The 230686-nt window shown below is 39.8% G+C and carries 190 protein-coding genes, 1 tRNA gene and 1 pseudogene (2 of these 192 cut by a window edge); 140 read left to right on the forward strand and 52 right to left on the reverse strand.

Annotation, left to right across the window (positions count from 1 at the left end):
- On the reverse strand, positions 1–1448 hold the 5' portion of the coding sequence (locus QUE46_RS01545) for a methyl-accepting chemotaxis protein (protein ID WP_286245929.1). Its footprint begins 580 nt before the window's first position; only the first 1448 of its 2028 coding nucleotides appear in the window; the start codon lies at positions 1446–1448; its stop codon lies beyond the left edge, outside the window.
- 116 nt (positions 1449–1564) lie between these two features.
- Here QUE46_RS01545 and QUE46_RS01550 point away from each other — a divergent pair, with 116 nt between their 5' ends.
- On the forward strand, positions 1565–2335 hold the full coding sequence (locus QUE46_RS01550; RefSeq protein WP_286245930.1) for an NADP-binding protein: 771 nt from the start codon (positions 1565–1567) through the stop codon (positions 2333–2335).
- Here QUE46_RS01550 and hutH read toward each other — a convergent pair.
- From hutH to hutC, 3 genes are all read right to left on the reverse strand, one after another.
- Positions 2313–3866 carry a histidine ammonia-lyase gene (gene hutH / locus QUE46_RS01555; RefSeq protein ID WP_286245931.1) on the reverse strand — a complete coding sequence of 518 codons (1554 nt, stop codon included), beginning with the start codon at positions 3864–3866 and terminating at the stop codon, positions 2313–2315. The genes QUE46_RS01550 and hutH overlap by 23 nt on opposite strands.
- Before the next feature lie 2 nt (positions 3867–3868).
- Positions 3869–5542: a urocanate hydratase gene (gene hutU / locus QUE46_RS01560; RefSeq protein WP_286245932.1), complete on the reverse strand. Its 1674-nt coding sequence runs from the start codon at positions 5540–5542 to the stop codon at positions 3869–3871.
- A gap of 67 nt (positions 5543–5609) precedes the next feature.
- Positions 5610–6317 carry a histidine utilization repressor gene (gene hutC / locus QUE46_RS01565; RefSeq protein WP_286245933.1) on the reverse strand — a complete coding sequence of 236 codons (708 nt, stop codon included), beginning with the start codon at positions 6315–6317 and terminating at the stop codon, positions 5610–5612.
- Positions 6318–6429: 112 nt separating this feature from the next.
- Here hutC and hutI point away from each other — a divergent pair, with 112 nt between their 5' ends.
- Positions 6430–7677 (forward strand): imidazolonepropionase, encoded by a 1248-nt coding sequence (gene hutI / locus QUE46_RS01570; protein WP_286245934.1) that lies wholly within the window; start codon positions 6430–6432, stop codon positions 7675–7677.
- Positions 7678–7799: 122 nt separating this feature from the next.
- On the forward strand, positions 7800–9464 hold the full coding sequence (locus tag QUE46_RS01575; protein ID WP_286247646.1) for a GGDEF domain-containing phosphodiesterase: 1665 nt from the start codon (positions 7800–7802) through the stop codon (positions 9462–9464).
- Positions 9465–9527: 63 nt separating this feature from the next.
- On the opposite strand, the gene QUE46_RS01580 is transcribed toward QUE46_RS01575, so the two are convergent.
- Together QUE46_RS01580 and rraA are read right to left on the reverse strand one after the other, a co-directional pair.
- Positions 9528–10574 carry a formimidoylglutamase gene (locus QUE46_RS01580; protein WP_286245935.1) on the reverse strand — a complete coding sequence of 349 codons (1047 nt, stop codon included), beginning with the start codon at positions 10572–10574 and terminating at the stop codon, positions 9528–9530.
- Between the two features lie 77 nt (positions 10575–10651).
- Positions 10652–11149: a ribonuclease E activity regulator RraA gene (gene rraA, locus QUE46_RS01585; RefSeq protein WP_004589330.1), complete on the reverse strand. Its 498-nt coding sequence runs from the start codon at positions 11147–11149 to the stop codon at positions 10652–10654.
- A 202-nt stretch (positions 11150–11351) separates the two neighbouring features.
- Here rraA and QUE46_RS01590 point away from each other — a divergent pair, with 202 nt between their 5' ends.
- The 3 genes from QUE46_RS01590 to QUE46_RS01600 all read left to right on the forward strand — a co-directional run bounded on the left by QUE46_RS01590 (position 11352) and on the right by QUE46_RS01600 (position 14895).
- A complete protein-coding gene (locus QUE46_RS01590) occupies positions 11352–11891 on the forward strand; it encodes a phosphatase PAP2 family protein (RefSeq protein WP_286245936.1) in 540 nt (179 codons plus the stop codon).
- Entirely contained in the window at positions 11888–12925 is a 1038-nt protein-coding gene (locus tag QUE46_RS01595; RefSeq protein WP_286245937.1) for an MJ1255/VC2487 family glycosyltransferase, read from the forward strand. The genes QUE46_RS01590 and QUE46_RS01595 overlap by 4 nt, the downstream gene beginning before the upstream one ends.
- 89 nt (positions 12926–13014) lie before the next feature.
- Positions 13015–14895 (forward strand): methyl-accepting chemotaxis protein, encoded by a 1881-nt coding sequence (locus QUE46_RS01600; protein WP_286245938.1) that lies wholly within the window; start codon positions 13015–13017, stop codon positions 14893–14895.
- Positions 14896–14926: 31 nt separating this feature from the next.
- Here QUE46_RS01600 and QUE46_RS01605 read toward each other — a convergent pair whose 3' ends face one another.
- The 5 genes from QUE46_RS01605 to priA all read right to left on the reverse strand — a co-directional run bounded on the left by QUE46_RS01605 (position 14927) and on the right by priA (position 20027).
- Entirely contained in the window at positions 14927–15301 is a 375-nt protein-coding gene (locus tag QUE46_RS01605) for a gamma-butyrobetaine hydroxylase-like domain-containing protein (protein ID WP_286245939.1), read from the reverse strand.
- Positions 15302–15363: 62 nt separating this feature from the next.
- On the reverse strand, positions 15364–16692 hold the full coding sequence (gene hslU, locus QUE46_RS01610) for an HslU--HslV peptidase ATPase subunit (RefSeq protein ID WP_286245940.1): 1329 nt from the start codon (positions 16690–16692) through the stop codon (positions 15364–15366).
- An 11-nt stretch (positions 16693–16703) separates the two neighbouring features.
- Positions 16704–17222 carry an ATP-dependent protease subunit HslV gene (gene hslV, locus QUE46_RS01615; RefSeq protein ID WP_004589336.1) on the reverse strand — a complete coding sequence of 173 codons (519 nt, stop codon included), beginning with the start codon at positions 17220–17222 and terminating at the stop codon, positions 16704–16706.
- A 79-nt stretch (positions 17223–17301) separates the two neighbouring features.
- Positions 17302–17829 carry an SPOR domain-containing protein gene (locus QUE46_RS01620; protein WP_286245941.1) on the reverse strand — a complete coding sequence of 176 codons (528 nt, stop codon included), beginning with the start codon at positions 17827–17829 and terminating at the stop codon, positions 17302–17304.
- Positions 17830–17840: 11 nt separating this feature from the next.
- Positions 17841–20027: a primosomal protein N' gene (gene priA / locus QUE46_RS01625; protein ID WP_286245942.1), complete on the reverse strand. Its 2187-nt coding sequence runs from the start codon at positions 20025–20027 to the stop codon at positions 17841–17843.
- A 232-nt stretch (positions 20028–20259) separates the two neighbouring features.
- On the opposite strand from priA, the gene rpmE reads away from it, so the two are divergent.
- Complete coding sequence (gene rpmE, locus QUE46_RS01630; protein WP_286245943.1) at positions 20260–20475, forward strand: 50S ribosomal protein L31; 216 nt, start codon at positions 20260–20262, stop codon at positions 20473–20475.
- Between the two features lie 520 nt (positions 20476–20995).
- Positions 20996–22237 (forward strand): malic enzyme-like NAD(P)-binding protein, encoded by a 1242-nt coding sequence (locus QUE46_RS01635; RefSeq protein WP_286245944.1) that lies wholly within the window; start codon positions 20996–20998, stop codon positions 22235–22237.
- Positions 22238–22316: 79 nt separating this feature from the next.
- Here QUE46_RS01635 and metJ read toward each other — a convergent pair whose 3' ends face one another.
- Complete coding sequence (gene metJ, locus QUE46_RS01640) at positions 22317–22637, reverse strand: met regulon transcriptional regulator MetJ (protein WP_004589341.1); 321 nt, start codon at positions 22635–22637, stop codon at positions 22317–22319.
- 268 nt (positions 22638–22905) lie between these two features.
- Between metJ and metB the strand changes: the two genes are divergently transcribed.
- Both metB and metL read left to right on the forward strand, forming a co-directional pair.
- The gene (gene metB, locus QUE46_RS01645) at positions 22906–24153 is read left to right on the forward strand and encodes a cystathionine gamma-synthase (RefSeq protein ID WP_286245945.1); all 1248 of its coding nucleotides are present in this window, start codon (positions 22906–22908) and stop codon (positions 24151–24153) included.
- Between the two features lie 6 nt (positions 24154–24159).
- Positions 24160–26505, forward strand: coding sequence for a bifunctional aspartate kinase/homoserine dehydrogenase II (gene metL, locus QUE46_RS01650; RefSeq protein WP_286245946.1), 2346 nt, complete (start codon positions 24160–24162; stop codon positions 26503–26505).
- A gap of 67 nt (positions 26506–26572) precedes the next feature.
- Here metL and QUE46_RS01655 read toward each other — a convergent pair whose 3' ends face one another.
- Complete coding sequence (locus QUE46_RS01655) at positions 26573–29089, reverse strand: penicillin-binding protein 1A (RefSeq protein ID WP_286245947.1); 2517 nt, start codon at positions 29087–29089, stop codon at positions 26573–26575.
- A gap of 131 nt (positions 29090–29220) precedes the next feature.
- Here QUE46_RS01655 and QUE46_RS01660 point away from each other — a divergent pair, with 131 nt between their 5' ends.
- From QUE46_RS01660 to QUE46_RS01700, 9 genes are all read left to right on the forward strand, one after another.
- Complete coding sequence (locus QUE46_RS01660) at positions 29221–30300, forward strand: pilus assembly protein PilM (protein ID WP_286245948.1); 1080 nt, start codon at positions 29221–29223, stop codon at positions 30298–30300.
- Complete coding sequence (locus tag QUE46_RS01665) at positions 30288–30860, forward strand: PilN domain-containing protein (protein WP_286245949.1); 573 nt, start codon at positions 30288–30290, stop codon at positions 30858–30860. Before QUE46_RS01660 ends, QUE46_RS01665 begins: the two co-directional genes overlap by 13 nt.
- Complete coding sequence (locus tag QUE46_RS01670; protein ID WP_286247648.1) at positions 30850–31455, forward strand: type 4a pilus biogenesis protein PilO; 606 nt, start codon at positions 30850–30852, stop codon at positions 31453–31455. The genes QUE46_RS01665 and QUE46_RS01670 overlap by 11 nt, the downstream gene beginning before the upstream one ends.
- A complete protein-coding gene (locus tag QUE46_RS01675) occupies positions 31452–31988 on the forward strand; it encodes a pilus assembly protein PilP (protein WP_286245950.1) in 537 nt (178 codons plus the stop codon). Before QUE46_RS01670 ends, QUE46_RS01675 begins: the two co-directional genes overlap by 4 nt.
- Positions 31975–34065, forward strand: coding sequence for a type IV pilus secretin PilQ (locus QUE46_RS01680; RefSeq protein WP_286245951.1), 2091 nt, complete (start codon positions 31975–31977; stop codon positions 34063–34065). Before QUE46_RS01675 ends, QUE46_RS01680 begins: the two co-directional genes overlap by 14 nt.
- A 184-nt stretch (positions 34066–34249) precedes the next feature.
- A complete protein-coding gene (gene aroK / locus QUE46_RS01685) occupies positions 34250–34768 on the forward strand; it encodes a shikimate kinase AroK (RefSeq protein ID WP_004589350.1) in 519 nt (172 codons plus the stop codon).
- A 28-nt stretch (positions 34769–34796) separates the two neighbouring features.
- Positions 34797–35867 (forward strand): 3-dehydroquinate synthase, encoded by a 1071-nt coding sequence (gene aroB / locus QUE46_RS01690; RefSeq protein ID WP_286245952.1) that lies wholly within the window; start codon positions 34797–34799, stop codon positions 35865–35867.
- Entirely contained in the window at positions 35867–37246 is a 1380-nt protein-coding gene (locus QUE46_RS01695) for an AAA family ATPase (RefSeq protein WP_286245953.1), read from the forward strand. The genes aroB and QUE46_RS01695 overlap by 1 nt, the downstream gene beginning before the upstream one ends.
- A 53-nt stretch (positions 37247–37299) precedes the next feature.
- Positions 37300–38166, forward strand: a complete 867-nt coding sequence (locus QUE46_RS01700; RefSeq protein WP_004589353.1) for a Dam family site-specific DNA-(adenine-N6)-methyltransferase — start codon at positions 37300–37302, stop codon at positions 38164–38166.
- On the opposite strand, the gene QUE46_RS01705 is transcribed toward QUE46_RS01700, so the two are convergent.
- A complete protein-coding gene (locus tag QUE46_RS01705) occupies positions 38114–38299 on the reverse strand; it encodes a DUF2970 domain-containing protein (protein WP_286245954.1) in 186 nt (61 codons plus the stop codon). The genes QUE46_RS01700 and QUE46_RS01705 overlap by 53 nt on opposite strands.
- Positions 38300–38302: 3 nt before the next feature.
- Entirely contained in the window at positions 38303–38599 is a 297-nt protein-coding gene (locus tag QUE46_RS01710; RefSeq protein ID WP_286245955.1) for a hypothetical protein, read from the reverse strand.
- A gap of 526 nt (positions 38600–39125) precedes the next feature.
- Between QUE46_RS01710 and rpe the strand changes: the two genes are divergently transcribed.
- Genes rpe through trpS form a run of 3 tightly spaced genes read left to right on the forward strand, consistent with a single transcriptional unit; the run spans position 39126 to position 41515 of the window.
- Positions 39126–39809 (forward strand): ribulose-phosphate 3-epimerase, encoded by a 684-nt coding sequence (gene rpe, locus QUE46_RS01715; protein WP_286245956.1) that lies wholly within the window; start codon positions 39126–39128, stop codon positions 39807–39809.
- Positions 39809–40474, forward strand: coding sequence for a phosphoglycolate phosphatase (locus QUE46_RS01720; RefSeq protein ID WP_286245957.1), 666 nt, complete (start codon positions 39809–39811; stop codon positions 40472–40474). Before rpe ends, QUE46_RS01720 begins: the two co-directional genes overlap by 1 nt.
- A gap of 36 nt (positions 40475–40510) precedes the next feature.
- Positions 40511–41515: a tryptophan--tRNA ligase gene (gene trpS / locus QUE46_RS01725; protein ID WP_286245958.1), complete on the forward strand. Its 1005-nt coding sequence runs from the start codon at positions 40511–40513 to the stop codon at positions 41513–41515.
- Positions 41516–41597: 82 nt separating this feature from the next.
- Here trpS and uvrA read toward each other — a convergent pair whose 3' ends face one another.
- Positions 41598–44417, reverse strand: a complete 2820-nt coding sequence (gene uvrA / locus QUE46_RS01730) for an excinuclease ABC subunit UvrA (protein ID WP_286245959.1) — start codon at positions 44415–44417, stop codon at positions 41598–41600.
- 163 nt (positions 44418–44580) lie between these two features.
- Here uvrA and QUE46_RS01735 point away from each other — a divergent pair, with 163 nt between their 5' ends.
- The 7 genes from QUE46_RS01735 to QUE46_RS01765 all read left to right on the forward strand — a co-directional run bounded on the left by QUE46_RS01735 (position 44581) and on the right by QUE46_RS01765 (position 53927).
- Positions 44581–45948 (forward strand): MFS transporter, encoded by a 1368-nt coding sequence (locus tag QUE46_RS01735; RefSeq protein ID WP_286245960.1) that lies wholly within the window; start codon positions 44581–44583, stop codon positions 45946–45948.
- A 20-nt stretch (positions 45949–45968) separates the two neighbouring features.
- Complete coding sequence (gene ssb, locus QUE46_RS01740) at positions 45969–46664, forward strand: single-stranded DNA-binding protein (RefSeq protein WP_286245961.1); 696 nt, start codon at positions 45969–45971, stop codon at positions 46662–46664.
- 375 nt (positions 46665–47039) lie between these two features.
- Positions 47040–49766, forward strand: coding sequence for a response regulator (locus QUE46_RS01745; RefSeq protein ID WP_286245962.1), 2727 nt, complete (start codon positions 47040–47042; stop codon positions 49764–49766).
- Positions 49767–49934: 168 nt separating this feature from the next.
- Positions 49935–50657 carry an arsenical resistance protein ArsH gene (arsH, locus tag QUE46_RS01750; RefSeq protein ID WP_286245963.1) on the forward strand — a complete coding sequence of 241 codons (723 nt, stop codon included), beginning with the start codon at positions 49935–49937 and terminating at the stop codon, positions 50655–50657.
- A gap of 9 nt (positions 50658–50666) precedes the next feature.
- Positions 50667–51683 (forward strand): ACR3 family arsenite efflux transporter, encoded by a 1017-nt coding sequence (gene arsB, locus QUE46_RS01755; RefSeq protein WP_286245964.1) that lies wholly within the window; start codon positions 50667–50669, stop codon positions 51681–51683.
- A 9-nt stretch (positions 51684–51692) separates the two neighbouring features.
- A complete protein-coding gene (gene arsC, locus QUE46_RS01760) occupies positions 51693–52115 on the forward strand; it encodes an arsenate reductase (glutaredoxin) (protein WP_286245965.1) in 423 nt (140 codons plus the stop codon).
- 138 nt (positions 52116–52253) lie between these two features.
- Positions 52254–53927 (forward strand): EAL domain-containing protein, encoded by a 1674-nt coding sequence (locus QUE46_RS01765; RefSeq protein WP_286245966.1) that lies wholly within the window; start codon positions 52254–52256, stop codon positions 53925–53927.
- Positions 53928–53934: 7 nt separating this feature from the next.
- Here QUE46_RS01765 and QUE46_RS01770 read toward each other — a convergent pair whose 3' ends face one another.
- Positions 53935–54843 carry a 1-aminocyclopropane-1-carboxylate deaminase/D-cysteine desulfhydrase gene (locus QUE46_RS01770; protein WP_286245967.1) on the reverse strand — a complete coding sequence of 303 codons (909 nt, stop codon included), beginning with the start codon at positions 54841–54843 and terminating at the stop codon, positions 53935–53937.
- 77 nt (positions 54844–54920) lie between these two features.
- Here QUE46_RS01770 and QUE46_RS01775 point away from each other — a divergent pair, with 77 nt between their 5' ends.
- The 25 genes from QUE46_RS01775 (at position 54921) to tldD (ending at position 84168) form a co-directional block, all read left to right on the forward strand.
- Entirely contained in the window at positions 54921–55853 is a 933-nt protein-coding gene (locus QUE46_RS01775) for a hypothetical protein (protein ID WP_024032507.1), read from the forward strand.
- Positions 55850–56449 (forward strand): PilN domain-containing protein, encoded by a 600-nt coding sequence (locus QUE46_RS01780; protein ID WP_286245968.1) that lies wholly within the window; start codon positions 55850–55852, stop codon positions 56447–56449. Before QUE46_RS01775 ends, QUE46_RS01780 begins: the two co-directional genes overlap by 4 nt.
- On the forward strand, positions 56446–57126 hold the full coding sequence (locus QUE46_RS01785) for an agglutinin biogenesis protein MshJ (RefSeq protein WP_286245969.1): 681 nt from the start codon (positions 56446–56448) through the stop codon (positions 57124–57126). Before QUE46_RS01780 ends, QUE46_RS01785 begins: the two co-directional genes overlap by 4 nt.
- Positions 57104–57427 carry an agglutinin biogenesis protein MshK gene (locus QUE46_RS01790; protein ID WP_286245970.1) on the forward strand — a complete coding sequence of 108 codons (324 nt, stop codon included), beginning with the start codon at positions 57104–57106 and terminating at the stop codon, positions 57425–57427. Before QUE46_RS01785 ends, QUE46_RS01790 begins: the two co-directional genes overlap by 23 nt.
- Entirely contained in the window at positions 57411–59069 is a 1659-nt protein-coding gene (gene mshL, locus QUE46_RS01795) for a pilus (MSHA type) biogenesis protein MshL (protein ID WP_286245971.1), read from the forward strand. Before QUE46_RS01790 ends, mshL begins: the two co-directional genes overlap by 17 nt.
- A 2-nt stretch (positions 59070–59071) precedes the next feature.
- Entirely contained in the window at positions 59072–59974 is a 903-nt protein-coding gene (locus tag QUE46_RS01800; protein ID WP_286245972.1) for an ExeA family protein, read from the forward strand.
- Entirely contained in the window at positions 59971–61149 is a 1179-nt protein-coding gene (locus tag QUE46_RS01805) for a M48 family metallopeptidase (RefSeq protein ID WP_286245973.1), read from the forward strand. Before QUE46_RS01800 ends, QUE46_RS01805 begins: the two co-directional genes overlap by 4 nt.
- Positions 61146–62873: a GspE/PulE family protein gene (locus tag QUE46_RS01810; RefSeq protein WP_286245974.1), complete on the forward strand. Its 1728-nt coding sequence runs from the start codon at positions 61146–61148 to the stop codon at positions 62871–62873. The genes QUE46_RS01805 and QUE46_RS01810 overlap by 4 nt, the downstream gene beginning before the upstream one ends.
- A complete protein-coding gene (locus QUE46_RS01815) occupies positions 62860–64077 on the forward strand; it encodes a type II secretion system F family protein (RefSeq protein WP_286245975.1) in 1218 nt (405 codons plus the stop codon). The genes QUE46_RS01810 and QUE46_RS01815 overlap by 14 nt, the downstream gene beginning before the upstream one ends.
- Before the next feature lie 5 nt (positions 64078–64082).
- Positions 64083–64667: an agglutinin biogenesis protein MshB gene (locus tag QUE46_RS01820; protein ID WP_286245976.1), complete on the forward strand. Its 585-nt coding sequence runs from the start codon at positions 64083–64085 to the stop codon at positions 64665–64667.
- A gap of 19 nt (positions 64668–64686) precedes the next feature.
- Complete coding sequence (locus QUE46_RS01825) at positions 64687–65214, forward strand: prepilin-type N-terminal cleavage/methylation domain-containing protein (protein WP_286245977.1); 528 nt, start codon at positions 64687–64689, stop codon at positions 65212–65214.
- 9 nt (positions 65215–65223) lie between these two features.
- The gene (locus QUE46_RS01830) at positions 65224–65715 is read left to right on the forward strand and encodes a prepilin-type N-terminal cleavage/methylation domain-containing protein (RefSeq protein ID WP_286245978.1); all 492 of its coding nucleotides are present in this window, start codon (positions 65224–65226) and stop codon (positions 65713–65715) included.
- On the forward strand, positions 65702–66244 hold the full coding sequence (locus QUE46_RS01835) for a type II secretion system protein (RefSeq protein WP_286245979.1): 543 nt from the start codon (positions 65702–65704) through the stop codon (positions 66242–66244). The genes QUE46_RS01830 and QUE46_RS01835 overlap by 14 nt, the downstream gene beginning before the upstream one ends.
- Positions 66244–67083, forward strand: a complete 840-nt coding sequence (locus QUE46_RS01840) for a type II secretion system protein (RefSeq protein WP_286245980.1) — start codon at positions 66244–66246, stop codon at positions 67081–67083. The genes QUE46_RS01835 and QUE46_RS01840 overlap by 1 nt, the downstream gene beginning before the upstream one ends.
- Complete coding sequence (locus QUE46_RS01845) at positions 67073–67558, forward strand: agglutinin biogenesis protein MshP (protein ID WP_286245981.1); 486 nt, start codon at positions 67073–67075, stop codon at positions 67556–67558. The genes QUE46_RS01840 and QUE46_RS01845 overlap by 11 nt, the downstream gene beginning before the upstream one ends.
- Entirely contained in the window at positions 67555–71298 is a 3744-nt protein-coding gene (locus QUE46_RS01850; protein ID WP_286245982.1) for an H-type lectin domain-containing protein, read from the forward strand. Before QUE46_RS01845 ends, QUE46_RS01850 begins: the two co-directional genes overlap by 4 nt.
- A 176-nt stretch (positions 71299–71474) precedes the next feature.
- Entirely contained in the window at positions 71475–73514 is a 2040-nt protein-coding gene (locus tag QUE46_RS01855; protein ID WP_286245983.1) for an SUMF1/EgtB/PvdO family nonheme iron enzyme, read from the forward strand.
- Positions 73515–73650: 136 nt separating this feature from the next.
- A complete protein-coding gene (locus tag QUE46_RS01860) occupies positions 73651–74694 on the forward strand; it encodes a rod shape-determining protein (protein WP_002958401.1) in 1044 nt (347 codons plus the stop codon).
- On the forward strand, positions 74694–75536 hold the full coding sequence (gene mreC / locus QUE46_RS01865; RefSeq protein ID WP_024032490.1) for a rod shape-determining protein MreC: 843 nt from the start codon (positions 74694–74696) through the stop codon (positions 75534–75536). Before QUE46_RS01860 ends, mreC begins: the two co-directional genes overlap by 1 nt.
- Entirely contained in the window at positions 75529–76008 is a 480-nt protein-coding gene (mreD, locus tag QUE46_RS01870; RefSeq protein WP_004585757.1) for a rod shape-determining protein MreD, read from the forward strand. Before mreC ends, mreD begins: the two co-directional genes overlap by 8 nt.
- A complete protein-coding gene (locus QUE46_RS01875; RefSeq protein WP_286245984.1) occupies positions 76008–76577 on the forward strand; it encodes a nucleoside triphosphate pyrophosphatase in 570 nt (189 codons plus the stop codon). The genes mreD and QUE46_RS01875 overlap by 1 nt, the downstream gene beginning before the upstream one ends.
- Before the next feature lies 1 nt (position 76578).
- Positions 76579–78051, forward strand: a complete 1473-nt coding sequence (gene rng / locus QUE46_RS01880) for a ribonuclease G (protein WP_286245985.1) — start codon at positions 76579–76581, stop codon at positions 78049–78051.
- Positions 78051–81908: a YhdP family protein gene (locus QUE46_RS01885; protein WP_286245986.1), complete on the forward strand. Its 3858-nt coding sequence runs from the start codon at positions 78051–78053 to the stop codon at positions 81906–81908. Before rng ends, QUE46_RS01885 begins: the two co-directional genes overlap by 1 nt.
- Positions 81905–82732, forward strand: a complete 828-nt coding sequence (locus tag QUE46_RS01890; RefSeq protein WP_286245987.1) for a carbon-nitrogen hydrolase family protein — start codon at positions 81905–81907, stop codon at positions 82730–82732. The genes QUE46_RS01885 and QUE46_RS01890 overlap by 4 nt, the downstream gene beginning before the upstream one ends.
- On the forward strand, positions 82729–84168 hold the full coding sequence (gene tldD / locus QUE46_RS01895) for a metalloprotease TldD (protein ID WP_286245988.1): 1440 nt from the start codon (positions 82729–82731) through the stop codon (positions 84166–84168). The genes QUE46_RS01890 and tldD overlap by 4 nt, the downstream gene beginning before the upstream one ends.
- A 34-nt stretch (positions 84169–84202) precedes the next feature.
- Here the strand turns inward: tldD and QUE46_RS01900 are convergent, their stop codons facing one another.
- The 3 genes from QUE46_RS01900 to gorA all read right to left on the reverse strand — a co-directional run bounded on the left by QUE46_RS01900 (position 84203) and on the right by gorA (position 87393).
- On the reverse strand, positions 84203–85039 hold the full coding sequence (locus QUE46_RS01900; RefSeq protein WP_286245989.1) for a mechanosensitive ion channel family protein: 837 nt from the start codon (positions 85037–85039) through the stop codon (positions 84203–84205).
- A gap of 94 nt (positions 85040–85133) precedes the next feature.
- Positions 85134–85763: a hypothetical protein gene (locus QUE46_RS01905; RefSeq protein WP_286245990.1), complete on the reverse strand. Its 630-nt coding sequence runs from the start codon at positions 85761–85763 to the stop codon at positions 85134–85136.
- A gap of 268 nt (positions 85764–86031) precedes the next feature.
- Entirely contained in the window at positions 86032–87393 is a 1362-nt protein-coding gene (gene gorA, locus QUE46_RS01910) for a glutathione-disulfide reductase (protein WP_286245991.1), read from the reverse strand.
- A gap of 78 nt (positions 87394–87471) precedes the next feature.
- Here gorA and QUE46_RS01915 point away from each other — a divergent pair, with 78 nt between their 5' ends.
- From QUE46_RS01915 to QUE46_RS01945, 7 genes are all read left to right on the forward strand, one after another.
- Positions 87472–88146, forward strand: a complete 675-nt coding sequence (locus tag QUE46_RS01915) for a DUF2461 domain-containing protein (protein ID WP_286245992.1) — start codon at positions 87472–87474, stop codon at positions 88144–88146.
- A gap of 87 nt (positions 88147–88233) precedes the next feature.
- Positions 88234–90273 (forward strand): oligopeptidase A, encoded by a 2040-nt coding sequence (gene prlC, locus QUE46_RS01920; RefSeq protein WP_286245993.1) that lies wholly within the window; start codon positions 88234–88236, stop codon positions 90271–90273.
- Positions 90274–90404: 131 nt separating this feature from the next.
- Positions 90405–91586, forward strand: a complete 1182-nt coding sequence (locus tag QUE46_RS01925; protein ID WP_286245994.1) for a PleD family two-component system response regulator — start codon at positions 90405–90407, stop codon at positions 91584–91586.
- A 50-nt stretch (positions 91587–91636) separates the two neighbouring features.
- Complete coding sequence (locus QUE46_RS01930; RefSeq protein ID WP_286245995.1) at positions 91637–92392, forward strand: class I SAM-dependent methyltransferase; 756 nt, start codon at positions 91637–91639, stop codon at positions 92390–92392.
- Positions 92393–92635: 243 nt separating this feature from the next.
- A complete protein-coding gene (locus QUE46_RS01935; RefSeq protein ID WP_286245996.1) occupies positions 92636–93265 on the forward strand; it encodes a TnsA endonuclease N-terminal domain-containing protein in 630 nt (209 codons plus the stop codon).
- Positions 93262–95103 (forward strand): Mu transposase C-terminal domain-containing protein, encoded by a 1842-nt coding sequence (locus tag QUE46_RS01940; RefSeq protein WP_286245997.1) that lies wholly within the window; start codon positions 93262–93264, stop codon positions 95101–95103. Before QUE46_RS01935 ends, QUE46_RS01940 begins: the two co-directional genes overlap by 4 nt.
- A complete protein-coding gene (locus QUE46_RS01945; protein ID WP_286245998.1) occupies positions 95100–96101 on the forward strand; it encodes a TniB family NTP-binding protein in 1002 nt (333 codons plus the stop codon). Before QUE46_RS01940 ends, QUE46_RS01945 begins: the two co-directional genes overlap by 4 nt.
- A gap of 181 nt (positions 96102–96282) precedes the next feature.
- Here the strand turns inward: QUE46_RS01945 and QUE46_RS01950 are convergent, their stop codons facing one another.
- The 3 genes from QUE46_RS01950 to QUE46_RS01960 form a co-directional block, all read right to left on the reverse strand.
- The gene (locus QUE46_RS01950) at positions 96283–96660 is read right to left on the reverse strand and encodes a hypothetical protein (RefSeq protein ID WP_286245999.1); all 378 of its coding nucleotides are present in this window, start codon (positions 96658–96660) and stop codon (positions 96283–96285) included.
- Between the two features lie 101 nt (positions 96661–96761).
- Positions 96762–97067, reverse strand: a complete 306-nt coding sequence (locus QUE46_RS01955) for a hypothetical protein (protein ID WP_286246000.1) — start codon at positions 97065–97067, stop codon at positions 96762–96764.
- A gap of 68 nt (positions 97068–97135) precedes the next feature.
- Complete coding sequence (locus QUE46_RS01960) at positions 97136–98305, reverse strand: acyltransferase family protein (protein WP_286246001.1); 1170 nt, start codon at positions 98303–98305, stop codon at positions 97136–97138.
- Positions 98306–98455: 150 nt separating this feature from the next.
- Between QUE46_RS01960 and QUE46_RS01965 the strand changes: the two genes are divergently transcribed.
- The 8 genes and pseudogenes from QUE46_RS01965 to QUE46_RS02000 all read left to right on the forward strand — a co-directional run bounded on the left by QUE46_RS01965 (position 98456) and on the right by QUE46_RS02000 (position 111540).
- Positions 98456–99601, forward strand: a complete 1146-nt coding sequence (locus QUE46_RS01965; RefSeq protein WP_286246002.1) for a sensor histidine kinase — start codon at positions 98456–98458, stop codon at positions 99599–99601.
- Entirely contained in the window at positions 99579–100193 is a 615-nt protein-coding gene (locus tag QUE46_RS01970) for a response regulator transcription factor (protein ID WP_145236016.1), read from the forward strand. Before QUE46_RS01965 ends, QUE46_RS01970 begins: the two co-directional genes overlap by 23 nt.
- A gap of 306 nt (positions 100194–100499) precedes the next feature.
- A pseudogene (locus QUE46_RS01975) lies at positions 100500–101096 on the forward strand (tyrosine-type recombinase/integrase).
- 323 nt (positions 101097–101419) lie between these two features.
- Positions 101420–103531: an EAL domain-containing protein gene (locus QUE46_RS01980; RefSeq protein WP_286246003.1), complete on the forward strand. Its 2112-nt coding sequence runs from the start codon at positions 101420–101422 to the stop codon at positions 103529–103531.
- Complete coding sequence (locus tag QUE46_RS01985; protein WP_286246004.1) at positions 103522–104445, forward strand: diguanylate cyclase; 924 nt, start codon at positions 103522–103524, stop codon at positions 104443–104445. The genes QUE46_RS01980 and QUE46_RS01985 overlap by 10 nt, the downstream gene beginning before the upstream one ends.
- Positions 104446–104528: 83 nt before the next feature.
- The gene (locus QUE46_RS01990) at positions 104529–105797 is read left to right on the forward strand and encodes a PotD/PotF family extracellular solute-binding protein (protein WP_286246005.1); all 1269 of its coding nucleotides are present in this window, start codon (positions 104529–104531) and stop codon (positions 105795–105797) included.
- Positions 105798–105806: 9 nt separating this feature from the next.
- Positions 105807–108065, forward strand: coding sequence for an ATP-binding protein (locus tag QUE46_RS01995; protein ID WP_286246006.1), 2259 nt, complete (start codon positions 105807–105809; stop codon positions 108063–108065).
- A 1-nt stretch (position 108066) separates the two neighbouring features.
- The gene (locus tag QUE46_RS02000) at positions 108067–111540 is read left to right on the forward strand and encodes an ATP-binding protein (RefSeq protein WP_286246007.1); all 3474 of its coding nucleotides are present in this window, start codon (positions 108067–108069) and stop codon (positions 111538–111540) included.
- A 199-nt stretch (positions 111541–111739) separates the two neighbouring features.
- Here the strand turns inward: QUE46_RS02000 and QUE46_RS02005 are convergent, their stop codons facing one another.
- Entirely contained in the window at positions 111740–113128 is a 1389-nt protein-coding gene (locus QUE46_RS02005) for a DEAD/DEAH box helicase (protein ID WP_286246008.1), read from the reverse strand.
- Positions 113122–113706, reverse strand: coding sequence for a hypothetical protein (locus QUE46_RS02010; protein ID WP_286246009.1), 585 nt, complete (start codon positions 113704–113706; stop codon positions 113122–113124). The genes QUE46_RS02005 and QUE46_RS02010 overlap by 7 nt, the downstream gene beginning before the upstream one ends.
- A 105-nt stretch (positions 113707–113811) precedes the next feature.
- On the opposite strand from QUE46_RS02010, the gene QUE46_RS02015 reads away from it, so the two are divergent.
- Positions 113812–114117 carry a helix-turn-helix domain-containing protein gene (locus tag QUE46_RS02015; protein WP_286246010.1) on the forward strand — a complete coding sequence of 102 codons (306 nt, stop codon included), beginning with the start codon at positions 113812–113814 and terminating at the stop codon, positions 114115–114117.
- A gap of 82 nt (positions 114118–114199) precedes the next feature.
- Here the strand turns inward: QUE46_RS02015 and QUE46_RS02020 are convergent, their stop codons facing one another.
- Positions 114200–115489 carry a pentapeptide repeat-containing protein gene (locus tag QUE46_RS02020; RefSeq protein ID WP_286246011.1) on the reverse strand — a complete coding sequence of 430 codons (1290 nt, stop codon included), beginning with the start codon at positions 115487–115489 and terminating at the stop codon, positions 114200–114202.
- A 259-nt stretch (positions 115490–115748) separates the two neighbouring features.
- Here QUE46_RS02020 and QUE46_RS02025 point away from each other — a divergent pair, with 259 nt between their 5' ends.
- The 3 genes from QUE46_RS02025 to QUE46_RS02035 are packed head-to-tail and all read left to right on the forward strand — an operon-like array spanning position 115749 to position 122282.
- Entirely contained in the window at positions 115749–117365 is a 1617-nt protein-coding gene (locus QUE46_RS02025) for a class I SAM-dependent DNA methyltransferase (protein WP_286246012.1), read from the forward strand.
- Complete coding sequence (locus QUE46_RS02030; RefSeq protein ID WP_286246013.1) at positions 117355–118917, forward strand: restriction endonuclease subunit S; 1563 nt, start codon at positions 117355–117357, stop codon at positions 118915–118917. Before QUE46_RS02025 ends, QUE46_RS02030 begins: the two co-directional genes overlap by 11 nt.
- Before the next feature lie 59 nt (positions 118918–118976).
- On the forward strand, positions 118977–122282 hold the full coding sequence (locus QUE46_RS02035) for a type I restriction endonuclease subunit R (RefSeq protein ID WP_286246014.1): 3306 nt from the start codon (positions 118977–118979) through the stop codon (positions 122280–122282).
- Between the two features lie 67 nt (positions 122283–122349).
- Here QUE46_RS02035 and QUE46_RS02040 read toward each other — a convergent pair whose 3' ends face one another.
- The 5 genes from QUE46_RS02040 to QUE46_RS02060 all read right to left on the reverse strand — a co-directional run bounded on the left by QUE46_RS02040 (position 122350) and on the right by QUE46_RS02060 (position 127502).
- Positions 122350–123303, reverse strand: a complete 954-nt coding sequence (locus QUE46_RS02040; protein ID WP_286246015.1) for an alcohol dehydrogenase catalytic domain-containing protein — start codon at positions 123301–123303, stop codon at positions 122350–122352.
- Between the two features lies 1 nt (position 123304).
- Positions 123305–124123 carry a 2,5-didehydrogluconate reductase DkgB gene (gene dkgB, locus QUE46_RS02045; RefSeq protein WP_286246016.1) on the reverse strand — a complete coding sequence of 273 codons (819 nt, stop codon included), beginning with the start codon at positions 124121–124123 and terminating at the stop codon, positions 123305–123307.
- Between the two features lie 10 nt (positions 124124–124133).
- Positions 124134–125048: an LLM class flavin-dependent oxidoreductase gene (locus QUE46_RS02050; protein ID WP_286246017.1), complete on the reverse strand. Its 915-nt coding sequence runs from the start codon at positions 125046–125048 to the stop codon at positions 124134–124136.
- A 37-nt stretch (positions 125049–125085) separates the two neighbouring features.
- Positions 125086–126261, reverse strand: coding sequence for an MFS transporter (locus QUE46_RS02055; RefSeq protein ID WP_058154130.1), 1176 nt, complete (start codon positions 126259–126261; stop codon positions 125086–125088).
- A 299-nt stretch (positions 126262–126560) separates the two neighbouring features.
- Entirely contained in the window at positions 126561–127502 is a 942-nt protein-coding gene (locus QUE46_RS02060) for a cyclase family protein (protein ID WP_286246018.1), read from the reverse strand.
- 341 nt (positions 127503–127843) lie between these two features.
- Between QUE46_RS02060 and QUE46_RS02065 the strand changes: the two genes are divergently transcribed.
- Both QUE46_RS02065 and QUE46_RS02070 read left to right on the forward strand, forming a co-directional pair.
- On the forward strand, positions 127844–128950 hold the full coding sequence (locus tag QUE46_RS02065; RefSeq protein WP_286246019.1) for an L-dopachrome tautomerase-related protein: 1107 nt from the start codon (positions 127844–127846) through the stop codon (positions 128948–128950).
- Positions 128951–129067: 117 nt separating this feature from the next.
- Positions 129068–130237, forward strand: coding sequence for a DcaP family trimeric outer membrane transporter (locus QUE46_RS02070; protein ID WP_286246020.1), 1170 nt, complete (start codon positions 129068–129070; stop codon positions 130235–130237).
- A gap of 30 nt (positions 130238–130267) precedes the next feature.
- Here the strand turns inward: QUE46_RS02070 and QUE46_RS02075 are convergent, their stop codons facing one another.
- Positions 130268–131155 (reverse strand): LysR family transcriptional regulator, encoded by an 888-nt coding sequence (locus QUE46_RS02075; protein ID WP_126007423.1) that lies wholly within the window; start codon positions 131153–131155, stop codon positions 130268–130270.
- Between the two features lie 312 nt (positions 131156–131467).
- Between QUE46_RS02075 and QUE46_RS02080 the strand changes: the two genes are divergently transcribed.
- From QUE46_RS02080 to QUE46_RS02140, 13 genes are all read left to right on the forward strand, one after another.
- Entirely contained in the window at positions 131468–132697 is a 1230-nt protein-coding gene (locus QUE46_RS02080; RefSeq protein ID WP_286246021.1) for a TniQ family protein, read from the forward strand.
- 4 nt (positions 132698–132701) lie between these two features.
- Positions 132702–134789, forward strand: a complete 2088-nt coding sequence (locus QUE46_RS02085; RefSeq protein ID WP_286246022.1) for a type I-F CRISPR-associated protein Csy2 — start codon at positions 132702–132704, stop codon at positions 134787–134789.
- 14 nt (positions 134790–134803) lie between these two features.
- A complete protein-coding gene (gene csy3, locus QUE46_RS02090; RefSeq protein WP_182752323.1) occupies positions 134804–135856 on the forward strand; it encodes a type I-F CRISPR-associated protein Csy3 in 1053 nt (350 codons plus the stop codon).
- Between the two features lie 2 nt (positions 135857–135858).
- Positions 135859–136470: a type I-F CRISPR-associated endoribonuclease Cas6/Csy4 gene (cas6f, locus tag QUE46_RS02095; RefSeq protein ID WP_029772129.1), complete on the forward strand. Its 612-nt coding sequence runs from the start codon at positions 135859–135861 to the stop codon at positions 136468–136470.
- A gap of 518 nt (positions 136471–136988) precedes the next feature.
- Entirely contained in the window at positions 136989–137717 is a 729-nt protein-coding gene (trmJ, locus tag QUE46_RS02100; RefSeq protein ID WP_138541307.1) for a tRNA (cytosine(32)/uridine(32)-2'-O)-methyltransferase TrmJ, read from the forward strand.
- A gap of 220 nt (positions 137718–137937) precedes the next feature.
- Positions 137938–138429: a Fe-S cluster assembly transcriptional regulator IscR gene (gene iscR, locus QUE46_RS02105; RefSeq protein ID WP_004585770.1), complete on the forward strand. Its 492-nt coding sequence runs from the start codon at positions 137938–137940 to the stop codon at positions 138427–138429.
- 24 nt (positions 138430–138453) lie between these two features.
- Complete coding sequence (locus QUE46_RS02110) at positions 138454–139671, forward strand: IscS subfamily cysteine desulfurase (RefSeq protein WP_286246023.1); 1218 nt, start codon at positions 138454–138456, stop codon at positions 139669–139671.
- A gap of 42 nt (positions 139672–139713) precedes the next feature.
- Positions 139714–140097: a Fe-S cluster assembly scaffold IscU gene (gene iscU, locus QUE46_RS02115; RefSeq protein WP_055016627.1), complete on the forward strand. Its 384-nt coding sequence runs from the start codon at positions 139714–139716 to the stop codon at positions 140095–140097.
- 9 nt (positions 140098–140106) lie between these two features.
- Complete coding sequence (iscA, locus tag QUE46_RS02120; protein WP_004585773.1) at positions 140107–140430, forward strand: iron-sulfur cluster assembly protein IscA; 324 nt, start codon at positions 140107–140109, stop codon at positions 140428–140430.
- A gap of 80 nt (positions 140431–140510) precedes the next feature.
- Entirely contained in the window at positions 140511–141038 is a 528-nt protein-coding gene (gene hscB, locus QUE46_RS02125; protein ID WP_286246024.1) for a co-chaperone HscB, read from the forward strand.
- A 41-nt stretch (positions 141039–141079) separates the two neighbouring features.
- On the forward strand, positions 141080–142942 hold the full coding sequence (gene hscA / locus QUE46_RS02130) for a Fe-S protein assembly chaperone HscA (RefSeq protein ID WP_286246025.1): 1863 nt from the start codon (positions 141080–141082) through the stop codon (positions 142940–142942).
- Between the two features lie 10 nt (positions 142943–142952).
- Positions 142953–143291 (forward strand): ISC system 2Fe-2S type ferredoxin, encoded by a 339-nt coding sequence (gene fdx / locus QUE46_RS02135; RefSeq protein WP_004585776.1) that lies wholly within the window; start codon positions 142953–142955, stop codon positions 143289–143291.
- 287 nt (positions 143292–143578) lie between these two features.
- Positions 143579–145006: an NAD-dependent succinate-semialdehyde dehydrogenase gene (locus tag QUE46_RS02140; RefSeq protein ID WP_286246026.1), complete on the forward strand. Its 1428-nt coding sequence runs from the start codon at positions 143579–143581 to the stop codon at positions 145004–145006.
- A gap of 445 nt (positions 145007–145451) precedes the next feature.
- Here the strand turns inward: QUE46_RS02140 and QUE46_RS02145 are convergent, their stop codons facing one another.
- From QUE46_RS02145 to QUE46_RS02175, 7 genes are all read right to left on the reverse strand, one after another.
- Positions 145452–147077: an HD domain-containing phosphohydrolase gene (locus QUE46_RS02145; protein ID WP_374761389.1), complete on the reverse strand. Its 1626-nt coding sequence runs from the start codon at positions 147075–147077 to the stop codon at positions 145452–145454.
- 7 nt (positions 147078–147084) lie between these two features.
- Positions 147085–149313 carry an adenylate/guanylate cyclase domain-containing protein gene (locus tag QUE46_RS02150; protein ID WP_308447160.1) on the reverse strand — a complete coding sequence of 743 codons (2229 nt, stop codon included), beginning with the start codon at positions 149311–149313 and terminating at the stop codon, positions 147085–147087.
- The gene (locus QUE46_RS02155) at positions 149313–150161 is read right to left on the reverse strand and encodes an MBL fold metallo-hydrolase (RefSeq protein WP_286246028.1); all 849 of its coding nucleotides are present in this window, start codon (positions 150159–150161) and stop codon (positions 149313–149315) included. The genes QUE46_RS02150 and QUE46_RS02155 overlap by 1 nt, the downstream gene beginning before the upstream one ends.
- A 3-nt stretch (positions 150162–150164) precedes the next feature.
- Entirely contained in the window at positions 150165–158234 is an 8070-nt protein-coding gene (locus QUE46_RS02160; RefSeq protein ID WP_286246029.1) for an Ig-like domain-containing protein, read from the reverse strand.
- A gap of 75 nt (positions 158235–158309) precedes the next feature.
- Positions 158310–159437: a FecR family protein gene (locus QUE46_RS02165; RefSeq protein WP_286246030.1), complete on the reverse strand. Its 1128-nt coding sequence runs from the start codon at positions 159435–159437 to the stop codon at positions 158310–158312.
- 11 nt (positions 159438–159448) lie between these two features.
- Positions 159449–160777 carry a hypothetical protein gene (locus tag QUE46_RS02170; RefSeq protein WP_286246031.1) on the reverse strand — a complete coding sequence of 443 codons (1329 nt, stop codon included), beginning with the start codon at positions 160775–160777 and terminating at the stop codon, positions 159449–159451.
- 226 nt (positions 160778–161003) lie between these two features.
- Positions 161004–161079 (reverse strand) — tRNA-His (locus QUE46_RS02175).
- Between the two features lie 262 nt (positions 161080–161341).
- Between QUE46_RS02175 and QUE46_RS02180 the strand changes: the two genes are divergently transcribed.
- From QUE46_RS02180 to QUE46_RS02270, 19 genes are all read left to right on the forward strand, one after another.
- Complete coding sequence (locus QUE46_RS02180; RefSeq protein WP_286246032.1) at positions 161342–162160, forward strand: mechanosensitive ion channel family protein; 819 nt, start codon at positions 161342–161344, stop codon at positions 162158–162160.
- A 190-nt stretch (positions 162161–162350) separates the two neighbouring features.
- Positions 162351–163133, forward strand: a complete 783-nt coding sequence (locus tag QUE46_RS02185) for a YdiY family protein (RefSeq protein ID WP_286246033.1) — start codon at positions 162351–162353, stop codon at positions 163131–163133.
- A 121-nt stretch (positions 163134–163254) separates the two neighbouring features.
- Positions 163255–165933, forward strand: coding sequence for an SLBB domain-containing protein (locus tag QUE46_RS02190; RefSeq protein ID WP_286246034.1), 2679 nt, complete (start codon positions 163255–163257; stop codon positions 165931–165933).
- 91 nt (positions 165934–166024) lie between these two features.
- Positions 166025–166984, forward strand: a complete 960-nt coding sequence (locus QUE46_RS02195; protein WP_055018668.1) for a Wzz/FepE/Etk N-terminal domain-containing protein — start codon at positions 166025–166027, stop codon at positions 166982–166984.
- A gap of 234 nt (positions 166985–167218) precedes the next feature.
- Positions 167219–168286: a dTDP-glucose 4,6-dehydratase gene (gene rfbB, locus QUE46_RS02200; protein WP_055018667.1), complete on the forward strand. Its 1068-nt coding sequence runs from the start codon at positions 167219–167221 to the stop codon at positions 168284–168286.
- A 14-nt stretch (positions 168287–168300) separates the two neighbouring features.
- A complete protein-coding gene (rfbA, locus tag QUE46_RS02205) occupies positions 168301–169173 on the forward strand; it encodes a glucose-1-phosphate thymidylyltransferase RfbA (protein ID WP_055018666.1) in 873 nt (290 codons plus the stop codon).
- 81 nt (positions 169174–169254) lie between these two features.
- The gene (locus QUE46_RS02210; protein WP_055020293.1) at positions 169255–170436 is read left to right on the forward strand and encodes an ATP-grasp domain-containing protein; all 1182 of its coding nucleotides are present in this window, start codon (positions 169255–169257) and stop codon (positions 170434–170436) included.
- On the forward strand, positions 170433–171125 hold the full coding sequence (locus QUE46_RS20275) for a CatB-related O-acetyltransferase (protein ID WP_082422772.1): 693 nt from the start codon (positions 170433–170435) through the stop codon (positions 171123–171125). The genes QUE46_RS02210 and QUE46_RS20275 overlap by 4 nt, the downstream gene beginning before the upstream one ends.
- Complete coding sequence (gene rffA / locus QUE46_RS02220; protein ID WP_055018664.1) at positions 171122–172252, forward strand: dTDP-4-amino-4,6-dideoxygalactose transaminase; 1131 nt, start codon at positions 171122–171124, stop codon at positions 172250–172252. Before QUE46_RS20275 ends, rffA begins: the two co-directional genes overlap by 4 nt.
- Positions 172249–173664, forward strand: coding sequence for a lipopolysaccharide biosynthesis protein (locus tag QUE46_RS02225; RefSeq protein ID WP_055018663.1), 1416 nt, complete (start codon positions 172249–172251; stop codon positions 173662–173664). Before rffA ends, QUE46_RS02225 begins: the two co-directional genes overlap by 4 nt.
- On the forward strand, positions 173665–174936 hold the full coding sequence (locus QUE46_RS02230) for a glycosyltransferase (RefSeq protein WP_055018662.1): 1272 nt from the start codon (positions 173665–173667) through the stop codon (positions 174934–174936).
- A gap of 32 nt (positions 174937–174968) precedes the next feature.
- A complete protein-coding gene (locus QUE46_RS02235; RefSeq protein ID WP_055018661.1) occupies positions 174969–176471 on the forward strand; it encodes a hypothetical protein in 1503 nt (500 codons plus the stop codon).
- Entirely contained in the window at positions 176461–177561 is a 1101-nt protein-coding gene (locus QUE46_RS02240) for a glycosyltransferase (RefSeq protein ID WP_055018660.1), read from the forward strand. The genes QUE46_RS02235 and QUE46_RS02240 overlap by 11 nt, the downstream gene beginning before the upstream one ends.
- A gap of 13 nt (positions 177562–177574) precedes the next feature.
- Positions 177575–178573 (forward strand): EpsG family protein, encoded by a 999-nt coding sequence (locus QUE46_RS02245; RefSeq protein ID WP_055018659.1) that lies wholly within the window; start codon positions 177575–177577, stop codon positions 178571–178573.
- The gene (locus QUE46_RS02250; RefSeq protein ID WP_055018658.1) at positions 178573–179700 is read left to right on the forward strand and encodes a glycosyltransferase; all 1128 of its coding nucleotides are present in this window, start codon (positions 178573–178575) and stop codon (positions 179698–179700) included. The genes QUE46_RS02245 and QUE46_RS02250 overlap by 1 nt, the downstream gene beginning before the upstream one ends.
- A gap of 95 nt (positions 179701–179795) precedes the next feature.
- Positions 179796–180935 carry a glycosyltransferase family 4 protein gene (locus QUE46_RS02255; RefSeq protein ID WP_286246036.1) on the forward strand — a complete coding sequence of 380 codons (1140 nt, stop codon included), beginning with the start codon at positions 179796–179798 and terminating at the stop codon, positions 180933–180935.
- Positions 180932–181849, forward strand: coding sequence for an SDR family oxidoreductase (locus tag QUE46_RS02260; protein WP_286246037.1), 918 nt, complete (start codon positions 180932–180934; stop codon positions 181847–181849). Before QUE46_RS02255 ends, QUE46_RS02260 begins: the two co-directional genes overlap by 4 nt.
- An 8-nt stretch (positions 181850–181857) precedes the next feature.
- Positions 181858–182406 (forward strand): sugar transferase, encoded by a 549-nt coding sequence (locus QUE46_RS02265; RefSeq protein WP_055018655.1) that lies wholly within the window; start codon positions 181858–181860, stop codon positions 182404–182406.
- Between the two features lie 160 nt (positions 182407–182566).
- Positions 182567–184501, forward strand: coding sequence for a nucleoside-diphosphate sugar epimerase/dehydratase (locus tag QUE46_RS02270; protein WP_286246038.1), 1935 nt, complete (start codon positions 182567–182569; stop codon positions 184499–184501).
- A gap of 263 nt (positions 184502–184764) precedes the next feature.
- Here QUE46_RS02270 and QUE46_RS02275 read toward each other — a convergent pair whose 3' ends face one another.
- Complete coding sequence (locus QUE46_RS02275; RefSeq protein ID WP_286247654.1) at positions 184765–185058, reverse strand: transposase; 294 nt, start codon at positions 185056–185058, stop codon at positions 184765–184767.
- Between the two features lie 191 nt (positions 185059–185249).
- The gene (locus tag QUE46_RS02280; protein ID WP_286246039.1) at positions 185250–186626 is read right to left on the reverse strand and encodes an MBL fold metallo-hydrolase RNA specificity domain-containing protein; all 1377 of its coding nucleotides are present in this window, start codon (positions 186624–186626) and stop codon (positions 185250–185252) included.
- A 613-nt stretch (positions 186627–187239) separates the two neighbouring features.
- On the opposite strand from QUE46_RS02280, the gene rfaH reads away from it, so the two are divergent.
- Positions 187240–187722, forward strand: coding sequence for a transcription/translation regulatory transformer protein RfaH (gene rfaH, locus QUE46_RS02285; protein ID WP_286246040.1), 483 nt, complete (start codon positions 187240–187242; stop codon positions 187720–187722).
- Between the two features lie 671 nt (positions 187723–188393).
- Here the strand turns inward: rfaH and QUE46_RS02290 are convergent.
- Positions 188394–188783, reverse strand: a complete 390-nt coding sequence (locus tag QUE46_RS02290; RefSeq protein ID WP_286246041.1) for a hypothetical protein — start codon at positions 188781–188783, stop codon at positions 188394–188396.
- An 83-nt stretch (positions 188784–188866) separates the two neighbouring features.
- Here QUE46_RS02290 and QUE46_RS02295 point away from each other — a divergent pair, with 83 nt between their 5' ends.
- From QUE46_RS02295 to QUE46_RS02385, 19 genes are all read left to right on the forward strand, one after another.
- A complete protein-coding gene (locus QUE46_RS02295; RefSeq protein WP_286246042.1) occupies positions 188867–189979 on the forward strand; it encodes a polysaccharide export protein in 1113 nt (370 codons plus the stop codon).
- Positions 189980–189991: 12 nt separating this feature from the next.
- Positions 189992–190426, forward strand: a complete 435-nt coding sequence (locus tag QUE46_RS02300; protein WP_138686047.1) for a low molecular weight protein-tyrosine-phosphatase — start codon at positions 189992–189994, stop codon at positions 190424–190426.
- A 15-nt stretch (positions 190427–190441) separates the two neighbouring features.
- Entirely contained in the window at positions 190442–192667 is a 2226-nt protein-coding gene (locus QUE46_RS02305; RefSeq protein ID WP_286246043.1) for a polysaccharide biosynthesis tyrosine autokinase, read from the forward strand.
- Positions 192668–192685: 18 nt separating this feature from the next.
- Positions 192686–193690 (forward strand): sugar transferase, encoded by a 1005-nt coding sequence (locus QUE46_RS02310; RefSeq protein WP_286246044.1) that lies wholly within the window; start codon positions 192686–192688, stop codon positions 193688–193690.
- On the forward strand, positions 193690–194436 hold the full coding sequence (locus QUE46_RS02315) for a glycosyltransferase family 2 protein (protein WP_286246045.1): 747 nt from the start codon (positions 193690–193692) through the stop codon (positions 194434–194436). The genes QUE46_RS02310 and QUE46_RS02315 overlap by 1 nt, the downstream gene beginning before the upstream one ends.
- 8 nt (positions 194437–194444) lie before the next feature.
- Positions 194445–195635 carry a UDP-N-acetylglucosamine 4,6-dehydratase gene (locus tag QUE46_RS02320; protein ID WP_286246046.1) on the forward strand — a complete coding sequence of 397 codons (1191 nt, stop codon included), beginning with the start codon at positions 194445–194447 and terminating at the stop codon, positions 195633–195635.
- A 15-nt stretch (positions 195636–195650) separates the two neighbouring features.
- Positions 195651–196805 (forward strand): LegC family aminotransferase, encoded by a 1155-nt coding sequence (locus QUE46_RS02325; protein ID WP_286246047.1) that lies wholly within the window; start codon positions 195651–195653, stop codon positions 196803–196805.
- Positions 196805–197959 (forward strand): UDP-N-acetylglucosamine 2-epimerase, encoded by a 1155-nt coding sequence (gene neuC / locus QUE46_RS02330; protein ID WP_286246048.1) that lies wholly within the window; start codon positions 196805–196807, stop codon positions 197957–197959. The genes QUE46_RS02325 and neuC overlap by 1 nt, the downstream gene beginning before the upstream one ends.
- A 7-nt stretch (positions 197960–197966) precedes the next feature.
- A complete protein-coding gene (neuB, locus tag QUE46_RS02335; RefSeq protein WP_286246049.1) occupies positions 197967–199037 on the forward strand; it encodes an N-acetylneuraminate synthase in 1071 nt (356 codons plus the stop codon).
- Positions 199030–199689, forward strand: coding sequence for a NeuD/PglB/VioB family sugar acetyltransferase (locus QUE46_RS02340; RefSeq protein WP_286246050.1), 660 nt, complete (start codon positions 199030–199032; stop codon positions 199687–199689). Before neuB ends, QUE46_RS02340 begins: the two co-directional genes overlap by 8 nt.
- Positions 199679–200737 (forward strand): nucleotidyltransferase family protein, encoded by a 1059-nt coding sequence (locus QUE46_RS02345; protein ID WP_286246051.1) that lies wholly within the window; start codon positions 199679–199681, stop codon positions 200735–200737. Before QUE46_RS02340 ends, QUE46_RS02345 begins: the two co-directional genes overlap by 11 nt.
- Complete coding sequence (locus QUE46_RS02350) at positions 200734–201702, forward strand: Gfo/Idh/MocA family protein (RefSeq protein WP_286246052.1); 969 nt, start codon at positions 200734–200736, stop codon at positions 201700–201702. Before QUE46_RS02345 ends, QUE46_RS02350 begins: the two co-directional genes overlap by 4 nt.
- A 2-nt stretch (positions 201703–201704) precedes the next feature.
- Positions 201705–202406: a cytidylyltransferase domain-containing protein gene (locus QUE46_RS02355; protein ID WP_286246053.1), complete on the forward strand. Its 702-nt coding sequence runs from the start codon at positions 201705–201707 to the stop codon at positions 202404–202406.
- Positions 202396–203154, forward strand: coding sequence for an oxidoreductase (locus QUE46_RS02360; protein WP_286246054.1), 759 nt, complete (start codon positions 202396–202398; stop codon positions 203152–203154). The genes QUE46_RS02355 and QUE46_RS02360 overlap by 11 nt, the downstream gene beginning before the upstream one ends.
- Positions 203154–203687 carry a DapH/DapD/GlmU-related protein gene (locus QUE46_RS02365; RefSeq protein ID WP_286246055.1) on the forward strand — a complete coding sequence of 178 codons (534 nt, stop codon included), beginning with the start codon at positions 203154–203156 and terminating at the stop codon, positions 203685–203687. The genes QUE46_RS02360 and QUE46_RS02365 overlap by 1 nt, the downstream gene beginning before the upstream one ends.
- Complete coding sequence (locus tag QUE46_RS02370; RefSeq protein ID WP_286246056.1) at positions 203687–204892, forward strand: oligosaccharide flippase family protein; 1206 nt, start codon at positions 203687–203689, stop codon at positions 204890–204892. Before QUE46_RS02365 ends, QUE46_RS02370 begins: the two co-directional genes overlap by 1 nt.
- 11 nt (positions 204893–204903) lie before the next feature.
- Complete coding sequence (locus QUE46_RS02375; RefSeq protein ID WP_286246057.1) at positions 204904–205965, forward strand: glycosyltransferase family 52; 1062 nt, start codon at positions 204904–204906, stop codon at positions 205963–205965.
- A gap of 418 nt (positions 205966–206383) precedes the next feature.
- Positions 206384–207139, forward strand: coding sequence for an O-antigen ligase (locus QUE46_RS02380; RefSeq protein ID WP_286246058.1), 756 nt, complete (start codon positions 206384–206386; stop codon positions 207137–207139).
- Entirely contained in the window at positions 207132–207941 is an 810-nt protein-coding gene (locus tag QUE46_RS02385; protein ID WP_286246059.1) for a hypothetical protein, read from the forward strand. Before QUE46_RS02380 ends, QUE46_RS02385 begins: the two co-directional genes overlap by 8 nt.
- A gap of 128 nt (positions 207942–208069) precedes the next feature.
- Here the strand turns inward: QUE46_RS02385 and QUE46_RS02390 are convergent.
- The 3 genes from QUE46_RS02390 to QUE46_RS02395 form a co-directional block, all read right to left on the reverse strand.
- Positions 208070–209222 (reverse strand): IS3 family transposase gene (locus QUE46_RS02390; RefSeq protein ID WP_286246060.1). Its coding sequence is split into 2 segments (ribosomal slippage): positions 208070–208967 and positions 208966–209222, totalling 1155 coding nucleotides; the frame shifts between segments, so codons are not numbered across the junction.
- 75 nt (positions 209223–209297) lie between these two features.
- Complete coding sequence (locus QUE46_RS20280; protein WP_374761390.1) at positions 209298–209483, reverse strand: transposase; 186 nt, start codon at positions 209481–209483, stop codon at positions 209298–209300.
- Between the two features lie 72 nt (positions 209484–209555).
- Positions 209556–210050: an IS3 family transposase gene (locus tag QUE46_RS02395; RefSeq protein ID WP_286246061.1), complete on the reverse strand. Its 495-nt coding sequence runs from the start codon at positions 210048–210050 to the stop codon at positions 209556–209558.
- 304 nt (positions 210051–210354) lie between these two features.
- On the opposite strand from QUE46_RS02395, the gene QUE46_RS02400 reads away from it, so the two are divergent.
- The 3 genes from QUE46_RS02400 to QUE46_RS02410 all read left to right on the forward strand — a co-directional run bounded on the left by QUE46_RS02400 (position 210355) and on the right by QUE46_RS02410 (position 213222).
- Positions 210355–211521, forward strand: a complete 1167-nt coding sequence (locus tag QUE46_RS02400; RefSeq protein ID WP_286246062.1) for a nucleotide sugar dehydrogenase — start codon at positions 210355–210357, stop codon at positions 211519–211521.
- Positions 211522–211688: 167 nt separating this feature from the next.
- A complete protein-coding gene (locus tag QUE46_RS02405; protein ID WP_286246063.1) occupies positions 211689–212036 on the forward strand; it encodes a four helix bundle protein in 348 nt (115 codons plus the stop codon).
- A gap of 181 nt (positions 212037–212217) precedes the next feature.
- Positions 212218–213222, forward strand: a complete 1005-nt coding sequence (locus tag QUE46_RS02410; protein WP_286246064.1) for an NAD-dependent epimerase — start codon at positions 212218–212220, stop codon at positions 213220–213222.
- Between the two features lie 61 nt (positions 213223–213283).
- On the opposite strand, the gene QUE46_RS02415 is transcribed toward QUE46_RS02410, so the two are convergent.
- On the reverse strand, positions 213284–213463 hold the full coding sequence (locus tag QUE46_RS02415) for a hypothetical protein (protein ID WP_286246065.1): 180 nt from the start codon (positions 213461–213463) through the stop codon (positions 213284–213286).
- A gap of 65 nt (positions 213464–213528) precedes the next feature.
- Between QUE46_RS02415 and galU the strand changes: the two genes are divergently transcribed.
- Entirely contained in the window at positions 213529–214449 is a 921-nt protein-coding gene (gene galU, locus QUE46_RS02420) for a UTP--glucose-1-phosphate uridylyltransferase GalU (RefSeq protein ID WP_286246066.1), read from the forward strand.
- 1229 nt (positions 214450–215678) lie between these two features.
- Here the strand turns inward: galU and QUE46_RS02425 are convergent.
- A complete protein-coding gene (locus tag QUE46_RS02425; RefSeq protein ID WP_286246067.1) occupies positions 215679–217121 on the reverse strand; it encodes a capsule assembly Wzi family protein in 1443 nt (480 codons plus the stop codon).
- A 1099-nt stretch (positions 217122–218220) separates the two neighbouring features.
- On the opposite strand from QUE46_RS02425, the gene QUE46_RS02430 reads away from it, so the two are divergent.
- Both QUE46_RS02430 and QUE46_RS02435 read left to right on the forward strand, forming a co-directional pair.
- Positions 218221–218994 carry a YggN family protein gene (locus QUE46_RS02430; protein WP_055018931.1) on the forward strand — a complete coding sequence of 258 codons (774 nt, stop codon included), beginning with the start codon at positions 218221–218223 and terminating at the stop codon, positions 218992–218994.
- Positions 218995–219225: 231 nt separating this feature from the next.
- Positions 219226–219579, forward strand: a complete 354-nt coding sequence (locus tag QUE46_RS02435; protein WP_286246068.1) for a four helix bundle protein — start codon at positions 219226–219228, stop codon at positions 219577–219579.
- A 40-nt stretch (positions 219580–219619) separates the two neighbouring features.
- Here the strand turns inward: QUE46_RS02435 and rsuA are convergent, their stop codons facing one another.
- Positions 219620–220318, reverse strand: a complete 699-nt coding sequence (gene rsuA, locus QUE46_RS02440; RefSeq protein WP_286246069.1) for a 16S rRNA pseudouridine(516) synthase RsuA — start codon at positions 220316–220318, stop codon at positions 219620–219622.
- Positions 220319–220743: 425 nt separating this feature from the next.
- Positions 220744–221760 carry a UDP-glucose 4-epimerase GalE gene (gene galE / locus QUE46_RS02445; RefSeq protein WP_286246070.1) on the reverse strand — a complete coding sequence of 339 codons (1017 nt, stop codon included), beginning with the start codon at positions 221758–221760 and terminating at the stop codon, positions 220744–220746.
- Between the two features lie 227 nt (positions 221761–221987).
- On the opposite strand from galE, the gene QUE46_RS02450 reads away from it, so the two are divergent.
- Both QUE46_RS02450 and QUE46_RS02455 read left to right on the forward strand, forming a co-directional pair.
- Positions 221988–222479 carry a DUF3016 domain-containing protein gene (locus tag QUE46_RS02450; RefSeq protein WP_286246071.1) on the forward strand — a complete coding sequence of 164 codons (492 nt, stop codon included), beginning with the start codon at positions 221988–221990 and terminating at the stop codon, positions 222477–222479.
- A gap of 501 nt (positions 222480–222980) precedes the next feature.
- Positions 222981–223472, forward strand: a complete 492-nt coding sequence (locus QUE46_RS02455; protein WP_286246072.1) for a DUF3016 domain-containing protein — start codon at positions 222981–222983, stop codon at positions 223470–223472.
- A gap of 136 nt (positions 223473–223608) precedes the next feature.
- Here the strand turns inward: QUE46_RS02455 and QUE46_RS02460 are convergent, their stop codons facing one another.
- A complete protein-coding gene (locus tag QUE46_RS02460) occupies positions 223609–223899 on the reverse strand; it encodes a hypothetical protein (RefSeq protein ID WP_055016947.1) in 291 nt (96 codons plus the stop codon).
- Positions 223900–223981: 82 nt separating this feature from the next.
- Between QUE46_RS02460 and QUE46_RS02465 the strand changes: the two genes are divergently transcribed.
- A complete protein-coding gene (locus QUE46_RS02465) occupies positions 223982–224191 on the forward strand; it encodes a hypothetical protein (RefSeq protein ID WP_286246073.1) in 210 nt (69 codons plus the stop codon).
- Between the two features lie 250 nt (positions 224192–224441).
- Here QUE46_RS02465 and epmB read toward each other — a convergent pair whose 3' ends face one another.
- Positions 224442–225467: an EF-P beta-lysylation protein EpmB gene (gene epmB / locus QUE46_RS02470; RefSeq protein ID WP_286246074.1), complete on the reverse strand. Its 1026-nt coding sequence runs from the start codon at positions 225465–225467 to the stop codon at positions 224442–224444.
- A gap of 41 nt (positions 225468–225508) precedes the next feature.
- On the opposite strand from epmB, the gene efp reads away from it, so the two are divergent.
- Entirely contained in the window at positions 225509–226075 is a 567-nt protein-coding gene (gene efp / locus QUE46_RS02475; RefSeq protein WP_055016950.1) for an elongation factor P, read from the forward strand.
- A gap of 56 nt (positions 226076–226131) precedes the next feature.
- On the forward strand, positions 226132–227106 hold the full coding sequence (epmA, locus tag QUE46_RS02480) for an elongation factor P--(R)-beta-lysine ligase (protein ID WP_055020487.1): 975 nt from the start codon (positions 226132–226134) through the stop codon (positions 227104–227106).
- 468 nt (positions 227107–227574) lie between these two features.
- Here the strand turns inward: epmA and QUE46_RS02485 are convergent, their stop codons facing one another.
- Positions 227575–229674: a TonB-dependent receptor gene (locus QUE46_RS02485; RefSeq protein WP_286246075.1), complete on the reverse strand. Its 2100-nt coding sequence runs from the start codon at positions 229672–229674 to the stop codon at positions 227575–227577.
- Between the two features lie 101 nt (positions 229675–229775).
- Here QUE46_RS02485 and QUE46_RS02490 point away from each other — a divergent pair, with 101 nt between their 5' ends.
- Both QUE46_RS02490 and QUE46_RS02495 read left to right on the forward strand, forming a co-directional pair.
- The gene (locus QUE46_RS02490) at positions 229776–230180 is read left to right on the forward strand and encodes a thioesterase family protein (protein WP_055016870.1); all 405 of its coding nucleotides are present in this window, start codon (positions 229776–229778) and stop codon (positions 230178–230180) included.
- 120 nt (positions 230181–230300) lie between these two features.
- Positions 230301–230686, forward strand: the 5' portion of a protein-coding gene (locus QUE46_RS02495; RefSeq protein WP_286246076.1) for an META domain-containing protein. It continues 13 nt past the right edge of the window; the window shows 386 of its 399 coding nt (coding positions 1–386); the start codon lies at positions 230301–230303; the stop codon falls past the right edge of the window.

Below are 230686 nucleotides of genomic sequence, written 5' to 3' on the forward strand. Positions count from 1 at the left end.
TCGGTCATCACACGTTGTGCTTGCGTAGAGCGGTCTGCTCCTTCGGCTGTAATGGCTTGCACTTCTTCGGCGGCGCTGTTGGTATGTTGTGCGTTGCGCGATATTTCAAGCACGGTGCTGGCCATTTCGGTCACGGCGGCACTGACGCTGTCTACTTGTTGTTTTTCTTGCTGTATTTCGGTATTGGTTTGCGCAGACACATTTTTAAGTTGCGCTGCGGCATTGGTCAATTGCTCAGCTTGTGCGGCTGTCTCTAACATCATGGCGCGTAGCTTATCAATAAATGTATTCATGTGATTGGCAAGCTGGCCAACTTCGTCTTGGCTGGTAATATTAATCTTTTGGGTTAAATCGCCTTCGCCTGAGGCAATATCACGCATTATATTAGTTAAGGTGGTAATAGGCTGCGAAATCATGTGGGTTGCCCATAGTATCATTGCTAAAATGATCACTAAAATAATCACCACTGCGGTGGTTGTGGTGGTAACCGCTTCATTAACGGGGGCTTCAATCATGCTGGTTGGAATGAGTATACCTACATACCAATCTAGATAAGGCTGCTCTAGTTGTAAGCGATGATACACCACATAGAACTCTTCTCCTTTTAAGGTCACCAATTGGCTGCCTTCAAGGTTATTACGCATTTGTGTGTTAAGCTCTGTAAAACCTGATGTATTGCTAAACTGGCTTTCGAGGCCATCTAGCCCTTCTTTGCCTTTGGGGCCTTCATCGGTGTTAGACAGCTTATGGCCAGTGGCATTTGAAAAGTGTACAACCTTTTGATTGCCATCGAGTAAAAAACCATAGCCTTGGCCATTAAAGCGGATACCTTCAACCATGTCGTTGATTTTATTAAGCTGTAAATCAACACCGCCCATGCCAATAAGTTTACGCTGTGCGTTGTATACCGGCTGTTGTACAACTGCTGAGGCAACGCCTGTGGTTAAATCGACCGATATAGGGCCGACGTAAAGTTTATTAATTTGCAGCGCTTCTTGCCACCAACCACGTTTATAAGCGTAGTAAGGCTGGCCATTGTAATGGCTGGTACGCTCGTTTTCTTTAAAGTATTCACCGGTGGTTGCTGATGCGAAAAACGCCGATAGGACATTTTCGTCATTTGAGCTAATGCGGATAAAGTCTTGATTAACGTCGTTGTAGCCGGGGGCGTTTTTAATCGGCTGATCGCGAGTATCCCAGTTTTCAAAAAAGTTAATCAAATGCGGGTTATTAACAAACGTAGAAACCAGCTTGCCATACTCTGCAAAGTAGCTTTGCATTGAAAGTTGTTCGCTTTGAAGGTAGCTTTGAGCTTCGCGCTCAATGTTTACTCTGGAAAGGTTAGCGATGTGATTTACAAAAAATGTTGAAGCAATAATTAGCAAAATGGTGATGGTACCACCAATCAATAATAATATTTTCTTCCGTAATGATAAATTATTTAGCATAAGTGCACGTATTATTGTTTTTTAATAGGTTATATCTAATCATATCTTACTTTAATTCGCTATGAAGTTAGATAAAAAGCACTAATTATGCGTTTAAAATGAAGGGTTATGCAAAAATGGAAACAAAAGCTAATAAATTAGTAGTATTAGGCGCAGGCTGGTTGGGTCATACTTTGTGCCTACAAGCTAAGCAGGCGGGCTGGCAGGTGCAAGGTACACATAGAAGTGATGAGCACACCGAAGACTTTCAGCGTCAATTTGTACTGAATGATGGACAACTAATACACCAAATAGATTTACACGATGCTTACTGGGTGTGTGCAATCCCCCCCCGAAGCAGACACAGTGAAAGTAACTACCCAGAAACATTAAGTGCAGCCCTTACTCTTTCTAAACAATTATCTGCCAAAGGCTTTATTTTATGCTCATCTACCGGTGTGTACGATCAAGAGCCAGGTGTTTACACTGAAAGCAGTGAAATAAGTTGTACCAATGAGCGACAAATAAAACTGTACGATAGCGAAGAAAAGGTGCTTGAACAAGGCGCTAAGGTACTTCGTTTAGCGGGGTTGTTAGGGCCGAATCGCGAGCCGGGCCGCTTTGTTGCTGGTAAAGAGCTAAATTCATCGAGTCAGCAGGTAGTTAATATGGTGCATCAACAAGATGTGATAAACGCCATTTTTGCGGTAATAGAAAACTTTAATTCGGGGCAAAATATTTATAATGTGGTGAACCCGTCACACCCCACTAAAGCGAATTATTATGCACAAAAGTGTGCCGAGCATGGCGGCGAAATGCCAACCTTTACCAGAAATGAAAGTGCTGAGCGCAAAGTACTAGGCTCAGCAATTGAGGCATTAGGTTTTAGCTATCAGCATGGGATTTAACATACGATGGTAGCGGGTTGTGATGAATAAAGTCGCACAATTTACCTTGTGCTAAAAGCGTATTGGTTGCGTCTATATCGGGGGCAAAGTAGCGGTCTTTATCATAGTAGCTTACATGCTCACGCAGCAGTGCTTTTGCTTTTTCTACTTGCGGTGAGGGTTTAAGTGGGGCTCTAAACTCAAGCCCCTGAGCAGCAGCAAGCCATTCAATCGCTAACACTGCGCAGGTGTTATTGCCCATTTCATTTAAGCGCCTTGCTGCAAACGTGGCCATAGAAACATGGTCTTCTTGATTTGCTGATGTTGGCAGGCTGTCTACCGAGGCAGGGTGCGCAAGCGATTTGTTCTCGGAAGCAAGTGCCGCCGCGGTTACTTGGGCAATCATAAAGCCTGAGTTAACTCCGCCGTTTTCAACTAAAAATGGTGGCAGTGTTGAGAGATTTGAATCGATAAGCAATGCGATTCTTCGCTCTGCCAGTGCGCCTATTTCAGCAATCGCAATAGCTAAGTTATCCGCTGCCATTGCGACTGGCTCTGCATGAAAGTTGCCACCGGAGATAATATCGCCCACATCGGCAAATACCAGCGGGTTATCGGTCACGCCGTTTGATTCACATAACAGCACTTCTGCGGCGTGGCGAATTTGTGTTAAACATGCGCCGAGTACTTGAGGTTGGCAGCGCAGGCAGTAAGGGTCTTGCACTTTTTCGCAGTTTACATGAGATTGGCTAATTTGCGATTGAGTACTAAGTAGCTCTCTAAATACACTGGCCGTATCAATTTGGCCGCGTTGACCCCGTATGTCATGAATGCGTGCATCAAATGGCGCACGGCTGCCCATTGCGGCTTCTATGCTAATAGAGCCTATAACACAGCTTTGTGCATATAAATCTTCCGCTTTAAAAAGCCCCTGCAGGGCAAATGCGGTAGAAGCTTGTGTACCATTTAACAGCGCTAACCCTTCTTTTGCACCTAAGGTGAGGGGGGAAAGATTGGCAATTTTTAACCCTTGCGCAGCACTTATAACTTGACCCTTGTGGCGCATTTTACCTTCACCTAGCAGCGGTAGGCACATATGAGCAAGAGGCGCTAAATCGCCCGAAGCACCGACAGACCCTTTTTGTGGTACGCACGGGTACACTTCGCTGCACAGTAGCTTAATAAAAAACTCAATCACCTCAAGGCGTATTCCCGAGTAGCCCCGAGATAGAGAATTTATTTTTAAGGTCATCATTAACCTTACTGTGCTGTCGTCCATGAGCTCACCAATACCGGCAGCGTGCGAAAGTACAATACTACGTTGAAGTAGCTCAAGCTCGTCATCTGCTATTTTTGTATTGGCTAATAAGCCGAAGCCGGTATTAATACCGTACACCGTTTGGCGTTTATGTATTACGTTTTGAACGGTTTGTGCACTGGCCGCTATTTGTGCCTCGGCGCTGTTTTCTAAATTTAAATTAACAGCTGAGTCATTAATTTTTCTTAGGGTGTTTAAATCAAGGTACCCGGGTGTGAGAGAGTGTGAAATCATGACTATTCCTTGTTTAGCATAGGGAGATCTAGGTGGTGCTCTTGCGCACAATTTTTTGCAATGTCGTAGCCTGCATCGGCATGGCGCATAACGCCGCTGGCAGGGTCATTCCAAAGTACGCGGGCTATGCGCTGTGCGGCTTGTTCACTGCCATCTGCAACAATAACCACACCTGCGTGCTGGCTAAAACCCATGCCAACCCCACCGCCATGATGCAGCGATACCCACGTTGCACCACCTGCGGTGTTTAATAAAGCATTAAGTAATGGCCAATCAGATACGGCATCTGAGCCATCTAGCATACTTTCTGTTTCACGATTCGGGCTTGCTACTGAGCCTGAATCGAGGTGATCGCGACCAATAACAACCGGTGCTTTAAGCTCGCCATTTTTAACCATGTCGTTAAAAGCCAGTGCAAGGCGAGCTCGATTTTTTAAACCTACCCAGCATATACGTGCTGGTAAACCCTGAAATTGAATGCGCTCACGCGCCATATCAAGCCAGTTATGTAAGTGGGTATCTTCTGGGATAAGCTCTTTCACTTTTGCATCGGTTTTATAAATGTCTTCGGGGTCGCCCGAAAGTGCAACCCACCTAAATGGGCCAATTCCTTCACAAAATAACGGGCGGATATAAGCTGGCACAAACCCCGGAAAATCAAACGCGTTAGTAACGCCTTCTTCAAATGCCATTTGGCGAATGTTATTGCCGTAATCAGTAGTGGCAGCACCTGCTTTTTGCAGTGCTAGCATAGCGTTAACTTGCACTGCCATAGATTGCTTAGCGGCTTTAACAACCGCGTGTGGGTTTTGTTTGCGCATTTTTGCCGCATCTTGCATGTTCCAACCTTGAGGTAGGTAGCCGTTGAGTGGGTCGTGCGCTGAGGTTTGGTCGGTCACGATATCAGGGATAATGTTGCTGTTTGCTAGGGTAGTAAAAATATCGGCGGCATTACCTAATAGGCCTACCGATAGGGCCTTACCTTTAATACACGCATCGGTAATAAGTTTAAGTGCGTGCTCAAGCGTCGTGGCTTTTACATCAACGTAGCCAGTTTTAATTCGAAAATCGATACGGGTTTCGTCGCATTCCACAACTAATGCGCTAAAACCGGCCATCGTCGCGGCGAGTGGTTGGGCACCTCCCATACCGCCAAGACCTGCGGTTAAAACCCATTTACCCTGCGCATTACCGTCAAAGTGTTGTTTTGCCATTGCTACAAAGGTTTCGTAAGTGCCTTGCACTATGCCTTGTGAGCCAATGTAAATCCAAGAGCCCGCGGTCATTTGCCCATACATCATTAAGCCTTTTTTATCGAGCTCATTAAAGTGCTCCCAATTTGCCCAATGCGGTACCAGGTTAGAATTAGCAATGAGAACTCGCGGCGCATTTTCATGGGTTTTAAATACGCCCACGGGCTTGCCCGATTGCACAAGCAGTGTTTCGTCGTTTTCGAGCCTATCAAGGGTTTCAATTATTTTATCAAAGCTTGGCCAGTCTCTTGCTGCTCGGCCAATACCGCCATAGACTACTAACGCATGAGGGTGCTCTGCCACTTCAGGGTCTAAATTGTTCATTAACATGCGTTTAGCGGCTTCGGTTTGCCAGCTTTTAGCGCTAATTTTATCGCCATGAGGCGCACGGATTTCACGGTGTGTGTCGAGCCGGTTGTTCATGAATTTCTCCTGTTGTATATACAAGATGGTCAGCTACAAAAAAACGCCCTTGAGCGTTACCTTGTTATTATTTTTTAAATGTTAAATGCCCGCCCAAACGGTATTTACTGCCCGGTGATACTAAACGAGCAAAGCTCACTATGCCTTTTGTAGACCAAGTACGACGAATAACCTGTAAGCAGGGCTCTTCGTTATATAGGTTAAGCCATTGGCACATTTGCGAGTTGGGCATAACCGCTTCCACTGTGTGGCGTGCTTGTGTGAGTGGCGCTACGCTCGATAAGTATTCATGCGGGGTGAGGGCGCTAAAGTCTTGTTGTAAATAACCCGCGGCTAAAGCTGGGTTTACAAATCGCTCTTCAACTTGCAGTGGTTTGTCGTTCTCGTTATGTACCAGCACACTGCGATACACCACGCTATCTACTTCAACGCCAAGCGCAATGGCGATGGGGGCAACTGCATTGATGGATTCAAGCACGTGCACGCTACAGCTGTAATGCCCGTTACGCTCTTTTACTTCATCGGCGATGTTTTTAATTTCGAGTAGAGATGACTGCGATTTAAAACTTGCTACAAACGTACCTAATCCTTGGCTGCGCGTTAAAATACCGGCATCTGTTAATTCGCTCAGTGCACGTCTTGCGGTCATACGGCTTACAGAAAATTGGCTGCTAAGCTCGTTTTCTGAGGGGACACGTTGGTTTTCTTGCCATGCGCCATTTTTTATTTTATCGACGATAAATTGTTTTATTTGTGCAAATTTAGGAGTGGTCATTACTTATTATTAGCTGTATTTAAAATAAACTATTTAATAAAGATGGCATAATTATCTTGTATATACAAGGTGTATTGTTAGACTGTATTTTAAGTACATTAGGGAGCTAAGTATGCAAAATAAAACAACGGGTTATGTCTTAGAAGATCTCGACTTATTATTGACAGATGCCAACATAGCAACCATGGATAGCACAATTGACGCACCTTATGGGGCGATAGAAAATGCGGCACTGGCGATTAAAAATGGCGAAATTGTATGGTTAGGTGAGCAATCAAACTTACCCAGTTTTGATGCCTTTGCAACCCCTACATTAAGTATTAAAGGGCAATGGTTAACACCTGGGCTTATTGATTGCCATACACATTTAATATTTGCAGGCTCCCGAGCAGAGGAGTTTGAGCAGCGCTTACAAGGTACAAGCTATGAACAAATAGCTGCACAAGGTGGTGGTATTGCCAGTACCGTTAGGGCCACTCGCGCGGCAGATCATGAGCAGTTATTTGTTGATGCAAAAGATCGCTTAAACACTTTACTTACCGAGGGCGTGACGACTGCTGAGATAAAGTCGGGATACGGGCTTGATGTTGAAAACGAAATAAAAATTTTAGAAGTGGCGCGTTTGCTTAATGAGCATCACCCTATTGATATTAAAACCACGTTTTTAGGTGCGCATGCGTTACCCCCTGAGTACAAAGGCCGTGCAGATGAATACATTGATTTAGTATGTACACAGATGCTTGAGCAAATAGTGGCTAATAACCTTGCAGATGCTGTGGATGTATTTTGTGAAAATGTAGGCTTTAGTCATGCACAAACAAAACAAGTGTTTGATGCAGCTAAAAAACATAACTTGCCGGTAAAATGCCATGCTGAGCAGCTTTCTAATCAGCAGGGCGCGCAGCTGGTGGCTGAGTATAAAGGCCTTTCGGCTGATCATATTGAGTATCTTGATGAAAGCGGCGTTAAGGCTATGGCTGAGGCTGGTACTGTGGCTGTGTTATTACCTGGGGCTTTTTATTTTTTACGTGAAACGCAGCTTCCTCCCATCGATTTGCTGCAAAAATACAAAGTGCCTATCGCCATTGCCAGTGACTTTAACCCAGGGACCTCGCCTTTATGCTCTGTGCAATTAATGATGAATATGGCATGTACTTTATTTAGGCTTACCCCTGAGCAGGCACTCGCAGGAGTAACGCGCAGTGCAGCACAAGCGCTAGGGTTAAAAGATAGAGGCGTGCTAAAGATTGGTGCAAGGGCAGATATTGCGCACTGGCAAATAAGTCACCCTTCGCAATTAAGTTACCAATTTGGCGTAAATAAACTGTTAAATCTATGGATTTTGGGTAGAATTAATTAGTTTGTATTATTTTTGTCCATATTTAACATGCTTTTATTAAATTTTATAGCTAATGGAGTGGCGTAAGCTTGAGTATTTTGACTGACAGTAACTTTCCTATATTTTTTAGCGGCGCGCTGTTAATGGCGATGGTCGCTACGTTATTTGCGGTGAAAAATACCAGTATTAAATTTAGTTACTTATGTACAGGCGCAGTTGGTTTAGCCATTTTAAGTAGCGGCGCTGCTTGGTTAGCAATATTACTCGCTTTTGGTTTTTGCTTTCATTTATGGCAAGCGTTTGAGCGTAATAATTGGAGCATGATTATCACAAGCGCCGTGTCAGGGTTGCTTTTTGTGGTGTTGTTTTCAGCGCATTTACTAATGAACGCCCCTCTATTTTGGGTGGTGGTGGCTATTATTTTGCTAGCGGTTGTAGGGCTAATGAGCGATGAAGAAGAGCCCAAAGTTGAAGTTTCGCATAACATTAATGAGCCTGAGCCGTTCCAAGATGACTCTCCTCTTGCTGCATTTGCAGATAAACAACAGTTACGCCAAGGCTATTACAGCTGGTGTAAAGAAAAACAGCTAGAAGCTGCATTGGTGATTGTGCGTTTAGAAGGGTTTGAGCAAGTTAATCAGCACATTGGTAGAGATTTTGGTGATTTGTTGTTGGCGCAATCAGCCAATAGAATAAAAGACTTACTAAATAACGACGATGTGATTGATTTAGGTGGCTATGAAAAGCTGGCACATTTAGGCGGCCTTAACTTTGCCTTTATTTGCAGTTTAGCAGTGCACAAACACAGCCACGAGCACATTATTGAGCAAATTATTGGTGCAACACTTAAGCCGTTTAATGTTGCTAATTGTACAGTAGAGGTAAAAGCAAGGGCGAGTTACGTTAATTGCGATGAGCAAGATGCTAACTTTGATAACTTAGTATCGTGTGCTTATTTAGCCCTTGATAGCCAGCCTAAAAAAGCAGTTGTTGTGTACCATCAACAAATGATGGTTGAACAACTCGAGCAGCAAGCGCGTTTAAAAGAGTTGGCTAATATTGATTTTGTAAGCGAGCTTGAGCTTTATTTTCAGCCTATTATTCGTAACGATGACGGCCAAATTGAATTTTTGGAACTCCTACTGCGTTGGCAGCATCCCCAGCAAGGTATTTTATCTGCCCACCGATTTATTGATGACATTCATATTGCGGGCTTAGCGTATCCACTGGCTAAATTTGTTATAGAGCGGGCTGCAGAGCTTGCCATGGCGTTACGCATAGAGGGTATTGCTATACCGCTGAGTATAAACTTGTTTGGCCCTGAAATGCTTAACGAAGAATTTGTTGAGTTTGTAGATAGTGTGGTGAGTGAGCACAACTTACAACACGGTGATTTAATTGTTGAATGCCCGCTGCATATATTTACGGATTTAGATGATAAGGGCCGTGCGATGATTGCCCGATTAAATAATATCGGCTTAAAAATATGTGTTGATGGGTTAGGCGATAACCCCATTGTTCTTTCTAAGCTGCCAAATTTAGCTGTTGAATACATTAAGGTGGCGCCATCGCTTACTGCAGATTTTAGCAATCAAAATAATATTCGCAGCCTAGTTGGCGGTATGGTTGAAATGCATAACCAACAAAATACTAAGGTTATTTTTGAGGGCGTTGAAACCTTAGACCAATTAAAGTTTGTAAAAAGTTTAAAAGCGCATGCGGCACAAGGTTATTATTTTGGCCACCCATTAAGCAGCATTGGCTTAATGAGTTGGTTAAAGCAGTGGCAGGCTCACCAAACTCAATAAGCTAATCCAGTAAGGCAATTCGGCGGCCTTAAAAAATACAGCGGGTAATTAAGCTAATTACAATTAATGGGTTTTTGCATGTAAGTAGGCATTAACTAATGCGCTAATAATTTGCCCACAGCTTTGCATACCGGCTGTTAACCCTGCTGGATGATTTAGCGGCGCTGCTTCACACAAATGTAGGTAGCGGGCAGTGCTATGTTTTGCTGTTAAATACACATAATGCTCAGCATCACTAACGCTAAAGCCGCAGCATGTATACGCGCTGGCCGGTAAAAATGAAATGCTGTCTAAGTCGAGCTCAATACCCAGTGGCGCATTATTTAACCCTGCTAAGGCGTGCTGTACGGCATCGGTTAGTGATATTTCTCGGCGTATATTAATAGCCTGATAGCTGTGATAACTACATTGATTTTGTGCGATTAAGTCAAAAATGGCTTGGTTATTTTTTTGCTCATGCAGGCCAATAATATGATATTGCTGCAATGCATTTTTTTTCAAAGCATAGCTAAAACCATTGCCGCTGTGGCGGCCCTCGCAAGGCCGTAAATCTGCATGGGGGTCAAAATTAATAGCGTTAACACAAGCCCTATTATGTTTACTTAAAGCACTGAGTATGCCAAAACTATTATTGTGCCCACCGCCTATAATAATAGGCTCAAGGCCCGCATTAAATATAAGCGTTAATACCGCCTCTACTCGCTCATCTATTGTTGCGCATAGTTTGCGTAATTGAGCCAGCTCTTCAGCATGCTGGTTATTTAAGCCTTGCGCTTGCTCCATCAAATCATCAACGTCAATTTCGCCTAACAACAATACCTGATGAGTTGCGTTAAACTGGTTAACTGGTTGGTTCAAAAAGTATTGCAAAAAAGCCGGCCAAGCTTGATGTGAGCCGCCATTGCCTATATTAGCGCGAGGGCCTATATCTTCACATATACCAATTAATACGTAGCGAATACCAAATTGCGCTGCATCGTTAAGTGCTTGTTGTACATTTACGTGGGTGTCTAATAGGGCAACAGACTGCCAGGTTTTTGTTTCGTTAGCGCGTGTGGAGCAATAGGGTTTAACGGCGTATTCATCATACACTTTTAAGGTAGGGTGCACTGTATTGAATCCGTATTGAGCAGTAAAAATTATTCGTGGTGACGTAAGCAGTGCTCTTTTGAGCACTGCTTGTTACTTTATTCTTCGATAACTTCTAGTTCAAGTTCTTCTGCTGATAATACAATGCCAGTACTATCTGCATAGATAAAATCGTCATCAAAAAACGACACTCCAGCAAAGTTAACGCCAATGCCATCTTCACCAGCGCCTTCGCTGTCGGCGGCAACAGGAATAGAGGCAATCGCTTGAATACCTAAATCAATTTCTTCAAGCTCGTCTACATGACGCACCGCACCAAATACAATTATGCCGTTCCAGTTGTTATCAAGCGCAAGTTCTGCAAGTTCAATGTCGATAAGAGCGCGTCGTGTTGAGCCACCACCATCGATAAGTAGCACTTGATCGGTACCGTCTTGTGAGAGTATTTCACGGATCAGTTCATTATTTTCAAAACATTTAACCGTTTTAATTCGGCCGCCAAACGTGTGTCGACCACCAAAGTTGATGAACATCGGTTCAAGCACGTCAACCACATCGGCAAAAAAGTCACATAAGTCAGAAGTGCTGTAATCCATTATTTTATCCTCAAAGGGTACATAAGTTACCCTCAGTATACCCTCCTTATATGCAATAACAACGACTTAATAGCAGTAAATTTATTCAAAAAATGCCGAAATTAGAAATGGCAACAATAGTGTCTTAAAAGCGTCACTCAATTGTTATTTTCTGCCTCTAAGCTTTAACTATGGTTAGATATTGTGCAGCTAAGGGTGAATAATGAACGACAATAACGTGCTTAAAAAAATGGCTCAAATGGATGAACGACTCTTTTTAACTCTGTTTAATTACAATTCCCCCAAATGGCTAAAAACGGCTGCGCTTGGTTTATCTAAAAGTGGTAATGGTGGTTTATATTTACTTATGTGTGGCACTGTTTGGTGGCTAAGTACCAATGAGCAGCATCAGTTGTTGCCAATATCGGTGTTACTAGGGTTTGCAATTGAAAGGCCTATTTATTTTTTAGCAAAACGTACCTTTGGCCGAATTCGCCCCTGTGATTGCTTAGTCAGTAATGCGTATATTGTGCCTAGTGACAAATTTAGTTTGCCCTCGGGACACAGCGCAGCAGCATTTTTAGTTGCGGTAATATTGAGTCATTTTTTTGCAGAGTATACGTGGCTTTGGTTTAGTTGGGCATCGGGGGTGGCGGTTTCTCGCGTGGTATTAGGCGTACATTTTCCGGCAGATATAATAATAGGCGCCGTTATTGGTAGTTCATGTGGTTTATTTGCGCTAGCTTTGGTGGTGCCTGTATGAAAATATTATACGGCATACAAGGCACAGGTAATGGCCACATTACGCGCGCCCGTGTTATGGCAAGTTGTTTTAAAGAGTTAGGTATAGATGTAGATTACGTTTTTTCCGGACGTCCTGATAAAGACTACTTTGATATGCAGGACTTTACTGATTACAAAACGTTTCGGGGTTTATCGTTTAGCACTAAAAACGGCCAAGTAAAAAGCTATCAAACATTAAAAAATGCTCGAGTGTGCAAGTTAGTTAACGATATAAAATCATTTGATGTAAAAAAATACGATTTTGTTTTGAATGACTTTGAGCCTATTTCAGCCTGGGCGGCAAAGAGAGCGGGCGTACCTGTGGTTGGTATTAGTCACCAGGCGGCTTTTTTATCTAACAGTGTACCTATGTTTGGTCAGGGGTTATTTAGAAAGTCCCTTATTAAGCATTATGCCCCTGCAAGCACTTATTTAGGCGTACATTGGCAACCTTTTGCTGACAATATTATACCGCCCTTTATTGCAAACCATGATCATGGCAACCCGGTCGCCGTTATGAATAAAGTGCTAGTGTACTTACCCTTCGAAAACCTCGACAACATTATTGATTATTTAAAGGACTTTCCAGAAAAAGAGTTTTACTGTTACCACCCACACGCGCAAGACAAATCCCTTGGTCATATCCATTTGCGCACTCCTTCACGAGCGGGGTTTTTAAACGACTTAGCAAATACCAGCGGCGTAATTGGTAATGCAGGCTTTGAACTGGCAAGTGAGGCCTTAAAGCTTGGGAAGAAATTATTACTTAAACCTCTCGATGGCCAGTTTGAACAAGATGCAAATGCACAAACACTATTGGCGATGAAGATGGCCCATGTAATGAACTATTTAAACCCGCAAGCGCTGGATGATTGGAATAGTGCTCCGCAAAACAAACAAATTAATTTTCCCAGTGATCCAGCTCCTTTGGTGCAGTGGCTACTTAATAAGCAGTGGCATGACACTCACTCATTACATAAAGATTTATGGGGTAATGTTAATCTAAAAGCATGAACAACATGCTAAAAAAGTTAATAAAAAGTTTAAAATTAAGCACCATAACGTACTACACTATTAGTGCATATTAAATATAGGTGTTTTCAATGAATTTTTTACAAAACTTAACCATTAAAAGGCGTTTACAACTTAATGCAGTGGTAGTCGGTCTGGCAATGGTCATTTTGTTATGTGTGATAATTTATGAGTCACGCGTAACACTTAATCTGAATAAAACAATTCAGCTTGCAGAAGAGCTCAATGTACACGCCCTAGAGCTTAGAAAGCATGAAAAAAACTTTCTTTTTTACAAGCAGCAGGAAGCACTTACATCATTTGATAAGGATTTTAACCAGCTAAGCACTAAAATTAAAAAGCTGCAGGAGGTAATGCAGCAGCAAGGCATTACTGCAGCACAAATTGAGCATTTTCATGCGCTTATTACTAACTACAATAACAACTTTTCGGAGGTTGTTAGGCTACAGCAACAGATAGGTTTAAACCCTAAAGATGGGTTATATGGCAAGCTCAGAAATGCAGTGCACGAAGTTGAGGTGCTATTAAAAGAGCAAGATAACTTTGAGCTTTTATCTGTAATGCTACAGCTGCGACGCGCTGAGAAAGATTTTATGCTGCGCTTTGATGCAAAATACTTAACTCGCTTTAACGAACTTATTAGTACGTTTAAACAAAAAATTTCCCAAGCTGATTTACTAAGTAGTTATAAGTCGCAAATAACCCCTTTAATAGATACGTACCAAAGCGATTTTCAAAATCTTGTAAAGGCACAAACGCAGCTAGGGCTAGATTTAGACTCAGGTGCACTAGGCGTTATGCGTATTAACGTAGAAAAAAGTGACAAAGTTGTAAGTGAAATCGTTGAGTCAACTAAGTTACAAGTTGAAACAAGTGTTGAACAAGCAGAACTTATAGCCATTATAGTTTTTGTTATTTCTGGGGTTATAGTGTTGGCGTTGGTGTACTTAACTAGTCAGTCGATCATTATCCCTATTGAGAGGGTGTATCATACTATCAACGATATACGCCGTAATAACGATTTAAGCGTAATGATAGAGCAAACAGGTAATGACGAAGTTACCATTATGACCTCAGACTTTAATAGTTTAATAGGCGATTTTAAAAACCTCATAAACGAAGTTAATACCGCGCTTAATACATTAAATGTGGCAACAGAGCACTTATCAGAAAGCACCTCAGCTACAAGTTCAGGCATGCAAGAGCAGTTACACGAAGCGGATATGGTTGCTACTGCGGCTACGCAAATGCAGGCAACGATTCAGGATATTTCTCATAATACTGAAGCTGCCGCTAAAAAAGCAGAGTCAACCAATTTAAGTGCGCAGCAAGGGCGCAGCGAAGTAGACTCTACGGTTAAGCATATACGCGATTTATCTTCGTCGTTAGGTAACGCATCAAGTGTGGTATCGCAGCTTGAAAAAGACGGTGAAACCATAGGCTCAGTGCTTGATGTTATTAGAGGCATTGCAGAGCAAACTAATTTACTCGCATTGAATGCCGCAATAGAAGCAGCTCGTGCTGGTGAGCAAGGGCGAGGGTTTGCAGTTGTGGCAGATGAAGTACGCTCGCTTGCGCAACGTACACAAGAGTCTACCAGTGAAATTGAAGGCATTATTAATACTCTTCAGCAGCGCACGCAAGAGGTAGTAAGTATTATGCATCAATGTCGCTCGCAAGGTGATGAAAGTGCTTCACAAGCTATTAAAGCGGGTGACTTACTTGGTGCTATTACCGAAGATGTGCAAACTATTATGGAAATGAGCACTCAAATTGCTGTTGCTATTGATGAGCAAAGTCAGGTGGCATCAGAGGTTAACAAAAATGTAGTACGCATTAGAGACATTGCCCAAGATGCCTCTGAGCATGCAGTTAATAATGCGCAAACCAGTGAAGAAGTCTCTGAGCAAGCGCGCGTATTATTTGCGGCTATTGATAAGTTTAAAGTGTAATACAGTGTAGCGTTTAAAAAGCCAATAAGGTTTAGGGAACAAACTTTATTGGTACGCTGTCTTTGTTTTGTTCGTGCTCGGCGACTCGCGCTTGGTATTTATCCCACAAGGTTTCGTGCTGCGTTTGTAGTGTTTCAAAGTAGTTCCAGCTAAATAGCCCGCTGTTGTGGCCATCATCAAAGTCTAACCTAAGTGCGTAATGCCCCACCGGTACAATTTTTTTTATACCTACATGTTGTTTATTAAGTACCAACTTCATTGGCTCTGCACCATGCCCTTGCACTTCAGCAGAGGGGGAGTGAACGCGTAAAAACTCGCTGCTAAATACAGCCATACTGTCATCATCAAAGTAAACATCTAGGTTTTTACTCACGCTATGATAATGCACTTTTGTTACGTGTTTCATTTTATATGTCCCATTAAAAAGCCCCCAATACGGAGGCTTTTAGTATAGTATTTTTGCCTAGCTTATAAAATAAAGCGGCTTAAGTCTTCATCTTCTACAAGTGCACCTAAGTGTTTTTCTACGTAGGCGGCATCTATAGTAAGGGTAGAGCCTGCTTGCTCTGATGCATCGTATGAGATTTCTTCCATTAATTTTTCCATTACTGTGTGTAATCGACGAGCACCAATGTTTTCGGTTTTCTCATTTACTTGCCAAGCGGCTTTAGCTATGCGCTCTATTGCATCATCGTTAAACTCAACATTGACTTGCTCAGTTTTAAGTAGCTCACGTTGCTGCTCAGTAAGTGAAGCATGTGGCTCGGTCAGAATGCGTTTAAAGTCATCAGCAGTCAGTGCCTCAAGCTCAACACGAATAGGTAAACGACCTTGAAGCTCAGGGATCATGTCTGATGGCTTAGCCATTTGGAACGCACCCGATGCAATAAATAACATGTGGTCGGTTTTAACCATACCGTGCTTAGTATTAACGGTTGAGCCTTCAATTAGTGGAAGTAAGTCGCGTTGTACACCTTCTCGGCTTACATCTGGGCCTGATGAATCGCCACGCTTACAAATTTTGTCTATTTCATCAATAAACACAATACCGTTTTGCTCTACTGCAAAAATAGCCTGCTCTTTAAGTTCTTCAGGGTTAACTAATTTGGCGGCTTCTTCTTCGGTTAATAGCTTAAAGGCTTCTTTAATTTTTAACTTACGCTTAGTACGTTTGTCGCCACCCATGTTTTGAAACATGCTCTGCAACTGGTTGGTCATATCTTCCATACCAGGAGGCGCCATAATCTCTACATTTGGCTGCGCTTGCGCTAAATCTATCTCTATCTCTTTATCATCAAGCTGGCCTTCACGCAGTTTTTTACGGAATGTTTGGCGAGTAGATGAGTTGTCATCACGCTGTGTTTCACCGTATTGATCTTTAGCTGGTGGTAAAAGTGTATCTAAAATACGCTCTTCTGCCGCTTCTTCTGCGCGGTGCTTAAACTTTTTAGTTTGTTGCTCGCGGGTCATTTTAATTGATACATCAACTAAATCGCGAATAATAGTCTCTACTTCTTTACCCACGTAACCCACTTCGGTAAATTTAGTGGCTTCTACTTTAATAAAAGGCGCATTTGCTAGTTTAGCTAAACGGCGAGCTATTTCAGTTTTACCTACACCTGTTGGGCCAATCATTAAAATATTTTTAGGTGTTACTTCGCTACGTAAGTCATCGTTTAATTGCATTCGACGCCAGCGATTACGCAGGGCAATAGCCACGGCTTTTTTAGCTTTAGCTTGACCAATAATATGCTGATCTAACTCGTGTACAATTTCTCTTGGGGTCATAGCAGACATAATGGGTCCTATTATAGTTCTTCGATTGTTTGGAAGTTGTTGGTAAATACACAGATGTTGCCAGCAATGGTAAGGCTTTTTTCTACGATATCGCGAGCGCTTAAATCGGTATTTTCTAATAGGGCAGTGGCTGCTGATTGAGCAAAGTTACCACCGCTACCAATAGCAATTAAATCGTTCTCTGGCTGCACTACGTCACCGTTACCGGTGATAATTAGTGAAGCGGTTTCATCTGCAACTGCCAACAACGCCTCAAGCTTGCGTAGGGCTCGGTCGCTACGCCAATCTTTGGCCATTTCTACAGCGGCTTTAGTTAGGTTACCTTGGTGCATTTCTAGTTTGCTTTCAAAGCGTTCGAAAAGGGTAAAAGCATCAGCAGTACCGCCAGCAAAACCAGCAATTACTTTACCATTATAAAGGCGTCGAACTTTGCGGGCATTGCCCTTCATTACGGTATTACCAAGCGAAACTTGGCCGTCGCCACCAATTACTACTTTATTGTCGCGGCGTACACTTACGATAGTGGTCATGTTATTCCTCATCATCAAGCTGCGGGGGCAGCTTGTAAAAAACGATTATGATGAGGTTATATGGGTGAATGGTCTAATTTCAAGTCCAACCCCAAATTCCGCAGCTAACAACATGCACTCGCTTGAGTTTGTTTTTGTCGCTTTCGGCTTGGCGCTTTGTTTTATATGGGCCTAAACGCACTTTATACCAAATACCATTAGTACCTGTGGTCTTTTTAATTTCAGAAATTAAGCCAGCAAAAGCAATTTTAGCTTTGAGGGTTTCGGCTTGCTCATGTGTTCTAAACGACCCACATTGCATAACATAGGGGCCTTTTTGCTCAATTTCTCTTACTTCTACTTGGATTTCGTGCTCTTTAATTTCTTCAATAAACTTGGGTGCGCGAGGCTTAGCTATTTCTACTTTTTCAGCTGTTTTAGGGTGCGCTTGCTGCTCAACCAGCTTAGGGTCGGCGTTATTTTTAATAAACCATAAGCCATAGGCAAACCCACCTACAAGCAAAACAGTAATAACAACTAAAAGTATAGGAAATGGTTTTTTAGCAGGGGCTTGCTTGGTATTTTTTCTACCCGCTGGTTTTTTATTAATATAATCGTGCTGTGCCATTTGGCTTTAACCTAAATCATGTCTATAGGGTCAACATCAAGGCTCCAGCGCACTTTTTGGGCAAGTTTGCTGGTGCTTAAATAGTCGACCATTTGCGCAAGATACTGATGCAATACTTTGCGGTCTTGCGCTTGAATATGCAATTGAAACCGGTACATACCTGCCACTCTTTCTAGTGGAGCAGGAATTGGACCGAGCAATTGTATACCAGATACACCGTTAACAGGAACCAAATCCGTCAAAAAATCGACAACGAGCTTAATACTATGTCCTTGTGCTCTAACTATAGCCATATTGGTAATGGGTGGAAGGTCGGCATCATCTCGTTCACTTAAAGCAAAACGGGCAAAATCTTGGTAGCCATTATTCACTAAGTCTTGCAATAAAGGGTGTTCAGGAAAGTGGGTTTGCAGTAATACTTGCCCAGGCTCCCCCGAGCGACCCGCGCGGCCAGCAACTTGGGTCACTAGCTGGGCTAAATGCTCAGTAGCTCTAAAATCACACGAGTACAAACCGCTATCTACATCTAATATAAGCACTAAGCTAACATCGGCAAAATGATGACCTTTGGCCAACATTTGTGTACCTACTAGGATACGCGCCCCACCTTGGTTTATCTCCTCAAGGGCTTTTTCTAAGCTCCCTTTACGGCGGGTTGAATCACGGTCGATACGTGTGACTGGTGTTTCGGGAAATTCACTCGACAAAAACTCTTCAATTTGCTCTGTGCCTTTTCCGTTAGGAAAAATTTGTGTGCTACCGCAATCAGGGCACTGGTGAGGAACTCGGTGTTGTTCCCCACAGTGGTGGCAAATCATTTGGCCTATGGCTTTATGAAAAGTTGCACTGGTGCTGCAGCGATTACACTCACTGAGCCAGCCACATTCGTGACAAATAAGCGTAGGAGAAAAACCACGACGATTTAAAAACACCATAACTTGCTTACCACGGTTTAAATGTTGGCGCATAGTGGCAAGACTTGCATGAGCAATACCCGCTTGGTCGGGCTGACCTTTCATATCGAGCAACATAAACTGATTATCGGTTGCAGTTTGCGCGCGCTCTGTAAGGCTTAAAAGTTGGTATTTGTTGTTTATAGCTTTGTGCAGTGTTTCCAGTGCTGGGGTGGCACTGCCTAAAATAAGCGGTATTTTGTGCTGAAATGCCCGATAAGCTGCTAAATCGCGTGCATGGTAACGTAAGGTATCTTGCTGTTTAAATGATGAGTCATGCTCTTCATCAACCACTATCATTCCTAACTTTAAAAAAGGGAGAAAAATGCTCGAACGGGTACCTATTACAATTGCGCAGCTGCCTTTTTCGCAAAAACGCCATGTTTGCAAGCGCTCGTTATCGGTTAGGGCTGAGTGCCATAACATAATTGGCGTATCAGGAAAACGACGACGAAATCGGTTGACGGTTTGGGGCGTTAAGCCTATTTCAGGCACCAGTACTAAGGCTTGCTCGCCACGTTTAAGGACCTCTTCTAGGCATTGTAAATACACTTCGGTTTTACCGCTGCCTGTCACACCTTCTAATAAAAAGCTCTTAAAGCCAACACTTTGATTTATAGTTGTGCATGCTACGGCTTGCTCTTTATTAAGTACTGGCTTGGTGCCAACTGTGGGCATAATGCTTTGCCATTGATTATCATGCTCAATGCTCTGGGTTATGAGTTCTTTATCTATTAAGGCATCTATTGTTTTTTTACTAAAGCCGAGCGCTTTTAGCTCGGTTACCGACGACTTCCCCGATTGTGCGAGTTGCTTTAATAAGTTTAGTTGGGTTTTTGCTTTTAACGACGGAACCTTCGCGCCTTTTTCGGTAAGGCTAACCATGTTAATACTGGTTTTATCGGGGTTTTCGCCTTGACGAAGCGCACCAGGCAACGCAATGTGTATAGTTTCGCCGAGTGGGTAGCAATAATAGCGGGCGGTAAAGCTAAGCAGTTCTAAATGCTGCGCAGATAAAATAGGGGTTTGATCAATAACCTCAGCAACCGCTTTAATTTTGTTTTCGGGTACGTCGGTATGCGTTTTAAGTGCAAGAACAACTGCTACTTTCTTTTGATTCCCAAAAGGCACTAAAACACGCATCCCAGGCATAATAGGCGCCGAGAGCGAGGTAAGTTGTTCATCTATTTTATAATCAAAGGTGCGTGGTAACGGAACTTTAATAGCAACTTCAACAAAGCGCATAACAACTCATGTAATAAAGGGTAATAGCTTAATGTACTAAAAATAAGCTTAAAAACCTACATGCAAATGGGCAGTGTAGTGTTGGTTGGTTACTTTTTTGACAAAAAGCGTAATTAAAGCTTGTGCGGGGCAAGCTAGTTGGATAAAATCCGCGGCCTATAAATTTGTTTTAACGACGTATGGTGCCAGACTTCGGGTTTGGAGAGCGATGCGGCCTTAACTAGAGGTTCCTATGAAAGAAGGTATTCACCCTAAGTACGAAGTAATTTCTGCAACATGTTCATGCGGAAACAAATTCGAAACTCGTTCTACTCTTTGTAAAGACATTCACCTAGACGTATGTTCTGCGTGTCACCCGTTTTACACTGGTAAGCAAAAGATTTTAGACACTGGCGGCCGTGTTGATCGTTTCAACAAGCGCTTCGGTGCACTTACCAGCAAAAAATAATTATTGCTGTTTAGTAAAAAAAGCACCTTTGGGTGCTTTTTTTGTGCCTAAAATTTAGCATTTTTGCTGAAATATCAGCAATTATTGCCGTACTACTTATGCATAACTATTTCCTGTTCTTATTCTGAATATGCATAAACCTTTGCAGACAAACTCACAATTCTTCTCTATATTTTTTATACGTTAGTTTTTAACCAAGTCGCTAAAAGTGCTCATCGTGGCGATATTTGTTTTTAACGGTGATAAACGCGCCATATTGGTGCATTTTGCTATTTTAATATCCTGCTATTTTAGAAAAATATTGGCAGGGCAAAATGAACCTCAAAAAGCACTTTTTGACTGAATTTTTATTTGTTTAAAATTGATAACTTTTAGCGAAGTTGCTGATAAATCACTTAAAATTAACGGATATAGCATATAACAGGATAGACCTGATATTGCTTGGAATTTAAAAATAATAAGAGTATCTTAGCCCCATACTCCCTCTCACTTAACTTAAATTGCAGGATACCATCGCGTTATGTCAGATTTTCGTGAACAAGCATTACACTACCACTCACACCCCGTTCCAGGCAAAATCAGCATTGAGCTCACAAAACCAGCTGAAACGGTGCAAGATTTAGCATTAGCATATAGCCCTGGTGTTGCAGAGCCTGTGCGAGAAATTGCAGCAGATTCAGCCAATGCATATAAATATACCGGTAAAGGTAATATGGTTGCGGTGATCAGTAATGGTACAGCAATTTTAGGTTTGGGTAATTTAGGGCCACTAGCCTCTAAACCTGTTATGGAAGGTAAGGCGCTCTTATTCAAGCGTTTTGCTGGCCTAGATTCTATTGATATTGAAGTTAAGCACCGCACCACTGAAGACTTTATAAATACAGTGGCTAATATTGCCGACACGTTTGGTGGCATTAACTTAGAAGATATTAAAGCACCAGAGTGTTTTGAAATTGAAAAAGCGCTTATTGAGCGTTGCAGTATTCCGGTTTTTCATGATGACCAACATGGTACCGCTATTGTAACTGCAGCAGGTATGCTTAACGCATTAGAAGTGCAGGGCAAATCAATAGAAGATGCCATTATTGTATGTTTAGGTGCAGGTGCTGCAGCGGTTGCCTGTATGGAGCTATTAATTAAGTGTGGTGCATTGCGTGAACATATTTATATGTTAGACCGTAAAGGAGTTATCCATACTCGCCGCGATGATTTAAACGAATACAAACAGCTTTTTGCTAACAATACAGATAAGCGTACTCTACAAGATGTAATTGCTGATGCAGACGTGTTTGTAGGTGTATCGGGCCCTAACTTACTTGCACCTGAAGATCTTAAGTTGATGGCCGATAAGCCAGTGGTATTTGCATGTTCAAACCCAGACCCTGAAATTGCACCTGAGCTAGCGCACAGTGCACGAAAAGACTTAATTATGGCAACGGGTCGCTCTGATTTTCCAAACCAAGTTAATAATGTTTTGTGTTTTCCGTTTATTTTCCGTGGTGCACTTGATGTACGTGCAAGCGCAATTAACGATGAAATGAAAATAGCCGCTGTTGAAGCTATTCGTAGCATTGCTAAAGAGCCAGTGCCTGAGCAAGTATTAAAAGCTGCAGGTGTGGATAAACTTGAATTTGGCGCAGATTACATTATTCCTAAGCCGATGGACCCGCGTTTATTACCACGTATAGCCAAGGCGGTTGCGATTGCGGCAGTTGAATCGGGCGTGGCGCAAATTGACTTACCTGAAAATTACATGGCTTAAATAGCCGCAAATAAAAAACCTCAGCTTGGCTGAGGTTTTTTGTTTAAGCGACTAAAAAGTAGCGAGTGTAAATACTTGGCTACTCTTCGTCTAAAATAGGTACTTCGAGCCCCATTTCTTGCATTATTTTTTTCACTTCTTCTGGAACTTTTTCTGCGTTATCTTTACGAAGGTCATCATCGTTTGGTAACGGCTGACCGGTAAAAGCATGTAAAAAGGCTTCGCATAAAAGCTCGCTATTTGTTGCATGACGCAGATTGTTTATTTGACGACGTGTACGCTCATCAGTTAATACTTTTAATACATTTAGCGGGATCGAAACGGTGATCTTTTTAACTTGCTCTGATTTTTTCCCGTGTTCTGCGTATGGGTGAATATACTCACCATTCCATTTAGCCATAAGATGTATCGTTGCCTCAGATTATTAATTTCTCACACGGCGTAAAAAGCGTGTAAATATGCGTGAAATTCTATCGTTTTAAAAAAGATAGTCAAATAATAGATAGCAATCTATCTTAATAAGCTGGCTGTAACAGTAAATAAAGGTTTATGAGAGCTTTACACGGATGTTGTTTTTAGCCATCTAGAGCTTTAAAAGCTTTGACTTATTATAATGGATAACATACTCTTTTAGACGTCTAAACATCCAAATTAATTAGGTGACGAATATGAGCGAAAAAAACAAAGCAACCATTGCTGTACGTAATGGCGTAGATGCCGATAAACATCATGGTGCCGTTGTGCCACCAATTTATTTATCGACGACGTATTCGTTTGCCGATTTTGATACAAAACGCGCATACGACTATGGACGAAGTGGTAATCCTAACCGCGATATATTAGCTGAAACGCTAGCAGAACTTGAAGGTGGTGCTCGCGGCATTATTACCGCTACGGGTATGGCTGCGGTGCATTTAGCCACACAGTTATTAAATAACGATGATACGCTGGTTATACCACACGACTGTTATGGCGGCAGTTACCGTTTATTTACGTCGTTAGAGAAGCGCGGCCTACTTAAGTTAAAGGTTCTTGACTTAACTAAACCAGAAAACTTAGCACAAATTTTAACTATTAAACCTAAATTAATTTGGATAGAAACACCAAGTAACCCTGTGCTGCGCTTAACGGATATTAAAGCCGTGACGGATATAGCAAAACAGTGCGGGGCATTGGTGGCTGCCGACAACACCTTTTTATCACCGGCATTGCAAAACCCAATTAAGTTTGGCGTAGATATTGTTGTGCACTCTACCACCAAATATATTAACGGCCATTCTGATGTTGTAGGCGGTGCAGTTGTTGCTGCAACACAAGAGCTTGGTGACGAGCTTGCTTGGTGGGCCAATAACATTGGTATTACCGGCGCTCCATTTGATAGCTATTTAACGTTACGCGGTTTACGTACTTTAAATGTGCGTTTAAGGCAGCACCAAGAAAATGCCCTAGCGATTGCTAAATACCTTGAAAGCTCTGAGTATGTTAGCCAAGTTTACTACCCAGGCCTTGAATCGCACCCTCAACATACGCTTGCTAAAGCCCAGCAACTTGGCTTTGGTGGCATGGTTAGTTTTGATATTAAGGGTGATGTGGATGATGCTGCGGCGTTTTTAACAAGCCTTAAAGAATTTAGCTTAGCTGAATCGTTAGGTGGGGTTGAGAGTTTAATTTGCCATCCTGCGACCATGACTCATGCTGGTATGGAGCCTAAAGCGCGTCTTGAGGCGGGGGTGGGCGATACGTTAATTCGTATTTCGGTCGGTATTGAAGATATAGAAGACTTATTGGCTGATTTTGAGCGTGTATTTAATTTAGTTAAACCAGGGCAAAACAAAAATATAGGCCGTGTTGGTAAAGCTGCAGGCAATGCCAATGGTGATGTAAAGCAACAGGCTGCTCACCCGGCATTGTGGTGATTGAGTATGGTAAAAAGTGTACATAAATTTGGCGGCTCGAGCTTAAGCTCGAGCGAGCGTTATAAAAGTGTGGCAAAAATTATTATTGGCCACACACAGCCTGGAGATTGCGTGGTTGTATCTGCTGCCGGTAAAACCACCGATACCTTGGTTTCGCTGTGGCAAAGTTATCAACAGCAAGATAAGCAAGCCGTTGCTGATATTTTACTGCAATTGAGTAATCATCAAACAGTATTAATTGAAAAGCTATTAAAAGCCGACGCTAAACACACGGCTTTAGCTGTGTTAGCGCAAGAACTAAGTGACGTAGCAGAGCAAGCCAGTAAGCAACAGTTGCAAGAGGCGGCGTTACTGGCGCATGGTGAACTGTGGTCTGCGCGGTTACTAGCAGCCTATTTAACGCAATTAAACATTCAAGCGTGTGCTCATGATGCTAGAGCGCTGTTTAGTGTAACAAGCGGAGAGCTTTTGCATGCGCAAAACAAGCAGCAATGTAGCCAAATTATTGATGCAAATAAGATTAATGTAGTAACAGGGTTTATCGCAGCAAGTGCTGATGGCAATACGGTTACGCTTGGGCGCAATGGCAGTGATTACAGCGCCACCTTATTAGCCAATTATTGCGATGCACATAATGTATGTATTTGGACTGATACGCCAGGGGTGTTTAGTGCCGACCCACGAAAAGTTGAAAAAGCGATTAAGTACAACAAGGTGTGCCGTGAACAAGCTAACTTATTAGCTAGATTAGGTAATCCTGTTTTACATGCTAAAACGCTTTCGCCTTTAAAAAACAGTAATATTAAGTTGGCTGTACGCAGTAGTTTTGATGTGCAAGCTGCCCCTACCGATATTGTAAAACAAGGCAAAGCTAAGCAAAAACGTTTTATAACTACATTGCAAAACGTTGATTTACTGCTCGTTGAAGGTCTTAACGCAGGTGAAGTGGCACATGTTAGCCAACTTATTCAACATAGCCTTCATCATTTTATACACAACGGCGACACATACTTAGTGGTGCCTGCGGGTGCTACGCATCAAGTAGTGAGTTATTTTGCTGGGCGAGCAAGCATAAGTGAGTCTAATTTAAACGGCTGCGCGGTGGTTGCGCCTACGCAAGATGTTTACACACTAAGTACATTAGCGGCTGAGGTTTTAAATCAGCAAAGTATTCACCCTCGTTTTATTCATCAAGATACAGGCTATACATTGCTATTAACTGATCAGTTAATAGAAAGCGATGTACTGAGTTTATTACACGAAAAACTAATTAATAAAGGTCAAGAAGTTGCACTGGTTGTAGCTGGTTTAGGTAATGTAGGCGATGAATTTTTAAGCCAGCTAGATACTCAATTTAAGCGTTTGTCGGGCGATTATAGTATTAAGCTAGTTGGGTTAATTCGCTCGCAATATATGCTATTTAATGCCTCGGGTATTACGCTTGGGCAATGGAAAAAACAGTGGCAGCATAATGCCGTTGCTTATGAGCAGGCTGATTTATTAAGTGCGTTAAACGAACTTGATTACGAGCATAAAGTGGTTGTTGATATAACGGCAAGTGAGCAATTTAGCCAATTATATACCGACTTTGTTGAGCGAGACTGTCATTTAATAAGTGCTAACAAGTACGCGGGCACTGCTGCATCAAACTGGTATAACGCGCTGCGCCAAAGTATTAGCGAGCGTAACTTGCATTGGCGCTACAACACCAGTGTAGGGGCAGGGTTGCCAATTAACTTTGCGTTGGCCGATTTACAAAATAGTGGCGATAAAATTACCCGTATTGAAGGGGTTTTCTCGGGCACACTCTCGTGGTTATGCAGTAAGTACGATGGCAGTGTGGCATTTTCTGACCTTGTTCTTGAAGCGCAAAAAATGGGCTTTACAGAACCTGATCCCCGCGAGGATTTATCGGGCCGCGATATGCAACGTAAATTATTGATATTGGCGCGCGAGCTTGGCATTGAATTAGAATTAGATGATATAAGCTTACAAGCATTAATGCCTGATGAGTTAGCCCAAGGTTCGTGGGATGACTTTTTAGCGAACAAAGATAAGCTAAATACCTTTATTAAGCGCCATGCCGATGCGGCAAATGCACAAGATGCTGTACTTAGGTATACAGGTTTGTTGGCATTAGAACAGGGTAAAGTTACGGCGAAGGTAGGTATAACTTACGCACCTAAAGGGGATGCCTTAGCTAACTTAACACCTGGCGATAATATCTTTGTTATTAATAGCCAGTGGTACAACGAAAACGCCCTAGTAATACAAGGCCCTGGGGCAGGCAAAGAAGTGACCGCCGCTGGAGTTCACTCTGATTTATATTGGTTAGTTAAAAACCTAAAATAGCGCAGCTAAATATTAATAGTAAAACGGCAGCTTGTGTAAGCTGCCGTTTTTGTTTTCTTCACTATGATTAAAATAGCTCTTCTTCGGTTTTTGTATCTTCTTCAAAAATATCAGTTGGCTGAGACAGTACATATTTTGTAGGGGCTGTGCCTTTTTCAAAATATTCAAAGCGACTGGTGTAGTCGTTTTTATGACTTAACAAACCTGTTTTTAAATCGATACGAATTGAAACGAGTCCCTCAGGAGGCTCTATTGGCGCTTCTGGTGTGCCTTCAAGGGCAACTTTCATAAAATCAACCCAAGCTGGCTGTGCCGTTTTAGCTCCTGATTCAGCACCAGAAATTTGGCTGCTATCTAGGTTGTTATTATAGGTTGAACGTCCTAGTGAGTTTCCTGGGTTGTCAAAACCAACCCATACCGAAGTCACTACATTGCGGTTAAAGCCGCTAAACCAGGTATCAACAGAGTCATTGGTTGTGCCTGTTTTACCCGATAGATCGCGCCTATCTAATGCTTGCGCACGCCAACCTGTCCCGCTCCAGCCTGTTTTATGTGTCCAGCTACCGCCACCCCATACTGCGCTGTGCATAGCCTCAGCAATTAAAAACGCATTTTGTTTTGATATAACACGCGGTGCACAACGAGGTTGCATGGCTTGCTCATCTGCTGTAGCGGTATCTAAGTTATTGTTGGCAAAACTATCCATTTCTTGAGAGACGGGTAGTAGCTCGCCTTCGTCGCAAGCAAGCGCTGGGTTTGCTTTAAATAGTACATTGCCATAGGCATCTTGAATTTCAGATATAAAGTAAGGTTCAATTAAATGACCACCATTAGCAAATGCGCTCATGCCGCGAGCAAGCTCTAATGGCGTGATTGATGCACTCCCTAATGCTAACGATTCACTGCGGTTAATATCAGCATCCTTAAAACCAAACTTAAGTAAGTGATCAGCCGTGCGCTGCAGTCCTACACCACGGAGTAAACGTACAGAAATAACATTTTTAGATTGTGCTAATGCACGGCGTATACGTATAGGGCCATTATAAACAGCTGGGCTGTTTTTTGGTCGCCATGCTACACCTAAGCTTTTATCCCATTGGTTTATTGGCGCATCATTTAATATAGAGGCTAATGTATAGCCATTTTCGAGTGCAGCAGAATAAATAAAGGGTTTGATATTAGATCCAACTTGGCGTTTAGCTTGTACCGCTCGGTTGTATTGGCTTTGCTCAAAACTGTAACCGCCTACTATGGCTTTAATACGACCATCTTGTGGGTCGAGTGAAACAAGTGCACTGGCAGCTTCTGGTATTTGGCTTAGCAGGTAACTGTCGTCGTTATTTTTACGCAGCCATATTTGCATACCAGGGGTAAGAATGTCAGTAGCGGCTTTAGGGGCAAAACTTTGGCGGTAGCGGGTAATGTATTTACGCGCCCATTTTAAATTATCCCAATCAAGTGTGGTGCGCTGGCCATTCTTTAAAATAACGTCAGCGGTTTTCTCTGCCACATTTAACACCACGCCAGCGTGCAAATCAGCTATTTCTTTAACTGGTTTTAGCTTTTCTACAATTTGCTGCTCACTTAAGGCGGGCTGTGTTTCTGGATCCCATAGCATGTCTACAGGTCCACGAAAGCCATGACGCATATCGTAGTTATGTAAATTATTAACTAAAGCTGTTTGCGCAGCCTTTTGAACTTTAGACTCCACAGAGGTAAATATTTTAAAGCCAGAGTTATATGCTTTTTCTACACCGTAGCGCTCAACCATCTCAGCACGAACCATCTCAGAGATATAAGGGGCATAAAGGTCTATCTCGGCACCGTGAAAATAAGCAGTGATAGGCTGGTTTGCCGCTTCGTTGTATTGTTGTTGCGTTATATAGTTTTCCGTAAGTAAGCGACCAAGCACTACATTGCGGCGTGCTTTTGCTCTAATAGGGTTACGAATTGGGTTAAGTGCCGAAGGGGCTTTAGGTAAACCTGCGATCATTGCCATTTGCGCAAGGGTGAGGTCTTTTAACTCTTTACCATAATAAACTTGTGCCGCTGCGCCAATACCAAATGCACGATTACCTAGTTCTATTTTATTAAGGTATAGCTCAAGAATTTCATCTTTAGTTAATACACTTTCAATGTGTAGAGCTATAAAAATCTCTTTAACTTTACGAATATACGCCTTTTCTCGTGTTAAAAAGAAGTTACGAGCAAGCTGCATAGTAATGGTACTTGCACCTTGTTTTTTCTCACCTGTTGAAATTAACACAATAGCAGAACGGACAATACCAATAGGATCTATACCAATATGGTCGTAAAAACGGTTATCTTCTGTTGCTAAAAAGGCATCAATTAAGGGCTGAGGTATGTTATCTATGGTGACGGGAATACGGCGTTTTTCACCAAATTGATTAATTAACAGCCCATCTTTTGTGAAGACTTGCATAGGGGTTTGTAATTGCACGTCTTTTAAAACTTGCACACTGGGGATATCGGGTTTAACGTAGTAATAAAGGCTGATTAAAGTTATCAGACCAATTAACGTGCAAATGATAAAAAATTGTAATGTTCGTTTTAATAAAATCACTTATATTTCCCTAAATGGACTCCCAATTGCGAGTTTAGACTGCTAGTATATATTGATTAAAAAATGAATAATATTTTTTACTAAAAAAATTATAACTTGTTTATTATTAAAACAAAGGTCAAGTTGCAAACATGCTAAGTCAACTATTTCAAAAGCCATCCACTGCGATGGTCGGAATTGATATCGGATCGCACTCTATCAAAGCAGTGCTTTTAAGTGAAATTGAAACGGGATTTCGACTAGAAGCACTTGCAATTGAACCTATGCCAAAAGGCGCAATGAGCGAGCGCTCTATTCAGGATATTGAAGCAATTGGTAACATAATTACAAAATTAAAAAGAAAACTACCAAAATCTTTAAAAACAGCAGCAGTGGCTGTATCAGGGCAAACCGTTATCACTAAAGTTATTTTTATGGATGTTTCATTAAGTGACGCTGAATTAGAGTCGCAAATTGAAATAGAAGCTGACAGCTTAATACCTTACCCCCTTGATGAAGTGAGTTTAGATTTCGAAAAGCTTTCTACCAACGAAGCCGATCCGAGTAAAATGAATGTGCTGTTATCTGCTGCGCGTACAGAAAGTGTTGAAGCTCGTGTGGGCGCACTTGAGGCGGCAAACTTAACCGCTAAAGTGGTTGATGTTGAAAGCTATGCGCTAAGTAGAGCAATGGATGTGTATTATCAGCAATTACCAAGTGATGCCTTTAATAAGTGTGTTGCCGTAGTAGATATTGGTGCTGTTTTGATGTTGGTGAGTGTTGTTCAAGCGGGAGAAACAATTTATACCCGCGACCAAGTGTTTGGTGGGGACCAGTACACTAACAGTATCGTGTCTTACTATAACAAAGGCTTTGATGAGGCAGAAATTGGCAAAACAACGGGTGATTTACCCCCAAATTATACCTTTGAAGTGCTCGCACCGTTTCAAACATCATTATTGCAACAAGTGCGCCGTGCGGTACAAATGTTTTTAACAACCACAGGTAAAGATCAAGTAGATTATATTGTGCTAACCGGCGGTACATCGATGATTGACGGTTTAGATAGATTGTTAATTGAAGAGTTAGGTATTCATGCCGTGGTAGCTGAGCCATTTGCAAATATGGAAGTTTCGCCAAAAGTAGATAGAAATATAATGCAGCGAAATAGAACGCAGTTTGCAATTGCTACTGGTTTGGCATTAAGGAGCTTTTCATCATGCCACATATAAATCTATTGCCGTGGCGAGAGCTACAGCGAGAAGAATCAAAAAAGAAATTTATAACAATTTTAATCGCGGTTGTTATTGTCTGTTTTGCAAGTATGTACTTACTTAGCTCTTTTTATTCTGGTTTAAAGGATGGCCAAAATTTAAAAAATAATTATTTAAGCTCTGAAATTAGCATGCTTGATAAAAAAATTAGTGAGATTAGAGATCTCGATAAGCGAAAAGAAAACTTACAACAACGTATGCGGTTAATTGAAGAGCTACAAAGCAGCCGTAACTTAGGCACTCAAATTATGGATGAGGTGGCAAAAATTGTTCCTCAAGGGGTATATTTAACTAAACTAGAGCGCCGCGGCAGTCAAATACATGTGCTAGGGCGTAGTGAATCAAACAACCGCTTGTCTACTATGCTGCGTCAGGTGCAAGGTTCATATTTGTTAGAAAGACCGACCATGCAGGGTATTGTGGCAGGCGATCAAACATCACGGTTACTCAGTGATTTTAATATGGAGTTTTACGTAAAACCATTTGATGAAATTGGTGAGGTAAGTGATGAACCTTGATTTAAAAGCCTTAAATGAAATAGATTGGAATGAAATTGAGCTCGACAACATTGGTGAGTGGCCCGTTGCAGTAAAAGCAATTTGCTGTTTATTTATAGCCGGTTTAGTCCTGTTTTTTAGTTACAGCTTATTAGTGTCTGATGAAATAGACAGTTATCACAACGCGGTAGCAAAAGAAGTAGAGCTGCGCAGTACTTACAGAACAAAGTATGCCGTAGCCAGTAAGCTTGATATATATCGCCAGCAAATGGTTGAAATGGAAGATAAGTTTTCTCAACTACTAAAGCGATTACCTACCTCAAATGAAACCCCTGGCCTGTTAGATGATTTATCTTATGTAGGTACTACTAGCGGTTTAACATTTTTAAAAATCGGCTGGTTACCAGAGGTTGAAAAAGAGTTTTATACCGAGCTGCCTATAAAAATTGAAGTAATAGGTACTTACCATGAGTTTGGTGAATTTGTAGGAAAAGTAGCCCAATTACCACGAATTGTAAGTTTACATGACTTTTCGATTGTATCATCTGGCGAAAAGCAACTAACATTCAGTGTGGTAGCAAAAACGTATCGTTATGAAGAAGGGGTTAAAAAGTGAGATTAGTCCCTTTATTATCATTGTCTGTTTTACTATTGGCAGGCTGTAACGACGATACGTCTGAGCAAAAAGAGTTTATTGACCAAGTAAAGGCTAGTACCACGCCTAGAGTTGAGAAAATACCAGAATTAACGCAGTTTGAGCATTTTGAATATAATGCATCGCAATTACGAAGCCCTTTTGTGGCTCCACAGCCTGAAATTATTCAAAATAAACTAACGCAAATTAAAAACTGTTTACACCCTGACCCTGATAGAGTGAGAGAGCCGCTAGAAAAGTACCCGCTCGATAATCTATCAATGAAAGGTACATTAGGCTCTAACGGGCAAATGTGGGCATTGATCACCGCAGCTGATGAAACGCTGCACAGGGTAACGGTAAATAATTACTTAGGGACCTATGACGGTAAAGTTAAGTCTGTAAGTAGTGATTATGTAGAGTTAATAGAATTAATCCCTGATGGGTCGGGTTGTTGGAAAGAGCGGCTGACTAAATTAGAAATGTTAGAGGCGGCAAATAATGGCGCAAATTAATAATAAAAAAGGTAAAACACACATGCATAAGGATGTACTTTGGCATCATCGTTTTCAAGCGGTGCTATTTGTCATATTGGCTCTTTTTGTTGCAAAAACAGCCTGTGCAGCGCCACTACTTTATGATGTACGTTATAACCCCTTGCTAAAAGGCGAGACCGAGTTACAGCTTGTATTTGACGAAGAGCTAACACAACAACCTAAAATTCAAGTACACAACACACCAGCGCGTATAGAAATGCTATTTGAAGGCGCCGAATTAGAGCAGGGTCTTGAAAATGTACCGGTCGATCACGCGGGTATTAATAGTGTAAGCAGCGTACTGACAGAGCAAGGCTTAAAAGTTACCGTAAATTTAGCGCGTTTAAAAATATACGAAACACAAGTAAATAATAACTTAGTGTCGTTGCGCGTGTCTGACAACCCGCTTACTGAACAAGCTTCTGATGAAAGCAGCAATGGTTATGATGCATCAAGTGCTTATATTAATCGTATTCAGTCTATTGATTTTCGCCGTGGTGAAAAAGGTGAAGCAAAAGTTTTAGTATTTTTGCAAGACACGCAAGCTGCGATAGAAGTACATGAAAGTGGTGGAAAAATAATAGCAGAGTTTCATCACACAGATATTTTAGACGACTTACTGTATGAACTAGATGTATTAGATTTTGGTACTGTTGTAAGTACCATTGAAACCTTTAAAGAAGATAGCTTAAGCCGTGTTGTTATTGAGCCTAATGCGGCTTTTACCTTTACCTACCAGCAAATAGATAACATTTTAACGTTAACGATTGAAAAAGATGAAACGCAAAATGCCTACTTAGATGGCGGTAAAGAATATCAAGGCCGACCAATGACCTTAAACTTCCAAGATATTTCGGTCAGAGCGGTACTGCAAATAATAGCGGGTTATAACGAGTTTAACTTAGTAACGAGTGACTCAGTAACCGGCAATATCACGCTTCGTTTAGATGGCGTACCATGGGATCAGGCTTTAGATGTTGTACTGCGCATTAAAGGTCTTGATAAGCGCATGGATGGCTCAATACTGATGGTGGCACCGGCAGAAGAGCTTGCTGCTCGAGAGGCTAAAGACTTGCTTGCAAAACAAAAGGTCGAGGATTTAGAGCCACTATACAGTGAGTATATTCGTTTAAACTACGCTAAGGCTGAAGATTTTGCAGATTTACTGAAAACCGACACTAACAGCATCATTTCTGCCCGAGGCAGTGTATCGGTTGACCAGCGTACCAATACATTACTCATTAAAGATACAGCGAAGAGCATTGAGAGTATTCGTCGTATGATTGAAACACTCGATATCCCAGTGCAACAAGTTGTTATTGAATCACGTATGGTTACGGTACGCGATAACGTCACAGAAGACTTAGGCGTACGTTGGGGATTTAGTGATCAACAAGATAGTGATGGTATTTCAGGCTCGCTTGAAGGAGCTGAGTCTATCTCAAATGGCACTATTCCTGATTTATCAGACCGTCTTAATGTAAACCTACCTATTACTAACCCTGCGGCAAGTATTGGTTTACACATAGCTAAGCTGGCTAATGGTACCTTAATTGATTTAGAGCTAAGCGCTTTAGAAGAAGAAAATAAAGGTGAGATTATTGCGAGTCCGCGCATTACTGCAGCTAATCAGCAAAAAGCACGTATTGAGCAAGGTACTGAAATTCCCTATACAGAATCAGCCTCAAGTGGTGCTACGACTGTAAGCTTTAAAAAAGCGGTATTGAGCCTTGAGGTGACACCGCATATAACGCCAGATAACAAAGTAATTTTAGACTTAGTAATCACACAAGATACTCGTGGTGAGACTGTTCAAACTGGTACAGGTGAAGCGGTTTCGATAGATACTCAACAAATTGAAACACAAGTGCTGGTTGATAACGGCCAAACCGTTGTGCTGGGGGGGATTTTTCAGCAGCAAATCATTAATACCACAAATAAAGTACCTGTACTTGGTGATATTCCATATGTTGGACGCTTATTTAAGAGCACCAGCGAGTTTAATGAGAAACGTGAATTACTTATTTTCGTGACACCGAAAATACAAATAGACTAAAATTTAGTGGTTTTATGTTCGCCAGCGAGTGTTTATTGATAATAATTGCTCGTTATATGGCTTTTTATTGTAATAGACTTGAAATACCCGGCCAATTACTGAGATAATCCCCTCCTTAATTTTGGGGCCAGGTCGTTAGGCGGGGTTTTATTTCAAATTTTAGAGTTCGTTTGTACTAAAAGATATGGCTGAGAAACGTAATATATTTCTAGTTGGCCCCATGGGGGCTGGCAAAAGCACGATTGGTCGTCACATCGCTGACCAATTACACCTTGAATTTGTCGATTCTGATCAAGAAATCGAACGCCGTACAGGTGCAGATATTGCCTGGGTGTTTGATCTTGAGGGTGAAGAAGGCTTTAGACTTCGTGAAGAATCTGTTATTGGCGACTTAACCGAAATGCAAGGTATTGTACTTGCAACCGGTGGTGGTTCAGTAATGAGTAAAGAAGTTCGAAACAAGCTTTCGGCTCGTGGTATCGTTGTATACCTAGAGACACCTATAGAAAAGCAAGTTGCACGCACGCAACGCGACAAGCGTCGCCCATTACTGCAAACTGAAGAAGCACCTCGTAATGTACTAGAGCGCTTAGCAGAAGAACGCGAGCCACTATACAAAGAAGTTGCCGATTTTGTTGTACGCACCGATGAGCAAAGCGCTAAAGTTGTTGCTAACCAAATCATCGAGAAATTAGATTTTTAAAAACCAATAATAAAGGAAATAACAAAGCATGCTTGAATTAACTGTTAATTTGGACGAGCGAAGTTATCCTATTTTTATTGGTCAATCTGCACTTCAAGATAATGGCCGCCTTGTTCACCACATTGGTGATTGTCGGCCTATCATTATCACTAACGACACAGTTGCGCCTTTATATTTACAAGGACTGCTAGATTCGTTAGCTGACCTAGACCCTCTTTCTTTTGTCATTCCTGATGGTGAGCAATACAAATCACTTGAATGGTTTGAGAAAATATCAGCTTTTTTATTGCAAAATAACTGCGGCCGAGACACATGCTTAATTGCATTAGGTGGCGGTGTTATTGGCGATTTAACAGGCTTTGTTGCTGCATGTTATCAGCGCGGTGTGCCGTTTATTCAAATTCCTACTACGGTGCTATCACAAGTTGACTCCTCTGTAGGAGGAAAAACAGCGGTAAATCACCCATTGGGTAAAAACATGATTGGGGCGTTTTATCAGCCGCAAGCTGTTTTTATTGATACTAATTCACTTCACACTTTACCGGCGCGCGAATTTGCAGCGGGTATGGCCGAAGTTATTAAGTATGGTCTAATTTACGACACAGAGCTATTTACTTTTATTGAGCAAAATGTAGAGAAGCTACAGCAACTAGATGAAGCAAGTTTGCAGCATATTATTTATAGATGTTGTGAAATTAAAGCGCTTATCGTGGCGCAAGATGAAAAAGAAAATGGCCTCCGTGCATTACTCAATTTAGGTCATACCTTTGCGCATGCAATTGAAGCGCAAATGGGATACGGTGTATGGCTACATGGCGAGGCTGTTGCTACCGGAATGGTACTTGCTGCTAAATTAGCGCATACACGCGCTGATTTATCGCAAACAGAGGTAGATAGAATTGTAACGCTACTCAAGCTTTATAATTTACCGACTGAGATCCCTAGTGAAATGACTGCTGAGCAGTTTTTAATGCACATGCGCAAAGACAAAAAAAATAAAAAAGGCACTATCCGCTTCATTTTACCTACTCAATTTGGTCAATGCGCATTGGTAGATGACGTATCAGACGACCAAGTTAGAGCGTTAATCGAGCAATAATGCAGGCGCAAATTTTACCAAGCCGTGCGGCGTTGGTGGATAGAATCGCTCTGCAATTTGAATACGGGCAAAACTTAATTGTATTACTAGGTACCTCTGGCCTAGGCAAAAGTTATATGCTCGAAACCTTCATCACCGACAAATACAACAGTTTTAACAAAGCATTTGTACAAGTAAGTGCCAGTGTAAATGATGTATCACTGATGAGTGATATATTAGAGCAAAGCTTTAACTCTCCGCTGATTGACCATGATTTATCGTTAAGTGAAAACTTTTACCAACTGTTGCAGCAGCAGCCGTGTGAGGCCTGTTTATGGGTGCTCGATAATGCAAGGCACTTATCTGAAGAGCTATTACAAGAGTTAGAGTTACTTGCTAAAAACAGCCCTGTAACGCTTTATATTATGCTAGCCTCGCAATCAAAGCTGGCTATTAATAGTGCCGTTGAAATTTACTTAGAGCCTTTGTCTGCACATGAATCTAAACAGCTAATGAGCTGGTATTTTCCTAATTTACCGTACGATGAAGATCCCGTATTTAGCGCATTTTTAAATGAAGCGAAAGGCAACCCCAGCTTATTATTAGCATGGCAGCCAACGGAGCATGTGGCTGATATTGTAAAAAAAGATAAAGTGTCGTGGCGAGTACACTTAATCTCGTTGTTAATTATAATTATGCTACTTATCATTGGTTTGCTGTATAAAAATGACATGACTCAGTGGTGGCAAACGTACTATCAAAATCAACAAAGCCAAGCCATAGATACCGCTATTCCTGCTTCTAAAATTACCGCTATCCCAAGCGCGGATAAAGAAGTCAGTAATGACAATTCTGATATTTCAAAAGCAGATTTGCCTTCAGAGCCGGTCAGTGATAAATCACAAAGTAATGTAGCACCTCATAAAAACGATGTGCCGGCGATTATGCAAAGCCTAACGCGTCAGGCTCAACAAAGCGCTCAAAGTGAGCAAAGTGAACAAAGCGAGGCGTTACCACAAAGCTTAAACACTTCTGAGACTATTGAGCCAATCGAAAGTGACAAAAAAGAAAACCCGCAGCCTAAAACCTCAAATAACGTATCAGATAACGCTTGGTATTTAGCCCAGTCAGATAATAATACAACTGTGCAGTTGCTAGCTGTTACACAGGAAAAAATCACCCGTGAGTTTATTATTCAACATAATTTAAGCCAGCGCGCTAAGGTATATCAAACTAAGCGAAATAATAAAGTGTGGTGGGTGGTTACTATTGGCAGTTATGCATCACTCGCTGAGGCTAAAAGTGCGTTGTCTGCCTTGCCGAGTGCGCTTAGAAAGAACAAGCCTTTTTATAAAAAAATCAGCAAAATAAAACAAGAAATTGCACGACTTGATCAGTAAACTGATTCACTTTAGTGTAAAATCGCGCTACAGCAGATTGAAGTTAAGAACCAATGCAACAAAAGAGTAGAGCCTTCCTTAAATGGGCTGGCGGTAAATACAGCCTAGTTGAAGATATTAATGCACGCTTATCTCAAGCCAGCAAACACGCTGAAACCTTGGTAGAACCTTTTGTAGGTGCAGGCTCGGTATTTTTAAATAGTAATTTTAAGCACTATTTACTTAACGATATTAATGCTGATTTAATTAACTTATACAAAGAGCTCAAGCGCTCGCCTGATGAGTTTATCAGTGATTCTAAAAAACTATTTGTTGATTTAAATAACCACCCAGATGCTTACTACGAGTACAGGGTACAGTTTAATAAAAGCAATGATGTGTATGAGCGCGCAATGCTCTTTTTATACATGAATCGCCATGGTTACAATGGGCTGTGTAGGTATAATCTCAAAGGTATTTTTAACGTGCCATTTGGTAAATATAAAAAGCCTTATTTTCCTGAAAAAGAAATGTACTTTTTTGCCGAAAAAGCACAAAAAGCCACATTTACCTGCCTAAGCTACGATGACGTGTTTAAGCTTGTGCCAAACAATGCGGTTATTTATTGCGATCCGCCTTATGTGCCGTTAAGCAAAACAGCGTCGTTTACTTCTTATGCTAAAGGCGGGTTCAACTTAGACGATCAAGCAAACTTGGCAAACTTAGCCGAGCAAGCTGCGTTTGAAAACAATACTCCGGTGCTTATATCTAATCACGATACCGTGTGGACACGAAAAATTTATAGCCAAGCTACACTAGGTAAAATTCAAGTAAAACGAACTATCAGCCCTAAAGGTGGATCACGCAACAAGGTCGACGAGTTAATGGCTATGTATTTAGCACCCAAGCAACCACTGCGTAAATTGTCACTACAAAAATAACAAAAAACAGCACAGCTAAAGCAATAATAAAAAGAGGGGAGTGTTGTTGAAAGTCGACTTGGCGTTTGTGCTCAGATTGCACACCAAAAAATGCTGCTAGCACACTTTGCAACGCGCTAATTAAGTGCAGCATTATTTAAAATAGAGGTTTTATTGAAGGCGTATTTTTAGCATCTTCTGAGCTAGTTAATAGCTCTAATAAATCTAAATAATGAAACTGCGCACTGCGGCTATCGCCTGTTAGCCACGAAAACCACGATGAGTCTTCTTCTACTTTCGCACACGTTAGGGTGTTTGAAGTATTATTGTTACTTGCCTGATGCTGACAATTGCTAACTAAGCTTAAATCTTGCTCAGAATTTGGCGCAAAACTAAAAGCCCCAATAAATAACAATGCCGACGCAATTAAGATCCCTGTTTTAAATGCACGCATAATATTAGCCTAAAATTAAGTTACTCTTTTAATAATAGCAAAAGCTGTATAAATAACAAACTAATATTTCCCTAGAACCATTAAAGCTAATTGCTAATAAATATTTATACCAATCCGCATAATTAAGTGATCTATTTTGAGGATGGATAAACGTGTTGATAGCAAGGCAAAAAATTCACTATTTAGTTGTTCTCGGCAATTGCTCCTGCATTGCTTTACCTTCTGAATCATGCAGTCGTAAATAAGAATTTTTTAACGTAAATAGCGATACGTTTAGCCCCTGAAAATGATTAAGTATTATTGTGGATTAATATTATTCCCCATAAATAGGCGAACACGCAGGAGCAGTTTTCGAGCCCGCTAGGTTACAAACCTCGCGCCACGATTTAATTGTCTCGAGATAGAACAAATTTCAATCACAAAGCTCAACACACCCTAACTATATTATTATGTTTAGGGTGTATTACTTGGGAAACCTTAGCATTTACGGTACATTAAGGCATACTTTACTGATTGACGGACTACTATGTTAAACCCTGAACAAAAATACTTAATTGCGCCTTCTATTTTGTCAGCCGATTTTGCAAAATTAGGCGAAGATGTAGATAAAGTACTCGCTGCAGGCGCTGATGTAGTACATTTTGATGTCATGGACAATCACTACGTGCCTAATCTCACTATAGGACCCATGGTGTGTAAAGCGCTCAGAAATTACGGTGTAACAGCACCGATAGATGTTCACCTAATGGTAAAGCCCGTAGATAGTATTATTCCTCAGTTTGCAGAGGCTGGCGCGTCAATAATTACGTTTCACCCTGAGGCGAGCGAGCATATAGATCGCACCATACAGCTCATTAAAGACCATGGTTGTAAAGCGGGCTTAGTATTTAACCCTGCTACTAGCCTGAGCTATCTAGATCACGTTATTGATAAACTAGACACTATTTTATTAATGTCTGTAAACCCTGGTTTTGGCGGCCAAAGCTTTATTCCTCATACCCTTGAAAAACTAGCGCAAGCTAAGCAACGTATCATTGAATCAGGCCGTGATATTCGCCTAGAAGTTGATGGTGGTATAAAGGTTGATAACATAGCCGCAGCGGCACAAGCGGGTGCTGATATGTTTGTAGCAGGATCTGCTATTTTTAATGAGCCTGATTACAAAGTGGTTATTGATCAAATGCGTGAGCAGTTAGGAAGCGTAAAGTAATGAAATATGATGTAGCTTTGTTCGACCTAGACGGCACACTCGTTGATAGCGTTTACGATTTATACTTAGCAATAAATTTAACATTGAGTGATCTAGCGTTTCCCATTGTTAGCCAAAGCTTAGTTGAAAGCTGGATAGGCAACGGTATTGAAACCTTAGTGAAGCGTGCGCTCAGCGGCGATATGCAAATTAGCGAGCATTTAGACGAAACGCTTAGCGCAAAAGCCATTGCTTTGTTTTACCAACATTATGGGCAGCTAGTAGGTGAGTATAGTGTGTTATACCAACATGTAGAAACAGGGCTCAGTGCTTTGCGCGGCATGCCAAAAGCACTTGTTACTAATAAAGCGCGCATATTTACCGAAATCCTACTTGATAAGCTTTCTCTTACAAGCCACTTTGAAGTGATAGTGTGTGGAGATGATATGGCAAAAAAACCTTCACCAGCACCATTACTTTATGCGTGCAACCAGCTGAATGTGGAGCCGAGTAAGGCTATTATGATTGGCGACTCAAAAAGCGATATATTGGCAGCTCATGCCGCTAAAATTGATGTTATAGCTGTAGATTATGGCTACAACCAAGGCGAAAAGCTAAGCGATTTTAATCCACAGTACCTATGCGATAACTTCTTAGATATAATACCGACACTAACACAGCGTTAAAATTTTTAATTAACTAAACAACACTAAAGGAAAATCATGAGTAAACCAGTAGTTTTAAGTGGCATTCAGCCAACCGGTGGTATGACAATAGGCAACTATGTTGGCGCTATTAACCAGTGGCTAAAGCTACAGGAAGACCACGACAGTTTCTTTATGCTTGTTGATTTGCATGCCATTACCGTACGTCAAGAACCAGAGCTTCTTCGCTCTCGTGTATTAGATGGTATAGCGTTATACGCGGCGTGCGGCATAGACCCTGAAAAGTCTGCGCTTTTTGTGCAATCACAAGTCCCAGAGCACGCGCAGTTAGCATGGGTGCTAAATTGTTACGCACAAATGGGCGAGCTTAACCGCATGACCCAGTTTAAAGATAAATCATCTAAGCATGCTAACAATGTAAACGTAGGTTTATTTTCGTACCCAGTATTGCAAGCAGCCGATATTTTATTATATCAAGCAGATCAAGTGCCGGTAGGGGACGATCAAAAGCAGCACTTAGAGCTAACGCGTGACATAGCGACTCGTTTTAATAACTTGTATGGCGACGTATTTAAATTACCTGAGCCATATATTCCTGAATTTGGCGCACGCGTAATGAGCCTTCAAGATCCGCTTAAAAAAATGTCTAAGTCTGATGAAAACCCTAACGGCTACATTATGCTATTAGATGAGCCTAAAAAGATTGAGAAAAAGCTTAAAAAAGCAGTAACTGATTCAGATGAGCAAGCACGTATTTACTTTGATCGTACGGAAAAGCCAGGCGTTTCTAACTTACTTACTTTGTTAAGCGTAGCGACTAAGCGCTCAATTGAAGACTTAGTGCCAGAGTACGAAGATAAAATGTATGGCCACCTGAAAAAAGATACAGCCGATGCTGTAGTGAGTATGATTGAGCCAATTCAAGCACGTTTTAAAGAGATCAGAGAAGATCAAAACCTACTTGATAGCATCATGAAATCAGGTGCAGAAAAGGCAAGTGTACGAGCAGAAAAAACCCTTAAATCAGTTTACGATGCACTAGGATTTATTCCTCGTACATAATTTTTTTTAGTATAAGTAAATAAAAATGCCGCTAAATTTAGCGGCATTTTTTCCTTTTAATGAATACTTTTTATTATCTATCTTAAAGTAATGGCTTTAGGTAATGCCCAGTATGCGAGCGTTCACATTCGGCTACTTCTTCAGGTGTGCCTGCAATGAGTATTTCACCGCCGCCAGCACCGCCTTCAGGGCCTAAATCAACCACCCAGTCTGCGGTTTTAACCACATCTAAGTTATGCTCAATAACCACTATGGTATTACCATGATCGCGCAGGCGATGTAATACAACAAGTAGTTGTTCAATATCGGCAAAGTGAAGGCCGGTTGTTGGCTCATCAAGTATATATAGTGTTTTGCCTGTATCGCGTTTAGAAAGCTCACGAGCCAGTTTTACACGTTGTGCTTCACCACCAGAGAGCGTGGTAGCAGCTTGCCCTAGGCGAATATACGATAAACCTACATCCATTAAGGTTTTAAGTTTGCGTGCTATTGCCGGTATTTTATCAAAGTAGTCGTGCGCGTCTTCAACGGTCATTTCGAGCACTTGGTGAATGTTTTTACCTTTGTACTGTACTTCTAAGGTTTCACGGTTATAGCGCGCGCCCTTACATACGTCACACGGTACATATACATCAGGTAAAAAGTGCATTTCTACCTTAATTACGCCATCACCTTGGCAGGCTTCACAGCGTCCACCTTTAACGTTAAAGCTAAAGCGACCTACTTTATAGCCACGAGAGCGGGCTTCTTGAGTCCCTGCAAACAACTCACGAATACCGGTAAAAATACCTGTGTAGGTTGCAGGGTTTGAACGCGGTGTACGACCAATTGGGCTTTGATCAATATCAATCACTTTGTCAAAATGATCAAGGCCACTAATTGACTTGTAAGGCGCGGCTTCTGCTGTGGTCGCGCCGTTAAGCTCAGTATGCGCAAGCTTAAATAGCGTATCGTTAATGAGTGTTGATTTACCTGAGCCCGAGACTCCTGTAATACAGGTTAATAAGCCAAATGGAATTTTTAAATCCACATTTTTGAGGTTGTTACCTGTGGCGCCAAATAGCTCAAGCCATTTATCGCCGGTTGGGTTACGCTCTTTTGGCACCTCTATTTTACGCACGCCAGATAAAAACTGGCCAGTTACCGAGTCTTTAGTGGCTAAAATATCGTCACGTGTACCTTGTGCAATAATATGCCCGCCGTGTACACCTGCGCCTGGGCCAATATCAATAATATGATCGGCTGCGCGAATGGCATCTTCGTCGTGCTCAACAACAATAACGGTGTTACCTAAGTCGCGTAAATGCACCAATGTTTGTAATAAACGGTCGTTATCGCGCTGGTGTAAACCAATTGATGGCTCATCCAGTACGTACATTACGCCTACAAGGCCTGCACCTATTTGACTGGCTAAACGAATACGCTGTGCTTCACCACCAGAGAGGGTATCGGCACTACGCTCAAGCGATAAGTAATTAAGGCCAACATTAATTAAAAACGATAAACGATCGCGAATTTCTTTTAGGATTTTTTCAGCTATTTGGGCTTTTTGACCCGTAAGTGATAAGCCTTCAAAAAAGTCCATCGCTTCGCCAATGCTCATAGTAGTAATAGCAGGCAGGTTTGTTTGACCTATAAATACGTGGCGTGCTTCTTGGCGTAAACGCGAACCATGACAACTAGGGCACGCTTGGCTAGTTTGATATTTAGCGAGCTCTTCGCGTACAGAGTTTGACTCAGTTTCGCGATAGCGACGGTTCATGTTGTTTAACACGCCTTCAAACTCGTGGTTGCGTGTTATTAAATCGCCTCTGTCGTTACGGTAATTAAAAGCAATTTTAGTTTGCCCTGAGCCCTCTAAAATAATTTTTTGCGATTCTTTAGCAAGCTTTTCAAATGGTACATCTAAATCAAATTTATAATGCTCGGCTACCGCTTGAAGCATTTGAAAGTAATAAAAGCTGCGTTTATCCCACCCTTTTATTGCACCACCGGCCAAGCTTAGCTCAGGGTTATGTACTACGCGGTTAGGATCAAAATATTGACGTACGCCTAAACCATCACAGCTTTGACACGCGCCGGCAGGGTTATTAAACGAAAATAAACGCGGCTCTAATTCGGTCATTGCATAGCCACAGGTAGGGCAGGCAAAGTTGGCTGAAAACAGCATTTCTTCAATGCTGCTGTCGTCCATGTAGGCTACATTTGCCACACCGCCAGACATCTCAAGTGCGGTTTCAAATGACTCTGCTAAACGCTGCTGCTGGCCGTCTTTTACTTTAAAGCGGTCAACAACCACTTCAATAGTATGTTTTTTGTGAAGCTCAAGCGTTGGCGGATCGGATAAGTCGCATACTTCACCATCTATACGGGCGCGAATATAGCCTTGGCTTGCAAGCTGTTCAAGCAGTTTAACGTGTTCACCTTTACGCTCTTTAACCACTGGCGCTAAAAGCATTAGCTTAGTGCCCTCTGGCAGTGCTAAAACGGTATCAACCATTTGGCTAATTGTTTGAGCTGCAAGCGGTAAGTCGTGGGTTGGGCAGCGCGGCTCGCCCACGCGGGCAAACATTAAACGCAAGTAATCGTATATTTCGGTAATGGTACCCACTGTTGAGCGAGGGTTGTGCGATGTTGATTTTTGCTCAATAGAAATGGCGGGAGAGAGGCCTTCAATATGATCAACGTCAGGCTTTTCCATTAACGATAAAAATTGCCTTGCGTAGGCAGAAAGTGACTCAACATAACGACGCTGCCCTTCTGCATATAAAGTATCAAATGCCAGTGATGATTTTCCCGAACCAGATAGGCCTGTGATAACAATTAATTTATCACGTGGGATGGTTAGGCTGATGTCTTTTAAATTGTGCGTACGGGCGCCTCGGACTTCAATGTTTTCCATGCTATCTCGTTTATTACCAAAATTATTTGTCCAGTATCGCATAATACGAAACATTATTAATCAATGATCAACGAAAAAATCCTTACTTATAGGCGATTAATTATTGCCAAGCTTGTGGTAGAATCCCACCCTAAATTTTTCATATCGTAAGATTACGCAGATAATGACCGCATCTTCACTTAATTCACGAGAAAAGCGCGCCGCTGTATCGCTGGCGAGTGTGTTTGCATTTAGAATGCTCGGCTTGTTTATGCTAATGCCTGTATTGGCTATTTATGGCCAATCGCTTGATGGTTTTTCGCCTATGTGGATAGGATTTGCCATTGGCGCGTATGGTTTAACCCAAGCAGTACTGCAAATACCTATGGGGCGTTTGTCAGATAAAATAGGCCGTAAAAAAGTAATTGTTGGTGGTTTAGTTGTGTTTGCGTTGGGCTCTGTTATTGCAGCGCTTGCCGAATCTATCCAAATGGTTACAGTGGGCCGAGCATTACAAGGTATGGGGGCAATAGCCAGTGCATTACTTGCTTTTGCCAGTGACTTAAGCCGCGACGAACAGCGCCCTAAAGTGATGGCTGTGATTGGTATGAGCATAGGCATGAGCTTTGCTTTTGCCATGTTACTTGGGCCTATTGTTGCCGCGTCGTGGGGTGTGGCAGGCGTATTCTGGTTAACAGCAATACTTGCTGTGTTTGGTATAGGTATTATTTTATTTTTAGTGCCCAATGCCGTAAATAAAGCCCCCAAAGGCGATACCTTGGCAAGCTTTAGCGACATTAAAAAACTTATTAAGCATCCGCAATTATCGCGCTTAAATGCAGGTGTATTGCTGCTACATTTAACGCTAACCACTATTTTTGTGGTACTACCGAGCCAGCTAATAAAAGATGGCTTAGTGGCAAACCACCATTGGTATTTATATATTCCGGTACTGCTTTTAGCGTTTATTTTAATGGTCCCCATTATGATTATTGCCATTAAAAAAGAAAAAGAAAAACAAGCGTTTATTGGCTCAGTAGCACTGCTTTCACTTAGTATGTTTGCTATGTCTATTTGGGTAAATAGCGTGGTTGGCATTGCCATTTGTATGTTGCTTTATTTTGTCGCATTTAATTTTTTAGAAGCCACTATGCCTGCGCTTGTATCGCGAATTGCCCCAGCTAGTCAAAAAGGTTCGGCGATGGGTGGGTATTCGTCTAGCCAGTTTTTAGGGGCTTTTTTAGGTGGTATTTTAGGGGGTTATGTTGCCCAAACTACAAGTACGCAAGCTGTGTTTGCGGCAGCGGCACTTGTTGGGTTAATATGGCTTATTATTGCGTGGAAAATGCAAGTCCCACCGAAAAGTAAAGTTATTAGTTTAATGACCAATTTAAGTTCTGAGGAGCAAGCTCAAGCACTTGCTTCTCAGCTAGTTGCTTTACCTGGCGTAATAGAAGCAACAGTAGTGCGCGACGAAAGCCGCAGCTATTTAAAGATTAATGATAAAGAATTTGACCTAGACCAAGCACGTAAAGTAGCTGGTTTAATCTAACGTTTATAGGAGATGGTTCCATGGCACGCGGTGTGAACAAAGTAATTTTGGTTGGTAATTTAGGACAAGATCCTGAAGTTCGTTACATGCCTAATGGCAATGGTGTAGCAAATATTACCTTGGCAACGTCAGACAGCTATAAAGACAAAAACACTGGCCAAATGGTTGATAAAACTGAGTGGCACCGTGTAGTGTTTTTTGGCAAGCTAGCTGAAATTGTTGGTGAATACTGCCGTAAAGGCTCGCAAATTTACGTAGAAGGTAAACTTCAAACACGTAAATGGACCGACCAACAAGGCCAAGAAAAATACACAACTGAAATTGTAGTTGATGGCTTTACGGGTCAAATGCAAATGCTAGGCGCTCGTGGTGGCGATCAGCAAGGTGGTGGCTATCAAGGTAATCAAGGTGGCCAACAAGGTGGCGGTTACCAAAATAACCAGCAAGGCGGTGGTTATGGTCAAAATAACCAAGGTCAGCAAGGCGGCTATGGGCAACAGCAGCAGGCGGCACCAGCACAGCGTCCGGCTGCAGCTCCTGCAGCACAGCAAAATAACCAATACCAGCAATCAAACAACAGTGGCTTTGCTCCACAGCAAAATAGCGCACCACAGCAGCAAGGTGGTTTTGCACCTAAGCCGCAAAATGCTCCACAAGGCGGCGCATCAAATCCAATGGAACCAACAATAGATTTTGATGACGATATTCCGTTCTGAGGAATACATAAATAATTTTTGTTGATTTAAAATTACAAGGCTCTGTTTATTCAGAGCTTTTTTTTTGCAACTCACTACCGCAATTTCTCTTGCCAATGGGCATGCCCAAACTCCGAAGGAGTAGGACAACTCAGTGATTTCCTTTGCCCTGAATTTATTAAGCAATGCAGGAGCAGCTAAATAGCCAGTTTTTTGTCTAGCTATCAACGCATTATTACATCCTCATAAAAGAGCGCTTAAATAAATGAATTGGTATAAAACTGTACAACTCGACTTTAATGTTAACAAAAGGGTTGTTTACATTTAATTTAATTGATTTATAAATACTTAACAATTACCCTTATAACACTTTACTTTTATGACCCTACGAGAAACATGAAAACTAATATTTTATTTTTATTTCTTGTTTTTCAGTTATTTAGTGCAGCACTAAACGCGCAGCCATTATCTAAAACTACTAATGTTTTATTTATAAATTCGACAAATCAAACCATGCCATGGCACAAAAGTGTTGAGTCAGGACTGCGAACAGAGTTAACACAACGTATTGTAGACTATGATATTTTTGTCGAAAATATGGATATAGGGCGCTTTGATGAGACCACTCAAAAGCAATTAATGAGCGACTACCTTAAGCAAAAATATAAAAATAAGCACATAGATATAATTGTCACGCAATCACCATCGGCTGCGGCGTTAATAGCGCAATTAAATGACTTTTTTACTAGCACACCAAAAATTTATTTAGAACCTGGCGAACAGTTTAGGCTACCGGCAAACACTAATAATGCCTTAATGCGGGCTAAGTTAGACTACAAGCAAGCAACCGCCAGCGCGGTTAATTTAATGAAACCTAAAAAGCTCATTGTGGTGTTAGATACTAAAAATGAAATAGGAATAAACTTTTATGCAGGGCTGTTTAATATTACCAACCAAGATTTTTCGTACTTAGAGATTGAGCAATGGTTTGACCTTCCAGTTGCTGAACTGATGGCAAAAGTAAAAAGTGCGCCATCAGACTCCATTATTTTATTTACCCCTATATTTAGAAATTACGAAAATAAGTCAATTAGCCCATATCAGCTCGTCAGCTTACTCGCTCAGCACAGTAACGCCCCCATTTTTAGCTACTGGGAAGTTTTATTGGGCTCAGGTGTAGTGGGTGGTTATGTTTTATCAGGTGAGAAAATAGGTAGGCGCGTGGGTGAAGCTATTATCTCTTACAATGAAAATAACGTGTTGCCTAGCATAAGCAATGAAAATTTAAGTGTTTATAAATTCGATTGGCGACAGCTTAAAAAATATAATGTTGCACCGCAAAGCCTGCCAGAAAAATCGATTATTGCTTATTATAAGCCAAGTTACTTTGAACAAAATAAAGTGTTAATTTACAGCGCCGCCATTACTATTTTTGTATTGAGCGCTTTTTTAGTGTTTGTATTACGACTAAATCGCCGCCGTATTCAGCTTGTAAACGCGCTTGATGAAGAAAAGCTACGACTAGAGTCGCGTGTAGAGCAACGCACTAAAGAGCTATTACAAGCTAAAGAAGCTGCAGAGCAGCTTACCTCGTCAAAATCTGAATTTTTAGCCAATATGAGTCATGAGATCAGAACCCCAATGAGTGGCATTATAGGGCTTACCAATATTTTATTGGGCAAAAACCTACCTGAGGAAGATAAGCAGTATTTAGAAAAAATAAAGTACTCGTCAGATCAATTGCTTGTGGTTATTAATGACATTTTAGATTTTTCAAAAATTGAGTCTGGAAATATTAAAGTTGAGGCCTTTGCGTTTTCGCTAAACGCGGTTGTTGATTATATAATAACCACATTTGAAAATAGGGCGCGTAGTAAAGGTATTGCGTTTGAGATTAATATTAGCGATAACGTTAAACATAACTTAGTTGGCGATGTGGTGCGTATAAACCAAGTATTAATTAATTTGTGCTCTAACGCGATTAAGTTTACCTCTAAAGGGGCTATTTCGGTGCAAGTAGACGCAGAAGAAGCCTCTAATGACCTCGAAAGTATTGTTTTACGTTTTACTGTTAAAGACACCGGCATTGGTATTGATGAAAAAAGCTTACCTAACTTGTTTGATTCATTCACTCAGGCCGATAGCTCTACAACCCGAAAATACGGGGGAACTGGGTTAGGCTTAGCTATTAGTAAACGTTTATGCCAAGCAATGGGGGGTGATATTTCAGTTAGCAGCATACAAGGTAAGGGCAGTAAATTTATTGCTACCATAAACGTTGAAGTAAACACCCAAGCATTGATAGAAGACAGCCCACAGTTGTCATTTGCTGAACCATTTGATGTATTACTAATAGATGACAATGAAGACGATTTAAGCTTAATTAAAAGGCAGCTTAGTACAATGGGGCTGCGTTGTATGGCTTGCAGCCAGGCAAGTGATGCAATAGAAATAATTAAAGAGAATAAAAACACCTTTAAAATTATTATAGTTGACGGTGAAATGCCTACCATGAGCAGTGAAACGTTTTTTACCCGCATCTATAAAGTAAACCCATTGCTTTGTAACAATATTATTGTACTTACAGCAAGTAAAAACGATGCAATTTACGACATAGCCCAAAAAATAAACATTAAAACTATTTTGCATAAGCCTGTGCTTACCAGCGTGTTATTTGAAGCAATGAAAAGCAAAGTGGTTAGCCCTTTTACGAGGAATACCCATAACCCCGCCACCGCAAAGCCATTGCAAGGTGTAAAAATACTCGTTGCTGAAGATAACGACATAAACAGGCTGATTGTATCCGATATATTAGTCGCCAGTGGGGCGCAGGTGCATGCAGTAGAAAATGGCTTAGAATGTATTCAAATCGTAAAATTAGAAACGTTTGATATTATTTTAATGGATATTCATATGCCCATTATGGATGGTGTAGAAGCGACTAAAGTAATACGCAGTGACAGCAATACTGCGCTTGCCTCTATGCCTATTATTGCGTTAACTGCAAACGTAATGAATGATGATATTACTCACTACCTATCTACTGGTATGAATTCGCATGTTGCTAAACCAATAAAAGCTAAAACATTACGCGATACGATACTTGATTGCTTAAATAAATAAACTTATCAATTACCTACCTTTAATAGCAGGCTTTAATGCCTGCAACGTTAGAACACCAAACATAAAATTTATATAAATAGGATTTGACTCACACCTTTTAATATGTGAAATTTCATATATTCGTTTTTTCATATATTAGTTCACTACAGAGCTACAAGGTTAAGGGTTATGAGTAAATCAATTGAACACGAGCTACCAAATTTAGAACTTTCACAAAGCATTCCTCCTACCGTTAAGGATTTCACGTTAACGTTTTCATCTCATAAACCTAAAATTTTATTGTTATACGGATCGCTAAGAACCCGCTCATATAGCAAGTTAGTTATAGAAGAAAGTGCGCGCTTGTTAATCCACTTTGGTGCTGAGGTTAAAATATTTAACCCTGAAGGTTTACCCATAACAGATAGTGAAGATGAAACGCACCCTAAAGTGCAAGAGTTACGTGATTTAATGCTTTGGTCTGAAGGGCAAGTTTGGTGCTCGCCGGAACGACACGGTGCTATGACGAGTGTATTTAAAAACCAGATTGATTGGATCCCATTAAACCTTGGTGGGGTAAGGCCTACACAAGGTAAAACGCTGGCTGTGCTGCAGGTTTGTGGTGGTTCGCAGTCATTTAATGTGGTTAATCAGTTACGCGTATTAGGGCGTTGGATGCGCATGATAACAATACCTAATCAGTCATCTGTGCCTAAAGCGTTTTTAGAATTTGAAGAAAATGGCCGAATGAAGCCTTCTGCTTTTTACAATCGAATTGTGGATGTAATGGAAGAGCTCGTAAAATTTACCTTATTAATGCGCGACCAAAAAGAATACTTTGTTGATAGATACTCTGAGCGAGTAGAAACAGCAGAGCAGCTCAGTAAACGCGTAAATCAAAAAGATATTTAGGAGGTTACAGTGGGGTTATTTGAACGCTTTTTATCGGTGTGGGTTGCGCTGGCAATCGCGCTAGGAATTGTGGCCGGTTACACCGTACCCGAGGTATTTAGTGTTGTTGCAAGCTTAGAGTATGCTCATGTAAATATTGTTATCGCTGTACTCATTTGGTTTATGATTTACCCAATGATGGTGCAAATTGACTTCTCCTCTATTAAAGATGTAGGCAAAAAGCCTAAAGGCTTAGTGCTGACAGTCGTTATCAACTGGCTCATAAAACCCTTTACCATGGCTTTATTAGGGTGGTTATTTTTTAAAGGCATTTTTGCAGACTTTGTCGACCCACAAACGGCAACAGAATACATAGCCGGTATGATTTTATTAGGAGTAGCACCATGTACTGCAATGGTGTTTGTGTGGAGCCAACTAACAAAAGGCGATGCTAATTACACGTTAGTGCAGGTATCTATAAACGATATTATTATGATTTTTGCCTTTGCGCCCATCGCAGGTTTATTACTAGGGGTAACAGACATAACGGTACCGTGGGACACGTTATTAATCTCGGTGGTTTTGTATGTACTTATTCCATTAATAGCAGGCGCTATTACCCGCAAAAAGTTAGATAAAGGTGATGATCACACACGGTTAAATCACTTTTTAAAGGTAATGAAACCATATTCTATCATTGGCTTACTGGCAACGGTGGCACTTTTGTTTGGTTTCCAGTCTCAAACTTTAATAGATAATCCAGAAGCGATTGTATTGATTGCTATTCCACTGCTTATTCAAACGTATGGTATTTTTGCAATAGCCTACATAGCCGCAAAAAAAATGGGCCTAGCTCATAATATTGCAGCGCCAGCTTGCATGATTGCAACTTCTAACTTTTTTGAGTTAGCCGTTGCCGTAGCCATTTCATTATTTGGTTTACACTCTGGTGCTGCGCTTGCCACCGTTGTGGGCGTTCTTGTTGAAGTACCTGTTATGCTTAGCTTAGTTTATTTTGCTAATAAAACGCGTCATTGGTTTAACTAGGAGAGTGTCATGATCGTTATTTATCATAACCCTGATTGTGGTACATCGCGCAATGTATTGCAGATTATTAAAGCCGCTGGCTATAACCCAACGGTTATTGAATACCTTAAAGAGGGCTGGACAAAACCTCAGTTGTTAGCGCTATTTGCCGCAGCAAACTTAACACCTAAAACGGCTCTGAGAGTGAGTAAATCGCCTGCTGAAGAGCTAGGTTTGTTAAATGAAAACGTAACAGACGAAGCTATTTTAGAGGCCATGCTTGAGCATCCAATACTGGTTAATAGACCTATAGTGTGCACTGAAAAAGGGGTTAAACTGTGTCGCCCTAGTGAGCACGTTTTAACGCTGTTAGCGCAATGGCCTAAAGGCGAGCTATACAAGGAAGACGGCGAAATGATATTAAACGCGCGGGGCGAGCAACCCGAAAAGTAATAAACTATTTGCCAAAACCCCGTTTGCACGGGGTTTTTTGTTTAGAAAAATTATAAACATTTAAACTTGCTTAGTCTGCTTGTGCTAATGACTATTTTGAACAACACTTTAAATAGTCGCGTTGCCACAGAGAGCACTATGCATAAAGCCATAATAAAATTTGCTGAGCAAAAAAAAATAATTTACTTAACCAGCTTTGCGTTGGTGGTAATTATTTTTAATGTGCTTTTAAATGATACGCTCCATAAAAAAATTCATAAAAATGGCCAGCAGTTAACACAGCAAATTTTTGAGCTGCAAATTAATGCCAACACCGAAAAAGAAATAGTGCAAGCATTGGCACAAAGTAAGGGCTTTATGCTGGCTGCACACTCAAATGCCGAACACTTCAAATACTTAGTTGATATACAGCACGATGTATTTAGCTATAAAACTCTCAGTATAAGTTTATACCACTGGCCTGCATGGGTGGAGCAAGCCTACTTATTTTTACTATTAAATATCATTATATTAGGTGCCGCTAGCTGGTGGGTTAGATGGTGGAAAGTATTAGTAAAAAAACCAGCAGCGAACATGTCATTGCCTTACAGTAAAACTAAAGCAGCAAAAATACTTTCTACGCAAATCACCACTTTAAACTGCGAAGTAAAGTCTATGTACGGTGTGAGTGCAGCGCGGCATAGTTTATTTGCTATAGTGAAATGTGATTGCGTGTTTGATAAAAATACCGATATCCAAGCAAGTTTTAAGGTATGGATAGCAAAATACTTTAAAGAGCTTCCTGCAATATCAGTTAATGTATTTGATGCTAACAACCTTGCTATTACTTTAAATAATATCCCTGTAGCAAAGCTAGATACATACAGTGAAAACCTGCACGAATGCGTTTATCAAATTTGTAAGCGTTATCGAAGCACTGTAACGCGTAAAAACATAAAGATTGGCCTGTGCGATTATCGATATGCGGCTGAGCAACCCGTTATTTTTAAGCTCGCTAAATCTGCCTTAGTATTTTCAGAAAAAAGTTTAATTCAGCACTGGCATAGGCTCGCGTTACAGCACGAACAAGGTAACTTAATTTCAAGTAAGCAGGTTATTGAAAATATTAAAAAGAATAAATTTATTTTGTTCTTTCAACCGTTATTTATGATCACCAGCGGCGATATTTTACAACATGAAGTGCTAATAAGAATTAGGCAGCAACCGCATGGTTTATTAGCTGCGCGCTACTTTATTAATCAAGACTTTAACAATCACCAAGCATTGGAGTTAGATAAAGCGGTGCTACTTCAAGTAAAAAAACTAATTTTAGCTGAGCCCAGCGCACTAACGGTAAGTGTTAATTTGCATATAAGTAATTGGTTTAACGAGCAGTTTTGGAGCTGGTTTGTTACCAATATGAAAGACTTTACGACAAAGCGAAAGTTACAGTTTGAAATTAGCGAAGCAGATTTTATTAAGTACCAAGCACAACTAGCAGATGCCTTTGAAAAACTGACGGCCCTACAAAGTTTGCTGGTGATTGATAATGTACAGAATGTGGAGCACATTAACCAAATTGCGTCTCAAAAATTAGTTAGCGGTATAAAACTAGGGTATCCGCTCGTTCATAATGTGGATGAAAAAACGCAACAGCAAAAACAAGTTAAAAACATTGTAGCGCAAAGCAAGTTGCTCAATATACCTGTGTACGCGGTGGGCGTAGAAACCCAAAAAGAGCTACTTATATTGGCTAAATTAGGTGTAGTTGCCGCACAAGGCTTTTACTTTTCGGAGCCCTTACAGGAATACACACATGCTACGTTTTATTAGGAAGTTTCTAAATTAGGCCACGATATTTTAGCCCATTGAGCCCCTGTAAGCCGCCCGTATGAATAGCCATTATATGACTACCAGTAGCAAAGTAATCTTGCTCGATAAGCTGCCATAGTGCATACATCATTTTACCGCTATATATAGGCTCAAGAGGTAAGTTATGTTGCTGCTGCATGCGTTTACAAAACTGCCATAAGTCATTACTAAATTTGCCATAACCGCCATCATGAAACTGTGTAAGTAGCTGCCAATTGGATTGCTGAGCTGCTTTTTTACTGAGTGCTGTAATTTCTTTGTTCAAGTACTCGGCTTGTTTTAATACCGCAATTCCTAATAGCTGCGTGGTTTGGTGGCTACCCTCAATTAAGCCTGCAAGTGTTCCGCCACTTCCTGTGGGGCACACTAAGTAATCATGCTTTGGTAAGCTTTTAGCAAGCTCAGCACACCCAGGCAGGGCATATGTATTACTTCCACCTTCTGGGATTATATAGGCGTGTTCAAAGCGTGCTTGTAACTGGGCTAAATAATCAGGGTCTTGGCGCTGCTTATATTCAATACGCGTAACCGCATGTAAGTCCATTGCGCACTGTTTAGCAAATTGCAGGGTGGGGTTGTGAGTATCTAAGTGTGGCCCTCTAATTATGGCGTGGGTTTTTATATTAAATAGTTTACCCGCCCCTGCACAGGCGTGAACATGATTAGAAAAAGCCCCCCCAAAGGTGAGTAGTTGTGTTTTATTAAGGGCTTGCATTTGCTGTAAATTATATTTTAGCTTACGCCATTTGTTACCACTTATTAGTGGGTGAAGTAAGTCATCCCTTTTCACACTTAACCGTATGTTTCTCTTTTTAAGACAGGCGCTATCTATTTGTTGTATCGGACTTTCTTTTTCAATATTAAATAAATTAAGCATTATTTCTCGTGTTTAAACTTGCAAACTAAAAAACTTGTACGACACTTAGTTAATCTCTTATTAACAATAGTAGCTATATGAAAAAAAAGCTGTTTTCGTTGTTATCTTGGTTAAATCGCAGTTTAGACTCAAGCACAGCAATTGGTATTGCTACTTATGCAGATACAGTAAACGCGGTGTGTTTAAAAAAAAATCAAGGGCAGTGGTACGTACATAACTCACACAGTGTGAATGTAGAGGACCAAACGGATTATACAGTCGCTATTGCAACTTGCACAAATGAAGTTTGCGCTGAGGTGTGCCCAGTAAATTTAGTAGTTCCTCATTATTTTTACCAAATAGTGCAAATGGATAAACCCATGCTGAGTGATGAAGAGATCATTCAATCTTTACCTTGGACAACAAAAGACTTAGTTGATATTCCTCCAGAGAACATTGTTGCCGACTTTATCGATTACCCAATCGTTCAGCCTATGCAAAGCAGTAAAATGAATGTGTTTATTACTAATAAACTACAGTTATTGCCTTTCATTGATAGCTTTTCAAAAATAAAGCCTGTGCTCAGAGCTATGACCTCTGAAGAAATGATTTTAGTGACCTTGTTTGGTGAAGATAAAAGTGCACACATGCTTATAGTGCAACATGCAGGGCATGAGCCGCGTATTTTAATTATTCGTGATGGGCAGCTTTTATTAGCAAGGCGTTTAAACGGGTTTTTAGGTATTTCAGATAAAGAACGCACACACGGTTTAGTGGAAGCCTTAGGGCTTGAGATCCAACGATCAATGGATTTTTTTGAAAGCCAACTAAAACAGCCTCCTATTAGAAGCATTCAGCTGCATTGCGATGATTTATCGTCGTTAACGTTAAGAGCAGGCCTTGCAGAATTTTTGCAAGTAAAGGTTGTTGATTTTAAACCTAATATAGATTTAGCACAGGATCTTGAGCCAAGCTTTTATTACGCATTAGGCGCAGCGTACCAATTAACTGATCCGGATTCAGTGCTATGAAAACACGGATTAATTTTTACCAAAAAGCCATTAGGGTTAGACGCGACCCAGTGCCCTTTAAAGGGATGCTTTTGCTGTGGCTAGGTACATTGCTAGTGGTTGCATTAACCTGGTTGTTTTATTTATACGAAGAGCACAAGAGCCAGCAATTACTTACACAAAGCCAAGCTTATCTAAAGCAAACGCAGCAGCAATTGAACGTGGTAAAGCAGCGATTAGCTGATAAACAAAACAAATCGCACTTAATTGATGAGCTAAAAGTACTGCAACAAGAAATTTTACACAAACAGCAAGTGTTTGATTATTTAGAAAATACATCAATGCACACGAAAACGGATTATGCCGATGTGATGCGCGATTTGGCAGCGTACCACGAGCCGCAAATTTGGCTTGATCAGATAAAATTTGAAGGCAAAAAAGTAGTGCTCAAAGGGCGTACTCAACAGGCTAAATATTTACCTATTTGGCTTACTAATCTCAAGCAATCAAGCTTTTTTAAGGGGAAGGAGTTTTCAGTGCTGGAGCTGTCGAGCAGTGATGGCGTGAGCGAATTTAATGTGGCTACAGAGCTTAGTTCAAGTGAGGTAACACAATGAATGAGCAAAATGAAAATAAAGGCTGGCCAGTATTTGTTAAATACCAAGCACAATTTGCGGCGTTACAGCAGCGGGAAAAGTATTCTGTTCTGTTTGTTGGCTTATTTCTGATTGTTTATTTAGGTTTGTGGTTTGTGGTGTTTCCGCAGCAAGATGCAGTGAATAGTTTACGTGTTGAACAAAACGCATTGTGGCAAAAACTAAATCAAAATGAAGCGCAACTCTCTATGCTTACACAGGCATTAGAGCATGACTACACAAAAGTGCTCAGAAACCAGGTAGGGCAAACTCAGCGTGAGCTAGAAGATATAAATAATAAACTAAGTAAGTTTAGCCAAGGCTTTATTTCAGCAAACAAAGTGCCTGCAGTCTTAAAGGATTTATTAGTAAATACCCCCGATGTGCAGGTCGTTGGCTTTAGTGTAAACCCTGCCAAAGCAATTGATGTAGAAAAACTCGGTGAGCATGATACGCAAACATTATTTTTTGAACACCAAATGATAGTTACTTTGCAGGGGCGTTATTTTAGTTTGCAGCAGTATTTAGAAGGCCTTAAAGCTAGCCAACAAAAGTTGTTAATACAGCAGTTTAACTATCAGGTGCAAACATACCCTAATGCAGAGTTAACATTACAAATCGCAACGGTGAGTGCCAATGAAAAATTTATCGCTTTATAGTTTGTGTGTGTTTTGCGTGTGTTTTTTCTCTGTTAGTTCAGCTGAAATATTGCGCGACCCTACTCAACCAAGCAATGCACCAACACTAAAAGGCGCTGCAACTAGCAATACAGCGCTGTCGTTACAATCAATTATTAAAACCGAAAAGCAATACAAAGCGATTATTTCTAAGCAGGTATATAAGCCAGGAGATGTAGTAGGTGAATTTCGGGTGCTAACAATAAACGCCAATTCTGTGCTGTTAGCAAATGATGATAAGCAAATAAAATTAGAATTATACGACTATGAAATTAAAAAATAATATAACAAAGCCATGGCTTGCGCTTATTTTAATACCGCCTTTTTTAACAGCGTGCCATAGTTTTAAGCCCGGGAAAGAGATTCAGCCACACATAGCACAAGAGCTTGCACCTGTAAGTAACCAAGCTAAAAGTGTTGCACCGGTAGAGGTGAGTAGCGCGCTTACACAAAGCTTACTTTCATCACTTAATAGTGAGCAAAGCTTAACCAATGAGTTAGCTGTAAAGCGTTTTGATGTAGCCGCAAAAGAGGTAGAAATAAGCTCATTTTTTAATGGTTTAACCGCCGATACACCATACAGCGTAGCAGTACACCCACAGGTGAGTGGTGTTATTTCTTTAAATTTAAAAAACGTAACATTTGAAGAGGTTATAGCGGTTATTAAGCGTATGTATCCGTTAGATATTGTCCAAGAAGGTCGTATTGTGCAGGTGTTACCTGCAATCATGCGCACAGAAACTATACCGGTTAACTATTTGATGATGCAGCGCCATGGGCAATCAACAGTAAGTGTTGTAGCTGGTGGGGTAAGCCAGTTTTCGCAAAACAACTCAAGTTCAAATTCAAGCTCAAACAGTAGTAATAATTCAAGCCAAAATAATCAGTTTGGCAGCGATAATCAAAATACTGAGTTAAATGGCTCTCGTATTCAAACAATTAATCAAAACGACTTTTGGAAAGAGCTTGAACTTGCTCTTAAATCGCTTATTGGTTCAAACGATGGTCGTTATGTGGTTGCTAGCCCACAGGCAAGCTTGGTTACGGTTAATGCCTTGCCAAGTGAAATAAATCAGTTAAAAGATTTTTTACGTCAAAGCCAAGAAAACCTTCAGCGACAAGTTATTCTTGAGGCTAAAATTGTCGAAATTACCTTAAAAGATGAATACCAACAAGGAGTTAACTGGGAGCGAATTTCTAGAGGGTTAGAAGGTGGGGTGTCGTTTGCAACAACAGCAGGCAGCATAGGTAATTCTATTTCAGCTACTTTAGGAGGGGTCTCCTCGTTAACGATTGAAAAAGGCGACTTTAGCGGTGTAATTAGTTTGCTTGAAACCCAGGGTGACCTGCAAATGCTTTCTAATCCCCGTGTAACGGCTACAAACAATCAAAAAGCAGTGATTAAAGTAGGCCAAGATGAGTACTTTGTTACTAACGTTTCGAGCACAACGGTAACGGGTACCTCAACGACTACTTCACCAGAAATAGATCTAACTCCGTTTTTTTCAGGCATTGCGCTCGATGTCACACCACAAATTGATAAATATGGCTCAGTTATTTTACATGTTCATCCTTCAGTAACCGAAACAGAAGAGCAGCTCAAGGTAATTACATTAGATGATCAGCGTTTTGAGTTGCCGCTTGCGCAAAGCAATATTCGTGAATCTGATACGGTCATCCGCGCTCAAAGTGGTGAAATAGTCGTAATAGGTGGGCTAATGCAAACCACCACGGAAGATGAAGAATCGAAAACCCCTATTTTGGGCGATGTGCCAATACTGGGCAACTTGTTTAAAAGTATTAGTAAGCGCCAAGAGAAAAAAGAGCTCGTTATTTTAATCAAGCCAACGGTGGTAATGCCCGACACGTGGAAAAAGCAACAGGCTCACAGCCGCGCGCTGCTAAATACATGGTATGAGAACTAACAATGTATTTAAGCTTTTTTAATTTAAGTGAAATGCCTTTCACCTTAACCCCAAATACCGAGTTTTTTTGTGCACTTGAGCCGCACCACGAAGCCATGCAAGTGCTTACCACAGCGCTAGAAATGGGGGAGGGATTTATAAAAGTAACAGGGGAAGTAGGGACAGGCAAAACCTTACTATGCAGAAAGCTTTTAAATCAAATTGAAGAAGACTACTTTGTGGCTTATTTACCTAATTCTTATTTAAGCCCTGAAGAGTTACGCTGGGCTATTGCTGTAGAGCTTGGCATGGAGGTAGATAAAAGCCTAGATCAGCAATCGCTAAGCCAGCAAATAAACCATTACTTACTAGAGTTGCAAGAAGATAACGAACGGGTTGTGCTCCTGATAGATGAAGCGCAGTGCCTGAGTTGGGATACACTTGAAGCGCTTCGGTTATTTACAAACCTAGAAACTGAAACCGAAAAGCTTATTCAGGTGGTGCTATTTGGCCAACCTGAATTAGATGAAAAACTTGCTAATAGTAAGGTGAGGCAGTTACGCCAGCGGATCAGTTTTTCGTACTCATTGCGTGCAATGACCGCCAGTGAAGTTATTTATTATATTAATCACCGTTTACAGGTGGCAGGCTTTAATCAGCCACCACTATTTACTAACCGGTTAGGATTAAAAATAGCGCGTGCGAGTCGAGGAATACCCCGTTTGGTCAACATTTTATGCCATAAAGTTTTACTGCAGGCATACGGTGAAGGCCTTAATAAAGTAACACCGCGCCATATACATCTTGCCATTGCAGACACCGAAGATTGTAAAAAGCACCATGCTAACCATTACTGGGGTTACAGCTTATTAGCTATTAGTGTTTTTGTTATTGCAGTTATGTGGGTATGGAGGCAATGGTTATGAGTGTGATTAATAACATGCTAAAAAATATCGACCAACGTCAAACTGCACAGCGTAATCAGCAAAGTGGCGGGGTCGATATTCCCCCCGTACGCGACTATCACGATGTATTATTTAAAGTGCTGAGTGTTTTATTAGCAATTGTACTCATTTTTACAGCCTACCTTTATTTACCTTTTGCACAGGCACCTCAAGTGAGTAGCGACACGGCTGAAACAGCCCATGCAGGTAATAACAGCCAGCCGATTGAAATTGCTCAAACTAAAATTACCCCTGTAATTAAGCCCTCAAAACAATTAAGTGAAAATAACACAGATGCTAAAGCGGCTCATATTAATGCGGATGAGCAAAAAGAGCAGGCGCAAGTACAAAGCAATAACGCATTACTAAATCAGCCAAAAGAGATAGCAATACAGCAACAAAGCAAAGACAAAGCTACGCTAATCAGTAAAACAGTAAGCTTTGCAGATAAAGTAGCCAATAGCGCAGAGGTAAACGGCCCAATTGAAGCAAAAAACAGTACATACGCAAAAAGCATTACGCCAGCTGAGCAGCCGTCCGTTGAAAATAAATTAATAAAAACGCTAAGTGTTAAACAAACCAAAGCCCAGCGCATAGCACAGCAATTAAAGCGCGCTAAACAAGCGTTGGAATTTGCTTTATATGATGATGCGATTAACGATTTAACCGCTATTTTGAAAGCACAACCTGAGCATATAGAAGCGCGTAACTTACTTGCGGCAACGTATTTTCAGCAACAGGATGTACTTATGGCTCAGCAGTTATTAGTCGCAGGTATAAAAATAAACCCTGAGGTTGTGCAGTGGCGTGTAATGCTCAGTAAAGTTTTAATTATGCAGCAAGAGTACGATGGCGTGCTTAAACTGCTCATAGCCGAACTTGAGCCGCAAGCAAACGTGGAGTTTTGGGTATTAAAAGGCACTGCAGCACAAAATGCGCAGCAACATCAAATAGCGCTTGCGAGTTTTACACAGCTTACACAGCTTCAGCCTCAACAGGCTAAATGGTGGTTGGCATTAGCCACTTCAAAAGATGCGTTAGGGGAGTTTGCTGATGCAAAGCACCTTTATAAAGTTGCCCTAGATTTAGGCGGTTTAAATGCCGTAATGACGCAACATGCACTACAGCGTTTAGTTGTATTGAAGGGGGCTGTATGAGACCTAGTTTAAAAATGCGCTTAGGGGATTTACTCGTTCATGAGCAAATGATCACCGAAGCGCAGCTAAGTGAAGCACTTAATGTGCAAGCCGCGTCAGGGCGAAAGTTAGGAGCGACATTAATTGCGCTTGAGTTTATAAGTGAGCCGCAATTATTACGCTTTTTAGCTCAACAATTACAAATACCGTTTTTAGATATTTCGCAGCGAAAAATATCTTCAGATGTATCTAAATTACTTTCAGAGGTTTATGCCAGACGCTACCGAGCATTAGTAATAGAAGATAACGGGGATTCTGTGTTAGTCGGAATGAGTGACCCTGCTGATTTGAGAGCGTTGGATCAGTTAGCGCCAATGCTAGCACCTAAGCGAATTGAGCTTGCTGTTGTGCAAGAAAGCCAGCTTATGGCAGCGTTTGATAATGTGTACCGCCGAACAGAAGAGATTACTAACTTTGCTGAAAAGCTACACGAAGAATACGAAGACGTAGAAGAGTTTGACCTTAATTCCTTAGCAGATGAAACCTCTGACGCCACCGTAGTAAAACTACTGCAATCTATATTTGAAGATGCAGTACAAGTACGTGCATCAGATATTCATATAGAACCCGATGAAAGGCTATTACGCATTCGCCAACGAGTTGATGGTGTATTGCAAGAGCACACATTAAACCAAGTAAAAATAGCCTCTGCTTTAGTACTTAGGCTAAAGCTTATGTCGGGGTTAGATATATCGGAGAAGCGTTTACCGCAAGACGGCCGTTTTAATATAAAAGTGCACGCGCACAGCATTGATGTACGTTTATCGACAATGCCAGTGCAATATGGCGAGTCAGTTGTGATGCGGTTGCTCGACCAATCTGCAGGGCTTTTATCGTTAGATGAAACCGGCATGCCGGTACATATTTTAAAACGCTTACGCAGCATTATTAAACGCCCTCATGGCATGGTGCTAGTGACTGGGCCTACAGGCTCAGGTAAAACAACCACTTTGTATGGCGCTTTAAGTGAGCTTAACCAACAAGAAAGTAAAATTATTACCGTAGAAGATCCGGTTGAATACCGCATTGGGCGGGTAAACCAGGTGCAAATAAATAACAAAATAGGCTTAAGCTTTGCCAGTGTATTAAGAACCACACTACGCCAAGACCCCGATATTATAATGGTTGGCGAAATGCGTGACCAAGAAACCGTTGATATAGGCTTAAGGGCTGCATTAACGGGGCATTTAGTGCTTTCTACGTTACATACCAACGATGCCATATCAAGCGCAATGCGCTTAATTGATATGGGGGCACCCGCTTACCTAGTAGCAAGCTCACTACGCGCTATTATTGCTCAACGCTTAGTTAGGCGTATTTGCAATGAATGTAAAACACCGTATCACCCAGATAAACAAGAACAAAGTTGGCTTACGTATTTAGGCGAAGATGTTAGCAGCACACAGTTTTGGCGAGGCCAAGGCTGCACAGCGTGTAGCCATAGTGGCTATAAAGGCCGGGTGGGGATTTTTGAACTGCTAGAAATGAACGACGCTATGATGGATGCCCTGCGTATTAACGACACGCAGCGTTTTGCCGAAGCGGCTAAAAATAGCGCTAATTTCGCGCCGCTTTCTTATATGGCGTTAACGTATGCCAAGCAAGGCATTACCTCGCTAGATGAAGTATTTAAAGTGGCTGAATATGTACCTGAAGTAGTAGGTGATGACGATGCAGCTTTATAGTTACAAAGCTAAAGACGCAAAGGGTGCGCTGGTTAAAGGCCGTGTTGAGGCAAATAATGAGGCCGGTGTGGCCGATAGCTTAATAAAGCGCCAATACATACCTATTTCAATTTCATTAGTTGAAACAAAAAACAATATAAAGTTATTCGATGACCTATTTAGCGAAAAAATAACCCTTGATGACATGATCATGTTTTCACGGCAAATGTATTCATTACTCAAAGCCGGGATCCCCATTATTAGGGCAATGATAGGGCTTGCTGATACCACGCAAAATAAAGAGTTTAAAAGTGTATTGCTTGAAGTAACACGCCAGCTTGAACAGGGCCGTGAACTATCCAGTGCACTAGCTATACACAACAAGGTGTTTAGCCGCTTAACTATCTCTATGGTTAAAGTCGGAGAAGGGTCGGGACGATTAGAAGATGCGTTTTATCAACTGGCTATTTATTTTGAAAAAGAGCAAGAGACTCGTAAGCGTATCAAAGCGGCTATGCGTTACCCCACTTTTGTTATTTTGGCGCTTTTAGTGGCGATGATCATATTAAATATTTTTGTGATCCCAACCTTTGCCAGCATGTTTGAAAAGTTTGACGCAGAGCTGCCTTTAATGACCCAAGTTCTTATTGGCACCAGTAACTTTTTTGTCAATTATTGGTGGTTGCTAGCGCTAATGTTAGTGGGGGGAGTGATTGCTTGGCGTCGCTATTTAAATACCTCGGCAGGGCGTTTTAACTGGGATCAGCACAAGTTAAAAATTCCGTTTGTAGGCGATATTTTAAAGCGTACCTTGCTTGGCCGTTATAGCCAAAGCTTAGCCATGGTGCTGCGCTCGGGCGTCCCTATGACGACAGGGCTGTCATTAACGGCCCACGCAGTTGATAACAGCTACATGGAAAAAGCCATTATTACCATGCGCCAAGATATCGAAAAAGGCGACAGTTTGTTGCGAGCGTCGCGAAGTAGCGAGCTATTTTCACAGTTGGTACTGCAAATGGTGGCAGTGGGAGAAGAAACAGGTCGCGTAGATGAGTTGTTGCAAGAAGCGGCCGACTTTTATGAGCGAGAAGTAGATTACGATTTACGTAGTTTAACCGCCAAAATAGAACCCATTTTGACGGTGTTTGTTGCCATTATGGTGCTTATTTTAGCACTGGGTATTTTTATGCCAATGTGGAACATGATGTCGGCCATTAAAGGGTAGCGATTGTGACTAACTGCCGTGCTCGCGTAACAGGTTTTTCATTATTTGAGCTTGTTTTAGTAGTTGTTTTACTGGCAGTTATTATGACTTTTGCTATACCTCAATACATAGGGGTTAAAAACCAGGCACAAAATGCCAGTGTGGATGTGGTGGCTGGTGGGTTTGCTTCTGCGGTAGCGATGGTCAGAGGCCAGTGGGAATTATCGGGGCGTCCAAAGGGCGTTAATAATACAACACATATTAATTACGGAGGTGTCATTGTTGGTGTCGATGGGAATAGGGGCACACCAACGGGTGATAAAACGACTAATACTGATACGCGGGCCAGCGCAATGACTGCACTGCAATGCCAAAAAGTATTAAATGTAATTTTACAAGATGCGCCTACAAGCACATTAAGTACCGAGGTTTCTATAATAACCAAGGTGAGTTATTTAGTGCGTTATAACACTAAAAACAACCAGTGTATTTATTATTTAACCCATAATTTAAACACTAACAACCTACCTACCGATGGCGCTGTTATAGCAAAAAACGTGGGATTTTCGTACTTTCCAACTACGGGCAAAGTGCATATTTTTAAAAACTAAGTAATAAAGAGGCTTACTTATGAAAATGCAGTCATTAAAACAACCAATGAATAAGCAAGCAGGTTTTACGCTTGTTGAGCTAATAATCGTAATCGTTATTTTAGGTATTTTAGCGGTGACCGCCGCCCCTCGTTTTTTAAACCTGCAAGGGGATGCTAATGCTTCCACACTTGAAGGCTTGCAAGGTTCAATTCGAAGCGGTATGAACATTGTTAATGGTAAGTCTATTATCGCAAGCGACCATAAAAAAGCGACTGCAACGGTGACTGTTGACACTGGCGATGCAGTGGCTACTGTTTATGGCTACCCTGCGGCGACAGAAGCAGCCTTTGAGGCTTTTTTAGATGTTGAATTTGCATCTGACGACTCTGCTGATTTTAACCTTGTAGAAGTTGCTGCTGATGATAAAGCAATTATTTTCCCTAATAGCTACGTGCAAACTGACGATTGTCGTATTGAATATACACAAGCTGCAGATGCAAACAGCGGCACGCCGCCAGTATCTGTAACGCCTCCTACTGTTACGCTTATCACGAGTGGGTGTTAATTTATATAAATGAATAGCAGTAGTAATCAACGTTTGCGTGGCTTCACCCTTGTTGAACTAATTATTACCTTAGTTATTTTGGGCATATTGTCGGTAACGGCTGTGCCCAAGTTTCTGGGTAGTTCAACAGAGCAAGCATACTCATACAGAGATAGGGTGTTAACTGCCCTGCGCACCGTACAATTACGCGCGATGCAAAATACTGCAATAAGTAGCTGCCATAAACTATATATTTCACCCACTTTGGTTGCGGGGCCAGAGCCAGAAACCTGCACTGGCGGCCCAAGTACCAATAATAGCGAGCATTTAGTCGTCGCCATAAATACAGGGCGTAGCGATGTGCGATTTAATGCCACAGATAGCACTGGTAATGTGTTTACGCAAATTAACTTTGATCCACTTGGGCGAGCAGATCAAAATTGCGCAGTACAATGCAAAATAGACCTTGGCCTAGCAGCGGTGTGCATTAGCGGTGAAGGGCTTATTTATGCCTGCCAATAAAAAACAATTAGGCTTTACTTTAATAGAGCTGATTGTTGGTATTGTAATATTTGCTATTGCGCTAAGTATTATTACTGCACTTATAGCACCACAAGCAAAGCAAAGCGCAGAGCCTATTATCGCACTGAGAGCGTCAGAGCTTGGGCAAGCCTTAATGAACGAAATTTTAGCAAAATCATTTGATGAACATAGCGAACGTTCGCCTCCATTTAGGCGCTGCTCCGAGACAAGCTTAGGTGCTCAGCCTTGTAGTACTAGTTCTGAGCTAGGTGCGGATAGCGGTGAAGCACGGACTAATTTTAACGATGTTGATGATTATATTGCGCTCACCGGGCAGCCTATTAGTGATAGTTTAGGGAATACATTAGCGCAATACAGCGATTTTTCACTGGCTGTGGAGGTGCAATACGATAGCGACCTAAACGAGGCAACCAATAACGATGGCGTAGCCTTTAAACGAATTACCATTGAAGTAACCTCACCCTTGGGGCAAGTGTACGGCTTTAGTGCATATAAAGGTAATTACTAATGAATAGAGCAAAACAAAAACAGGGTTTTACCTTAGTTGAGCTGTTACTTGTTATGGTTATTATTGGCATTTTAGCTGTGGCGTCATTTTCATTCATTAGCGCCGGGTTTAATATTTACAGCCAAGGCGTAAAGCGCCAAGAAGCCGTGGCGCAAAGCCGTTTTATTTTAACACGGTTAAGTAAAGAGCTCCGCCACGCAACACCTAATTCGCTGCGCTTAAGTTGCGATAACGCCAGCAGTGGAGCATGCAGCACACAGCAATGTTTAGAATTTACGCCGTTTTTATCAGCCACTCATTATACTGATTATTTACCCACTAGTGCCCCTTTTGATGTCACAGCCGTGAATTTTGAGCTTAATAACTTAACAGAGCCACAAATTAACAACTGGGCGAGTGTCTATCCATTAAATAGCAGCGATATATACGATGAAAGTCAAAACAAGCGTTTACAAGTCAGTGGCTACAGCGCTGTTACAAGCGAGCTTGATACATGGCAATTTAGCAAAGCATTTGCACAAGAGTCACCGAGTAAGCGTCTTTATTTATTAGATCAGCCCGTTAGTTTTTGTGTAGAAGGAAATTCACTGTATCGCTACAGTAGCTACGGCTTTACTACAAACCAATTAAACGCCGCCAGCTTACAGGTAAGCTCGGGAGTAAAACGCGATTTAATGAGCAATTATATTTCCAACAACTTAACGAGCAGAGCCTTTTTTACATTGAGTGAGATTTCGCTTCAGCGCAGTGCGGTTATCAATGTGTTTGCCCAAATGGGGTTTAACGACACTGAGCAATTAAGTATTAGCCATGAGGTGCATGTACCTAATGTTCCTTAATATAAAAAACATCACTTTAGCTAAAAAACAGCAGGGTAATTTGCTCATAATTACATTGGTGATCATAGTTACTCTGCTGGCACTGGGGCTGGCGCTTTCTAAAGTGTTATCAGGGGCGGCACAGCAAAATACCATTGAGTATTACGGCGCGCGGGCTTACATGGCAGCGCAAAGCGGATTAGAAACCGGGTTAAGCGAAATTTTTGCACTAAATAGCACAGCGCAAACATGCAGTGCAGTGACGCCCAATAGAGTGTTTGATACCACCTATCTAGCCAATTGCGAGGTTGAACTAAGTTGTAGTGAATACATAGCCTTACCCGACAGTAGCAGCCGTTCTGGCACTGTGAATATTTACTATTTACAAAGTGCTGCAACATGCGCTGCCAATGATTGTGCTGCAGGTTCGGCATGTCAAAAAGAGTATTGGCAAACCCAGCGTACCTTAAGTGTGGAGGCTAAAACATTACCATGAGCAAATATATCCTCTGTATTTTATGTTCAATAAGTTTGCTGTTAGGCGCAAATGCCGTGGCTGTACCGCCTAAAATTGAAGGGCGATTTATAGAGCTACAAGACACGTACACCTCGCCCATATGGACAAAAATAAATTTTCAACAGCAATACATAACGCCTCCTGCGGTATTTATGCTGTCAACTAATCAAGGCGGTAACCCTGCTATAGTGAGAATACGCAATGTAACTACAACTGGGTTTGAAGCGCTGCCCCTAGAACCATCAGGAGAAGATGGCGAGCATATAACCATGGGGGCGCACTATTTAGCGGTCGAGTATGGCGTGCATCAGTTTCCTGATGGCACCATTATGGAAGTAGGTAATACCGATTTACGCCTTGAGCTACAATACGGTGATAAGTCGGGATTTGCACCTATCACGCCTAAAGGTTACAAAACACTGACTTTTGATAAGCCATTTACTGTTAGGCCTAACTTTTTCCATTCGTTACAAACACTTAATAGTTTAGATAGTAACCCGCCATCCCAAGCGCTTGTGCCCTTTTTAACTATTGCCGTACAAAGTGGTTCTTTATCAACAAGCGGGGTAAACATAGCATTAGAAGCCTCGGAAACCGCATTAGGTGTTATACAAAACGAAACGGTTGCATATATGGCCGTAGAGCCTGGCAGCAATCGCACCTTTACCGACGACAATGGAGTAGAAGTGTCGTGGGAGACCTTTTTTACAGGGTTTGAAGTTGATGGTTGGAATGATGGATGTAACTACTTTAATTTTAACAATAACTTTAGCGAAGCGCCGCTGGTGGTGGCAAGTAAAAACTCCCGACTTGAAGAAGACGGTGGATGGTTGCGTAGCTGTAATTTAAGAGCGGACCGTTTAGGGTTGGTCGTTGATGAAGACCGCGACGGCGATAGAGAACGTAACCACGTAAAAGAAGAAGCCTCTATATTGGCCATGACCAGTACGTTTGTATTTAATGGCGATATTTTAGATTGCGATACTTTATTTCCCGGCGCCATTTCTACCTACAATGATGGACAAGTGCAGCTTGTTCAAGGTGTGGAAATAACGGATAGCAATGCACAATTTATCACCACCACTAATTTAATATCAACCGCACTTACTAACCCGCCTTTGTGTAATGGCCAAGGCTGTGTAGCAACAGGGTATAACTCCCTTGAGCCAAATCAAGCTGCGCAAGTACCTACGGTCACAAACGACGGAAGCTCTACCGGTGAAGTACCTGTATCGTTAGCTGGCGATTATTTTTATGACGAACTAGCACTGAACTTATTAGAAGATGAGTACAAGGTAACAGCGCCCACCCGTATCTTTTTAAAAGATACCTCATCGTTAATTTCTAGTGCATTTTTGAACATAGGTAAAACGAATATTGTAGTTGAGGAAGGGGCGTATTTAGCTATATACGTCGATGGTGATGTTGCCATTGCGGCCGATGCAAATATTGCTGCGTATATTGTCGCAACAGGGGAGGTAAGAATTGCCCAAAATGTTACTTACCAAGGCTCAATAACCGCTGCAACACAAGTAATAACAGAGGGCAGCTCTACGTTTGATGCGCTAACAGTGCCTCAGAGTATTCCAGGGTTTTGCGGTATTTTTACGCCGGTGCTACTTGATCACTACCGCATCTCAATGAGTGACAATCAAGGCTTAACCTGCCAAGCAAAAGAAATGACGTTAACCGCCTGTGCAAACGATGCATGTGATTTACTGTATGATGAACCCTCAGCACTTGATCTTTCTCCAGATAACAATGGCCAACAAAGCTGGGTGAGCGGCGAAAATATTACCTTTACAGGCTCTACTTCCGTAGCGCTTGCAAAGCGCACCACTGGAACGGTAACACTTGGCTATAATACCGCCGACCCATCAGCACCGCTGCGTTGTTATATAGGTGGCAATAACGTAGGGCTTGGCGGGTGCAAAGTGGTTTTTTCTGATGCAGGGTTTATTTTTAATAACGACACAGCCAATACTGCGAGTATCCCCACTCAGTTATCTGGTAAACCCTCTAGCGAGGGTTTTAATGCCGCCGAGCTATCCATTCAAGCGGTTAAAACAAATACTACAACAGGCGTATGCGAAGCCGCATTCCCTGCCGGTGGTCAAGTCGATCTAGATTTAGCGTATAGCTGCAGTGCTGGCGCTACGTGTTCAGAGCCAATACAACTGAGTAATAATGCGAATATTTATAACGTGCAGCAAGCATACCAAACCTTTTCGCTCACCTTCGATCAAGACTCAAAAGCGCCTATTGTTATTAACTACCCCGATGCCGCTAAATTAAGTTTAAATGCACGGGCAACAATTGTATTAGACCCAATAACTAATTTATCAGTAAGCTTAACCGGTAGCTCTAACGAATATGTCGTTAAGCCCTTTGGACTAGCAATGCAAGTTGCAAGCGACGGCTATGCCCAAACAGCAAACGATAGTTTATTTAGATTAACGGGTGAGTCATTCGATTTAAAAATGAATGCAGTACAGTGGCAAGCAGGGCAAGACAATAACAACGATGGCATACCAGATAACTACAGCGCTATTCATAGCAACCCCATTGCAAAACACTTCATTAGTGAGTCTCCCTTAGTAACACATAGTTTAGTATTACCCAGCTCTGGTAATGAGGGGCAAATTGAAGCGCTAAATACTAATGCGTTTACTGATACAGGAAGCTTGAGTGAATCCATATCGCAGTACGCTTATGACCAAGTGGGTATTATAAACGTATTTGCGGGTTTACAAGATGGCAATTATTTTGGAGTGGGCGATGTAAAAGGGCAGCTAAACAACGTAGGGCGATTTGCTCCATCGCACTATCAAGTGTTGGGTGTTCAAGCTGCTGCGCAATGTACTCAGTTAGGAAGTAATTTAACGTATTTAGATCAGCCCTTTGAGCTTAGCTTTACCGTACAGGCGCTCAATCATAACAACCAGCTAATGGCTAATTACAAGCAAGGTTTTGAAAAAGCTCAAGTACAAATAAATGCCGAAAACAATCAAGCTGGTAATTATGTACCAGCAACAACACTAACCATCAGGTTAGCTAATATAAGCAGCAATAGTTGGAACACGCTTGCCGATGGGCAATGGCAAATGAGTGACAGCACGGCCATGTTAACGCGTTTAGCTACTAATAACCCCGACGGTCCATTTACTATGGTTAACCTTATGGCAACCGTCACTGATATAGAAGGTGCAACATTAATCGATGCAAATGATGAACCGAACACGCAAGCAAACTGCAACAGTACTATGTGCAATAGCGTTCGTCTGAATGATGTGCCAATAGACTTTCGGTTTGGACGCCTAGTGTTAGGTAACAATGCAGGTTCAGATTTAGACCCATTGCGTGTGCCTATGCAGGCTCAGTATTTTGATGGAACAGGCTTTGTATTAAATACCGAAGATAACTGCAGCGTATTTGAGCACCCGCAGTTATCCCAAATATCGCCATCAACGCCAATATTAAGCTATGAATATAGCGCAGGAGGTGCAGGTACATTAGAGGCTGGCAGCTATCCAGCAAACAATGCAATTTATGCTACGCCAAATGGTAGTGGTACATTTACATTAGAATACGAAACCGAAAACTGGTTAAAGTGGGATTGGCTAGGCGATAATTCGCAGCTTAACCCCCACGCTATTTTGCAATTTGGTCGCTTTAGAGGAAATGATCGGGTTATTTACTGGCGTGAGACAAGAGAATAGTTGTAAACTAAGATAATAATTGAACAAAGCTTGTGTTTTGTGCTTCAAGTACATAGCATAAGGCATTGGGTGTATTGATTTTTGATGGTTGAAAAATGTTCAGCTTTCAAAAGTGAGTACACTCTAATAAACAATAATAACGACCAAATAATTGCCGCTTTTTGGGACTGGAATATATGCGAATTGCTCCTTTATCTCTGTTAATTTCCGCTAGTTTGTTAGCTAGTAGTGCATTTGCACAAGACACAGCAACAGTAACCGGAATTGAATCAGAGATCAGTATTAAACAAACAGAATACGATAACTCGACACAAATACTTGAAAAACACTTAAAAGAAGAAAGTCAGTTACAAAACCAACTTGAACTACTTCGTTCTCGCTCTACAGAGCTAGATAAAGAGAAAAACCAAGCACTTGATGCGATGAACGAAATGTATCGCCGCTTAATTGACGATCCTACGCTTGATATTAGCGCTGCTCAATCGCGCTATCAAAAAGCTGTGGTTGATCATAAGCAAAATAAAGACGACATCTCAATGCAGTTGGCGGCAATTGCATCTCATCGTAAAGATATAGAGCAAATTCGTGTTGCAAAACATACGCTTTTAAACACCTTAGAGAGCTTAAAAGAGCAATTAACTACAGCCCGAGTTGAGCGTTTACGTAATGAGTTTACCCGCGAAGGTACACTTGAAGTAAACCACACAATTAACTGTAAGCGTACCGAAACACTTGCAGCCTGTGAGCAACGCGGCCAGCAAATGGGTTTACAAAAAGCAACCAAGCGCTTTGTTGATCAAATATTTGCTAATTTAACAGAAGAGCGAATTGTTGAACCAAAACGCAACATGGCAGGCGCGCAAGTACAAATTTTAAGTAGCCATGTAGTAAACAGCGCATTTAGCGGCCAAGGTAATTACAACGTTAACTTAAGCGTAACCATGCGTGGCGAAGTAAACAGCAGCCGCTTGTGTAATTTATTAAGCGTAGATAACCGCTATTGTTCTGAATATGGCTCACCACTGGCAACAGCATATCAGCCAGGTTACGGCGCAACCTACTCAGATAGTCAGTTAACATTCAGCAACGCCGCGGATAATACCGACACTGTGTCTGTATCGCGAATGAATAAACAGCCAGTGCGCGATTATTCGGTTAAAACTACACCTACAAAAAAAAACTATCCATCAATTATAAATAAAGAACAAAGTCAGCAAGTTGAGCTAACTTTACGTTCAAATGTTTACGATGATGAAGTGTTTATTGATGGGGTGAGCTTTGGTTCTACGCGTTTAGTAACGCGTTTACCGCGCGGTGTGCACAACGTAGAAATACGTAAATTAGGTTATAAGCCTTACAAAGTAAGAGTTGATTTAACTAAAGCACAGACTATTCATGCTAATTTAGTAAAAAAGTCTGAGTCGATTGCTGCACCGGCTTACACTCGCGAGCAACCAAAACCTGTAAGTAATGCAGTAAGCACTAATCGCTCTGCCAATGTACAAAATAATGTTGTAGTTGTGCCCGCTGGTAAATTTAAGATGGGCGATATTAACGGCAACGGTTTAGCAAACGAACGTCCAGTTATTGAAAAAGTGATAGCCAGTTCATTTGCTATGCAAACCAAAGAGGTTACCGTAGGTGCCTACGAAGCGTTTGTAGCAAGCACTGGGTATAAAACACAAGCAGAGCAAAGCAAAGGCTGTGCTTATTATTTAAATGGCGAACCCGTATGGGAAGCTAATTTAAACTGGCGTAACCCAGGTTTTGAGCAAAGTAGTGATTTTCCTGCAGTGTGTTTAACATTTAACGACGCGAAAGCGTACGCCGAATGGCTCTCTGGCGAAACTGGCCAGCAGTACCGTTTACCTAATGAAGTTGAATGGGAATACGCCGCTCGCGCAGGTACAGAAACAGAATACCCTTGGGGTAACGAAATAGGTAAAAATTTAGCTAACTGTGGTTGGTGTGGTAGCGAATGGTCAAACAAACGTGCAGCACCGGTGGGTTCTTTTTCTCCTAACGCATTTGGATTGTACGACACCGTAGGCAATGTGTGGGAATGGACTGCTAAAGAGTCAGGTGAATCTGATGTTGCAGTAAGAGGCGGTGCGTGGAACTTTGCACCTAGCCTTGCACGTGCTTCAACACGATTAATTTTAGCGCCAGATTTTAGATCTAACTACATTGGCTTTCGCTTAGTCCGCGAACGATAGCATTTAACCAAGGAAGCCTAGCTTCCTTTTTTCACAAATTAACAAAGGTAGTTGCGCTTTATATTGCTCATCTAATTAGGCATGTTAAAGTGAGTGCAGCTAACATAAGAACGTATTTCAAAGGTCATCCAGCCTCATGTTTAAAAAACTCCGTGGTATTTTTTCAAACGATCTATCGATCGACTTGGGTACAGCCAATACCCTTATCTATGTAAAAGAAGAAGGGATTGTACTTAACGAACCTTCAGTAGTCGCTATTCGTCAAGAACGCGCTGGTGGACCTAAAAGTGTTGCTTCTGTGGGTACAGAAGCAAAACAAATGCTAGGGCGTACACCAGGTAATATTAAAGCGATTCGCCCAATGAAAGACGGCGTAATAGCCGACTTTTATGTAACCGAAAAAATGTTACAGCACTTTATAAAACAAGTGCACAACAATAACTTTATGCGCCCAAGCCCGCGTGTACTTATTTGTGTACCGTGTGGTGCAACCCAAGTAGAAAAGCGTGCAATCCGCGAATCAGCAATGGGTGCCGGCGCGCGCGAAGTGTACCTAATTGAAGAGCCAATGGCCGCGGCAATTGGTGCTGGGCTACCAGTATCAGAAGCAACCGGTTCTATGGTTGTTGATATTGGTGGTGGTACTACTGAAGTGGCTATTATTTCACTAAACGGTGTTGTTTACTCATCGTCTGTGCGCATTGGTGGCGATAAATTTGATGAAGCCATTATAAATTATGTGCGCCGTAACTTTGGTAGCTTAATAGGTGAAGCAACGGCCGAAAATATTAAGCATCAAATTGGCTCTGCATTTAAAACAGATGAGCCAATTGAGATTGAAGTACGCGGTCGAAATTTAGCCGAAGGTGTACCTCGCTCGTTTACGCTTAACTCGCATGAAATCTTAGAAGCACTCCAAGAGCCGCTAATGGGCATTGTAAGTGCTGTAATGGTTGCGCTTGAGCAGTCACCACCTGAGCTTGCATCAGACATTTCAGCTCACGGTATGGTATTGACTGGCGGTGGTGCACTATTAAAAGATTTAGATCGTTTATTAATGGAAGAAACAGGCATTCCTGTGGTTGTTGCCGACGATCCACTTACGTGTGTAGCACGTGGCGGCGGTAAAGCACTTGAAATGATTGATGTTCATGGTGGTGACGTTTTTAGTTACGATTAATGAAATTACTGTTTGGACAAACCATCTCTTTGCAACTGCGACTTTTTGTCGCAGTGCTTTTGAGCATAGTGCTCATTGCGGGCGATAAGTTTACACAAGGCGGCACGGTTGTGCGTACAAGCCTTAACACACTTGTCAGCCCATTAATTTACGTTGCCAATCTACCTTACGAAATTTTTAGCTTAGGTGCTAAAAGCCTACACACTCGCGATCAGCTACTGAGCGAAAACGAAGCACTGAAAAAAAAGCAAATGCTACAAAGCGAGCAATTGCAGCAATATCAATTTTTAGCCCGCGAAAACCAAAAGCTACGCGCTTTACTTGGCTCATCGGCTAAGCAATCTAATCGTAAAAAAATAGCTCAGGTGCTTTCTGTACATTCAAACCCTTATAGTCATCAAGTGGTTATTAACCGTGGTACCACCGATGGCCTAAGCGAAGGCCAAGCCGTAATTGATGAAATGGGGGTTGTTGGACAGTTAACAAAAGTGGGCTCTACCACATCGCGCGTATTACTTATGACCGACACAACCCATGCCACGCCGGTACGTATACTACGAAACGACGTGCGCACCGTCGTTGAAGGCATAGGTAAAATTAATGTTGTTAAGCTTTCGCATGTACCTCATAGCCTTGATGTTCGCATTGGTGATGTACTTGTGACCTCGGGGCTTGGCGGTACGTTTCCTGAAGGTTATCCGGTGGCCGTTGTCACCGAAATAAACCGCGATGAAGGACGCCCATTTGCCCAAGTATTTGCAGAGCCTATTGCACAGCTAGACCGTATTCGTTTGTTGGTTATTTTATGGCGCAATCAACAGGAGCAAATCAGCGATGATTAATCGTTATTCATTGTTAATTGCCCTAAGCATCTTTTTTGCTTTAATTATGGCATTAATGCCACTGCCGTTTTCCTTTGAGCCCTTCAGACCTGATTGGGTGTTACTGGTATTAATGTACTGGTCTTTGGCAGTGCCACATAGATTAAATATTGGTACTGCGTGGGTTGTTGGCCTACTCATGGACTTAGCCTTAGGCTCGCCACTAGGAGTAAACTCACTCACGTATTCTATTTGTATATTTGTAACTGCAAGTAACTTTCAAAAAATACGAAACTTTTCGCTTTGGCAGCAAAGCTTATTAGTAGGCTTATTTTTAACCTTGTATCATTTAATGCAATTTTGGTTAAATCACTTTCTATTAGGTGTTTATTTTAATCCACAATACCTGTGGCCAGTGGCGACCGGTATGGTTAGCTGGTTTTGGGTATTTTTACTTCTTCGTAAATACCGTAGACATTTTAGGATCAGGTAATGACAACCGCAGTATATTTGGCATCAGCTTCTCCGCGACGTAAAGAGTTGTTGAGTCAGCTAGGCATTGAGTTTGAACAATTTAATGTAGATGCAGACGAAACCCCACTTGCAAACGAGCAGCCTCATGCGTTGGTTGAGCGCTTAGCCCGCTTAAAAGCGCAAACAGGTGTAGCGCTTGGTTACACAGACCGCCCTGTGCTTGGTAGCGACACTGTGGTTGTTATTGATAACGAATCACTGGGTAAGCCACGCGATAAAAACGATTTCATTACAACACTTAAACGTTTATCGGGTAATACACATCAAGTGCTTACTGCTGTTGCTTTTGCTACACAAACAGACGTACTAAGCTGTGTAGTGAGTACCGATGTGACCTTTAAAACCCTTAGCGATGAAGAAATAGCAGCCTATTGGGAATCTGGTGAGCCACAAGATAAAGCCGGTGGTTATGGCATTCAAGGCTTAGGTGGTCGCTTTGTTACACACATTGCAGGTAGCTATTTTGCTGTTGTAGGCTTACCTTTATACGAGACCGACCAATTATTACAAGCATTCTTAAGAAGGTAACATGAGTACAGAATTACTAATAAATGTCACGCCAAGTGAAAGCCGTGTTGCCCTAATCGAAAACGGTGTATTACAAGAAATTCAACTAGAGCGAATTGGTAACTTAGGTATTGTCGGTAATATTTACTTAGGAAAGATAAGCCGTGTACTACCAGGCATGCAAGCTGCTTTTGTTGATATAGGCCTAGAAAAAGCCGCTTTTTTACATGCCTCAGACATAGTCAATAGCGCCTCAATAGTTGAGGGTGTAGACGACGAGCCAATCAAAAAAGTACAAGATATACGTGAACTAGTACGCCAAGGCCAATACATTATGGTGCAAGTGGTTAAAGATCCGCTGGGCACTAAAGGTGCCAGGCTTACCACCGATATCACTATTCCTTCGCGCTATTTAGTGTTTATGCCAGATGCTACTCATGTAGGTGTTAGTCAGCGTATAGAAACCGAAGAAGAGCGTGCGCGGCTTAAAAAAATAGTGGCGGAATACGGCGACGAAAACGGTAGTTTTATTGTCCGTACAGCGGCAGAAGGTGCCAGTGAAGCGGAGCTAAGACACGATGCTGAATTTTTACGAAAGCTATGGCAAAAAATTGTATCACGTCGTAAAAAAACCAATAAAGCCAGTATATTACATGAAGATTTAACGCTTGCATTTAGAACTCTGCGTGACTACGTAGGTGAAGATATGGAGCGTATTAGGGTTGACTCTAAGCTAACCTATCAAGAACTAAAACTGTTTACTGAAGAGTTTGTACCTTTGCTTTCGCAAGCACTTGAGTACTATCCTGGCGAGCGTCCTATTTTTGATTTATTTGACGTTGAAACCGAAATTCAAAAAGCGCTACATCGTAAAGTCACACTTAAGTCAGGCGGTTATTTGATCATAGATCAAACCGAAGCGATGACCACAGTTGATGTGAATACCGGCGCGTTTGTAGGGCATCGTAATTTAGAAGAAACCATTTTTAATACCAATGTGGAAGCCACATCAGCCATTGCTAGGCAGCTACGTCTGCGTAACTTAGGTGGTATTATTATTATCGATTTTATCGATATGATCAGCGAAGATCATAAACGCAGAGTATTACATTCATTAGAATCGGCGTTATCTAAAGACCGTGCAAAAGCCAACATAAACGGCTTAAGCGCATTAGGCTTAGTAGAAATGACCCGAAAGCGCACCCGCGAAAGCCTAGAGCATATTTTATGTGATGTGTGTCCTGCTTGCTCTGGGCGTGGCTCACAAAAAACAGTTGAAACCGTATGCTACGAAATACTGCGCGAAATAGTGCGTGTTAACCGTGCTTACGATGCTGATAAATTTATGGTTTATGCAGCGCCTGCGGTAAGTGAAGCCTTACTCAACGATGAGTACCATAACCTAGCCGAACTTGAACTATTCATTGGTAAACAGGTCAATATCCAAACAGAGAGCCTATATAGCCAAGAGCAGTTTGATGTGGTAATGATGTAATGAAAACGAAAGCGGTCTGTTTTTTTTGTTTTAGAAAGTTATGGCAAACCTGCGCCATAATTTTAGTATTACTGGCCGTAATTGTTTCTATTTTAAAGTACACCTTACCTTATGCAAACGACTACAAAGGCGATATAGAAACCTACCTGCACGATAAATTTGCCATTAGTCTTTCTATTGGCGCAATCTCTGCCAGTTGGCATGGTGCCGGCCCTGCCTTAGTATTAGAAGATCTGTCCTTTAAGGATAACGAAACTGCGCCCATATCGCTCACTATTGCCAAAACAAGCCTAGAACTTAACCTATGGGAGAGCATTAAAGCCTTTCAGTTAAAGTCTAATTACTTTGTTATTAATGGTTTTCATACCAGTGTAAATATTCAAAATTTATTTAATAACACCAATAACGATGATGTCTCGTTTGAACAAAAAGAGTTAATTGAAGAGCTGTTTTTAGGAGATACAGGCCACTTTGCTATTGAAAATTCGAGTATTAATTTTATTTTAGAAGATGGTAAAGAGCGTAAGCTATTACTCGAAAACATAGTATGGCAAAACCAAGATGAACAACACTTAGGAAGCGGCAGCCTCGCTTTGCCAGGTATTAGTGTGGGTAGCTTTGACGCACGTATCGCGCTTAGTGGCAAAACCATAGAGCAAATTGCGGGTGATATTTACGTACAAGCAAATAGCGTAGATGTGTCTAATTGGTTAGCACAATATATTAATACTGAAAAACAACAGCTTTACACAGATATAAATTTAAAGTCTTGGCTTAAGCTCGAAAATGGTTTTATCAGCGATGTAAAAATGCAGTGGTTACCTAGCTTTGTGCACTGGCAACACAACCAGCAAGCCAAGCAAGTAAGCTTAAGCGAAGGGGGATTTCATTTATTTCCTGAGGCAAACGCTTGGCACCTAAAAAGCACAGGCCTAACATTTAGTAATAACGACACAACCTGGCCCAGCCTAGAATTTGAAGCAAACTTAGGCAAACATAATAAAGTGTGGCTGCAGCAGGTTGATCTATCTTTACTGGGTAACTTGGCGTCGTTAACTAATTTTGAAGCATTACAGCCACTTTTAAACCGCAAACCAAGTGGTTTTATTGATCAAGCCTACCTAGAACTTAATCCAGATGAGCAATGGCAGTTATGGTTTTCTGCTAATAATATTGGCTGGCAAGAAGTGTCAGGCATTCCTGCAGCGCAAGCGCTACGGGTCTCGGGGCTAATAAATCAGCAGCGCGGGCGAGTGCAGCTATTTGGTGAAAACGGCACTTTAATAACCGGCGACAGCTTCAGTAAAAATATTGATTACAACCAAATTAATATCGATCTGGATTTAGCAAAAACAGATAATTACTGGAATGTAAGCAGTAATAATATTTGGTTTGATAATAACGAAGTTACCTTAGCGGCTGAACTAAATGTAAGCCTTAGCGACGATCCTCGCTTAGATCTATACGCAGAAGCTTATGCCGAGGATGCCACAGTAGCTGGGCACTACTTTCCTTTAAAGGCAATGAGCCCTCAACTTGTAAGCTACTTAAACGGCGCAATACAGGGTGGGGAAGTGGCTAAAGCGCAAGTATTATTTGCAGGCCCACTTTCAGGTTTTCCTTTCACAGATGGCAGCGGCCAATTTGATGTACTCGCGCAAATAGATAATGCAACATACGCGTTTGACCCCAATTGGCCGGCTGTAACTAACGCTAATGTACAGCTACATTTTGCTAACGAGCGAATGGATATTTATAGTCAGCAAGGCCAGCTAGTTAATTTAGAAGTAGGTGATAGCGTGCAAGTCAGTATTGCCGATTTAATGCATGCTGATGAACTCATTGTACAAATAGACAAACGCGCACAAATGGAAAAACTGCATGACTTTTTTGCCGCCACGCCGATTGCAAACCCCCTCGCTAATATTTTTGAAGTGGTGCAGGGTAAAGGCCAAGCAGATGCAAGTGTCACACTTTTAATTGGCTCTAAATTTAAAGGTGGAGCCAGTGTAAGCGGCAAAGTAAAACTAAACGATTTACCTGTTTATATTGCGGCTCCAGGTATTACGCTTGAAAAACTAAGCGGCGAGCTCAGTTTTGAAAACGATACAATTAGCATGCAAAACGCCAGTGCTACTTGGTTGGGAATGCCGCTTAGTATTGACTACCGTAGTCAAAGCGATGCACAGCAGTACACAGCTAATATTGATATAACAGCGCTTTTAAATGCAGATACATTAACAACCCAAGCGCAAGGCGTGCTGAAAGGCTACCTGAGTGGGCAAAGTGAAGTTGATATAGGCCTTTCCCTTAACTTTACCGAGCAAGGCTTTAATTATCGCGCTCAGGTTAGCTCAGAACTACGTGGCTTAACCAGCACATTACCTGCGCCTTATGGCAAAACAAGTGAACAGGTTTGGCCGTTAACGGGCATTGTACAAGGCGATGATATTTCAAACCTTATTACAGCTAATGCTAATCAGCAGCTTTATTTTAATGCGATTTTAGAAAACGGCCAGCCGCAATTTAGCAATATACATATTGTACTTGGCGAACAAGATTTAGGGCTAAACCAAAAAGATTTAAGCGTTAATATCAACCTTGAACAAACACAACTCGAAGCATGGTTTGAATTAATCGACCAAATTATTAAAGCCGCTAAAGCTAAACCTGAGCAGCAATCGCCCGGTATTATGCCGCCATTAAATGAAGTGGTTGCGCATATTGACAAGGTTAATGCCAGCGACATTATTTTTAACGATTTTGAAATGCGCTTAGCGCCCCAGCAAAACGATTTATATTTAAAGCTTAATGCCAAAGAACTGCGTGCAGGGGTGTTTATTCCCAGCTCTCAGCCAAGCCAGCCGATACGTATAAATAGCGATTACTTAAGACTTAACTTTGCACCTAAAGCACAAGAGGAACTTGAGGTCACCGATGTACTGCCAGAGCAAAACCTAGCGTGGCTTAACACAGTACCTGCCATTGAGTTTGAGTGTGCAGATTGTAAAGTGGCCAGTTATCAGCTTGATAAAGTGAGTGCGTCGTTGGTCGGTGAGGGCGATAAGCTCACTATTTCTGAGCTTGTAGTTGATAAGGGCGACCATATTTTACGTACCAAAGGGCAATGGCAAGGTGGCTTTACGCAATTTAATGGTGAGCTTAAAAGTGACGATATAGGCGCGCTATTTGATGAATTTGATATCACCACCGCAATAAAAGATTCAAAAGCCGATATTAACTACAACCTGGCTTGGCAAGGCGCCCCGTATGACTTTGATATACCGAGTTTAGGCGGTGAAGTTAAGTGGGATTTAGGTGAAGGCCACATTGCTGAAATAAGTGATGGTGGGGCACGTGTATTTTCGTTACTTAGCCTTGACTCGTTAGTGCGTAAATTAAAACTCGATTTTAGAGATGTATTTTCAAAAGGTTTTTTTTATAACAGCTTAAAAGGCTCTATGCAGCTGGATAAAGGTATAGCCTACACGAAAAATACCAAAATGGATGGCGTGCCAGCCGATTTAACGATTAACGGCTATGCTAATTTAAACACCCTTGAAATAGATTACGATTTAGCTGTGGCACCACAAGTAACATCTAGTATTCCAGTTATTGTGGCTTGGATGGTTAATCCTGTTACGGGGCTTGCTGCACTCGCGCTTGATAAAGTTATTCACTCAGCAAGGGTGATCTCTGAAATTAACTTTAAAGTAACTGGAAAAATGAATGACCCTGTTGTGCAAGAGCTTGACCGTAAAAGTAAAGAAGTGACCTTACCGCAAGCTGCGCAAAATCAGCCGCAAGCAGCTAGTACACTCACACTTAAAGATGCCGCGGTAACTGCAACACAATGAGTACGCTAAATGCCAATATTATTGCTTTGCAAATGTGCTCAGGTACCAACCCCGACGAAAACATGGCAACCCTTGCCAATGCGTTAAATAAATTACCCGCAGCCAGGCCACTGCTTGTGTGTCTACCCGAGGCGTTTTTAGTATTTAGTAAAAGTGGCCATGATACGCTAAAGGTTGCTAAACGTATTACACACTACAGGCAGCAATTAAGTGCCTTGTGTAAAAAGCATAATATTTGGTTAAATGCGGGCACTATCCCCGAGCCACACAAAAATAATAAATACTTTGCGGCCTCGCACTTATTTAATAATCAAGGTGAATGCGTAGCCACGTATAATAAAATGCATTTATTTGATGTTGATGTGGCGGATAAAACCGCCAGCTATCGAGAATCAGACTTTACTCAAGCAGGCGAAGATGTAGTGGTGGTTGCTACACCGTTTGGTAAAATTGGCTTAACAGTATGTTATGATTTGCGCTTTAGTGGATTATTTAGTGCACTTGCGCGCCAAGGGGCTGAAATAATTTTAGTGCCCAGTGCTTTTACAGTCCCTACCGGGCAAGCACATTGGCAACCCTTATTAAGAGCACGTGCAATAGAAACGCAATGTTACGTTATTGCAGCGGCTCAGTATGGAACGCATCAAAATGGCCGCCAAACATACGGCCACAGTATTATTATTTCACCGTGGGGCGAGCAAATAGCAACGCTTGAAAGTGGGGTAGGGTTTATAAGCGGTTACGCCGAGCTAAACCAGTTAAATAAAATTAGAAGAGATATGCCCGTGCAATCTCATCAACGATTTAGAGAGCATTTATTATGAATTCGGTTGAACAGCATTTATTACACGACAGCCAGCTAAATCGAGAAGAACTCGAAAAAACGCTTGGGTATATTCATCAGCACAAAGTGGATTATGCCGATTTATACTTTCAATCAAGCCATCATGAGTCATGGATGCTTGAAGATGGCTTAGTAAAAGAAGGCTCTTATAATGTTGAGCGCGGAGTCGGTGTACGTGCAGTGAGTGGTGAAAAAACAGGTTTTTCTTACTCTGATGCCATTAACCTTGAAGCGTTAAACAAAGCCGCAACGGCCGCTCGTAGCATTGCCGATGCAGGCGAAGATAAAACCATTAAAGTATTTAGCGATGTGAAAGCAAAAGAGCAATTTGCCCCGCATCAGCCAATATCAAGCATGAGTGACAGCGATAAAGTGAGTTTATTACGTGAGCTTGAAAACTACATTCGTGAACTCGCACCTGATGCGCAGCAAGTGATTAGTTCAATGTCGGCGGTATACGAAGAAGTATTAATTGCTGCCAGCGATGGCACGTTTGCTACCGATATACGCCCACTTATTCGTTTAAACTGCTCCGTTTTACTTGAAAAAAATGGCCGCCGTGAACGCGGTGGCGCAGGGGGCGGTGCACGTTTAGATTATGGTTATTTTAAAGAGCTAGTTGAAGGCAAGCCGCGCTGGATGGGCTTTGCCGAAGAAGCAGTACGCCAAGCTAAAGTAAACCTAGAGGCAATTGATGCGCCGGCTGGCACAATGGAAGTTGTACTTGGTAATGGCTGGCCAGGTGTGTTGTTACACGAAGCGGTAGGGCATGGCCTTGAGGGCGACTTTAACCGTAAAGGAGCGTCGGCATTTAGTGGTAAAGTAGGGCAAAAAGTAGCATCTGAGCTGTGTACTGTAGTTGATGATGGCACCCTGGCTGATCGCCGTGGCTCACTGAACGTTGACGATGAAGGCACACCTGCAGCTTATAACGTACTTATCGAAAACGGTATATTAAAAGGCTACATGCAAGATAAGCTCAATGCGCGTTTAATGGGCGTAAACCCAACCGGTAATGCACGTCGTGAGTCGTATGCGCATTTACCTATGCCACGTATGACTAACACCTATATGTTAGGTGGCGAGCACAGCCAAGCCGATATTATCAGCTCAGTTAAAAAAGGGATATTTGCACCAAACTTTGGCGGCGGCCAAGTCGATATTACTTCAGGTAAGTTTGTATTTAGCGCATCAGAGGCGTATTTAATTGAAAACGGTAAAATTACCCAGCCAATTAAAGGCGCAACGTTAATTGGCAACGGCCCAGAGGTTATGCAGCACATTTCTATGGTAGGTAACGACCTTGCGCTTGATAAAGGCGTAGGTGTTTGTGGTAAAGATGGGCAAAGCGTGCCGGTAGGCGTAGGGCAACCTAGCCTTAAAATAGACCAACTTACAGTAGGTGGCACCGCTTAATAAATAACCGCCCTAGTAACCTAACATGCGAGGCTTACGCCTCGCTTTGATCTTCTTTGTTTTTCTTCGCTTCTTCGTACCACAAATCCATAAAGCTCTCAGTTAACTTATGCTCAATCTCAAGGGCCTTATGAGTCGGGCAAAATAGCGTAAAGTTTGCTTTAAATTCTCCAAGCTCTGTAGTGCTAAAATGTATTACAGGCTCAGGGCCTGAAATTTTAGCATCTAACTTACGCTCTATCATTGAGTTGTAACGGCTTGCTACTTCTTCAAACTCTTCACAATATTGCTTCGCTTTTTCGGTTAGTGGTGCGTGAATAGGGTAAGGGTTAAAACTTTCTCTTCTTACAATTGTAAAGTGATGGGTGGCAAAACGTTTTACAAAATTTAAATTTTTTATAGAGCTAGTAATAAGCTTGTTGTTGGGGATGTATATAGTTTTACGTGAAAATTGATAAGTGTGAATATCAATTTCATGCAAGGTGGTTTTTATCCAATCAGTCTCGGCCACTTCGCCAAAGTAATCACCTACTTGTATCCAGTCACCTACTCTAAATGGGCGCGTCGTAACAAGGTAAAAAAAGCCGATAACACACTGTATAAACTCGCGAGTTGCAAGCACTATAGCCACCGCAAACGCAGCAATAGACAGCGCAAAATTTTGTATTTCGGTCGACCACACAAATAGCAACGACAACACCATAACAAAATTAATAAAGTGCTTAATGTTATGGGTGATGTAACGAATATCTTTTTCTTTTTTTTCAGCGCGGTTTCTTGCCAGTTTATCAACCAGTACTTTAAGCACGAAGGCAATGGCAAGCACGAATAGCGACACTAAAAAAGGGTGCATGAGTATGTCTTTAATCATAACGTCCAATTACGAGAAGGGATAAGCACACTAAGTATATTGAGTAATCAAACCAATTAGCAAATTTAACCTGCATAAAATCATTTATTTACAGCTAGGCTGTTCGCTCTGTAAAAGAGACCTGCGCGTGTTTGGCCTGTTTTTGGCAAAATAATACAAGCTCAATAGCAGCGATAAAAATAAGTGTATAACTTAGGGTTTCTATACCTTCCTCAATAATGTTTTTAACTACCCGAACGTAGTGTTCTCCCATCACTGAGTGCCAAAACTCACCTTTGCCCATCATTCTCGAAAACGCCAATAAAGTGACTAAACCAGACAGGCAAATACCATAGCTTGGCGTTTGTGCATAGGCTTTTAAGGAACTGTATATATGCCCTTTTTGAACGATTAGGTAAAGTATTACCAAGGCTAAAAGAGTGTACACAATAGTTTGCCATGCGCCATCAAACACATACATATCTAGGTATGTATCAAACTCTCGTACAAACATAGCAGCCGACAGTGCAGCCAATAAAAGTGCAGCTATTTTAGTTTCAGAGTAAATACGTGATGCGTAGAAAAACAGTATACAACTTAAAAACGTTAAAATATCTTGCATGTGTTCGGTAAGTGTCTCTTCACTGTAGAGTGCGTTTTGCTGTAAATCAAAACCTTCGAGTTGAATTAAAAAAGCCACGCCTGCTAAGCATAATAAGTAAATAAACGATCGCAGTAAGAACATATAAAAGTCCAATTTGAGAACAATGTGCGGCAGTTTAATTATAAAAATGGCTAAAAGCCAAAACATTATAGAAACTTTTTTAAAATTCGCCGGTCTAAAATTTTACTGTTAAATTAATGGGTTAGATGTTTTATTTGTGTTTTTTTTGATGTATTACTTGTAACGGTATTGGTTAATTAGTTGTGCAGCTTAGGTATAAATACGTAAAGCATAAAAAAGCCCTTACTCATACAGAGTAAGGGCTTTTAAAGTTATAAGCAGGGCACGCTTAGCGCATGGTAACAAACTCTTCAGAGCCTGTTGGATGCAGTGCAACAACCGCATCAAAATCAGCTTTTGTTGCGCCCATTTTCATCGCGACCGCAAAGCCTTGAATCATCTCATCAACAGCAAAACCAATACCATGTAAGCCAACTACTTTTTCTTCAGGGCCTACGCATACCAGCTTCATTGCACAAGGCTGACGATGTTGTGTAACGGCTGTGTACATAGCGGCAAAGCCCGACTTGTACACTTTTACATTTTCTTCGCCGTGGCGAGCAATAGCTTCTTGCTCGGTTTCGCCAATAGTACCAATAGGTGGGTGGCTAAATACCACAGTAGGTACAAGGCTGTAATCCATTTTTAAGTCATCAGGGAGATCTTTATTAAATAAGCGCTCTGATAGGGTACGGCCAGCTTTAACAGCAACAGGCGTAAGCTCAATACCGTGCTCAATAATATCGCCTACAGCATAAATACCAGGTACGTTTGTATTTTGATATTCATCTACTTTTACATAACCAGAGCTATTTAGTTCAACCCCTGCTGCTGCAATGTTAATTACATCGGTGCTTGGCTCGCGGCCAATAGCCCAAATTACTTGGTCAACATTTTGGCTGTAACCATTTTCAAAATGTATGGTTAAGCTGCCATCACTTTCTTTAACCACTTCTTTAGGTGAGCATTCAGTATGTAGTGTTGGGCCTTCTTTTTTCATGATCTCTACCAGGGTTTCAACCAGTAGCGTATCAAAATTACGAAGCGGGGCATGTTTGCGCACAAATAAGTGAGTTTCAGTGCCTAAGCCATGCAGTACACCAGCAAGCTCTACAGCAATGTAGCCTGCGCCAATTACTGCCACTCGCTTTGGCTGCTCTGTTAATTCAAAAAAGCCATTTGAGTCAATGCCGTATTCTGCACCTGGGATATTAGGTGTATGTGGACGTCCACCTACTGCAATCAAAATATGATCAGCCGTGTAATGCTCACCGTTTACTTCTACGGTTTTGCTATCAACAAATTTAGCAAAACCATTAATTACGGTTACGCCATTGTTAGCTAAACCGTTATCGTATCCTTTATGAATACGGCCAATGTAGGCTTCGCGGCTTTCAACGAGTTTGCTCCAGTTAAAGTCTTTTACTTCTACGTTAAAGCCGTAATCAGGTGCATATAAATTAATTGCTTCAGCAACTTGTGCGCCATGCCACATTACTTTTTTAGGCACACAACCTACATTTACACAGGTACCACCCATGTGTTTTGCTTCGATAAGTGCTACTTTAGCGCCACGCATTGCCGCACGGTTAGCAGAGGCAATACCGCCACTACCGCCACCGATTGCAATATAATCAAAGTGTTGTGTCATTTTATGTCCTTAGGCGTTGAGTTTTATGCGCATTAGCATAACATTAAGTTTTAAAAATAAAGAGTGTTTAGGTGACCTATGTTTAGTAAAAAAACATTCGAATTTCTAACTCAGCTTGATCAAAATAATAATAGAGACTGGTTTAATGACCATAAATCACAATATGAAGAATACGTAAGAGAGCCCGCATTAGATTTCATTAGGCAAATGCAAACACCGCTTGCTGAGGTTTCTAGTCATTTTGTCGCATCAGATAAAAAAGTGGGCGGCAGCTTAATGAGAATCCATAAAGATGTGCGTTTTAGTAAAGATAAAACCCCATATAAAATTAATGTAGGGATTCAATTTCGTCATTTTATGGGAAAAGATGTGCACGCCCCTGGTTTTTACTTTCATTTAGCAAATGACGAATGTTTTATAGGGGCTGGTATTTGGCGACCAGAATCAAAGGCGCTTAACGCAATCAGAACCTGCATAGATGAAAACCCAAACAGCTATAAAAAAGCAATTTATAAAGATCAATTTAAATCTATCTTTGAAATGTCAGGAGAGTCGCTAAAACGCCCACCAAGAGGTTTTGATAAAGAGCACCCCTTGATAGATGAGCTAAAGCGAAAAGACTTTATAGCCATTAGCCCGCTCACTCAAAAACAAGTATGTAGCAATAATTTAGTTGATACCGTGCTCGAGCGTTATAAAGTGGCTGATTCATTAATGGGTTATTTGTGTTTTGCTTTGGAGCAACCATATTAAAATTTCACAACTTAAAAGCAGTTGAGTTGTTTTTTTACCTTATAGACCCAATCTAAAACGTAATGCATTAACGCAAAGAGAGTATTTATGAGCAACCCACTAATTGGCCTAGAAGGCTTACCCCCGTTTTCAAAAATAAAGCCTGAGTACGTAGTACCGGCACTAAAGCACGGTATAGAGCAATGTCGTAAAGCCATAGATGACGTGCTAGCGAAAGGCTCGTTTACATGGAACGATTTAGTATTACCCCTTGAAGAAGCCGACGACAAACTCTCGCGTATGTTTTCACCAGTGTCGCACCTCAATTCAGTCATGAATAACGACGCGCTGCGTGAAGCCTACGAGCAATGTTTACCGCTAATATCTGAGTACTCAACATTTGTAGGGCAGCATCAAGGCTTGTACGAGGCGTATAACACGCTTTATAACAGCGACGAATTTAAAACTCTGAGCACTGCGCAGCAAAAAACAATAACCAACGCCCTACGTGATTTTAAACTTTCAGGCATTGCATTATCAGCAGACGATCAAAAGCGCTACGGCGAAATTAGTACGCGTTTATCTGAACTTGCCTCTAAATTTGGCAACAACGTAATGGATGCAACGCTTGCATGGCATAAGCACATTACCGATGAAAGCCAATTAGCAGGCTTGCCAGAGTCGGCGTTAGCGCTTGCCAGCGAAACAGCTAAAAGCAAAGATTTAGATGGCTGGGTATTCACGCTTGATTTTCCGTCTTACTTACCGGTAATGACCTATGCAGATGACCGCGAACTGCGCAAAGAAACCTACACTGCATTTTGTACCCGCGCTTCAGATCAAGGCCCTAATGCGGGGGAATTTGATAACTCAGCCATAATGGAAGAAGAGCTTGCGCTTCGCCATGAGCTATCGCAGTTGTTAGGATTTAATAACTACGCTGAAAAATCATTAGCAACTAAAATGGCCGAATCGCCAGCGCAAGTTTTCTCCTTTTTAGAAGACTTAGCCGCTAAGTCTAAGCCACAAGCAGAGCAAGAAGTGGCAGAGCTAAAAGCCTATGCAGAGCAAAAACATGGTATATCTGAGCTTCAAGCATGGGATTTTGGTTACTACAGCGAAAAACTCAAGCAAGAAAAATACGCAATTTCAGATGAAGTACTGCGCCCTTACTTCCCTGCAGATAAAGTGCTTAGTGGTTTATTTGAAACCGTTAACCGCCTTTTTGGTATTAAAGTAAAAGAAGTAAGCGACTTTGATAGCTACCACAGCGACGTTCGCTTTTTTGAAATTTTTGATAGCAGCAACACGTTGCGCGGTCGTTTTTATCTTGATTTATATGCACGCGAGCGCAAACGTGGCGGAGCCTGGATGGATGACTGTATGGGACGTAAAGTGCGTGCCAGCGGCGAATTACAAACACCCGTGGCGTACTTAGTGTGTAACTTTAACAAAGCGGTAGGCGACAAACCGGCGCTATTTACACATGACGAAGTAACTACGCTTTTCCACGAATTTGGCCATGGTATACATCACATGCTTACCCAAGTAGATGCTGCACCTGTTGCTGGTATTAACGGCGTTGCATGGGATGCCGTAGAGCTACCAAGCCAATTTTTAGAAAACTGGTGTTACGACGAAGAAGCGCTGAGCTTTATTTCAGGCCACTTTGAAAGTGGTGAGCCATTACCAAAAGAGCTACTTGATAAGCTACTAGCTGCTAAAAACTATAATTCTGGCATGCAAATGCTGCGTCAGATTGAGTTTTCGTTGTTCGATTTTAGAATCCACCACGACTACCAGGCAAATCAAGCGTGTCAAATTCAAGCGATTTTAAACGACGTGCGTAGCCGCACATCGGTGGTTAATCCGCCTGAGTTTAACCGTTTTCAACATGGCTTTAGTCATATTTTTGCAGGCGGTTACAGCGCCGGTTACTACTCGTACAAGTGGGCAGAGGTACTCTCTGCAGATGCGTTTTCTAAATTTGAAGAAGAGGGTATTTTTAACGCCGAAACAGGTAAAGCCTTCTTAGAAAATATTTTAGAAAAAGGCGGCAGTGAAGAACCTATGGCGTTATTTAAAAAGTTTCGCGGGCGCGAGCCAAACGTAGATGCTTTACTGCGTCACAGTGGTATAGCTGCATAAACAACTACTTAACCTTATAAAGCGCCTATATGGCGCTTTTTTTATGTTTTTTAATATATTGGCCAATTGTTTTTAGTAATTTTAACCTCCCGTACTATGCTTTGTGTATACGCAGCAAAATGGACTAAGGCATGGCAAAGTTGGTACTGGCAATCGATGACGATAAGTATGTGCATCGAATTATTGAAGAGGCTTTAGCGGGCTTTTGTAAAATTATTCACGCTAAAGATGGTGAAGAAGGACTTAGGCTGACCAAAAAGTACAACCCAGATATTATTTTACTTGATATAGAAATGCCTGGTAAATCTGGCTACCAAGTATGCCAAGCGTTAAAAGAAGATGAGTCGACACACGATATACCCGTTATGTTTTTGTCTTCTAAGGTGGAACTTAGCGATAGAGTAAAAGGCTACAGCGTAGGGGCATCTGACTACATTATAAAACCCTTCAACACCGAAGAGCTAATGGCACGCATTAAAGTGCTTTATGAGTATCGCCAGCAATGTGAAAAGCTAAAGTTTGACGTAGCTAAAGCGCAAAATACCGCCGCAATGGCCATGGCGGAGTCTGGTGATATGGGGCGTATTGTTAGGTTTGTGGGGCAAAGCTATCACTCTCATAACTTTCAGTCATTAAGCGAGCACTTGCTTGCTTTTTTTAGCCCGTTTAATTTAGATGTTGTTATCGTGTTTTGGTATCAAGGGGGGAGCTTTTTTTATAGTTTAGAAAGCGGTGTATGCCCGCTCGAGCAAGAGCTTTTAGAACAACACCGTAATGCCAATCGATTTGTTGATATTGGTAGCAGCACCATTATTAACTACCCCAAAATATCTTTATTAATTAAAAATATGCCTGCAGATAATCGCGCTTTATACGGCCGTTATAAAGATTTATTCCCGCATATTCTTGAGGTGACAAACGAAAAGGTCGTTGCTATGGAAAGAAACGAAAATAGCTTTGAGCAAGCCACCCAAATTAGTACTGCTTTGCAAGATATAGTAAAGCAGCTTACCAGCCAAAATGTTGTACAAAACGACTACACACGGCAGTTTATAGAGCAGTTGCATGAGCTAAACTGCGCAATTAAACAAACACAAGCACAGGCAAACCCTGCTGATTTAACCTTATACATGTCTCAATTAGACGAAACTATGCAGCTATTAGTGACCGCAAATAGTGATTTAGCGTTTATAAAGTATCAACTTAAACAAGTTACCGAAAGCCGCAACGAATTATTGTGCAGTTTACGCTCAAAAGTAGAAGAGGCCAGCTCACATAGTCTTGCACACCAAAGCGATATAGAGCTATTTTAGTGCTTTAACGCTTGTTATACTGCAGCTGAAATTTTTCGTCGGAGTGTGTAGTGGTTATTCAGTGTGCTTTTAAAGAGTGTCGCCCATATTTAAATGAGCTAGAAACGCGTTTTAACTTAGCCCAATGGGCGCAAAGTTGCAGCGGTTTTACTCTGCATTACGACGATAAAGGGCTGAGCCTTTTAAAAAGCGATGAACCTAAACTTGGCGCAATAAACGTTGACTTTGTTACAGGTGCTGTTGCTCATAGGCGTAAATTTGGTGGCGGCAAAGGCCAGTCAATCGCAAAAGCGGTAGGGTTAAACAAAGGTGCAACACCAATAGTATTAGACGCAACGGCAGGCCTTGGCCGAGACGGCTTTGTATTAGCGTCACTTGGCTGTAAGGTTATACTGCACGAGCGCCATCCTGTGGTAGCGGCTTTATTGTTTGATGGCTTAAAACGCGCGTATGAGGATGCAGAGATTGGCTCTTGGATGCAGCAAAATATGAGCCTTATATTTGGCTCAAGCCACACATTGTTAGAGCAGTGCGAGAGCATGCCCGATGTCGTGTATTTAGATCCTATGTTCCCACACCGTGAAAAGTCAGCGTTAGTAAAAAAAGAAATGCGAGTATTTCAAGAGCTTGTTGGCGCAGACAACGACGCCGATGACTTGCTTGAGTTTGCCTATCCACTTGCCAGTAAGCGCGTTGTCGTTAAGCGCCCCGATTACGCACCATTTTTAAACAATCAAACGCCAAGCATGCAAATTAAAACCAAAAAGAACCGTTTTGACGTTTATGTAAAAGCGGCCATGGTTTAAAGGCTGCTATTACGTTAGCTGATCGGCTTTAAGGATTGTCGCTGAAACCATACCTTGACATAATACAACCATACGGTGACATAATTAAACCATACTTTGTCATAAACCCCCTTATTGAAAATGATGCTAAAAATAAATTCCATTATAATCAATTTTTTATGTATTAATTGAACCATAGTGTGACATAGTGATCTTTTATTTGTATAGTATGTGTACTAAAGTGATAAAAATAAATATTTACTTATGTATATACGTAACTTAAGAAAGCCATCCCCAAATAAAAATGTATTTAAATTTGCGAGCACTAAAGTTAGTAGTGTAGTTATGTGTGAGAGCACATTAGAGTTTGATGCATGTTTTCATCATGAATATAACGACTTGATAGAGAGTTTTGGGAGTCAGCCTGAAGGCTTTAAATATGAGTTTATGGGTAAAAGCTTACCTTACACACCCGATGCACTAATTGCGTATACTAATAAAACCCAAAAATACCACGAATATAAACCTTATTCTAAAATTGCTTCTCCACTATTTAGAGCTGAATTTGCTGCCAAAAGAGCTGCATCATTAAAATTGGGAATTGATCTTGTTTTAGTCACTGATAGACAGATTAGGGTAAATCCAATATTAAACAACTTAAAGCTATTACACCGATATTCAGGCGTTTTCGGTATAAGTAGCATTCAAAAAGAGTTACTTAATTTTATTCATAAATCTGGGGCAATTAAGCTAAATGATATAAGCCGCCAGATTGGCTTACCTATTGGCGAGGCTCGCTCTTATTTATTCGCACTAATGGGTAAGGGATTGATCAAAGCTAACTTAGGTATTGATGATCTAACTAATAATCCAACCTTGTGGGTTACACCATGACAGATTTTTTTAATGAGTTTGATGAATCACTAGCGCCATTAAAACCACAAACGCCCACACAGTACGTCAAATTAGATGATGCCAACTTAACCCAGCGTGATCTGGATACCTTTACTGACGCTTTAAAAAACCAAGCGCTACAAAGGTATAAGCTAATTAGCACTATAGATAAAAAACTTTCACGCGGCTGGACCCAACGAAATTTAGATCCTATTTTGGATGAGCTTTTTAAAGGAGGTGACGTAGTTCGGCCAAATTGGCGGACTGTTGCTCGTTGGCGTAAAAAGTATATTGACAGCAACGGTGATATTGCCTCCCTTGCTGATAAAAACCACAAAATGGGAAACAGAACTAACCGTATAAAAGGGGATGATAAATTTTTTGATAAAGCATTAGAACGATTTTTAGATGCTAAAAGACCTACTGTTGCAACAGCATACAAGTACTACAAAGACCTAATTGTTATTGAAAATGAGAATATTGTTGAAGGCAAAATTCCAATCATATCTTACACTGCTTTTAATAAAAGAATTAAAGCAATACCCCCATACGCGGTGGCTGTAGCAAGGCATGGTAAATTTAAAGCAGATCAATGGTTTGCTTACTGCGCTGCACACGTACCGCCTACAAGAATATTAGAGCGGGTAGAGATTGATCATACACCACTTGATTTAATTCTACTTGATGATGAGTTACTTATTCCCATTGGAAGACCTTATCTAACATTACTTATTGATGTATTTAGTGGCTGTGTCCTTGGTTTTCATCTTAGTTATAAATCTCCTTCCTACGTATCTGCTGCTAAGGCTATTACTCATGCTATTAAACCAAAGAAACTTGATGCTATGAGTATACAATTACAAAATAATTGGCCTTGCTTTGGTAAGTTTGAAAACTTAGTTGTAGATAATGGTGCTGAATTTTGGTCTAAAAATCTAGAGTATGCTTGTCAGTCAGCAGGAATAAATATCCAATATAACCCTGTACGCAAACCTTGGCTAAAGCCTGTCGTAGAGCGTTTTTTTAAAGTCATAAATCAGTATTTAATACCAGAATTTCCAGGAAAAACATTCTCAAATATTTTAGAAAAAGAAGAATATAAACCTGAAAAAGATGCAATTATACGTTTTTCAACGTTTGTAGAAGAGTTCCAACGCTGGATTGTAGATGTATACCATCAAGATAGTGACTCTCGTGAAACGCATATCCCAATCAATAAGTGGCAACAAGGATATGATGTCTATCCTCCTTTAGCTATGAGTGAAGAAGAAGAAGCGCGTTTTACTATGTTAATGCGTATCTCTGACTCAAGAACGTTAGGTAGAAATGGTATAAAGTTTGAAGAGCTAATGTATGACTCGACTGCTTTAGCTGATTATCGTAAACATTATCCGCAAACTAAGGAAACTGTAAAAAAACTGATTAAAGTCGACCCTGATGACATTTCAAAAATTTATGTTTACTTAGAAGAGCTTGAAAGCTACCTAGAGGTACCTTGTACAGATCCTACCGGTTATACGGATGGGCTAAGCATCTATGAACATAAAATAATAAAAAAAATTAATAGAGAAACCATTAGGGAATCTAAAAATAGTCTGGGCTTAGCTAAAGCACGTATGGCGATTCATGAGCGAGTAAAGCAAGAGCAAGAAGCTTTCATTGAATCAAAAACTAAAGCAAAAATTACAGCCGTCAAAAAGCAGGCTCAAATAGCTGATGTAAGCAATACAGGAACGGGCACTATTAAGGTTTCTGAAAAAAGTGCAGCCCCTGTGCAAAAAAATATAAGTAACGATTTATTTGATGATTGGGATGATGACTTAGAGGCATTTGAATGAATGCCTTAACAGAAATACAGATAGAACAGTCGCACAACTTTAGCGATTGCATTGTTATGCACACGCAAATTAAAACAATTTTTAATGACTTTGATGAGCTGAGATTAAACCGTAAATTCCAAACAGACCAACAGTGTATGCTATTAATTGGTGATACAGGAGTTGGAAAAAGCCATACCATTAATCACTACAAAAAAAGAGTTCTAGCTACACAGAGTTATAGCCGAAACACTATGCCAGTGCTAATAAGTCGTATATTTAGGGGGAAAGGCTTAGATGCTACTTTAGTCCAAATGCTGGCAGATCTGGAGCTATTTGGAAGTAGTCAAATTAAAAAGCGAGGCTACAAAACAGACCTTACTAAAAAGCTTGTAGAGAGCTTAATTAAAGCTCAAGTTGAGTTACTCATCATTAATGAGTTTCAGGAGTTAATAGAGTTTAAAAGCATACAAGAGCGGCAACAAATTGCGAATGCATTAAAGTTTGTTAGTGAAGAAGCCAAAGTGCCAATAGTACTGGTTGGTATGCCTTGGGCTGCAAAAATAGCTGAAGAACCACAATGGGCTTCTCGCTTAGTTAGAAAAAGAAAACTTGAATACTTTAGCCTAAAAAATGACAGCAAGTACTTTCGCCAATATTTGATGGGGTTAGCTAAGAAAATGCCATTTGATACGCCTCCCAAGCTGGAAAATAGGCATACCACAATGGCGTTATTTGCTGCATGTCGAGGGCAGAATAGAGCTCTCAAACACCTACTATCAGAAGCTTTAAAATTAGCAATGAGTTGTAACGAGTATCTTGAAAATAAACATTTTATTACTGCTTATGAAAAGTTTGATTTTTTTAATGATAAGGAAAAACTAAAATCAAAAAATCCTTTTAAACAAGATGCTAAAGATATTGTTATTTATGAGGTGATTAAAAGCTCATCCTATAACCCAAATGCATTAGATCCTGAAGATATGCTAATAGGTCCTGAATTCGCAATAGTAAAGTAAGCTGCACTAGCCTAGGGTCGATTAAGTAGATTCATAAGGATAAATCTTCAGGTTAGATTCGTGTGATTAAATCAAGTCTGACAGTCGCATATGTGTCTTGAGCGGTTATTCAAGCGTAACTTGTTTATGCCCCTTTATGAGTTAACGTAAATACTCTATAGGTCGACTTTGAGCGAAGCAGTCAATCAAAAGTTTTGATGTCTGAAGTCAAGATTTGATCCTCGTTGGCTTTTTCAAAACGAATGGGCACGAGCTTTTGTAATAGTGGCAACACAAGCAAAGACTCAGAGCGATTATCAATACAAACAACGGCATTTGCACTACTCAGCGCTCTCACCAATGCGGTAACAGGGGTTATATCGTCCAAAGACTCAATAAAACAATTGTCTTTCTCAAACTCACTAATATCGTCGAAATACGCATCAGGCGAAAAACAATATAATTCAAGCGGCTTAACTACCGCGTTATTGTTGTTTGATAGTTTTTTCCCTAACACGATGAGTGGATGAGCTTTTTTATCCAATCCGAGCTTAAGCAAAAGCATATTTTTTAAATCCATGTACTTCACTGAATACCAAATTAAAATAGCGTCATAATTTTATCGTGCATTATTAGGTACATTAAAACAATAACTATTTTGATGAATTACCAGCGATTGCGCTATGCGCTATGAGTAAGTAATTTAATCCATTCATCTGCGTTTGACACAATGAATTGATATTTATTGCCATCTTTTAATACGATTTCAATTGCATCATGTGTATAAGGCAAAATACCCGCAACTTTACCAGAGCACTTACTCACTTTTACAATTTCACGCCGTGCAAACATATAAGGTCCTAACCCAAATTGCGCATTAAACGGTGCAAAATGAATATCGGTGTTGGTTAGCCAAAATCTGCCGTCGGCTTTGATTGCCCCTTGTTGAATAGTGGCGATTGTCGATTTGATTGTTATTGCATGCATAATAGTATCTCTTGATGGCTCTTAATGTGTTAGTTTTGCTGCTTTAAGTCATTAACAAGTGACGACATTTAAGCTGACTGTATTAGCTTTATCTTGGTTTGCCTACCATTAAGTAGTGCGCCCAACCACGTATTTTTAACTAATAATAAATAACTTATTTGACCTATAAGTAATGTAACCACCACGCTAACTATAAACTTTACTAAAACTGGCAAATTAGTATTAATCAATGGCATCTGAATATAAATCAGCACTGGCACATGTATTAAATAAATCCAATATGATGCATTTGATATGCTGCAACTGAGCTTACTTTTGTGATTTAAAAAACGATGCCCAAGTAAAAACGTTATGGCGGTTAAAAAAATAGCACTCAGTCCTTGTGATAAAACATGTAATACATGTAGCTCTCCCGCTGCGGCAAAATACCCCGTAGTTGCGGCAGCAATCACTTCATCTAAGCTTGGCGCGGCTGGTAATAAAGAAAAATAACCAGTCAGTGATAGTGCAACACCCAAAATAAGAGGCCATAAGTACTTATGATATGAGCAAATGAGCTGCTGTTTTTTATTAAGCCCCACTCCCAACCAATAAAAACTGCCGTAAAAACCATACGACCATAACTGTGGCGTGAGTTTATCTGGAGCAGGAAATGGAATAGATTGCCCCATTAATGAAAACGTTAACACGATGGGAAGTACAACCCACATAAATAAAGGGTGAGCGCTAAGCGCATCGAATTTATTGCCTAATAAGTTAGTTGTTTTCAACAACCAGTGAATTAAGCAAAACTGGAATAAGTTCCACAAAAACCATAAGTGCATAGTGCTAACAACAGGCTCTTTAATAACTTTAAACACAGCAAAAATCGGCGGTATTGGATTAGCTATACCGGCTCCAAAACTCAAGGCATGGTAGTAAACGGCAAAGCTGAACGGTAAAAATACAATAAAAGGCAGTAGAATATGTTTACTGCGATGATGTAAAAAGCGCGCGTTGCTCGATTTATCTATTAAAAGTGTACTGCAAAACCCTGCAATAATAAAAAATAATGGCATCCGAAATAAGTGCAGCGTATGCGTAATATAATCAAATAGACCATGTGTGCTTGGGTCTGCCGTAAACCAAATATTGCGAAAGAACGGACTGTAGGCTAAAGCGGCATGAAATACGATGCCGAGCAATAGCGCGAGGCTGCGTAAATTATCAATGTAGTGTAATCGACTGTCTTTATTCATTAATGTGCCCAACTAACTTTTATTAATAAAGCATAAATGAATGAGGTTTCATGACACTAGTCACAAAGCTCATAGCCCGAGCTATGACAGATGTCACTGTTTTTACAACGCGAGTTCTGCAATAATTGCTAAAAAAATATGGCCACAGTAATGGAATCAACTATACGACATCCAACCGATTGGCATTTCTCAACATTGGCATCGTGGCTTGGGGTGACATTGGCGTGTGCCTATTATGCTAACTCAGAATTAGCGCTATATTTGCAAATCATAGTAAGTGGTTCCATTTTAGCTATTTTGCTGTATGTGTTAAAACAGCCTAACAAATTTGTTCACGGCGTAGCACTTGGCTATTTCCTGCTTATTTTGGCAATGATACAACTGAGTTCAACATCCTTAGTTTTTATCCACCTAGTGATGTTTACCGCGGTTTTTAGTCCTCATTTTTCGCTTCCTAAGATACTGGCTTGTGTTGTGGCCGCCATGCTGGTGTATGGTTTAACGCATTATGCGCGCTGGGAAAATGGCATTCCTTGGATCACGTTTACAATTTGGTTTTTCTTTTGCTTGATGAATTGGTTTGTTAGCCGGCGTATTGTCGAAAGTTTAAATACACATTACCAATCCCGCCAAAACTACAAAGAGTTAAAAGCCACCCAACACATGATGGGGGCGATGCATGCAGCGCAAGAGCGACAAAACATATCACGCGAGCTCCATGACTCACTCGGCCATAAGCTTACCGCGCTCAGCATTAATTTAGATTTTGCTAAAAGAGCAGCAAATGAAGCCACCGTTGAAACCCTCTCTCTTTGTCACCAACTTAGCCAAGAAGTATTGGCTGAGGTGCGCGAAATCGTTTCCACTCAACGCAATGACAAAACGATACTTAAGCAAGCTCTTGAGGCCATTTGCGAACTGACACCTAATTTACACTGTGATCTCCAACTAAGTAAAGAGACAGAGCAGCTACCTCAAGACTACGCCCTGTGTGTATTGCGGTTTACCCAAGAGATGATCAGCAACACCCTTAAACATACCCAAGCAAACCATTTTACTTTGCATGTAAATGTCACCCTCGTTGGCGAACAGCCGCTGTTAGTTGCAAAAGCGTATCACAATCAAGCAGAGACCCATTTACCAAAACAAGGGAACGGATTAGCAGGACTAAATGAGCGAATGGCACAATTTGGCGGTGAATTTTCACAACACCTTGAGCAAGAAACACTGATCAATACCATGACATTACCATTAAATTTAGAAGAAAAAAGCCATGATAAAGTGCCTACTAGTTGAAGATCAGACCTTAGTTCGTTTAGGCCTCGCTAATTTACTTAACCTTGATAGCGCCATTAATATCGAAGCCCAAGCTGAAGATGGCTTACAAGCGCTTGCACTATTAGCTGAGCATAGTTTTGACATTGCTTTACTCGATATGAGAATGCCGAATTTAGATGGGCTCGGCGTGCTGCAAAAAATGCGTGAAAAGGGTGATAAAACCCCCGTACTGATCATTACCACATTTGAAGATTGTGATGTCTTAGTCAAAGCCCTTAATCTAGGTGCTCGTGGGTATGTGCTTAAAAACATTGAACTTGAAGAACTCATTAGCGCTATAAAGCAGGTCGTTGCAGGAGAGCGAGTATTGCAAAGTGCAGTGACTGATTTTTTACTCAAAAAGCAACTAAGCCCTCAGCTCTGCTTAACGGACAAAGAACAAACCGTATTGCAGTGTTTGTCTTTAGGTATGCCAAACAAAGTGATTGCCAAAAAATTAGATAACTCTGAGGGGACTATTCGTAATCATGTGTCACAAATTCTTGCCAAATTAGACGTAAAAGACCGCACTCAGGCCGTTATAAAAGCCATTAATCAAAACCTAATTTAACACGCGAACAACACCAAATTACTATTTTTGATTAGGCTTAAGTGGTGCAATCAACATAAATAAGAGTAAACAAAACCAACTAATAAACAAACAGGCGACTATCCATGCGAGCTTTTCTTGGAGATCCACTTTTTGTGACCTAGCAATGAGTATGATTGGCATCACCCAAATCTTGATTCCAGACATTAAAGATCTTCAATTTGCTCATGGCACCGAACCGCCCGTCGACTCTAACTCATAACTGCCCAAACCCTAATCAGTAATACATTCGCTATCCTCATAATAACTTTTAAATAGGAGGTTACTATGAAACCAGAACTAAATCACAATGCTACTGGTGTGAAACGTCCTTTCAAGCTGGAAGAGATTTGGTGTATTCGCACTCGAATCGAAATTCAAAATAACTTGATGCAATTAGCGTTACTCAATTTGGCTATAGATAGTAAATTAAGATCATGTGATTTACTGTCTTTAAAAGTTCGAGATGTCGCTACCCAAGATCAAGTTTTTGAGAGGGTGCAATGGACACAAAAGAAAACAGGGATCGAAGTTCAATTTGAGATAACGCCGAGAACACAACAAAGTATTAGCCGTTGGGTTCAAGAAGTTAAATTGCAGCCTAAAGATTATTTTTTCCGGAGTTTACGTCGCTCTAATCAACCCATAAGCTATTCATATTACAGGTCTATTATCAGAAGTTAGGCTGAGCAGTTAGGGCTTGATTCTGATCTATATGGAACTCACTCAATGCGAAGAACCAAAGCGACTTTGGAGTATGCTCGAACCAAAAATATAAGGGCCGTTCAGTTACTGCTTGGCCATACAAAAATTGATAAAGCCATCAGATATCTCGGAATTGAAATTGAAGATGCAATTAAGATATCTAGAGAAACGGATTGTTAATTTAATATAGGTAGCAACACCAAGCTGCCTTTGCCCCAAAATGCGTTAATCTAAATACTGTAAAGCTCTGTTTTGAGAGAAGGCTTTGTGAAATCAGCGTATTTCTTTAATTTCTTTAGCTTTAAGTTATAAATTATTGAAGGTAATTGCGATGTTATTATTGTTATTATGCTCTGAATTTGCTGTTTTCGGGCAAAGTAAATCAACCTCAAAAACTACTCAAAAATCTACAAACAACATCTTAAGGCTAATAAAAAGTGTGTCGCAAATTTAGTGTTTTAGAGTTATTGTTAGTGGGTACAAAGTATTGAGGGGAAACCTAAATGGACAATTGCAGCGTTCTTATCATAGATGATGAAGAGATTAATACCATACAGCTAGAGCATGTTTTAGATGGAATTGGAAATATTTTAACTTCTAACAATAGCTCGGTAGCTATACCTCTGATTGAAAAAATTAAACCAGACATTTTAATTCTTGACCTAGAGATGCCTACAGTCAGTGGTTTTGAAATTTTAGAAGTGATACAGCAAAAGCCAACTCTGGCACATATTAGAACTATTGTTATTACATCTCACAGTGATCCCGCGATAGAAGAAAAAGCATTATCTTTAGGCGCGATAGACTTTATATCAAAACCCCTAAACCTCAGACTATGTAGAATTCGTATTGAAAATCATATAAAAATAAGAACACAAGAAAAAATATTACAACTCACACAAGCAGAACTATTTGCTGAAAAAGAACAGTTGAGAATTACGATAGATTCGATTGCAGATGCTGTTATTTCTACGGATAAAAACGCAAATATTGTGTACATGAACCCTGTAGCGCAAAGGCTTACAGGATGGTCACAAACTGCGGCGAAAGGTCGCCATATTGAAGAGGTCATGAAGTTATGCGACGCGACAACTAAAATACCGTCTATTAATCCTTTATCTGTTGCATTAAAAGAAAATAGACCTGTTGCTATGGCTTTAAATACACAATTGATCAGTAGGCAAGGCATAGAACATCGAGTTGAAGACAGCGCAGCTCCAATTCTTGATAAAAACCTTAACCAATGCGGCGCTGTTATGGTATTTCAAGATGTTAGCGAAGCTTTAGCTATGTCGATGCAGATGACATACCTATCTCATCATGACCAGCTAACCTCTTTACCAAATCGAATATTACTTCACGATAGACTTACGCAAGGTATCGCTAGGGCTGCTTTTAATGACACTAAGTTAAGCTTAATGTTACTTGATCTAGATAAGTTTAAGTTTATTAATGATGCCTTAGGGCACCATATCGGTGATGAGATAATTGCCCATATTGGTCACAGCTTGGATCGATTCGCATGTAACGATATTACAGTCGCACGTGTTGGGGGAGATGAATTTGCACTCGTTGTTCCTCACTCGGCTAATTCTTTAAGTTTAGAGCCACTGGTTAATCAGGTTCTTAATGTTATTGGTAAGCCTTTCAGGTCAGGTGGTGAGCAGCATGTTCTTTCAGCAAGTTTAGGCATAAGTGTGTACCCTGATGATGCATCAAGTGTAGAAGAAATGCTTCGCCATGCAGACTCCGCAATGTACAAAGCAAAAAACGAATCTGCTAATAGTTACTTCTATTTTAGTGATGATTTACAGGTTGAAATGAATAGGCGTCTTGAGGTTGGAAATAAACTAAGAAAGGCATTAGATGAAGATGATCTCGACGTTCATTATCAACCTAAATATGATTTAAACACTGACACACTGATTGGTGTAGAAAGCTTAGTTCGTTTAAAAGATGGGCAAGGTGGCTTTATTTCTCCTGTTCACTTTATTGAATATGCAGAAGAAACGGGGCTTATTTTTCGTTTAGGAGTACAAGTTCTTGAAAAAAGCTGCATTGCAGCAAAAGCGTGGCTTGATAAAGGTCTGCCGATTAAAGTTTCTGTAAATATATCTGCAAAACAATTTACAGACACTAAACTTGTAGATACTGTCGCCGAGATCCTTGAAAGAACGCAATTACCCAGCCGCTACTTAGAGCTAGAAGTGACAGAATCGGCCTTGATTGAAAACTTTGATTATACTGTCAGTCAATTAAAGCTTATCTCTAGTATGGGGGTCAGTATTGCTCTTGATGACTTTGGAACTGGGTATTCCAGTCTTTCATATTTGAGGTTGTTTCCACTAAATGTGTTAAAAATTGATCAGTCTTTTGTACGTGATATGCTCAACGATGAGCAAGCGTTCAATATTGTAACTACAATAATTGAACTGGCCCACTCTTTAAAGCTCCAAATTGTGGCTGAAGGGATTGAAACTTTACAACAAAAAGACCGGCTGCAAGAGCTTGGCTGTCAAATAGGCCAAGGTTATTTACTGAGCAAGCCTTTGGATTTCGGCAAGGCTGATAAACTAATACAAAGTAGTAAGGTTGAAGGATTATTATGTCCTTAAGTTTAAATCCATTATCAAAGTGTAAAGTATTTATTGTTGATGATGATGAGATGGTCAGGTTAAGTCTTGGTGTTTTTTTAGAAGAATATTTTGCTGTTGACACTTACCCTTCTGGTCAGGCTGTTTTAGAAGCCTGTGAAGATTTAATTCCAGATTTGATTTTACTAGATATTAATTTACCGGATATAAGTGGTCTGGATATTTGTAGGCGACTTAAGGCTAAAGCTACATTCGAAAATATTCCAATAATTTTTATCACTTCGACTTACGATACAGAGTGTCAAAATGCATGCTGGGAAGCTGGTGCTTCTGATTTTATTGGTAAACCCATTACAGCATCCACGTTGATACATCGTACAAAGAATCACTTAGAGAATAAGCTTCGACTAGAAAGGCTAATAGAGCTTACTTATGAAGATTCATTGACAGGCTTATTTAATCGGCACTATTTAGATCTTGAAGTTGCTAATGTTTTTAAACAAACTTCAAGAGAGAAGAAACCGTTCAGTTTGCTAATGCTTGATCTAGATTTCTTTAAATTATACAACGACCAATACGGACACCCTCAAGGAGATGCTTGTCTAAAAATAATTGCTGATGTTATTGAGCGCTCTATACATCGACCTCAAGATATTGCAATTAGATATGGTGGAGAAGAGTTTATCATTATACTACCATTCACAGACTTCGACGGAGTTAAATTCATATGTGATCGTATTTCAACAGAGCTTGAGGCGATTAATATCCCGCATGTTAAGTCTATATGGGGCCGCGCTACAGTCAGTATCGGTGGAGTTATCTACGAGCACCAAAATAAGATGAGCTTTGATGAACTGATTAATTGCGCAGATAAAGCGCTTTATGCAGCTAAAAGTGATGGACGAAACTGTTTTAGGCTTAGTTTTTGTGATTGATTTAGGCTTTTCTTACTGCTTTTTGTAGAAACCTCAGAAACATAGCCTATACTTTGAAGACTCTTAACTTAACAAGAAATACAATGGAACATTCCCAAAAGCGTCGAGATTTTCTAAAAACACTCGGTGTTGGTGCTGCGGCATCAACACTTGCGTTTAAAGTCCCTTATGTTTTTGCAAAGAACAAAGTAACCCTTCGTGTGATGGGAACGCATGTTACGTTGCAAGAAGAGCTTAGACAAAAAGCAATGCGCGAACTAGGTATAAACATTGAGTTTTCACCGATGGGTAGTGCCGCCGTTTTGCAAAAAGCAGCAGCAGACCCTAGTTCTTTTGATTTGTATGAGCAATGGTCTGACTCTATTAATATTCTCTGGCAAGCAAATGCCATTCAGCCAATCGAGGTTGATAGACTCGTTTATTGGGATGAAATAAACCCACTTTCCAAGACTGGCAAAATTGTACCTGATGCAAAGTTAGGTGCAGGCGATTCACCCAATAAGCTTCTTTATGCACAGCCTGATGGCTCTTTGGGAGAAACACCATCTAAATTAATTAGCTTCATGCCTTATGTACACAATGTCGATTCATTTGGCTATAACACGAATGCGATTGAAAAAGGTATTCCGTACGAAACAGAATCTTGGGCATGGTTATTAGATGAAAAGAATAAAGGCAAAGTTGCATTAGTTAATGCACCAACAATAGGTATCTTTGATGCTGCTTTAGCCGCTCAAGCTAAAGGGTTAATGAAGTTTAATGATTTAGGTAATATGAGTATTGACGAGATTGACCAATTATTTACCATTTTATTTGAAAAGAAACGGCAAGGTCATTTTTCAGGCTTTTGGACGTCAGTACCGCAATCTGTTGATTTTGTGAAAATGAACCGAGTGACCATTCAGAGTATGTTCTCACCAGGTGTCAGTGCGCTAAATGGGCAAGGCATTCCAGTAACCTATGCCTCACCAAAAGAAGGATACAGAGCATGGCATGGTGTCATGTGTTTATCAAAAAATACCCACGGGCATGTTAAAGATGCTGCGTATGAGTATATGAACTGGTGGTTATCCGGCTACCCAGGTGCGTTCATAGCAAGACAAGGATATTACATCTCTAATCCTAGCCGTAGCCAACCGCTTATGTCGAAACCTGAGTGGAATTATTGGTATGAAGGACAAGAAGCATCAACTAACTTGAAGGGAACAGATGGAAAAGTATCTATTAAAGTAGGCGAAATAAGGGATGGTGGCAGTTATATTAAACGCTTTTCGAATATTGCGGTTTGGAATACTGTGATGCCAAATTATGATTACAGTTTAGATAAGTGGTATGAACTACTTAACGCATAAGGAAGTAAATTGTTAAGTTTTTTTTCAAAATCTCTTGCTGTCAAAATGTCGCTAGCAATGGTGCTTGTCTTAGTCGCTATGAGTGCGAGTTACTTGATTATGAATCAAAGGCTTAAAACGATTGAGGACTCTTTCAATAACATCGGTAAGATTAGCAACTATGCTGTGGATATTTTAAAAATTAATAAAGATATTGTTGAGATGCAAAGGGATATCTCAGTTTATGGTGCATCAGGTAGTGCACCCGTTTTTAAAAAAATCATGGTAAATTATGGCAGTATTGAAAAGCGATTAGCTGAAATTAATGTAGGTCAAAGTTCAGAAAGCATTCAAATTCATCTTGATGGTATGACGGAGCTTGTAAGTCGTTATGGCGCTAATTTAAAAGTACTGACACTTCGCTTTACACAGCAAAATGACTTAATTGAAAAAGAATTACCACAAATATATTTTAATGCAGTTTTACTTCTTGAAGATTTAAAAGTTAAGGCTACTGATACAAATGAGAAATTGTTTGTTACAGAGTACCTTAACCTATGGCACATGCTGCATCGTGATGCTTATCAATTTTTAACAAAAAAAGATTATGCCAAAAGAGCTGCCGTTGAAAAAATACTGAACTCGCTATCTAAAAACGTTGCAGATAGATCTAAATTTGAAAATATGATCGATTTGGCTAATAGCTATCGAAATACTTTTTCAAAAAGTGTTCAGGCTAATCGAAACTATTTAAGTTTAGTAAATGTAGTAATGGCTGGAGATGCAATTGAATTTAGTACGCTTGCAAATAGTTTAAGGGAAGATTCGTTAACTCAACTAAAACAAATGAAACGGGATGCTCATAAAACGGTTTCAATGACAGAAAGCATTTTAAATGTGCTTGCTTTGATAGTTGTTATTTACATTGTCTCTCTATCAGCATTCTTTCACTTGCAAATTACACGTGCGATTAAACGCTTAACAAATAGCTTTACACATTTCTTAGACGGAGATTTGGAAGCTCCGATTTTTGATTTAAGACGAAAAGACGAAATTGGTATTTTAGCCAAGGCAGCTAATAAGTTTAGAGAACTAAGTAAAGACCTATCTGAAGCGAAGCAAAGTGCTGAGCATACAACAAAAGTTAAGTCAGAGTTTTTAGCAAACATGAGCCATGAAATTAGAACACCGATGAATGGTATTTTAGGCATGGCTCGCCAGATGGCCCGCACGACACTCACACAAGAACAAAGCAAAATGCTACACCTCATACAGTCCTCAGGTGCTAGCTTATTAGTGATTATTAACGACATTCTTGATTTAAGTAAAATTGAGGCTTCAAAAATTGAACTTGAGTCTGAACCAGTAGATTTAAGCTATCTTTTAGAGGAGTTTAAACACTTATTTCAGGAGCAAGCAGAGAGTAAGAATATTCAGCTTTATATCTCTACAACTCCGGAAGTTGAAAAACTGGCTTTTTTGGCCGACGAAACACGCTTAAAGCAGGTATTGATAAATTTACTAGGTAACGCTGTAAAGTTCACAGAGAGAGGAAGCGTTTCGTTAACAGTAAACATACAAGAGATTGGGCTTGATGAAGTAAAGCTTACGTTTAATGTCTCAGACACAGGGATCGGGATTGCAAGTGAGCACTTGAGTACACTTTTTGAAGCATTTTCTCAGGCAGATACCTCTATTACAAGACGTTTTGGTGGTACAGGGCTGGGCCTCACTATATCAAATAGATTATTAGATTTGATGGAAGCACCTCTACAAGTCGAAAGTGCACTAGGTGAAGGATCTCATTTTTATTTTTCTCTGTTAGCAAAGCGCACACTATCTTCAATGGACTTAGATCACAAAGATGTTTTATTAACTAAACCTAAAGAAGATATAGATTTATCTAATATTAATGCCCTTGTTGTTGAAGATAATGACATTAATCAGATAGTAATTGAAGCGATGCTTAATGAATTTAATATCACCTCTATAAATATGGCAAATAATGGTCAAGAAGCTGTTGAACAATGTGAGCTAGGTATATTTGATATCATCTTTATGGATATGCAAATGCCAGTATTAGATGGTCCGCAAGCCACTTTAAAAATTAGAGAGCTTTCTGCTTTCAAACATACGCCAATTATAGCTTTAACTGCTAATGTATTAAGTGCTGACAAGCAACGCTGTTTTGATGCCGGAATGGATGATTATATCGCAAAGCCACTCGAGTATGACGTTTTAAGGTCAATTTTACTAAAGTGGTGTAGAACAAATATTGAACGGACATAGTATGAATATTCATGATAAAGGTAAGACAAGCTTTGTTGGTTCGAAGGTATTTTTAACAGTAGTTTCCTTTGTGTTTTGCATTTTTGGCTTATTCGCAGTTTATTTTTTTGAAGGGTACTTTAAAAATGATGTTTTAGGCTCAATTGAACAAGAGTTTACTGAGACTCAAGATCGCTTAAAAGAAATAGTAACTAGTTCAATTGCTGAGTCAAAATCAGATCTCCGCTTTTTATACTCGACTCCACCCATATCTGGTTTACCAAGAGCTGAATTTAATGATGGAATTGATCCATACGATGGTACTACATACAAACAATGGAAAGAGCGTCTAGAAACCATATTTATTGGTTTTATGGAAAATAACCTTGCAGTTGAGCAACTTCGTATTGTTGCTGTTACAGCCGAGGGTAAAGAGTTAATACGCGTGCAAAGGGTAGGTGCATCAGTAGAGGCTGTGCCTGATTACTCATTGCAGGCTAAAAGTGGTGAGCCATATTTTTTACCAAGCTCTCAACTCGAAACTAATCAAATTTACATGTCGCCACTTATTTTAAATAAAGAATTTGGTGAAATTGTTTTTCCTTACCAGCCAATGTTACGTTTTTCTATTCCCATCTTTAGTGATAAAGGAAAGCGATATGCATTTTTAATTATGAATGTAAATGCGAATTCACTCATTAATAATCTTAAACAGACAGTTTTCGATTACTCTGAGTTAGTCATTAGTAGTTCTGAAGGTGACTTTGCCTACCATCCTATTGAAGAATATCAATTTTCAAGAGACTTAAACCCTGACATAACGTGGGATAAAGTTTATAGTCAGAAAGTTCAATATCAGGGGCTCTATACGGTAACTTCAAAACTTAACCCTGAACTGCAGTTTTATGTACACTCTACAAAAGTGAATACAAGGCCTAGAAATAAGTATGGTTACATCAACTTTAATCTTTTAGTGCCTGAAAAGTACATAGAAATGTTAATTAATGAGAAGCGAGAAATTACTTATAGCTTCCTAGCAGCTATTGGTGTTTTCACTTCTATATTGCTTATAATGTTTTATAGAAATGCAACGAGAAGTCAGTTATTAGCGGAAGCTCGCAGAGAATCATCTGCAATAGTTGATGGGTCAATCGATGCAATCGTTGGGTTAAATTTAGAGGGGGAGTTAACAAGTATAAATAATACAGCGGAGCGTTTGTTATCAATTTCTAAAGTGACAGCATTAGGGAAACCAGCAATAGACATTGAGTTTCTCTCAAAATTACCCACCCACACCTACATTAATGATATTCAAAGCTCTAAATCACAAATTAAAGATGAATTATCTGATCAATATGGCGAAACAACGCTTCATTACGCTATATCCGTTAGCCCTGTTTTTTCTGAACACAATACTTTAATTGGACTCGCCTTAATTATTAGGAATATAACAAAAGAAAAAGATGCAGAGATAAAAGTAAAACGATTAAATACAGAGCTTGAAGCGAAAGTTCGAAAGCGTACTCAAGCGCTTGCAGAGGCCAAAGATGATGCTATCAAGCATAGCGATATAAAAAGTGCTTTCATCTCGAATATTAGCCACGAGCTTCGGACTCCACTGAATGGAGTCATCGGCACTTTAAATATTTTAAAACGCGAAGAGTTGTCAGATAAATCACGAAACCTTGTAGAAATGATGGATCTAAGTGCGTCTAATTTAAACTTATTAATAAATGACATACTTGATTTATCTAAGATTGAAGCGGGTAAGCTCGATTTAAACCTTAAAACAACTAATCTACAACTTCTAATCGAAAGACTTGTTGAATCAAGTGCTATTCGGGCCTTTGATAAAGGGTTAAATGTATATTTAGATACCAGTAAATTAAACTGTGGAAATGTTGAAACAGACCCGCTCAGACTCACCCAAATTTTAAATAACTTAATCAGTAATGCGATAAAGTTTACTGACAAAGGCTATATAAAAGTCATTGTTAGTTCTGAGCGCATATCGGAAGGTACACATGATTTAAAAGTGAAGGTCCAAGATACAGGAATAGGGATCGCGCCTAACACACAAGGACAATTATTTAATGCATTTCAGCAGGCAAGTACAGCAATATCAGAAAAGTTTGGGGGGACCGGGCTAGGCTTGTCTATTTGTAAACAATTATGCCAATTAATGGATGGAGACATTTTTGTCAGTTCAACTTTAAATCAGGGCAGTGTTTTTACCTTTAATATTAAAGTTCGGTGCACTGCAGAAAACATTCACGTTTCTAAAAAATGTTATGAGAATAAAATTATTTTGGTAGCGAGCAGTAATCAGAACCTCTGGAAGGTTTTGGATAAGACACTCAGCTTACAGGGCGGTATAGTCAGCACATGTTCTATGGCGGAATTGGGTGCACACAAAAGCAAAGCTTTTGACTACGTGTTCTTAGACTATGAAGATGATAGTATTAATAACATAGGTTCAATCATTGAAGTTTTAAGCGAAAATAATCAAAGTGCTCAGTTTATAACACTTCATCAACCAGGAAACCCACTCCCTAGAAGTATTGCATCAAAAGTTTCTCAAATTACAAAGCCTGTTACCCAAACTGAGTTAGTACAAGTAGTTGGCTACGAAGTGCCAAAAAGTGAACCATTATATCTACTTTCTGAAACCAGCGGCTTTGAATTTTCAGATGATATCACTGAGCAATTGAACGATTGTACGATATTGATTGTCGATGATAACGAAATAAACATTGAAGTTGCTAAAGGCGCATTAGATGAGCTGCCTATAAATATTTTAACAGCAAATAATGGACAAGATGCAATTGAACTTTTAAATCATTACAACACAAATGAGAGGCAAATAAACTGCATACTACTGGATTGCCAAATGCCAGTTTTAGATGGTTATCAAGCGTGTGAAAAAATACGCGCAGGAAAAGTAGGAGAGTCGTTTATTGATGTTCCTATCATTGCAATGACCGCAAGCGCGATGGCAGGTGAAAAGGAAAAATGCTTAGCTGTGGGGATGAGTGATTATGTGAGTAAGCCAATTGAGGCAGTTAAAGTATTAGAAAAGGTCGTTAAATGGTCTTTATCAAGCTACGAGGGGCAATCTAAAGCAATGCCTCTTGCTGTTAATGAACTCGAAGAAGAAAAGCTGTGGGATCGCGAACAAGCCCTTGCACGATTATTAAATAAAGAAGTCTTACTAAATAAAATTTGTGAAGTGTTTGTTGTTAAAGCACCTATTAAAGTGCAGGAACTAATGGAGCAACACAAACAAGGGAATAGTGAAGAGGTCCGTCAAATAGCGCATGCGTTAAAAGGGATGTGTGGTGAAATAAGCGCTAACAAACTAAGAGAAGTATTTTCTGATATTGAGGTGGTAGCTGAGAAAGGTAATTTGGAAATAGGCGCTAAACTAGTCACGATCGAACAAATGATACCTAAGTTAGTAGAGGACATTATAAAAAGTACAGTGCCTTACAAGTAAGCTCTGCTTAAGTCTTAGAGAGGCGGTGCTAATTAGGGGGTCACTTTATATAAATTGCATAGAGCAATCCGCCGACACTAACTCTTTTTTGTCCAAACACGAGTTTACCCGACCGTCAGCCTCTCGCTCATAGGGGGCTGCCAGATGAAACCTAAGCTTAATAATTAAAACTCTCTGAACTGATGTGAATCACTCCAAATTACCCTACTAAAAATGTCTCTATTACCCGCTCTCTAAACCCACCAAAGGCTTGTAAAAAACTTGCTTCTTGAGGTTCAGTTTTCAGCTGATTTGATTCACTTAAGCCCCATGAAAATAATAAATCATCAATTTCAACAAACGGTTTACTATCGAGCTGAGTAGAGCCTGCTTTTTTATGAGTCTCGGTTCCAAAATACTCATTCGCTATAGCGTTATTTTTTATTAGCACGTAAGTGTCAGGTAGCTCTTGGTCAATTCTATTTGCAAAAGTGCTTAGTGTTTCTTCGGCTAGGGTGAATAGCCAAGCTTCTTGGTTGGGGGAATTGTTTACTCTTAATATACGGCCAAGCACCTGCCTAAAATAAAGCTCAGTTTTAACTCTGCTTAAATGACAACATACTTGTAGTCTTGGTATATCAGTACCTTCCGACACCATTCCAACGCTTACAATCCATTGTGTGTTGCTTAAGCGAAAATGGCTGATTCTATCGCCAGCATCACTTTCTTTGTAAGTAACTATGGTTGCTGATTGATGGAAAAGATCGGTGAGTACAGTCACTATTTGCTCTGCATGTTCAACAGAAGAGGCAACAATTAACCCTGCGGCATTGCTATTCTGCTGCCTAATAGTGGCAAGTTTACTTACTCCTTGAGCAACAATGTAATTAATGACAGCTTCGTGCTTAATTAGATCTTGGTAGGAAATCGATGGATCTTTTAGCAAAGACTTTAATGAGTTATAGGTTTTAGTTTCCTGTTTTGCTGTTGTTACCGAAATTTCTTCATTATCAATTAAAACAATTTTAGGGTTACGGCAAACGCCATCATTTACCGCCTGTTGCAGCGAGTAAGTGTAATTGCATTGAATTTTATCATCAGGGTCGCTATAAGTTGCCAGCGCGATAGGAAGAAGGTCAGAGCGCCAAGGTGTGCCTGTTAAAGCTAACGTAAAAGCAGCGTGCTGTTGAATGTTTTTAACAATATCTTGTCCCCATACATTGGCATCCTCAATGCTTGAACCAGCACAGTGGTGTATTTCATCAAACACCACTAACACGCGGTTGTTCCTTAATAGTTTCCAGTAGTCGTCATTAAAAAAGCGCATGTTTTGATAAGTATACGAGCAACCAACTGAGCCAATAACACCGTCAAAATTACAATTTAACCGCTTAGCAAACGTCATTCTAATACCATTGGCCACCTCACTAGAGGGTGAAAAGCAAATCACAAATTCTATTTGTTTAGTTTCAAATAAATACGCTGCAACTTCTGCCGCCAATACAGTTTTACCGGCCCCAGGTGTAGCTAAACAAAAAAAGTGCTTATTGCTTTGGGAATAATGCTTTTTAACTGCCGATAAGCAGGCTGTTTGCCAACCCCTTAGCATGGTTTTTTTTCTTTTATTTTATTACCCAATAAAGTCTGCAAAGCGTTTATTTTGCCAAGTAATTTAATCGACTTTTCTTTAGCTTGAGTGTGATGCAGTTGCAACTGTTCTTGCAGCTTAGGGTAGCGTGCAGAAAGGCGCTGATACTCTTTAGCTTCTTCAAGTACAGTATTTAAATCAATCTCGTATGTTAATAAATCTTTTTTAAGTTCTTCTTGGTACTCAATAACTTTAACAGTTTCGGTCGAAATATCAGGAACGCTAATATTTGCAGTATCTATTTGTTTTACTTTGCCTCGCCTAGAAGTAGGAACGATTTCTAAACTTGAAAAAAGCTCTGTTGTTGAATATATAACCTCCTTAGCTCCCTTATTTAATTTATCGGTTCGTTTTAAGAGTCCATTTGCAACATTACGAGTTAATTGGCGATATACAAACTTTCGGGTTTCTACTGAATCAGTAAACTCAGATTGTTCACGCAATAAAGCATCTTTAGCTTGTGTCACAGTGAAATTATTCATCTGTTTGATTACCAAAAGAAAATGTAAAAATACATTCATATTCGCTTGCTTACTCATTGCTAAACCTTACTACTCACCATAAACTTAGGATTCCTAAGTATACATGCTCATGTAAAAACTAGACAATCATTTAAATGTGAGAGTTACCAAGATGAAGCAACGGTGCAGGTTAAATCCTTTTTTACAGAGCGTCTTAAAGAGGCTCGAAAGCGAATGAAAATAAGCCAAAAAGAGTTAGGTATTAAAATAGGGATGGATCCAAGTTCAGCCAGTGGCAGAATGAACCATTACGAAACGGGTCGCCATATGCCCGACTTAGCTACTTTAAAAAAGCTAGCGACCGAGTTAAATGTTCCTGTAAATTACTTTTTTTGTGAGTCAGAAGAAAGCGCAACCCTCGCGTGTTTAATCGAAAAGCTAGATGACGAAGGTAAACGTAAGCTCATTCAATTATTAGAAACAGAATAGCAGCTTCTAATTTAAGCTGATCTAATCAAAGCCATAAAACTTAAAAGTAGCCGTATAGGGTGCTTCATACCTATAAGACTTTTTAAATTCTAAAGCGGTTACGCAGACCAAGCCCAACTAAGAATAGAAATACAAATGATGAGCTGGCGTAAGCATAGCTAAAAAGATAAAAGTTTTCAGGTAATTGCTTTTCAAATAGCACTTGCGCACCATACTCTCTAGCTTCCTTTGATATTGATAAAAAAGGAGTTATTGTGGCTATAGATAAAGTTACAGCTGGCTTGTAAGTATTTTTTATCTCAATATCTGACTTTGAAATTATATACGAATTAAAAAGAAGAAAAGATATAGCTAGCAGAAGCAGGGGGCGCATTATACTTTGCCCATAGTTACTGGTAACAGAATAAATTATATCCATAACTGACTGCACAATATTGAGCCTACCCCATCTTTTAGCTCTAAGTTCATCCGCATGAAAAGCCAGAGCCATATCATGGCTCTTATTTTGTTCTGCAAGCTCTTTAAGTCTACATAGGCGCCCAATATCGAGTGTGTCAGTTGCTTTTTTTATTGGAGTAAAAAATATATTTTTGCGATTTAGTGTATATACCATAGAGGTTAAGTCAGTATGGTGGTTTAGCTTCGTACTTCTCAAATCTGGAACACAGTTAAAGTATCCACTAATATTAAAATCTTTTTCAAATACACTTCCTTTGAAAGACAGAGTTATTACTTTCTTTGCTTCAAGCTCATCGAAGTCGAAGGTGTCTGTACAGTGTATATACTCAAAAAAAACCTCTTCGTATGAGAATTTAGTATTCTTAAAGTGCGTACCGCCAGCAAAAGTTGAATGAGTAAAATCTACTACTTCGTGGAATGTATTACTTGGGAAGTAAGCTAACATTTCAAAATGAGAACAAGTGAATAGTGTGTTTCCTTTGAAATTACAATCACCAAAAACTACTGAGTTCTGAAAGTCAGCGCTGTGAAAAGACGCAATACCATTGAACGCAACATTATTGAATGAGGCATCTTGGGAAAATATAGCTCTTGAAAAGTCTACGGTTTCTTTAAAAGTGGCATTGTCGAATATTGCAGGAATATTAAATTCAGTATTTGAAAAATCAGCTAAATGATGGAAAGTGTAGTTAACGAATGTTAGAGCTGAAAAGTCACCTTCTGCATTTGCTTTTAATAAAACTTGATTACTGGGAGAAATTTTTAGTAATTCAGATATTGAGAATTTCACGCCGCTAAAATCAACACCCATATCCGGGTTGTTCTTTGCCCACTCATTCCAAGCATCTTTCCCCTGAAGCCATAGAGCTACACTAGCTTCCTTATTTAATAAGTTTGGTTTTTTAAATTCCATTTTTGACAATATCCCTTAAAGTAAACACAGCCCTATGTTTTATCATAAGTAAAAAGCTATTTCACTTTTGATCTTTAGTAGATGCAGAATTAATCCAATAAAAACCTAGATAGTCTTCTTTATAATTACCATTATTTAGTTAGTGCTTTAATCCTCTACTTTAATACCAATTTATTACTAATTAACACTCAAAAAAACACGACCTTTACGGTATGATAAGCCAATAATTTATATTGATATTCTTGCAAAGAGAGACCACATGGACGCTGCATCAAAAAAGCCTGCAACTAAAAAAGCCACAAAAAAAACACAAGTCGGGTTTGAAGAATCCCTTTGGGATGCTGCCAATAAACTGCGCGGCAGTGTTGAATCAGCCGAATACAAGCACATTGTTTTAAGCTTAATCTTTCTTAAATTTATTAGTGACAAGTTTGAAGGGCGTAAAAAAGCCATTGCCAGCGAATACGGTGATGAATACATCGATATGGTCGACTTTTACGCGATGGATAACGTGTTTTACCTACCAGAAGACGCACGCTGGTCGTATATTCAAGCCAACGCTAAGCAAGGCGATATTGCCGTTAAAATAGACACCGCACTGCACGCGGTTGAAAAAAACAATAAATCACTCGCCGGCGCATTGCCCGATAACTACTTTTCGCGCTTAGGGCTTGATGCCAGTAAGCTCTCCGCGCTTATCGATACCATTAATAATATCGACACCATTGTCAACCAAAACGAAAAAACAGAAGAAGACTTAGTTGGCCGAGTGTACGAATACTTTTTAGGTAAATTTGCCGCATCTGAAGGTAAAGGCGGGGGCGAGTTCTATACACCTAAGTCAATTGTTACCCTCATAGCCGATATGATAGAACCATTCGAAGGCAAAATTTACGACCCTTGTTGTGGCTCGGGCGGTATGTTTGTGCAATCGCTTAAGTTTATTAATAGCCATAACGGCAACCAAAAAAATGTGTCTATTTATGGGCAAGAGTACACTAACACCACTTATAAACTGGCTAAAATGAACCTTGCCGTGCGCGGCATATCGGGCAATTTAGGCGATGTGGCAGGCGATACCTTTTTTAAAGATCAACACCCCGACTTAAAAGCCGATTACATAATGGCAAACCCACCGTTTAACCAAAAACAGTGGCGCGCCGATAACGAACTCGTCGATGATGCCCGTTGGGCAGGTTACCCAACACCGCCTACCGGTAATGCCAACTATGCATGGATAATGCATATGATCTCAAAACTTAGCGAGCATGGCACCGCAGGCTTTGTACTGGCTAATGGCTCAATGAGCTCTAACACCAGTGGCGAGGGCGATATTCGCCAAAAAATAATCGAAAACGATTTAGTCGATTGTATGATAGCCCTACCAGGGCAGTTGTTTTACACCACACAAATTCCGGTGTGTTTATGGTTTATAAGTAAAGATAAAAAAGGCAATAACGAAAAAGGCATTCTAAAACGCCGCGACCGCCAAGGCGAAACGCTATTCATAGACGCCCGCGAAATGGGCTCTATGGTTAACCGTACTTTAAAAGAGCTCACCAACGACGACATAGCTAAAATAACCGAAACTTACCATCTTTGGCGCGGCGAAGAGCTTACGGCAGATAAAGAGCAAGAGTATCAAGATGTTGCTGGTTACTGTAAATCAGCCACCCTTACCGATATTAAGGCAAACGACTACGCACTGACCCCAGGGCGCTATGTCGGCGCGGCTGATATTGCAGACGATGGCATCCCGTTCGAAACTAAAATGAGCGAGCTTAGCCAAACACTTTATAGCCAAATGAGCCAAAGCGATGAGCTTGATAAAGCCATTCGTAAAAACTTGGAGGCGTTGGGTTATTATGGGGAGTAATTGGAAAAGGTATTCGTTTGAAGATTGTATGGAAGCAATTATTGACTATCGTGGTAAAACACCAAAAAAAACAACATCAGGGATACCTTTAATAACAGCTAAGATTATTAAAAATGGTTCTATTCAGCCAGTAAAGGAATTTATAGCAGAGGACGATTATGAATCTTGGATGCGACGTGGAATCCCTAAAGCTGGTGATGTTGTCTTAACAACCGAAGCTCCTTTAGGAGAGGTTGCGCAACTAGATGAGCGAAAAATAGCTTTAGCTCAAAGGGTAATAACTTTGCGTGGTAAAGCTAAATTTTTGGATAATACTTTTTTAAAATACTTGCTTATATCCAATGACGTTCAACATCAACTTGATGGTCGTGGTACTGGCACGACGGTTAAAGGTATTAAACAGTCAGAATTAAGACAACTCGAGCTACCGATACCTGACTTTAATACTCAATTGTCGATCGCAAAAATATTGGGAGATTTAGACAAAAAAATTCACCTTAATAACCAAACCAACCAAACCTTAGAACAAATGGCGCAGGCGTTGTTTAAAAGCTGGTTTGTTGATTTTGATCCGGTGTTCGACAACCTACTTGCGAATGTTGATTTTAACTTAGAAAACCTTGCAACTAGTCTGCCAGACGAGTTAAAACAAAAAGCACAGCGCCGCTTAGCGGCACTAAACAGTTTACACAATGCGACAGAATGCAAAGACTCACTCAGTGCGCTCGCTCACGAATTACAAGCGCAAACACAAGCATCAGAGCAAGTATTAGGTAAAGCCGCTGAAACACCTGTTAAAGCAAACTTTAACGCCAACCCTAAAATATTAACCCAACACGCCAACACCCATGCCCACTTCCCCAGTGAGTTTGAGCACAACGAACAGCTAGGCTGGATACCAAAGGGATGGGTTACAAAACCTTTTGGTGAATTATTAGAAAATACTATTGGTGGTGATTGGGGGAAAGAGTTTGCTGATGAAAAACATACAATACAATCACGTATAATAAGAGGAACAGATATTCCAGCTCTCAAATCAGGTGGAGAAAGTAAGTCACCTTTACGTTGGGTTGAGGAAAAAAAGTTAAAAACTAGAAAAATCGAATTTGCAGATATTATTATTGAAATATCAGGTGGAAGTCCAACCCAGCCCACAGGTAGATCAATATTTATGTCTCAAGGTATCATAAAACGTCTAGGTGGGATTATTGAACCTGCAAGCTTTTGTCGTAGGTTTAGACCCTTAGATAAAAAGCTAGGCCTGTTAGCGTCTGTACACTTACAAAAAATATACGATGATGGAAAAACCTGGGAATACCAAAACCAGAGTACAGGAATTTCTAATTTCCAAACAAAAATTTTCTTAGAAAATGAGGTGGTTTTGATCCCCGATAATAAGGTATTAGGTATGTTTTATAACATAGCTATTAACTTTATTGACCGTAAGGACTTAGAAGAGTCTGAAGTTCTAACAAAACTCCGTGACACTTTGCTACCCAAGCTCATCTCTGGCGAATTACAAATACCTGATGTAGCCACTATGAAGAAATAGTAGATTAATAACCTGAGCTAAGCGTTTAAAGGCCAATATAAAAAGAATAAGGATGTTTGATGAAATTTACTGAAGCCAAATTAGAACAAGCGGTGGTTGAGCTATTAGGCGAGCAAGGCTACCCGCATTTACTAGGTGGTGAGCTCACTCGCAATAATAGCGAGGTATTAATTAAAGAAGACCTCCGTGCTTTTTTAACCAAGCGTTACGCTAAAAATAATATTACTACCGGCGAAGTAGACTCAATTGTTAAGCAACTAACAGATTTATCTCATAGTGATTTATACGAAAGCAATAAAACCTTTTGTAAGTGGCTAAGTGATGGCTTTTTGCTTACACGAGAGCGTGGCAGGGTTGCAGGCAGTGCAGCGCAAAAAGATTTGTATGTTCAGCTGCTTGATTACGATAACGTTGAGCAAGGCATTAAAAGTAGCCTAATAGCAGGCAGTGCTATGGCTGTTTTAGATAAAGTAAGTGAAGCAAGCGTTACTTATCTGCAAGACGACAATATTTACCGGTTTGTTACCCAGCTAGAAATAGAAAGCCCCACCAGTTACGACAATATTGAACTGCGTATTCCCGATGGCATTTTATATGTAAATGGATTGCCATTGGTGGTGTTTGAATTTAAAAGCGCGATACGCGAGCAAGCCCCCATATTTGAAGCCTATGAGCAATTAACTGTTCGCTATAGGCGCGCTATTCCGCAGTTATTTGTGTTTAATACCTTGTGCGTTATAAGCGATGGCGTAAACAACAAAATGGGTAACTTATTTGCGCCGTATCAGTTTTTTTACTCATGGGGAAAAGTAACGGGGCAAGAGCTCACAGCGCAAGAGGGGATTAACTCGTTACATACCTTATTGCAGGGCTTGTTTGATAAAGCGTGCCTTCGCGATGTAATGCGTAATTTTGTGTTCTTCCCCGACTCTGATAATAAAAACGCCGGTAAAAAAGAGATAAAAATTGTGCCGCGTTACCCGCAATATTATGCGGCTAATAAATTGTTCGAAAATATAAAGCTGCATTTAAAGCCACAAGGCGATGGTAAAGGCGGTACCTACTTTGGCGCGACGGGTTGCGGTAAAAGTTACACCATGCAATTTTTAACACGCTTGTTGATGAAAAGCGTTGAACTTAAAAGCCCCACCATTATTTTAATTACCGACCGAACTGATTTAGACGATCAACTTTCGCAGCAGTTTGGTAATGCTAAAACCTACATTGGCGACGATACGGTAAAAACTGTGACCAGCCGTACTCACTTACGTGAATTGCTTGAAGGGCGTAACAGTGGCGGGGTATTTTTAACCACCATTCACAAGTTTACCGAAGATACCCTGCTTTTAACTGATCGCACTAACGTTATTTGTATTTCTGATGAGGCGCATCGTAGCCAAGTAAATCTCGATCAAAAAATTACCATTACCGATAAAGGTGTAAAAAAGACCTTCGGTTTTGCAAAGTACCTGCACGACTCACTGCCAAACGCCACCTATGTTGGTTTTACAGGCACCCCAGTAGACGCGACTTTAGATGTATTTGGTGAAGTGGTTGACTCGTACACCATGACTGAGTCGGTTAAAGATGAAATAACCGTACGCATTGTATACGAAGGCCGCGCCGCCAAGGTGTGTTTAAACAATAGCAAGCTGGCAGAAATTGAGGCTTACTACAAAGAATGCGCCGATGCAGGCAGTAACGAGCTGCAAATAGAAGACAGTAAAAAAGCCACCGCTAACATGAATAGCATTCTAGGCGATCCTGACCGCATACGTGTATTAGCAAGGGACTTTGTTGAACATTATGAGAAACGCACTGAGGAAGGCTCTACGGTTGCAGGAAAGGCGATGTTTGTGTGTAGCTCGCGCGGGATTGCCTATCAGCTGTATCAAGAGCTAGAAGAACTGCGCCCACAGTGGTTTGATGTAGTAGACACTGATGACGCGCAAAAGCTATCAGATACCGAGCGAAAGCGCGCTATTAGCGAAGGCCGTATTGCCGCCCCTTCTGAAAAAGTAAAAATGGTGATGACGCGTGGCAAAGACGACGTTGAACGCTTATATAATTTACTTGGCAGTAAAGACGAGCGTAAAGAGCTTGATAAGCAGTTTAAGAACAAAAACTCAAACTTTAAAATAGCCATAGTGGTAGATATGTGGCTAACCGGTTTTGACGTGCCATTTTTAGATACCATGTACATAGATAAACCACTGCAAAAGCACAGCTTAATACAAACTATTTCGCGGGTTAATCGCCAGTTTGAAGGCAAAGATAAAGGGCTAGTGGTTGACTACATTGGTATTAAATCTGAAATGAATAAAGCGTTAGCGCAGTATTCAAAAACAGACGAAACTAATTTTGAAGACATTACCGCCTCGGTTATCGAAGTAAAAAACCACTTAGCGCTACTTGCTCAGTTATTTCATAAATTTGACAGCAGCCCGTATTTTACCGGTGAAGCCGTTGCACAGCTTAATTGTTTAAACCACGCCGCCGAGTTTGCGCTTATTACCGAAAAACGCCAAAAGCGCTTTATGGATTTAGTTAAGCGTTTAAAAGCCGCTTACGATGTATGCTGCGGCAGTGAAAAAATAAACGAGAGTGAGCGTAACCACATTCACTTTTACCTTGCCATTCGCTCTATTATTTACAAGCTAACCAAAGGCGAAGCGCCTGATACCGCACAAATGAACGCCAAAGTACGCGAAATGATAAGCGAAGCCCTACAAAGCGACGGCGTTGAGGAAGTATTTAAACTCGGCAATGAAGACGGCGGCGAAATCGACATTTTTAATGACGACTACATCGCCAAAATAGAAAAAATAAAACTCCCCAATACCAAAATAAAAATACTGCAACAAATGCTAGCTAAAGCCATTGGCGAGCTTAAAAAAGTAAACCAAACCCAAGGTATCGATTTTACTAAACGCTTTGAATCTCTGGTACAGCGCTACAACGAACGAAAAGAAGATGACGTATTGGTAAGTAGTGTACTTGATGACTTTTCAGAAAGCATGGTTGATATGATTTACAGCGTACGCGACGAAATGAACGCCGGCGACGAGCTAGGAATCGATATTGAAGAAAAAGGCTTTTACGACGCCCTAAAAATGTTAGCGGTTAAGTACGACTTTGACTACCCCGAAGATAAACTAATAGAGCTCGCCCAAGCAGTAAAAGTTATCGTAGACGACAAGGTAAAATTTGTAGATTGGAATAACCGTGACGACATTAAATCATCGCTCAAAGTCGAGCTGATTTTAATACTCGCTAAATTTAAATACCCACCAATCAGCCGCGATGAAGTGTATAAAGAAATATTTGAGCAAGCGCAGAGTTTTAAAGCGAATAAAAAAGTTTAAATTACTAGGCTTAGTTTGGATGTGATTTATGGAGTTCACCATTTAAAGCGAGCTCCATAAAAAAGCGTTATAACGCACTTTGGCTAACTACGGTTTTTGCGTTTGATTGTTCACTAAAAGCAAGTGCCTCATTAAGTTTTTCAAATGGAAACACTTTAGGTGTATCAGTGGTTAGGGTTTGGTTATCTAACTGGCTTATTAATGCCTCTCCCTCTTTTATGAGTTCAGCCCAGTCTTGCTCATATCCATAGTTGTGCAACGCGCCAAGAGCAACTTCATGATACGAGATTGAGCTGGTAAATGCAGGGAACAGCGGTTCCTCAATTCTATCTTGAATACAGACTAAGTGGCCGTTAGCTTTAAGGTAGCTTGCAAGTTTAGTAGCACTTTGTTGGCCTTTAGCATCAAATACGGCGCGGTATTGTTGCTGGCATTGGCTTTGCTCTCTCAGCACTTTATTTACACCAAGTGATAAGGCCTCTGTCTTATTCGCACTTGGGCTGAGTAAATCGATTTTAACGCCATTTTTATGGAGCAGCTGTATAAGGATTTTGGTAACTGCACCAAAGCCAGAAACCAACACCTTTTTATTTTGCATGCTTGGCACTTTATTAAATGCCTGTATTGCAGTGAGCATAGGGCACGGTAAGCTTGCAGCCTTAGATAAAGAAAAGCTTTGCGGAAGTCTCATTACTCGTTGAAATTTTAACACTGTGTATGTTGCAAAACTGCCAGGTAAAAGCAGCGATTGATGATAGCAAACCGAGCTGCCTATAAACTCTTTAGGTACGCTAGCGCCTGTTTTAATAACAATTCCTGCGCCATCCACACCAGGTATAAAGCCTGACGGCCAAGCTAATGGGTTGGCTTTTATAAATTTCCAATCAACAGGGTTTATACCAATTGCTTTGTTTAAAACAACAATTTCATTTTCGTTTATGTTTAAAGGTGGTGCAATTGAAGATAGAAGCAGGGGGGAGCCTGCCTCTTCAAACTGCCACGCTAAATCGCAGCTGTTCATTTTAGTTATCCCACTGTGGAGAAAAGTCAGGTGATGCTTGGCGATCGTTTTTATTTAATTGATCAATCGCGGTTATTTCTTTAGCACTAAGTGTTAAATCAGGGCCAGCTAAATTAGTTATTAGATTACTTCTTTTAGTTGATGAAGGAATCGTTGTTAATCCATTCGCAAGTGCCCACGCAATAACAACCTCAGAAGGAGCCTTATTATGACTATTGGCAATATCAATAATGGTTTCATCTTTGAGAACTTTACCAACAGCAAATGGCATATAACCTGTCACATGAATGTTATTTTCACTGCAAAATTCGCGTAATGACTCGTTTGTTAAGTAAGGGTGAACTTCTACTTGGTTAGTAAAAATTTCACCGTTAGGCAAAATAGCCATAGCCTGTTTAAGCAAGTCAATAGTGAAATTTGATACGCCAATATTTTTAGCAAGGCCTAGCTCTTTAGCTTTAACTAGCTCACCTAAATACTCTTCCATCGGTTCATCGTTCTCTGGAGATGGCCAGTGTATCAATAACAAATCTACATAATCAGTTTGCAGTTTATTTAGGCTTTCTTTAACACTATCAATGAATGATGCTTTGTTTAAGTTAGCATTCCATACTTTTGTAGTGATAAAAATATCGGCTCTAGCTACGCCGCTGTCACTAATAGCTTGGCCTACTTGCGCTTCGTTGCCATAAATTTGTGCAGTATCTATATGCTTATAACCAACTTCTAACGCCATTTTTACAGAGTTGTAAGCCACTTCGTCTTCTAAGCGAAAAGTACCCATACCTAATTTTGGCATTGTGTTTAAATTTATGTTCATTACGTGTCCTTTATTTATGAAAAACGGGTAAGACATTTTTTGCTATGTCTTCCATGCTTTGTTCGATATTTATTTCATTGCGTCTAAAATGAAGGCCAATATGATCTACGCCAGCAGCCTTCATGCTGTTTAGCTCTTTTATTAAGCCATTGACTCCGGTTCTAACCCCAAAGTGGTGTCTCTCAATGGGTGCGTCTGGGTTGTCTACAAAATCTAAATGAATAAAGCTTACATAAGGTTTGTCACCTGCAACGCTTCGCCATAGCGCTACACGTTTTACATGATCGTCAGGTGTACCTGGATACGCTAACCATCCATCGAGGTTTTCACCTATAAATTGCGGCGATTGTTGTGCAAGGCCTGCGGCGTAAATAGGGTATTGCGCTACTTGAGGGTATATTTTTTGCCCCGGTTGTAATTGAGAGTCAGACTCATCCTTTAACACCTCAATAGCTTCTCTAAAAAGCTGGCCACGAGCGGCGTAATCAACATTAAATAAAGGATATTCTGAGGGTCTATCACCACTTGCTACACCTAAAATTAAGCGGTTGTTGCTTAGCTCAGCCATTGTGTTCGCTGATTTTTTCACAAGCCAAGGCTGTCTTAATGGCAGAACAACAGCCGCAGTACCTAGTAAAATATTGTTTGTAATACCCGCTAGGTAGCCTAAGTATGTAAACGCTTCAAATACTTGTGCAGCATCACCAAAGTTAGGGTCGTACAGTGGCACGTCTCTTACCCATGCAGTACTAAAGCCAAGCTCATCGGCTAATATAATGCGCTCTTTATGCTGCGACATATCAGGCACACCAAAAGGCTTGCCTTCTTTAATTCGTTTTTGTTGGCCATCTCTTGACCAGTCATTGTCTAGTGGCAGTTCAACACCAATTGAAAAGCCCAAGTTTTTTAATTTATCAATAGTCATAATCAGCCTCTTTCGAAGAAAAAATTCGGGATTAAATTTAAATAGCTTTCACTTGTTCTCGTGAATCTAGAAAACCCGATAGTCGTGTTAATACAATGGCAAATATAACAATTGATGCGCCTACCCAAGGTGTGTCCATTAACTCCATGTCTTCTACAACAACACCGCCAATGATTGAGCCAATTGCAATACCGACATTAAAAGCGGCTATATTTAAACCAGATGCAACATCTACAGCATTAGGCGTATGTTTTTGTGCTAGCTGCACAACATAGACTTGCAGACCTGGTACGTTACCAAAAGCGAAGGCGCCCCAGATAAGTAGTGTTAAAACAGCGCCAATTTGATTACCAGCTGTAAATGTAAATACAAAAAGAATGATAGCGAGTGCGCTAAAAATACCTGTTAACGCTTTTACTGGCCCCATGCGGTCAGCTAGTTTTCCACCCCAAATATTGCCTATTGCTACTGAAACTCCATAAACAAGCATAATTAAGCCAATTGAACTGGATTCGAAACCAGAAACCTGCTCTAAAATTGGGGCTAAATAGGTAAAGGCTACGAAAGTGCCGCCGTAGCCAACAGCTGTAATAGCGTAAACTAAAAGTAATCTAGGCTGTGTTAGCACTTTTAGTTGCTCTGAGATTTTTGCCGGTACCGCTTTTTTTAAGTTTGATGGTACAAGAATCGCGCTACCAATAAGTGCGATTAAGCCCAATATAGAAACGATTAAAAATGTTGCTCTCCAGCCCAGTTCTTGCCCAATCCACGTACCTAAAGGCACACCGGTCACTAAGGCTACGGTTAAGCCTGTAAACATGATTGCGATTGCGCTGGCTTCTTTTTCTTTAGCAACTAAGCTCGTTGCAATGGTTGAACCAATAGAGAAAAACACGCCATGAGCCAACCCTGTTAGGATTCGGGCTACTATTAGGGTTTCATAACTTGGGGCTTGCCAAGCAAGTAGGTTACCTGCGACAAATAAAGCCATTAAAACCAATAAAACAGATTTACGATTCCAACGACCGGTTAATGCTGTTAGCACTGGCGCACCAATAGCTACACCAAGTGCGTATAAGCTGACTAATAAGCCTGCTGATGGTAGTGAAACACCTAAGTCTGCTGCAATAGTTGGTACTAAGCCAACAATTACAAACTCAGTTGTTCCTATAGCGAATGCGCTGAGTGTAAGCGCCAATAATGCTAAGGGCATTTGTAGTTCCTCAAATAATTAATGTGGGGTAATTTTCATCTAATTTAAGGAGAAGAAACACAGCGTATTTCTCAAAACAATTTTGTTAAAAATGCAAAAGTAAAAATATTAGCTTGTTATTTTTAATATAATACGGGGCCCAGTAGTGGGTTTAATAGAACAGTTATAACGGCAATTTTACGCGGATTCATAGTATGAGATATTGGCTAGTATAAAAGGGGAAGGGAAGCCACAAAAAAGCGGCAAACAAGATGTGGTTGCATCTCGTTTACCGTTAAATAACTATGTCTAAATGGGGTTTACAAAATAGCGACAGGGTTAATTTGCACCTGAGTAGAGCCTTCGTATAGAGGGTGGCCAAGTACAAACATAAATTCCCATGCTTGATCTTTTGCTAGGTCGTCACACAAAATGTTTTCAAGCACGTGTACGCCGTAATTTGTGGCCATCATTTGGTTTACAGGAAATGAAAGACTAGGGTCTTCATGCGGAACGGCTTCAGATGACCAGTTATCGGCACCTACTGCAATAACGCCTTTTTCGGCAAGGTACTTACCACCTTCAACACCAATACCTGGGCCGCCCGCAAGGTAACGTTCGTTATCTTTACCCATTAAGTCAGACCAACCGGTACAAAATAAAACAACATCGCCTTTTTGAATATCTACGCCTTGTTGTTTGGCTACTGCGTCAATTTCTTTTTTATTAAAGGTGGTGCCTTCGCTCACTATATCTTGGTTAAAATAAGGACGCATATCTAATAATACACCACGAGAAACCATTGGTGGGACTTTCTCTAGACCGAGTTTTTTAACACCTGTTACAGTCATAAAATCAGATACTTTATGGCCGTTATAATGAACGTTGTCGCGACCATAGTGCGCAAGGCCATTAATTTGAGAGCCTACACCAGTCCAGCCAATAATTTGGTCATCGACATAAGTAAATTTATTTGTACCAAATGTTTTAGGTTCAGGCTGCGACGTATGAACTTCAAAGTAACGGTGACGAAACGCTGGAGTATCTTTATTTACCGCCATGCCTAAAGCATACACTTTACCTTGCTTTATCAATTTTGATGCCGTTAATACTGAGCTTGGAGTAATGTAATTCATTGCGCCAATTTCATCATCAGCCCCCCACTTTGAAGTAGGTACTTGATCGGCCGCGTTAACACCAGCAGAAAGTGTAAGTACTGCACTTAGAGCAGTGGCTATTTTCAATTTTTTATGTGCTTTCATATTGCTATTACCTTGTATTTAATTTTAGAGGTGCAAAGCATATTTGCTATGACGTGGCCTACTATATTTAAAACAACGTGAATAATTGATAGTTGAAAGCACAAAACTCTTTTTCACTTTTTGCAATTAACGAGCAATTAAAATAATAGTGAATACAACTAATTAAAGCTTGTGCAATCACTATAAATAAGAATTAGTTTAATTTTATTATTTCATTTTTAACAAAATAGATTTAACAACAATAGCGTTTTTAACATTTAGAAACCCTTACATAATCTCCTTGCTTTAAAAAAAAGGGCTCACTATAGAGCTTTCTAAATAATTAATTTAGGAGATATACAATGAAAATAAAAAAACACGTACTTGCTATTGCTGCAATCGTTTCAGCCTCACTCAGCTCAGCATCTGTAATGGCAGCTGATTTAGAGTTAGTTGCTAAATTTGAAGACGCTCGCCCGGGTAACCCAACACTTACTGTAGATGGCAAATTAATAGTAACTATGTCTGCACTGGTGAACCCAGATATACATGTGCGAGAAGTGCTGGCTGATGGCTCAACCAGACCCTACCCAAATTTAGAATGGGCCGGAAAAGCGGGCGAGCATGGTAAAGGCATCGCATCTACTATAGGTATAAAAGCCGATACAAATGGTATTTTGTGGGTGCTAGATATGGGCAACAAGCAACATACACCAAAATTAATCGGTTGGGACACGTATGCTAATAAGCTACATCGTTCTATTGTTTTTCCAAGTGGTGTAGTAGATAAACACTCGTTTATTCAAGATATTGCTATAGATACTAAACGTAATCGTGCTTATTTGGCCGATATGACACTTGATAAAAAAACAGGCACTACACCAGCTCCCGCTATTTTAGTAGTGGACCTAGAAACAGGTGAAGTGCGTCGCACATTAGAAAACCATGAGTCTTTCCAGTCAGATGGTAAACCTATTTTTGTAGAGGGCAGAATTGTTGCTCATTCAGATAGTAAAGGTGACGCTGTTTATCATCAATACGGCTTAAACCCTATCGCTATCGACCCTCAACAAGAGTGGGTATATTTTGGCCCAATGGGTGGCACCACTATTCACCGTATTCCGGCAGATGCCTTGGCTGATGACTCACTAAACTACGAACAACTCAGTGGCTTTATTGAGTTTTATAGAAACAAGCCACGTACAGACGGCTTTACTGTTGATGCGCATGGTGATGTTTACGTCACTGACGTTGAAAATAGCGCTATTGGTGTTGTAAAAGAAGATGGCTATCACGTGGTGGTACAAGATGAAAAGCTTTCGTGGCCTGATGGTGTTGCCTTAAGCCAAGATGGTTGGCTATATGTGGTAGCTAACCAGCTTCATAATTTACCTGGCTTAAACCAAGGGAAAGACGCGAGTAAGCCTCCGTTTACTATTTACAAAATCAATGTAAATGACGTTGAGTAAATACGCTTAAACCGTCGATTAATCAATTCACCCCTTTTATTAATTATCAGCGCTTAACCTAAGCGCTGTCCTTATTAACGACAAAGTCACTTAATAAGTCTCTTTGTCGCGGTATTTATGAACTATTTAAAAATCAAACCAACACTGTTAGCTACACTTACTGCATTAGTTACATCAAATGCTTATGCGTCATCACTTAACCAAACAGACATTACGATTGGTGGTTACATAAAAGCAGATTTAATGCTTAGTCATTATAGTAATGGCGCGCCAGATACTAATTCGATTTCTAGGCAATCTTATATTCCGGGGACCATTTCAGGTGATTCAAACAATGGTAAAAATGTTTTAGATTTTCATGCCAGAGAAAGTCGTTTCAATATCGCAGCGCAAAATGATATTGATGGCGTAAAAGTCAGCGGCTTTATAGAGCTCGATTTTATGACGCACTTTGATGGAAGTGAAAGAATTGACAATGGTTACTCTCCACGGCTGAGGCTCGCTTATTTAAATTATGATAAATGGACCATAGGGCAAAATTGGTCAACGTTCCAAAATCCATCAGTTTTGCCTGATAATTTAGATTTTTCTAGCGCAGCAGATGGTTCGCCATTTATACGCCAAGGGCAAATACGTTATACCAATGGTAAGTTTCAAGTGTCATTAGAAAACCCTGAAAGCACGTTTACAAGTGTAGAGACTGAATCAAGAGTAACATCGGGCTCTGGCTGGTTACCTGATGTTGTATTGAGATACAATTTTCTTAATGAAAATAATGCTCAACTTAACCTATCATCCGTTTTTAGAAGAGTTTCTTTGGACTCTAAAGTTAACCAAGACAAAATTAAAGCAGATGAATTCGGTTATGGGGTGAGTTTGGCCGGTAAGTTACCCATAGGCAATATGGATGACTTTCGATTTACTATTACAGCGGGTGAAGGGCTAGGTCGCTACGCAGCATTAAATTACATTAATGCGGCGACATTAAACGCAGAAGGGGATACCAAACGCATTAGAACGGTGTCTGGTTTTATGGCTTATAGGCATTTTTGGAATGAAAAACTACGCTCTAGTTTAACTTTATCGGGTATTACGGCAGATAATCCAACGGTGATTTCTAATAAAGCGATTAATAAATCAAGCTATTCTGGTTATGTAAATTTACTTTATTCACCGACTGCAAATACAACCTTTGGCGTGGAGTTAATGCATGCAAACAATAAACAAGAAAATGGTACTGATGTAGAGCTGACTCGATTAATGTTTTCGGCTAAATACAGTTTTTAATAGTAAAATGGGGCAAAGCCCCATTTTTTTTCATAGGCTTATTTTTGTAGAGAAAAAATCAATAAAAGCGCTGATTCTGGATGAGAGAACTGAGTTTTTATTATAAACAGCATGTACATCTTCTCGGGGGTTAGGGCTTAAAATAGAATTAGGCAGTATTTCAACTAAAACTTGTTTTTCAATATCTTTTTTAACCATAAAATCTGACAACACTGCTATACCATTTCCATTTATACACAATTGCCTGATTGCTTCTCCACTACTGGCAGTAATAGATGGTTTTAAACTAATAGTATCTTTTAAGAACCAGTTATTCAGTTTTGGGGAATCTGCAAAGCCTATAATTTGGTGTTCTTTTAAATCATCAATACAAGTAGGGGCCCCTTTTTTGTTCAAGTAGCGAGGGCTTGCAACAATACGAAGTTTACTTAGTCCGAGCTTTTTAGCGTACAGGTTAGAATCACTGAGTTTCCCTATTCTGATTGCTATGTCTGTCTTTTTTTCGATGAGGTCAACAATACTTTCATTAGATAATAGCTCGAGTGTAATACCAGGGTAAGCTAGTTGAAAATCTTCTATATACGGAATAAGCTGGTGATATAAAAATGGGCTTGCGGCATCGACCCTCAACTTACCTGCGGGGTTACTTTGTAAGTTATTAAGAGCTTCTTCCCCTCTACTAATTATATCCAACCCTTCTGTTACATATTCTAAAAACAGCTGTCCTTCTTCAGTTAGGTCAATTCGACGAGTACTTCGATTAAATAAAGTTACTTTCAAATCACATTCTAACCTTGTAATGGCACGTGAAACTTTTGCAACTTGCGTGTCTAACTGATTGGCTGCACTTGTAAAGCTACCTGTATTGGCAATAGTGATAAATGTTTCAAGATCTTCGTTTTTTGATTTTATAAGCATAATTAACATACAAAAATGTAAACTTTCCGCTAGTTTAGTTTACTAATTCATTAATAAATAGTGGTTATTGTTGTTGTTTTTACAAAACAGTTTTGCGATTTTTGATAATCTCAATCTCAATCTCAATCTCAATCTCAATCTCAATCTCAATCTCAATCTCAATCTCAATCTCAATCTCAATTTTAATTATTAATACTCATTTTAAAGCAATAAGCTATATGGATTTCTTTGGTGTTTATAGCAATATTGTTTGCAAGTTTAATCAAAAGAATCTAACTTAAAGCTTAGTATTTCTAAGTTTTAAGGTGTTGGATGGCTTTTCTATTTTCTCCCAAGGCTCGGGCATTTTCTGAGGAGTCGTTGGAAAGTTACTTATTACGGGTCGTGTCAGAGAATTTTTTTGACTCGTATGAAGGGTTAAGTTTAGCTATTCGCGAAGAACTACATGAGCTTGATTTTGAGGCGCATGGTGCATTCCCAGTAGATTTAAAAAGGCTCAACGTTTACCACGCCAAGCACAATAGCCACTTTAGAATGCGGGCTTTAGGGCTACTTGAAACACTACTCGATTTACCTCGATACGAGCTACAAAAACTGGCTTTGCTAAAGTCAGATTTTAAATTTAACTCCTCAGCTGCCTTATACAAAAATGGCGTAGATATTCCCCAGAAATTTATTCGTTACCACGCTGAAGGTGCTGTTGATTCGATTCCGGTATGCCCACAATGTCTTGCAGAAGAAGCTTACATAAAACAAAGCTGGCACATAAAGTGGGTAAATGCGTGCACTAAACATCAGTGTGCTTTGCTACATAACTGCCCAGAATGCTGCGCTCCAATTAACTATATCGAGAATGAGTCAATTACTCATTGTTCATGCGATTTTGAACTTTCTTGCGCTCGTACATCGCCTGCAAATATATTAAGTATTGAGCATTTAAATAGATTGCTGGATAAAAGTGAGCGCAATGATAGCAACCCGCTATTTAATAACTCCACGCTCACAGAACGCTTTGCTGCGCTCCTTTGGTATCAGGAGCGGTATTCTCAAACAAATAACTTTTGTTTAGACGAGGTTGTAGGTTACTTTGATAAATGGCCCACAGTTTTTTACAAAGAGCTTGAAGAATTAAGTAAAAATGCAGAAATGAAGCTAATAGATTTGTTTAATAAGACTGAGTTTAAGTTTATTTTTGGTGATGCTATTTTGGCTTGCCCGAGTACTCAAAATCAGAGGGAATCTCACCTTATTTATAGGGCTCTATTAGATTATTTAGTTACTTTGGTTGAGAGTAATCCTAAAACTAAAAAGCCCAACGCAGCAGACTTATTAGTAAGTGTATTGGAGGCTGCAACTTTGTTAGGCACCTCAGTAGAGCAGGTATATAGGCTGTACCAAGATGGTATTTTGCAAACGGCATTTCGTCATAAAATGAATCAACGGATCAACCCTTATAAGGGCGTGTTTTTTTTAAGGCATGTTATAGAGTACAAAACCAGTTTTGGAAATGACAAAGCTAGAATGTATTTGTCGGCATGGTGAGTATATGCATTTAAAAGAACTGCTAGAGATTACAGACACCACTGAGCGAGATAGATTATTACGTCGTGCTTTTAGCCCTTATACGGCAATGATTGATATAACAGGCAGCGAAGCCGTTGCTCTGATTATTTTGTTAAACCTGACTTATCGAAAAAACCAAGTTGATGACTTGCTGGATAAAAAGCTAGCAAAACAGGCTTTAAAAAGTGAAGAGCATATTAATAAATGTATTAAGGAAATAGCGTGGTTTCATACTCATAATTTAAAGTACCCTGACATTAGAGTCAGTAAGCAAAATTTAGCCGTAGAGCCTCCAACATTGCACTCTTATGTTTTGAGTAGTGCTAACTATCCTAAAACCTATGGCTGGTCACATGACTCAGCTAAAGTTAATTTTGCTAAATTATTTGTTAGTTACTTTAAATGGCAAGATGAAGATTATTGTTTGGCGCAAGTGTTGGCTATAAACTCTGATAACTGGAAATACGCATTTACCTCTCTTGGGTTATCCGTTAAGGCATTTAAAAGCTTATGTGTAACTATTAAAACATCATTGCCTGAAGAGGCCATTCCCGACTCTGTTGACCGCTACTCTCGCCAAGTAAGAATGCCTTATCATGATGGTTATGTGGCTGTTACGCCTGTTATCAGCCATGTAGTTCAATCAAAAATTCAGCAGGTGGCAATTGATAAGCGAGCTCGATTTAGCAGTGTAGAGTTTACGCGTCCTGCTGCTGTCAGTATGTTAGCTGCTTCCTTAGGTGGGGTTGTTAATGTGCTTAATTACCCTCCTAAGATACGAAGTAAATATCATGGTTTAAGTAACTCACGAGCATTTAAATTAAACAATGGGCAAACAGTATTTAACGTTGGAGCACTATTAAAGCCGGAATTAATTAAAGCTTTAGAAGGTATTATATTTAGTAATGATGCGCTGGCTCTTAAACAGCGTAGACAACAAAAAGTAAAAAACATTAAAGAGCTGAGAAACACGCTTTTAGAATGGTTTTTACCTGTATTTGAATGGCGCTTGGATGTTATTGAAAATGGAAGTGACTTAGAACAACTTGAGAGTGCTTCAGACCAACTAGAGTATAAAATACTATTGCTACCCGACAATGAACTCCCTTCGCTAACTATTCCTTTATTTAGGTTACTAAATGAAATGCTTGGCGGTGTGAGCATGACACAAAGGTATGCTTTTCATCCTAAATTAATGAGCCCTTTAAAAGCAGCTTTACAATGGTTGCTTGTTAATCTTACAGATCAAAAACATGTACTGATTGAAGAAGATGCTGAACATTATCGCTATCTTCATTTAAGCGGTATACGTGTGTTTGATGCGCAAGCGTTATCGAACCCTTACTGCTCAGGTATTCCATCTTTAACCGCTGTTTGGGGGATGCTTCATAGCTACCAAAGAAAGCTTAATGAAGCGCTTGGGATAAATGTACGGTTCACATCTTTTTCTTGGTTTATTAGAGATTATTCTGCTGTAGCAGGAAAAAAGCTGCCTGAACTTAGCCTTCAAGGCGCTCAGCAAAGTAGGCTTAAGCGGCCGGGAATTATCGATGGCAAATACTGTGATTTGGTATTTGATTTAATAATACACATTGATGGTTATGAAGATGACTTACAGGCAGTAGATAGTAAGCCTGACATTTTGAAAGCGCATTTTCCATCTAACTTTGCAGGTGGTGTTATGCATCAACCTGAGCTTAATTCAAATATAAATTGGTGCTGTTTGTATAGTAGTGAAAATCAGTTATTTGAAAAGTTAAGGCGACTCCCTTTATCTGGTTGTTGGGTTATGCCAACTGAGCACAAAATACAGGATTTAGATGAGCTACTCTTACTATTAAATAGTGACTCTAAACTAAGCCCATCCATGATGGGATATATGTTACTTACTGAACCGATGGCTAGAGTAGGAGCGCTTGAAAAACTACATTGTTATGCTGAACCAGCAATAGGAGTGGTGAAATACGAAACGGCCATTAGTGTTAGGTTAAAAGGTATTAGTAACTATTTTAATAGCGCTTTTTGGGTGCTAGATGCACAAGAAAAGTTTATGCTAATGAAAAAAGTTTGACCGTAAGGTGCTCAATGGAACTATGTAATATATTAAAATATGATCGCTCGCTTTACCCTAGTAAAGCTGTGTTTTTTTATAAAACGGCTGACTCTGATTTTGTTCCTTTAGAGGCTGACGTAAATAAGATCAGAGGCCCAAAATCTGGTTTTACTGAAGCATTCACTCCGCAGTTTTCACCAAAAAACATCTCACCTCAGGACTTAACACATAATAATATATTAACTCTAGAAGAGTGTTATGTACCTCCAAATGTGGAGCATATATTTTGTCGGTTTTCTTTGAGAGTACAGGCTAACTCGTTGGTCCCTTCAGGCTGTAGTGATCCAGAGGTTTTTTCTTTATTAAAAGAGTTGGCAGAAACATTTAAAGAATGCGGTGGTTATAAAGAGCTAGCAGTAAGATATTGTCGAAATATTTTGATAGGTACATGGCTTTGGCGTAATCAAAACACCGGCAACACTCAAATTGAAATTAAAACCAGCAAAGGGAGTTGTTATTTAATCGATAACACTCGTAAGTTAGCTTGGGAAAGCAAATGGGCTTCTGATGATCTAAAAGTATTGGAAGAGCTTAGTAATGAAATTGAGAGCGCATTAACTGATCCCAATGTGTTTTGGAGTGCTGATATAACCGCGAAAATAGAAGCCTCATTTTGCCAAGAGATTTACCCAAGCCAAATCCTTAACGACAAGGTTAAGCAAGGAGAGGCCTCAAAACAGTTTGTAAAAGCTAAGTGTGCAGATGGCCGTTACGCTGTAAGTTTTAATTCAGTAAAAATAGGAGCAGCCCTTCAGTCAATAGATGATTGGTGGGATGAGGATGCAAGTAAAAGATTACGAGTGCATGAGTTTGGGGCTGATAAAGAAATAGGGATTGCCCGACGTCCTCCTGATTCTGAACAGAATTTTTATTCTATTTTCAAAAATACGGAATGGTATTTGTCAGCCCTTAAAAATTGCATTACTAATAAAAATGAAAAAATAGACCCAGCTATTTATTACTTATTCTCTGTATTGATTAAGGGCGGAATGTTCCAGAAAAAAGCAGAGGCTAAAAAGGCGTAATTATGCAAAGGTATTACTTCACAGTCCACTTTTTACCAAAACAAGCTAATCTAGCGCTGCTTACTGGCCGTTGTATTTCTATTATGCATGGGTTTATTTTGAAGCATAATATTGAAGGAATGGGGGTTACGTTTCCTGCATGGTCGGACTCATCAATTGGTAATGAAATTGCTTTTGTTTACACGGACAAGGAGATTTTAAATACCCTTAAAGATCAGGCATATTTTGTGGACATGCAAGATTGTGGCTTTTTTAAAGTAAGCCAAGTTTTAGCTGTACCTGACAGCTGCGAAGAAGTACGTTTTATACGTAATCAGGCGGTAGCAAAAATTTTCACAGGTGAAAGTAGAAGAAGATTAAAGCGCCTGCAAAAAAGAGCGTTAGCAAGAGGTGAAGATTTTAATCCTAAAAAGATCGAAGCTCCCCGAGAGATTGATATTTTCCATAGAGTGGCTATGACTAGTAAGAGCTCACAAGAGGATTATATTCTGCATATTCAAAAGCAAGATGTCGACTGCCAAGCTGAGCCATACTTTAGTAATTATGGGCTTGCCTCAAATGAAAAGTTTAAAGGCACGGTTCCTGATTTATCACCCTCAATAGATAGAAATTAACCTTTATTTATAACGTTATCATAAGTCATTGATACTAAAACTCTCTGAGTAAGCATATAAAAATATGGGTAAAATTGAATTTGCTTTTTAATTATATGAATTATATAAATAAGCTTAGCTATTTTATGGTGACCTGCCGTATAGGCAGCTGAGAATATCTTTATTATCTAAAAAATGACTGTCTGGTTGTGACCTGCCGTATAGGCAGCTGAAGATAAAAACAATCGATTCGATGTTTAAGTTAATGTAATTCTGCCGAAAAGGCAGTGAGTAGTAATTGAAAAAAACCAGTCTTATATCCGGGCTGGTTTTTTTGTTTTTGGCGTTATAACTTTATTTCACTATGTCATTGTATGGTTGTATTTTATGTCAGTGAATGGTTGCAGGTTATTTGTAAGTTATTGTTATGTCTATCCAGCATATGTCACGCTTTGCTTGCAGCGACAAGGATCTAGGATCTTAGCGCGCTTTTATGTTAGAATTCGCGCAATTTTTTGGCATAGTTAAGTAGCATAGCAATGATCTTAGATGATATTCGCATCGTTTTAGTAAATACCTCACACTCTGGCAACATTGGTTCGGCGGCTCGCGCCATGAAAACCATGGGTTTATCAAAACTGTATTTAGTGGACCCAGCTTGTGAAGTAGACAGCCATGCAAGTGCCTTAGCAGCTGGTGCAACTGACGTGTTAGGGAATGCGGTTATTGTTGACACTGTGGCAGATGCCATTGCCGATTGTGCATTAACAATTGGTACTAGTGCGCGCTCGCGCACCCTTTCTTGGCCTATGGTTGAGCCACGTGAATGTGGTGAAAAGCTAGTTGCTGAGGCAGTAAATGGCCCAGTAGCGCTCGTATTTGGACGTGAAAATAGCGGATTGACTAACGAAGAGCTACAACTGTGTAACTACCATGTTTGCATTCCTGCAAATCCTGAATATAGCTCGCTTAATTTAGCGATGGCCGTGCAAACGTTAAGCTACGAAACGCGTATGGCGTTTTTAAATCAACAACCAAAGGCAGAGCAAGCAGACGATGAAACTGCTTACCCAAGCTCAAAACAAACAGAGTTATTTTACGAGCATTTAGAGCAGACGCTTGATAACACTGGTTTTATTATTAAGCAGCATCCAGGTTTAGTGATGACTAAGTTACGTCGTTTGTTTAACCGAGCGCGCCCAGAAGAGGCAGAGCTAAACATACTGCGCGGTATTCTTACCTCAATTAATAAATCTATTCCTAAGTAAGGTATAGCGATTGGTTATAAAAACCTGCGGGTAAATAACGAGCTAATACTTGACTAAAACACTCAGGTAATTACAATACACCTAATACTTGACCAAAAAGGTCAAGTATTAAAAATTTGTTAATAGAACAGCGTTCTTTAATCAAATTTTTATCAAGTGATAATACTTGACTATTTTACTCTGGTAATTAAAATTTGCACTCTTTTGTGCGGGGGGCGTTATGAAGTTAACATCAAAAGGCAGATATGCCGTAACAGCTATGCTGGATGTTGCACTACATGCGAGTGTAGGTCCTGTAGCCCTTGCTGATATTTCACAAAGACAAGAAATTTCTTTGTCTTACCTTGAGCAATTGTTTGCCCGTTTACGTAAAAATGGCTTAGTAAGCTCGGTTCGTGGTCCTGGTGGTGGTTATTTACTAGGTCGAGAAGCCGCAGTTATCTCTGTTGGCGATGTAATTAGCGCCGTAGACGAATCGGTAGATGCAACACGTTGCCAAGGAGCCGATACCGGGTGTCAAAGTGGTATGCGTTGTTTAACTCACAATTTATGGTCTGATTTAAGCGCACGCATCGAAGAGTTTTTAAATAATATTACCTTAGCTGAATTGGTGGAAAAATCAGATGTGAAAGAAATCGCATCTCGCCAAGATAACAGCATCAATAATGCAATTAAGCAGTTGGAAAACATTCAAGTAAGCTGTCAACTATAAAGTTGACCTACAGCGGAGAGAGAAATGAAGTTACCGATTTATTTAGATTACGCAGCGACCACGCCTGTTGATGAGCGTGTTGCAAAAGAAATGATGCAATGCCTGACAATGGACGGTAATTTTGGTAATCCTGCGTCACGTTCGCACCGTTTTGGTTGGCAAGCTGAAGAAGTAGTTGACCAAGCGCGTACAGACATTGCCGATTTAATCAATGCTGACCCGCGTGAGATTGTTTTCACATCGGGTGCAACAGAATCAAATAACCTTGCAATTAAAGGTGCAGCACAGTTTTACAAAAAGAAAGGTAAGCACGTTATTACCGCTAAAACTGAGCATAAAGCAGTAATCGATACATGTCGTGAATTAGAGCGCCAAGGCTTTGAAGTAACCTACATGGACGTTGAAGAAAACGGCCTACTAGATCTTAAAAAGCTTGAAGAAACTATGCGTGAAGACACTGTGCTTGTAAGCATTATGCACGTTAATAACGAGCTAGGTGTAATTCAAGATATCAACACAATTGGTGAAATGTGTCGTGAACGTAAAATTATGTTCCACGTAGATGCAGCACAAAGTGCAGGTAAAGTATTAATTGACGTACAACAGCTTAAAGTTGATTTTATGTCGTTCTCTGGCCACAAAGTATACGGCCCTAAAGGCGTTGGTGCGCTTTACGTGCGTCGTAAACCACGTGCTCGCCTAGAAGCGCAAATGCACGGTGGTGGCCATGAACGTGGTATGCGTTCAGGTACACTTGCAACGCATCAACTAGTAGGTATGGGTGCAGCATTTAGAATTGCTAAGCAAGATTTTGAAAAAGATCACGCACACATCAGCGCATTACGTAAACGCCTAATTGACGGCATTATGGCTGATATGGACGAAGTATACTTTAACGGCGCACAAGACCAATCAGTACCAGGTATTGTAAATATCAGCTTTAACTTTGTTGAGGGTGAGTCGCTGCTTATGGCAGTAAAAGACATAGCTGTATCGTCTGGCTCTGCATGTACATCAGCAAGCTTAGAGCCTTCATATGTATTGCGTGCACTTGGCCGTAACGATGAACTAGCACATAGCTCGATTCGTTTTAGCATTGGCCGTTTTACTACCGAAGAAGAAATTGATTATACCGTTGAATTAATTAAAAACTCTATCGGTCGCCTACGCGAGATGTCTCCTTTATGGGAAATGCATCAAGAAGGTATTGATTTAGATTCAGTTGAATGGGCTCACCACTAATACGTGTGAGCATCTACCGTAGCAGGTAATGAGGATAGAATTATGGCTTATAGTGATAAAGTAATCGACCACGTAGAAAATCCACGTAACGTGGGTGTTTTAGACAAAAATGATCCGTCAGTGGCAACGGGTATGGTTGGCGCACCAGCATGTGGTGACGTAATGAAATTGCAAATTAAAGTATCGTCTGAAGGCGTTATTGAAGATGCAAAATTTAAAACATACGGTTGTGGTAGTGCAATTGCTTCATCGTCACTTGTAACAGAGTGGGTTAAAGGCAAAACGCTAGACGAAGCAGCAACTATTAAAAACACTGATATCAGTGCCGAGCTTGAATTGCCACCAGTGAAAATTCACTGTTCAATTTTAGCCGAAGACGCAATTCAAGCAGCAATTGCTGATTACAAAAGCAAACAAGCGAAGTAAGAGAAACTCATGGCAGTGACATTGACAGATGCGGCAGCAAACCGCGTACAATCATTTTTAGCAAACCGCGGTAAAGGTTTAGGCCTGCGCGTTGGCATTAAAACGACGGGCTGTTCAGGTCTTGCTTATGTACTTGAGTTTGTTGATGAGCTAAACGAAGATGATGAAACCTTTAAAGCTAAAGGCGTTACCTTAATTGTTGACGCTAAAAGTTTGGTTTACATTGACGGCACAGAGCTTGACTACACAAAAGAAGGTTTAAATGAAGGGTTTAAATTTAATAACCCAAATCAAGCCGACGAGTGTGGTTGTGGCGAAAGCTTTACCGTTTAAGCTCAACTACCTTTGTAGTATTTATAAGCCCTGCCAGTAATTGTAGGGCTTTATTATTTGTGAATTATATTGGTTAAGTTATGCGTTATTTTGAGTTATTTGCGATACCGGTTGATTACAATATCGACATGGCCACAATTAATAAGCACTATCTTGAGTTACAACGTGCCGTACATCCAGATCGCCACGCCAATGCGAGTAGCCGCGATAAGTTAATGGCTGTACAAAGCACTGCTGAAATTAACGATGCCTTACAAACACTTAAGCACCCAGTTAAACGGGCTGAATATATGCTAAGTGAGTTAGGTGTTGATATACGCGCAGAGCAACAAACACTGCAAGATCCAATGTTTTTAATGCAGCAAATGGAGCTTCGCGAGGAACTTGAAGAACTCGCATCAGCAAGTGATCCAGAGACGGCTATTGCTAACTTCGAATCACAGATAAAACAATTAAAAGCCCAGTACAGTAATGAACTTGCCGAGCAACTAGCAAGTAACGATGAGGCGCAATATCAACAAGCTGCTGATAACATTCGCAAATTAAAGTTTGTATATAAACTAAAAGACGAACTTGAGCGCATTGAAGACAGTTTATTTGACGATTAACTACTTGCTGTAAAGCGAGCAACACGAGTTAAAAGAGCATTATGGCATTATTGCAAATTGCTGAGCCGGGGCAGAGCGCGGCACCACATGAACACAAATTAGCTATAGGGATTGACCTAGGCACCACAAATTCATTGGTTGCAACGGTACAAAGTGGCGAAGCCCGTACACTAACAGATGAGCTTGGTGCAGCCATGTTGCCATCGGTGGTGCGTTATCAGGCCGGTGGTATAACAGTAGGCAGCGAAGCTGCGCAAGCGGCTACACAAGACCCTGCAAATACCCTAATTTCGGTTAAGCGTTTTTTGGGTAAAACCCAAGCTGAAATCGAACAAAGCTATGGCCAGTTGCCTTACCAATTTTGTGAAGACAACGGCTCGCTAGCTATTCAAACCCAAGCGGGTAAAATCAGCCCGGTTAAAGCGTCTAGCCATATTTTAGCTGCGCTCAAAGCACGTGCTGAGCAAAGCTTTGGTAATCAAGAAATTTTAGGTGCTGTCATTACCGTACCGGCTTACTTTGATGACGCACAGCGCCAAAGCACTAAAGATGCAGCAGAGCTTGCAGGTATTAACGTATTGCGCTTATTAAACGAGCCAACCGCTGCAGCAGTCGCTTATGGGTTAGATTCAGGCCAAGAAGGCATTATTGCTGTTTATGATTTAGGCGGCGGCACCTTTGATATTTCAATACTGCGCTTACATCAAGGTGTATTTGAGGTTATGGCAACGGGTGGCGATTCAAGCCTAGGCGGCGATGACTTTGACTCATTACTCGTTGATTACTTTAAAAAACAGACTCAAGTAACGAGCTTGTCTCCTTCAGTGCTGCGCTTATTTATCAATAAAGCAAAAGCCTGTAAAGAAGCGCTTAGTCAGTATGCAAAAGTAAATGTAGTGCTTGAATTTGACGAGCAAAAACACACCGTAGAAGTAACGCGCGAAACCTTTGACGAGCTGGCTATGCCACTGGTTAAAAAAACGCTTCGCTCATGTCGTCGTGCTGTAAAAGATGCAGGCATCGAAAACGAAGAAGTGCTGCAAGTTGTAATGGTGGGTGGTTCTACACGCATGCCATTGGTTCGCAGCCAAGTTGAAAGCTTTTTTGAAAAAGAGCCACTTACCTCGATTGACCCCGATCGTGTTGTTGCATTAGGTGCTGCATTACAAGCCGATGTATTAGTGGGTAACAAGCCAGATTCAGATATGTTATTACTTGATGTATTGCCACTGTCGCTTGGGCTTGAAACCATGGGTGGATTAGTTGAAAAAATAATTCCGCGTAATACCACTATTCCTGTTGCTCGTGCTCAAGAGTTTACTACGTTTAAAGATGGTCAAACGGCCATGTCTTTACACGTGTTACAAGGTGAGCGTGAACTGGTTGACGACTGCCGCTCATTGGCTAAATTTAGTTTAAAAGGCATACCGGCAATGGCAGCAGGTGCTGCACATATTCGTGTTACTTTTAAAGTGGATGCCGATGGCTTGCTAAGTGTATCAGCTATGGAAAAATCAACAGGCGTGCAAGCTGAGATCCAAGTTAAACCATCATTTGGCTTATCTGATGACCAAGTCGCTAACATGCTAAAAGAGTCAATGAGCAACGCTAAAGACGACATGCAAGCGCGTATGCTTAAAGAGCAACAAGTAGAAGCGCTGCGTGTTATAGAAGCACTTGAAGCATCACTTGCCAGCGATGGTGATTTGCTCGATGATATTCAACTTGCTAATTTAAAAGCTGAAATAAGCGAGCTTGCTAAAGTGCGCGAAACAGCCACTCAGCCAAGTGATATTAAAGCCGCAATTGAAAAAGTAGATAACGCTAGCAGCGATTTTGCCTCACGCAGAATGGATGCATCAATTAAAAAAGCCCTAACAGGGCAGTCAGTAGACAACGTTTAAAGAGGTTAGAATGCCACAAATTATTTTTCTTCCCCATCCGGAATTATGTCCTGACGGTGCAGCACTTGAAGCGCCAGCGGGCGAAACCGTCCTTGATGTGGCCCTTAAAAATGGCATTAGCATTCCACATGCATGTGAAAAATCGTGTGCATGTACTACATGCCATTTAGTGATCCGCGAAGGCTTTGACTCATTAGATGAAAGCGATGAGCTAGAAGACGACATGCTAGATAAAGCATGGGGCTTAGAGTCAGAGTCACGCTTAGGATGCCAAGCAGTTATTAGAGATGAAGACTTAGTGGTTGAAATACCAAAGTACAATCTCAATATCGTTAATGAAGAGCATTAATTCTAAACGGCTTTGATTTCGTAAAAACCGCTGTAGTTGCTTGGTCTCTACAGCGGTTTTTTGTTTTAGCGCTTTCAGCTTTCAGCCGTTAGTTTTTAGCTGCTCAAGATGAAGGTTTAGTTATTTGTGTTAATAAACTGAGGTAGCTTTACATTCATTTCTCGATTTTTTTAAGCTTTTGATAGCTGATAGCTGATAGCTGATAGCTGATAGCTGATAGCTGATAGCTGATAGCTGATAGCTGATAGCTGATAGCTGATAGCTGATAGCTTTTACTAGGAGGTTCTATGTCTGATTTGGTTTTTTCTGATTCGTTTATCGACGGTGATTTTTATTCTACAAGCCAGCGTTTTAGCGTTGACGATCCTGCGACCGAAAAAAGTATTGTAGAAGTAAGTGATATAGACGAGCAAGGCGTTAATAGCGCAATAAAGGCAGCACAAGGTGCGTTTGTTAAATTAAAATCAACCAACGCCACTGAGCGAAGTGACACACTGATGCGCTGGTATGATTTAGTAATAAAACACAAGCAAACCCTTGCAGAGCTAATGACCAAAGAGCAAGGTAAACCACTTAAAGAATCATTAGGTGAAATAGACTATGGCGCTGGGTTTATAAAATGGTTTGCAGAAGAAGCTAAACGCAGTTACGGCGATGTGATCCCCCCAACCGACGACACTCATAGATTAACGAGCTTTAAACAACCTGTAGGCGTTGTGGCTGGCATAACTCCTTGGAACTTTCCGGTTGCGATGGTGACGCGTAAAGTGGCACCAGCATACGCAGCTGGCTGTAGCTTTGTGCTAAAACCTTCTGAATATACACCTTTATGTGCTTTGGCATTGGCATACCTTGCCGATCAAGCAGGCTTTGTTAAAGGTGCTTTTAACGTGCTGGTTTCGCAAGATGCAAAAACAGTAGGTAAAATGCTAACAGACTCAGAGGTGGTGCGCAAATTTACTTTTACAGGTTCAACAGGCGTAGGTAAGCAGTTACTTTCTCAGTGTGCGGGTACGATTAAACGTACCTCCATGGAACTTGGCGGAAACGCCCCCTTTATTATTTTTGATAATGCCGATATAGACGAAGCAATCGACGGCCTCATGGCGGCTAAGTTTAGAAACAGTGGCCAAGCATGTGTAGCCGCAAACCGCATTTTTATACAGCGCAGTATTTTAGATGAAGTGCTTAGTAAAATTACGCCTAAAGTAGCCGCATTAAAAGTAGCCAATGGGTTTGAAGAGGACGTAGACATTGGCCCCCTGATTTACCCAAAAGCGAAAGAAAAAGTGCAGCAGCTTGTGCAAGATGCACTTGATAAAGGCGCAGACCTAATAGGGGATAACAGCGACTTAGGCGGTAGCTTTCAAAACCCGCTTATTATTACTAACGTAACGACCGAAATGGATATATACCACGAAGAAGTATTTGGCCCGGTATTAACGGTTATTCCTTTTGATGAAGAAAGCGAAGTACTTGCCCTTGCTAACGATGTTCCATACGGCTTAGCGGCTTATTTTTACAGTCAAAATATCAAGCAGATTTATCGTATTAGCGAAGGGCTTGAGTTTGGCATGGTTGGTGTTAACGAAGGGGTTATATCTAACCCTGTGGCACCGTTTGGTGGAGTTAAGCAATCTGGCTTAGGCCGAGAAGGCGGCCATCAAGGGCTTGATGAATACCTTGAAGAAAAATACGTGTGTATCAAAGTTTAAAAACGATGACACCATAAACCATGAAAATTGGTTTATCCAGCACGGCTTAGGTTACTAATACCAATTTGCTTAATTAAGTGCTCAATTTGGGGATGGAAAAACGTGTTGATAGCTTGGCAAAAAATTCGCTATTTAGTTGTCCTCGGCAATTGCTCCTGCATTGCTCTACCTTGTGCATCCATGCAGTCGTAAATGAGCATTTTTTAACGCCGGTAGCGGCACGTTTAGCCCCATAAAATGATTAAATATTATTGCGGAATTGGTATAGGTTTATAACTACAAGTTACCTTTTTATTGCTAGATATAGGCCTTAGTGCTACATTTACGGCATAATTTTTGTTTAAAAGTAATCAAAAATAAAAAGAATTTCTACTTGTAGAAATAACCCGTGTGTAAATGCCACCGCAAGGTGGCATTTTTTATAGCTTGAGAAAGTGAAGCAGGGTTATTTTATAGGTGAATACCCAGGTAGTTTTGCTAGGTCAACAAAGTCTAATTGCTCGGCAATCGCATACTCTTTAATATAATTTTTATACACTTCAGATTCTACAAATACGGCAAAAATGTCAGCATCTAGGTGATTATCTTCAACCATACGCCCTAAAATTGTTAAACATTCACTTACCGGTTTTGCTTTTTTGTAAGGCCTATCTACGGCAGAAAGCGCTTCAAATATATCAGCAATAGCCATCAACCTTGCAGGTACCGACATTTGTTCTTTTGTTAATCCTTGCGGATAGCCTGTACCATCCAATTTTTCATGATGCCCAAGTGCATATTCAGACACATTACTTAAATGCTTAGGGAATGGCAGCGTATCTAATATATTTTTAGTTACATCCATATGGCGCTTCATTACGTCGCGCTCGCCAAGTGTTAGCGTACCTTTACGTATTTGTAAGTTCTCTACTTCATCTGCGTTTAGTAAGGGGATATCTTTACTGTTAATCGTTAAGTGATAGTGGGATGCAATGCGGTCTATATTGGCAAAGTCCTCATCTGATAAAAATTCACCACCCACATTAACTCTTTGCAAAAATGCACGGTCTAAAGACAGCTGTTTTAATTCGGTATCGAGTAGGCGTTCAAATTGTAAAACTTCAATGGGCCTATTGAGCTTCATCGCAGAGATAATTTGTTTTTGATAGCTTATTTCTAAATCACGTTTAATGACTTCAAATTTAGCATCAATGTGTTCAATACGATCAAAAATAGTTTCTAGCTTGGTCGACTTTTCCATTATGTGATCAGGTGTGGCTATTTTGCCGCAATCATGAAGCCAGCCTGCAATATCTAGCTCATGGCGATCTGCATCACTCATTAAAAAGTTAGCCAATGGACCACGGTCAATATTATGAACAGCATCAGCAAGCATTAAAGTAAGTGCAGGGACTCGCTTGCAGTGTCCGCCAGTATGTGGCGACTTTTCGTCGATGGCCATAGCAATGGTTTCGACAAATTTAGAAAATAGCTCTTCCATTCCTTTAATAAGGGTTGAGTTTGTTAGTGATATAGCGCCTAACGAAGCGAATGAGCGTATTAGTGTGACGAGTTCATCACTATAAGTGATGATATTGCCGTGTTGATCTTTCACGTTGATAAGCTGAATCACACCAATAATATCATCGGTATGATCTTTTAGCGGTATTGTTAACATAGATTGGGTACGATATCCCGTACGCGCATCCATATTACGCGCAGCGCTCATATCAAAGGGCAGGGCTGAGTATACATCTGGAATATTAATAATTTCTCCAGAGTTAACTGCATGAGCGACAATCGCAGTTTCGTTTTCTTTTCCATCTATAAACAAATCGATATTAGGAAAGTCAACGGGGTTCCCTGAAGCTCCCCCTAAATAGAGGTCTAAAGATTTATTAATAACGGTTTCAAACTTTAGCTGCTTGTCATCTGTAATAGAGTAAATAGTCCCTGCGTCAGAGTTAGAAATAGACATAACGACTTGGAGAATTTCTTCAAGAAGTTTACTTGCATCCTTTTCTGTTGTTAGCCTAATACTAATATCAATAAAGTGATGAAGATTCGTTCTATCTTTAATGTACTCAGACATGTTATTACTACTTTGTTTTGTGGATAAAGGCGCCATTCCAATCCTGTGCTAAAGTTTGCAAATCGGTATTTTTAATTCGGTCAATAAAAATGTGGTAAATGTGATCACTCAATAAGGCCGTTTCACTCAACTCTTCAAATAGCGATAGCGCGAGTGACCAATTTTTATTACTGTAATGCTGCATAGCAGTGAACGACTTTTTTATTTCAAGTAGTTGGGTTTCATTCAGCTCAGCTGTAAAGCCTATTGGTTCGTAAAGTTCAGTCGCTTTTTCTTTACCAACTACTTGTACTTTATCAATCAAGCGAAATGCAATATGCGGACAAGCATTCATTGTCTCGCCAGTAACCAGAATAGCTATCCCGTAAAATTTGGTCAAGCTTTCTACTCTTGAGCCTAAATTAACCGCATCTCCAAGTACTGTATAGGCTTTTCTGTATACAGAACCCATATCGCCTACATACATGTCACCGGTGCTTATGCCCACACCAATGTTAATGGGAGGGAGCTGCTGTGCAGCAAATGCTTTATTAAGGCTTGTAAGGCCAGCTACCATTGCCATTGCCGCCTCAACACTATGTTTAGCGTGCTCGCTATCTTCAAGCGGGGCATTCCAAAAGGCCATAATCATATCGCCTACGTATTTATCTATTGTACCATTGTGGTCAAAAATAACTTTTGTAGTTGCCGACAAGTACTGATTTAAATAATCACTTAATTGGTTTGCGCTCATCCCCTCCGACAGCGCAGTAAAACTTCTAATATCAGCAAATAATACGGTCATATTTCGTTTTATACTTTGCTGAGTAAGCTGTTTACGTTGGCGAATTAACTGCTCAATGTGATCAGGTGGAACATACTGATTAAACATCGATTTAATTTTTTTGCTGTGTTTCATTTCTGCTATAGAGCCAATAAAAACAAAGTAGGCCGCTAAAATAGATATAAGTAACAGCGGCATAAATAGCGGGAGGCTAATTTTTTGTACTGACCATAAATAAAAATTAAGTAATATAACCAATCCTGCCACACTCACTGAAAGCGTGACAATATAGCGGGCACTTTTACGATAACTTAAAACCGATAAGCAACAGCCCACAAAGGTAATAATCAATAATGTGGCACCTAAAGCCCATGAAGGTTGAGTAGGTAAAATTTCTGGATGGAGGAGCCCTTCAAAAATATTGGCATGCACTTCTACCCCAGGGTATTGTAAACCCACAGGTGTAGCTCTTAAATCAGCTAAACCAATTGCGGAGGTTCCAACAAATGCTACGCTGCCTTCTAATTGTTGCTCGGCAACTTTTTTAGTTAATACATCTGTTGCAGAGTAATATTGAAAACTCTTAGCGCGGCCTTTATACGGGATAAAAATTTGGCCGTACTCATCAGTTTGTATCCAGTGCTCATGAAATTTAACTCCTTCAAAAAAAGTCATGTCGTCTTGGGTATTCGCGCGTGTTTCGATATTGTCCGCCAAGGTATATAAACGTGCCGCCTCAAGTGCCAAAGAAGGGTAGAGTTTATCACCTATTCTATTAACCAGTGCCGCTTTGCGAATAAACCCATCGTTTTCACTGTGGGCATTTATAAATCCGTTACCCGTAGCACTACTTTGTAGCATAGGTATATTAACTGTAGCACCTAAAAAAGGGGTTACTTGTAAGTTGCCTTGCTCGCTTTGTGGTAATACTACGCTTGTTTTTGGCAATGGGTTTTGCTGTTTGTAGGTATCGTTGTTTAATAAAAAACCTAATACGGTATCGTTGCTATTGAGCGCTTGAGCAAAGGTGGTATCGGCATCTACCTGATGTTTAATATCATTTAACGCTAATTTGTGTATTTTTAGTAAGTCTGGGGCTCTAGCTTGAATTTGGCTAATAGGGTTTGTTTCTGGCTCAGAAAAAAATATATCAAACGCAATAACTACAACTCCAGCCTCTGTGAGTTTATTTACCAGATCTGCCATTTTTTCCCGGCTCCACGGGAAACGTCCTTGCTCTTGCATCGTTTTTTCATCTATGTCGATAATAACAACGGCTTCGTCGAGCTGTCGGGGTGTATCGGGTAAAGTTAGCAATAGCCTAGAGTCGTAAATAATACCTTCGACCCTATTGAGCAGCTTGGCTAATGTACCACTAGAAAATAATTCTACAGCAGCTATAAACAGCGTAATCGCTAAGCCTACAAATAGGTGGCGATAAATTTTAGGAATATAAACGCGAGAAATAACAATTAATCCTTACTTGGCGCAAACTCAAATGTTCGGCCTTCTCTGGCACATTCAATATTAATATGCTCGCCATAATTTGCTTGTAAATGTGTTTCTATTGCGAGTAACTCGTCATCGGTTCTTGTTGGGTCGTGGCTTATAATCGCTAAATTTTTAATACATGCTAGCATTGCTAATTCAGCTACTTGCTTAAATGTACTATGCCCCCAACCGTGCTTAAGCTGGAGCTCTTCGGTCGTAAACTGTGCATCATGAATTAATAAGTCAGCATCTTTAATAAACTCAGCCCACTGGGTAACTGTGGTTTTAACAACACCGGGAGGGGCCAATTCGTTATCTGTTATGTAAGCAATTTTTTTGCCTTCAGCATGTACACAATACGCTGTACCTCCGCCTGGATGATTTAACGGCGCGGTAAATACGTTAAAATTATTTAGAGTAAAGTTTTTTTGAGTAGCAAGCTGGGTATTTAGTGTTATGTTTGCTGGTAAGTTTTGGTAGCTAACCGGGAAAAACGAGCCAGACATTTGCATTAATATAGCATTTTTACTTTGCTCGTCTTCAACATCACCTACAACAACGGTTATATCACGATCGGCTTGGTAAATAGGCTTAAAAAAAGGAAAGCCTTGAATATGATCCCAGTGATTATGCGTTAGTAAAATTGCAATAGGGGTCGTGTGCTTTATGAGCTTTTCACCTAACTGTGCAATGCCTGTTCCTGAGTCGAGTATCAGGCTTGTGCCATTTGTTTGCTCAACATACACACATGAAGTATTACCACCAAATAGGTGGGTATGTGCACCCGGAGATGGCATTGAGCCTCTTACGCCATAAAATTTAACTTTCATAATTTAGGGCTTAACTCCATCAGGGTAAAAGTTAAACTTAGATAGGCTGACATTATTAGAGGCATTTTCAAAGCATGTACTGCTAAGTACCACTTGGGTATCTGTTTGTAAAAGCATTGATGTAAACTGATGTGTGCCATCGCATTGATTGGCCTGATAGTAACCAAGCGTATTTTCTCCAAATAAGGTGTCGATAGTGCCATTAGCTAATATGCGTGCAATCAAACCTTTAGAATCACTCATGCCTGATAAAATTATATTACCTGTAGTATCAATCGCCGCATCGGTAACTTTAATATCAGAACTTGATGCTAATTGATATTGCCCCACCCCACTAGTGGCAAAGCTTGTATCTTCGCTACCATCGGGTTGTAACTTAATGATCACCACTTGGTTTGGCGTAGTGCCTTCATTACCAACCAAATAGAGGTTTGCCGCACTATCGACAAGTATTTTTGCTGCTCTATTGCTAATATTTGCTGAAGAGCGGCTGTCGGTATAGGTAAATATCTCGTTAGCATCATCGTCTATTTTTAGCATTATTAATTGCGAGTCACTGCCAGATACTTGCTTACCTGCAATATAAATATCTTTATTTTCATCTATATAGAGTGTTTCAAAATACGCATTTATATTGCCATAATAATAACCACTGGTAGCAAAACTATTTTCTAATTTACCATCGTTTTTTAACATCATTGCAAAAGAACGCGTAACACTTAAAGCATTAGTTGAAGAGCCTACAGCAACAATATAGCCACTGCTATCTACCGCTACATTTGCAAAGTTAATACTGGTATTCAAAATACCTCCAGTTGTATAAATACCATCGGTTGCAAAGTTTTCATCTAGGTAACCGTCTTGGTCTACTTTTGCTACAAAGCCTTCTTCGTTTAAACCGTTTATGAGTGTTCCAGCAATAATAATACTGCCATCGCTAAGCTCTTTTAATGTAATGCTTTTAAACGCAACATTAATATTTAGGGCTTTACTACCATCAAGGCTAAAGCTGCTATCAATAATGCCTGCACTGGTATAGCGAGTGAGCACTAGTTTATTATTAGTATTAAGTTGGGCAACGGAGGCACTTAAGTACTTATTCGCTTGCTCGCCGCTTTGTAGTTGTAATGCATTCATAGAGAGATCGTTAGAGCTAACAGTCAAATCATTTTTGCTTGTAAAGCCATCAATTGAAAAGTCGGTATTTAAACTCGCATCACTCCTTATTGATGTTACAAAAGGCTCATTAGATGAATCGTTAAATCTGCCTGATAGCCACACCATGCCATTTTCATCAATAGTTGATGCATTAGCAGATTGATGACTGATAACGTTAGAGAGGATGTTTATGCCTGCACTGCCGTAGCTTGTGTCAAGCGCGCCATCAGATAGAGAGATTCGCGCTGAAAATAGTTGCTCATTTTGAGTGTCATCAGAGGCTTCAACACCTGTAGTACCTGAGAGGATTATTTGATTACTCATAGGGTCGTATTGCACACCAGTAACTAACGCACTGCCGTCACCAGTACCCGAATTTTCATCAATGTTATATATGGCAATTCCTTCATTCCCTATACTTTCATCAATATTGCCATTGTTATCAATTGAGATCATGACAGCCTCTTTCTCACCTGAAGAGCGAGTAATATATCCCCCTAAAAAGGCATTAAAGTTAGCTGCGTCTATTCCGCCAACTGCAAGTAGCTCATCGTCACCTTCTTCGTCCGATAAATCGAATATAAGCGCATCGCCAGAGTTAAAGCTTCCATTATTGTTGCCATCAGGAATAAGGTATCTGATGGTTGCATCTAAATCACCTTTTTCACCTATGCTGCTGCCCACTACAAGTAAATTAGAGTTACCAAAGTTTTTAATCGCATGCGATTCATCATCAAGGTTTTGGCCACTTACATCCACTATACCAGGGCTTCCCGATTCATGAGCGAGGGTTGATACATCAAATTTTAGGAATAAACTGTCTTTGTCTGAGCCATTTACCGAGTAACCAACGCCTTGTATTTTATTGTCGGTAAACTCAAGGTCATTTATTACAGATTCACTAGCAAGTGTTGTACATTTAGTACCGGAGTTACCATCACCTGAGTTAGTACTAATAATACCTGTAGTACTCATTTTTAATAAACATGCTTCGGTTTCTGAGCCATTAAAGCTTGAATAACCTATAAACAGCTCACCATTGCCAGAGATTATAGCGGTGCCTTTTTCGTCTTCACCAAAATCTATAGTTTTAAAGCCATTACCATTAAACGCTGTATTTATATCGCCAGTATTAGTGAAAGAGGCCACAATAATATCTGTATCTGTGTTGTTATTGTAACCCACAAAATAAAGGTTAGTGTTAAGCTCAATGCTATCGTTAAATTCACCATTTGAAAAAACGCTCGAAAGATCTAACTGTTCGCTAAGCGCTCGTCCAAATGTATCATCTTCCACAGGAATTAATGGGTCTTCTTCATCTGTAATATTTACATTAATGGTTATTGTGGTCGTTTCATTTGGAGAGCCATTATCGGTAATATCTATATTAACGGCGTGCTGTGTAGCTGTTTCAAAATTAAACGCATTGTTGCCATTTACGGTTAACAACCCGCTATTGCTATCAATAATAAATAATGAAGTTTCGCCTCCGCTTAGGCTAAAAGTGAGGGTATCATTTTCAATATCAGACGCTGTTACAGTACCAATTGTTTCTCCATCTGTGGCATTTTCACCAATAGCAAAGGTTTGGTTTACTGCCGTTGGAGCATCGTTAATTGGTACAATGGTAATGGTTAAATTCCCTTGCACCTCATCAGTACCATCACTTAATGTGTAGGTGAGTGTTGCTGTGCTTTCGTTATTTAAGGCGGGGGTATATTTAATTTCATTATTTTCAACGCTCGCTGCACCAATATCCGCTGTAACGGCTGTTATAGCTAGGGTATCGGTTGCATCTGCATCTGTGTCGTTACTTATAACGTCAATCGTTGTTTCTGGGGCATCTTCATTAATTGTTGCTGTATCAGGTTGCGCTACAGGTGCATCATTTACAGGGGTTATATTAACGGTCAATGTCCCCGCAGCAGTGTCAGTGCCGTCGCTTAGGATATAACTTACAATTACTTGACCATAAAAATCAGCTTCAGGCGTGTAAACAACGTTGTTGCCAGAGCTAGAAACTGAGCCTGTATCAGCATTTAAGGAAGTAATAGAAAGTGTGTCGTTTTCTGCATCTGTATCGTTACTCAGCACATTTATACTTGTTGCTGCGGCATCTTCTAAAATAGTAGCAGTATCAGGGTTGGCAACCGGCGCATCGTTGACTGGTGTTACTGTAATAGTTAATACGCCATTTGCTGTATCGGTGCCATCACTTAGGGTGTAATTTATAACTGCTTGGCCGTTAAAGTCGGCTTCTGGTGTATAAATCACATCACCTGCAGAGCTTGTCACGGTGCCCGATGTAGCAGTTACAGCACTTATAGTGAGAGTATCGTTCTCTTCATCAGTGTCGTTACTTAACACATTTATATTTGTTGCTGCGGCATCTTCTAAAATAGTGGCTGTATCTGGATTGGCAATCGGTGCATCGTTGACTGGTGTTACCGTAATTGTTAATACGCCATCTGCTGTGTCGGTGCCATCACTTAGGGTGTAATTTACCGTGGCTTGACCATTAAAATTGGCCTCAGGCGTGTAAATTACATTACTACCAGCGCTTGTCACTGTGCCCGATGTGGCAGTTACAGCACTTATAGTGAGAGTATCGTTCTCTTCATCAGTGTCGTTACTTAACACATTTATATTTGTTGCTGCGGCATCTTCTAAAATAGTGGCTGTATCTGGGTTGGCAATCGGTGCATCGTTGACTGGCGTTACGGTAATAGTTAATACGCCATTTGCTGTATCGGTGCCATCACTTAGGGTGTAATTTATCGTGGCTTGACCGTTAAAGTTTTCCTCAGGTGTGTAAACTAGGTTACTGCCAGACACCGATACTGAGCCGGTGTTTGCACTTGCTGTACTAATAGCAAGGGGATCGCTGTCTACATCGGTGTCGTTACCAAGCACGTTAATACTCGTTGGCGCAGCATCTTCTAAAATGGTTGCGGTATCAGGGTTTGCTACCGGCGCATCGTTCACTGAATTAATTGTGATATTGAGCGTAGTGGATGTAGCCGCCTCACCGTCACTAATTGTATAGGTCACAACTGCAGTGCCGTTATAGTCAGCTTGCGGTACATATTGTATTTGATTCGCCACAATGGTTGCGCTTCCAGAGTCAGCAGAAACCGTGGTGATGGTGAGTGAGTCGCCCTCTGTGTCAGAATCATTAGCAACTACATTTACAGTCGTAGAGGTGTCTTCATCTATTGTGGCTGTGTCGGCATTTGCTACAGGCGCATCGTTTACTGGTGTAACCGTAATATTAAGTATCCCAGAAGCTGTATCGGTACCATCGCTAAGGGTATAATTTACAATTGCTTGGCCGTTAAAGTTGGCTTCAGGAGTATAAGCAAGGTTGCTACCAGCTACTGAAACACTACCCGTATTTGTATTTGCGCCGCTAATAAAAATCGAGTCATTTTCAGGGTCTGTATCATTACTTAATACGTTAATGTTTGTTGTTGTGGCATCTTCTAAAACAGTGGCTGTATCTGGGTTGGCAACCGGTGCATCGTTGACTGGTGTTACGGTAATAGTTAATACGCCATCTGCTGAATCGGTGCCATCACTTAGGGTGTAATTTACCGTGGCTTGACCATCAAAATTGGCCTCAGGCGTGTAAATTACATTACTACTAGCGCTTGTCACTGTACCCGATGTGGCAGTTACAGCACTAATAGAAAGTGTGTCGTTTTCTGCATCTGTATCGTTACTCAGCACATTTATACTTGTTGCTGTGGCATCTTCTAAAATAGTGGCTGTATCTGGGTTGGCAATCGGTGCATCGTTGACTGCTGTTACAGTTACTGTAAGCACACCTACGGCGGTAGTTGTGCCGTCAGTTAGCGTGTAATTTATAACGGCTTGACCGTTAAAGTTTTCCTCAGGTGTGTAAACTAGGTTACTGCCAGACACCGATACTGAGCCGGTGCTTGCACTTGCTGTACTAATAGCAAGGGGATCGTTGTCTACATCGGTGTCGTTACCAAGCACGTTAATACTCGTTGATGCAGCATCTTCTAAAATGGTTGCGGTATCAGGATTTGCTACCGGCGCATCGTTAACGGGGGTAATTGCTATTGTGAGTATCCCCGAAGCACTTTGCGTACCATCGGTTATTGTATAGCTAACTGTTGCAGTGCCATTATCGTTTTCTGCGGGAGTGTATTGAATTTGAGAATTTACAATTGAGACACTACCAATATCACTGTTAGCAGAGCTAAGAGTTAAGATGTCGCCATCTATATCGGTGTCGTTACTTAATACATTTATTAAGGTAGCAGTAGCATCTTCTGTAATAGTAATGCTATCGGCATTGGCTATTGGTGCATCATTAACTGGCGAAATGGTTACGTGTAAATTAGCCGTTGCTTCTGCGCCGTTATTATCGGATACACTATACGATACAATTGCCACACCATGAGTGTTAGGTGTAGAGCTGTACTGAATTTTGTTATCAATAATACTAGCTGAGCCAAATTCGGTACCAACACTTGTTATAGTTAAGTTATCACCGTCTATATCAGTATCGTTGGCGATTACATCTACTAAAATTGGCGGTGCATCTTCTTGCATGGTGGCGCTATCAGCCACCGCAACGGGGGCATCATTAACCGGTATAATAATAAGGGTAGCTGTTGCGCTGCTTTGAGCCGGCGAGTCATCAGTAAAACGATCAGAAATTGTATAGTTTAAAGTTACTTCACCAAAGTAATTGGGCTCAGGCGTATACTCAATTTTATTGTTTACAATGCGTGCAATGCCTATTGTATTTGTAACATTAGTAAGGGTAATTGTATCGCCGTTGGCATCGGTATCGTTTTCTAATACGTTTAGTGAAGTAGCTGGGCTGTCTTCTAATAAGGTATATTCATCGTCATTAGCTTCAGCGGGGGAATTTGAGCCTGTTTTACTTAAAACAACTTGTGCTGTTGATGTTAATCCTTGAACATTCGATACCGAATAGGTAAAACTATCAACATCTAATGCATCTGTACTGGGTTGATAAGAAAACGACCCATCAGCGTTGAGTGTTAAAACTCCGCTTTGCACGTCAACTACAGGCGTTGTATTAACGCTAAGATTACCAGTCTCTATGTTTACATCGTTTTTAAGCAAGCCATTTTCAGCTGAAATAACCAGTGTTTGATTGTACTGAAATTGGTATTCATCATTTTGGGCAGTAGGGTTATCGGGCTTGCTATTTATTGTAAGTGTTACTGTTGCCGTTGCTGTGGCACCTAAAGTGTCGATCACTTGGTATTGAAATTCATCAATACCGTAGTAGTTAGCATCAGGAATATATGCAAAGCTACCATCGGTAGCTAATTGTAATTGCCCATGAGTAGGTGAAACACTATAAGTATCATCAATGGTGAAAGTATCGTTATTAGGGTCTGTGTCGTTAGCAAGTAAACCTTGGCTTGAATCAACTATAAGTGTGGTATCTTCATCCACAGTATAGCTATCGTTTGCAGCAGTAGGCGAGCTATTTTGATCCAATGCATTAATTGTAACACTTGCAATAGCCTCAGCACCTTGAGCATCAAAAATACGGTATTGAAAACTATCCGCGCCTTGCATATTTGCGCTACCTTCATATTCAAAGCTGCCATCAGCAACAAGTGTAAGAGTACCTTTACTCGGTAGGCTAACAGGCGTTGTATCTAGAGTAAGTAGATCTTGGTCTATATCGCTGTCGTTATTTAATAAGCCGGGCGCGCCAATTAATAACGTGCCGTCAGCGCTTATTTTGTAAGTGTTATCAAGGGCTATAGGAGCATCGTTTACAGCATTAATCGTTATTTCTACAATACCGGTATCTGTCATCCCAAGCTCGTTAATTACTTGGTAACTAAATGCATCAATGCCGTTAAAGTTAGATCGTGGCGTATAAGTAAAATCACCACTTTCGCTGAGTGAAATACTGCCATGCTGAGGGAGAACTAAAGGAGTTGTGTTTAAATAAAGAGTTCCTTGGTACTCATCAGTGTCGTTAGTTAAAACATTGCCTTGCAAGGTTTGATCTTCATTAGCTAAAAATTGATCGTTAATCGCTTTTGGCGCAAAGTTTAACTCTCCTCCTTGCGGTGCTACGTTAATTAATTCTGCAAAGCCACTTTCGCCACTGCCATCTACACCAGTTATTAAAACTTGATAGCTTTTATCTGCTAGAAGGTTGTCCGCACTAAAACTAGAGCCAGATACACTTAAAAACTGTTGGCCATTTTCTAGCGTATTTATATTGCTGGTGGTAATGCCAGCTTCGGTTGCTAAGTAAATATTGTAGCGGTTTAAGTTTTCGTTTTCTTGCCATGCTAAATTAATCGTTTGGCCGTCTCGCTGTGCAGTCGCGCCTACTATTTGATAGGGTTGCCAATTAACAGTTACTGCGTCAGCAAGTACCTGATTGTTAAGGCTATCGGTAATCCATATCTCTAATCGTAGGTCACCAGGATCAACGCCATAAAAGTAAGGGTTTAACCCAATAACAGACTGCTCAAAATTTGTTCCACATGTTTGTGTGCATAGCGCTAAGCTTTTATTTACGCTCGGAAGTACTAAATTTACTGCGTTAATACCATCGGGATCAGAAACGCTAAGTAAAAATGTGATATTACCCTGTATAACTTCATTAGTTTGCGAAAGAGTAATTGTAGCCTGAGAGTTTGCAACCGTTGTGCCTACAACTCCTCTGCTAGAGGCCACAGCCCCCGACACTTGTGTTTTAGTAACAATGGAGTTACCCGTTACACCTGTAAGGTTTATTGGCGAAGCAGAAGAGGGTGGTGTAACTAGTTCTACAGGAAGTTGTTCTGAGGCTTGTTGAGAGGCCTCTTCAGAGCCTCCACACGCACTAAGCAAAAAAACCATCGAACCAAGCAAAAAAAGGTTCTTTGCTGTCATTCTACATACTCCAATAAAACGCTTTATAATCAATTTACTCAGGCTAAGTAAATTATTATCTAGAGCTTAGGTTACTTAAGGCTCTAATCTAAAGTCACCGTTGGCATTTACGGCGGGGTTATTAATTTCACTCAGGCTAAAGTCACCTGTAATGGTATCAATGTCATTTAAAAACACTGCATCAATTTGGCCCGTTGCTCTATTATTATTATGAGAAGCAAATGTAACGGCTAAATCAAGTTTGGTTAAATCAATTAAACCGCTGTAAGCTGCATACCAATTTCCGCCAGCATCATTAAAACTAATTTCACCATCGGGAACGGTGCCGTTATCAAAATCTACCGACATAGACATAGAAAAATCACTAACTTCTCCTAGGCTCGAAGACACATCAAAGCTAGTTGCCTGGTAATTAAAAATACCTTGGCGCTGAGCTATCTGATCAACTAATGACGCATCGCTAACAGCTTGAAATTGCTGCTCAGCGTATACATCAGCAATAGATATATCGGCAGCGGTGTTATTTTCTAAAGGGGGAGGGGTTGATGAAACTTGCGCGGGCTCAGATTCTGCTAGGTTATTACTGTCAATAGAGACTATTTGCTGAGCAAATACAGCTGGAGCTTGAGTTGTCTTAATTACATCACCCAAAGCAGTCACCTGCGCAAACGAAAAAGGTTCATTGCTTCCAAGAGAAACAACTTGTTGGTTTTCTAATGTTAAATCTATAGCGCCATCCCAAACTGCAACGTACATATCAGCCCCTACAAGTTGCAGCTCAAAATGAGTACCACGAATACCAATTGAGCCTACAGGTGTTTTTACATTATATGAACCGCCGTTCTTTTTAATCACACCCGAAATTGAGCGCAGCCCCCCTTTAATTAATTCTATTGATGCAGAACCTTGTTGAGTGGCTTTATCAAATTCATAATTGGCTATATTTAATTCAGAGTTTTCTTTTAGTGCAATTAAACCACCATCAGCCATAGAAAACTGAGCTTTACTTTTTTCACCCGTTGTTATTTTGTCAACACCATAGACTACATCGCGTCGCTTAAGTGCTCGCTGTTGTGTGGACTCGGCATCAGTAGCAAGTACTGCGCCTCTGGCCAAAATAGTTTTTCCTGCAGCTGTTGTGCTTGCTTGAGAACAAAAACTCACACAAAGTAAGGTGGTTAATACCGGAATTAAATGTTTCATAAGTACCTTAATTAGAATGAGTAACTTGCGCTTAAATTGGTATCAAAGCGATCGTATTCGAACAAAGAAATATCACTGCTTTTGTCTTGGTAATTCAATGCTAATTGCAGCGCTAAACTTTTATTTACTAAGTAGCGTAACGAGCTAGAAAGTATCAATAGGTTATCGCTTCGCTCTTGAATAAATAGCGGGTGCTCATCTTGGTATTCGATCCATTGATACCCCGTTTGTACAGAGACTTGCCATTGCTGGCTAAGTAATGCATTTACTTGATAATAAATTCCGCTAATGCTTCTTGCGTTAAACTCACCTTCGTCAATGTTAGCGCTTTCATTTTTAAAGTTAGCGCTGACGCTTTGATACCACTTTTGAGATAGATAGCTTGCGCCTATATTAAGAGTGTAAAAGGAGTTATCTAGCTTCTCATCAAATGTATTATTCATAAGGCCAAATGAAAGCGAGCCAAATACACTTAATTGTTTATCAAATTTATAACTAGCTCCACCTGTTAATGATGTCTCGGTTCTGTATAGCTCGCCATCTAACAATAAAGGTGTAATACCAGCCTGCAAAAACCAAAGGGTGTTATCGTTTAACTTTTGTTGGTATCGACCTGATATATTGGTATTAATACGGTCATATTCAGATAGCTCATTAAATTTGTACCAATCAGTATTTACACCTAAAGCAAAAGAGCTTCGCTGATCAATTGGGTGAAAGTAACGCCCTTTATAATTTAGCTTTAAATAATTATCGTCGGTGCTTTTACTTTCTGGTGATAGTAAAAACTCACCCAAGTTAGGGAGTAATATTGTATCCTCAGAGGTACCTGCATTAACGTTACCATCTACACCATATGCAAGCTCAATGCTCTGATCATATGTACGCTCTGATAAACGTTGCTTTTGCTGGGATGATGCTAATAAAGAGCGAGCCGCTTTTTTTACACTCTCTGGTGAAGTATCAGCGTTAACTAATAAGGTCGCTTGAGCGTTAGCTGCAGGTAAATTATTGGCAGCAATGTAAGATCTAATCAAAAACAAGCGAGCTTCATACCAATTAGGTTTATCCTCCACAACCCTCTCAAAGGCAAATACTGCAGGGGCTGATACCCCAGAGTTGAGTGCTGAGATGCCTAGTAAATAATCAAAATTTGGCTCACCAAGATATTCATAGTGCAGTTTGCTTTTATTATATGCATCTTCATATTGTTTTTTTGAAATGAGATATTGCAAGTCACTTAATAGTTTTACAAATGAAGGGTTACTTTCGGCGCTAACGTTTATACTTAAAAAAGTAAAAATACTCAGTGTTAAAATACAAAAAGCGTGTTTAATCATGCTTGATAAGTAATCCCGTAGCAAAAATAAAAAGGTCAACAGATTCTAATACAAAGTATTGTAAAGTTTAAACAAGGTAGCACTTTTTGTTTATATGTAAAGTTTTTTGATGGATTATTGCACAAAAATTAAGGGTGTTAATACAAGGTTAGTTAAGGATTTTAAATTAGTAAAAAAGATAAATAAAATTTAATGAAAAAACAGAGGTATTACAGGAGAGAAAAAATGGGGCGATTGACGGGGCTTGAACCCGCGACAACCGGAATCACAATCCGGGGCTCTACCAACTGAGCTACAACCGCCACAACACACCTCGTTTGGTGTGGCGCGCATAATACATAATATTATAAATGTTGTGAAGCCTAAAATTGAAAAAAATCAAAAAAAATAAATATTTCATAAAATTGCTTACTATCAGTAAAGGTTCATAAAGAGTGTGTAGTTTAATAACGCCGTTATTAAAAATATTTTGTAGTGATAATTTATTATTTAATGAGAATAAAATGTAAATTAATGTATAATCATTTGCGGGAAATTGCTTAATAAAAACTATTTGGAGTTACTATGGATTCAATACTTACTTGGCTTAATGAAAACTCAGGCCTAATTTTACACTACGGTATTCAAGCTGTTATTGCGCTTGTAATCTTTTTACTTGGTAGTCGCATTGCAAAGTTTTGTGCTGGCTTAACAGAAAAAGCGTTCGATAAAAAGAAAGTGGATAAAGCGGTAGGCTCATTTGTATCAAGTATAGTTTACGCTATTGTATTTGCTGCCACTATATTAATGGCGCTTTCACAAATAGGCATTGAAACCACATCATTCATTGCTATTTTAGGTGCGGCTGGCTTAGCGGTTGGTTTAGCGCTGCAAGGTTCGTTGTCTAACTTTGCATCAGGTGTACTTATTATATTGCTTCGTCCATTTAAATCAGGTGAGTTTGTTGAAGCTGGTGGTAAAATGGGCACAGTTAAAAAAATCGAAATATTCTCTACAGAACTTCGCACTCCAGATAACAAAGTAATTATCGTACCAAACTCACAAATTATGTCGGGTGCTATTACTAACTTCTCGCGTGAGTCTACTCGCCGTATCGATTTAGTTATTGGTGTAGGCTACGATGCTGACTTACGTAAAACAAAAGAAGTATTGCAGTCAGTACTTGACGCAGAGACTCGTTTACTTAAAGATCCAGCTTATACTGTTGCAGTTTCTGAACTTGCAGACTCAAGCGTAAACTTTATTGTGCGTCCTTGGGTTAACTCTGGTGACTACTGGCCAACGTATTGGGCATTGCTAGAGAACATTAAAATTGCACTGGATGATGCAGATATTACAATCCCATTTCCACAAATGGATGTACATTTACACAAGCAAGACTAATACAAATCCGCAATAATACTTAATCATTTTGCGGGGTTAAACGTGTCGCTATCTGCGTTAAAAAATTCTCATTTAGAACAACTAAATAGCGAATTTTTTGCCTGGCTATCAACACGTTTTTCCAGCCTCAAAATAGATTACTTAATTAAGCGAATTAGTATAATTTTTAGGATTAAATAGGTTATTTTTAATGAAATTAAAGCTTTTAACACTTTTAGTTGCAGCCTCTGCTGCAACTAACGCATTCGCAGCAGACGCAGAGAAAAAAACGTGGGAAGTAACAAGCGAGCTTGGTGCTATTGTTACTAGTGGTAACACTGAAACGACCACGTTAAAAGGCGGTTTAAAGGTATTACATCACCTAGAGAACTGGAATAACGAGTACAAAATCGACGGCATCTATAAAGAAGATGAAGTTGAAGATGACAACGGTGACAAAGACAAGCAGCGTACTAACGAAAAGTACTCAGCATCTGCGCAAGGTAATTACAAATTAAATGAAAAAAATTCTCATTTATTCATTTATGGTTCACACGTTTCAGACTACTTTGGCGCGTATAGAACTGAATCTGTAATTTCTGCTGGTTACGGCTTACGTTTAATTGACCAACCAGATATGTGGTTAAATGCAGAGTTTGGTCCGGGTTACAAGTTTTTTGAATACTCAGACGACAGCACGCAAGTTGATGACGACGGTAACTTACTTGCAGGCGAAAGCGACAGTGAAGTAATTGCTTTAGGTAAGCTTGATTATAACTGGCAAATTTCAGACAACGCACGTTTTACTCAGCTTGTATCGGTTGAGTACGGTGACTCAAACACCAAAACGCGCTCAGAAACTGCATTGCTAACAAAAATCAATGGGTCATTGCAAATGAAAGTGGGTTTTAACGTGACCAACAACTCAGATGTTGCTGATGACGAAGAAAGCACAGATACAGAAACGTCATTAACGTTGGTTTACAGTTTTTAACCAAAAAACATATTTAATGACATTTAAGTGACATAAGGGACGAAAGTCCCTTTTTTATTTGTTTAGATTTAATGTATTATAGCCACCAATTTTGGTTGTAGACCTAGGGATATACCTACTCGTGAAAGTTTTTACACAATTTTTTAGTGCTTTTATTCTACTTTGTAGTTTTAGTACCATGGCATTTACGCCAACAGCCTCACAAATTGAGCAATTTAAAAAGTTGCCAAAAGCCCAGCAAGAAGCCCTAGCAAAACAATACGGTGTAGATATTTCTACAATCACCGGCGCAAATCAATCAAATGACGAAAATTCAAATGAGCAGCAGTCAACTATTGGCGAACGAAAAGAAAAAGAGCAAGAAGACTTAACCGACGAAGAGCGCTTTAAGCCAAAAACAGAAGAGCTAAAGCCTTATGGTTATGAACTTTTTGCTGGTGAACCTACTACGTTTATGCCCAGCGAAAATGCAGCCGTACCAGACACTTATATAGTAGGCCCAGGAGATCAACTAAAAATTAACTTTTACGGAAAAGAGAGTGACAGCTTTGATGTAACGGTTGACCGCGAAGGGCGAATTAGCATTCCCGACTTAAGCCCTGTAGAAGTTGCTGGCTTAACATTTGCCGAAATAAAAGAACTAATAAAAGTAAAGGTTGAGCAAGAAGTAATCGGTGTAAAAGCCTTTGTATCACTGGGCCAACTGCGTAGTATGCGCATACTAGTATTAGGTGAGGCCTACAAACCAGGCAGTTACAGCGTATCGTCTTTAACAACCGTATCACATGCTTTGTTTGTAAGTGGTGGTGTGTCTGAAATTGCATCACTGCGCAACATACAAGTAAAGCGCGCTGGTAAAACAGTTTCTAATTTCGACCTTTACGATTTACTAATCAATGGTGATAGCAGTAACGACATAGTATTAAAGCCTGGTGATGTTGTTTTTGTGCCACCTGTAGGGGCACAAGTTACTGTAGATGGCTTAGTTAAACGCCCAGCAATATTTGAACTTAAAAAAGGCGAGACGGCCAATCAATTACTCTCAATGGCAGGGGGGTTAAAAGCAGGTGCGTATGCTAAAAATGTTGTGGTAGAGCGTTTCAACTTTGATCGCAAAGAAGTACTGTCAATAGATTTCACTAAGCCACAAATTAACTACATTCCGCAAGATGGCGACCGCGTACACTTTAACTCTGTAAGCTCACAATATCAAAATTCTATAAGCCTAATTGGTGCTGTAGCGCGCCCAGGTAATTATCAGTGGTATCAAGGTAAGCGTATTTCGGATGTTTTAAAATCAGTACGTGGTGACCTGCTTCCACAAGCAGATTTAAGCTACGGCTTAGTAATTCGAGAAATTAATATAAATGGTGATATAGAAGCGCATCAGTTTGATGTAGCACAAGCCATAATTAAAAACCCAGAAAATAACTTAACGTTAAAAGCAAACGATAAAATTATTGTATTCAGCCGCTTTGAAGAAAAAGAAGCTGAAAAATCAGCACTTGCTAATATGGCCCTAAGCCAAGAGCAGCAAGAACAGCAGCTAAAAGCTGAGCAATGGCATACATACCAGCAAAAAGAGTTTGAAAAATATATTGGTATAAATCAAGAAGAAGAGGAATTTATTTTTGAAGAAAATAAAGCCCTTACACTCGCTGAAATGTCAAAACGCAAAGCTAAAGAAGAAGCTGAACTTGAATTAAAACCAGAAGATTATGCTTTATTTAGCCGCCATAATTTACTCGCGCCACTTATTGCTAAATTTAAGCAACAGGCTTCTGTCGATCAGGCTATTCAGCTAGTAGAAATTAGCGGCAATGTTACATTCCCGGGTGTTTACCCGCTAATGGTGGGCGGTGAAGTACGTGATTTGGTCACCGCGGCAGGCGGCTTACTAGAATCTGCTTACGTAAAACAAGCCGAAATTACACGTATTGTAGCGAGCGACGCCTCTAAAATAGAACACTTACGTTTAGACCTTGAAAGTGCAATGCGTGGTGATGCACAAAGCAATATTACACTACAAAGTAAAGACAGTATTAACGTATTCGCTATACCCAATTGGCAAGAAAACGTAAAAGTAGAACTTAAAGGTGAGCTTAGATTCCCTGGTACCTACACAATACGCCGCGGCGAAACACTGACAGAGCTACTTGAACGCGCTGGCGGCTTCTCTGAGTTTGCAGAGCAAAAAGCAGCAATATTTACTCGTGCGTCTATAAAAGAGCAAGAGCAGCAACAACTAGCCCGTTTATCAACTGAGCTACGCCGCGACATAGCATCAAAAAGCTTCCAAAACTCAGTAAGTAGTAATTCACTTTCGTATGATGAAATGAATAAGCTATTAAATGATTTAGCAAGCGTTGAAGCGGTAGGGCGATTAGTTATCGACTTACCATTAATTGTTGAGAACAAGCAAAACTTAGTCCTGCAAGACGGTGATGTTTTATACGTACCAAGTAAACGTGACTCAATTAGTGTAATAGGTGAAGTTAACTACTCAACATCACACTTATATAAAGCCGGTATAAGTGTTGATGAATATATCGATTTAAGCGGCGGCCTCAAAGATCGCGCTGATGAGGATAGCATTTACATAATCAAAGCAAATGGTTCAGTTAAAATTCCTTCTCGAGGAGGTTGGTTTGCAGCAAATGATCCTACTGAGCTAGAAGCTGGCGATACTATTGTAATACCGATGGATGCAAGCCATATGGATAAGCTTACTCTATGGAGTACTGCAACCCAAATAGTATACCAATTAGGTGTTGCTGTTGCTGCGATTAGCAATATTTAAAATATAAACTTACTTATTAAGCAAAGAAAGTAAGCTAAAAATAATTATTGCTTTATGTATATAGAATAAAAAGTGGAACTAGATTAACTATATGAAAACAGATTTGAGAACACAAAGCTCCGAGTTAGAGCAAAACAGATACCCACCTGTTGATGATGAAATAGACCTAGGTGAACTGCTATCTGTTATTTGGCGCGGCAAGTGGGTGATCGCGGCAATAACATTTCTGTTTGTTTTGTTCTCGATTATCTTTGCTTTAAAACAGCCAAATTTATACAGATCAGAAGTATTATTAGCACCTGCGGAGGCAAAAAACAATGGCGGCCTATCTGCTTTAGCTGGCCAGTTCGGTGGTTTAGCAAGCTTAGCAGGAGTAAATATTGGTGGGCAAAGCACTAACAAAACACAGCTAGCTCTTGAAGTTTTGAAGTCTAGAAAGTTCGTATCAAGTTTTATTGAAAAACATAATATTTTACCAGATTTAATGGCAGTGAAATCGTGGGAGCTAAATAAAGGTGTCAGTTATGATCCAGAAGTTTACGATAGCAATTCAAAAACATGGCTGAGGGAAGTTGAGGCTCCACTCACATCGAAACCATCAGAGCAAGAAGCTTATAAAATTTTTAGTGACTTAATTTCAATAAAAACGAATAAAGAAACGGCAATGATAACTTTATCTATTGTTCACCAATCTCCTTTGATTGCTAAGCAATGGGTCAACTGGCTGGTCGAAGATATTAACAAAGAAATGAAAGATAGGGACGTAGTGGAGGCACAAAAAAGTGCTGACTTTCTTTCTAAGCAATTAGAAGATACTAAAATTGCTGATATACGAATTATTCTTTATAAATTAATTGAAGAGCAAGCAAAAACAATTATGTTTGCTAGTGTTCGTGATGAATATGCCTTTAAAACGATTGATCCAGCACTTGTTCCAGAAGTTAGAGACAGCCCAAAGCGTACCTTAATCGTAATTTTAGGCTTCGCATTAGGGATAGTTTTTAGTTGTATGGTCGTTATTCTCAAGCACTATATTAGGATTAAAGATTAAAGTAAGTTTACTTCTGTTTGTTTTATAGTCAATTTGATTAATCAATTAACTATATAAGCGACTAAAGTAATACTGTTTTAATCGAATAAAATTATTATTCGATTGAATTAACTTACTTAACTTCTTTACGCAAAGTAACAAGACCCTAGCATTTTTGAAGCATGTGAAGTCTACTTATTTCAACAAAGCTTATTAACAGCTCAGTAAAAATGGTTATTACTACATAGGATTAATGTGAAAATACTTATAACGGGTGGAGCAGGCTTTATAGGCTCAGCTGTAATACGCCATATCGTAGAAAATACTAAAGACTCAGTGATTAATCTCGATAAATTAACTTATGCTGGGAATTTAGAATCATTAAAATTAGTTGAAAATGATAGTCGTTACATATTCGAACAAGTTGATATATGCAATCGCGCAGAGCTCGATCGGGTTTTCAATTCTCATAAACCAAACGCAGTAATGCATTTGGCTGCAGAAAGCCATGTTGACCGTTCGATCACAGGGCCAGCCGAATTTATACAAACGAATATTGTAGGCACTTACAATTTATTAGAAGCGGCTCGTGAATACTGGAATACATTAAATGATGATGATAAAAAATCGTTTAGGTTTCACCATATTTCAACTGATGAGGTATATGGCGATCTTCCACACCCTGATGAACAAGAAGGTGAACTTCCATTATTTACTGAGGGAACTTCTTACGCACCAAGTAGCCCTTATTCGGCGAGTAAAGCGTCGAGTGATCATTTAGTTCGAGCATGGCTGCGTACGTATGGCTTTCCGACCATTGTCACTAACTGTTCAAACAACTATGGTCCTTACCACTTCCCTGAAAAACTAATACCTTTGGTTATACTTAATGCCCTAGAAGGTAAAGACTTGCCTATTTATGGTAAAGGCGACCAAATACGTGATTGGTTATACGTAGAAGACCATGCTCGTGCCTTGTATAAAGTAGTCACCGAAGGTGTGGTTGGTGAAACCTACAACATAGGTGGCCACAATGAAAAACAGAATATCGAAGTTGTACAAACTATTTGCAGTATATTAGATACATTAGTCCCTAAAGCAACTAAATATGCTGATCAAATTACTTATGTAACTGATCGCCCAGGTCATGATAGGCGCTATGCGATTGACTCATCAAAAATGAGTAAAGAACTTAATTGGGAACCTGTAGAGACATTTGAAACAGGGCTACGTAAAACAATCGAGTGGTACTTATCAAATCAGCAATGGTGCAAAAACGTTCAAGATGGATCGTATCAGCGCGAACGTCTTGGCGAGTTATAAAAAGGAGCTATGTAATGAAAGGAATAATTTTAGCGGGTGGTTCAGGTACTCGCCTATACCCAATTACCATGGGTGTGTCTAAGCAGTTGCTTCCTATTTATGATAAACCAATGATTTATTACCCGCTTTCGGTGTTAATGCTCGCTGGTATCAAAGAAATTTTAATCATAACCACAGATGAAGATTTAGACTCTTTTAAGCGCTTATTAGGGGATGGCTCACAATTTGGCATAGAGCTTAATTATACAGTTCAACCTAGTCCTGATGGACTTGCACAGGCTTTTATTTTAGGTGAAGAGTTCATCGGTGAAGACGATGTTTGCTTAGTACTAGGCGATAATATTTTCTATGGGGAAGGCTTTACACCTAAATTGAAAAACGCCGTCGAAAATGCAAAGAATGGGTTAGGTGCTACGGTGTTTGGGTATCAAGTGAAAGATCCCGAGCGCTTTGGAGTTGTCGAATTTAGCAGAAACAAAAAAGCAATCTCCATAGAGGAAAAACCCTTAGAACCTAAATCTAACTTTGCTGTAACTGGTTTATATTTTTATGATAATACTGTAGTTGAACTGGCTAAAAAGGTCGAGCCTTCTCAACGAGGTGAGCTAGAGATCACTTGCCTAAATGAAATGTATTTGAACCAAAATAAGTTAAATGTTGAACGCTTAGGCCGAGGTTTTGCATGGTTAGATACAGGAACACATGAAAGTTTACTCGAAGCGGCTCAATTCGTTGAAACTATCGAAAAAAGGCAAGGTTACAAAATAGCGTGTTTAGAAGAAATAGCTTTCAACAATGGCTGGTTAAGTAAGGAACAAATTAAAGAGCGTGCCGAATTGTTTAAAAAAAATAGTTATGGCCATTATTTAAGTGTTTTAACTGAATAATAAGAATACATTCTTTCGGCTATATACTTTTTAAAGTATTTATTAGCACTTTAGCAGTAAAAAGTTTACTTGGAATAAACTATGAAAATTATGATATTGGGTGCAGGGATATATCAAGTTCCTCTAATAAAAAAAGTTAAGGAGTTAGGGTATATTGCTATTGTAGTGTCTCCAGTAGGAAACTATCCGGGACTTGAAATTGCAGACTATATTGTAGATTCAGATACTAGAGATAAAGAGACCATTTTAGCAGCTGCCGTTAAGTACGGGATTGATGGAATTCTTACCACTGGGACTGATGTCGCTGTTCCATCAATAGGTTATGTCGTCGACAAACTGAATTTGCCTGGTACTGGATTTTTAGCTTCTCAAAGAAGTATGGATAAAGCTCTCATGAAAAAATGCTTTATCAGCCACAACGTTAAAACAGCTCATTATAAAGAAGTTTATACTATCGCAGAGGCAAAAAATGAAGCCAACACTATAGGCTACCCTGTAATGGTAAAGGCTATCGACTCTTCGGGTAGTAGAGGTATTACAAAGGTTGAAAGTATAGCCGAGATAGAATCGGCTTTTAATGAGGCCTTAGCAGTTTCCCAGTCAACAAAGGTTATTGTTGAACAATTTATTGAAGGCTATGAGATTGGTGCACAGGCACTAATTTGCGGCGATAAGGTTGATAAAGTTTTTATTCACAATGATGAAGTAACCCAACCTCCCATCAGTGTTCCTATAGGGCACTCATTACCAGTTACATTATCGAGCAATGTTATTACTCAGTGCGAAGAAGTTATAAAATTAGCTGTTAAAGCAATTGGTTTACAAAATACAGTTGCTAATGTGGATCTAATGGTAAGTGGTAATGAGGTTTATATTTTAGAAATAGGCGCTAGGATGGGGGCCACATGTTTACCAGAGAATATTTCTCTTTACCAAGGAATTGATATTTACGAGTACTTAATAGCGCTAGCAACTGCTAACTCATTGCCTATTCAAAAAAGAACTTCTAGGCAGGCTAATGCATCATTATTAATTTTCTCAGAAAAAAAAGGTATTGTTGAAAGCATAAATATACCCTCTAGGGTCAAAAACCATCCTATGTTAGTCGAGTTGAAACTTGATGTAACTGAAGGTGATCAAGTAAATGCATTTAAGGTGGGCCCCGATAGATTAGGGCATTTAATTGTTGTATCTGACACCAGTGCTGAAGCCGAAGCATTAGCAAAAGAATTAGTATCTTCTATAGAGCTAGTTGTAAAATGAGCAGTCATGCTAGAGTAGTTGAAAGCTTAACACATGAAAGTGTTAAGCTTTACAATAGTGTTACTGTAATTAAGTCACAATTGAGTGAAAACGTAAGTGTAGGAGACTTTTCTAAAGTAGCTAGTTCTAAGCTCTTTACCGCTGTTAAAATAGATAGGAACAACCATATTGATGGTTCCAAAATTGGGTCCTACAGTTACACTGGGCGCAACACTTTGATTCTATATTCAGTCATTGGTAGTTACACAAGTATTTCGTGGAATGTATCTATTGGTGGGGCAAACCATGATTACTCTCGTGTTACTCAGCATTCTTTTCTTTACAATCCTGCAGATGATATACGCCCGGTATCTGAACCAGTAGCTTATGACCGCTATAAAAGTCAGGTCAAAATAGGCAGTGATGTTTGGATTGCGGCAGGGGCAGTTATCACTAGGGGAGTTACAGTTGGAGATGGTGCTGTAATAGGTGCAAATGCAGTTGTAACTAAAGATGTCCCACCATATGCAATTGTTGCAGGTAGTCCTGCAAGAGTAATAAAATACCGCTTTTCTCAAGAGATTATTGAGATACTTCTTGAATTAAAGTGGTGGGACTGGTCTGTAGATAAAATACAAAAGAACTATTCAATAATTTCCCAAGCACCAGATATTGAAAAATTAAAAAGTATACTTAAGGCACAACAATGATTGAGTTTAACAAGACTCCCTATACTGGCAATGAAGAACAGTACGTACTAGATGCTATGAAAGCAGGTAAGCTATCTGGCGATGGTAAATTTACAAAACTTTGCCACGCTTGGTTTGTTGATGATTTAGAATGCAGTAAAGCACTGTTGACTCCTTCATGCACGCACGCTTTAGAGATGGCTGCTATTTTAATTGATACTCAGCCTGGTGACGAAATTATAATGCCAAGTTATACATTTGTTAGCACTGCAAATGCTTTTTTGTTACGGGGCGCTAAGATCGTTTTTGTCGATATTAGGCCTGATACTATGAACATTGATGAGTCTTTGATAGAAGCAGCTATAACAAGTAAAACTAAAGCAATAGTACCTGTTCATTACGCTGGTGTAGCGTGTGAAATGGATACAATTTTAGCCTTGGCAAAACAGCATGGGCTCTATGTAATAGAAGACGCCGCACAAGGAGTAAGATCTTATTATAAAGGTAAGCCGCTTGGGACTTTAGGTGATATTGGAGCATTTAGTTTCCATGATACTAAAAACTATACAAGTGGCGGTGAAGGAGGATTATTAATTATCAATAACTCCAAATTCGCTGAAAGAGCAGAAATAATAAGGGAAAAAGGAACGAATAGAAGTAAATTTATTCGTGGAGCAGTAGATAAGTATACTTGGGTCGATATAGGCAGTAGCTTCTTACCTAGCGATTTGCAAGCAGCATACTTATGGGGGCAATTAGAAAGAGCAGATGAAATAAACCATGCACGTTTGAAGTCATGGCAAGTATATTATGAAGCATTTAAAGACCTAAAAAGTGAACATAATGTCGAATTACCTCATATACCTGCTGAATGTGAGCACAACGCACATATGTTCTACCTTAAGCTTGCAAATATTAATATACGAAACCAATTTATTGATTTTTTGAAAACTCGTAACATCTCTTCAGCTTTTCATTATGTACCATTGCATAGCTCGCCGGCGGGAAATCAAGCGAGTGTATTTAGTGGCAGTGATGTATTCACCACAAAAGAGAGTGAAAGATTAGTTCGTTTACCTATTTTTTATGGTATTTCGCCATATGAACAGGCTCAAGTTATTAGTGCTGTATCGGAGTTTTTTGCTTGAACTTAAAGAAAGTCTTGCATTTTGCTATTGGCCCTATAGCAGCTGCAGGTTTAGGTCTGATTACACTTCCATTTGTAGCGTGGTTTTTTTCTGTAGAAGATGTCGGGAAATTAACAATGATGCAAGTTGTGTTAAGCCTATCCGTATCCTTTTTTAGCTTAGCAATGCACCAAGCTTATGTTAGAGAGTACCATGAAGAGGAAGATAAAGCAGCCTTGTTCAGAGTAAGCGTGCTTCCTGGTTTAGTGCTATTATCGCTCACAGCTATAGTTTTTTTAGTTGCACCATTCTCATTATCAGCACTTTTATTCGGAATTGAATCTAAGTTACTAACTGGTTTATTAATAATAGGTGTTTTTGCAAGCTTCTTGATTAACTTCTTGTCACACTTATTGAGAATGGAAGAAAGGGGCTTGGCGTTTTCAGCAACAAAAATCGCACCTAAACTCTTTTTCGTATTTTTTATAGCCTTAATTATGAGCTTTAGTCTATCAGCTAACTTTACTACTTTAATGCAAATGAATACCTACGCCATATTATTTTCATTGTTAATTTTTTTATTCATAACAAAGAAAACTTGGTTCAGTGCATTAAAAAGTCATACAGATCTCATTTTATTAAAGAAAACGTTGTTATTCAGCCTTCCTTTAGTTGCAGGGGGACTGGCTTACTGGGGGTTAACAACAATGGACCGCTTCTTTTTAAGGGGAATGGTTGGTTTCGAAGAACTTGGTGTATATGCGCTAGCTGCTTCTTTAGCGGGAGCGGTGTCAGTAATCTCAACCGTTTTTTCTAATCTATGGCACCCGACTTTATATAAATGGGTTAAACAAGGGGTTAGCAATAGTAAGATTCAAGCAGTAACAGAAAGTATATTATTATTAGTGTGCTTAATTTGGTCACTTGTAGGCATACTCTCTTTTATTGTTCCCTATTTTCTACCTAGTGAATACAAGGCAATTGAATATTTAATAGTAGCGTGTGTATCTATGCCTTTATTCTATATGTTGTCACAAACTACCGGGGTCGGTATTGGCATTAAGCGTAAGTCTTCATATGCAATGCTAGCATCTTTAATAGCATTTTTATCGAATGCAATTTTAAACTATTTTTTAATTCCTATATATGGCGCTGCTGGTGCTGCATTAGCAACTGTTATTTCTTTCTTTATTTTTTTCCTGATTAGAACAGAAGCAAGTGCGATAACATGGCAATCACTTCCACGCTTGAAGATTTATATAGCACTAACCATGTACACGGTAGCAACCTGTATATGTTTGTTAACCCAAGGTAATTTGCCATATTTTAACATTGTTTGGGGCGGCTTATTTGTTGTTGTAAGCGTTACTTTTTATCAAAGAATTGAAACAAGCTTACAAACAATTAAGCAATATCTAAAAAGAAGAGATTAAATGTTATTTATTTATAGTTCATTGTCGGTTGGCGGAATCGAAACTTTTTTTGTGCGTATGGCAAAAGAAAGAGCCCGTCTAGGGCTAAAAACCTCAATCTTACTTTTATCGGAGCCTAAACAAAGTAATCATGAATTACTTTCTGAAGCTAAGTTATACGCAAGTGTATATTTTGCGAAAGATATTTTTGTATTCCAGCCGACTTTAAGTTCACGTCTATCAATTATCGCGCCATTAAATAAAAATAAATTAAAAGTCATAATGGAAGGCGTTGATCAAATTCACGGTTTCGATGCTATGCAGCTACTCTTTGGCGAAAGGCTTGCCCGGTTAATGGATAAAAAAATACCTATCACAGTGGGCTTTTACCATTACATTAAGTATTTATGGGGCGGTAATAAAGTGGCGCTGCATGAACGTATAAATCGAAAATTTATTTTCGATTATCTACCGGAACAATCTCTGCTGTTTTTCTCCCCTGGGAGTAGAGATTTGTATGCAAAAACTAGAAATAAGTCATTTAAAAGGTCGAATACATTTAGTCTAGGAGTGGTTGATAAAAAAGATGTTCATTTATCTAGTGATATAAGTAAACCATTAAAATTGGTTGCTATTGGTAGATTGGTGGAGTTTAAAACCTATAACTTTTACATGATTCAAGTTATAAAAAATTTAGTTAATAAAGGCTACAATATTGAGTTTGATATTTATGGAAATGGCCCGCTATACGATGAATTAAAAGAAAAAATACTGAAATTTGAAGTTTCTAACTCTATAAAATTAAAAGGAACATTGGATTATTCAAAGTTTGATGAGGTGGTTAGTAATAGCGATATGTTTATTGGGGATGGTACAGCGATAGTGCAAGCAGCTGCTCTCGGTATCCCCTCTATTGTAGGCGTCCAAAATTTTGTTGAACCCAAAACTTATGGCTACTTTTGTGATGTTTACATGCATCAATATACACGCAAGGGCCTAGATTTACCTCTATTCTCTGTCGAAAAAATGATTGCCGACTATATCGATATGCCTACAAAGTTAAGGCTAGATTTAAAAACTAAACATGTAAATTGCATTGAGCAGTTTACAAATGAATCATGTCAACAGTCACTAGATAGTTTAAAAAGTATCGAAATGCCTACACGCAATTTTAAGTACAATCGCTTTATATATTTACTCTCAAGAACAGCTGACAGGTTTAATATGAAATATAACAAAAAGCATCCAAGAAGGACGCAATTTGAAGATTTTAGAGCATTAAATGAAAAGTGATTTTAATTTAGAGATCTTGAAAGGGTCATATAATGATTGCTAAATACAGCCTAGGTAACCCATGTTTAAAGCTTTCGTCTGATTTAGCTGGTGAGTTACCACTATACATATATTTATCTGAAGATAAAAAGACCCTGCTTTACTCTAACTCTGTAACAGAATTGTTTGATGATGTAAGAGTTACAAAGCCTCTAAAAGTATCAGATGAAGGTATTTCTTTTTTGCTACAAAGTAGTGTCATTCCACCACCTATGACAGCTTACCAAGGTGTTTTTATTGTAGGGATAGGTGATACAGCCGAGGTAAAAACTGTAGATAATGAAATTGTTATAGATTTCAGCCATGAATTTCCTTTTATGGCCAATAAAAGAGCTGACTTTGATACTTATAAAAAACCTAATCTTGATGATATTGTAAAACTCTTAGCAGAAGAAACAGTAAGCAAATTAAATAAAAACAAAAAAACGTTTCTCTTTCATAGTGCAGGCAAGGACAGTAATAGTATTGCTATTGCGCTTGCTGAAGCGGGCCTACAAGATCAAGTTACATTGGTTACGCATTGCTCAAAGGGTAATTTAGATGAAAGCCAAATTAGTAAAAGTATTGCTAAAAAATTGGGTTTTTCACATCAAGTATTAAACGAAGTTGATGAGCTAAATAATGAGCACTTAAAATACATTGAAGAGTATTTTACAAAAGCACCGTTCCCTTGCGTAGATAACTTATGTCTAGCGTATCCTTTATATGCAAAGCAACTACCGGAACTATTTAATGCCAATATAATTTTTGGTGATGGCAACGACAGCCATATGATCAGCCCACCTTCGGCTAAAGATAACTTAAAAACAAAAGTCAGTAATTACACCTCAAAGCTTTCTTTTTTTAGAAAGTTTATAGATTCAGAAAATAAATATAGTTCATTACTTAGAACACCAGCTGAATGGTTTGGCCAATCTGGATTTTCATTAAAAGATAGCCGAAAAGTATTTCCAAAAACAGTATCGACTTATGCGTACTGGAGGAAAGAGTCAAATGTGAGAAAGAGTTGGGATTTATTTTATTTTAAATCTGATATTTACTCTACACGAGTAATTAGCGAAAAAATGATTCGTAAATTATTTAACTTTACAGATTACTTAGGTGCACAAATAGTACTCCCTTTTGCAACTAAGCGGGTTGCAGAATATTTTGCAGCCATGCCAGAAGAGTACTTATTTGATCGCCATACTTTTAAAAATAAGCTTATTTTAAGAGATTTATTAAAAGAGAAAATCAATATCGACTCTGATGAAATAGGTAAGATGGGCTGGTCTTATGACACTAAAGCTATAGTGAATAATAATTGGGATATTATTACGACTGAAATAAGTAAATGTTCTTTATGGAATCATAGTGAAGTCGACCGCATTATTCTCAGACTAAAAAAATCTATGGATAAAAACACAAAGTACTCGCAACTTTCATGCAGATTAATTTACCGACTCTACTTATTATCTATGTGGAAAAACAAATGCAGATATTTAAATGAAAGATAATAAAATAACACTTTTTGTCAGCTCTTTAGCTGGAGGCGGAGCCGAAGGTGTTTGCGTTAATGTCGCAAACGGATTAGCACAAAGCGGCTGGGATGTTGACCTAATTGTATTACATTTAAAGAATGCAGCGTACCTAGAGCGTGTTAACGAAAACGTAAATTTAATATCGTTAAATGCAGCCAATGCAAGGTATGCAATTATTCCGCTATTAAAGTATATTCGTAAAACAAAAATAGAAAAATTAGTAGTATTTAAATATGAACTAGCGGTATTACTTATACTATTAAAAAGTATTTTAAGACTTAATATAAAAGTCATTGCGCGTAATATTAATACTTTTTCTCAATCTAGTGGTCAAGGTAAAGGGCTATGGCGTAAATATATCGCTAATCCATTAATTCAACATTATTTCTGCAAAGCAGATCACGTAATAAATCAGTGTGAAGCAATGCAAGAGGATTTATTAACCACGTTTCCTGAATTAAAGGGCAAAACCAGTGTAATATTAAATCCCGTAGCTAAGCATGTTGAAGAGTATGCTGAAAACCACAATAAAGAAAACAATAACAAGCAGGACTATATTTTGTGTGTAGGGCGCTTGGAAAAACAAAAGGCCTTCCATTTTGCATTAGAGGCGTTTGCACAATTAAACAAAAGCTATCCAAATTTACGGCTAAAAATAGTAGGGCAAGGCAGTCTCGAAAATGAGCTTAAAAGCTTAGCGAAACAGCTTAAGATCAGTGGGAATATAGACTTTGAAGGCTTTCAGTCTCACATGCTCGACTATTATTTAAATGCTAAAGTCACCTTGCTAACTTCAATTTACGAAGGTTTTCCTAATGTACTTGTAGAATCTATTACCTTAGGTACACCTGTCGTTTCTTTCGATTGCCCTAGTGGTCCACGTGAAATTATAGACCAAGGAATTAATGGCTACCTTGTAGAGTATCAAAGTATTGATAGCCTCGTATCCTATTTAGACAAAAGTTTAAATACTCAATTTGATTCTAAAGCGGTAATGGAAACGGCTAAAAAAAATAAAGTGTCAGAAGTTATGAAAAAATATTCAAAACTCTTAAAGAATATCTAACTAGGTTAGTAGAATGACTTCAATTGATAAACAGCTAATAAAATATAGAAACACCAAGCTAATTTATAGTTTAGTGGTACTAACTTTCGCATTTTTATACGCATTAGTGCTGTCTAATTACATACCAATGGATGTGACTATAAAAGACAGGCTAAATTACATCGAATATGCAAGCAATCCAGAAATCATATTTGTTAGGTACTGGTCTAGCGGCGTAATTTCTAGCTTTTTTAACGAACCTGTGTGGCTGGGGTTAAACTTCATATTTAGCCGCTTCTTAACTCCAGAACAAGTTGTAGCGACAATAATCTTTTTTTCAGCTTTTAGCTCTGCGTTCGTAATACTTAAGATAAATCCAAGGTACATCTTTTTTCTCGTTTTTATTTTACTTTTTCCGCAAGTGATAACTAAATATGTTGTGCATATTAGGCAAGGGTTTGCTATCAGCCTATTTCTGCTGGGGTGGTTTTGTCAATCGCGCTCGTGGCGATGGTTCTTTTTTGCTTTAACTCCATTAATACATGCTAGTTTCTTTTTTATATTATTTTTATATGTTTTTACTCACATTCTTAGAGATGTAAAGTTATCAAGTGACATAAGAACAATAGCAATTATCTTATTCGGCTTAACGATAGGGGTGGGCCTGGGCTTTTTAGCTGGTGCAGTTGGGGCGAGGCAAGCAAGCGTGTATGAATTTAGTGCCAGCTCGGTCAGCGGTTTGGGTTTTGTTTTATGGTTATGTGTTTTTACTTTGTATTATTTGCAAGGGCGAACATTCGCTAAAAAGAATGCTTTTGCTATGAGTGTAATAGCTTTTTATTTATCCACCTACTTTTTGATAGAGGTGACAGGGAGAATCTTCGAAAGCTCAGTCGTAATAGTACTATTAGCAAGTTTAGGCTTAACTTCGTGGCGAAGGCTTTGCTTTTTTGGATTAATAATATCGTTTACGTTAATAACGTGGATTCTCAGATTTAAAGAACCTTGGTTAGGCTGGGGTACAGGGTTGTAATGAAAAAAATTATTCATATTTCTACAGGTTTAGAAAATGGTGGAGCAGAAGGCGTTTTGTACAGGCTCTGTAAAGGAGATAAGCACAATACACATGTTGTGGTTTCGTTAATTGGTAGGGGTAAATACGCTGACTTATTGGAGGCTGAGGGGATTAGTGTTTACTGTCTCAATATGCCATCAGGAAGAGTTTCTATTAATGGCTTATTTAACTTGTATAAATTAATTAAACAGCAAAATGCAGACGTAATACAGACATGGATGTATCACGCCGATTTAATTGGTGGGATAGTTGCTAAGTTAGCTCGAGCAAAATCAATTTACTGGAATGTGCGACATTCAACAATAGAAGTAGAACACTCTAAAAAAGCGCTCGTACTGGTCGCTAAAGCCTGCTCAATACTTTCTAAATGGGTCCCTAAAAAAATTATTTATTGTGCGGAACAGGCTAAAGCTACCCACGAGGAGTTAGGTTACGATAGTTCAAAGTCGATAGTCATTGGCAATGGCTACGATTTAGATTTATTTACAGTCAATAACGCTGGGGCAAGTATATTCCGTAATAGTATTGGCCTTGAGCAATCTAAATTGCTTTTAGGTATGATTGGCAGGTATAACCCACAAAAAGATCATCACAATTTATTACAAGCGCTTAGCTTAGTAAAAAAAGCTGGTTATAAATTTAAATGCGTTTTAATAGGGCGAGAAATAGAGAGAAATAATCAGATTTTATTTGAGCAGGTTGATAACTTAAAATTAACAGAAGAAGTTATTTTTTTAGGTCAAAGAACCGATATACCTCACATAATGAATGCTCTCGATATAAATGTTTTAGCTTCCTCTTTTGGTGAGGGGTTTCCAAATGTTTTAGCTGAGGCTATGGCTTGCGGAACACCATGTGTAACAACAAACGTTGGAGATGCAGGGCTTATTGTAAAGTCGACGGGTTGGGTTGTAAGCCCTAGAAATTATAATGAATTAGCTGACGCTATTATTAGCGCTATTAAAGAAAAAGAATTACAAAATGAAAAATGGTTAAATCGTTCAAAGGAATGTAGAAAAAGGGTTGAAGATAATTTCAGTATTAACTCAATGATTAATAACTACCACGCAGCTTGGTCAAAATAGTTGATTTATTCATTACCTGCACCTGTATTTATATAATTCAAACGAGTAAGAAAATATTAAAACTTTTTCAAATTATCAACTTAGGGATAGAGCTAATGCCTAAACTTTTATTTTTAGTTAATGTGGACTGGTTCTTTATTTCACACCGCTTACCTATAGCGCAAGAAGCGCTTAAGCAAGGATATTCAGTCACTATAGCTTGTCATTTTACCGAGCATAAGCAAGCGCTAAAAGAGATGGGCTTTAACGTTGTTGAACTACCGTTCACCCGCAGTGGTGGCAGCATAGGCAATGAATTTAAAACACTCAAAGCTATACGTAATTTAATAAAGCAAGAGCAGCCATCTGTTATCCATGCAGTAACTATAAAGCCTGTTTTATACGCTGGGTTAGTACTAAAAACAATTAAACAAAAAATACCATTTGTAGCTGCTATATCAGGCTTGGGCTATGTATTTACTGCAAGTACATTTAGAGCAAAGCTAACTAAATTTATAGCATCCATGGTATATAAAGTTGCGTTAGCGCACAAAAATAAAACCGTTATCTTTCAAAATAGATCGGATGAAAAAATACTAACAGAAGTCGCTAATCTTAAGGCTTGCGATAAAGTGCTTATTAAAGGCTCTGGGGCTGACTTATCTGTTTATAATCACATCCCTGAAATAAACCGCCCGCACATTAAAATCGCAATGGCATGTCGTTTATTACGAGAAAAAGGTGTTTATCAATATATAGAGGCTGCTAAAGCGGTTAAAACCCAGTTTCCTAATACACAGTTTTTGCTTATAGGAACGCCGGACCCAGAAAACCCAAATACAATAAAGCAATCTGAAATCGATAAATGGGTAGATGAGGGAATAATTGACTATTTAGGCCACCGCAGCGACATTCCAAATATTTTCTCTGATGTAAATATTGTTTCTCTTCCATCATTTTATGGTGAGGGAGTACCAAAAGTACTCATTGAAGCTGCAGCATGTGGTAGAGCTATAGTAACGACTACAAACCCAGGTTGTAATGACGCAATTATAGACAACGAAACAGGACTCGCAGTACCCCCAATGGATGGGCAGTCACTTGCTAATGCATTTATTCAATTAATCAATAGCCCTGAACAACGTATTGAAATGGGGATTAAAGCCAGAGTATTTGCAGAAAAAGAGTTTGATGTTAAAGCTGTAGTGGATTCTCACATCAAAATATATAAAGGATTGCTGGATAATAAACTATGATCGCTATTACTGGTTATAGTGGCTTTGTTGGTACAGAGCTACTAAAAAAAATAAACACCGAAGAGTGCGTGTTATTAGGGCGCAAGCCAATTACGGGTAGCTACAAACATCAATTTTTTGATCTTAGTAACCCAGTTCAAGATTTAGATTTAAGTGAAGTTAAAGTGCTTATTCATTGCGCCGCTCGCGTACATATAATGGATGATAACTCAGCAAATCCAATAGATGAATTTAGAGCTGTAAATACAAAAGGAACCTTAAATTTAGCTTCTCAAGCAGCTAAAGCAGGTGTAAAGCGATTTATATTTATAAGTACTATTAAAGTAAATGGCGAAAGCACGACAGGTCGTAAGCCTTTTAATGAACAAGAATGCGCCCCAGAAGATCCATATGGCATTTCAAAAGCAGAGGCTGAGCAGCAATTGCTCGCTTTAGGGCAACAAACGGGGATGGAAATAGTAATAATAAGGCCACCTTTAGTATATGGAGAAGGTGTAAAGGCTAACTTTGCATCTTTAATGCGTTTAGTTAATAAAGGTTTTCCTCTACCTTTTAGATCAATAAATAACAATAAAAGAAGCTTAGTATCTGTTTATAATTTAGTTGATCTTATAAAAGTGTGTGTTGAACACCCCAATGCGGCTAATCAAGTGTTTTTAGTAAGTGATGATCATGACCTTTCTACTGCCGAAATGGTACAATTAATGGCTAAGGTGCAGGGTAAGTCAAACTTAACACTCCCAATTCCAACAACGTTATTTTCACTCGCTGGTAAAGTATTAGGAAAAAAACAAATTGTTGATAGGTTAATAGGGTCACTACAAGTTGATATCACGCACACCAAAAAAACACTCAATTGGGTACCTCCATACTCAGTTGAAAATAGCTTTAAATTATCTGCAAAAATTAAATAGGTTAATTAATGATTCGTACGCTCGATATTTTGTTTTCATTAGTGGGTTTGGTACTTACTATGCCATTTTTAATTATTTTATATATTATTGGCCTATTTGATACCGGCTCGCCACTTTTTATGCAAGAGCGCGTTGGCCGTAATAAAAACCCGTTTACTTTAGTTAAATTTAGAACAATGACCGTAGATACAGCCTCTGTAGCGAGTCACTTAGCTAGTACAGCGTCTATTACACCCTTTGGTGGCTTTTTACGTAAAACAAAGTTAGATGAACTACCGCAGCTTTGGAATGTACTTAAAGGTGAGATGAGCTTAGTTGGGCCTCGCCCAGGGTTATTTAATCAAGAAGAGCTAACACAAGCTCGCGATGCTAAAAATATATACGATGTGCGCCCAGGTATAACAGGCTTAGCACAAGTAAACGAAATAGATATGTCTACTCCAGAACTACTAGCTGAAACTGATGCAAAAATGATCGCCACACTTAACCTAAAATACTACTTCACTTATATACTACAAACCGTCACAGGAAGTGGCAGTGGCGATAGGGTAAAATAGCCAAATAACACACAAATTTACAAAAAGTAACCAAATACATAAAGACTATATAATCTTTTACATATAGTCTTTAACTATTAAGTGCAATAGTTGTTCATCTTGTAGTAAAATTGTAATCAATAGAATAGCAGTATCACTGCTAGCTTCAGGGAAATGTATTGTGTTTTTAAAATTCTTAGTTAACTTGCCTCGCCCCCAAAAAAGAGTTGTATCACTTGTTGTAGATAGCATTTTTATTATTGTCGCTTTTTGGCTCGCCTTTTTACTAAGGTTAGATAGCACGGCTGTTTTAAAAAATACACACACATGGATTCTACTGGCAACAGTATTACCCCTTAGCTTGTTCAGTTTTGTTAAGCTTGGCTTATACCGGGCCGTGCTTCGTTATATGAATACACAAGCTATGTGGGCCATTATTGCTGGTGTAGTACTTTCTACAGTTTACTTAACCGTTTTGTCTTTCTTTTTAAGCGCACCTGTCCCGCGTACAGTACCGTTTATATATGCGAGCTTTTGTATTTTATTTGTAGGTGGAGCAAGGCTAACCGTACGCGCTGTGGTTGGGCAAATAACAATGCGCCGAAAAGAAGGGGTTATTATATACGGAGCGGGATCAGCGGGGCGCCAACTTGCAACTGCATTAGCTAATGGCCCAGAGTATTCGCCAGTTGCCTTTATAGATGATGATCCTAAAAAGCATTTATCGTTAATTCAGGGTATATGTGTGCATGCACCTTCACAAATAGCCGAAATTGCCAAACAAAAATGCGCAAATAAAATTTTACTTGCCTTGCCAAGCACTTCAAGAAGCCGTCGAAAAGAGGTGCTTAACGCAATAGAAAAGTTCAAGCTACAAGTAATGACCGTACCTGGGATGGCAGATATTGTTTCGGGCACGACTAACCTAGATGAAGTTAAAGATGTAGAGATAGACGATTTACTAGGTAGAGACTCTGTACAGCCTCGTCAAGATTTAATGTCGGCAAATATAGAAAACAAAGTAGTTATGGTTACAGGGGCTGGTGGCTCAATCGGCTCTGAACTGTGCAGACAAATAATTAAAAATAAGCCTACAAAAATTGTACTTTTTGAGCTTTCGGAGTTTGCTTTATACGCAATAGAGAAAGAGCTATCGGAGTACTGCAACGCAAATAATTTAAATATAGAAGTATTGCCAATATTAGGCTCAATACAAAATAAAAAGTTGGTTCAATCAACGTTCTCAACTTTTAACGTGCAAACTGTTTACCATGCAGCTGCCTATAAGCATGTACCATTAGTAGAGCACAACGTAGTTGAAGGTGTTCGTAATAATATTTACGGCACCTATAACGTAGCTACGGCAGCAATAAATGCAAAGGTAGACACGTTTGTTCTTATATCAACCGATAAAGCCGTGCGCCCAACAAATATTATGGGCACTACAAAACGCATGGCCGAACTTGTGCTGCAAGGGTTGTCTGAGGTTCAAAATACCACACGTTTTACAATGGTACGCTTTGGTAATGTATTAGGGTCATCAGGCTCTGTTGTGCCACTGTTCAGAAAACAAATTAAAGCGGGCGGCCCAATAACATTAACTCACCAAGATATTACTCGTTACTTTATGACCATACCTGAAGCTGCTCAGCTTGTTATTCAAGCAGGAGCCATGGGGGTAGGTGGCGATGTATTTGTGCTAGATATGGGCGAGCCAGTTAAAATTAAAGACTTAGCAACTAAAATGGTTCATTTGTCAGGGCTTGAAGTTAAGCACGAAAAGCGCCCAAATGGTGATATAGAAATAAAATGTACAGGTTTGCGCCCAGGCGAAAAGTTATTTGAAGAGCTGCTTATTGGCGACAATGTTATTGGCACTGACCACCCAAGAATTTTAAGTGCACAAGAGATAAAAATGCCATGGCATGAGCTAGAACCATTTTTGGGCAAATTAAAAGCAGCTTGTGATGATACAGACCACCCCCTAATACGTAAACTGTTGTTGCAAGCACCCACTGCATTTTCTCCTACCGACGGAATATGCGACCTCAACTGGCAAGAAAAGCAAAATAGCCAAACCAATGTTACCGCTTTACCCAAAGTAAGTGGCTCTTAAAATGGCTAGGCTGCAATAGTTTAATAATTTGCAGCCTATTTGTTTGAGCAAGCCTCACGTATAAATGTACTTTCAAGTTTGGTATATATTTATTGTGTTGTAGGCACCTTGCTTGCTGGCGCACTAAAAGCATCGCTTTTTATATATTTACCAAATTGCGTGAGCAAGCTTCACGCCTTGGGGTTTATACTCGGTGTATATTGTGTTGTAGACGCACAGCTTGCTGGCGTTTAAAAGCGTAGCTTTTACAAATAAACACAACCTCAGTACGGATATTTGCTTATGTTGTCTACTAACTTTGCGCGTAAAGGGTTCGCTACTATATACCTAGCTTGAGCTATTAAATCTTCATCACCTCTAATTTTGTGGTCATAATAATTTGTTTGCCATATCTTCCCGTTTGTACCGTTATGCTTATTAAACCTATAAGTTGTAATATTCTTAAACTTTCTGACAAGGTTAGATAATTCTGAGCTACGATTTAATTGAAAAAGCCAACGTATATGATCAGGCATAATTACAAAGCAAATAGTGTTATGAGAATTACTTTTGAAAATAAAACAAGCTCTCTAGCTATCAACCGGGCATTTAAATAATTAGCAAACAATGGCTTACGGAAATCGCAACATAAAGTTATGGAATAAAAAGCATTAATGGTAGGGCACCTACCTTTTAAACGTTTATGCGTGTTAGCCATATAGTTTTATTCCTTTTTGTATCCTTTTCGCGCGAGCAAGCCTCACGCCTATTAAGTTCCTATCTCAATTTTAATCTCACTCCCCAATATTTCTTTATACTTACTTGCTAATGCGCGCTTTGCCTCATTATCGCCGTGCACAATTTTTATATGGCTTGGCTTTTTACGCATGCCGGTTACAAACTTAACTAACCCGTTTTGATCGGCATGGGCGCTGTAGCCGCTAATGGTATGCACCTGTGCATTAATTGTAATGCGTGTATTGTTTATAAAAACATAGCCATTGCGGGGGCCATATTTTTGTATATCGCGGCCCAATGTACCGCGGCCTTGGTAGCCAACAAACAATACGTCGGTTGTTTTGTCACCTAAAAAACGCTCTAGGTAGTTTACTATTCGCCCACCACTGCACATACCGCTGGCAGCTAAAATAATGGCAGGGGTTTGGCGCGAGGCTAAATAATTAATAATGGCGATATGTTCACTATGGGTATCAACCGTGGTTAGGTTTTCAAAATCTAGCGGATGGCGGCCTTTGGCTACTTTACGTTTAGCCTCTGCATCCCATAAATGTTTAAATTTAATATATTGCTCGGTAAAATTGGCAGCCATGGGGGAGTCTAAAATTACATGAATTTTTCGCCAAGGCGATCCTTTAGCTGATTGATGTATTAGCTGTTCTAGTTCATAAAGTAGCTCTTGTGTACGGCCAATACTAAATGCCGGCACTAACACCACACCGTTATCTGCGACTGCGCGTTCAATTACGTTTTTTAGTGTTTGAGTGCGCTCTTTACGGCCTTGATGGTTTTTATCGCCGTAGGTTGACTCTATAACTAATGTGTCGGCTTTATAAGGAGGCTTTGGAGCCGGTAACAGCGGCGTGTAAGGCGCACCTAAATCGCCCGAAAACACAACTCTATGGCTTCTATTACTCTTTGTATTAATGCCTATGTCTATTTCCACATAAGCTGAGCCTAATATATGCCCAGCACGCTGAAAGCGCGCTTTAGCTATTTGCTCGTTGGCGCAAGGTAGCGCAAACCAAGTATTAAAATTAACGGCAACAATACGCTTGTTTAACAAACTTAAGCACGCATTTATAATTTTTGTATCGCGGGTAACGCCTACTTTTAACGCATCTTCAATCACGAGTGGCAGCAAACTAGCTGAGGCAAGCGTAGTAAAAATAGGGCCTTTAAAACCCGTTGCTAATAAATAGGGGATTCGCCCCACGTGGTCAATATGGCAGTGCGTAACAATAAGCGCAGTAATGTGCGTAACATTAAACTCTATTGATAAATCATCTTTTGCGTCTTCCCCCTGAAAAAGCCCGCAGTCTATTAGTATGCTGGTTTGGCTATTAATAACGAGCTCGTGGCACGAGCCTGTTACACCATTTACCGCTCCGTGGTGAAGTATTTGCATAAGTATCTTTATTTAGTTTTTTAAGAGTAAAGTTAAAAGTAGGGCTAAACAGTAATTTAAGCAAAACTTAGGTGTATTGTTATTGAAGGAGCCTTGCTTAGTAACACTCTTAGGCATTATGTGACGTTTAAATAATAAAGCTAAACGTGAGGTAAACTCGCTGCTACTTGTAAGTATTGATTTACTTATCTTTGCCCAATGGGATTTTAGTGATTTATTCACAAAGAGGACAAGAGACGCTGCGTTATAGAGTAGTAAGAATATATAATTGCTTTTGCATAATCATTGCTCATTTACTCCTCTTTTTCTTCTCCTTGTGCAATAGCCTTTTAAGCTATTAATTTATAAATAGGGTAGCCTTGTAGGCGCTTTGCTTGCTGGCGCACTTAGGCTTTATATCGCGTTTAAATAGTAAGCCTAAGCGCGTATTTTAAGCTAGGTTTAGATTATATAAACAGCAATAGCTACAACAAATATAATGGCTGCTGTTAACAAAGTAAGTGCGTATTTACCTTAAACGGCTATTTACTTAAGAAACTTAAATTGTTTATAATCAGTTGCTGTTAAAAATAATGTTGTGTTTGTTGCAATTGTGTATGAAGTAAGGATTGCTGTGAAAAGTTGGTATTTAGTTACATGTAAACCTCGCCAAGAAGAGCGAGCAGCCACCAACTTACTTAATCAAGGCATTGAAGTTTTTTATCCAAAATTAACCACAGAAAAACTCATCAAAGGCAGGCGAACTGTTAAACAGTCTGCTCTATTTCCAAACTACTTATTTATTTGCTTAGAGTCTCAAAACGGTAACTTTTCTGCTGTAAAAAATACGCGCGGCATAAATGGCTTTGTATCTTATGGCACCCGTTACCAAATAGTACCAGAAGCTCTAATAGAGCAACTTAAATACGAACGCACAAGCTCTGCCGAATCAACAATACCAAAAGCAGGCGACACAGTAAGCGTACATAACAATACATTTAATAACGTTGCAGCAATATACAAAGAGCCCGACGGCGATATGCGCAGTATTTTACTTATTAACTTACTTAATCAAAAAATCGAAGTAAGTGTTGAGAATAAAGATATTACGCAATGAAGATTAAAGGCGAAAGGTTAAAGGTAAAGGTTAAAGGTAAAGGTTAAAGGTAAAGGTTAAAGGTAAAGGTTAAAGGTAAAGGTTTAACCGAAGTAACGCCTTTGCACCTAAAAAGTTAAGAAATACCAGTACGTAGGAACTGCAACCTAGGGGCGGAAGCGTGCCCGAAGGGCTAGACAAGCAAAAAGTTTTGCTTTCAAGCTGGAGCGAGAGGAGCTCTGCGACGAACTGGAACGTGCCCGAAGGGCTAGACAACTTGTAGACGCACAGCTTGCTGGCGTTTTAAAAGCAACGCTTTTACGTATTTAAAAAATGCGTGAGCAAGCTTCACGCCTACGTGGGTTTTATGAACGGTGTATATTGTGTTGTAGACGCGCAGCTTGCTGGCGTTTAAAAGCAACGCTTTTACATATTTATAAAAAATGCGTGAGCAAACTTCACGCCTACGTGGGTTTTATACTCGCTGCTACTTATAAGTTTTCTCATTTATTCCTCTTTTGCTTCTCTTTGTGCAAAAAATAAAAAATTAATTCACAAAGAGGTTAAGACACGCTGCGCTTTAGAGGGGAACGTTGTAGGCGCCTAGCTTACTGGCGCGCTTAGGCTTTATGCCACTAAAAAATAATACAAAGCACGATATAAATTTGTTGCTATTAAAACCAGTATGTACATTATTCTGATAGCTGATAGCTGATAGCTGATAGCTGATAGCTGATAGCTGATAGCTGATAGCTGATAGCTGATAGCTGATAGCTGATAGCTGATAGCTGATAGCTGATAGCTGATAGCTGATAGCTGATAGCTGATAGCTGATAGCTGATAGCTGATAGCTGATAGCTGATAGCTGATAGCTGATAGCTGATAGCTGATAGCTGATAGCTGATAGCTGATAGCTGATAGCTGATAGCTGATAGCTGATAGCTGATAGCTGATAGCTGATAGCTGATAGCTGATAGCTGATAGCTGATAGCTGATAGCTGATAGCTGATAGCTGATAGCTGATAGCTGATAGCTGATAGCTCAAACAAACCGATTCTCGCTTGCGTGTAAACATACCTCATGCTTTAATTACACCGCTAAAAAATAAGTACTCACCAAGGTTGGTGAGCAAGCGCAATATTTAAAATAATTTTGGGATTCTACAATGGCGTTAAGCTGTAAATCACTCGCAACTTCTCTCGTAATGCTAGCAATATCAGGGTGTACAATAGTACCCGGTAGCCATTTTGAAGGCATAGATTCAGGCGAACAAACATATAACCTTGAGCAAGATCTCGAAAAAGTAAACATCCAAATTATCGACTCGCAGCTTTTAAATAAACAAAAGTTAGCGCAAGCAGCGGCTAAGCCTATTTCAAGCAGTGCGGGTGTTAATACCAGCGATTACGAATACAAACTAGGTGTAGGTGATGTACTTACAATAGGCGTATGGGATCATCCTGAGCTTACAATACCAGCTGCTGTACAACGTACCGCAGAGTTTGACGGCTTTCGCGTACAAAAAGACGGCACAATTACCTACGCGTATGCCCCTAACATTCCTGCTGCAGGCCGAACAATTAGCCAAGTGCGCGACGACCTAGTAAAGCGCTTAAGCCGAGTGATAGAAGACCCACAGGTAGATGTAAAAGTAGTGGGCTTTAGAAGCCAAAAAGCATACGTAACAGGTGAGGTAAATAAGCCTGGCGTTTACCCCGTAACCGAAATACCCCTTACCCTTATTGATGCGCTAAACCAAGCGGGTGGATTAACCGATTCAGCCGATTGGCGCACCGTTACCTTTACCCGAGGCGATAAAACAGAAGTTATTAAGCTTGATGATTTTTATGCCCACGGTGACATTTCGCAAAACCGTTTACTACAACACGGTGATATAGTGCATGTAAGCCGTAACGATGCACAAAAAGTATTTGTACTAGGCGATGTAAAAAAAGCGGGGTCAGTAACCCTTAATCGCTACGGTTTAAACTTAGCCGAAGCATTAAGTGATTCGGGCGGTTTAAACGAAGCAACAGCAGATGCAAATGGCGTATTTGTACTGCGTAAAAGCAACGTAGAACAAACGGGCTATATTGCAAACGTATACCAGCTACATGCAAAAAATATTGCAGCTATGGTATTAGCAGAGCAGTTTGAACTTGAGCCAAGCGACATTGTATATGTAACCTCTGCACCACTTGCACGTTGGAACCGCGTAATAAGCTTATTACTACCGTCAGTTTCTACAGTTGATAACATTAACGATATTAACAACTAAAAGGTTTTTAAAATGTTTGATTCAGTTTTAGTTGTATGTGCGGGCAACATATGCCGCAGCCCTACCGGTGAATATGTATTAAAGCAAAAGCTTGAAGGTAAAAATATTAAAGTATCATCGGCTGGGTTAACCGCACTTGAAGGCAAACCTGCCGATGCCACAGCAAAGCAAATTGCACAGGCAAATGGTGTAAATATGGATGCCCACCAAGGGCGCCAATTAACATCGGCTTTAGTGGCACAAAACAGTGTTATTTTAGTAATGGAAGAACGCCATTTAAACGATGTACACGCCCGTTACCCAGAGGCGCGCGGTAAAACCTTTTTACTCGGTAAGTGGATCAACAACGCCGAAATACCCGACCCATACCGCCAAAGCCAAGAGGCTTTTGAACACGTTTATACATTAATCGATAGCGCATGCAGCGCTTGGCAAAAGTATTTATAAGGAATGGCTAAATTAATGACTGCCCAGCCTAGTAATAAAAGTAAAAATACCGCACAACCCACGCAAGAAATCGACTTAATGGCACTACTAGGTGCATTGCTCGATCGTAAATATTTTATAGCCGGTATAACCGCATTATTTATGTTTGTAGGTGTGGTTTATGCTGTATTAAGTACACCGGTTTACCAAGCCACCGCGATGATACAGGTAGAAGATGGCGGCGCATCGGTCCCAGGGTTTGACGACATGGCCGGAATGTTCGAAAGTACATCGGCCGCAGTAACCGAAATAGAGCTCCTAAAATCGCGCAGTGTTATTGGCGAGGCAGTAGATACACTCAAGCTTGATATAACAGCTGAGCCTAAGCTCTTCCCTTTTATTGGTAATCGCGCTTATCGTAAGTTTATGCCAATGGAAGAGGGCGACCTAGCCGAGCCAAGCTTTGGTGCAAGCAGTTATGCGTGGGGTGGCGAAAGCATAAACATATTTAGGTTTGACGTACCGCGCACTGCTATAAATCGAAAATTTACCCTTGTGGCACAAACAAATAATGGGGTGGCTCTTCTAAACGCTGATGGCAACCAAATACTCGCTGGTAAAGTAGGCGAGGAGCTTACTAATGGCAAGTTTAACTTAACAGTACGCGAGCTTAACGCGCGCCCAGGTACAGAGTTTATAATTACTCGTAGAGATCGCCTAAATACAATACTTGATTTACAAGCAGCTATTGGTGCAAGCGAAAAAGGTAAAGACTCAGGCATAATTAATTTAAGCCTGCAAAGCACAAAACCAAGTTATGCTGAAAAAGTACTTGATAAAGTAGCCGCTATTTATGTACGCCGTAACGTTGAGCGCAACAGTGCAGAGGCACAAAAGTCGCTCGAGTTTTTAGAAGTACAATTACCTGAAATTAAAAAACAGCTTGAATATGCAGAACAACGCTTTAACGACTACCAAATAAAACGCCAGTCTATAAACATAACGCTCGAAACCCAAGGTGTACTAGAGCAAGTTGTTAAACTTGAGACTAAGCTACAAGAGCTAAACCTAAAGCGCTTAGAACTCGGTCGTAAATTCAAAAAAAGCCACCCATCATACCAAGGTATTGTTGAGCAAATTCAAGCGGTAGAAAAACAAAAAGATCAACTAATTGGTGAGGTAGGTAGCCTGCCCGAAACCCAACAAGAGCTATTACGTTTAAAGCGCGATGTTGAGGTAAGTAACCAAATATACACTTTACTACTTAGCAAAACCCAAGAGCTCGACATAGTGCGTGCAGGCACCGTAGGTAATGTGCGCGTTATTGACTACGCCGAGGTAAACACCACAAAACCAGTTAAGCCTAAAAAAGCATTAATAGTGGTTATGGCGACTATGCTTGGCGGTATGCTAAGCGTTGCAGTTGTGCTTATACAAAAAGCCATGCATAAAGGGGTAGAAGACCCAAGCGAGATAGAGGCACTAGGCATACCCGTTTACGCAAGTGTACCGCACTCAGACCATCAAGATAAGCTAACCGGCTTTACTAAAGCGCGTAAAAATAAAGCCGCAAAAGCAAAAACCATACTCGCGCTCGATAACCCGGCAGACCTTTCAATAGAGGCACTACGTAGCCTGCGTACCAGCTTACATTTTGCGATGATGGAAGCTAAAAATAATATTATTGCTATATCGGGGCCAAGCCCTGGTGTGGGTAAATCGTTTATATCGGTTAACTTAGCTTCGGTGCTTGCCCAAAGCGGCAAAAAAGTGCTGATTATTGATGCCGATATGCGTAAAGGCTACTTACAAACACAGTTTGGCTTAAAGTGGGATGACGGCTTAAGTGATTACCTATCGGGGCGTTTAAACCTAGAGCAAGTGACTAAACCAACCAAGGTTGAAGGGTTGAATGTAATTACACGCGGGCAAATACCACCAAACCCATCAGAGCTGTTAATGCACAGTAACTTTAGTAAGTTGGTGGAAGAGGTTAGCGCTGCTTACGACATCGTAATTATAGATACCCCGCCAATACTCGCGGTAACAGACCCTGCTATAGTGAGTGCCCACACAGGCACTACCTTATTAGTGGCACGCTTTGGCCAAAACCACCTGCGTGAAATAGAACTAACCCGTAACCGTTTTGAACAAAATGGCATAGATGTAAAAGGCTTAGTGTTTAACGGTGTAGTTAAAAAGGCGAGTAATGCATATGGTTATTATGGCTATTACAATTACGAATATAAGTCAGATAAATAAATATAAAATGAGAAGTATATGACTTTGAAAGTAGGCGATCCAGTTACAACAGACCAACCTTTAAACACTAGTTTAGAGGAGTCAATCTTCATAACAGAAAGTTTCAAATCTAAATCAGAGGCATTAAAGCAAAGTACTATATATGTTTTTTGCCCTGAGGAATGCGCAGAAAAAATAACTACGATCATAGATGATTACTCATTCAATATTGTTATAAATGACTACGCGATAACAGATTTTACTAAAAAAGTAGTTTGCCATTATCAAAGCGCCCATTTGACTAAAGAGCAGCGTAAGTTTTTAGTGAACGCAACAGAGTGCGGAGCTTGGGTTGAGCCATTAGTTAGCTATTTAGATGATAGATTAAAGTATACAGAGGTTCGTTTACTTCATAGCAGTTACTTTTTGCACCAAAAAGCGTTTTCAATATTATCAAATCAACGAACCCAAATTGCTAAGCGTTTTGTAGATATTTTTAGTGCAATTATCTTACTTATACTCACAATCCCTTTTTCATTAATTGCAGCGCTGCTCATTAAGCTTGAAAGCCCTGGGCCTATGCTTTTTAAACAAAAGCGTACTGGGCAATACAATAAGGAATTTGAAGTATATAAATTTAGATCAATGCGTAATGATGCTGAAAAGAATGGTGCTCAATGGGCTTCAAAAAACGATGCACGCGTGACTAAAGTGGGCAGATTTATACGAAAAACAAGAATAGACGAAATACCTCAGCTTATAAATGTATTACAAGGCACTATGTCAATAATCGGGCCAAGGCCTGAGCGTGAAGTGTTTATAAAAGATTTAGAAAAGGAAATACCTTACTATCGTTTTCGCCATGCAGTTAAACCTGGTGTAACTGGGTTAGCCCAAGTAAGTTACCCTTATGGTGCATCGGTTGAAGACGCTATATGGAAGCACAAGTACGACATTCACTATATTAAACACCATTCAGTGTTATTAGATTTTAAAATATTACTTTTAACGGTAAAAACGGTTATTTTTGGTATGGGCCGATAATGCAAGAGCCTTTAGTATCAGTAATTATGCCTGCTTATAATGCGGAAGATTACATTTCCGAATCCATTGAGTCGGTCCTTACACAAAGCTATAAAAATTGGGAGTTATTGATAACTGATGATCGCTCTACTGATACTACTCAGAAAATAATTAATGAATACGCTATAAAAGATCATCGAATAAAGTTATTTATAAATGAGCAAAATGGTGGGGCAGGGGTTGCACGTAATAACTCTATTAAACAAGCAAAAGGTCGATTTATTGCTTTTTTAGACGCGGATGACCTGTGGTTACCAGAAAAGCTCACTAAACAGATTAGTTTTATGCTTAAAAACAATTATGCTTTTACTTTTACTGCATACCAAAAAATGGAAGCTGAACACTTAAAGGGTGTTATATCTCCTCCAAGCACTACTACATATAAGAAATTATTAAGCAGCAATGTGATTGGTTGTCTGACGGCAGTTTATGATAGTGGCTTGTTAGGTAAGCAATATATGCCTCTAATTCGTAAAAGGCAGGATATGGGTCTTTGGCTGAATATATTAAAACAAACCCCTTATGCGTACAGCATTCCAACTGTTTTGGCTCTATATAGGGCTGATTCTGGAATGACTCAAAACAAACTTAAAGTTTTGAAGTCCCAGTGGAATTTATACAGAGAAGTTCAGGGGCTAAATATTTTAAGGTCTATAAAATATTTTGTAGTTTACGCCTTAAAAGGCTATCTGAAATATAAAAAATAAGTGGAAAGATGGAAAATATACTTAAACTCATTGGTCGGAAGAAAGAGCTTTTTTTAAAAGACATATCAAAAAGCGAAACTGAGTTAACAAATGTTGTAACAAACTCTTCATTTCTAGTATTAGGAGGTGCAGGCTCAATAGGCCAAGCTGTCACTAAAGAAATATTTAAACGCAACCCGAAAAAACTGCATGTTGTCGATATTAGCGAAAATAATATGGTTGAGTTAGTTCGTGATGTTCGTAGTTCGTTTGGCTATATCGACGGCGATTTTCAAACATTCGCGCTTGATATTGGCTCAGTAGAATACGATGCGTTTATAAAAGCAGATGGCCAATATGACTATGTATTGAACTTATCGGCACTTAAACATGTACGCAGTGAAAAAGACCCATTTACTTTGATGCGTATGATAGACGTAAATGTATTTAATACTGATAAAACGATTCAGCAATCGATTGATTGTGGTGCAAAAAAATATTTTTGTGTATCTACAGATAAAGCAGCAAACCCAGTAAATATGATGGGAGCATCTAAACGTATTATGGAAATGTTTTTAATGCGTAAAAGCGAAAAAATCGCTATTTCTACCGCTCGATTTGCCAACGTTGCTTTTTCAGATGGGTCATTATTGCATGGCTTTAACCAGCGTATACAAAAGCAGCAACCAATAGTTGCTCCTAGCGATATAAAACGCTACTTTGTTACACCCCAAGAGTCTGGTGAACTATGTTTAATGTCTTGTATTTTTGGTGAAAATAGAGACATTTTCTTTCCAAAACTAAGTGAAGCTTTACACTTAATTACCTTTGCAGATATTGCTGTAAAATACCTTCAAGATCGTGGTTACGAACCTTTTTTATGTAAAACTGAAGACGAAGCACGTGAGCTAGTAAAAACGCTACCCGCTCAAGGTAAGTGGCCATGTTTATTTACTGAAAGTGACACCACAGGCGAAAAAGACTTTGAAGAATTTTTTACCGACAATGAAACACTAGATATGGAACGTTTTGAAAACTTAGGCATTATTAAAAATGACGCTATTTTCGAACAAACTTTGTTAGCCGAATTTGAAGAAGCAATTACTCAAATGAAAACTAATAAATCTTGGACAAAAGACGAAATTGTGTCGCTTTTCTTTAAAATGCTACCTGACTTTGGGCATAAAGAAACGGGCAAATACCTTGATGGTAAAATGTAATTAGGCAAATATATCATGACTAAACAGCTTGTTTCATTTGTGAAAGATCTCTACCAAACGAACGAGTTTATTCCTTTACACGCACCAACGTTTTCAGGAAATGAACAACAATATGTATCTGAAACGATAAGCAGTACATTTGTATCAAGTGTTGGTAAATTTGTAGATGATTTTGAAGGCCACATTGAAAATTACACCGGAACCGCAAAAGCTGTTGCTACTGTAAATGGTACCGCAGCGTTGCATGCAGCGCTGTATATGGCGGGAGTTAAAAGTAACGATATCGTTATTACTCAAGCTCTTACTTTTGTAGCAACTTGCAATGCATTGCATCATATGGGAGCAGAGCCGGCATTTGTTGACGTATCACCCGTTAGCTTGGGGTTATGCCCTAAAGCTTTGTCTGCTTTTTTAGAGCAATATGCAGTATTAACCGAGTCGGGTCCCGTGCATAAAATCACAAAGCAACGCTTTCAGGCAGTGGTTCCAATGCATACATTTGGGCATCCTGTTGAGCTTGATGAGTTAATAGGTGTGTGTAATGAGTGGCAAATCGCTTTAGTAGAAGATGCAGCAGAAAGCCTTGGCTCTTTTTACAAGGGTAAGCATACCGGTACCTTAGGTGACTTTGGCGCAATTAGCTTTAATGGAAATAAAATTATTACCACCGGTGGGGGCGGTATGGTTTTATGCAAAACCTTAGCGTCAGGGCAGCGCACCAAACACATAACTACCACAGCTAAAGTGCCTCATCCGTATGAATTTTTTCATGATGAAGCGGGCTTTAATTATCGAATGCCTAACTTAAACGCAGCACTTGGCTGCGCGCAAATGGAAAATTTGGCCGCATTTGTAGAAAATAAACGTCATCTTGCGAATTTATATGTAGATTTTTTTAAAGGGTCTGATTTTAAATTTGTCACTGAGCCTAATTATGCAAAATCAAACTATTGGTTAAACGCCATTATTTGTCCAAATCAAAGTGAACGAGAAAAACTATTAAAACAGACTAATGCTGATGGCGTAATGACCCGACCAGTTTGGCAATTAATGCATCGTTTACCTATGTTCGAAAAGGCAATGAGAGGCGATTTAAGCCATTCAGAGTTTATAGAGGCGCACTTAGTTAATATACCAAGCTCTCCAGTTAATAGTTTAGGCAAATTGTAATGACAAAAAAAATAGCTGTATTTACAGGTACTCGAGCAGAGTATGGGCTGCTATATTGGTTGATAAAAGATATTCAAAGTGATCCAGAGCTTACATTACAGCTATTAGTTTCAGGCATGCATTTATCATCTGAATTTGGTGAAACTTATAAACAAATAGAGCAAGATGGCTTTACTATAGATGAAAAAATAGAGATTTTACTTTCATCAGATACGGCCGTCGGTACCGCTAAAAGTATGGGACTGGGCGTACTTGGATTTACAGATGCGTTAAGTCGATTGAAGCCCGATGCATTGATTATTTTAGGTGACCGCTTCGAAGCATTGGCAGCTGCTCAAACTGCGATGATAATGCGCATCCCTATTTTGCACCTACATGGCGGAGAAATTACCGAAGGTGCTTATGATGACGCTATTCGTCATGCTATTACTAAGCTGAGCTATTTACACGGAACCTCAACCGAAGAGTATCGCAAACGTGTAATACAGCTAGGTGAAGCACCTGAACGGGTTAAAAACATTGGCGCAATTGGCCTTGATCATTTAGCACGTAGTGACTTTATGAGTGTAAATGAAATTGGCAACTCATTAAGTTTTAATTTGAAGCAGCCTTACTTTCTTGTTACCTATCATCCGGTAACGCTAGGTGAAGAGCCTCCAGAGCAAAGCTTTATAGCATTACTAGATGCGTTAGATGAGTTTAAAGATAATCAAATTATTTTAACCTATCCAAATGCCGATGATGGTGGGCGCCGTATCATACCAATACTTGAAAACTATGCTAAACAACATCCTAATAGAGTTTGTGCAATACCTTCGTTGGGACAAAAGCGCTATCTAAGTACGGTAAAAAACGCCGCTGTTGTTATTGGCAACTCATCAAGTGGGATCATTGAAGTGCCCGCATTTAATGTGCCTACAGTTAATATAGGCGTAAGGCAAAAAGGCCGTTTAGCTGCTAAAAGTGTACTTAACTGCATAGCAACAAAAGACGCTATTTCAGCAGCAATAATGACTGCTGTTACTGGTAGTTATAAAACCGAAGGCGAAACAATAATAAATCCATATGGCGCAGGTAATGCAAGTGCTCAAGCAATTCAAATGCTCAAATCTTTAAAGTTTGAGCCGAGCAAACCTTTTTACGATTTAAAGTGAGAACTCTATGACATTAATTATTGCAGAAGCTGGTGTTAATCATAATGGCAGTGACGATTTAGCTTTTTCACTTGTTGACGCAGCTCACCAAGCTGGTGCCGATATAGTTAAATTTCAAACATTTAAAGCTAAAAACTTAGTGACTGAAGATGCGGAGCAAGCAGAGTACCAAATTACTAACAGTGGTCAAAAAGAGTCTCAGTACTCAATGCTAAAGCGATTAGAGCTAAGCTACGAAACGCATCACAAGCTAGTTAAATATTGTAATGATTTAGGCATTGAGTTTTTATCTACAGCGTTCGATTCTGAAAGCCTTTCGTTTTTAGTTGATGATTTGGGAATAACTCGCCTTAAGTTACCATCGGGTGAAATTACAAACGCACCATTAGTACTTGAACATGCTAGAACCGGCTGCGATTTAATCGTATCAACTGGAATGGCAACTCTTTCAGAGATAGAGCAAGTACTATCAGTCATAGCCTTTGGTTATATGAACCCAGAAGGTAATCCAACAGATGAAGCATTACAAGCTGCATATTTTTCTGAGCAGGGTAAACAATTACTAAAAGAGAAGGTTACACTTTTACATTGTACTACCGAATACCCAGCACCATTTAATGATATTAATTTATATGCCATGGACACAATGAAAGATGCCTTTAAGCTAGAAGTAGGTTACTCAGATCATAGTGCCGGAATTGTAGTACCTATTGCTGCTGTCGCTAAAGGGGCTGTTTTAATTGAAAAGCATTTTACAGTTGATAAAGCATTGCCAGGCCCAGATCACAAAGCCTCTCTTGATCCTATCGAATTAAAAGAAATGGTTGATGGAATTCGCACTGTTGAAAAGGTACTAGGAGATGGTATCAAGGGGCCGCGTCCATCGGAAGTAAAAAACAAAAGCGTAGCGCGTAAAAGTCTTGTAGCTGCAAACACTATCACCGCTGGTGAACTGTTTAGTAAAGAAAACCTTGTAGTGAAGCGGCCAGGTAATGGTTTAAGCCCTTTAAAATACTGGAATTATTTAAATAAACCAAGTGTAAAAAGCTATGCGGCTGGTGACTTAATAGATGAGTAACCCTAGGTATTTAATTATAGGCGGTGGCGGGCATGCAGCGGCACTTGCCGAAATATTAATTAAGCAAAAAAAAACTATAATAGGTGTTGTGGCACCTGAAATTACTACGGGGCTTAAAATTTTTGATTCTGTGCCGCAATATTTAAGTGATGATGATGTATTAAAATTTTCAGTAGACCAGGTTCTACTTGTCAATGGCATTGGTGCAATGCCGCGACAAACGCTAAGAAAAAAAATTTATACACGTTTTTCTGGGTTAGGGTATACATTTGCAACCATCATTGCAGATTCTGCTGAAATATCCGACTACTCAAGTATAGGGAGTGGTGCACAGGTAATGAATAATTGCGTAGTGAATATTGGCACTGTAATAGCGGAGAATACAATAATAAATACTTCAGCTTCCGTAGATCATGATTGTAATATTGGCGCACATTGTCATTTAGCTCCAGGGTCAACTTTAAGTGGTCAGGTTATAATTGAAGGCAACACTCACATTGCGACCGGTGTTAATGTTATCAATAACATTACGATTGGTGAAAACACCATAATAGGAGTGGGTGCGAATATAACTAAATCAATCCCATCAAACTCTATTGTTTATGGTGCGCGTTCAGTAATTAAAAATTTAGGTGAAACGGATGACAATTAACTGGCAAAAAGTAGTAATAGAGCCTTCAACTTCAATAAAAGAAGCATTAAGAGTTATTGATAAAGAGGCCTTAAGGGTTGCTTTAGTAGTTGATAAAAATAAATTAGTTGGCATGGTAACCGACGGCGATGTACGTAGAGGAATATTACAAGGAATAGAGCTTTCTGCATCAGTAAGCGAAGTAATGAATACTAACCCCGTAAGTGCAAACGTTTCATCAAGTAGTTCCGATTTAAAAGCCCTAATGCAGTCACGTAAAATATTATCACTCCCTATAGTTAATGATGATGATCAACTCGTCGGGCTTAAAACATTATACGATACCCTTGTCATTGAAAAACGTGAAAATCCTGTATTTATAATGGCGGGGGGATTTGGCACTCGTTTAAAGCCTCTAACTGACAATTGCCCTAAGCCTATGTTAAAAGTAGGTGGTAAGCCCATGCTTGAAACGCTAATTAATAATTTTAAAAACCATGGGTTTTATAAGTTTTATATTTCTACCCACTATTTGCCAGAGGTAATCATGGATTACTTTGGTAACGGCGATAATTTTGACGTTGAAATTACGTATGTGCATGAAGAAACACCACTTGGCACGGGTGGTGCGCTCTCACTACTCCCAGATGATTTACCAAAAGAGCCATTAATTATGATTAATGGTGATATTTTAACGAATGTCGATTTTTCTAAAGTGCTAGACTTTCATGTTAAGCAGGCTAGCGATGCCACCATGTGTGTGCGTGACTATGAGGTTAAAATTCCTTTTGGAGTAATTGAAGGTGAAGGGCATGAAATTACAGGCATGGTAGAAAAGCCAACATACCGGTACTTTGTCAATGCAGGTATTTATATAGTGTCTAATCATATTATTAATTCGCTTTCAAAAAATGAACGATTAGACATGCCAAGTTTATTTGAAATCAAGCAAGCACAAGGGCTTAAAACATTAAAATTTCCAATTCATGAGTATTGGTTGGATGTAGGTCGTCATGATGACTTTAAAAAAGCACAAGTAGATATCCATGAGTTAGGTTTTAATAAATGATGCGAGTAGCTGTGATTGGGCTAGGAAATATCGCAAAAAGGCATAGACGTAACATCAAGAAAATGTTCCCTGAAGCGGAAGTTATTGCTATGTCTGCAAGTGGACGACTTCCTGGTGAAATGATATGTAATGCTGATTATATTGTTTCAGATATACAAAACATAATTGATTACACTGTTGAGATGGCGATTATTGCCTCACCAGCACCGTTTCATTCTTTACATGCAATTCCTTTGATTGAAGCAGGTATACCCGTTTTAATAGAAAAACCAGTAACCACTAGCGTAGAAGATGCAAAATTAATAATAAAAGCTAAAAGCAAATACCAAGTAAATGCCGGTGTAGGCTATTGCTTGAAGTATTTATCATCAGCTTTGTTCGTAAAAAAATTTATTGAATCTGGCCGTGCCGGTAGAGTTATTAATGCAAATATTGAGATAGGGCAATACCTTCCTGATTGGAGGCCTAATTGCGACTACAAAAAAAGTGTGTCTGCTGTTCATAGTTTGGGTGGTGGAGTACTTTTCGAATTAAGTCATGACATTGACTATGCTCAGTGGTTATTTGGTAGGTTAGAAATAGAGCATGCTCTTATTCGAAATACTGGTGGACTAGGAATAGATGTTGAAGATGTAGCTGATATATTGGCTACATCACAGTCTGGTTGCGTAGTTAGCTTGCATCTAGATTTTCTACAAAGGCAAGCGTCTAGAAAGTGTAAAATTATTTCTAATAGAGGTGCCTTAGTTTGGGATCTAATCAAAAATCAAGTCGTTTGGTCTGATGAAACGGGTGAATCTGTTTTATTTTCTGATGAGTTGTGGGATAGGAATAAAATGTACCTAAACATGCTGAGCGATTTCAATAATAAAAATAAATCGGATAGCTTTTCAAGTATTGAATCTGCCTTATCAGTTGTAGAACTAATAACGGATATTAAAACCAAGTTCGGAATAGGGAGTTAGGTATGAAAAACTTTGCATTTATTTTTGCCCGAGGTGGCTCAAAAGGTTTACCAGGTAAAAATATTAAGCCACTATTAGGTAAGCCCCTCATTGAATACTCAATTGATATAGCAAAATCCAGTACCTCAATAGATAAAGTTTTTGTTTCAACAGATGATAGTGAAATAGCTAAAATTGCTGCAGACGCTGGTGCTGGAGTTATATTTCGTCCGAATGAGTTAGCTACAGATAAAAGCCCTGAATGGTTAGCTTGGAGGCATGCTATTGAACATGTAAAGCAACTGCATGGGGAATTTGATAGTTTCATAAGCCTTCCCGCGACAAGCCCTCTCAGAAATTTATATGATGTTGAAGCAGCTATTTTAAAGCGGGTTGAAACAAAAGCAGATATTTGTATTTCAGTTGTTGAAGCTAGTCGAAGTCCATTTTTTAATATGGTTAAACAATCTAAAAATGGTTTTTTTGAACTAGTGAATGAGCCAGAAAGTTCAGTTGAGCGCAGGCAGGATGCGCCTAAAGTTTATGATATTACTACGGTTGTTTATGCAGCATCACCAAGTTTTATAATGCATAATTATGGTTTATTCTCAGGGAATGTAACTAGCATTGAAGTACCAAAAGAAAGAGCGGTAGACATAGATGATATCTATGACTTTTTGTTAGCTGAGGCTATTTTGAAGAAAGGATTAAGTAATGACTCTTAAAAATAAAACAATATTAATTGTAGGTGCCGGTGGCTTACTTGGGGCTAATGTTGTTAAAGCATCTCAAAGATTAGGTGCTAAGATAATTGCGGCCGATGTTTGTATTAAAACATTAAGCGAAAAGTTATTGCAATCTGGCGTAGAGTTAGAACAAGTTGCTTTTGAAAGTTTAGATATTACTGACGCTGAAAGCGTTGCTTCGCTTTTTGCTAAGTATAATTGTTTAGATGCTGCAGTTAATTGTACTTACCCAAGAAATAAATCGTATGGTGCCCATTTTTTTGACGTTGAGCTAGAGAGTTTTAATGAAAATCTAGCTTTACATTTAGGCAGCGCTTTTTTATTTACTCAGCAATGTGCAAAGTACTTTAAGGAGCATGAAAAGCCTTTTTCATTAGTTAATATATCATCTATTTACGGCGTGATAGCTCCCAAATTTGAGGTGTATGATAATACAACAATGACAATGCCCGTTGAATATGCAGCAATAAAGTCAGCGATACTGCATATGTCAAAATATACAGTAAAGTATGTCAACGATAGTCGCTTTAGAATAAACAGTGTCAGTCCCGGTGGTATCTTTGATAATCAACCAGAGAGTTTCCTGTCTGCATATAAAAAAAATACTCATGGTGAAGGGATGTTGAATGTTGATGATGTTCTAGGAGCAGTAGTTTTTTTATTGTCTGATGATTCTAAATTTATTACAGGCCAAAATATCGTAGTTGATGATGGGTTTTCACTATAATGTTAAATAAATTTATTTTTTGGATGAAATGTGACCGGTTAGGCCCTGATATACCTCTGACTCATTTTCTTCTTCATTCAAGGCGCTTAGGAAGATGGCTTTGTAAAAAAAAGTTTCACTCATTCGGAGAGGGAAGTTTTTTTAGACCTGGGGCATATGCTATAGAATCAGAAAAAATTTCTATAGGTAAAAATGTTATTATCCGTCCTCAAACCATGTTATTTGCCTCACCTAATTCTGAGAAAGTACAAATAGTTATTGAGGATTATGCATTAATTGGTTCTGGAGTGCATGTTTATGTTTCTAATCATGAGTTTAGAGACGTTGAGCGCCCAATATTTTTCCAAGGTCATGGTGAAGTAATACCAGTAACCATTAAAAAAGGCTGTTGGATTGGAGCCAACTCAATAATTCTACCGGGGGTCGAGGTTGGTGAGAATTCGGTCGTAGCAGCAGGTAGTATAGTGACAAAAAACGTTCCGGATAATACTGTTGTAGCAGGCTGCCCAGCTAAACTAGTTAAGTCAATCTAATGAACCTTAAAAAAGATGTAGTAATTTATCTTTTTGGTGAGTTATTTTCTAAGCTAACTCCTTTTTTACTATTACCTATTGTTGCTAGGCAATATGGAGCAGATGGAACGTATTTTTACACTACTTATATTCTACTAGTATTTATTACTCAAAGCTTGATGACTGGTTGGTTATTACCATATTTGGCCCTGAGTTTCATTAGGTCACAGCGAACATATCAATACCTATATTACGCAAACAGTTTGTTTCTGTGTTGTTTTTTTATGATTATGTTGGCTATTGTATCCGTTGAATTTTGGTTGTTACAAAGTGGTCTGTTATTAACTATTTCTATCTCTATTTTAGGTGGTGCTGGGTCTTCAATGTTCGCGCTTTTTCTCAGTGCAAAACAGTATAAGAAGCAATCAAAAAAATATGTAACAAGTAATGTACTACGCTCAATCGTGTATTTAGCCTTCAGTATTATAGGTGTTTATTATTTCAACTTGAGTATTTATGAGTTAATGCTCGGGCATGCTGTAAACAGCTTCTTACATGGTTGCTTATTTTCTAGTAGGGAACTTAAAACTCAAAAATTCAAGGGGAGGGTTAAGCCCGCAATATTTATTTACCCGATAAAATATGGTTTGCCTTTACTCCCTGGTATAATTTTGAACAATGTCAGGACTGGCTTAGATCGATTTTTACTTGGTATTTCGTATTCGGTTACAATCGTTGGTTTATATGCAGCTTCATACCAATTGGCTTCAATAGTAATGGTTCTTTCAACTGCGCTCACAAAAGCTGTAGGTCCTACTGTACTTAGGTTTGCTATTAATCAAGAGTCAAATAAAATTAGAAACGTATTTTTGTTTTTCTGTTTAACTCTTCTCTTTAGTAGTTTATTTACAGCGGTAGTTATTGAGTATTTCGGAGTAATCATTCTTGGTGAGGAGTTTTCAGAAATACATAAATTTTCAATGCTGCCTCTTATATTTCTTTTTCAAGGTATTAACGGTTTCTTTGTTATTCAATTCCAAGCGGAAAAAAAAACAGGGGATGTTTTAAAAATAAATTTAGTTAGTATATTGATTTACAGTATTATTGTTAGCCTAAGCGTCTCACAAAGTATCAATTATTTCCTCTTATCTTTAGTTTGTGCTTCTGCTTTGAACTGTTTACTTACTTTTCACTTCGGTGGTAAAAAAATGCTCTCTTCTCGATAAGGTTTTTTGTTTTGAATTTATACATATGTCAAACCGTTAGACATCTATTAATAAGCTTGCTTCATGCAGCCCAAAGCAAGTTGGTAAAAACTAAAATAGTCATTAACTTTGAGCATCAAAATTTGAAAAAGACCATGTTCGATGAGAGTATACTTTCATCTGTTTTTTTTGATATTGAAATCATATACTTATCAGAGGGGAAGGTTGTTTCTCTTATTAACTCAGATAATTTACTCGGTAAGAATAACATACTCTCTAGAAACCTTTATATAGGTAAAAGTGGGATAGGTCTTATCCATGAAAAATTAAAGTCATTTTTACCGATTTCAGATGAATTATTTATTTTTCACGATCAGGTGTTTCTGAGTAAAATTTTTAAGTCTCATAGGTCTGTTACATTGTTTGACGATGGATTGGCAAATTACTCATATAAAAAAGAAAGGCATCCATTAAAAATAATTTTGAGGTTACTCCAGTTTAAGCACCCTATAAAATATGCTTACGGTGAACATACACAGATTGCTCAGATGTTACTTACTCATGGTAGGGTTGAAGATTTACCTAAACATATTAGGTTTAAAGCTAGAGTATTTAATTTTCAAAACTATTTAAGAGAGCCTGCTAATACTACATTTCTTAAAAAGTTTTTTAAATTAAAAGTTGTAACTGATACCGAACTTTTGATTTTGACTCAGAATTTAGACGGTGCTGGGGTTTATAAAAAGGCAGACAAACTTGGTATTTATGAGGTCCTTATAAAAAGGCTTATATCTTTAGGGTTTAGTAGAATAGCAATCAAAATCCACCCATCTGAAGAGGCAGTTGATTACGTTTATTTAGTAAATAAATATAATTTAGAACTAATTGATTCTAAAGTCCCATTTGAACTCATTTCTATTTTATTTAGCAACAACCTGAATGTTGTCTCGCTTTATTCTAGTAGTGAAATTTTAATGGATAATACAGGGGTAAAAGTAAATATGCATAATATATTAAAAGAAGGGTGGAAAGGTTGGCCACCTATTAATGCGGTCTATGAAAGAATAAATAGGTTGCTTATTGATGTTAGCTAACTTTAAAGGTACTTTTTTAGGGGGGAGTTTCTTACCACTATTACTGTGTTGTATGTTAATTAACCGTTATAGCATTGACGTGGGGTTTAGAATGACACCTATATACTTTTTACTCCCCTTTGTTTTCATTTTAACGGTTTATACTAGAGTGAGGCCAATCAGGTTAAATCTGATAGAGCTCTCTTTTATTCCTTTTTATTTTTTTTGTTTACTATCATTTTTCTATTCAGTGGATCAGGAGTTAAGTTTCAGGTTTACTTTAGGTTTAATTTTAGTCCTTACGACATTTCTCATAATTAGAACTGTGTTAATGAACTCAAATAAGAATTTTGCAAGACTGTTGTATCACACTGGGGTTATATACATAGTGCTTAGCGTGTTGTGGTATGTTTTAGGATTGTTGAACATGAGTATTTACATGGAACATTCAGATTTTTATGGTGTCACTATTGAAAAATCAATCCCTCGAATGATAGGTATTAATAATGATCCTAATATTTGTGCATTAACTCTTTTGCTTTTTTCTTTTATGTTTTATTTTTCGAAAGAAAAATTTTCTAAGCTTTTCTTCTATACTGCTTTTTTATGTTTAGTCTTAACTCTTTCGAGAGGAGGGATAGCCGCTTTATTAGTAGGCTTTATGGTTATCTTTTTTATGGTTAATAAATTTGAAAAATTAAAATTTATAATGATTGTAATTGGAGCGCTATTTATTATATTTGCTTTGGCACTTATCTACCCAGACTCATATGAGTTATTTATAGAAAAAAGGTTAAGTGGACTAGAAGAAGGGGGGGGGAGGTTTCAAATTTGGACTGACGCATTTGTTTTATTACAGGATAAACCTATTTGGGGCTATGGCATATTCTCTTTTAGAACTATAATGGAACATCATTTTGGAATATCAAAATTTGCCCATAATACTTTCGTTGAAGTCTTATTAGAGTTGGGCTTTATAGGGATTACTCTATTTTTAATTCCTTTATTAACAACTTTATTAATATGCATCCGATTATCCTCTGTGAATGAGTACAAATTTATGCTACCCGCTTTTGTTTCTTTATTAGTTGCAATGAATGGCCTCTCAATATACATAAACATTATCTTTCTATTCTTTATCTTGGTAATTTCAGTGGCCTCATACAGGTTAAAAATTGGTGTGTCTAATGGTTAGTATTCTAATATCTACCATCTATGACCGCATAGATTTATTAAATGAAAAAAACTATCCACAAAACCCTGAGGTAACTTATTTTATATCTTGCCAAGGCTATAGGAATAAAGAAATAAGACACTATGAGGAGGCTCTAATATCAATATTTGGTAAGAACTGTAACTATAGCTTTATGGAAGGTTATGGCCTTTCTAAAAATAGGAATAATGCTATCACTTTGGCTTTGAGTAAATCAAATAATGATACATATTTTTATATATGCGATGATGACATAAGTATCGACATAGATTCTTTGTTGAAAGTGTCAGCTATTGCATCTCATGAAAAGCTTGTATGTGTAGTTGGAATGGTCAAAACAATAAATGGTTATTTTAAAAATTACCCTGCAAAGCAAAGAACATACTCTCGGTTAGATTGTTCTAAAGTTAGTAGTGTTGAAATGCTTGTTTGTTCGGATTTTATTGAGAAAAACAAGCTGCATTTTGATGAGAGGTTTGGCCTGGGGGCAGAATACCCTTCTGGTGAGGAATTTGTTTTTTGCAACGATATTATAAGTTTGGGAGGTAAGGTAAGGTTTTTTCCTATAGCTTTTTGTGAACACCCACCTGTTTCGAGTGGCTCCGATTTTTTTAGTTCGCACAATAAAGTTATTGCAAAAGGTGCTATGTTTACTCGTGTCTTCGGCAAGGTGGGAGGGGTCGTATTATCTTTAATATTTGCATTTAAAAAGAAGTCTCAGTACAGGGGCTCCTTAACATTTTTTGAATTTACTAAGCAGATTATTAAAGGAGCTTTAAGGTAGTGAGGACTTAGGTAGATTCTACTGGTTTAACTCAATTATGATTCATCTACTATATTTCTCTTTTTAACCCAGATAAAGTATTAAGACCCTTGTAAGAAGTCTTATAAAAGCTCCAACATATGTTCTGGTCAACTCCAGCCGGACACTTTTCTTAAAGAGTTTTCATACCTTACTGGTGACTGATCATTATTAGCTGAGTGCAGCCTTTCCAGATTGTAATATTTCATATATTCAGTAACATCATTTTTCATGTGTTTACGAGTTGGCTGAGCCACTTTTAACAACCAATAATGTTTCAAGCTGCCAAAGAACCTTTCAACAACAGCGTTATCCCAACAAGCCCCCACATCACCCATGCTTGCTCGCATACCAAACTGCTTTAATAGGTTGCGATATCGCTTACTCGTATACTGAGACCCTCTATCAGAATGAAATACCAAGCCTTTGGTTGGTTTTCTTAGGTTATAAGCCCTAATCATGGCTTTCATTACTAAATCAGTCGTCATACGTTTATCAATATGCCAGCCAACAATTCGACGAGAATATAAATTCATTACAACAGCAAGGTACATCCAGCCTTCGCCAGTTTTCAGGTATGTCACATCGCCAGCCCAAATCTGGTTGGGTGCTACCGGATTAAAGTTTTGGTTAAGCAAATTATCTGCAACTGCATCAGAGTGTTTACGCTTAGTTGTTACTTTATAAGCTACTCGCTGTTTAACCACTAAATTGAGCTTCTCCATTAACTTTCGAGTTTTGTAGCGCGTTATTTTAAAACCTTCTTTGCGTAAGTTCTTACATAGCTCACGGTAGTCTAAGCTTTCTCTGCTGCGTTTAAACAGCGCTTTGGCTCTACGATAATGCAGCCCTTTGGCCGTTATAAGCTTTGCTGGACGCGCCAGCCATGCGTAATAACTTGAGCGACTCACCTTCATAGCTGAGCATAGTTTTATAACGCGAAAAGCTTGGCTATTTTCTTTGATGAACTGATACTTTACTTCATTTCTCTCGCAAAGAAGGCGCTGGCTTTTTTAAGATCTCTTTCTCCATTTTGAGATCTTTGTTTTCTTTTCTCAGGCGTTTTAACTCTGCGCGCTCATCTTCATTGAGCGAATTACCAGTTTGTTGCTCTTCGAATTTAGCTTTCCAATTATAAATAAGTTTGGTGGTAACCCCTAAAGAGGCTGCGGCCTCTGAAACTGAATAGCCTTGTTCTGTTACCAGAGCGACTGCTTCTTGCTTAAATTCAGTTGTATAAGATTTATTTTTACGTCTTGTCATTTAACACCTCAATATTAGGACATTGTCCATTATTAAAGTGTCCGGCTCAATTAAACCAGTTCATCACTAAGTGAGTCATTGAGGCCGTTCATAATTATAAATATCTAACCACTCATCAGTGATTTCTCGTACTTCTTGTAGTGACTCAAACAAGTATAAATCTAGCACTTCTTCACGGTAACTTCGGTTAAACCTTTCTACAAAACCATTTTGATAAGGTCTACCAGGTTTTATAAACTCCAGTTTGACATTGCTTCCCATAGCTTAAGTTTCAAGCGCAGTGGAAGTAAACTCAGGGCCGTTATCTACTCTAAATTGCTTTGGTTTACCACGCTAAGCAATAATATGTTTTAGTGTCCTAATCACTCTCTCAGCCGTTAAACTGGTATCAACTTCAATGGCTAATGCTTGTCGATTGAAGGCATCGAGTACATTTAATGTTCTAAATCGATGACCGTAGCTTAATGCATCACTCATAAAATCCATTGACCAAGATTCATTATGTTGTGTTGGAGCACTTAATGGCTCAGGTGTTCTTGTTGGAACACGGCGCTTACCCTTTCGTCTCAAGTTAAGCTTTAGCATGTTGTTAACTCGTTCAACACGCTTCTTATTCCACGACTTACCTTTATTGCGAAGCCTTTTGAATAGCTTCGGTAGGCCACACCTTTGATGGCGCTCTACCAGTGCAAGAAGTGTGTCGATAACTTCATCATCTGATGGCCGTTTATATTTGTAATAAAAAATTGAGCGGCTTAGCCCTACCGCTTCACAAGCAAATGCGACGCTGACGTCAAATTGAGTTTCGGTGAACTTGCTTTTTCTCATCGTAAATTTTCCTATTTTAGTTAATGGAAAATTTTACTTATGAACTGTTTTCATTTTTTTGGGGAGTTTGATTTGCTATCCCTGAATTTTTAATGTTTTACAGCTTTATAGTTATGTTTGCAATTTACTTAGTTATTTTAATTAACTACTGCAAAATTATTAACTTTTTTAGACGCAAGTTAGACCTGCCTGAAAAGCAATATTCGGCCGGTAAATAAGAGCAAGCTTAAATATAATACCTAATGCCATACAACTCTGATAAAATCACACCTATTAATTACTAACTAAACCTTAAAGGATTAACATGAAAATTGCCGTGGTAGGTACAGGCTATGTAGGCCTTTCGAACGCTATGCTTTTATCGCAACATAATGAAGTGGTTGCACTTGATATAGATGAGCAAAAAATAGCATTATTAAACAATAAACAGTCACCTATTGTTGATACCGAAATAAGTGAGTTTTTAACGCGTGACGACTTAAACTTTACAGCCACTACCGACAAAGTAGCCGCTTATAAAGATGCTGACTACGTAATTATAGCAACGCCAACCGACTACGATGTTGAAACAAACTATTTTAATACCAGCTCGGTTGAAGCTGTAATTAAAGACGCTATGGCGCATAACCCTAACGCGGTTATGGTGATTAAGTCGACAATTCCGGTAGGCTTTACGGCCGATATTAAAAAGCAACTTAACGCTGAAAATTTAATATTTTCCCCTGAATTTTTACGTGAAGGCAAAGCCCTTTACGATAACTTACACCCATCACGTATTGTTGTAGGTGAGCAAAGCGAGCGCGCAACTATTTTTGCTAACTTACTTAAGCAAGGTGCAATTAAGCAAGATGTTGACGTGCTATTTACCGACTCAACAGAAGCTGAAGCTATTAAGTTATTTTCTAACACTTATCTTGCAATGCGTGTTGCTTATTTTAATGAGTTAGATAGCTACGCAGAAGCACACGGCTTAAATAGCAAGCAAATTATACAAGGCGTAGGCCTAGACCCGCGTATTGGCAGCCACTATAACAACCCGTCGTTTGGTTACGGTGGCTACTGCTTACCAAAAGACACCAAGCAACTACGTGCTAATTACCAAGATGTACCAAACAATATTATTGGCGCGATTGTCGATGCAAACACCACTCGTAAAGACTTTATTGCTGATTCAATTATTAAACGCAGCCCTAAAATTGTAGGTGTGTACCGTTTAGTAATGAAAACAGGTTCCGATAATTTTAGAGCCTCTGCCATTCAGGGCATAATGAAGCGTATTAAAGCCAAGGGTATTGAGGTTGTTGTATTTGAGCCAGTGCTTGAAGAAAACGAGTTTTATCACTCGCGCGTTATAAAAGACTTAAATGAGTTTAAGCAGATATCGGATGTAGTGGTCTCTAACCGTATGGTAGAAGAGCTTAGCGACATTGCAGATAAAGTATATACACGCGATTTATTTGGTAGTGATTGATTGGATTATAGGTTGAAGGCTTAAGGTTAAAGGCTGAAGGTTAAAGGCTGAAGGTTAAAGACTGAAGGTTAAAGACTGAAGGTTAAAGACTGAAGGCTAAAGGTTAAAGACTCAAGGTTAAAGGCTAAAGGTTAAAGGCTGAAGGTTAATTTATATTAGGGGGCGTTGTGCAATTTGAAAACTTAAACGTTTGGCAACGCTCTGCTGACTTAGCTTGTGAAGTTTTTATTTATTTTAAGACTAGTAAGCAATTTGGGCTAAAAGATCAAATTACACGATCTGCATTATCAATTTCATCAAATATTGCAGAGGGGTATGAAAGGAAAACAGCTAAAGACTACTGTCGTTTTCTCTCTTACTCTAAAGGTAGCTGTGGTGAGCTTCGTTCACAGCTATATATTGCCTTAAAAATTGGTGAGGTTGATACAAAAACAGCAGAAACCTGGATAGAAGAGTCTAGGCAGTTATCAAAAATGATATCTGCCTTAATGAAAACTATTGAAACTTGGGATTAGGCTTTTTTTGAGTAGTTATCTTTTTACTTTGAACTTTGACCTTTGAACTTTGAACTTTGACCTTTTTACTTTGAACTTTGACCTTTGACCTTTGACCTTTGACCTTTGACCTTTGAACTTTGACCTTTTTACTTTGACCTTTCACCTTTAATCTTTCAACTTTACCAAACTTAGGAATTTTATGAAGTATTTAGTTACAGGTGCTGCGGGCTTTATTGGTGCTGCAACGTGCCAAAAGTTATTGGCTGCAGGCCATGTAGTTGTTGGTATAGATAATCTAAACGATTATTACGATGTAAATTTAAAGTTGGCACGTTTAGCGCAGTTTGAAAACCACGATAACTTTACGTTTATTAAGCTTGATATAAGCGAACGTGCAGCAATGAGTGAGTTATTTACTGTAGAGCAGTTTGATAAAGTAATACATTTAGCTGCGCAAGCGGGTGTACGCTATTCAATAGAAAACCCAGATGCCTATGCCGACTCTAACCTTGTAGGGCATTTAAATGTGCTAGAAGGGTGTAGGCATAACCATGTTAAGCACCTAGTTTATGCATCATCAAGTTCTGTTTATGGCCTAAACGAAAAAACGCCGTTTGAAACAACCGATAGTGTTGATCATCCTGTTTCGTTTTATGCGGCAACCAAAAAAGCAAATGAGCTAATGGCACACAGCTATTCGCATTTATATAGCTTGCCGACCACTGGACTGCGCTTTTTTACGGTTTATGGCCCGTGGGGTCGCCCAGACATGGCACCGTATATTTTTACTAAAAAAATACTCGACGGCGATACCATTGATATAAACAACAATGGTGATATGTGGCGTGACTTTACCTACATAGACGATATTGTAGAAGGTGTTGTACGCGCTGCTGATGTTATACCTACAGCAAACCCAGATTGGCGAGTAGAAAGCGGATCGCCTGCTACAAGCTCTGCCCCTTACGCTGTTTATAATATTGGCCACGGCAGCCCAATAAACCTAATGAAGTTTATTGAAGCAATTGAGACCGAGCTAGGTACCGAGGCAAATAAAAACTTCCGCGAAATGCAAGCAGGCGATGTTTATAAAACATATGCCGACACGCAAGATTTATTTAATGCGACTGGCTACAAAGCTCAAGTAGACGTTAAACAAGGCGTTAGCGAGCTAATTAAATGGTATAAAAACTTTTATAAGTAAGCTTTATAGCGAAATAAACACTGCTTTTTTAAAAGCAGTGTTTATTTAAAAATAGTTTAATTTACACTTTGATAGCTGATAGCTGATAGCTGATAGCTGATAGCTGATAGCTGATAGCTGATAGCTGATAGCTGATAGCTGATAGCTGATAGCTGATAGCTGATAGCTGATAGCTGATAGCTGATAGCTGATAGCTGATAGCTGATAGCTGATAGCTGATAGCTGACAGCTTCCCATTCATTCAGCCCCCATCTACATTTAACCTGCTAAGTTAAAAATAATTAATTTATAAATAAAGGACTACCCATGAAAGCTGTTATTCCTGTTGCTGGCCTTGGTACGCGTATGCTGCCTATGACTAAAGCAATCCCTAAAGAAATGCTACCAATTGTAGATAAGCCCCTAATTCAATACATAGTAAGTGAGTGTGTAGCTGCCGGTATTAAAGATATTGTACTGGTAACGCATAGCTCTAAAAACGCTATAGAAAATCATTTTGATACTAGCTACGAGCTTGAAGCAACGCTTGAAAAACGCGTTAAGCGTGCTCTGCTTGAAGAAGTACGCTCTATTTGCCCTACCGATGTAACAGTTATGAGTGTACGCCAAGGCGAAGCTAAAGGCCTAGGCCACGCTATTTTGTGTGCAAAGCCAATTGTGGGCGATAACGATTTTATTGTACTGCTGCCAGATGTGATACTTGATGCTTACACAGCCGATCAAAAAACTGAAAACTTAGCAGCTATGATCAAACGCTTTAACGAAACTAAAGCAAGTCAAATTATGCTTGAGCCGGTAGCACAAGAAGATGTAAGTAAATACGGTATTGCTGATATAAACGGCGTGCAATTAACGCCAGGCAACAGTGCGGCAATTAAAACCATGGTTGAAAAGCCAGAGGCTGATAAAGCGCCTTCAAACCTTGCTGTAGTAGGGCGTTATGTACTAAGCAAAAACATTTGGCCACTGCTTGCTAAAACACCAGTAGGTGCTGGTGGTGAAATACAATTAACCGACTCTATTGATGAGCTAATGAAGAAAGAAACCGTTGAAGCGTTTCACATGAGTGGCCGCTCGCACGACTGTGGCGATAAGCTAGGCTACTTAAAAGCAATTGTAGAATACGGAATGCGCGATACTAAGCTTGGTAACGATTTTGGCCAATACTTAACGTCGTTAGTTAACGATGAGCCAGCTGCGCAATCTGATAATGTTGTAAATTTATAATATTGTAGAATCTATATTATTTATAAGCGCGGCTATTTGCCGCGCTTTTTTGTGGGTGTATGTATTTTGGCTGACAGCCAGCTATTGTGCTCTGCGTGAGCAAGCTTCACGCCTACAAAGAATTTAAAGCATTCATTCACAAAGAGGTTAAGAGACGCTGTGCTATAGAGGGTAACGTTGTAGGCGCCTTGCTTGCTGACGCAATTAGGCTTTATACAGCATTGAAATAATAAATTTAAACGCGAGGAAAACTCGCTGCTACTTATATGTTTTCTCATTTACTCCTCTTTTGCTTCTCTTTGTGCAATAGGCTTTTAAGTAACTTATTCACTAAGAGGTTAAGAGGCGCTGCGCTTTAGAGGGGAACGCTGTAGTCGCGGCTTTATGCCGCGTTAAGGCTAAACGCGAGGAAAACTCGCTACTACTTAAATGCCTTACTCATATACTCCTCTTTTGCTTCTCTTTGTGCAATAGGGTTTTAAGTAACTTATTCACTAAGAGGTTAAGAGGCGCTGCGCTATAGAGGGGAACGCTGTAGTCGCGGCTTTATGCCGCGTTAAGGCTAAACGCGAGGAAAACTCGCTGCTACTTATATGTTTTCTCATTTACTCCTCTTTTTCTTCTCTTTGTGCAATAGGCTTTTAAGTAACTTATTCACTAAGAGGTTAAGAGACGCTGCGCTTTAGAGGGGAGCGCTGTAGCAGCGGCTTTATGCCGCGTTAAGGCTAAACGCGAGGAAAACTCGCTGCTACTTATATGTTTTCTCATTTACTCCTCTTTTGCTTCTCTTTGTGCAATAGGGTTTTAAGTAACTTATTCACAAAGAGGTTAAGAGACGCTGCGCTCTAGAGGGTAACGTTGTAGTCGCGGCTTTATGCCGCGTTAAGGCTAAACGCGAGGAAAACTCGCTGCTACTTATATGTTTTCTCATTTACTCCTCTTTTTCTTCTCTTTGTGCAATAGGCTTTTAAGTAACTTATTCACTAAGAGGTTAAGAGACGCTGCGCTTTAGAGGGGAGCGCTGTAGTCGCGGCTTTATGCCGCGCTTTTTTGTGGATGTATATATTTGGTTAGTACCAAGTTATTATGTTTTGTGTGAGCAAGCTTCACGCCTACATAGGTTTTATGCTCGGAGTATATTGTTATTTTGTAGGCGCTTGCTTGCTGGCGCACTTAGGCTAAATTTAAGCTTTTAGAAGCAAAGCTTTAAGGTGCGCCTTTAATAAACTTTAAAAATTTGCGAATACAGCTAACCTTGCAAAGGTTTCTCCAAATACATCTTTACCTTGATAGAGCTCTGCGCCCCAGCTTTGGGCGCCCATTATTGGTTTGCTTAACTTACGTGTATAGGCTGTTTGCAGCTCGTAGCCTGTTTTATAGCCGCTGTTTTTATTTTTAAGCGAACGAATAGTGGTATTGAACGTTTCTATAGAACTTAACTGCCAGTGCCAATTTATACTCATTGATTTAGCTGGTGTGTAGTCGGTGTAGTTGTGTTCATCGCCACCCCAGTGGCCAATAACATTACCAGAATTACGGTTTCCATCTTTGTAAATGCTATTTGCGTACCAAAGCTTTTGCCAATTACTGTGTTCAAAGCGTAAGCTGTGGTTGTTTGCAATAAAGGGAAAATATAAACCAAAGCTATAGGCGTTATTGCGTGAACCACCCAGGGTATCTTCTAGTGCAACCTCTCCATATAGCTCAAACGGAAGTGAATATAGGCTGTTGTTGTATTCAAATGTTATAGAGCCTAGTTGATCGCCTAGCTCGTAGTTTTCTCCAAGCTCATCGGCATCCTTTCTACCTATGTTGTCTTTACTGCCAGGGCTAAAAAAGCCTTCAGCAAAATCTTTTAGTGTTACACTACGTGGCCCGCCACCAAATTGCATTAAGCGGCTTAGGCCTATAGTTAAATTATCGGTAGCTGCAAAGCTTGTGTGCAAACCAAATAAATACGGTTTACCTGGCTCGTAAACTCTTTCTACACCTGTTTGTTTACCCTCTTTTAATATGCCGCTTTGTTCTGTCATTTGGCTAATAAACATGTCGTATCTAATGTTAAAGCTAGTGATTGGTTCTACGTTACTAAGCGTTATAGAAGGTGTAGTTTTAGCTTGTGTGCTTAATAACATAGCGCTGTCTTCAAAGGGAGAGTACCAATGCTCACGGTAACCAATATCTAGTTGGGCGTATTTATACCCTAAGTATATAAAGCTTTGCGTTGGGAGTATTTCGTCTTCGTTGGCTATACCCGCAACACTAACACCAAAGTGGCGTCCAAAGTTTGCATAAGCACCGCCTTCAGCAATTAGGTTAGTTTTTGTGGTTTGCCCGCGCTGATTTGGCAGTGTTTTATCTTTTGTACCTGCGGCTATGGTTAACTTTGCAAAAGCGCCTGCATCACTTTGTATGTAGGGGCTAAGCTGATAAGAAAGTGTTTGGTATAACTCAGGGTAAGTATGCCTAACAGTTTGCAGCACTTTATAAATATCATGCGCTTTATAGGGCTTACTCATTATGTGCGTATTTTTACTTACAGCTAAAAGGCGTTGTACTTGGTGCTCAAGCTCGGGTACTTGATTTAAAGGTAAATATGGTGAAACCCCGCCTTTAGCCATTACATTTGCACTGATTGCCATCCCGACAAGTAGCGATATTTTTTTTAGCATAATTATTCCGTTAGCAAAAAATTGTTTAAGTAAAAAACGTTAATGCGAGGTTAGCAATAAATAACTAAGTAAGAAAGAGAAAGACTCACCCTATGTAGATAATTACCAGCTATTTTAAGTAAGCGCCTTATTTGTAGCCCAAATGAGCTTTAGGCTAAGTTTTATTTTATAGGCCGCAGTTTGGTGGCATATTTGTAATTTATTATGCATATATATTGATGCAAAACGTTTTACGCGAGGTAAACTCGCTGCTACATGTATGTTTTTTATTTACTCCTCTTTTGCTTCTCTTTGTGCAATAGGGTTTTAAGTAATTTATTCACAAAGAGGTTTAGAGGCGCTGCGCTTTAGAGGGGAACGCTGTAGTCGCGGCTTTATGCCGCGTTAAGGCTAAACGCGAGGAAAACTCGCTGCTACTTGCATGTTTTCTCTTTTGCTTCTCTTTGTGCAATAGGGTTTTAAGTAATTTATTCACAAAGAGGTTTAGAGGCGCTGCGCTTTAGATGGTAGCGTTGTAGGCGCCTTGCTTGCTGGCGCACTTAGGCTTTATGCCGCGTTAAGGCTAAACGCGAGGAAAACTCGCTGCTACTTGCATGTTTTCTCTTTTGCTTCTCTTTGTGCAATAGGGTTTTAAGTAATTTATTCACAAAGAGGTTTAGAGACGCTGCGCTTTAGATGGTAGCGTTGTAGGCGCCTTGCTTTCTGGAGTTTAAAGGTAGTGCTTTTACAGTGGTTATTATATTTTAAAGCCATGAGAAGCTTCGCTTCTAACGTGAGCAAGCTCTACGTCTACAGCCCAAATAAGCTCTGAAGCTAAATTTATTGTAGGCGTCTTGCTGCATAGTATAGATATTTCAATTGCGTGAGCAAGTTTCACGCCTACGAATAAAATATAACCGTATTTATTGTAAACGCGATGCTTAATAATTTATTCTGGCTAACAGCTAACAGCTAACAGCTAACAGCTAACAGCTAACAGCTAACAGCTAACAGCTAACAGCTAACAGCTAACAGCTAACAGCTAACAGCTATTTTTCTTGCATAAAGTTGGTTTTTTGTTAACCTACCTGCCTTCCTTTTTTAGCTTGTTGGGGTGTATATGGCGTTGTTATCTCGTTCGATATTGGCGTTGTGTTTAGCACTTTCAAGTTCTGCAGTTTTAGCTCAGTCGCAGTGCGATGTTGAGTTGAGTCATGGCTTAATAATTACCGACGACGTTATACGTATTCTTGATAAAGGCCAAACCCGCGTGCAAATTAATAATAATAACCAGCTATTTATTCGTGGTTATTGGGTTGATTTAAGCACAGAAGAAAGCAAAGTACTTGAGCAATTTAGTAATGGTATTCGCCATACCGTGCCTGAGCTTGTTAACTTAGCCACCGATGGGGTTAACTTAGGTTTAAGCGCCATTGAACATGTGGTTGAGGGGATGTCTGATAAAGAGCCAGAGGTACTAAAAACCCAGCTCCAGTACGTAGAGCGGGCGCTTATGGATAAATTTAAGCGCGGTGATGACTTCTTTTTTATCGCTCCTCAGTCGCTCTCGCAAATAGATGACTTTTTCACTAAAGAAATTAGCCAACAAATACATTCTGCCGTACATGGCTCGTTAGGCGCTATTTTAATGTCGCTTGGTGATGCATTTAAATCACGCGAAGGTAATATTGAAGACCGCATTAACGACATGGGCCAACGTATGAATATTATCTCTAAAGAAATAGATAAATCACTACAAAAAAAGGCCCAGCAACTTGAGCTTAAAGCCTCAGAATATTGCGAATGTTTAAACGCACTTGATGTGACCGAATCGCGCTTGCAAGCGATAGTGCCTGGCATGGCTGACTTTGATTTAGTGCAGATAAAATCGTAAGGAAAGTGAGGGTTATAAGCTATAAGCTGTTAGTTATCAGCTATCAGCTGTTAGTTATCAGCTGTTAGTTATTAGTTATTAGTTATTAGTTATCAGTTATCAGCTATCAGTTATCAGTTATCAGCTATCAGTTATCAGTTATCAGCTATCAGTTTTAGGCTTTAATTGCGTTTAGGGTTTCTATTTCTTCAATTACTTCTAAGCTAAAAGTAAATAGTTAGGATTAAATCCATGAACTTTGAAAACTTAGAAGTTTGGAAACGTTCAGCTCGTTTAAGTGCTGATATATATAAAGTAACGAGCTCGATAAAAGATTACGGGTTTAGAGATCAATTAACGCGCTCTGGTTTGTCTGTTCCTAGTAATATAGCCGAGGGGATGACCAGAGACAGCAACAAAGAAAAAGTTAGATTTTTAGATATCGCTCGCTCATCAATAGCTGAAGCAAGAACGCAAATTTATATTGGAATAGATATTTGTTATATAGATAAGTCCGTTGGTCGAAAGTGGCTTGATGAAACAGTAGCGCTTTCAAAAATGTTGACTAGTTTAATCGCAACATTAAAAATGACCGCTGACCGCTGACCGCTGACCGCTGACCGCTGACCGCTGACCGCTGACCGCTCTATAGTTTAACCTCTCCCTCTTTTAACTCTCTATACTCTCCACTTGCTAAGTTTTCATCCAGTATAATATTACCTATTTGCTCGCGGTGTAGCTCTACCACTTTGTTGCCTACTGAGGCTAACATGCGTTTAACTTGGTGATATTTACCTTCACTGATTGATAAACGTAAGCTGTAGGTGGCAAGTGCTTCTGCTTTAGCTGGGCGAGTGAGACCTTTTTCGTTGTGAAGTTGTACGCCGTTACGTAGTTGCTCTAATGCGTCTTCGGTTATAGGCTCTTGGGTTTCTACTAAGTAGGTTTTTAATTTGTTGTGCTTTGGCGAGGTTATACGGTGCGACCAATCGCCATCGTTTGTAATGAGTACTAAGCCGGTGGTGTCTATATCTAGGCGACCTGCTACATGAAAGTCGGCCATATTTGGCTCATCGAGTAAATCAAATACGGTGGGGTGTAGCTCATCTACATTTGCACATACATAGCCTACAGGTTTGTGTAGCATAAAGTAGCGCTTGCCTAAAAATACCAAAGGCTCACCAGCAAATGTTACTTCATCTTGCAGGGTTATCTGAAAATCGAACGCGGTAACCGTTTCCCCATTTACTTGCACTTCTTGGCGCTTAATTGCAGCGCGTGCTTTTGAGCGTGGTAGCTCTGCTAGGTGGCTAATAAATTTATCTAAGCGGCAGGGGAATTTCATTTTTGTTCACATTTTTAGTCGGCTACAATGGGCGCGATTATAGCTGATAGTGAAATACCATGACAGTACACAGCCTACAAATATTAAGCCTATGCCAAGTAAAAGTAGAGGCGGAGAATTGTGTTTTAGAGGGGGCGTTGTAGGCGCCTTGCTTGCTGACGCATTGGTATAAAAGTATAAATGTTTCAATATCGTGCGTGGGCAAGCTTCACGCTTACGCTGAGGAATATGGTGTTGTAGACGCGCAGCTTGCTGGCGTTTAAAAGCAGCGCTTTTACAGTGTTTATTACTTTTTAAAACAATGAGAAGCTTTGCATCACCCTGAGCAAGCTCTACGTCTACACCAAAAATTACGCGATGGTTAAATTTACTTGTAGGTAATTTGCCTGCTTGCGAAACAGGCAAAATCTATGAGGTATTTTTTATTAACTTTTATAACCATTAGGGTTATTTGACTGCCAGCGCCATGTGTCTTCCATCATGGCATCTATTCCACGCACTGCTTCCCAGCCAAGCTCATTAAGGGCTTTTTCTGGCGCGGCGTAACATGCAGCAATATCGCCAGGGCGGCGTGGCGATACTTTATAAGGAACCTCTTGGCCGCTGGCTTTTATAAAGGCGTTAACCATTTGCAGTACAGAGTAACCATTGCCTGTGCCAAGGTTATATACCAGTGCGCCGGTATTGTTGGCAATTTTATCAAGCGCTTTTAAGTGCCCCATTGCTAAATCTACAACGTGAATATAGTCGCGCACGCCTGTGCCATCAATGGTGTCGTAGTCATCACCAAATACAGCAAGCTGCTTTAGTTTACCGACTGCAACTTGGGCAATAAATGGCAGTAAGTTATTTGGTATACCGTTAGGATCTTCGCCAATTAATCCCGACTCATGTGCGCCCACAGGGTTAAAGTAACGCAAAATAGCAAATGCGAAACGCTCATCTGATTTAGCAATATCTTGCAGCATCATCTCAACCATCAGTTTTGATGTACCATACGGGTTTGTTGTGCCACCAACCGGGAAGTCTTCTTTAATCGGTAAGCTTGCAGGGTCGCCGTAAACGGTTGCTGATGAGCTAAATACGAGTTTAAATACGCCTGCATCACGCATGGCATCTACAAGTGTTAGCGTACCTTGTACGTTTGTTTGATAGTACTCAACAGGTTTAGCCACCGACTCACCAACCGACTTTAAGCCCGCAAAATGAATTACGCTCTCAATGGTGTGCCTTGCAAAAATGGCATCTAAAAAAACTTTATCAAGAATGTCGCCTTGGTAAAATGTGGCTTCTTTGCCTGTGATTTGCTTTACGCGTGCAAGCGACTCTTTTGATGCGTTACTTAAGTTATCAACAACAACAACTTCGCTGCCTTGTTGTAAAAGTTCTAAAACGGTGTGTGAGCCTATATAGCCTGCGCCGCCTGTTACTAAAATTGCCATGAATGCTCCGTGGATACCTTTTTCAATTATCTTAATTTCACCATATATTCTTACTATTTACATGCTTTATCTGTAACTTTTATTATTAAGAGAGGGTCATATAGTAAAATACTTATAAAGTAGTTTAAATGTCGTATTAAGTTATAGTTAATCAATCACTGCTAAAATTATTAGTTATATTTCTGGGCTAAGTCTAAATAATTAGTACTGCCCCTTTGGAGAATGCTATGAATTCAGTTAAATCAATCGCTATGGCAATGTGTATTACATTACCTGCATTTGCACACGCTGGAGAATCGGTAGTTAAGTGGCAAAATTTTAAAGACTACCGCGATGTGCGCGCTTCTAGCCAGGGCAAAGCGTCGTACCACAAACAAATTGCTACTCAGTTCGAAAAACACTTTTCTAAACTCGCCGAGCAGTTGCCAAAAGGTTATAAGCTAAATTTAGAAATAACCGATATCGATTTAGCAGGCGATGTACGCTATGGCGGTATGGATGAAATACGCGTAGTAAAACCTATTTATTTTCCGCGTATTAAGCTCAATTACTCGCTTGTAGATAACGATGGTAGTGTAATAAGTGAAGCAAACGACGTAGAGCTGAAAGACATGGGCTTTATGGATAAAATAAAAATGGGCCGCGACGAGCCGTTTTTTTATGAAAAACGCTTAATCACAGAGTGGTTTGGCGAGCAAATTTTAGCAAATTTAGATTAGGCAGTGTTGCGTAAGCAGGCTTCACTGCTTCGATTAAAATCACGAAGTTGCAATCATCGCCAAGTAGACGCGCAGCTTGTTGGCGTATAAAAGGAGCGCTTTTACATTGGTTATTATTTTTTAAAACCATGAGAAGCTGCGCTTCTAACGTGAGCAAGCTCTACGTCTACAACCCAAATAAGCGCTGGGGCTAAATTTATTGTAGGCGCCTTGCTTGCTGGTGTATTTGGAATTTATTCTGGCTAACCGCTAACCGCTAACCGCTAACCGCTAACCGCTAACCGCTAACCGCTAACCGCTAACCGCTAACCGCTAACCGCTAACCGCTAACCGCTATTATTTAATCAAGCTACATTATTAACCTTACATGTACCTACTTTACATTAAAAATTTTTGCTGCTAATTTAAACTACTGTTATCAGTGTGAGTTTTCAGGTTTATTGACTTAAATTGAATGTGCTGTACTTGCGTTGACTTTTGATAGTTCACATGGAGACGATTATGAAAAGTTTAAAATTACTAACCTTAGTAATGGGTTTAAGTTCTGTTGGTATTGCACAAGCAGGTGAGTCTACGGTTAAATGGCAAGATTTTGACAATTACCGCGATGTGCGTGCAGCAAATCAATCACCGGCTTCTTTTGAAAAGCAAATTACTATTAACTTTGAAAAGCATTTTGCGAAGTTAGCTGAAAAATTACCAAGTGGATATAAATTAAATGTAGAGGTTGCAGATCTTGATTTAGCAGGTGCTATCGAGTTTTCTGGCGCTAAAAAAACAAGAGTAATTCAACCATTTCATTACCCACAAATTAAGCTATCTTATACGGTAACTAATCCGCAGGGTGAAGTTGTGAACCACGCCTCAGAAGTGTTATTAAAAGATAGAGGCTATTTAGATAAAATTAAGCGCTCAACCTCTAGAGCATTTTATTATGAAAAACGCTTAGTAACTAATTGGTTTAATTCAAAAGTTTTATCTAATATAAGTTAAATACAGCTACAAAATAAATATACAAATGCCGATAAACTTTATCGGCGTTTTTGTATTTGATGTTTACTAAATTTAACGCGGTGTTTTTTAATATTTAACTGACAACTGACAACTGACAACTGACAACTGACAACAATTATTTAAACGTAGCGAGCAGGGTAAGTAACTGTTGCAGTTTAATAACCGCTTTTTTAAGCTTTTCTTCATCAAAACCATCAGTGCTTAAGCTTTCTACATCGGCTGCTACATCAAGTACGTATGGCTTAAAACGTTTAGCTTCAAAACTAAATCCGGCATCGGCTGGGAATAAGGCTTTAAATTTACCGTGGCCTTGTTGCTGTAGTTCATCTAGTTTTTTGTCGGCATCAAGTGCTTGGCGATAAACAATTTTTAAGTTAGCGTTGAGTTGTTCAATTATAGAATCCATGGTTTTCCTAAAGCTTTGTACTGCATTGCCGATATAGTACTTGGATTACATTTAAATGTCAGGTTGATTAAGGCTTATAACGATGAATATATCAGGTGGAAATCTACCCGCTATGTCTAGCTCTGGCCAAGGTGGTGAAGTTTATACTGCTGCTTTGTCTAAAAAGCAGCAATTAGTAGATGGCGCAGCAGCACTTGCACTTATTGAAGGTGCTGCGCAAGCAACAAGTGCGCAATCACCGGCTCAGTCGGTCACTGCAACACTGGGTAACAATGTAAATATATACGTTTAAATTAGGGCGTGTTGATCTTTGCGGATTGAAATTTGTTCAATCTAGGGGCGATTAAATCGCGGCGCGAGGTTTGAAACCTAGTGGGCTAAGTAAAAACCGAGTAACAAAGAGTTCATCGCCCCTAGGAAGAACCCGAAGGGCAGCGCATGTTTGGCATTTATGCTGCGTTATCGCCTATTTATGGGGAATAACCACACTACACAGGCTCAGTCTTGCCTAAAAGCCAAACATACTGCTGCAAATTCAACCATCAAAGGTTAACACGCCCTAACTTAAGGTCGATAGGCGTTTTGCTTTTCTGACCGCCTATTTCTCTTACCAATTTAGGCACTAAAAATCCGGGCAGGGCTTCTAATAGCTCTGCCATTATTTTTATTGCCTGTGGCTCTTCTATATCAAAGTGGCTTGCGCCTTCAACCTTATCAAGCAAATATAAATAGTATGGCAGTACGTCTGCATCAAATAACGCCTCACTTAAATTTATTTGTGCCTCAACTGTATCGTTCACTTCTTTTAAAATAACGGCTTGGTTTAATAACGTTACGCCTGCTTGCTTTAACTTTTGCATGGCTGCTTTAAACTCGTCGTCTATTTCGTTTGCATGATTTATATGGTTAATAAACACAATTTTAAGCGGTGATTGCTGCAATCTAGCGCATAGTTCATCGGTAATACGCGCAGGTATAACAACAGGCAAACGGCTGTGTATTCGCATGCGTTTAATTTGCGGTAATTGTTCAAGCTCATCTAAAAACCAACTAATGGCATCGTCTTTGGCCATAAGTGGGTCGCCACCACTTAAAATTACTTCGTTTATGTTGGCATCTGACTTTATATAGCTCAGCGCATCAAGCAGGCTTTTTTTATTAAGCTGGTTTTCTTGATACGGGAAGTGGCGCCTAAAGCAGTAACGGCAATTTACTGCACAGCCGGTTTTAAACATAATTAAAACACGGGATTTATACTTATGTAAAAGCCCAGGCTGCTCGTTGTCTTGCTCAAGTAGTGGATCTTTATTAAAACCAGTTTTAGTTAAAAACTCTTGGTGGCGCGGCATAACTTGTAGCAATAAGGGATCGTTTACATCGCCCTTGCGCATTTTTTTTATAAATGGGACTGGCACGCGTACCGGAAATAAACTGCGGGCTTTTAGGTCGTTTTCATGGGCTTGGCTCGATAAACCGACCATTTCAAGCAAGGTTTTTGGGCAGGTAACTACATTTGCTAATTCTTTTTGCCAGTTTTTATGCAAATTTGCTTCATTTCTTTGTATCATTGGCACGTAGATTACTCGAAAAAAATTAAATAGAGGAAACGATGGCGAATTATAGCACCAACGAGTTCAAGGGCGGCCTAAAAATTATGATGGACGGCGAACCTTGCAGTATTTTAGAAAACGAAATGGTAAAACCTGGTAAGGGCCAAGCGTTTAACCGTGTTCGTATCCGTAAGCTTATTTCTGGCAAGGTACTTGAAAAAACCTTTAAATCGGGTGAATCAGTTGAAGGTGCCGATGTAATGGATACCGACTTAGCGTACCTTTACACAGACGGTGAGTTTTGGCATTTTATGAACAACGAAACATTTGAGCAGATTGCCGCTGACGAAAAAGCACTTGGCGATGCAGGTAAATGGCTAGTTGAAAACGATGTATGTACTATTACATTATGGAACGGTAGCCCAATCGCGGTTACGCCACCTAACTTTGTTGAGCTTGAGATCACTGACACTGATCCTGGCCTAAAAGGCGATACAGCGGGCACTGGTGGTAAACCTGCAACGCTTAGCACGGGTGCAGTAGTACGTGTTCCATTATTCGTACAAATTGGTGAAGTAATTAAAGTAGACACCCGTAGCGGTGAATACGTAGGCCGTGTTAAGTAAGCTTGTTTACGGTTTATAAAATCCCGGCTTAAGCTGGGATTTTTTTTGGAGAAAATATGTCAGCAACACTTTGGGCCCCAAGCGCAAGCATAGAAACCCTTAAAAAGCGCGCAGCCATACTACGAACCATTCGTGAGTTTTTTTATACGCGTAATGTAATGGAAGTAGAAACCCCTAGCTTAAGTAGCGCAAGCGTAACCGATGTGCATTTAGCGAGTTTTAATACGCAGTTTGTAGGCCCAGGCCACGCTGGAGGCTTGCCGCTTTATTTACAAACATCGCCCGAATTTGCCATGAAGCGCCTATTAGCCGCAGGCTCTGGGCCAATTTTCCAGCTTTGTAAGGCATTTAGAAATGAAGAAGCGGGTCGCCATCATAATCCCGAATTTACTATGCTTGAGTGGTACCGCCCTGGGTTTGATGAGTTTGCATTAATGGACGAGATGGATGAGCTAATGCAGCTTATTTTAAATGTAGAGCCTGCGGAGCGACTGACTTATCAACAAGCATTTGAGCAGGTGTTATCACTAGACCCATTAACAGCTACGCTTACGCAATTACAAGCACTTGCCTGCGATCATGGCTTTGCCGATATAGCTAAAAACGAAACTAATAAAGACACCTTACTGCAGCTGTTATTTTGTATGAAAGTAGAGCCAACTATTGGGCAAACTAAGCCGTGTTTTGTGTATCACTTTCCGGCGTCGCAAGCGGCACTTGCACAAATTTGTGAACACGATAACCGCGTAGCAGGGCGCTTTGAGCTCTATTATAAAAATATGGAATTAGCGAACGGCTTTAACGAGCTAACTAATGCCAAAGAGCAGGCAAAACGCTTTGATGAAGATAATGCCTACCGCGCTGCCAATGGGTTAAACCACGTGCCCATGGATAGGCGTTTAATCGCCGCGCTTGAACACGGGCTTCCAAAGTGTGCAGGCGTTGCAATGGGTATAGACAGGTTAGTTATGCTAGCCACCGAAAAAGAGACGATAAAAGAAGTCATCGCGTTTGACGTAGATAGGGCGTAATGCTTTACCTGTAGGCGTGGCTTTATGCCGCGTATTGAGTCTTAACAGCTTTGCGTGAGCAAGCTTCACGCACATTGTGTTTTAAAGTAGGCGCCTTGCTTGCTGGCGCATTTGGTATTTATGCCGTTTTAAAATAATGAACCCAGACGCGAGGTAAACTCGCTGCTACTTGTATGTTTTCTCATTTATTCCTCTTTCACTTCTCATTGTGCAAAATATTAAGTGATTTATTTACAAAGAGGTTAGGAGGCGCTGCGCTTTAGAGGGGCATGTAGTAGTCGTGGCTTTATGCCGCGTATTGAGTCTTAACAGCTTTGCGTGAGCAAGCTTCACGCCAATAAAAAAACACCGCGCTTTAATTAAGCGCGGTGTTTTTTAATCTTAAACTGACAACTGACAACTGACAACTGACAACTGACAACTGACAACTGACAACTGACAACTAACAGCTAAAACTAACAGCTTTATTTACAGCTCTAACGTAAACGTTACTCCCGCTACTCTTGGCTCACCTAATTGTACGTAGGTATGTGTTTCGTAGCCATCAAGTGGGTTGTTACCAAACTCAAAGCCGCGGGTTGGTACTTCTTCGTCAAATACGTTACGTGCCCATGCGCGTACTGCCCACATGTCGGCTTCGTAGCCAAAGCTTAAGTTTACTAAATTGCTGCTAGGCGCTTGTGAATTATGGCTATCAGAGAAGTAATAATCGTCTTTACCTTCAACCCCAATCATACCGTACAGCTCATTAGTAAAGTTGTAACGTGCGCTAAATGCGTATTGATACTTAGGTGATTGCGCTTGCTCACGACCGTCTTGATTTAAGCCCGATTGCGTTACAAAGTCGTCAATTTCTGTGTTTAAGTAACCGGCACTACCTGTTAAGAATAAGTCATCGGTAAGTTGGTAACTACCTTCAACCTCTAAGCCGTAGTTACTACCTGAGCTTGCATTATCAACGTAGCCTGTAAATTGCTGACCTTCTACTTGCCATGCTTTTAACTGAATGTTGTCGCGGTGCATATAAAATGCGGCTAAACGCAGGGTAAACTTATCATCAAGCGATGAGCCTTTAACGCCAAATTCGCCGCTCCAAAGGTATTCAGGGTCAAAGCTAGTATGCTGCTGGAAAAAATCAGCATTTAGGTTTAAACCTTCATCTTTAGCTTTTGCTAATGCTTCTGAGTTAATTCCGCCAGCTTTATAACCACGGGTAATGCTGGTGTAGATCATAGTGCGATCAATCACTTGGTATTCAAGTGCTATTTTACCGCCTACCATTACGTCGTCTGTCTCTTCAATAAAGCCGTTGCTGTCGGTGTAATCACCTTGATATTGCTCTACACGTAGGCCAGTAATTAGCGTGGTTTTAGGGCCAATAGGTGTGGCAACTTGGCCGTAAACAGCTACGTTACTAGTTTCATAAGTTGAAGCAAATGGACTTGCAAGCCAAGTGTATTCACGCTCTAAATCTACGTCGCGGTTTTGATAGTAAACACCCGCAACCCAGTTACCTGTTTTAGAATTTAGTTGTAAATTAGCTGATTGATCGTCACGATCACGCGTGTATACATCGGTAGAGCTATAACCCCAAGGGTGCAAGCCTGCTGCACATAATTGTGGCTCGCTTGCATCGTTACATACCCAGTCTTCGTCAAAGCTGTAAAGTAGCTCAGTATCAATGGCTGAAAGGTTTAAGCTTACGTCAAAAGCATCAAAGCCTGTGTAAGTATTGTTAATACCAATGGCGTAGCTTTGTTGGTTATCCTGGCCTGGCTCGTCGGCTACGCTATTACGGCTGTTATCAAGCGTGAACGCATCGTAGCCGTTGTTTATGTCTATGTAGTGTAGGTTTAACTCAGTGTTTAAATGTTCAGTAAGTTGGCTGTTTAATTTAAAACGGGCTACTTGTTCATCTTGTTGCTGGGTTTCGTCATTTAAATATAGGTTATCTACATAGCCATCTGATTTTCTGCGAAAGTAGCTTACACGTGCGCTTGTATCATCGGTTAAGCCAGTACTTGCCGCAAGGCCTGCTTCGCGTGAGTTGTAAGTGCCCATACCCACTTGCAATTTTAAACTAGGATCGGCAGTGGCTTGTGCTGATTCCATTTGGATCATACCGGCCATACCGTCTGCGCCAAAGCGAGTGCCTTGTGGGCCGCGGTAAATTTCTACGTGGTCAATATCAAATAATAAAGAGCTGCCACCTAAACCCGAGTAATTTATGCCGTCGATGACCAAGCCAACCGATGGATTAATTGGGTCTACAAATTGTGAGCGAAGTCCCACACCACGAATTTGAATATAACGACCACGAGAGGCACCTGAAGTAAAGTTTACGTTGGCTGTACTACCTAGCATTTCGTCTAAGAAACTTGCACCGCGTTGATTAATTTCAGATTCGCTAAATAGGCTCGCACTCGCGCTTAATGTTTGAATGCTTTCACGTTGAAAGTCGCCGGTAACAACAATTCGTTCTAGGTCGCTGTCATCAGCGTTTGCTATAAGTGGTGTACTAATTAGCGGTAACAACGCCGCAGTAATTAAAGACAAACGTAAGTTCATTAGGTTACTTAACTCCATTTTAGGGACTTGTATGGTAGCAATTATTTTAATACTTGTGTTATAACGCAGCGATTATACGTTAAATAATCAGGATTACTAATATGACCTTTAAAGTTGATTTTAAAGTGCGCCATTACGAATGTGACTTGCAAGGTATTGTAAATAACAGTGTGTACTTTAATTATTTAGAGCATGCCCGCCATGAGTTTTTATTTGCGAATGGGGTCGATTTTGCATTGCTTGCCAAGCAAAAGGTTAACCTAGTAGTGATACGCAGTGAGGTTGATTACAAGCATTCACTGGTGCCTGAAGATGAATTTTATGTGTCGGTAGAGCCTGAGCGTATAAGCCGGTTAAAGTTTGCGTTTAAGCAGGCAATCGTTCGCAAAAGCGATGAAAAAATAATGCTTCAAGCTAGGGTAATTGGCACATCGGTTAACGAAAAAGGCCGCCCTTTTTTACCACCCGAAATGGATAACTTATTTAAAAATTGTGATCTAAATTAAACTGTTTAACTTTTAAACTACCATAGAACAAAAATTTACATTTAAAACATGCATTTTTAACGGATAAACCGCATAAAAATTGTTACTATTACTGTAATTAAATATTTAGTTAGTAATAGCATGAAATTAGCAGCACTACCGATACTTTTGATCGGTTTATGTATTGGTTGTACAGCCACAGGGACGGTGACCACTGAGCAGCTAAAGTACACACAATGGCAACTATCAAAGGTTGATGGGTTGGCTGTGCCGGCCTCTTACAGAGCGTCAATAAGCTTTATTGAAGCGTTGCAAGTAAACGGGTTTGCAGGATGTAATAAGTTTTTTGGTGAAGGCGAGCTTGAAGACAGCAGCATTAGCGTTAATAAACTAGGTATGACACGTAAGTCGTGCGGGGTAGATGTTGATGCGCTAGAACAGCAGTTTTTACAAGCGCTCAGAGAGGGGGCAACACTTACCATGCAAGGCTCACAGTTGGTTATGCAAGGTAATAAAACTTTTTTGTT

Source organism: Pseudoalteromonas sp. MM1 (assembly GCF_030296835.1).
Classification (GTDB): Bacteria; Pseudomonadota; Gammaproteobacteria; order Enterobacterales; family Alteromonadaceae; genus Pseudoalteromonas.

Bases quoted from the DNA above. Each gene is read 5' to 3' on its own strand.
- QUE46_RS01550 (WP_286245930.1), top strand. From the start codon at position 1,565: ATGGAAACAAAAGCTAATAAATTAGTAGTATTAGGCGCAGGCTGGTTG.
- hutH (WP_286245931.1), bottom strand. From the start codon at position 3,866: ATGATTTCACACTCTCTCACACCCGGGTACCTTGATTTAAACACCCTA.
- hutU (WP_286245932.1), bottom strand. From the start codon at position 5,542: ATGAACAACCGGCTCGACACACACCGTGAAATCCGTGCGCCTCATGGC.
- hutC (WP_286245933.1), bottom strand. From the start codon at position 6,317: ATGACCACTCCTAAATTTGCACAAATAAAACAATTTATCGTCGATAAA.
- hutI (WP_286245934.1), top strand. From the start codon at position 6,430: ATGCAAAATAAAACAACGGGTTATGTCTTAGAAGATCTCGACTTATTA.
- QUE46_RS01575 (WP_286247646.1), top strand. From the start codon at position 7,800: ATGGCGATGGTCGCTACGTTATTTGCGGTGAAAAATACCAGTATTAAA.
- rraA (WP_004589330.1), bottom strand. From the start codon at position 11,149: ATGGATTACAGCACTTCTGACTTATGTGACTTTTTTGCCGATGTGGTT.
- QUE46_RS01590 (WP_286245936.1), top strand. From the start codon at position 11,352: ATGAACGACAATAACGTGCTTAAAAAAATGGCTCAAATGGATGAACGA.
- QUE46_RS01595 (WP_286245937.1), top strand. From the start codon at position 11,888: ATGAAAATATTATACGGCATACAAGGCACAGGTAATGGCCACATTACG.
- QUE46_RS01600 (WP_286245938.1), top strand. From the start codon at position 13,015: ATGAATTTTTTACAAAACTTAACCATTAAAAGGCGTTTACAACTTAAT.
- QUE46_RS01605 (WP_286245939.1), bottom strand. From the start codon at position 15,301: ATGAAACACGTAACAAAAGTGCATTATCATAGCGTGAGTAAAAACCTA.
- hslU (WP_286245940.1), bottom strand. From the start codon at position 16,692: ATGTCTGCTATGACCCCAAGAGAAATTGTACACGAGTTAGATCAGCAT.
- hslV (WP_004589336.1), bottom strand. From the start codon at position 17,222: ATGACCACTATCGTAAGTGTACGCCGCGACAATAAAGTAGTAATTGGT.
- QUE46_RS01620 (WP_286245941.1), bottom strand. From the start codon at position 17,829: ATGGCACAGCACGATTATATTAATAAAAAACCAGCGGGTAGAAAAAAT.
- priA (WP_286245942.1), bottom strand. From the start codon at position 20,027: ATGCGCTTTGTTGAAGTTGCTATTAAAGTTCCGTTACCACGCACCTTT.
- rpmE (WP_286245943.1), top strand. From the start codon at position 20,260: ATGAAAGAAGGTATTCACCCTAAGTACGAAGTAATTTCTGCAACATGT.
- QUE46_RS01635 (WP_286245944.1), top strand. From the start codon at position 20,996: ATGTCAGATTTTCGTGAACAAGCATTACACTACCACTCACACCCCGTT.
- metJ (WP_004589341.1), bottom strand. From the start codon at position 22,637: ATGGCTAAATGGAATGGTGAGTATATTCACCCATACGCAGAACACGGG.
- metB (WP_286245945.1), top strand. From the start codon at position 22,906: ATGAGCGAAAAAAACAAAGCAACCATTGCTGTACGTAATGGCGTAGAT.
- metL (WP_286245946.1), top strand. From the start codon at position 24,160: ATGGTAAAAAGTGTACATAAATTTGGCGGCTCGAGCTTAAGCTCGAGC.
- QUE46_RS01660 (WP_286245948.1), top strand. From the start codon at position 29,221: ATGCTAAGTCAACTATTTCAAAAGCCATCCACTGCGATGGTCGGAATT.
- QUE46_RS01665 (WP_286245949.1), top strand. From the start codon at position 30,288: ATGCCACATATAAATCTATTGCCGTGGCGAGAGCTACAGCGAGAAGAA.
- QUE46_RS01670 (WP_286247648.1), top strand. From the start codon at position 30,850: ATGAACCTTGATTTAAAAGCCTTAAATGAAATAGATTGGAATGAAATT.
- QUE46_RS01680 (WP_286245951.1), top strand. From the start codon at position 31,975: ATGGCGCAAATTAATAATAAAAAAGGTAAAACACACATGCATAAGGAT.
- aroK (WP_004589350.1), top strand. From the start codon at position 34,250: ATGGCTGAGAAACGTAATATATTTCTAGTTGGCCCCATGGGGGCTGGC.
- aroB (WP_286245952.1), top strand. From the start codon at position 34,797: ATGCTTGAATTAACTGTTAATTTGGACGAGCGAAGTTATCCTATTTTT.
- QUE46_RS01695 (WP_286245953.1), top strand. From the start codon at position 35,867: ATGCAGGCGCAAATTTTACCAAGCCGTGCGGCGTTGGTGGATAGAATC.
- QUE46_RS01700 (WP_004589353.1), top strand. From the start codon at position 37,300: ATGCAACAAAAGAGTAGAGCCTTCCTTAAATGGGCTGGCGGTAAATAC.
- QUE46_RS01705 (WP_286245954.1), bottom strand. From the start codon at position 38,299: ATGCTGCACTTAATTAGCGCGTTGCAAAGTGTGCTAGCAGCATTTTTT.
- QUE46_RS01710 (WP_286245955.1), bottom strand. From the start codon at position 38,599: ATGCGTGCATTTAAAACAGGGATCTTAATTGCGTCGGCATTGTTATTT.
- rpe (WP_286245956.1), top strand. From the start codon at position 39,126: ATGTTAAACCCTGAACAAAAATACTTAATTGCGCCTTCTATTTTGTCA.
- QUE46_RS01720 (WP_286245957.1), top strand. From the start codon at position 39,809: ATGAAATATGATGTAGCTTTGTTCGACCTAGACGGCACACTCGTTGAT.
- trpS (WP_286245958.1), top strand. From the start codon at position 40,511: ATGAGTAAACCAGTAGTTTTAAGTGGCATTCAGCCAACCGGTGGTATG.
- uvrA (WP_286245959.1), bottom strand. From the start codon at position 44,417: ATGGAAAACATTGAAGTCCGAGGCGCCCGTACGCACAATTTAAAAGAC.
- QUE46_RS01735 (WP_286245960.1), top strand. From the start codon at position 44,581: ATGACCGCATCTTCACTTAATTCACGAGAAAAGCGCGCCGCTGTATCG.
- ssb (WP_286245961.1), top strand. From the start codon at position 45,969: ATGGCACGCGGTGTGAACAAAGTAATTTTGGTTGGTAATTTAGGACAA.
- QUE46_RS01745 (WP_286245962.1), top strand. From the start codon at position 47,040: ATGAAAACTAATATTTTATTTTTATTTCTTGTTTTTCAGTTATTTAGT.
- arsH (WP_286245963.1), top strand. From the start codon at position 49,935: ATGAGTAAATCAATTGAACACGAGCTACCAAATTTAGAACTTTCACAA.
- arsC (WP_286245965.1), top strand. From the start codon at position 51,693: ATGATCGTTATTTATCATAACCCTGATTGTGGTACATCGCGCAATGTA.
- QUE46_RS01765 (WP_286245966.1), top strand. From the start codon at position 52,254: ATGCATAAAGCCATAATAAAATTTGCTGAGCAAAAAAAAATAATTTAC.
- QUE46_RS01770 (WP_286245967.1), bottom strand. From the start codon at position 54,843: ATGCTTAATTTATTTAATATTGAAAAAGAAAGTCCGATACAACAAATA.
- QUE46_RS01775 (WP_024032507.1), top strand. From the start codon at position 54,921: ATGAAAAAAAAGCTGTTTTCGTTGTTATCTTGGTTAAATCGCAGTTTA.
- QUE46_RS01780 (WP_286245968.1), top strand. From the start codon at position 55,850: ATGAAAACACGGATTAATTTTTACCAAAAAGCCATTAGGGTTAGACGC.
- QUE46_RS01785 (WP_286245969.1), top strand. From the start codon at position 56,446: ATGAATGAGCAAAATGAAAATAAAGGCTGGCCAGTATTTGTTAAATAC.
- QUE46_RS01790 (WP_286245970.1), top strand. From the start codon at position 57,104: ATGAAAAATTTATCGCTTTATAGTTTGTGTGTGTTTTGCGTGTGTTTT.
- mshL (WP_286245971.1), top strand. From the start codon at position 57,411: ATGAAATTAAAAAATAATATAACAAAGCCATGGCTTGCGCTTATTTTA.
- QUE46_RS01800 (WP_286245972.1), top strand. From the start codon at position 59,072: ATGTATTTAAGCTTTTTTAATTTAAGTGAAATGCCTTTCACCTTAACC.
- QUE46_RS01805 (WP_286245973.1), top strand. From the start codon at position 59,971: ATGAGTGTGATTAATAACATGCTAAAAAATATCGACCAACGTCAAACT.
- QUE46_RS01810 (WP_286245974.1), top strand. From the start codon at position 61,146: ATGAGACCTAGTTTAAAAATGCGCTTAGGGGATTTACTCGTTCATGAG.
- QUE46_RS01815 (WP_286245975.1), top strand. From the start codon at position 62,860: ATGCAGCTTTATAGTTACAAAGCTAAAGACGCAAAGGGTGCGCTGGTT.
- QUE46_RS01825 (WP_286245977.1), top strand. From the start codon at position 64,687: ATGAAAATGCAGTCATTAAAACAACCAATGAATAAGCAAGCAGGTTTT.
- QUE46_RS01830 (WP_286245978.1), top strand. From the start codon at position 65,224: ATGAATAGCAGTAGTAATCAACGTTTGCGTGGCTTCACCCTTGTTGAA.
- QUE46_RS01835 (WP_286245979.1), top strand. From the start codon at position 65,702: ATGCCTGCCAATAAAAAACAATTAGGCTTTACTTTAATAGAGCTGATT.
- QUE46_RS01840 (WP_286245980.1), top strand. From the start codon at position 66,244: ATGAATAGAGCAAAACAAAAACAGGGTTTTACCTTAGTTGAGCTGTTA.
- QUE46_RS01845 (WP_286245981.1), top strand. From the start codon at position 67,073: ATGTTCCTTAATATAAAAAACATCACTTTAGCTAAAAAACAGCAGGGT.
- QUE46_RS01850 (WP_286245982.1), top strand. From the start codon at position 67,555: ATGAGCAAATATATCCTCTGTATTTTATGTTCAATAAGTTTGCTGTTA.
- QUE46_RS01855 (WP_286245983.1), top strand. From the start codon at position 71,475: ATGCGAATTGCTCCTTTATCTCTGTTAATTTCCGCTAGTTTGTTAGCT.
- QUE46_RS01860 (WP_002958401.1), top strand. From the start codon at position 73,651: ATGTTTAAAAAACTCCGTGGTATTTTTTCAAACGATCTATCGATCGAC.
- mreC (WP_024032490.1), top strand. From the start codon at position 74,694: ATGAAATTACTGTTTGGACAAACCATCTCTTTGCAACTGCGACTTTTT.
- mreD (WP_004585757.1), top strand. From the start codon at position 75,529: ATGATTAATCGTTATTCATTGTTAATTGCCCTAAGCATCTTTTTTGCT.
- QUE46_RS01875 (WP_286245984.1), top strand. From the start codon at position 76,008: ATGACAACCGCAGTATATTTGGCATCAGCTTCTCCGCGACGTAAAGAG.
- rng (WP_286245985.1), top strand. From the start codon at position 76,579: ATGAGTACAGAATTACTAATAAATGTCACGCCAAGTGAAAGCCGTGTT.
- QUE46_RS01885 (WP_286245986.1), top strand. From the start codon at position 78,051: ATGAAAACGAAAGCGGTCTGTTTTTTTTGTTTTAGAAAGTTATGGCAA.
- QUE46_RS01890 (WP_286245987.1), top strand. From the start codon at position 81,905: ATGAGTACGCTAAATGCCAATATTATTGCTTTGCAAATGTGCTCAGGT.
- tldD (WP_286245988.1), top strand. From the start codon at position 82,729: ATGAATTCGGTTGAACAGCATTTATTACACGACAGCCAGCTAAATCGA.
- QUE46_RS01900 (WP_286245989.1), bottom strand. From the start codon at position 85,039: ATGATTAAAGACATACTCATGCACCCTTTTTTAGTGTCGCTATTCGTG.
- QUE46_RS01905 (WP_286245990.1), bottom strand. From the start codon at position 85,763: ATGTTCTTACTGCGATCGTTTATTTACTTATTATGCTTAGCAGGCGTG.
- gorA (WP_286245991.1), bottom strand. From the start codon at position 87,393: ATGACACAACACTTTGATTATATTGCAATCGGTGGCGGTAGTGGCGGT.
- QUE46_RS01915 (WP_286245992.1), top strand. From the start codon at position 87,472: ATGTTTAGTAAAAAAACATTCGAATTTCTAACTCAGCTTGATCAAAAT.
- prlC (WP_286245993.1), top strand. From the start codon at position 88,234: ATGAGCAACCCACTAATTGGCCTAGAAGGCTTACCCCCGTTTTCAAAA.
- QUE46_RS01925 (WP_286245994.1), top strand. From the start codon at position 90,405: ATGGCAAAGTTGGTACTGGCAATCGATGACGATAAGTATGTGCATCGA.
- QUE46_RS01935 (WP_286245996.1), top strand. From the start codon at position 92,636: ATGTATATACGTAACTTAAGAAAGCCATCCCCAAATAAAAATGTATTT.
- QUE46_RS01940 (WP_286245997.1), top strand. From the start codon at position 93,262: ATGACAGATTTTTTTAATGAGTTTGATGAATCACTAGCGCCATTAAAA.
- QUE46_RS01945 (WP_286245998.1), top strand. From the start codon at position 95,100: ATGAATGCCTTAACAGAAATACAGATAGAACAGTCGCACAACTTTAGC.
- QUE46_RS01950 (WP_286245999.1), bottom strand. From the start codon at position 96,660: ATGGATTTAAAAAATATGCTTTTGCTTAAGCTCGGATTGGATAAAAAA.
- QUE46_RS01955 (WP_286246000.1), bottom strand. From the start codon at position 97,067: ATGCATGCAATAACAATCAAATCGACAATCGCCACTATTCAACAAGGG.
- QUE46_RS01960 (WP_286246001.1), bottom strand. From the start codon at position 98,305: ATGAATAAAGACAGTCGATTACACTACATTGATAATTTACGCAGCCTC.
- QUE46_RS01965 (WP_286246002.1), top strand. From the start codon at position 98,456: ATGGAATCAACTATACGACATCCAACCGATTGGCATTTCTCAACATTG.
- QUE46_RS01970 (WP_145236016.1), top strand. From the start codon at position 99,579: ATGATAAAGTGCCTACTAGTTGAAGATCAGACCTTAGTTCGTTTAGGC.
- QUE46_RS01980 (WP_286246003.1), top strand. From the start codon at position 101,420: ATGGACAATTGCAGCGTTCTTATCATAGATGATGAAGAGATTAATACC.
- QUE46_RS01985 (WP_286246004.1), top strand. From the start codon at position 103,522: ATGTCCTTAAGTTTAAATCCATTATCAAAGTGTAAAGTATTTATTGTT.
- QUE46_RS01990 (WP_286246005.1), top strand. From the start codon at position 104,529: ATGGAACATTCCCAAAAGCGTCGAGATTTTCTAAAAACACTCGGTGTT.
- QUE46_RS02000 (WP_286246007.1), top strand. From the start codon at position 108,067: ATGAATATTCATGATAAAGGTAAGACAAGCTTTGTTGGTTCGAAGGTA.
- QUE46_RS02005 (WP_286246008.1), bottom strand. From the start codon at position 113,128: ATGCTAAGGGGTTGGCAAACAGCCTGCTTATCGGCAGTTAAAAAGCAT.
- QUE46_RS02010 (WP_286246009.1), bottom strand. From the start codon at position 113,706: ATGAGTAAGCAAGCGAATATGAATGTATTTTTACATTTTCTTTTGGTA.
- QUE46_RS02020 (WP_286246011.1), bottom strand. From the start codon at position 115,489: ATGGAATTTAAAAAACCAAACTTATTAAATAAGGAAGCTAGTGTAGCT.
- QUE46_RS02025 (WP_286246012.1), top strand. From the start codon at position 115,749: ATGGACGCTGCATCAAAAAAGCCTGCAACTAAAAAAGCCACAAAAAAA.
- QUE46_RS02030 (WP_286246013.1), top strand. From the start codon at position 117,355: ATGGGGAGTAATTGGAAAAGGTATTCGTTTGAAGATTGTATGGAAGCA.
- QUE46_RS02035 (WP_286246014.1), top strand. From the start codon at position 118,977: ATGAAATTTACTGAAGCCAAATTAGAACAAGCGGTGGTTGAGCTATTA.
- QUE46_RS02040 (WP_286246015.1), bottom strand. From the start codon at position 123,303: ATGAACAGCTGCGATTTAGCGTGGCAGTTTGAAGAGGCAGGCTCCCCC.
- dkgB (WP_286246016.1), bottom strand. From the start codon at position 124,123: ATGAACATAAATTTAAACACAATGCCAAAATTAGGTATGGGTACTTTT.
- QUE46_RS02050 (WP_286246017.1), bottom strand. From the start codon at position 125,048: ATGACTATTGATAAATTAAAAAACTTGGGCTTTTCAATTGGTGTTGAA.
- QUE46_RS02055 (WP_058154130.1), bottom strand. From the start codon at position 126,261: ATGCCCTTAGCATTATTGGCGCTTACACTCAGCGCATTCGCTATAGGA.
- QUE46_RS02060 (WP_286246018.1), bottom strand. From the start codon at position 127,502: ATGAAAGCACATAAAAAATTGAAAATAGCCACTGCTCTAAGTGCAGTA.
- QUE46_RS02065 (WP_286246019.1), top strand. From the start codon at position 127,844: ATGAAAATAAAAAAACACGTACTTGCTATTGCTGCAATCGTTTCAGCC.
- QUE46_RS02070 (WP_286246020.1), top strand. From the start codon at position 129,068: ATGAACTATTTAAAAATCAAACCAACACTGTTAGCTACACTTACTGCA.
- QUE46_RS02075 (WP_126007423.1), bottom strand. From the start codon at position 131,155: ATGCTTATAAAATCAAAAAACGAAGATCTTGAAACATTTATCACTATT.
- QUE46_RS02080 (WP_286246021.1), top strand. From the start codon at position 131,468: ATGGCTTTTCTATTTTCTCCCAAGGCTCGGGCATTTTCTGAGGAGTCG.
- QUE46_RS02085 (WP_286246022.1), top strand. From the start codon at position 132,702: ATGCATTTAAAAGAACTGCTAGAGATTACAGACACCACTGAGCGAGAT.
- csy3 (WP_182752323.1), top strand. From the start codon at position 134,804: ATGGAACTATGTAATATATTAAAATATGATCGCTCGCTTTACCCTAGT.
- cas6f (WP_029772129.1), top strand. From the start codon at position 135,859: ATGCAAAGGTATTACTTCACAGTCCACTTTTTACCAAAACAAGCTAAT.
- trmJ (WP_138541307.1), top strand. From the start codon at position 136,989: ATGATCTTAGATGATATTCGCATCGTTTTAGTAAATACCTCACACTCT.
- iscR (WP_004585770.1), top strand. From the start codon at position 137,938: ATGAAGTTAACATCAAAAGGCAGATATGCCGTAACAGCTATGCTGGAT.
- QUE46_RS02110 (WP_286246023.1), top strand. From the start codon at position 138,454: ATGAAGTTACCGATTTATTTAGATTACGCAGCGACCACGCCTGTTGAT.
- iscU (WP_055016627.1), top strand. From the start codon at position 139,714: ATGGCTTATAGTGATAAAGTAATCGACCACGTAGAAAATCCACGTAAC.
- iscA (WP_004585773.1), top strand. From the start codon at position 140,107: ATGGCAGTGACATTGACAGATGCGGCAGCAAACCGCGTACAATCATTT.
- hscB (WP_286246024.1), top strand. From the start codon at position 140,511: ATGCGTTATTTTGAGTTATTTGCGATACCGGTTGATTACAATATCGAC.
- hscA (WP_286246025.1), top strand. From the start codon at position 141,080: ATGGCATTATTGCAAATTGCTGAGCCGGGGCAGAGCGCGGCACCACAT.
- fdx (WP_004585776.1), top strand. From the start codon at position 142,953: ATGCCACAAATTATTTTTCTTCCCCATCCGGAATTATGTCCTGACGGT.
- QUE46_RS02140 (WP_286246026.1), top strand. From the start codon at position 143,579: ATGTCTGATTTGGTTTTTTCTGATTCGTTTATCGACGGTGATTTTTAT.
- QUE46_RS02145 (WP_374761389.1), bottom strand. From the start codon at position 147,077: ATGTCTGAGTACATTAAAGATAGAACGAATCTTCATCACTTTATTGAT.
- QUE46_RS02155 (WP_286246028.1), bottom strand. From the start codon at position 150,161: ATGAAAGTTAAATTTTATGGCGTAAGAGGCTCAATGCCATCTCCGGGT.
- QUE46_RS02160 (WP_286246029.1), bottom strand. From the start codon at position 158,234: ATGACAGCAAAGAACCTTTTTTTGCTTGGTTCGATGGTTTTTTTGCTT.
- QUE46_RS02165 (WP_286246030.1), bottom strand. From the start codon at position 159,437: ATGAAACATTTAATTCCGGTATTAACCACCTTACTTTGTGTGAGTTTT.
- QUE46_RS02170 (WP_286246031.1), bottom strand. From the start codon at position 160,777: ATGATTAAACACGCTTTTTGTATTTTAACACTGAGTATTTTTACTTTT.
- QUE46_RS02180 (WP_286246032.1), top strand. From the start codon at position 161,342: ATGGATTCAATACTTACTTGGCTTAATGAAAACTCAGGCCTAATTTTA.
- QUE46_RS02185 (WP_286246033.1), top strand. From the start codon at position 162,351: ATGAAATTAAAGCTTTTAACACTTTTAGTTGCAGCCTCTGCTGCAACT.
- QUE46_RS02195 (WP_055018668.1), top strand. From the start codon at position 166,025: ATGAAAACAGATTTGAGAACACAAAGCTCCGAGTTAGAGCAAAACAGA.
- rfbA (WP_055018666.1), top strand. From the start codon at position 168,301: ATGAAAGGAATAATTTTAGCGGGTGGTTCAGGTACTCGCCTATACCCA.
- QUE46_RS02210 (WP_055020293.1), top strand. From the start codon at position 169,255: ATGAAAATTATGATATTGGGTGCAGGGATATATCAAGTTCCTCTAATA.
- QUE46_RS20275 (WP_082422772.1), top strand. From the start codon at position 170,433: ATGAGCAGTCATGCTAGAGTAGTTGAAAGCTTAACACATGAAAGTGTT.
- rffA (WP_055018664.1), top strand. From the start codon at position 171,122: ATGATTGAGTTTAACAAGACTCCCTATACTGGCAATGAAGAACAGTAC.
- QUE46_RS02230 (WP_055018662.1), top strand. From the start codon at position 173,665: ATGTTATTTATTTATAGTTCATTGTCGGTTGGCGGAATCGAAACTTTT.
- QUE46_RS02235 (WP_055018661.1), top strand. From the start codon at position 174,969: ATGATTGCTAAATACAGCCTAGGTAACCCATGTTTAAAGCTTTCGTCT.
- QUE46_RS02240 (WP_055018660.1), top strand. From the start codon at position 176,461: ATGAAAGATAATAAAATAACACTTTTTGTCAGCTCTTTAGCTGGAGGC.
- QUE46_RS02245 (WP_055018659.1), top strand. From the start codon at position 177,575: ATGACTTCAATTGATAAACAGCTAATAAAATATAGAAACACCAAGCTA.
- QUE46_RS02250 (WP_055018658.1), top strand. From the start codon at position 178,573: ATGAAAAAAATTATTCATATTTCTACAGGTTTAGAAAATGGTGGAGCA.
- QUE46_RS02255 (WP_286246036.1), top strand. From the start codon at position 179,796: ATGCCTAAACTTTTATTTTTAGTTAATGTGGACTGGTTCTTTATTTCA.
- QUE46_RS02260 (WP_286246037.1), top strand. From the start codon at position 180,932: ATGATCGCTATTACTGGTTATAGTGGCTTTGTTGGTACAGAGCTACTA.
- QUE46_RS02265 (WP_055018655.1), top strand. From the start codon at position 181,858: ATGATTCGTACGCTCGATATTTTGTTTTCATTAGTGGGTTTGGTACTT.
- QUE46_RS02280 (WP_286246039.1), bottom strand. From the start codon at position 186,626: ATGCAAATACTTCACCACGGAGCGGTAAATGGTGTAACAGGCTCGTGC.
- QUE46_RS02290 (WP_286246041.1), bottom strand. From the start codon at position 188,783: ATGAGGTATGTTTACACGCAAGCGAGAATCGGTTTGTTTGAGCTATCA.
- QUE46_RS02295 (WP_286246042.1), top strand. From the start codon at position 188,867: ATGGCGTTAAGCTGTAAATCACTCGCAACTTCTCTCGTAATGCTAGCA.
- QUE46_RS02300 (WP_138686047.1), top strand. From the start codon at position 189,992: ATGTTTGATTCAGTTTTAGTTGTATGTGCGGGCAACATATGCCGCAGC.
- QUE46_RS02305 (WP_286246043.1), top strand. From the start codon at position 190,442: ATGACTGCCCAGCCTAGTAATAAAAGTAAAAATACCGCACAACCCACG.
- QUE46_RS02310 (WP_286246044.1), top strand. From the start codon at position 192,686: ATGACTTTGAAAGTAGGCGATCCAGTTACAACAGACCAACCTTTAAAC.
- QUE46_RS02315 (WP_286246045.1), top strand. From the start codon at position 193,690: ATGCAAGAGCCTTTAGTATCAGTAATTATGCCTGCTTATAATGCGGAA.
- QUE46_RS02320 (WP_286246046.1), top strand. From the start codon at position 194,445: ATGGAAAATATACTTAAACTCATTGGTCGGAAGAAAGAGCTTTTTTTA.
- QUE46_RS02325 (WP_286246047.1), top strand. From the start codon at position 195,651: ATGACTAAACAGCTTGTTTCATTTGTGAAAGATCTCTACCAAACGAAC.
- neuC (WP_286246048.1), top strand. From the start codon at position 196,805: ATGACAAAAAAAATAGCTGTATTTACAGGTACTCGAGCAGAGTATGGG.
- neuB (WP_286246049.1), top strand. From the start codon at position 197,967: ATGACATTAATTATTGCAGAAGCTGGTGTTAATCATAATGGCAGTGAC.
- QUE46_RS02340 (WP_286246050.1), top strand. From the start codon at position 199,030: ATGAGTAACCCTAGGTATTTAATTATAGGCGGTGGCGGGCATGCAGCG.
- QUE46_RS02345 (WP_286246051.1), top strand. From the start codon at position 199,679: ATGACAATTAACTGGCAAAAAGTAGTAATAGAGCCTTCAACTTCAATA.
- QUE46_RS02350 (WP_286246052.1), top strand. From the start codon at position 200,734: ATGATGCGAGTAGCTGTGATTGGGCTAGGAAATATCGCAAAAAGGCAT.
- QUE46_RS02355 (WP_286246053.1), top strand. From the start codon at position 201,705: ATGAAAAACTTTGCATTTATTTTTGCCCGAGGTGGCTCAAAAGGTTTA.
- QUE46_RS02360 (WP_286246054.1), top strand. From the start codon at position 202,396: ATGACTCTTAAAAATAAAACAATATTAATTGTAGGTGCCGGTGGCTTA.
- QUE46_RS02365 (WP_286246055.1), top strand. From the start codon at position 203,154: ATGTTAAATAAATTTATTTTTTGGATGAAATGTGACCGGTTAGGCCCT.
- QUE46_RS02370 (WP_286246056.1), top strand. From the start codon at position 203,687: ATGAACCTTAAAAAAGATGTAGTAATTTATCTTTTTGGTGAGTTATTT.
- QUE46_RS02380 (WP_286246058.1), top strand. From the start codon at position 206,384: ATGGAACATTCAGATTTTTATGGTGTCACTATTGAAAAATCAATCCCT.
- QUE46_RS02385 (WP_286246059.1), top strand. From the start codon at position 207,132: ATGGTTAGTATTCTAATATCTACCATCTATGACCGCATAGATTTATTA.
- QUE46_RS20280 (WP_374761390.1), bottom strand. From the start codon at position 209,483: ATGGGAAGCAATGTCAAACTGGAGTTTATAAAACCTGGTAGACCTTAT.
- QUE46_RS02395 (WP_286246061.1), bottom strand. From the start codon at position 210,050: ATGAGAAAAAGCAAGTTCACCGAAACTCAATTTGACGTCAGCGTCGCA.
- QUE46_RS02400 (WP_286246062.1), top strand. From the start codon at position 210,355: ATGAAAATTGCCGTGGTAGGTACAGGCTATGTAGGCCTTTCGAACGCT.
- QUE46_RS02410 (WP_286246064.1), top strand. From the start codon at position 212,218: ATGAAGTATTTAGTTACAGGTGCTGCGGGCTTTATTGGTGCTGCAACG.
- QUE46_RS02415 (WP_286246065.1), bottom strand. From the start codon at position 213,463: ATGAATGGGAAGCTGTCAGCTATCAGCTATCAGCTATCAGCTATCAGC.
- galU (WP_286246066.1), top strand. From the start codon at position 213,529: ATGAAAGCTGTTATTCCTGTTGCTGGCCTTGGTACGCGTATGCTGCCT.
- QUE46_RS02425 (WP_286246067.1), bottom strand. From the start codon at position 217,121: ATGCTAAAAAAAATATCGCTACTTGTCGGGATGGCAATCAGTGCAAAT.
- QUE46_RS02430 (WP_055018931.1), top strand. From the start codon at position 218,221: ATGGCGTTGTTATCTCGTTCGATATTGGCGTTGTGTTTAGCACTTTCA.
- QUE46_RS02435 (WP_286246068.1), top strand. From the start codon at position 219,226: ATGAACTTTGAAAACTTAGAAGTTTGGAAACGTTCAGCTCGTTTAAGT.
- rsuA (WP_286246069.1), bottom strand. From the start codon at position 220,318: ATGAAATTCCCCTGCCGCTTAGATAAATTTATTAGCCACCTAGCAGAG.
- galE (WP_286246070.1), bottom strand. From the start codon at position 221,760: ATGGCAATTTTAGTAACAGGCGGCGCAGGCTATATAGGCTCACACACC.
- QUE46_RS02450 (WP_286246071.1), top strand. From the start codon at position 221,988: ATGAATTCAGTTAAATCAATCGCTATGGCAATGTGTATTACATTACCT.
- QUE46_RS02455 (WP_286246072.1), top strand. From the start codon at position 222,981: ATGAAAAGTTTAAAATTACTAACCTTAGTAATGGGTTTAAGTTCTGTT.
- QUE46_RS02460 (WP_055016947.1), bottom strand. From the start codon at position 223,899: ATGGATTCTATAATTGAACAACTCAACGCTAACTTAAAAATTGTTTAT.
- QUE46_RS02465 (WP_286246073.1), top strand. From the start codon at position 223,982: ATGAATATATCAGGTGGAAATCTACCCGCTATGTCTAGCTCTGGCCAA.
- epmB (WP_286246074.1), bottom strand. From the start codon at position 225,467: ATGATACAAAGAAATGAAGCAAATTTGCATAAAAACTGGCAAAAAGAA.
- efp (WP_055016950.1), top strand. From the start codon at position 225,509: ATGGCGAATTATAGCACCAACGAGTTCAAGGGCGGCCTAAAAATTATG.
- epmA (WP_055020487.1), top strand. From the start codon at position 226,132: ATGTCAGCAACACTTTGGGCCCCAAGCGCAAGCATAGAAACCCTTAAA.
- QUE46_RS02485 (WP_286246075.1), bottom strand. From the start codon at position 229,674: ATGAACTTACGTTTGTCTTTAATTACTGCGGCGTTGTTACCGCTAATT.
- QUE46_RS02490 (WP_055016870.1), top strand. From the start codon at position 229,776: ATGACCTTTAAAGTTGATTTTAAAGTGCGCCATTACGAATGTGACTTG.